The sequence below is a fragment of the Aeromonas sp. 600479 genome (assembly GCF_049175515.1).
GTDB classification, from domain to species: domain Bacteria; phylum Pseudomonadota; class Gammaproteobacteria; order Enterobacterales; family Aeromonadaceae; genus Aeromonas; species Aeromonas veronii_A.
Window position 1 is genome coordinate 1 of record NZ_JAAKVF010000002.1, and the last position, 228,026, is coordinate 228,026.

Genomic DNA, 228,026 nt, shown 5'->3' on the forward strand with positions numbered 1-228,026 from the left:
TGGTGGCTATGACGGGATTCGAACCTGTGACCCCCGCATTATGAGTGCGATGCTCTAACCAACTGAGCTACATAGCCAACCTTGCTTCCGGTGAGTCGTTGCCTCGTCACCGTGCGGGCCGAATTATGCGTATCTGGCTCTGGGGCGTCAACCCTTTTTTTGCCAGAAAAACGCAATTTGAGTGCGTTTGACCAGATATTGGCCTCTGTTGCGCAAAAGCCCGACAATCTGGTTTTTTTTAAAGCATGACTGGCAGATAGCTGACTCTGCTCGATAAAAAACAGGCCAGCAAATGCTGGCCTGTCATGGGATTAGACGTTGAACAGGAAGTTCATGATATCGCCATCTTTGACGATGTAATCTTTCCCTTCAGCGCGCATCTTGCCCGCTTCCTTGGCGCCTTGCTCACCCTTGTAGGTAATAAAGTCTTCAAAAGCGATGGTTTGGGCGCGAATAAAGCCTTTTTCAAAGTCAGTGTGGATCTTGCCAGCCGCTTGCGGGGCAGTAGCTCCGACCGGAATAGTCCAGGCGCGCACCTCTTTCACACCGGCGGTGAAGTAGGTCTGCAGGTTGAGCAGCTGGTAGCCGGAGCGGATCACGCGGTTCAGGCCCGGCTCTTCGATACCAAGGTCAGCCATGAACTCGGCGCGATCTTCGTCGTCCAGTTCGGCGATGTCGGCTTCGATGGCACAGCAGACCACGACCACGACCGCGTTCTCGGCGGCGGCGATTTCACGCACCTTGTCCAGATAGGGGTTGTTCTCGAAGCCATCTTCCGCCACGTTGGCGATATACATGGTTGGTTTCAGGGTCAGGAAGTTGAGGTGGCTCACGGCGGCCAGCTCTTCTTTATCCAGCTTCATGCCGCGGATCATCTGGCCGTTTTCCAGTGCGACCTTGATCTTCTCAAGCACTTCTACTTCAAGCTTGGCATCCTTGTCGCCGCCTTTGGCGCGCTTGGACTGGCGGTGAATGGCGCGCTCGCAGGCGTCCAGATCCGACAGGGCCAGCTCGGTGTTGATCACTTCGATGTCGTCAGCAGGGGAGACCTTGCCGGCAACGTGAATGATGTTCTCGTCGTCGAAGCAGCGCACTACGTGGCCGATCGCTTCGGTTTCACGGATGTTGGCCAGGAACTGGTTACCCAGACCTTCACCCTTGGAGGCACCGGCAACCAGACCGGCGATGTCCACAAATTCCATGGTGGTCGGCACAACGCGCTGCGGATTGATGATGGCAGCCAGCTGATCGAGGCGGGGATCCGGCATCGGCACCACACCTGTGTTCGGCTCGATGGTGCAGAACGGGAAGTTGGCGGCTTCGATACCGGCCTTGGTCAGTGCGTTGAACAGGGTGGATTTGCCTACATTGGGCAGGCCCACGATACCGCATTTAAAACCCATGGATTGTTACCTTACTTGATGGATGCTGTGAGGCTCGCCCGTAGGCGGCCCGTGTCATGCTTTATTCGGCTTTGAAGCTGTGCAAGCGATTCATGGCCTTGGTCATATCTTGTTTGAACAGGATATCGGTGGCGCGCAGGGATTCGTCCAGCGCGGCGTCGATCAGGTTCTGTTCACTGCTGGGGGCCTTGGTCAGGACGAAGCCAGCCACCTGCTCTTTGCTGCCGGGATGGCCGATCCCGAGACGCAGCCGGAAGAAGTTATTGTTGTTGCCCATTTTGGCGATGATGTCCTTGAGGCCGTTATGTCCACCATGACCACCACCCTGCTTGAACTTGGCGATGCCCGGCGGCAGATCCAGTTCGTCATGGGCCACCAGCATCGCTTCCGGCTCAATCTGATAAAAACGCGCCAGTGCGGCCACCGCCTTGCCAGAGAGGTTCATGTAGGTGTTCGGGATGAGCAGCCGCACATCCTGCCCCTCGACCAGGATGCGGGCAGTATGGCCGAAGAACTTGGGTTCTTCACGCAGGCTAACATTGTGCCAGCGGGCCAGTTGCTCCACATACCAGGCGCCCGCATTGTGGCGGGTCTTGGCATATTCCGGGCCGGGGTTGCCCAGTCCGACGATCAGTTTGATTTCGCTTGTCACGCTTGATGTCTTCACTCGCAGCTGCCGTGGGCACACTACCCAGGGCAATAGGACGCAATATTCTAGCCGCCGAGTGGCGATCACTCAACCAATGCGCATGTTATGGCGGGATTTGCAGCATTATTGCGGCCAATGGGTGGCTAACGGTGGGCAAACGGGCCTCTTGCAAGAGGCCCGTTTCAGTTTACCGATGGATTGTGCCCGGTTGACTACCGTCGTTATTTGGCACGCAGCAAGGTGACGGTCTCTTCATCCAGTGCGGTCAGGGTGGGACGGGCATCGCGCACATACTCCACGAAAGAGGCTGCATCGGTGCCACAATCCACGCCGCTGGCCTTGCAATCGAGGGCCTGGTCCGGGGCATAGACGGCGCTCAGCAGTTCGCCGTTTTGTGCCACTTTCAACACCGGGAAGGCGGTCAACTTGCCATTGACGCTGGCGATATCGACCCGCTCGCTCTTCTGACGCTGGGCATTGGCCAGTGCCTGCCAGCCATCGTTGCCGTTGGCGCTGTAGGCGTTCATCACCACCCGATAGCGCTGGCTATCCACCAGATCCTGCCACTCGCCGCTTGCGGTTTTGCGCTGCAATTGGGTCAGAGTGCCCGCCTTGCCTGCGTCGGTCTCCTGGAAGGTGTAACGCAGGTTACCGCCATAGGGGAACTTGCCGGCATGGGCGCTGGCGGGCAGGGTGGCGGTGATGGTCTCGGTCAGCAGGGCGCGCACCTCGGCACCGGTCAGGGTCAGCACCGAGAGCTGGTTCTTGAACGGCAGCAGGGTGAGGGAGCTGTCCCCCTCGCGCCATTCGCCAGCGGGCAGGTCGGCGCGCACGCCGCCCACCGCAACCAGAGAAAAATCGACCGGGCCGCCGGTCAGGGCTTGCACTGCTGGGGTATTGGCCCAGTAGAACTCCCCTTCGGCAACCAGCGGCGCTACATCTGAGCCGTGGCTGTCGCTGCCGTTGTCACCGGGACGACGGGCATTTTGCAGCTGCTCGGGGATGGTGCCGATCACCGGGCCGTAGGCTTTCTCTAGCGCCGGTTTGTAGTGGCTGTCGATGATGCCGCGCAGGCGCGGATCTTCATCCACGGTCACCAGATTGGGCTGGTTGTCGACAAACTGGCTCGCCTCTTTGCTGCGGGCGTCGTCGAGTGCTTGCTTGCGCGCCGCATCGGCGAAGAAGTCGCGGCTGGCCAGCAGGCTGTTGTGGCCTTGGCAGTCGGTCACCTGACCCTGGCTGTCAAAGGTCACCTGTGCCAGACCGATGGCCTGGGCGTAGGAGCCCGCCTGCACCACGCAGGTCTTGCCGATGCCATCCGGATTGGTCACCAGCTTGGCGTAATCGCCTGTCTTGCCCCAGCCGATATTGCGAAAATCGCCGAGCAAGCTGTGGGAGTGGCCGCCGACGATGGCATCGAGGCCGTTTACCTTGGCGGCCAGCGCCAGATCCCGCTCGTTACCGATGTGGGTGAGTGCCACGATTTGATGGATCCCCTTGGCTTGCAGCATGTCGACCGTAGCCTGAGCCGAGGCGACCTCCTTACCAAAGCGCAGCTTGCCGACGTTGGGGGCTATGTTGCCCATGTCTTCCAGCACCAGACCGATGACGGCGACCAGCTGTTTGCCTTGTGGCAGGTTGTCGAGATCGGTGACCGGGCTCTTCTGGTTGCCGTCAAAGGCGTAGACCACGAAGGGCTTGAGGTTGTCAGCCTTGCTGAGGGCCGGATCGGACTTGGTGTCGAGGTTGGCGGCCAGCACCGGGAAGTTGACCCCCTCGATGAAGCGGGCCAGCTTCTGGTTGTCGAGATCGAACTCGTGGTTGCCCAGCGCCATGGCATCGAGGCCGAACTGGCTCAGCAACTCGGCGTTGGCCATCCCCTCGTTGAGTTTGAAGTAGCCGCTGCCCTGCCAGGCATCACCGCCGTGCAGCAGCAGCAAGGGCTGGTTCTTGGCCAGCGCATCGGCCTGATAGGCTTTCGCCATGGTCAGCAGGCGCGGGTAACCGCCAAAGCGGGTATAGAGGGTGTCCGTCTCCCCCTGCTGGGTAAAGATCTGCCCTTTGATCTCGGCATTGACCGGATCAAACTGGGAGTGGGTGTCGTTCATGTGAGCCAGGGTCAGCACGAAGGGCGGGTTCTCTTTGGCGGGCTGACAGGCGAACAGGGCGGAGGTGAGGGTCGCGAGCAGGAGGGGACGCAAGCAATTCATGGGTAAATCCTTAAGCCTGCCGGGGGCAGGGTCGTACCAGATAGCAGAAAGTTGGAAAGAGAAGGTCCAGAAAGACGAAAACCGCCTGATGGCGGTTTTCGTTATTGCTGAATCTATCAATGCTCAAACATGGCAGAGATGGACTCTTCGTTGCTGATGCGACGAATGGCTTCGGCCAGTACAGTTGACAGCGTCAGCTGCTTGACCTTGCCTACCGCTTTCATCTCCGCAGTGAGCGGGATGGAGTCGGTGATGATCAGTTCGTCGATCACGGAGTTCTTGATGTTCTCGACGGCGGAACCGGAGAAGACCGGGTGGGTAGCGTAGGCGAATACACGCTTGGCACCGCGCTCTTTCAGGGCCTCTGCGGCTTTGCACAGAGTGCCGCCGGTGTCGATCATGTCATCAACGATGATGCAGTCGCGGCCGGCAACGTCACCGATCAGGTGCATGACCTGGGAGACGTTCGGGCGGGGACGGCGCTTGTCGATGATGGCGATGTCGGTGTCATCCAGCAGCTTGGCGATGGCGCGGGCACGCACGACGCCACCGATGTCCGGGGAGACAACGACAGGAGACTCGAGGTTCTTGGACTTCATGTCTTCCAGCAGCACCGGGCTACCGAACACGTTGTCTACCGGAACGTCGAAGAAACCTTGAATTTGCTCGGCATGCAGGTCAACGGTCAGCACGCGATCCACACCGACGCTGGAGAGGAAGTCAGCGACAACCTTGGCGGTGATGGGTACACGGGCGGAGCGGACGCGGCGGTCCTGACGGGCATAACCAAAGTAGGGGATAACGGCAGTGATACGGCCAGCTGAAGCACGACGCAGAGCATCCACCATGACGATCAATTCCATCAAATTGTCGTTGGTCGGGGCACAGGTGGATTGAATGATGAAGATATCGCCACCACGTACATTCTCATTGATCTGTACGCTGATCTCGCCGTCGCTAAAGCGACCTACGGCAGCATTGCCGAGTTTGATAAACAGGCGATCTGCGATCTTCTGGGCTAGTTCCGGCGTTGCGTTACCAGCAAACAGCTTCATGTCAGGCACGGTTTGAAACCTCGGGGTTGCATCCAGTATGTGGGGGAGTCTGAAATCAGACCCTATCGTTTTGGGGCAAACGATTTATCAAGATAACGTACAAGGTGTCTGCTGCCCAATGATTGTGATGATACCGGTAACCCGAATCCGTGGCCGAGTGCAAAACCGGCCACGTTAATCATCATCAATACCGTTCGGTAAAATTGGCTGGGGTACTAGGATTCGAACCTAGGAATGGCGAGATCAAAACCCGCTGCCTTACCGCTTGGCGATACCCCAATCATTTGAACTGTTGCAATGTGGAGAAGAGAGGTGATATGTTCTCGCCCTTGGCGACAAACCCATCAAGTCCCTTCGGCACGCAGGCCAACACTTCCCGAGCAGTCACTTCGTCTTCAAATTGAGCAAAGACGCAGGCTCCTGTGCCCGTCATTCTTGACGGCGCGTATTCTAGCAACCAGCCGAGCGCATTGGCAACCTCGGGGTGGCGCTTTTTCACCAGTGATTCGCAATCGTTTTTCCACTCGCCTTCCAGCAGGTTGTCCAGCGCCATTTTCGGCGTGGCTCTCGGCAGCTCCGGATCCTGGAATACGGCCGCGGTCGCCACATGGCAATCGGGCTTGAGCACCAGATACCAGGCATCGGGCAGTTCGACCGGTTGCAGCCGCTCACCCACTCCTTCGGCAAAGGCCGCCTTGCCACGGACAAACACCGGCACATCGGCCCCCAGCTGGACGCCAAGCGCTGCCAGTTCATCTTCACTCAAACCCGCTTGCCAGAGGTGGTTAAGCGCTACCAGCGTGGTCGCTGCATCGGACGAACCGCCGCCAATGCCGCCCCCCATGGGCAGCACTTTCTCCAGCCGGATATGGGCACCTTGCGGGCTCGGCAGGGTTGTTTGCAGCAGCCGTGCCGCCCGAATAATCAGATTCTGCTCATCCGGCACCCCGGGAATGGCCGGGCTCAGGGTGAGTGTGTCGCTATTCGGTATCACCTCGAACTCGAGCCAGTCGCTGTGGTTGAGGAAGATAAACAGGGTCTGCAGCTCGTGATAGCCATCGGGACGACGGCCATTGACGTGTAGAAACAGGTTGAGTTTGGCCGGTGCCGGCCAGCGTGTGGAAGCCATTAACGTGCAAGAGTCCATTGGTTGATCTGAAGCTTGAGGCGGCTGTTCTGGCCGGTCATGGTCAGCTGGTGCGGCAGGCGGTAGCCATCCTGATCCCGATAATCGCCATAGACGATCTGCCACTGGCCGTCGCGCACGCTGGCCAGACTGCTGTCGGGGTTGAGTTCAAACTCCGCCTCACCCGGCAATCCCTTGATCCACTCCGGCAGTCCGGCGACCGGAATATTCCAGCCGGTGAGCTGATAGATCAGTGCTTCGGCATCCTGGCTATGGTGGCGATTACCGTCGCTGTCGAGCAGGGTGATCTCCCCCTTGCTGCGGGATAGCTCGAGAATGCTGGTGCCGATCAGGCTGGTGAGGTTGAGGCGATAATCCTCCCCATCTTGCTGCCAGTTGAGACGGGCGCTGCCCTTTTGCTGGGGCGTGATGATGGCCATCTTGCCGGATAGCTGCCAGTGGGTCAGCTGCTCGAGACGGGTCCGCTCCTGGTTCCAGTTCACCTGGTCACGCTGGGGTTGGGTAGTGGCACAACCGCCAAGGATTAACAGACAGGCGAGGGTAAAAATACGCAGCTGCACGGCAAGGCTCCAGAGAGAGAAATTTGCCACAGTATAAGGGGCGGCCGTATTGCTTTTAAAGACTTACCCTTTCTCGTACAATTGGCAGCCTTTGCACCCAGCGTAAGAAATGATCGTCGCCCACTCATGAGTTTGCTTGCCCTCGGAATCAACCACAACACCGCCAGTGTCGCCTTGCGGGAGCGGGTCGCTTTTGGCCCGGACTGCATCGATCGCGCCTTGCGTGAGCTGGTGAACCAGCCCGGCATCAACGAGGCGGTGATCGTCTCCACCTGCAACCGTACCGAGCTTTACTGCAATCTGGATGGCGAGCAGCAGGGCGAGGTGTTGCGCTGGCTGCAGCAATTCCACGGGCTGGATGCTGCCGAGCTGGTTAGTGCCATCTATCAACACCATGACGAAGAGGCGGTACGCCACCTGATGCGGGTGGCATGCGGGCTCGATTCGCTGGTGCTGGGGGAGCCGCAGATCCTGGGGCAGATCAAGCAATCCTACGCACATGCCCAGCAGGCGGAATCGGTGAAGGGGGCGCTGGAGCGGCTGTTCCAGAAATCTTTTTCGGTGGCCAAACGGGTGCGTACCGATACCGAGATTGGCGCGAGTGCCGTGTCGGTGGCGTTTGCCGCTGTCAGCCTTGGTCGTCGTATTTTTGCCGATCTCTCCCAGACCAGGGTGTTACTGGTCGGGGCTGGAGAGACCATCGAACTGGTGGCTCGCCATTTGCGCGAGCAGAATGTCACCCGGATGATGGTGGCCAACCGCACCCTGCAGCGCGCCCAGACCCTGGCGGCCGAATTTGGCGCCCAGGTGATGACGCTCGAAGAGATCCCCGACTATCTGCACGAGGCAGATATCGTCATCAGCTCGACCGCCAGCCCTTTGCCCATCATCGGCAAGGGGATGGTGGAGCGGGCGCTCAAGGCTCGTCGTTTCAAGCCGATGTTTCTGGTGGATATCGCCGTACCGCGTGACATAGAGGCTGAAGTGGACGAGCTCTCCGACGCCTATCTCTACACGGTGGACGATTTGCAGGGGATCATCGAGCAGAACCTCGAAACCCGTAAACGGGCCGCGGCACAAGCCGAGGTAATCGTGCAGGAAGAGCGCGACGAGTTTATGGGTTGGTATCGCGGCCAGAGCTCGGTCGACCTCATTCGCGATTACCGCCATCAGTCACAGCAAGTGGCTGATGAAGAGTTGCAACGGGCCCTGCTGGCATTGGCGCAGGGCGAGAGTGCCGAACAGGCGCTCAAGGCGATGGCCCACCGCCTCACCAACAAGTTGATCCATGCACCGACCCAGGCCCTGCGCCAGGCGGCCTCCCGGGGCGACGAGAGTACGCTGTCCCGGTTGCGACAGGCACTGGGATTGTCACAAGAGTAATTGTTCGGGGCTGCCATGCTGGTGGCCCTCTCCTCCATTCGAGATAGCAAGAGTTATGAATCCGTCACTGATCAGAAAGCTGGAAGGCCTCATCGAGCGCCACGAAGAAGTTCAGGCCATGCTCGGCGAGCCGGACGTGGTCTCGGATCAGGAGCGCTATCGCGCCCTGACCCGCGAATATGCCCAGCTGGAAGATATCGTTCACGCCTTCCAGCGTTTTCGTCAGGCGCAGGATGATCTGGAAACGACCCAGATGATGCTGGAAGAGGATGATGCCGACCTGCGGGAGATGGCGCAGGAGGAGCTGCCGCTCGCCAAGGCCAATCTGGAGGTGTTGGAGCAGGAGCTGCAGGTGATGCTGCTGCCCAAGGATCCCAAGGATGACAACAACTGCTATCTGGAAATCCGGGCCGGTGCCGGCGGTGACGAAGCGGCCATCTTTGCAGGCGACCTGTTCCGCATGTATTCACGGTTTGCCGAGCGTCAGGGCTGGCGCGTCTCCATCGTCAGCTGTAATGACGGGGAGTATGGTGGTTATAAGGAGGTGATCGCCAAGATCGATGGCGAGCGCGTCTACGGCCGTCTCAAGTTTGAATCCGGTGGCCACCGGGTGCAGCGGGTGCCGGAGACCGAATCCCAGGGGCGAGTGCACACCTCCGCCTGTACCGTCGCCGTGTTGCCGGAAGTACCGGAAGCCGAGCAGATCGAGATCAATCCGGCCGACTTGAAGATCGATACCTTCCGCGCCTCCGGTGCCGGTGGTCAGCATGTCAACAAGACCGACTCGGCCATCCGCATCACCCACCTGCCGACCGGGTTGGTGGTGGAATGTCAGGACGAGCGCTCCCAGCACAAGAACCGCGCCAAGGCGATGTCAGTTCTCTCCGCCCGCTTGCAAGCGGCCGAGGATGAGCGCCACCGCGCCGCCGAGCAGAGCACTCGCCGCAATCTGGTGGGCTCCGGCGATCGCTCCGAGCGCATCCGGACCTACAACTATCCGCAGGGCCGTCTCTCCGAGCACCGCATCAATCTCACCCTGTACCGTCTCTCCGAAATTTTGGAAGGGGACTTGGACTGCGTCATCACGCCGCTGGTGCAGGAGTATCAGGCCGACCAGCTTGCCTCCTTGGCCGAGAGCAATTGATGCAAGTGCAGTACCGGCAAGCTCGCATTCAGAAGAGCGCGATTAAGGTAGGGCCGCGTTGATGCAGATCCAGCAGGCCCGCGCCCATATCATGACTGTGTTGGCGGGCGGGGAATCCCCCCGCGCCGATGCCGATGCACTGCTCTGCCATCTGCTCGATTGTCGTCGCAGCTATCTGATGACCTGGCCCGAGCGTGAGCTGGATGCCGACCAGCAGGCCATCCTGCAGGGGTGGCTGGCCCGTCGTCTCAACGGCGAGCCTATCGCTCATCTCGTTGGCGAGCGGGAGTTCTGGTCGTTGCCGTTGAAAGTGAGCCCAGCGACCCTGATCCCGCGCCCCGATACCGAGGTGCTGGTGGAACAGGCGCTGGCGAAGATCCCGCAAGGGCCCTGCGCCGTGCTGGATCTGGGTACCGGCACAGGTGCCATCGCGCTGGCGCTCAAGTCCGAGCGGCCCGAAGTTGATGTGTGGGCGGTGGATCGGATGGCAGATGCCGCGGCGCTGGCCCGCGAGAACAGCACCGCGCTGGGGTTACCCATCGAGGTGCGCGATGGCAGCTGGTTCGAACCCTTTGGTGAGCCGGATCGCGACAAGACGCCACGTTTTGCGGTGATTGTCTCCAATCCCCCCTATATCGACGGCGCCGATCCCCATCTCGAGCAGGGTGACGTGCGCTTTGAACCTCGCTCGGCGCTGGTTGCGGACGAATCGGGGCTGGCGGATATCCGCCATATTGCGACCCATGCCCCGGCCCATCTGCACTGCGAAGGGTGGCTGCTGCTGGAACATGGCTGGGATCAGGGGATGGTGGTGCGCCAGCTGTTGCAGGATCTGGGCTATCGCAGCGTAACCACGGTGCGTGATTACGGGGAGAACGAGCGGGTCACTCTGGGCATGTGCCCGACCTGCTGACTCCCTTTACTACCAGTTTGACGGGCAGGGGTGAGGCTTCTGCATCGAGGATTGACATTGAACAGCTATCTTTTGCTCAAACATCTGCATCTCACCCTGATTGGCGGGGCAGTGCTGATGTTTATGCTGCGTTTTTACTGGGTTCAGGCCGGCTCCGCTCGGGCATTCAGCGCACCCGTGCTGAAAACCAGCGGTCTGCTCAACGGACTGGTGGTGCTCTCCGGCATACTGCTCTGCGTGGTGCTGGGTCTCAACCCGCTCAATAACGGCATTCCCTGGCTCAGCGAGAAGTTGACGGGGATCCTGGTATTGGTCTTTCTGGCGGCGATGGCGCTGCGGTTGGCCAAAAGCAATCTGGTGCGCTGGTGTTCCTTTCTGGGGGCGCTCGGCTGGATCTACTTTATTGCCAAGTTGGCAGTGCTCAAACAGGCGAGTTTGTTCGGTTAAGGCATGAAAAGCATGTTACGTATAGACGAATGGACCGATTTTGAAGCCCATGAGCTGACCGAGCTGGCCCTGGCGGTCAGCGATGAAATCTATGGCTCGGCCGAGCAGGGGATCCGCGAGCTGCAGCTGCTGGATGAGTGGCTGGATGAGCAGATCGAAGAGGGGACCTGCGACGAGGTGCGCCAGCAACTGCTGCGCGGTTTCTATCAGAGCCTCGGGTTTTACGGCGACTGGCAGGATTATTTCTCGGCTGACAACTGCGACATCAATCAGGTGCTGCTGCAGCGTAAGGGAATACCCGTCAGCCTCGGTATCCTGATCATCCAGTTGGGACGCAAGATTGGTCTCGATGTGGAGGGGATCTGTTTCCCGGGTCACTTCCTGGTGAGCTTTGCTGGTGGCGAAGGGGAGGTCTATGTCGACCCCTTTACCGGCGACGAGTTGAGCCTAGCCCGTATTGAACTGCTGCTGCGCGGTGCGCTCGGCGATCTGGCCACCCTGACCCCGGACTACCTGCAGCCCTCTGGCCAGTGGGAGATCATCGAACGGCTGCTCAACGTCAGCAAGGGGGCCTTGCTGCGGGAAGATCGCATGCCCGAGGCTCTGCGCTGCAGCGAGTTACTTCTACGGATGAAGCCCGGCGATCCCCTGGAGACGCGGGATCGCGGCTTTATCTACGAGCAGCTCGATTGCCCGCGCCAGGCTGCCGACGATTTCGAATACTTTATTGAGCAATGCCCGGACGATCCGGTAGCCGATGTGCTGAAAGTGCAACTGGCTGCGCTGGATCTTAGCCCCAAGCCTCTTCATTAAGGACGCTTGAAACTGACACAGAAGAATACCAAGGCTGCTGTGTCCGGTCGCAATGGACTAACTTGGCTTCAGGCCCTTTCATTAAGGGGCTCTTGGAGTCGAAACAGAAGAATATCAAGGCCGCTGCGCCCGGCTGCAACGGACTAACTTGGCTTCAGGCCCTTTCATTAAGGATGTCTTGGAGTCGAAACAGAAGAATATCAAGGCCGCTGCGTCCGGTCGCAACGGATTAACTTGGCTTCAGGCCCCTTCACTAAGGAAGTCTTAGATGGAACAGAAGAATATCAAGATCAACCAGATCGATGTTGCCAATGACAAACCGTTCGTGCTGTTTGGCGGCATGAACGTGCTGGAATCCCGCGATATGGCGATGGCGGTATGCGAGAAGTATGTGGAAGTGACCAGCAAGCTGGGCATCCCGTTTGTCTTCAAGGCGAGCTGGGATAAGGCCAACCGCTCCTCCATCCACTCCTACCGTGGTCCGGGTCTGGAAGAGGGGATGAAGATTTTTCAGGAGCTGAAAGCGACCTTCGGCATGCCGGTTATTTCCGATCTGCACGAACCCCATCAGGCCAAACCGGTTGCCGAGGTGGTGGACGTTATCCAGCTGCCCGCTTTCCTGGCACGCCAGACCGATCTGGTGGAGGCGATGGCCCGCACCGGCAACGTCATCAACATCAAGAAGCCGCAGTTCCTGAGCCCAAGCCAGATGAAGAACATCACCGACAAGTTCGAGGAGTGCGGCAATGATCAGCTGATCCTCTGCGAGCGTGGCGCCAACTTTGGCTACGACAACCTGGTGGTGGACATGTTGGGTCTGGGCGTGATGAAGAAGAGTACCGGCGGCTATCCGGTGATCTTCGACGTGACCCATTCCCTGCAGTGCCGCGACCCGCTGGGTGCCGCCTCCGGTGGCCGTCGCGAGCAGGTGACCGAGCTGGCCCGCGCCGGTATGGCAGTCGGTCTAGCCGGTCTCTTTATCGAATCACACCCGGATCCGAAAATTGCCCGTTGTGATGGTCCGAGTGCTCTGCCGCTGGAGAAGCTGGAAGGCTTCCTCAAACAGATGAAGGCCATTGATGACCTGATCAAGGGCTTCGAACCCCTCGATACCTCTGCCTGATGGGGCAAGCACTTATTACAAGGCCTCGCAATGCGAGGCCTTGTTTTTTTGTGCTTACCCAGTGAAAAGCTCGTATAAAAAAACGGCCTACCGGCCGTTTTTTTTGTGCTGATACTCGCTATATCAGCGGTTCACTGCAGGACGCTGATTACAGGCTCTGGGTGAAAGTACGGGTAACCACGTCACGCTGCTGTTCCGGGGTCAGGGCGTTGAAACGCACTGCGTAGCCAGATACGCGGATGGTCAGCTGCGGGTACTTCTCCGGATTCTCGATAGCATCTTCCAGAGTTTCGCGACGCAGCACGTTGACGTTCAGGTGCTGACCACCTTCAACAGCCGGTTCGGCCTGAACAGGCAGCTCGCGGTATTCGAACTGGCCCAGGTCAGAGAGTGCTACCTCCTGATCGGCAGCAAAGGCATCGCCTTTGACACAGATGCAGCGAGCCTGTTGCTTCTCTTCGTCCAGCAGCCAGAAAGAGTTCAGCAGGGCGGTGTTGGCAGCTTGGGTGATTTGAATGCCTTTGATCATGGTATGACTCCTCAATGGGAACGCGAATCCAACTGTAAGGAAATTACCCTGATGTATTTAAGCTACCGTTAATTGCGGTGACTTAAAGGGCCCTTGCCTTACACCTTTGCTTTGATGGGGTCATATATACCACGGTGGTAATATTACCAAAATTGATCTGGATCAATAAAATCCGACAAAGCGCCATTTCAATGGGATTAAATTCTTGAGTTGAATCAAAAATAGGTCATTTTTCTGATTTTGTAAGATATCCAAATTATGCATCTTTTATCTCGTTAATCTAGTAATTTAACTACATCTTTTTCAGCTTTTCTGCGGTGGATTGAGGTGTTGACTACACTCAGCAGAAAGCAAGGAGAGTGTCGGGTGAATATCAGGTGGCGAAAGTGGGGATGGTTGGCCCTGTTCTGTTGTTGGGCAATCACGACTGTGGTCCGGGCCGAAACGGTACGCATTGCGGTGGGCGAATGGCCGCCCTATATCAGTGAGTCGCTGCCCAACCAGGGGTTCCTCTGTCAGGTGGTGCGCGAAGCTTTTGCCGAGCAGGGGGTCGATGTCAGCTTTCATTTCTACCCCTGGGCTGAGGCATACAGCCTGACTCTTGAAGGGCGTTATATGATTACCATGCCCTGGTTTCGCTCTCGCGAACGCGAACAGTACTTCTATCTCTCTGCATCGCTGGGCAAATTTACGACCCGTCTGCTTGCGCTGAACGGCTCGCCATTGGTCAGTATGGGTGAGCTGAAAAACGAGCCTGTCGGGGTTACCCGTGGCTATTTTTATGGTGAAGGGTTTGCTGCAAGGCAATCCGAGCTGGCGCTTGAGTGGTCCGACTCCGATGAGGAGAGCATGGAGAAACTACTTACCGGACGTATTCGTTATCTGGTTATGGATGAGCAGGTGGCCCAGGTTCTGTTTCAGCAGGCACTCTCTCGTCATCCCCAATCGCTGTCACTGACCGGCGCCGCCGACCCCATCTGGTCGCAACCGGGATACTTGCTGATGCGCAAGGCCGATCCCGATGCGCGCCGCTTGATGTTGCTGTTTAACGCAGGCCTGCACAAACTGGAGCGCTCCGGCCGGCTCGCCAAGCTCTGGAAAGTGTGAGCTACGGTTGCGTCTTGCGGGCTGCCCCCCTATCCTGAGCCCTTCGCCGTATCAAGTGAGGAGGCCGGGGTGCTGACCTGGAGTGATGTGATTGGCTCTGAGAAAGAGCAGGACTATTTCAAGAGTACGCTGGCGACCGTCAGGAGCGAGCGGGAAGCAGGCAAGGTGATTTATCCTCCTGCTGCCGATGTATTCAACGCCTTCAAATTGACCGAACTGGATCAGGTCAAGGTGGTGATCCTGGGACAGGATCCCTATCACGGCCCCAATCAGGCACATGGCCTCTGCTTCTCTGTCCTGCCCGGGGTGCGTACGCCCCCATCACTGGTCAACATCTATAAAGAGATGCAGCGCGACCTGCCAGGTTTCGTCACACCCAGTCACGGTTTTCTGGAGTCCTGGGCCAGGCAGGGGGTTCTGTTGCTCAACACAGTGCTGACGGTGCAGGCCGGTCAAGCACACTCTCATGCCCATCTTGGGTGGGAAACCTTCACCGATCGGGTCATTGAGCAGATCAACGCCAGCTGTAACGGGGTGGTATTCCTTCTGTGGGGCTCCCATGCCCAGAAAAAGGGACGTTTTATCGACCGCCAACGCCACCATGTGTTGACGGCGCCCCACCCCAGCCCCCTTTCTGCTCATCGTGGTTTTATCGGCTGTGGCCACTTTTCCGAGACCAACCGTCTGCTGGAACAACAGGGCAAGAGTCCGATAGAGTGGAAATCTGTCTGCGTCCCACTTGATTGAGTGCAAAGTTCGGGCGACAAATGACCGTATACTCAGGAAAGTAACATTTTATTTCAGCGCCAAGGAGTGCCCATGTTATCGAGTCTGCACAAGGATCACCTCAATATCGCCCGACTGCTGGATCTGCTGAAGCAGAAGCTGGCTGCCATTCGTGCCGAACAGCCCATCAGCTATTTTCTGGTGCGCGATGTCATCGATTATCTGCGGGAGGTCTCTGACAAGTATCACCACCCCAAGGAAGATCTTGTCTATGACTACTACCTGAAATACCGGGTGGTAGAAGGGGATGTCGCGAACCGCTTGCATGAGGAGCATCTCAAGTTGCTGGAAGCAGGGACCGAGCTCAAGGAGATGGTGGAGATGATCCTGATGGATGCGGTGATCCCGCTCGATCAGTTCACCGCCAAGCTGGAGCGCTTCGTGGAGCTGCAAGAGGCACACATGAACTACGAAGAGGGGGTGATCTTCCCCCATCTGCGTGACTCCCTGACCGAGGATGACTGGCGTCATCTGGAGCAAAACTGGCAGAACCGCGCTATTGGGGATCCCCTGTTTGGCACCGAGGTCAGCCAGCACTTCCAGGCGCTTGCCAAGCGTCTCTCCCTGCCTTTTAACGTCAGCTGACGATCGCAGCTTTTTGTCATCAGTCATCTGACAGTGCAGATATTACCCGGCCAATATGCCGGGTTATTTATTGTTACTCACGCCATATGATCTTGTAGCGCCACTTGTCGGGCACGGTGAGCTGCCAGCGGGCCAGCTCGTTCTTGCTGAAGACATATTCGCCGCGCAGGGCTGCTCGCGGGGAGATGGTGCGGGGCAGGGTGCCTGCCAGTATGGTGTTGATGAGGGACGCTGCCTGCAACCCCTGATCGTGGCCGTCCAGCACCAGCCCGCCGATGGCCATCCCCTTGCCGACGGTAAACTCCCAGAAACAGAAGAGTGGCACCGGCGTGTTGGCGCTGGTCCACTCCAGCACCGTCTTTTCGCTCACATGCTTGCCAGTATCATCGACCAGCGTGTGGTAGAGACCGAGGAAGATTGCCTGATAGCCATTCTTCTTGGCATTGAGCACCGACTCTTGCCAGAGACTGTAATCACCCATCAGCTGGCTGTTGACCCGGGTCTGGCCTACCCGTAGTTCGGTCTGTGTCTTGAATTCATCCTCGATGGCGGTGAGGGCCACATTGCTCGAATCAAACAGCACCAGCGCCTTGTCGAGCCCCCCCATCATCTGGCTGATCTCGCTGATATTGCGCTTGAGCAAGGGGCGCTCCAGCACGCCGGTGATCTTGGGATGGCCGACAAAGCCTTTGAGGCGGGGGTTTTCGTTCATGCCAATAAAGACCACTGGGGTACCCAGCGAGGCGATCTCGTTGGCCAGATAGTTGATGGCATTGTCATCGCCAAGCACCACCAGATCAGGTTTGCTCTTCAGATAAAAAGCGATGGCCCGCTGAGCGATATCGTCGAACTCCTCCCGCGGATGGCGCTTCGTATCCATATAGAAGTGAGAGATCTTGTGATCCCCCTGCAACCCCTTTTGCAAACCTTCGTTGTAGCTCTGGTCCCAAAGGTATTCGGGATGGTAGCTGCTGATCACCAGAATGTTGGCGGCCCAGAGCGGCAGGGAGAAGGTGGAGAGCAGTAGTAACAGCAGGGAGGTGCGCATGGGTTGTCCCTTGTCGAGGGGGAGAGAGTTCTTGTTCAGTATGGGCGGTTTTGGTTGACGCTGTCATCTCGAAACCGGTGCGGCGGGAGGCAATTTTTTTCGGGTGGGTGGATCGGACGCCAGCCCGTATCACGCTTGGAGATGGATTTTATTGGGTCTTTTTTGGGTTGGTCGTGAACTGTCCCGCTCGCTGCAAAACCTGTTCTGGATCAAGAAATTTCGCTGTGCTTTGGTGCCTAATAGACACCATATATAGGGATGCATTCGTTTTTGATCTCTATATGTTGTGTTATTAAGCTGTGTACAAGCTGTTCCCTTCCTATCTTCAGCCCAGGCTTGTCAAGCCTCGGCTGAATTTATTTGCGTCCAGGACGAGATGCCGGGAGGGGAGCCAACAAGGGTGAGCCAAAGGTAGATGCCTGGCCTTTTAACGGGGAGAATTCATGAAACCGGTTGTGATCAAACGTGACGGATGTCGCGCACCATTCAATGCCCAGCTGATTAGCGATGCGGTCAGCCGTGCGGCGGAGGCGGTCAATCAGGCCAATCCGGCACTGGCACAGCGTATCTCAAGCGCAGTGAGTCAGGAGCTGGATGGGCGTGGTGAAGTTGATATTCACGAGATCCAGCGTCTGGTTGAAAACCACTTGATGGCCTCCGATGACAAGGCCATCGCCCGTGCCTACATCGAATACCGTCACGATCGGGATCAGGCTCGCGAGGCCCGCGGCCGTCTGGCACAGGAGATCCGCGGTCTGGTCGAGCAGACCAACGCTGCCCTGCTCAACGAGAATGCCAATAAAGACTCCAAGGTGATCCCGACCCAGCGCGACCTGCTGGCAGGTATCGTCGCCAAGCACTATGCCACCAGCCACATGCTGCCCCGTGATGTGGTTCAGGCCCATGAGAGCGGTGATCTGCACTTCCACGATCTCGACTATTCGCCCTTCTTTCCGATGTTCAACTGCATGTTGATCGATCTGAAAGGGATGCTGACCCACGGCTTCAAGATGGGCAATGCGGAGATTGATACCCCGAAATCGATCAGCACCGCCACGGCCGTGACCGCCCAGATCATCGCTCAGGTGGCGAGCCACATCTATGGCGGCACCACCATCAACCGCATCGACGAAGTGCTGGCCCCCTATGTGACCATCAGCTGGCAGAAGCACCGTGAAGTGGCCGAAGAGTGGGGCATTGCCGATGTGGAAGCCTACGCCATGGCCCGCACCGAGAAAGAGTGTTACGACGCCTTCCAGTCGCTGGAGTACGAAGTCAACACCCTGCACACTGCCAACGGTCAGACGCCGTTCGTCACCTTCGGCTTTGGCCTGGGGGACAGCTGGGAGTCGCGGATGATCCAGCGCGCCATCCTCAGCAACCGCATCGCCGGCCTTGGCAAGAACAAGAAGACCGCCGTGTTCCCGAAACTGGTGTTCGCCATCAAGGATGGCCTCAACCACAAGCAGGGTGATCCCAACTACGACATCAAGCAGCTGGCGCTGGAGTGTGCCTCCAAGCGGATGTACCCGGATATTCTCAACTACGACCAGGTGGTGAAGGTGACTGGCTCCTTCAAGACTCCCATGGGTTGCCGCTCCTTCCTCGGTGCCTACGAGGAGAATGGCGAGCTCATCCACGAAGGTCGCAACAACCTGGGGGTGGTGAGCCTCAACCTGCCGCGCATTGCCCTGAAATCCCGTGATGAAGCGGAGTTCTGGGATCGTCTGGATGCTTCCCTGCGGGTCGCCAAGAAGGCGCTGATGTACCGCATCACCCGTCTGGATGGCGTCAAGGCGCGGGTTGCTCCGATCCTCTATATGGAAGGGGCCTGCGGCGTGCGGCTGAAGGCGGACGATAACGTCAGCGAGATCTTCAAGAACGGTCGCGCCTCCATTTCCCTCGGGTATATCGGCGTTCACGAGACCATCAACGCCCTGTTTGGTGACAAGGTGCACCTGTTTGACAGCGCCGAGCTGCAACAGAAGGCCATCGCCATCATCGCCCGTCTCAGGGCGGCCATCGATGAGTGGAAAGAGGAGACTGGCTACGGCTTCAGCCTCTACTCCACCCCGAGCGAGAACCTCTGCACCCGTTTCTGTCGCATCGACGCCAAGGAGTTTGGCGTGGTATCCGGTGTGACCGACAAGGGTTACTACACCAACAGCTTCCACCTCGATGTGGAGAAGCAGGTCAATCCGTACGACAAACTGGATTTCGAGGCGCCCTATCCGCCCATCGCCAGCGGCGGCTTCATCTGCTATGGCGAGTACCCCAACATCCAGCACAACCTGGAAGCGCTCGAAAACGTCTGGGATTACAGCTATGACAAGGTGCCCTACTACGGTACCAACACCCCCATTGACGAGTGCTATGACTGCGGCTTCACCGGCGAGTTCGAGTGCACCTCCAAGGGCTTTACCTGCCCACGCTGCGGTAACCACGACCCCGCCAAGGTGTCGGTGACCCGCCGTGTCTGCGGCTACCTCGGCAGCCCGGATGCGCGCCCCTTCAATGCGGGCAAGCAGGAAGAGGTGAAGCGCCGCGTCAAACATATGTAAGCGCACGGGCAATGAAGAGCTGGCCCCTGACTCAAGGGGCCATTTTCATTGGAGGGCGGCAGCTATGCCGCTGTCCCGTGAACGAGGCAGGAAACAAGCGATGCACTACCACCAATACTACCCGGTCGATGTGATCAACGGCCCCGGCACCCGTGCCACCCTGTTTGTCTCCGGTTGCGAGCATCAGTGCCCAGGTTGCTACAACCAGAGCACCTGGCGGCTCGATGGCGGCAAGCCGTTTGATGAGGCGATGAGCGATCGCATCATTGCGGATCTCAACGACAGCCGCATCAAACGGCGAGGTCTGTCGCTCTCCGGCGGCGATCCGCTCCACCCGGCCAACGTGTCCCACGTGCTGGCGCTGGTGAAACGGGTACGCACCGAGTGTCCGGGCAAGGACATCTGGTGCTGGACCGGCTATCTGCTCGGCGAGCTGTCAGAGGCCCAGCGCGAGCTGGTTGCCTTGCTGGATGTACTGGTGGATGGCAAGTTTGAAAAGGAGTTGGCAGACCCGGGCCTGCTCTGGCGTGGCAGCAGCAATCAGCAGATCCACGACCTCAACGCCTGGCGTGATGCGGGTGAGCGGATCCCCTGTCTGGTTTGCAGTTGAAGTCCGGTATGTTTATGGTTAGCCCATTCCTGTCCCGACGACATTATTGAAAAGGAGATCCGGGATGAACAATCTGCTCAAGATCTTGCTGGCCATTTTTCTGCCCCCTGTGTGCGCTTTTATTCAGGTGGGTTTTAGCCTGCACTTTTTAATTAACATTGTGCTGACTCTGCTGGGAGGTCTGCCGGGCATGGTCCATGCACTCTGGTTGGTGGTGAGCGACAAGCGCGGCTGATACCTGGCGCTGGCTAATGAGCTCATTGACGATAAAAGGGCCTACCTCTCGGGGTTGGCCCTTTTGTTCATGTTCATACGAATACTTTTTCGTTAGGATGGGCACTGCCCAAGGGGAAGCGAGTCGATCTCCCGCAGTCCGGTAACAAGTACCGGCAAAGAACAAGGAGCGTTACATGAAGTGGAAAGTCGCAGTATGGTCCGGTCTGGCAGTGATGCTGTTGATGGGGTGCTCATCCCGTCAGGAGGTGGCACGCGAGCGTGCCCCGGTCGTTATTCCCCTCGAACAGCTTTCAAGCTACTGGATCCAGCAGAGCCAATGGTCATGGTTTGACAATGATGAGCCCACCCTGCCGACCAAACCGGTCAAGGGATATGTGGAAGTTCGCTATCAAATCGATGCCAGCGGCACGCCGGTCAAGCCGGAAGTGGTGGCGGCCGATCCTCCCGGCGAGCTGGAGCAGAGCGCGCTGGCGACCCTCTCGCGGATCCGCTATAGCCCGGCAGAGGGCAACCCGGATGCCATCCCGGTCGAGGTAACCAACCGCTTCGAGATCGAGATCAACTGATCCCCCACCACTCTGATGCCAGAGAAAGAGAGACCCCGGCCAGGCCGGGGTCACGTTTATTGCTGTTTGCAGTTGTCGTAGGCAGTCTGCCACTCGCCATCCTGATCCCGCAGCTCGACAAAGCCCTCATTCCCCTTGTTCCACCAGACGGCTTCGTGTTCGTCCGTATAGCGGGCGCCGGAGGCTGAAATGGCCTGGGGCAGGGTGTAATCCTTGCCGTCCGGCAGCGACAGTTTGATAAAGTTGAGGCTATCGTCGGAGAGGGAGAAGTAGCGCACCTGCACCCTCTTGCCCTGCTCGCATTGGTAACTGACCGGTTCGCCACCGGTGACGGAGAGAGTATTGCCCTGATTGCAGCCAGCGAGCAGGCCGAGAGTCAGTGCACCAGCGGCCATCATATATGCCTTATTCATGATTACAGCTCCATTGGTGTCATACGGGGGTGAGCCTAACAGGTTACCCCCATTGTGCAATCATGAAGGCCATTCGGTGCGTCGCTGGCTGTCCGGCATACCGGACGAGTATGAGGGGATGTCACTAGCAACAAGGTTGCGCCAATCAGTGCAGGCCAAGCCTGGTTTCAAACTGGCGGATCAGCGTCTCATAGGTGCCATTGTTCTTGATCTTCTGCAATCCCTGCTCGAACTGTTTGGCCAGCGCTTCCCCTTGCGGTGTGTTGCGGGAGAAAGCGAGCCAGAAGCCATCAGTGGAGAGCTTGCCAACCTTGACCACCTTGCCGGTCAGCTGTTTCTGCTGGATCTTGAGGTAGCCCGGCATGCCGTTCATCAGGATGTAGTCGACCCGGCCGCGTACCAGCATCTCGAGGATCTGGGCATCGGATTTGGCCTGAAAGCGGGTGATCCTGGGGTTCTCCATAAAATCGGTGGGATAGGTGTAACCGAGGGTGATGCCCACCCGTTTACCCTCCAGCGAGGTGAGCTTGAGATCCCGTTGCGGTTCGCTGGCGAGGGCGAAGATAGCGAGATCCTCCTCGAACATGGGGGTATCGTGCCAATGGTACTGGTAGCGGTTCTCTTCGGTGATGGTAGCGTTGAAGCACCCCGCAAGTTTGCCGCTTTTCGCATCGTGCATACAGCGGGCAAAGGGGAGGGTGCGAAAGACAATCTCGATCCCTTCGGCGGCGAACACCGCCTTGACCAGCTCTGGCGCCAGCCCGTGAGGCTGGCCATCCTCCTTGTCGCGCTCGCAATAAGGGGCCCAGTCATCTTCGGCACCAATGACAAGCGGGGTAGCCCCGAGCGGGTTGGTCGCCAGCAGCAGACACACCAACCATTTTTTAAACCACGGAATCATAGGTGCACCTCATCGACTGCAGCTTTACAAGCATAGCTACACTTCTGCGCTGATCCGTGGCGGCAGGAGGGAGGTAAATAAGGGAGAGAAAAAAACGCCCCGGTAGGCGACGGGGCGAAAGAGAGCTCATCCATGGGCTGACAACAGTGCTTACAACAGGAAATCAATAACCGAAGCGGGTCGCCTCGAAGCGGTTGAGCAGCCGATGGACGAGGTAGCAGGCCAGCAGGGTGACCACGATGGCAAACAGGATGCTGCTCACGCGGTAGAGGGCGCTGAACACCAGATCGTTGCCCGGGGTGAGGTACTGGCCAAACAGGATGCCGAGGGTAGTGAGGGCGCCAAAGCCGACCCCGGAGCCGCCTGCCTCCTTGACGTGGGCATGGCTGAACAACATGGCGCCGAGCCACAGTAGCGGGGCGACCAGCAACAGTTGCCCCGACCAGTCATAGAGTAGCAGCTGGCCGAGCAGGCCGAAGGTGACCCCCAGCAAGGTGCCCATCGCCCGTTTGCGGGCATAACTGAGGGCGCCGTTCCAGTGCATGGGGAACAGCACCAGCAGGGTTGTGGCCTGGGCAGACATGGAGTCGCGCAGGTCAAACACCTGAAAGACCAGAAACGACAGGGTAGCCACCGTGGCCCCCAGCAGGGCTTCATGGCGCATCCGGTGCGGCGCCTTGGGGACCGAGGCGGGCTTGGGTCTGGCCTCCACATCCGGGATCAGCATGGTCATCAGGTAAGCGATCAGCACCGATAGCACGCTCGCCCAGATATTGTTGAGGATCAGGTCGTTGAGGTCAGTCTGCGGATAGCTGGCAAAGTGCAGCATGATGCTGAGGCTCAGCACCCCGTTGGCCCCGAACAGAAACAGGCTGCCCCGCGACATGGCGGCGAAGCGGTAGAGAAATAGCAGAAAGGCGATAGGGGTCATCAGCGCCGGATGGCTGCCAAACAGCCCCCCCAGCAGCCCGACCTCCACCCCACAGACCACCGCAGCCGCGATCAGCTGGCGTGCGGCATGGCCATTCATCACCGGCACCATTCCCAGCAGCAGCACCGGCGTGACCGTATAGAAGACCCCGTAATTCCAGCCAAACAGCTTGCAGAGCAGAAAGCCCGTGGTGCAGCCAAAGGCGATACGCAGGCACTGGCGCAGCTCGTTGCCGGTGAGGGGCCGATACCAGAGGTGAGTGGCAGCACCGCCGACGGGGTGTGCTGGGACGGTATTGGCCGACGGGTGAGTGGCGTGGTTAGTAGACATAATGGAGCAGGCTGAGCAGGTGGATCTGGCCCCGTGCCAGCATGGCGGTCAGGGCATTGTCCGGCAGCAGTTGTACCGTGGCCCGCGCCCCGGCTGGCAGATGGTCGGGGAGCTGCTCCAGCTCGAGGTGCAGCCGCATCCGCTGGGCATCCCGTACCCAGCGATCCGACTCCACCGGCGCCGCCAGTCGACCATTGGCATCAAATTGACCGGCACTTACCCCGGCATCCAGACTGCTCACCCGGGCAGGATAGAGCTGACCCGGCTCGCCATCGAAGGCGACCAGTGCGCGGGTTTGCGCGCCAACATGGCGCAGGCTCTTCTCCCGAAAATCGGCAATGACGTCCACCTGTTCCGACACCAGCGCCAGCAGCGGGCTGCCCGCGCTGGCGATACTGCCCGGCTTGAGCTGCAGGTTGGTGATGGTGCCATCCTGATCCGCATGGACCCGGCTGTAAGAGAGGGCCAGCTGCGCTTGCGCCAGCTTGTTGCGGGCCTGGCGCAGCAACAGATTGTCCTCACCGGTCACGCCACGACTGGCCTTGAGCTGGGCCAGTTTGGCCTGACTGGCGCGCAGGTTGGCCTGAGCGCTGCGCAGGGCGCTGTCAGCCTCATCTTTTTGTTGCAGCGAAACCATGTGACGTTGGTACAGTGCATCGATCCGCTCAGCCTCGCGCCACTTCTGGCTGGCCAGCGTCTCCTTGGCGTTGACCTCGGCAACAGCAGCTGTCAGGGCGGCATCCAGTTCACTGTTCTGCTGCTCAGCCTGCGCCAGCGCAAGGCGGGCCTGCTCCACTGCCAGTTCAAAAGGGGCCGGGTCCAGCCTGAACAGCAGATCCCCCTTCTTGACCTGCTGGTTGTTGTGAACGGCGACCTCGATCACCTTGCCGCTCACCTGGGGGGCCAGCTTGGTGACCACCCGGGTCGCCATCGCCTGAGGGGTGAGGGGCATCAGCAGGTCGGCTATCAGAAAATAGGCAAACAATGTGGCAAAGCCCGCCATGGACCATTTGATCCAGCGGGTAAATTGTTGATCCGGGGTCATCTTATTCTCTCTCTGTGTCGGTCTCGGGAGGGCTTGTATCGCCTCCGGCTTGTCGGTCGTGGTGCTGTTCAATTTTGCTGAGGGCGTTGGCCGAGATCCGCTGCACCGTGGCTTCAAACAGCTGCAGGGTCTGCTCGTCGATTCCCCCCAGCAGCTCCCGGCGAATATTCATGATGCGGTCGGCGATCTGATCGAGCAGGGTCTGGCCAGCTGGGGTCACGCAGACGATGCGGGCCCGCTTGTCCTGACTGCAGCAGTGGCGCTCAATCAGTCCCTGCTCTTCCAGCTGGCCCAGGGTGCGCATCAGGGAGGGCAGTTCTATTTCGAGGGCTTCGGCCAGGGTCTTCTGGCTGACATGGCTCCCCATGCGGGAGAGCTTCCACAGCGCGGTCCAGCGGGGATGGGTGAGGCCAAGGGGGGCCAGCTCCAGATCGGCGGCAGTACGCCATAGCCGGTGCATCCGCGCTATCTGCTCGGCGAGCGACAGCTCGCGCAACCTTTCCAGATCCGTCATCTTCTCATCCTCAATCTACTTAGCCTGCTAAGTATCATACTTGTTTAGCAGGCTAAGTAAATAGTGTGATACTGATCATGTTTCTGGTCGGGTCTTTCGTTGGTGAGGGCGAGCAGCATTCGAGCCCCTGATATTATTCTCGGGGCTGATCCACTCGAGGCTCTCTTGCCGATTCGGATATTGCGCCGTGAATGGAGGATATCCGGTGGTTATTTTCATGAAATTTTCAGCTTCAGCGAGCAGCTCTTTTTTTATCCGCTAATATTGATGGGGTTATAAAACAAGGGGGAAACGGGTTGTGGATGGATATGACAGTGGATGTGTGTATCTGGCAATTGAAGCGCTGTTGAGTGATGGGGAATATGGTGCAGAGTCACACCATGGCGTGAATCGGGAAGGCGCAATCAGAAGTACCGATATCAGTCATGATTTTGACCCCGCCAATATTCCATTGCTGTTGGCAGAATAGACCTGACCGTGTGTGATCCTTGTGAGTTCAAGCCAGTGCTCTGGTATTCGCTGGCTTGACTCATCACTATTTCAATCTCCCCTTTTTGCATCTTTCTCCTCACCCTTTTTCATCGTGAGAGCTTCCTATATGCTGACTCAAACCCTGATGTGGCATGCCGTGGCACTCGCGTTATGGCGATGACATTGCCCGCTGATTATCACTCACAGGATCTGTGGCGATAAATGGTCGCAGAGCTTGTCATCTGGCTCTGTTATTTCCCCGAAGGGGGGAGATCATCGCATCGTTATTACTGCTGATCACCGAAATATCCGCCATTATGGTCGCTCGTTTTATCACCCTATTTCCTGACTTGGTCGGGTATCGGATGTCTGGTGTTCTATTGTGCTGCGCACGTTGGCGGCACCATGATGTTTAAGTTTTTAATGTTTTTATATGGCTTTGCAGTCTGGCTAACCGACAGGGGAGAGGGGGATCAATAAAGTAGCGGCCACAATCACACGCAGAGTACATAACAATGAAAAACCTCTCACCCCTACAAACCACACAAGAAAAGGCCGCCTTTATGGGCGGCCAACAAATTGCCGGTATGCCGCTCTTTATATTTCTGGGGTTGGCGACCTGTGTTCTCTTTTCCGGCTGGAATGGCTCGTTGCCGCTGGGCATGGTCGGTGCGTTGGCGCTGATGTTCGTGCTGGGCACCCTGCTGACCGAGCTGGGTGAGCGGATCATGCCAATCCGTGAATATCTTGGGGGCGGCACCATCCTCGCCATCTTCGGCGGCGCCGCCCTGTTCGAATATCAGCTGCTGCCGGTGCAGGCGGGGCAGGTCATCACCAACTTCATGAAGGAGGGGGGCTTTCTCAACTTCTTTATCGCCAGTCTGGTGACAGGTTCGGTGTTCGGCATGAGCGGTGCGCTGCTGAAAAATGCCGCCATGCGCTACCTGCCGGTCATTCTTGGCGGCGTGGCGCTGGCACTGCTGAGTGTGGGGCTGGTCGGCTCCCTGATGGGGTATGGCTTCAAGAATGCGGTGCTGCTGATCGGCCTGCCCATCATGGGCGGTGGCATGGGCGCCGGTGCGGTGCCCTTGGTGGAGATCCTCTCCGGCCCGATGCAGATGTCCAGTGCGGATCTCTTGTCGCGCATGGTACCGGCGGTGGTGATCGCCAATACCCTGGCCATTCTGGTGGGATCCCTGCTGGCGCGGCTCGGTCGCCGTTACCCCTCCCTGACTGGCAACGGCAAGCTGATGGTTAAAGAGAGTAGCCAGAGCATTGCCGATGAGCAGGCCGAAGCGCCGACCCTGCAGAGTCTGGGTATGGGGCTTTTTATCAGCTCCAGCATGTTTGTGCTGGGCTCCCTGCTTGGCAACTTTATCCCGATGCACCCCTTCGCCCTGATGATTTTGGCGGTCGCCTTTATCAAGGTGAGTGGCCTGCTGCCGCGCCGTTATGAGCAGGCGGCAGCCGACTGGTATCAGTTTGTGGTGAGCAACCTGACTCCCTCCCTGCTGGTGGGGATCGGTGTCGCCTACACCAGTATTCCGGAGCTGATCAGCGCCTTCTCCATCAGTTACTTCGTGCTGGTCATGGTCACCGTGATCGGTGGTGCCCTCGGCGCGGCGCTGGTGGGCCGGATGATCGGTTTCTATCCCATCGAGGCGGCCATCACCGGCGGGCTCTGCATGGCCAACATGGGCGGCACCGGCGACGTAGCCGTGCTCTCGGCGGCCCAGCGGATGAAGCTGATGCCCTTTGCCCAGATATCCTCCCGTCTTGGCGGCGCCGTGATGCTGATCCTGGCTACTGCTCTTATCTCCCTGCTCGCCTGATACCGGATTGAGGAACAAACAAAATGAACGACATCATGATGGGCACCAGCCTGCCCTATGCAGAACGCAAGCGTCAGGGCGTGCGGGGGCGTATGCCCCACAAGGAGGAGTCCCTCTCCCAGCAGCGGCGCCGGATCTACCGACTGGTCAGCGCCATGCAGAGTCCGTTTGACCAGCATCTGCTGCTGCGTCAGCTGCAGGAGGACAACCCGGTGCTGTTCTACGATCTGGTGCGTCACCACCTGCCGGAGCTGCTGCCAATCATCTACACCCCGGTGGTGGGGGAGGCGTGCCAGCGCCACAGCGATCTCTATCTGCGCAGCCACGGCCTCTACCTCTCCTGGCACGACCGGGATGATCTTGACGACATCCTCGAGTCGGTGGAGCAGGAGGTGGACGTGATCGTCATCTCCGACGGCGAGCGGGTGCTGGGGCTTGGCGATCTCGGTATCGGCGGCATGGGGATCTGTATCGGCAAGCTGGTGCTCTACTCCGCTGCCGGCGGCATCAATCCGGCGCGCACCCTGCCGCTCTGCGTCGATGTGGGCACCAACAATCCCGAGCTGCTGGAGGATGACTCCTACCTCGGCTGGCAATCCCCGCGCATCGACGGCGAGAGCTACTACCACTTCATGGACAAGGTGGTGGCCGCCATTCGCAAGCGCTGGCCGCAGGTGGTGCTGCAGTTTGAAGACTTTGCCGGCAAGCACGCCGCCAATCTGCTGACCCGTTATCGGGATGAGCTCTGCATGTTCAACGACGATATTCAGGGCACGGCGGCGGTCGCCTCCGCCTGCGTGCTGGCCGGTCTGCAACAGGCGGGGACCACCCTCAGTGATGCCCCGGTGCTGATCGTCGGAGCGGGCTCTGCCGGTTGCGGCATCGCCGCCATGCTGGCCCAGCTGGCGGGGAGTCACGACGGCGTCTGGTTGTTTGATCAGGATGGGGTGGTCTGCTGCGATCGTCCCAACTTGACTCGCGCCCAACAGCCGTTTGCCCGCGCCGTGGAGGAGGGGAGCAGTTCGCTGCTGGAGACCATCCGCCAGATGCGCCCGGCGGTCTTGATTGGCGTGAGCGGTCAGGGCGGCCTCTTTACTGACGAGGTGTTGCAGGCGATGGGGGAGGTGTGCGAGCAGCCGGTGAGCCTGCCACTCTCCAACCCGACCCGCAGCGCCGAGGCCACCCCCGAGCAGGTGTGGGCCGCCACAGATGGCCGCGCTCTGCTGGCCACCGGCAGCCCCTTTGCGCCGGTGACGTTGGCGGGGGAGCGGCGGGTGGTCTCCCAGTGCAACAACGTCTATGTCTTCCCGGGGATTGGTCTCGGGGCCTGCGCGGTCAAGGCGCGCCGCATCAGCGATGGCATGTTGCTGGCTGCGGTGCGGGCAGTCGGCGCTTATCCGCTGGTGGCGGGTCGGCTGCTACCCCCCATCGAACAGGTGGGAGAGGTGGCCCGCGCCGTCGCCAGAGCGGTGGCGCTCTGCGCCCGCGAGGAAGGATTGGCCGATTTTGTCGGCGATCCGGCTCCTTTGATTGACCAGACCTGGTGGCATCCGCACTATTGGGCTGCGTCCTGACGTTTTAAGGTATGTGCATGAAACTTCGCCACCAGTTGGTCACCCTTTCTCTCGGGCTCTCCCTGCTGCTGATCCTCATTCTGGGCAGTCTGCTGGCCCTCTTTATCCGCCATCTGCTGGAGAGCAATCTGCAGGATAAGGGGAGCGATCTGGCACGGGTGATGGCGGCGGACACCCGGGTGGTCGAGGCCCTGCGTCAGGGCCGTGACCCTACCCTGCGCGACTATGTGGAGGCGGTCTGCAACCGCACCGACGCCACCTATATGGTGGTAACCGACGAGCATGGTCGCCGCCTCAGCCACCCCAACCCCGAGCTGGTGGGGCAGAAGTTTCGCGGCGAGGATATCTGGCCCGCGCTGCAGGAGCGGCGCAGCTACTGCTCCAAGGATCGGGGCACCATGGGGCCGGCGATCCGCTGCTTCTCCCCGGTGGTGGGCGGTGACGGGCGCGTCATGGGGGCCGTGGTGGTGGGCTATCTGATGCAGCAGGTGGAGGGCATCTATATGGAGCGGGTAGCCCTGCTCATCAGCGCCATCGTTGCGGTGCTGGGGTGCGGCCTGCTGCTGGCACTCTGGGTGCAATACCTGCTGCGCAAGACTCTGCTCGATCTGGAGCCGGAGGCAATCGTGCGCCGTTTCACCCTGCAGGATCTGGTGCTGGAGCACATCACCGAAGGGGTCATCGCCCTTGATGGTCGCGGCAACATCAACATGATCAACAGCACCGCCAGCTATCAGCTGCGGCTGCCGGTTACCGGGCGCCACGCCCTGCAGGGACAGTCGCTGGCGGAGCTGGTGCCGCCCCTTGCCCCCTGTCTGGAGCAGGAGGGTGGGGAAGTGAGCTTCACCATTCAGGGGGAGTCCTTCGTTGGCCGCTGGCAGGCGGTGCAGGGCAAGGCGCCGGGGCGGCTGCTGATCTTCAGCCGTCCGGAGGTGGCCGCCAGTCTGGGGGTGCAGGTGACCCACCTGCGCCAGTATGCCGAGATGTTGCGGATGCAGAGCCACGAGTTTGCCAACAAGCTGAGCAGCCTCTCCGGCCTGTTGCAGCTGGGCCATGTGGATCAGGCGGTGGAGCTGATCCAGCAGGAGAACGAAGCGTGCCAGACCATGCTGCAGGAGCTGCTGCGGCTGATCGACAACAAGCCGGTGGCGGGGCTGATTCTCGGCAAGTTCAGCCGGGCTCGCGAGCTGGGGGTGACCCTGGAACTCGATCCCGATTCGGCGCTGGCGGAGTATCCGGCCTCGGTCTCGGCCGATCTCATTACCCTCATTGGCAACCTGCTGGACAACGGCCTGCAGGCGGCCTGGCGCAACCGCCAGCAGCGGCCGCCGCGGGTGCTGCTGTCCCTGTGCGATGTGGGGCGGCGACTGGTGATCGAGGTGGAGGATAGCGGTGAGGGGGTCGACGAGGAGCTGGCCGATCACCTGTTCGATTACGGGGTGAGTCGCCAGAGCGGCGATCACGGGGTGGGTCTGTTCCTGGTCAAGGAGACCGTGGGTCGGCACGAGGGTGTGATAGAATGGCGGCGAACCGCCGAGCAGACCACCCTGTTTGGTATCTACTTGAATAAAAACCAATTAATGTGAGCCATGGACCCAATAATCACGCTTGTTATTGAAGATGACGATCGGATCGGTGCCATCTTGTCAGAACTGGTGGCGGCGACACCCGGTTTCTCCCTGCTGGGGCGGGCCGGCACCCTGGCCCAGGCCGATACCATGATGGCCGGTGTGGTGCCCCAACTGCTGCTGGTGGATGTCTCCCTGCCCGATGGCTCCGGCCTTGAGTGGGTGAGCCGCCTGCGTAGCCACAACCGCGAAGCCTATGTCATCATGGTGACCGCCTCGCGGGATGTGGAGACGATCCAGCAGGCCCTCAATCTGGGGGTTCATGACTACGTCATCAAACCATTGCGGCTGTTTCGCATCCAGCAGAGTCTGGACGAGATCCTGCAACTGCACAGCCGCCTCTGCGAGCGGGGTCGGCTGGAGCAGGAAGATCTCGACAAGCTGCTGGGCAAGGGAGGGCGCTCCCAGATCAAGGAGATGCGCGTCACTCCCAAGGGGATCGACAGCATCACCCTGCGTCAGGTGCTGGATCTGCTGGCGGGTGAGCCGGAGAGTGTCTTCTCCACCGACACGGTGGCGCTGCGACTCTCCCTCAGCCGCACCACGGCGCGCCGCTATCTGGAATATCTGGAGTCGGAAGACCGGGTGGATGTGGATCTCAACTACGGTCAGCGGGGGCGGCCGGAGCGGCGCTACCGCTGGCGCCGGGCGGGGTGAAGTTGGTTCACAGTCGCCAGAACACGATAGAAATGAACAAGGGAGCCAGCGGCTCCCTTGTTGTTTTTGGCATGTTGCCCGTCAGGCTGCATTGCGCTCCGGCAGTGGGACACGCTTTTTCAGCTGGGAGATCATCACTCCGCCCAGGATCAGCCCGCCACCTAGCAGGTGGTAGCCGTGGATCGGCTCGCCCAAGCCGACGACGGCGATCAGCGCCGTACAGAGCGGCATCAGGTTCATAAAGACCGAGGTGCGCTCGGCGCCCATGCAGGCGAGGCCGCGCATCCAGCAGTAAGCCGCCAGCAGGGAGGAGGCAAGCCCGGCGAAGAGCACCAGTCCCCATCCTTCGGCTGGCACCGCCATCGAGTCTGCGCTGAGAGCGAGCGGCACCAGCAGCAGTACCGCCAGCAGGATCTGCACATAGAGGTTGAGCCAGGGGCCAAACGGCAGGTGCCAGCGGCGGATCAATAGGCCGTAAAGGGCGTAGCTGGCGGAGCCCAGCAACATCATGCCATCCCCCGGGTTGATGCCGTTGTGGAGCAGGGCCAGTGGTTCGCCCTTGCCAAGCAGCCAGAGCACCCCGAACAGGGAGAGGCTCATGCCGAGCAGTGCCTGTTTGCCGGGACGCTGGCCGAAGAAGAGCGCCCCTTGCAGCAGGGTGAGCAGCGGAATCAGGGAGCCGATCACCCCCATATTGGTGGCCGAGGTGCTGTGAGCAGCGTAGTAGGCCAGACACTGGTAGAGCACCATACCGAGGGCCGCCAGCACCAGCAGCTTGCCGAGCCAGGGTCGAACCTCACTGCGTCGCCGCCAGAGGGTGGGCAGACAGAAGGGGGTCAGCGCTAGGGCGGCGATCACCCAGCGGTAGAAGGAGATAGCCGCGGGATCCAGCACATCGGCGGCGGCCTTGGACACCACGGTATTGGTGGCCCAGATCAGCACGGCGAGCAGCGGAAACATCAGCGGGTAGAAAATACGCATCAAAGACTCCTTATTATCGAGGTGACCAGTCTACCCTTGTCTTTCTGATATCAAGTAACGTAAAACTGACAAATCATCCCGCGCAAAGGACAATCCGCTCGCCATGGCCATACGTCACTACCATCCGACGGACCTGCATCTGCCAGAGCCCAATCCGCTCTATCTGCGTTATCAGCAGATCCAGGCCGAGAGCGCATGTGCGCCCCACAGCCACCCCTGGGGCCAGCTCAGCCTCATCAGCCTGGGGGTGATGGAGATAGTGCTGGACGATCACCGGCTGGTGGCGCCGGCTGACTACCTCATCTGGGTGCCGGCGGATCTCGACCACACCTCCTACAACGAGCAGACCCTCGACTACACCTCCATCTACGTCAGCCACGAGCTGGCGGCCAAGCTGCCGCCAGAGCCCAGATTGCTGCTGCTCACCCCGCTTATTCGCGCCCTGCTGAGCGATTTTTGCGAACGGCGGGTGAGCCATATGGCGGATGAGTGGGATCAGCGCCAGGCCGAGTTGCTGGTGGAGCGACTGGCGCGCACCCGCTGTCAGGAGAGCTACCTGCCGATGAGTCAGGACAAGCTGCTGGCTCCCATGCTGGCGGCGTTACACAGCGATCCTGCCGATCCCCGAACTCTGGCCCAGTGGGCCGGACAACTGCACACCACAGAGCGCACCCTGGCGCGGCGCTGCCTGCGGGAGCTGGGGATGAGCTTCGGTCAGTGGCGGGCGCGGCTGCGGTTGCTCAAGGCGCTGGCCTGGCTCAAGGGGGACATGCCCATTCAGGAGATCAGCTGGCGGCTCGGTTACGGCTCCACCTCGGCCTTTATCGCCATGTTCAACCGGGAGCTGGGCTGCTCCCCCCAGCGTTATCGCCTACAGTCGGGCAGATAACAAATTGCCGGACATGTCATCTGATGAAGCAAAACAAGGAGGGCGCCCGCAGGCGCCCTTTCTGATGGTATCTGCTCGCGCTAGAAGAAGCCGAGCGGGTTGATGTCGTGACTTACCAGCAGGTTCTTGGTGTTCTGGTAGTGGTCCAGCATCATCTTGTGGGTCTCGCGGCCGATCCCTGACTTCTTGTAGCCGCCAAATGCCGCGTGCGCCGGATAGGCGTGGTAGCAGTTGACCCAGACCCGGCCGGCCTGGATGCCGCGACCCATGCGCCAGGCCAGATTGCTGTCGCGGGTCCACAGGCCCGCTCCCAGCCCGTACTGGGTGTCGTTGGCAATCGCCAGCGCCTCCGCCTCGTCCTTGAAGGTGGTGACCCCGAGCGCCGGCCCGAAGATCTCCTCCTGGAACACCCGCATCTTGTTCTGACCCGAGAAGATGGTGGGCTGGATGTAGAAGCCCCCCTCCAGCCCGCTCACCTTGGCCGGGCCGCCGCCGATCAGCATCTTGGCCCCTTCGCCGCGGCCGATCTCCATGTAGCTCAGGATCTTGTCGAACTGCTCGCGGGACGCCTGGGCACCGACCTGGGTGGCGGTGTCGAGGGGGTTGCCCTGGACGATGGTGCGGGCGCGGGCCAGCACCTTGTCCATGAAGTCGTCATAGATGCTGGCCTGCACCAGCGCGCGGGAGGGGCAGGTGCACACCTCGCCCTGGTTGAAGAAGGTCATCAGCATCCCTTCCACCGCCTTGTCGATGTAGCTGCTCTCGTGCTGCATCACGTCGGCGAAGTAGATGTTGGGGGACTTGCCGCCCAGCTCCACGGTGGAGGGGATCAGCTTGTCGGCAGCGCAGCGCAGGATATGGGCACCCACCTCGGTGGAGCCGGTGAAGGCGAGCTTCTGGATCCGGTTGCTGGTGGCGAGCGCCTGGCCTGCCTCGGCGCCGAAGCCGTTGACCACGTTGACCACCCCGGCAGGCAGGATGTCCTTGATGAGATCCATCATCAGCATGATGGTGACCGGAGTCTGCTCGGCGGGCTTGAGCACGCTGCAGCAGCCGGCCGCCAGCACAGGGGCAAGCTTCCAGGCCGCCATCAGCAGCGGGAAGTTCCACGGGATGATCTGGCCGACCACCCCGATGGGCTCCTTGAAGTGGTAGCTGACGGTGTTCTGGTCCAGCTCGGCGGCCGAGCCCTCCTGGGCGCGGATACAGCCGGCGAAGTAGCGGAAGTGATCCACCACCAGCGGCAGGTCGGCGGCCAGGGTCTCGCGCACCGCCTTGCCGTTCTCCCAGGTTTCGGCGATGGCGAGCACCTCGATGTTCTGTTCGATGCGATCGGCGATGCGCAGCAGCAGGTTGCTGCGCTCGGTGACGCTGGTCTTGCTCCAGCTGGTGAACGCCTTGTGGGCGGCATCCAGCGCCAGCTCGATATCGGCGGCGTCGGAGCGAGCGACCTCGCAGAATACTTTGCCATCCACCGGCGAGATGTTTTCAAAGTAGCGGCCGGCGCGAGGAGCCACCCACTCACCACCGATGAAGTTGTCGTAACGGGACTTGAAGCTGACCAGGGCACCTGCCTGACCGGGAGCGGTATAAATCATCTCATCATCCTTTATGTGTGTGATCCTGACCGGACTGGCTGACAGACCGGTTGGCAGCTGATATCGCAAGGGGCGTGCCAAAGGGTCTGACCAGCAGGCAAAAGGTTACAAAAACGTTATCAAATGGGGTGTGGCGGCGTATCTTGGTTAACCAATGACCACGGCTATTGCGATAAAACTGTACCGTTTCTGGACAGTGGCCGAGACAGTCGTGCTGTTTGTGAACAGGAGGCGTGATGAGTGAGTCACTTCAACCCGGTCCCGGTCCGATCCAGCGTTCCTGGCTGCGCTGCCTGTATCAGGGGCTGAGCCGCCAGCAGAGCGCCGATCTGGACTTGCTGCCCCAGGGGGAGCTGTCGGCCCGTCAGGAGCAGCACAGGGGGCTGATCGCCTGCTTCCAGCGCTTTGTGCTGCCGCTGTTTGCCCAGTTGCTGGCGGGTCGCCCCTGTCGCCTGTTGTTGTGTGACGGTGAGGGGGCCATTCTGGCCGCCAGTGGTGATGAGGGGTTCGCCCGCCATGCCGAGCGTATCTTTTTGCGCAGTGGCGCCCGCTGGGGGGAGGCGAGCAAGGGTACCAACGCCATCGGTACCGCGCTGGCCGAGCAGAGCGAAGTGCAGGTGCTCGGCAATCAGCACTTCTTCGCCCAGCACAGCTTCCTTAGTTGCAGTGCTTGCCCGTTGCTCGGGTCGGATGGGCAATTGCTCGGGGTGCTCGATATCTCCACCGATGCGGCCCATCACGATGGCGATATGCTGGGCACGGTGCGGCTGCTGGCGATGACCCTCGAAAACGCACTGCTGGCGCGTCAGCCGGGCTGGCTGGTGGATCTCGATCCCCAGAGCCTCTGGTCCGCTCGCCTGTTGCTGGGAGAGGAGGGGGAACTGCTCGGCGCCAACCGGGCAGGCCGACTCTGGCTCGGTCAGCATCCTTTCGATGGCAGGCAACTGCTGCGCGAGGGGCGTGGCTTGCGGCTGGTGCCAGAAACGGACGCGACATCTTCCTGCACCGCGCTGCCGGGTCACTCAAGCCCGGTGCCACATCCGCAGCAGGTGCCGCTCAAGATGCTGGAGCGCGGCATTTCGCTGCTTATCGAGGGGGAGACCGGCAGCGGTAAAGAGCATCTGGTGCGGGCCCTGCACCGAGCATCGAGTCGGCGGGATCAGCCACTGGTGTGCGTCAACTGTGGCGCGTTGCCAGCAGATCTGGTGGAAGCCGAGCTGTTTGGCTATGTGGGCGGGGCTTTCAGCGGTGCCCGCAGCCAGGGCAGTCAGGGTTATCTGCGCGCAGCCCACGGCGGCATGCTGATGCTCGATGAAATTGGCGAACTGCCGCTGCATGCTCAAACCCGACTGCTGCGGGTATTGCAGGAGCGCAGCGTGACGCCGGTTGGCAGTCACAAGCCGGAGGCGGTGGATTTCTGGTTGGTCAGTGCCAGCCACCGGGATCTGGCGGCCATGGTGCAGAGTGACGCATTTCGCGAAGACCTCTATTACCGGATCTGCGGCTGGCGCCAGCAGCTGATGCCGCTGCGCCGTTGGCCTGCCGTTGAGCGTCTGGGGCTGATCCAGCGACTGTTGGCGGAGATGGACCCGACCCTGCGTCTGACCCGCGATGCGGAGCAACAGCTGCTGGCCCATCCGCTGCCCGGCAACGTGCGCCAGCTCAAGCAGGCACTGGAAGTGGCCTGTGTGCTGGCAGAGGGGTTGGGTTGGATAGAACCCGCCCACCTGCATCTGCCCAGTGTGGCCACAGAGCCCGGCGTCTTGCCGATGGGGGAGGCGACCAGCTTGCGTGAACAAACCCGGCGGCAGGTGCAGCAAACGCTGGCGGCATGCGGCGGCAATGTGAGCGAGGCCGCGCGCCAGCTGGGGATCAGCCGCACCACCCTCTACCGGACACTGCGCGAAGCCCCTTGAGTGCTCACTCCCCCTCACCGGTCGTTTTCAAGACGCACATGACGGCTGGAGCCCTGCCCATCCAGCCGCTATGATGCGCCCTTGCCGGGGCATTGCGCCCGTTGACTCATCCGTTGAGGATTTTCTGCCATGTCACAACACATAGGGGCGCTGACCCTGCTGGTGGCTGATTACGACCAAGCCATCGCTTTTTTTACCGAGGGACTTGGCTTTGAGCTCTTGGAAGACACTCCGCTCGACGAGCCGGGCAAACCGGGCAAGCGCTGGGTGCGGATTGCCCCCAAAGGGGCCCCGGGTTCAGCCTTGCTGCTGGCGCAAGCGGCCAATGCGCAGCAGCAGGCCGCCATCGGCCGGCAGGGGGGCGGCCGGGTATTTCTGTTCCTCGAGACCACTGATTTCTGGGGGGATTACCAGCGCATGCAGGCGTACGGTATTCATTTTTGTGAACAGCCCCGCGACGAGCCGTATGGCACTGTGGTGGTATTTGAGGATATCAGTGGCAACCGCTGGGACTTGTTGCAACGCACTGCTGCCAACTGAATCTGAAAACGTTTATCATCCCGCCTGTCATAAAGTCATAAAAGTGTCACAGAAAATTCTAATAATTGGCGCACCCATCTTCACAGAGGAGAGAGAAGGGAATGGCTAAGCGAATTCTGGTGGTCGAGGACGAAGCACCGATCCGCGAAATGCTCTGCTTCGTGTTGGAGCAGAAGGGATATGAGACGATTGAAGCGGAAGATTACGCCGATGGACTGGCAAAGGTGCGCGAACCCTACCCCGAACTCATCGTGCTGGACTGGATGATGCCGGGCGGCAGTGGTATCCAGTTCATCAAGCAGCTCAAGCAGGATGAGGTGACCCGCCAGATCCCGGTGGTGATGCTGACCGCCCGCGGCGAGGAGGAGGACAAGGTGCGTGGTCTGGAGGCTGGTGCCGACGACTATATCACCAAGCCGTTCTCGCCCAAGGAGCTGACAGCCCGCCTCCATGCAGTGATGCGTCGCGTGTCGCCCACTTCGGTGGACGAAGTGATCGAGGTGCAGGGGCTGAAACTCGATCCTGTCTCCCACCGGGTCAGTGCCGAAGATAAGGCGCTCGACATGGGGCCGACCGAATTCAAGCTGCTTCACTTCTTCATGACTCACCCCGAGCGGGTCTACAGCCGTGAACAGCTGCTCAATAATGTCTGGGGTACCAATGTGTACGTCGAGGACAGAACCGTGGATGTGCATATTCGTCGCCTGCGCAAGGCGATTGAAGAGACAGGGCACGACAGATTGATCCAGACGGTGCGTGGAGCCGGATATCGCTTCTCAACCCGTCTCTAGAGGCTGTTATGTTGCAACCCTACGCCTGGCGGCGACAGTTGTGGCGAGTGGCATTTTTTTATGCGCCTTTCGCATTGGTTGGCTGGCTGATTGATCACCTTTCGCTCACTCTGCTGGTCGCTGCGTTGCTCCATCTTGGCTGGCATTACCGTTTCCAGAAGCGGCTGTCGGACTGGCTGTGGCACGATCGCAGTCTGGTTCCTCCCAACGGAAAAGGCAGTTGGGAGCACATCTTCAATGGCATTTACAAGTTGCAGCAGCGCCACCGCGCCCGGCGCCGCGAGTTGGCGGGCCTGATCCGCCGTTTTCGGGAAGGGGCCGAGGCATTGCCTGACGCGGCCGTAGTATTGCGCGATGATGGCAGCATCCTCTGGTGCAACCGGCTGGCGGAGCAACTGCTCGGTTTTCGCTGGCCGGAAGATGCCGGCCAGCATATCGGCAACCTGATCCGTAATCCGGCTTTTACCGCTTATCTGGCGAAACAGGCTTTTGACGAGCCATTGGAGATGCACTCTCCGGTCAATGAGGAGAAGTTTCTCGAGTTTCGCATCATGCCCTACGCCTCCGATCAGGCGATGCTGGTGGTGCGCGATGTCACCCGCTTGCGCAGTCTGGAAAAGACCCGCAAACACTTTGTCTCCAACGTCTCCCACGAGCTGCGCACCCCGCTTACTGTGCTCAAGGGCTATCTGGAGATGACCGAGGAGCCGCCGCCGCCCGCCATGTGGGCCAAGGCGCATCGGGTGATGATGGAGCAGACCATCCGGATGGACAACCTGGTCAATCAGCTGCTCACCCTGTCGCGCATCGAGGCGGCTCCGAGCGTGGATCTTTCCCATCTGGTAGACATGCCCGCCATGTTGGGGCTGCTGGAGCAGGAGGCGCGGGCGCTCTCGGGGGAGCGGGCTCACCAGATCGAATTCATGGTGCAGCCCAACCTCCTGGTGCGTGGCGATCAGGAGCAGCTGCGCAGCGCCGTCTCCAATCTGGTCTACAACGCCATCCACTACACCCCTGCGGGGAGAAAAATCAGCGTGGAGTGGCGCAAGCAGGGGGCGATGGCGCTATTTGCGGTGCAGGATGAGGGGGAGGGGATCCCGCCCGAGCATCTGGCGCGGCTCACCGAGCGGTTCTATCGGGTCGACAAGGCCCGCTCCCGCCACACCGGCGGCTCAGGACTTGGCCTTGCCATCGTCAAGCATGCCTTGAGTCACCATGACTGCCAGCTTGATATCGAGAGCCGGGTTGGCCTTGGCAGCCGCTTCAGCTTTCTCATTCCGAGTCGCCTGGTGGTGATTAAATAGTCTTTTATGACAAGGTGTTAGATACACGGGAAGGGCTGCGCTTGCAGCCCTTTGCCATTTAGACAAAAGCGCTGCCATGTCATTAAAGTGTCACATTAAATCCATAAATTTGTCACTGCCAGGTCAGATACTGGCGCCGTTTTAAGAACGGACCTTCTGTAACTTTGGAGAGATTGGATGAAACTCAACAAACTGGCTGGTGTAATCGGATTCACCGCAGCAACCCTCTTTTCTGTCAGCGCCCTGGCTGCCGGTGTGGATAAAGACCTGCCGGATTACACACCGACCAGCGGCATTTCGGGCAACCTGTCCTCTGTCGGCTCTGATACTCTGGCCAACATGATGACCCTGTGGGCCGAAGAATTTAAGCGCTTGTACCCCAACGTCAACGTGCAGATCCAGGCCGCCGGTTCTTCTACCGCCCCGACTGCCCTGACCGAAGGTGTTGCCCAGTTCGGTCCGATGAGCCGTGCCATGAAGGCCGGTGAAGAGGAAGCTTTCGAGAAGCGTTACGGCTACAAGCCGACTGCCATCCGCGTTGCAGTCGATGCCCTGGCGGTGTTCGTCAACAAGGACAACCCCATCAAGGGGCTGACCATGCCGCAGATCGACGCCATCTTCTCCAGCACCCTCAAGTGCGGCGAAGCCAAGGCTGCCACCAAGTGGTCTGATCTGGGTCTGGACGGCAACTGGTCCAGCAAGGATCTGCAACTGTTCGGTCGCAACTCCGTATCCGGTACCTACGGTTACTTCAAGGAGCACGCCCTGTGTAACGGCGACTTCAAGAGCGGCGTGAACGAGCAGCCGGGCTCTGCCTCCGTGGTGCAGTCTGTCTCTGCCTCCCTGAACGGCATCGGCTACTCCGGTATCGGTTATGTCACCTCCGGCGTGCGTGCCGTACCGCTCTCCAAGGATGGCAAGACCTTCATCGAAGCGACCTCCGATAACGCCATCACCGGCAAGTATCCGCTCTCTCGCTTCTTGTACGTTTATGTGAACAAGCATCCGAACAAGCCGCTCTCCCCGATGGAGCAAGAGTTCGTCAAGATGATGCTCTCCAAAGCAGGCCAGAACATCGTTGCCAAAGATGGCTACGTGCCGGTGCCGGCCAAGGTGGTACAGGCTGACCTGAAAAAGCTGGGTATCATGTAACTGCCTGCAGTCAGCATGCCCTGATAAAACGAGCCCCAAGCGGGCTCGTTTTGTTTTTGGCGGCTGTCAGTTTTGTTAATAGCGCAGGATGGATATTTTTCCGCCAGCCGGGGGCTGGCTCCCTTGCGCAGCAGGGCGGCATTTCCGAGAATAGGGCAACGTTATGGCAAAGGATCCCTTCATGATTGCGTCCCTCACCAAGTTTGGCATGGTAGCCCTCTGTAGTTCCCTGCTGGTCGCCTGCGCCCAGTCGCCGACCGGCCGCAGCCAGATGCTGCTCTACTCTCCCCAGCAGATGAACCAGCTGGGCGCCGACTCCTTCGAGCAGATGAAGAAGCAGGAGAAGGTGAGCAAGGATGCCAAACTCAACGCCTATGTCTCCTGTGTCGCCAAGGCGGTGACCGCCCAGGTGCCGGCCAGCTATGGCATCACCAACTGGGAAGTGGTGGTGTTTGACTCCAAACAGGTCAACGCCTTCGCCCTGCCCGGCGGCAAGATCGGGGTCTACAGCGGCCTGCTCAAGGTGGCCAAGAATCAGGATCAGCTGGCGACCGTCATCGGTCACGAGTTGACTCACGTACTGGCCCAGCACTCCAACGAGCGACTCTCGCGCAGCCAGCTGGCGGGGATCGGTCTGGCGGCTGCGGACATCGCCATGGGCACCAGCGAGTATCGCGGCGCCACCATGGCCGCCCTTGGCCTCGGGGTCGAGGTGGGGGTGATGTTGCCCTATGGCCGAACTCAGGAGAGCGAAGCGGATCGGCTCGGACTTGAGCTGATGGCACGCGCCGGGTTCAATCCGGCCGAGGCGATCCCCCTGTGGCAAAACATGAGTGCCGCCGCCGGTGGCAACACGCCGCCGCAACTGCTCTCCACCCACCCGAGCAACGAGAACCGGATCGCCGAGTTGCAGGCGCAACAGGCGCAAGTGCTGCCGCTCTATGAGCAGGCCCGCGCCAACGGTCTGGTGCCCCAATGCAAGGCATAAGCCTGCGCATGGCGCGCAGCGACGATGCCGCCGCTATGACGGTGATGCAGCGAGCCAGCTGGCTCGCTGCCTATGGCCAGGTGCTCGGAGCCGACCTGCTGGAACAGCTCGATGTCACCGCTCATCTGCAGATCTGGCAGAGCCGTCTGGCCGAGCCTGGCCCAAGGCCCATGCTGCTTTGTTTCGACGAGGTGGTGATTGGCCTGCTCTACTGGCAACCACAACAGGAAGCGGGGCAGAGCCATGCCCTGATCCGCGCTTTTTACCTCCATCCCGACCATTGGCGACAAGGCTATGGCAAACGGTTGTGGCAGGCGGTGGCGATGCAGATGCGCCGCGCCGGTTGTCATAGCGTCAAATTGTGGCTGCTCGATGGCAACCACATCGGCGAGGGGTTCTACCTGCGCCGCGGCTTCGTCTTTGATGGTGAGGAGCGCACCCTGATAAGCCTCGGGCAGCCCTGCCTGCAGCGACAAATGAGCCGTTTGCTCTGATCACTCTCCCGTTTTTCGCCTTCGGTCACTTTATTTTTTTTGCGAATTAATACAATGTCCCCCTTGGAACAGAGTTGGATAAACACGGGCTGACAAGGGAGTGCTGGCATGTATTACGGCTTTGATATCGGTGGCACCAAGATCGCCTTCGCGGTCTATGACGGTGCATTGAACCTCTGCCATGAGGAGCGCATGAGCACCCCGGGCAACGATTACGAGGGGTTGCAGCAGTTGATCCGCTCCCGGGTCGAACAGGCGGATGCCCGCTTCGGCGCACGGGGCTCGGTCGGTATCGGTTTTCCCGGCGTCATCAACAGCCAGGATCACAGCATAGTGGCGGCCAATCTGCCCTCCATCAATGGTCGCCATCTGGGCGCCGATCTGGCCGAACTGCTGGAGCGGCCGGTCAAGGTAGATAACGACGCCAACTGCTTCCTCTGGTCCGAAGTGCATCAAGGGGCAGCCGACGGCGCAGGCAGTGCGCTCGGCGTCACCATCGGCACCGGTATCGGCGGCGCCGTCTATCTGGCGGGCAAGCTTATTCAGGGGCGCAACTGGCTGGCTGGCGAGATTGGTCACTACCCCTTGCCCGCGACCATGCTGATGAAGTACCCCGAGTTGCCCCGTCCCCGTTGCGGCTGCGGCCGTCTGGTCTGTTTTGAAACCTATGCCTCCGGCACCGGTCTGGAGCGTCTCTATCACCATTTCCATGGCCAGCGCGCCACGGGTCACCAGATTGTGGGGCGCTTCGAGGCCCATGAACCCCATGCGGTCGAGACGGTCGACTGCTGGCTGGAGATCATGGCCGCCGGGCTTGCCACCGCCATTTCGGTGATTGATCCCGAGGTGGTGGTGTTGGGGGGTGGCCTGAGCGGCCTGCCCACCCTCTATGAACAGCTGCCGCTGCGTCTGCCCGGTCACTTGTTGCCCGGGGTCGCCCTGCCCGAGATCCGCCAGGCCCGCTTCGGCGGTGCCGGTGGTGTGCGCGGCGCAGCCTTGCTCAATCTATGAGATCAGATGTGGGGTCTGATCTCCCCGAAAAAGGAGTCCTCATGACCCGTCTTGAAATCTGTATCGACAACCTGGAATCCCTGTTTACTGCCCAGCAATCCGGGGCAGATCGCATCGAGCTCTGCTCTGCGCTGGGTCTGGGCGGCCTGACCCCCTCCTACGGTTTTATGCAGCAGGCGGCCCGCCATGCCACCGTGCCGGTTTATGCCATGATCCGCCCGCGTGCCGGGGATTTTTGCTTCAACGACGGCGAGTTCGAGATGATGCTGCAAGATATCGCGGCGGCACGCGCTGCGGGGCTGCAAGGGGTGGTGGTCGGTTTGCTGGATGAGGAGGGGCGTGTGCCTGCCGCCAAACTCAAACAGCTGGTGGATGCTGCAGGACCGTTGGGGGTCACTTTCCATCGTGCCATCGACCTCTCCTCCGACTGGCGTCTTGATCTGGAGACCATAGTCGCGGCCGGTTGCGAGCGCATTTTAAGCTCGGGCCATGCGCCGACTGCGTTGGCTGGGTTGGAAACCCTGCAGGAGATGCAGCAGGCGCTGGCGGGGCGTGCCAGCCTGATGCCGGGGGCCGGGGTCAATGCCGACAACGTGCGTACCATCATCGAGTTCACCGGGGTGAGCGAAGTGCATATGTCCGGCATGGGCTGGCGCGGTGGCATGGTGCCGCACGGAGTGAATATGGGCACTTCGGATGATGGTCGGGTCAATATCACCGACGGCGCCAAGGTGGCCGCGGTGCGTACGTTGCTCGACAAGGCGTGAGGAAAGCAGCGTGGTGGCATGGTGTCCCTCCTTATGGGCGTCAATATGGGCACCTCGGATGACGGTCGGGTCAATATCACCGACGGCGCCAAGGTGGCCGCGGTGCGTGCGTTGCTCGACAAGGCGTGAAGAAAGCCGGATGGGATTTCTCCAGGCTCGCGGTAGTCAGAGCCTTGCTGGATCGAGCTTAAGCAGAGCGCCGCCGTTGGGCGGCGTTCATCCGCTTCTTGTGTGAAGTTCCTCCCACTGACGGGTAAATCAACGGTCTGGCCGGCAGCACCCGACATAAAAGTCTGATATTATCCCGCCTCTTTACTACATGGATCTGGAGCAACATCTCAATGTCCCAATACGACTCTATCGAACAGAAGGCCAGCTATGGCATCGGCCGCAACATGGGTGATCAGCTGGCGCAGCAAGCCTTCGCCGGTCTGGATATCCCGGCCCTGCAACAAGGTCTGGCAGATGCCCTGAATGGTCTGGAGTTCGCGGTCAGCCGTGACGATATCAATGATGCCTTCCAGGTGATCACTGCGCGTATGCAAGAAGAGCAGGAAGCCGCCGCCAAGGCCGCCGCTGCTGACGGCGAAGCCTTCCTGGCTGATAACGCCAAGCGCGCTGAAGTGAAGGTGACCGACTCCGGTCTGCAGTACGAAGTGCTGGTAGAAGGCAACGGTGCCGTTCCGGTAGCCGGTCAGTCCGTGCGTGTGCACTACCACGGAACCTTCACCCACGGTGGCGTATTCGACAGCTCTGTCGCTCGCGGCCAGCCGGCTGAATTCCCGGTAACCGGCGTGATCGCTGGCTGGGTTGAAGCGCTGCAGCTGATGCCGGTTGGTTCCAAGTGGAAGCTCTACATCCCCCACGATCTGGCCTACGGTGCCCGTGGCGCGGGCTCCATCCCGCCTTACTCTGCACTGGTATTTGAAGTCGAGCTGCTGGACATCCTGTGATCCTGCTGGCTTGATGCAAACGGCGACCCTCGGGTCGCCGTTTGTTTTTGGGCTATGTGATAGACAGCATTTGTCGCGACCAGCGGGCTGGAGAGCAGAAAAGGGCGGCACTTTTGCGCTTTTTACTGGTTTTTTCAGAAACGGGAACAGGCATACTGCGACTCATTAGAGAGTATAAGGAGAACCCGATGAGCAAGAAGATGAAGAAAGTAGCGGGGCTTGCTCTGTTGCTGCTGAGTATTCCGGCCAGTGCTGATGCCATGCGCTGCAAGAACGCGCTTATTACCGAAGGCGACACCACCGCCGAGATGCTGCTCAAGTGCGGTGAGCCGATGTTGCGCGAAGAGCTCAACCGCAATGAGGAGAACCAGTTTGGCAATCTGGTGCAGGTCAAATATGGCGAACGCTGGACCTATAACTTCGGCAAGAACGAGTTCATGCGTTTCGTGACGGTGCGTAACGGCATCATTACTGACATCGAAAACGGCCCGCGCGGTGACTAGTCGGCGGGCAAAGCATGGATGCACAACAGACAGCAGGGCAAGCCCCTTGGACTCACATGTCCGGCAAGGGGTCGTTGTGACGAAGCTGGCCGACGGCCAGATTGATCTGGCGGGCCAGCCTTAGCCGCTGGCGGCAGGTCAGGCCATGGAGGCTGATCCTGCCCGCGTTGAATTCAAATGTCCCCAGCGACTCGATGGCAAAATAGCCTCGATGAAAGCTCTTGATGTAGCGAGCGATCTGCCGTGGGGATAACTGCTTGAACACCTTCATCACAAGTTCCCTTATTGCCTGGACAGGGCACACTATGGTGTCGGTCAATGACATTGATATGACGGTTTATAAAGATTTGTGTGAATCCTTTCTCTGGGTGCAGACGCCACCAAAAGGGCTGCTCTGCCAGAAAAAGTAGTGCCACGACAACGAGCTGCACCGATATACTGCGGCCTTGAATGGAACGAACCAAAGGATCTGTGCGTGGAATGGGTTGATGTGGTGGATGAGGATAACCGGGTGATTGGCGTGGCCGAGCGAGCCGAGGTGCGGCGGGAGAATCTCTGCCATCGTGCCAGCTATATTCTGGTGCTCGACGACGCGGATCGGATCCTGGTGCAGCGACGCACCCTCAGCAAGGATTTCTGCCCCGGCATGCTGGATGCCTGCGCCGGTGGCGTGGTCACCACCGGTGAGGAGATGGAGCGCTCCGCCCGCCGCGAGTTGGCCGAAGAGCTGGGGATTATGGATGTTCCACTGCAGGGCTTTGGCAGCTTCTATGCCGAAGGGGAGGGCTACCGGGTCTGGGGCGGTCTCTTCAGCTGCCGTTATCAGGGGCCGCTGCAGTTGCAGGCCGAAGAGGTGAGCGCGGTGCACTGGATGAGCCTGGCCGAGATCGCGGAGCGTGCCAGCGAATTTACCCCCGACTCCCTGCTCGCCATCGCCACCTGGCAGGCGAGACGCTGACAAGCGCCGCACATTTTCTTCGCGAGAGAGAAGACGGGCAGCCTGATGGCTGCCCGTCTGCATTTGTGAATCTACTTGGCCTGCTACACCAGTTTTAGGCGCCGGTTGGAGCGACCGCACGGGCTTGGCGTCGTGAGCCAGTGCCCCTGCCAGTCGGTGACGAGGCGCAGCAATGGATACTCCAGGTCAAGCCTGGTCAGCACCAGCTGGCCGGTCTTGTCGCCGCTCACCGGCTCGCCGCTGGCGGGATCGATGATTTCGACGATGCAGCTCTCGTTGACGATAAAGCCCTGACCGGGCTGACTCTCGTAGGCCACCACCCCTACATCCTGCCACACCAGACAGTTGAGGGCTGCAATGCCGTGAATGGCGCGCAGCGGCGCGGTTTCGGGATGGGTGGCTTCACACAGCAGGGCGCGGCGCAGTGAGTCGGTCGGGATGTCGGCCGCTTCGGCCGCTTCCAGCAGATCGAGCAGGGTCATCAGCGGACCGACGTAGCCGGTGGGTTGATAGCGCAGCAGCGCCTCCAGTTGGCGCTGGGTATCGTGGGGCCCGCAAGGTACCACGGGGGCACCCAGCTGTCGGGCACCGTTATCGAAGATAAAGGCGGTGGGGCCGGCATGATAGTCGTGGCCATTGAGTATTACCTCACCCGGCTTGAAACCGGCGGCAAACAGCGCCCGGGCGGCCCCCCACCAGTCAGCACCCGCATACTCGGGGATGGCCAGCTGGCCCGGACAGGAGAAGACCCGCAGCGCCTGACTGGCCGGACGGCCGGTGAGACCGGCAAAGGGGGGATGAGCTTGCTGGGCGGCAAACAGTTCGGTGCTGTCCAGCAAGGGCAAGGTGGCCAGCTCTGCCAGATCCTCGAGGCGGCACTGGCGATAGACGCTGGAGTAACCGGCGCAATATTGACTGACATGGGTAAGCTGATGATTGAGCTGTTCCAGCTGCTGTTGTTCGCGCAAGGCGGGGGGGCGAATTTCCAGTCCATCGTAATAGTGCTGCATGAGGCCTCCTTGGTCGGCTGATCCTGCTCAAGGTTAGTTCAAATGATCCCGGCAAAGGGAGGCCTGTGTCACAGCTCGACGGTGGGGTAGACTGGGGCCTTCTCCCTCTACTTAAGGATGAGCACAATGATTGCGATGGGTCAGACTCTGCCTTCGGGCGAATTTACCTTTATCACCGCCGAGGGCAAGCAACTGCGGGATAGCCAGACGCTGTTCGCCGGTAAAAAAGTAGTGCTGTTTGCCGTGCCCGGTGCTTTTACTCCCACCTGCTCCAATGCCCATCTGCCCGGCTATGTGGTGCTGGCCGATCAGTTTATGGCCAAAGGGGTGGATGCCATCTGCTGTCTGTCGGTCAACGATGCTTTCGTGATGCGGGCCTGGCAGACTGCCCAGAACGCCGAGGCGATCACCATGCTGGCGGATGGTGACGGCAGCTGGACCCGTGCGCTGGGTCTTGCCAAGGATACCGGCGCCTTTGGCGGCATCCGTGCCCAGCGCTTTGCGTTGATCGCCAACGATGGCGTGGTCGAGCAGCTGTTTGTGGAGGCGCCTGGCAAGTTTGAGGTCTCCGATGCCGCGAGTCTGCTGGCTGTGCTGTGAAATGTTAATCACAGTTTGATTTTCCCTTGAAATGGGAGGCTGGCTCGTTACACTGGCGCCACTTTTGAATTGGGTCAGGAGCTTGTCCTGACTCTGTTGCTTACTGGCGATGGGATGGAGATGTTATGACCCTGGCTGTTGTTGCCCTGATTGCCGGACTGGCGCTGCTGGTCTGGAGTGCTGACAAGTTTGTGGATGGCGCTGCCGCCACCGCCCGTTATGCGGGGATGCCGCCGCTGCTGATCGGCATGGTGATCATCGGTTTTGGTACCTCGGCCCCCGAAATGGTGGTTTCGGCACTGGCCGCCTCGCAGGGCAATCCCGGGTTGGCGCTCGGTAACGCCTATGGATCCAACATCACCAATATCGCGCTGATCCTGGGTCTGACGGCACTGATCAGCCCTATCGCGGTGGCCTCTCAGGTAGTGCGCAAGGAGATCCCGATCCTGCTCGGTATTACCCTGCTCTCCGGCGCCCTGCTGATTGATGGTCATCTGGGCCGGATGGATGCGGTCATTCTGGGGGCTGTCTTCGTTGCCCTGATGGGTTGGTCCATCTGGGCTGGCATGAATGGCAAGGGAGATGCGCTGGATACCGAGACCGCCGAGGATATCGAGAGCGAGGGGATGTCCCTCAAGAGCGCCATCTTCTGGCTGGTGGTCGGGCTGGTGCTGCTGATCGGCGCTTCCCGCCTGTTGGTCTGGGGAGCGGTGACCATCGCTCAGGCACTCGGTATCAGTGATCTGGTGATTGGTCTCACCATAGTCGCGGTAGGCACCTCCCTGCCGGAGCTGGCCTCGTCCCTCATCGCCATTCGCAAGAACGAGCATGATCTGGCTCTTGGCAACGTGCTCGGCTCCAACCTGTTCAACACCCTGGCGGTGGTGGGGATCGCGGCGGGTATTCATCCGTTGGATGTGGCGCCGGAAGTGCTCACCCGTGACTGGAGCATCATGATGGGGCTGACCCTGCTGCTGCTGGTGATGTGTCTGGGCCGCAAGGGGCAGGGCCGTATCAGCCGGTTGGAGGGGGGCGTGCTGCTGACCTGCTTCGTCGCCTACACCGGCTGGCTGCTGACCAGTCAGTTTATCTGATAGGGGTTGGTGAAATGAGAGAGGGGGAAGCGCAAGCTTCCCCCTCTTGTTTTTGCCCAGTGAACTTGTTGGCGAGAGAGCGGTGTGCTCAGGCTACTGCCACCAGCTTCTGCCCCTTCTGGCCGCTGTCCAGAATGAGGATGCTGGCCTTGGGGAAGAAGTTGAAGGTGGAGGCGGAGGCCCAGGTGTAGGCGCCCATCACCTTGCCAACCACCAACTCGCCGATAGCCAGGTCCGGCAGCATGATGCCATCACGGATCACATCCACGCTGTCGCAGGTGGGGCCGGAGAGCACCGAATTGTGCTGCTCGCCACTGGCATAAGGCGTGCTCACCGGATAGGTGACGTGGTCATAGAGCTGGCCGTTGTAGCTGCCGTAGAGACCGTCATCCAGGTAGTACCAGATCTTGTCGCCGCGGTGCGCCTTGCCCATCACGCTGGAAACCGAAGTCATGGCCGGCGCGCTGATAAAGCGGCCCGGTTCGGCAATCTTCTGCACGGTAGCGGGCAACTTGGCCAGCGCTTCGCGGATCGGCGCGCAGAAGCTGTCGATATCGAACTCGCCCCCTTCATAATCCACCGGGAAACCACCGCCGATATCCAGCACCCAGGGCTTGAGCCCGAGCGCCCAGGCCTGCTCCATGATCTCGCGGCAGGCGTCGATGGCCTGCACATGGCGACGGGCGTGGGGTACCTGGGAGCCGACGTGGAACGACAGCCCCATCACCTTGATCCCCTTGGCGTGGGCCAGTTGCAACAGCGGCAGCGCCTGCTCCGGAGTGCAGCCGAACTTTTTGGAGAGATCGACCTTGGTCTCGGGGTTCGGGAAGCTGACCCGCAGCAGCAGTTTCACTTCGTCTTTGTAGGGAATGAACTTCTCCAGCTCCAGCGGGTTGTCGTAGACAAACACGGTGCAGCCGAACTCCAGCGCGTAACGGATATCGCTGTCGCGCTTGATGGGATGGGTATGAATGCAACGTCCCGGGCGAACCCCCTGACTGCGCACCAGATCCACTTCGCCATTGGTGGCCAGATCGAAACAGGCCCCCTCTTCCTTCAAGACAGAGACCACCGCCTCATGGGGCAGGGGTTTGAGTGCATAGTGCAATCGTACATCGGGCAGGGCGGCGGCCAGGGCCCGATACTGTTTGCGGACGGCTGCCTTGTCGAGCAGCAGCAGGGGGGAGCCGAATTGTTCAACCAGCTGACGGTAATCTTGTGCGACCACATCTTTTGCAACCAGGGTCTCGTTCATTCTCTTTTGGTCATCCTTAGGGGGCGTGATATGCCCAAGCCATATGCGATTGAACCGGCGACGGCCGGGTCAGGCGAGCGGTCCGGTGGGACCAACCGAACACAGTGCATAAATTGATAACAAAGTGCTTGGTTATGCAGCGGATTATCGGCTTATTGATTCTGTGTGCAAGCATTTTGATTGGATATGTCGGCAAGATTTTCTTGGCGAAACGAGAGGGATCACTATTCTCTATCCGCCATTTTTCTCGTTTGGGCCACATTTGATCCGTGAGGGCCTAACTTGTTGATAGTTAACTAACATTTAACATTCTTGCCGCGGTTCTGGCGGTCACTAAAAAAATATAAATGGGGGCAGCCAAGTGCGAGACAGCTCACATTTTTTGGATTAACATGCCGACTTCCTAATCCAAACTAGTTCGGATGAAGGTAGCAGGAGAGTGATGGGCAACCATCCACCGAAGAAGTGAATCTTTCAGGTACCGGGCAACCGGTGTGGACTGCTACTGGACGATACTCTGGAGAGACCCGTTAAATCGGGCGCCGAAGGAGCAAGGCACCATGACTACCCGCAAGGGCAGGCTGGCGCCGGAAACTCTCAGGCAAAAGGACAGAGGGGATGGGATGGTTGTACCTGGGCTTGGCCCGCATCCGATCGCCTCTGGCCGATCGCGACACCTATGGGAAGATCATCCTTCTCCTCCTTAATTTCTGTTTCTTAAGGAGGATGCATGTCATCAATTCAATCGGCGTTAACCGCCATCGATAGCTTTATCTGGGGTCCGCCCCTGCTGATCCTGCTGGTCGGGACCGGTATCTATCTCACCCTGCGTCTGGGTCTGCTTCAGGTGGTGCGCTTGCCGCTCGCTCTGCGGCTGGTCTTTGGCCGCGATCAGGGGCAGGGCAAGCAGGGGGATGTCTCCAGCTTCGGCGCCCTCTGTACCGCCCTCTCTGCCACCATTGGCACCGGTAACATCGTCGGGGTGGCTACCGCCATCAAGCTCGGCGGCCCCGGTGCCCTGTTCTGGATGTGGATGGCAGCCCTTTTCGGCATGGCTACCAAATACGCCGAGTGTCTGCTGGCGGTCAAATATCGCGAGCAGGATGCCAACGGCCAGATGGCGGGTGGCCCCATGTACTATCTGGAGAAGGGGCTCGGCTCCAAGCCGCTCGCCAAGCTGTTTGCCCTGTTTGGCATCGGCGTCGCCTTCTTCGGGATCGGTACCTTCCCGCAGGTCAATGCCATCTCCGATGCCATGAGCCTCTCCTTCTCGGTGCCCCGTGAAGCGACCGCCGTGGTGCTGACCCTGATCGTGGCGCTGGTGACCCTGGGAGGGATCAAATCCATCTCCAGCGTGTCGAGCAAGGTGGTGCCCTTCATGGCCATCTTCTACATCGTCGCCTGTCTGGGCGTGCTGGTGAACAACGCCAGCGCCCTGCCCGATGCTGTCATGCTGGTGATCGAGAGTGCCTTCACCGGCCATGCGGCGACCGGCGGCTTCGTCGGTGCCAGCATCATGCTGGCCATTCAGTCCGGGGTGGCGCGCGGGGTCTTCTCCAACGAATCGGGACTGGGCTCTGCGCCCATCGCGGCGGCGGCAGCCAAGACCGATTCGTGCGTGGAGCAGGGGCTGGTCTCCATGACAGGTACTTTCATCGACACCATCATCATCTGCACCATGACCGGCCTGACCCTGGTGGTGACCGGCGTGTGGAGCGGCGATGCAAGCGGCGCGGCCATGACCAGTCTGGCTTTTGCCCAGGGGCTCGATGCCCATGTCGGCCAGTATCTGGTGAGCATTGGCCTCCTGTTCTTCGCCTTTACCACCATCCTTGGCTGGAACTACTACGGCGAGCGCTGCACCGAGTACCTGTTCGGGGTGAAGGCAATCAAGCCCTATCGTCTGGTCTATCTGGCGCTGGTGGCGAGCGGTGCTTTCCTCCATCTGGACATGATTTGGCTGCTGGCCGATATCGTTAACGGCCTGATGGCGGTGCCCAACCTCATCGGCCTGATTGGCCTGCGCCATGTGGTGATCGCCGAGACCCGCGCCTACTTTAGCCGGGATCTGGATAGCGAAGCTGAACCGGAGCCGCAGACGGCCTGAACGCCTCGGCCCGTTTCACGTTCCCCTTGAAAAGAACAGGCCACGACTCCGGTCGTGGCTTTTTTGTGCGCTATCTCTGGATGGGTACTTTCCCTCTCCCTTCGGGATAAGGTCAGGATGAGGGGGATAGCCCCTCGCTCAGCAGGCTATCCAGACGTGCTCGCACTTTCTCTACCAGTGCCTGCTCGCTACCGCGCCAATCGATGCAGCTTGCCAGCGTGGTGGATGTTCCCGTTATAAAACGCAGCTCGCCGCCCGCCAGCTCGTAGAAGCGGCTCGCCATTCTGGTTCCCTCATCCACATCACCCGCCACCAGCAGCATGGCTTGCGCCAGCACGGCGCCCTGGTGATCCTGCCCCGGCGCCAGCCAGCGCTGGGCGGTGCCGGTGATCTTGCGTCCCCCGATCACCAGATTGTACTGACCATCGCAAAAGGAGCCGGGTACGAAGTCATAGCTTCCCTCAAGGCCGTACTCCGCCAGCAGGGTCAGCAGTGGCGCCCCCAGCAGCCGGTAGTAGTGGGCGAGATCTGTGGTGGAACGAGGCAGCAGCAGGGATAGGTTGAAGATCCCCGCCCCGTGGGGCACGGCGGTGCCGCCGCTGTCGCGCACATGCACTGGCCAACCTTCGTCTGCCAGCTGTTTGCAGGCGGCTTCGTAATGGGGGAGGCGGGTATCCTTGCGAGTGACAATCAGGCATTGGGGCGCCTGCCACAGGTGAGCGCGGGGCTGGCCGTCATGGGCACAGTCGCGCAGCCAGTGCTGCTCTTGCACCAGTATCTGTGCGGGTGAAGCGGTATCGGGGAGGGGGGAGAGCAGGGGATAGGGCATGGCGGCATCCTCAAAAAAGGCTGCCCAGCACACTACCCGTGGCGACTGGCAAGGTAAAGCCCCGCAGTGCAGGGCTGTTTGCTATCGGTAGGCGACGTCTCAGGAGTGACGCGCTTCGCGCTTGGGCAGCAGCAGGTTGAGCACGATGGCGGTAATGCCACCGGTGGCGACGCCGTAGGAGAGCACGCTCTTGGTCAGCTCCGGCAGGTGTTGCAGCACTTCCGGCACCTGCGCGACCCCCAGCCCCATGGCCAGCGACACCGCCAGGATCATCAGAGCGCGGCGATCCAGCTCCTCGCGAGCAATGATGCGCACGCCAGCGGCGGCGATGGTGCCGAACATCACGATAGTGGCGCCCCCCAGCACGGGCTCGGGGATCTGTTGCACCAGACTGGCGACCGCCGGGAACAGGCCGAGCAGGGCCAGCATGGCGGCGATAAAGAGCCCGACGTGACGGCTGGCGACGCCGGTCAGCTGAATGACGCCGTTATTCTGGGCGAAGGTGGACATGGGGAAGGTGGAGAAAACTGCCGCCAGCATGGAGTTGGCACCATCAGCCAGCACACCGCCTTTGATCCGCTCCATATAGACAGGCCCTTCCAGTGGCTCGCCGGAGATATCCGAGGTGGCGGTCATGTCGCCGATCGCTTCGAGCGCCGTCACCACGAAGATGATGGCGAGCGGCACGAACAGCTGCCAGTCAAAGCCGAGACCGTAGTGGAGCGGAATGGGCACCATCACCAGCGGGCCGTCGAAGGTGGGGGCGCTCACTTTGCCCAACAGCAGGGCCACGGCATAGCCCGCCAGCATGGCGATCATGATGGCGGAGAGGCGCAACCAGGGGTTGCGACTGCGTTGCAGCAACACGATAAGGCCGAGCACCAGCAGGGAGAGGAAGAGGTTGGTGTGACTGGCGAAGCTGCCATCAGAGAGGGCTGCATAGCCGCCGCCCATGCTGATCAGGCCCACTTTGATCAGGGTCAGGCCGATCAGCAGCACCACTATGCCGGTGACCAGCGGGGTGATGATCCGTTTCACCAGATGGAGGAAGCGGCTCATCACCACGATAGTGAGTGCGGCAACCATCATGGTGCCGAACAATGTGCCCAACAGATCCTCGGTGGGCATGGCCGCCTGTTTGAGGGCGAGACCGGAAGCGATGATGGGGCCGAGGAAGTTGAAGCTGGTACCTTGCACCGAGAGCAGGCCGGAACCGATGGGGCCGAAGCGGCGGGTTTGAATGAAGGAGGCGATGCCGGACATGACCAGCGACATGGAGACGATATAACGGGTGTCGGCGGCAGGGAGGCCGAGGGCATTGGCGATAATCAGGGGCGGGGTAATGATGGCGACAAACATGGCGAGCATATGCTGCAGGGCGGCGAACAGCGTCTGGGGCAGAGGCGGGACATCCTCTATGCCATAGACCAGTTCGCTATGGGCTCGCCTGGGTGGATGTGCCTCTCGATTGGCGCGTGTGACAGCAGCCTGTTCCATAAGTACCTCAAATTGTGTGGGGAGGGGGAGAAAATTGGGCGCTATTGTAGTGATTGAAATGAGGCTGACCAGCGCTAATTATGCAAAAAAAGGTTTATTTTTTGATGGGTTGAAACGTTTGCGCGCCGCGATTATCATCTGTCGGTTTGTGTGACCGACCTCTCCTTTTTATTCTCCCCGCTAATGACAATTTTACCACTTTGTAGGTGTAGAATGAGCCCTCAGTATTCATCGTGGAGACTCTGGATGCTCAAGTTGTCAGAGTTCTGGAGTGCGAGGGTTCACTCCGAAGACTTTACTCGTACTCGCATGGGCTTTATGACGGTGCGTTTGCGCCTGCTGACCTGCTTGCTGATGCTCGGATTGCCCGCTTGGGCCGTGGTGGATTGGTTGACCTTGCCCGCCGTTCATTTCGAGCAGCTGTTTCAGGCCAGGATCTTCTGCACCCTGGCGCTCTCGCCACTTATTCCGCTCTCGTACCTCATCCACTTCAAGCGGGAACGGATGAAGCTGGCCCTTGGCTACCTGATGGCCGTGATGATGCTCTTCTCCCTCTTCTGCCTGAACAGCTTTGGCGCCGGACAGGAGTTGCAGGCGGGCTATGCTGCCTTTCCCTATCTGCTGATCACCCTGTTTGCCATCTTCCCCATTCCCCTCTCCCTCGGCTTGCAACTGGCAGGCGTGGTGCTGGTGACCATGCTGCTGGGCCACTGGCTGCTGGTGGGCCAGAGCATCTGGAGTCAGGCCACCCTGAATCAGGTGTGGGTGCTCGGCATGTTTACCATGGCCAGCTGCTGGGTGCAGTGCGGCCAGCTCAACATGCTGCTGCGGCTCTATCGGGAATCGACCACCGATGAGCTGACCGGCATGATGAACCGCCGCTTGCTGATGAAGCAGCTGGAGCAGGCCAGAATACGGCTGCAACTCAAGAAGAAGCCCTTTGCGGTGATGCTGCTGGATCTCGATCGCTTCAAGCGGATCAACGATATCTACGGCCATCTGGCGGGGGATGCGGTGCTCAAGGAGGTGGCTACCACCCTGGGGGAGCAGCTGGAGCCTGACATGGTGCTGGGGCGTTATGGCGGCGAAGAGTTTGCCATCCTGATGCACAACTGCGCCGATCCGGCGCTGGCGAGCAAAATGGCCGAGCGGCTGCGTATTGCCGTCGAGGCGCGGCTGGTGAAGAGTCCCACCTCGGACGAATTGCTGGAGGTGACGGTGAGTATCGGGATTGCCATGGCTCGTTCCGATGACACCATCGATATTCTGATCAACCGTGCCGATGAGTGTCTCTATCAGGCCAAGATGGCGGGACGCAACTGCGTGGTGGTCGAGGGGCAGAACCGCGCAAAAACAGATGCCGCCTGAGGGCGGCATCCTGTTGGCAATGTGCTGGCGAGATCAGGCCAGCTTGTACTTGCCGGAGAGTTGCTGGGCCAGCAGCTTGAACATGTTGAAGACCGCCATGGTCTTGCCGGTCGGGGTGCCATCTTCGGCCAGGAAATACTCCCCCTTGAACACCAGAATATCCCCCTTCTGCTCCACCGAATCGGCGCGCATACCGTGGATGAAGTCTTCATGCTCTTTAATGATCTTGTTGGCCATCTCAAGCAGGGCCGTCTCGGTGATCAGCTCTTTCTGTGGTTGCATGCTCGTCTCCTTAAACGACTACTGGACAGGGAAATCGTGGATCCCTGCCTCTGATTGAAGAGGAGGCTAGCATACTGCAAACGGGGATTTTCTGTCATTGATATGACCCCGCTTTGTCGCGTATTAGCCCATCACCAGATTCTTCAGCCAGCGGCGCTGGCGAATGCGACGCTGCACCAGCACCATCTTGCTGATCTCCTCCAGCAGCACCACCGCTACTACCCAGGAGAGGGGCCAGCCGAGCAGAGAGACCGCCACCCACGCCAGCGGCAAGCCGATACACCACATGCCGACAATGTCGATGAAGATGGTGTAGTTAACGTCGCCGCCCGAGCGCAGCACCCCGATGATCCCCACCATGTTGAACACCTTGAGCAGCATGCCAAAGCACATGATGCCGAGCACCTGACCCGCCTCGGCCATCAGCTCGGGAGGCAGGTTGCCGACCCACTGCAGCAGGTTGGTCTGCAGCAGCCAGACGGAGATCCCCACCAGCAGGGCGCCGATGGGGGCGAGCAGCAGGAAGAGCTGGGAGTGCTGCCAGGCGACCTCGTACTCTTCGGCGCCAAGCCGGTGACCGAGCAGAGTTGAGCAGGCCACCGCCAGTCCGAAGAAGAGGGAGATAAGGATGCTCTCCAGGGTGCCGAGTGTGGTCATGATGGCCAGCGAATCGGTGCCAAGATGGGCATAGAGAAAGCCGTAAATCAGCATGCCGAAGGCCCAGAGGCCGTCGTGGAACAGCAGCGGTAGGGCGATCAGGGTAAAGCGCACCACCTCCTTGCGCTTGAAGGCGGCCAGCCAGTCTGGTGCGCGCGGGATCAGGCGCGCTTCATAACGCTTTACGTAGAGCAGCAGCAGGGCTGTCTGCAGCAGCCGGGAAATGGTGGTGCCCCAGGCCGAACCGGCCACCCCCATTGCCTCGAAGCCGAAGTGACCGAAGATGAGGGCGTAGTTGAGGATGACGTTGGCGATGATGGCGATAATGCCGATCCGGGTCGGCGCGGCGGCATTGCCCACCGAGCGCAGGGCTGATTCCAGCGGCACCACGATGGCGGTACAGAGGATGGTGGCGCCGGTGATCATCAAGAATTGATCCGCCAGTGCCCGCAGCGCCGGATCCTGACTGGCAAAGCCGAGCACGCTGCCCGGTGATAACACATAGATGAAGGCAAAGGGCAGGGTGACCAGCAAGGCGCCCACTATGGCCAGCGCCAGGGAGCGGCGTACCCCGGCCATCTCCCCGCGCCCGAAGTATTGTGCTGCCAATACCGAGACCCCGCCCGCGAGGCCCGCTATCACCAGCAGATTGAAGAAGAAGACCCGGTTACCCAAGCCGACCGCCGCCACAGCTGTGGTACCAAGCTGGCTCACCATCATGATATCGATGAGGCCGAGCAGGGAGAACATCATGGATTGCAGCGAGACGGGCAGGGCCAGTCGCCACAATCGGGTCATGAACTCGCGATCGGTGGTTTGTTTTAAAATCGCTTGCCAATAATTCATAGTTGTTAACCGGGTATGAGAAAAGCAAGGGTTGTCATGGTTATGATAAGGGGGTGTAGAGCAGTTACCACTGTGAGTAGATCTCGATTTTCTTGTGTAAAACTATCCTTTTGAGGTGTTATGCCATTTGCCAGAGAGTGTCTGGAGATAGCGCCAGCCTGTGAAGAGCAGATGTTGGGACGTGAAGGGCTGCCGCTGCTCGGCGAGGCAGGGATCTTCCTGACCGGCCTCTCCCGGGTGCGGGATCACTACCTGATCCGCCGCAATCGCCCCGAGTTTCACATCCTGATGGTGAGTCACGATGAGGGGGGGGCGCTGCTCACCGACGAGGGGGAGCAAGCCATTCCGTCCGGGTCGCTGATTTTCCTGCCCGCCGCCGTACCCGGCGGTCTCAAGCTGATTGGCGAAAACTGGCAGATCAGCTGGATTTTGCTCGATGACGTGCCGCGCTGGCAGCACCTGCATCGCCTGGGTCACCGTATCTGGCAAGGGGATGGCGGCGATCAGCTCTATCATCTGCTCAGCCTGATGCAGGGGGAGGGGGTTCGCTCTTCGCTGCAACCTCAACTGCTCAGCCTGTTGCTGGTGCTGCTGGAGCGCACCCTGCAAGGGGAGGTGCGCGGTACCCCTGAACTCAGGTTGCAGGCACTGTTTCGCCGGGTGGAGGCGCGCCTGGACGAACCCTGGAGTGTCGCCCTGCTGGCCCGGCAAATGGCCTGCTCGGTGCCCCATCTGCATCGCCTCTGCCAGCAAGCGTTCGGTATGGGGCCGATGGCGAGGGTGACCGAGCTCAGAATGAACAAGGCGCGCCAGCTGCTGCTCTATACCAACTGGCCACTTGGCGAGCTGGCGGCCCGGGTCGGTTACAGCGATGGGGCCAACTTTGCCAACCGATTTCGTCGTCTGACTGGTCAGACCCCCGGCGCCTTTCGTCGACTGGGTCGCAAACCTTTTGCAGCGGATGTGCAAACTCTTTGAAATTAATGAGACAAGCCCCTAGGATCGGCGGGTCCCTGCGTCTAGCTAACCGTTTAGGTACCAAGATCCATGTTTGAAGATAATAACCAGAAACGTCCTCTCTACATTCCCTACGCCGGTCCCGCCCTGCTGGAGACCCCTTTGCTCAACAAGGGCAGCGCCTTCACCAGCGAAGAGCGCAGCAACTTCAACCTCGAAGGTCTGTTGCCCCAGAATATCGAGACCATCGAAGAGCAGGCCGAGCGCGCCTATCGCCAGTTCATGGCGTTTGGCAACGACATGGACAAGCACATCTATCTGCGCAACATCCAGGATACCAACGAGACGCTCTTCTACCGTCTGCTGCACAACCACCTGACCGAGATGCTGCCCATCATCTACACCCCGACGGTGGGCAAGGCGTGCGAAGAGTTTTCCAACATCTATCGCCGCGCCCGTGGCCTGTTTATCTCCTATCCGGACAAGGACAGGATCGATGACATGCTGCAAAACGCCACCAAGCAGAACGTCAAGGTGATCGTGGTGACCGATGGCGAGCGGATCTTGGGTCTGGGTGACCAGGGTATCGGCGGCATGGGCATTCCCATCGGCAAGCTCTCCCTCTACACCGCCTGTGGCGGTATCTCGCCCGCCTACTGCCTGCCGGTGGTGCTGGATGTCGGCACCAACAACCAGCAACTGCTCAATGACCCCTTCTATATGGGGTGGCGCAATCCGCGTATCTCGGGAGATGAGTACGCCGAGTTTGTCGATGCCTTCATTCAGGCGGTCAAGCGCCGCTGGCCCGATATCCTGCTGCAGTTTGAGGATTTCGCCCAGAACAACGCCATGCCACTGCTCAACCGCTACAAGAACGAGCTCTGCTGCTTCAACGACGACATTCAGGGTACGGCTGCCGTGACCCTGGGCAGCCTGATCGCCGCCTGCAAAGCCTCCGGTGCCAAGCTCTCCGAGAAGCGGGTTGCCTTCCTCGGTGCGGGCAGCGCCGGTTGCGGTATCGCCGAGCAGATCGTGGCACAGATGAAGGCCGAGGGGCTGACCGATGCCCAGGCCCGCAGCCGTGTCTTTATGGTGGACCGCTTTGGTCTTATCACCGACAAGATCCCCAACCAGCTCGACTTCCAGCGCCGTCTCTCCCAACCGGTGGAGCGGATCAAAGACTGGCCGGTGGGGGACAATATCTCCCTGCTGGAGGTGATGGAGCATGGTCGCCCGGACATCCTGATCGGGGTCTCCGGCCAGCCGGGGCTGTTTACCGAAGAGGTGGTCAAGACCATGCACAAGCACTGTGCCCGTCCCATCATCTTCCCGCTCTCCAACCCCACCTCCCGGGTCGAGGCGACACCTGCGGATTTGATCCGCTGGACCGACGGTCAGGCGCTGGTGGCCACCGGCAGTCCGTTTGCACCGGTGGAGCACAAGGGCAAGCGCTACGTCATCGCCCAGTGCAACAACTCCTTCATCTTCCCGGGGATCGGCCTTGGCGTCATCGCCTCCGGCGCCACCCGGGTGACCGACGCCATGCTGATGTCGGCCAGCCGCGCGCTGGCGGAGTGTTCGCCGCTGGTGAAAGGGGAGGAGGGTTCTCTGCTGCCGGATCTGGCGGATATCCATCAGGTCTCCCGCTACATCGCCAAGATGGTGGCCAAGACCGCCATGCTGCAGGGCAAGGCGGTGCAGACCCCGGACGAGGTGATCGATCAGGCCATCGACGCCAACTTCTGGCATCCGGAGTATCGCCGCTACCGCCGCACCTCGTTCTGATTTCTGCGAGAAGATGCAAAGCAAAAGGGATGCCTCGGCATCCCTTTTTACTGCACGTCTGACATGGTTATCGCCTCAAGATGAACTACTCGCTGGCGCCCTGTACGCCGGTGACACGCACCTCTACCCGGCGATCCGGCCCAAGGCAGTCGATGAGCGCCGCCTTCGCCTTGATGGCATCACACTGACTGCCGGTGACCGGATTACTCGCGCCATTGCCCTGGATGCTCACCTTGTCGGCAGGCAATCCCTTGCTGATCAGAAAGTCGGCAACGGTTTGGGCCCGAGCTTCTGACAACCTCTGATTGCTGGCATCCGAGCCGATACGGTCGGTATATCCCATCACGACGGCACTGCCATCCTTGGGTTGTACATCGACGATCTGCTGGTAGAGAGCGTCCAGCGCGCTCATCCCCTCCGGTTTGAGGTCCGCTTTGCCAAAGGCGAACAACACATCGGAACTGAGGTTGAAGGTCTGATCTACCATCTCCGGTTCGGCCGGTGGCGGGGGGACCACGACCGGTGCGGGCGTGGGAGCCGGCTCTGTCGGCTGGCTGCGATTGGGATGGATCACTACTTCCAGGGTTGCTGTGCTGATGTCGCTGACCCAGCGCTGGGTGCCGCTGTTTGCCTTGTCATTGTCAGGATCATCGCCGACCCTGACCAGATAACGATACCTGGCCTGGAGATCGACCCAGTCATGGAGCCGGGCCGTCACTCCCAGGCCTGCCAGCGGTGCCAGGTTGTCGTCCCCGCCATTGATCGATTCAACGTGATAGATATAGCCACCACCCTCGGCAAACACCGAGAACATCTCGCTGAGCGGCAAACGACCAATCACAGACAGGGTAGCTCCCTTGCTGTTGAAGTCATGGCCGCTGATATCCCAGTCACCGGTGGAGAGGTAACCAATTTCGGCGCCCAGGTTCTCCGTGAAGTTGTAGCCGCCAAACAGGGAGAGCGCAGTCGCATCCTTGCTGACATCCTGGCTGAAATCATTCAGATCGTGGGCTATCGCCCAGCCACCGCCTATCCCGGCATACCAGTCATGGACCGGTACCGCTTGTGCGCCTGTGCTCGCCAATGCCAGTGCAATCCACACAGGTTTTAATCTTATGTTCATCGCGTATCCTCGTCGATGTGTGGTTTAGTGGGGCTGCTTGTTGGTCAAACCCCACACTTATGTATAGGTGACGGGTTGTTTTTAACCACTCAAGAGGTGTGGATTGCGGCAATAAGTGAACCTATGTCACTGAAACCATGCGGGAAGAGGAAAGATAGCCTGAGGTGGGCGGCATGGAAGACAATAAAAAGGAGGCCATATGGCCTCCTGCTTATCCAGGTGATCAGGATTATTGTGTGACTTGTTGCACACCGGTGACGCGCACTTCAACGCGGCGATCCGGCGCCAGGCAGGAGATCAGCTGAGCCTTGCCCTTGACGCTGTTGCACTGGGTGCCTGTGACCGGATTGGCTTCACCGCGGCCTTCGATGGCAACTTTGCCAGCCGGCAGGCCCTTGCCAACCAGGAAGTCGGCTACGGTACGGGCGCGTGCTTCGGAGAGTTTCTGGTTGTAGGCGTCAGTGCCGATACGGTCGGTGTAACCGACGACCACGGCACTGCCATCTTTTGGCTGTACGTCGACGATCTGCTGATACAGGGTGTTGAGCGCTGCGACACCTTCTGGCTTGAGGGTGGATTTGCCAAAGGCAAACAGCACGTCAGAGCTCAGGGCGAAGTTCTTGTCAACCACCACAGGCTCTGGGGTTGGCTCGGGTGCTGGTGCCGGAGCGGGGGCCACGTAAGTGGTGCGGTTCGGGTGCATCACCAGCTCCAGGGTTGCGACGCTCATGTCGCTCTCCCAGGTCTTCTGCTCGTCACCCAGACTCCACATGTAGCGGTAGCGGGCTTGCACATCGATAAGGTCGGAGAGCTTGGCAGTCAGGCCCAGACCCGCCAGCGGCGCAGTGCCGTTGTCGCTGTTGCCATTGCCGTTGACGTGATTGAAGTAGGCTCCACCTTCAGCAAACACCGAGAAGATGTCGCCCAGCGGCAGGCGGGCGATACCGGAGAGGGTTGCACCCTGAGTTTTGAAATCGGCACCGTCAACGCCCGCTTTACCGGCGTAGAGGTAGCCCAGCTCAGCTGCGTAGTAGTCGTTGAAGTTGTAACCGCCGAACAGGTTCAGCGCAGTGGCGTCTTTGTCTGTATCCAGACCTTGTACATCGTCAAGGTTATGAGCATATGCCCAACCTGCACCAACACCGGTGTACCAGTCATCGGCAGCCTGAGCTGTGGTGCCTGCGGCGGCGAGCGCCAGTGCAATCAGGGTAGGAGCCATTTTGAGTTTCATCGGTTTATCCTCGTTGTGTTAGCCCATGTCGGGCAATGCACTTGTTTTTATTGCTGCGAAAAATAGCCAGCAAAGTGGATAGCGAAGGCTTTGGACTCTCATGATGCATTGGCGTCATGGACAACAGACCGGACAAGAAGCGCTTTTTAGTGCTTATCCAATACCTTACAGGCGCAACTACTTTATGCTTTCGAGGCGGGGCAGGCAAGGGCAGGGTGGTGGGAATGAGGGATGCAAGCGAGAACGAGATAAACAAAAAGGGATGCCGCAGCACCCCTTTTTCACACTATCTGAACGAGGTCAGATTATTGCTGAACTTCTTGTACGCCAGATACGCGAACTTCTACGCGACGATCCGGAGCCAGGCAGGAGATCAGCTGAGCTTTAGCGGTTACGCCGTTGCACTTGGTGCCGGTAACCGGGTTAGCTTCGCCACGACCTTCGATGGCAACTTTGCTGGCAGCCATACCTTTGCTCACCAGGAAGTTGGCAACAGTACGGGCACGGGCTTCAGACAGCTTCTGGTTGTAAGCGTCAGAACCGATACGGTCGGTGTAACCAACTACAACAGCGTTGCCATCTTTCGGCTGGAACTCAACGATTTGCTGATACAGACCGTTCAGGGCTGCAACGCCTTCCGGCTTCAGGGTGTCTTTGCCGAAGGCAAACAGCACGTCTGAGTTCAGGGCGAAGTTCTTCTCTACCACTTGCGGAGCAGGAGCCGGCGCTTCTTCAACAACCGGAGCAGCTACCGGAGCTACATAGGAAGTACGGAACGGGTGGTATACCGCTTCCAGAGTAGCGATGCTCTGGTTGGCTTTGTAACGCTCACCGTTGGCGTGCAGGTCAGCCACATCCCACATGTAGCGGTAACGAGCTTGCAGGTCCAGCACGTCATTTACTTTGTAAGTCACACCGGCACCGGCCAGCGGGGAAACTTTAGTGTCGCTGGTGCCCAGACCATCGGTGTGACCCCAGTAGGCGCCGCCTTCAGCGAACAGGGAGAAGTCGTTGCCAACCGGCAGACGGGCGATACCGGACAGGGTGGCACCCTGGCTCTCGTAACGGTTGCCGTCGGTGTTACCACGACCAGTGTACTGGTAGCCCAGTTCGGTACCGAAGTTCTCGGTGAAGTTGTAACCCATGAAGGCGTTGGCAGCAGCTGCGTCTTCCTGGCCTACATTGGTGCTTTCCAGCTTGTTCAGGCCGTTGAAGTGAGTAGCACCGACACCGGCACCGAAGTAGATGTCGTCAGCGGCGTGAGCAGCGGTAGCACCCATAGCAGCCATGGCGATGGCGATCATGGAAGGAGCCATTTTCATCATAAAAAAATCCTCGTTGAGATCGCACGTTATTCACGTGCTTCACACTTTGTAATTTATGTAAGCTGCAGGCTCCGCCGTACGGCTGGCGTCGAGTCTGGCAGATGACCCGGTATAACCGGGTTGCACACTCTCCTGGTGTGTCGAGTGCACTGGCATGGCACGCAAAGCGTGATAAACCGCTGCCAGGCAACTGATGTCATTCCGATGACGAGGCGCACTCTATGCCGATTTTAAAACATGATCAAGCTCACAAATGAGCCTTATGGCAAATTGTGTCGTGACCTTAACTGGCTGTTTATCCAGATTAATTAGTGATCCAGATAGGCCCTGTGCAGTTTCTTTTCCAGCTTCATATAGGCCTGAACCCAGTCGGAGTGCGGGTTGGCAGGATGTGCTCTGGCAGTAAACACCTCAAGGTACTCTGCTTCCGTTGCACTTTTAAGCAGGGGAGTAAACGTCATCAGGTAGTGGCGGGCCAGATAGGGATCCAGGGGCCAGATGTTGAGTATGGCCCGTGCCACAGGCTGAACCGCAGCTGAACAGATGAAATGGCGGTGTCCCGCCTCCAGCCAGTCGGTCATCTCGCACATGCCCGATTCGGCTACCAGACCACCATCACCCGGGGTGGTTGCCAGAGCAATAGACTGGCCATTTACCGTGATGAGTTCTTCATTGTTATGCAGGGTGCCATCGTGGCTGCGCAAAGACAGGTTCTGCGACTCCTGTTCAAGAAACAGGCTGCAACTCTCCGGCAGGGCGGCCAGCAGCTCGCTGACGTGGCTTGGCATCAAGGCCGGAAGCCAGAATGCTTCGGCGCGATATTGTGCGCCTTGAGTGAGCTGTTGTTGCAATTGGGCTGGGTCAGAAACCGGGTGCAGGCGAGAGATAATGCCGGGAAACGCCATACTTATTCCTCTTAATGGGTAGCTGGCGGATTATACGAGTTATTCTGGTGGCAACAATAAAGGTTTCTTTTCGAGACTGTTTACCTGAGACAGCTGAGCGATTACCATCCCCCGTTGAAGATAAGGGTTGTCGCCGAAAGGCGCTCATAAAGATAGAGGCTCGACCATAACGAGTCCGACCAAAACTGATACACTTGACTACGAGTCGTCGCGAAAAATAAAGACGGATTTAATCCGTCAAACGGAGTATGGAACATTATGAATTCAAATATCGTCACTGTTGGCAAGAAGATCCGTCAGATCCGTGAAGCGGTCGGTCTGAGCCGTCCGAAGTTTGCAGATTTGCTCGGTGTTCCCCCCACAACCCTGAAAAACTATGAGCTGGGTTATCGTGAAGTGGGTGGCGCCTTCCTGGTTGCCCTTGCTCACCACCCGGATCTGCACAAGTTTACCCTCTGGCTGTTGGCGGACAAAAAAGTCGCAGAAATCGGCCAGATCGGACCGGATGACCTCGCCAAGGGCTGATCATCGATATGAATAGAAATGCCGCCTTCGGGCGGTATTTTTTTGCTCGCCAATAAGAGCCCTGAGCCCCGCTTTTTTCTTATCTGTGCTCTATCTAGGGCTTTTGCTCAAAACATCTTGGCAAACCGCCATAAACTTCAGAAAATTCCGACCCTAAAAACCCGGTTCATCTCGCATGATGCGAAATAAGTGAGACAAGCATGAGTCAAACCCCCCCCAAGGTCCGCGATGGCTTTACCAGTAAATTCGGTGTCCTTGCCGCTACTCTTGGTTCAGCCGTCGGCCTCGGCAATATCTGGAAATTCCCCTATCTGACCGGTGAAAACGGTGGTGCCGGCTTTCTGCTGGTCTATGTGATTGCGACCCTGCTGGTCGGTCTGCCGGTGATGATCTCCGAGATCATGCTGGGCCGCAAAAGCAAAACCGATGCGGTCACTACCCTGAACAAGCTCGCTCCGAAAGGGCAACCCTGGTGGCTGATTGCGGTAATGGGGGTGCTGGCGGCTTTCCTGATCATGTCTTTCTACTCGGAAGTCGCGGCTTGGGTGTTTGCCTATATCTTCAAGGCGATCGATGGCTCAATTCTCTCCACTGATCCCAAAGTGACCGGCGCTGCGTTTGGCTCGCTGATCAGCAACCCGCTGCAGAGCCTGCTGTGGCAGTGGCTGGTACTGGCCTTGATGGGCGGCATCCTGCTGATGGGGGTCTCCAAGGGGATCGAAGCTGTCACCAAAAAGCTGATGCCGGTACTCTTTATCCTGCTGCTGGTGATCGGTATCCGCAGTCTGACGCTGCCGGGAGCGAGCGAAGGTCTTTCTTTCCTCTTCTCACCCGATTTTTCCAAGATCACCGGCGCCGTGGTGCTGACCGCCATGGGACTTGCCTTCTTCAAGCTCTCCATCGGCATGGGCTGCATGATGACTTACGGCAGCTACTTCCGTGATGACCAGAACATTCCGGTCACCGCGTTCCGGGTTATGTGTGCCGACCTGTTTGTCTCCATGCTGGCCGGAATCGCCATCTTCCCGGCGGTGTTTGCCTTCGGGTTCGAGCCGACCGCCGGTCCTGCTCTGCTGTTCATCACCATTCCGGCGGTCTTTGCCAGCATTCCGTTTGGCCATGTTTTCATGGTGCTCTTCTTCGTGCTGTCGGCCATCGCGGCCACCGGTGCCATGCTCTCTATTCTGGAAGTGCCGGTTTCGGTGCTTTCCGAGCGCTTCAAGATGAGCCGCGCCAAGGCGACCCTGATCAACCTGCTGGTGCTGGGTGCGGTGGGGTCTACCTGTGCGCTCTCCAACAGTGCCATGGCGGATGTGCATATTGCGGGCAAGACCTTCTTCGATCTGTTCGACTACCTATCCTCCAACATCCTGATGCCGCTTGGCGGTATCTTCCTCTGCCTGTTTGTTGGCTGGGTATGGGGCGAGGAGAAGATGCGCGATGCTCTGACCAATGGCGGCGAGCTGGTTCTGCCCATCCTCAAGCCACTGTTTTTTATCATCCGCTACGTATCACCGCTGCTGATCCTGATCGTGATGCTCAAGGGGCTTGGGCTGTTCTAAATCGAAGGTTTTGCCATAGCAAAAGAGCGCCACAAGGCGCTCTTTTTGTTGGTGCGATGGGCGTGGGGATCACAGTAATCCAAGGCGGCCCAGTTCATCCTTGAGCTGATCGAGGTTGCGCTCGACACAGGCTTCCCCCTCGTTGATGGCATCGCTGGCGCGATGAAAATCCATGATGGAGAAGCTGCCAAGCCGTGGGCAGAGCTGGATCTCCGGCGGATCACCGGCCATCCGGGCGCGGGTGATGCGCTCCTGCATTATGTTGATGGAGCCACTCATCACGCTCCACAGACCCGGGGTGGCTGGCGCGGATTCACCGCGGTTGAGCCACTGGCTGAGCAGTCCGCCGCTGCCGGGTTGATCCGGCTCGTCGGTCCAGGGCTGATGCATGTCGGTGTTGAGGTTGACCGCAATCACCACCTCGGCCCCCATGGCACGGGCCAGAGAGATGGGCACCGGATTGACCACAGCGCCATCGACCAGCCAGCGGTCGTTGATCCGGGTCGGGGTGAGGATCCCCGGCATGCCGCAGGAGGCGCGCACCGACTGGCGCAGCGGGCCCTGTTGCAGCCAGATCTCGCGGCCTGTATCGAGCTCGGTGGCGATGCAGGCGAAGGGGATGGGCAGGTTCTCGAGATCGGGGTCCCCTAGATGGCTGGCCGCAAGACCAAACACCTTTTCGCCGCGAAACAGACCGCCGGAGAGGGCCGGGTCGAGCAGGCTGACCACCTGCAGGCGGGTAAAGCCGCGCACCCAGGTTTCCAGCCGATCCAGTTCACCAGCGGCATAGGCGGCACCGACAAAGCTGCCGATGGAGCAGCCAGCGATCAAATCCGGTTTGATGCCGAGACGTTCAAGGGCGCGGATGACGCCGATATGGGCCCATCCTCTGGCGGCGCCGCTCCCGAGAGCGAGTCCTACGCGGGGTTTACGTGGCACGACTTTCCTCCAAAAAGGGGTTTGAGCGACCAGCTTACTCCGAGAGTCGGGATGCGTCACCCCACCATCGCTCACTGCGGTTGCGTCCATTGGCCTTGGCCTGATAGAGCGCCACATCGGCGCGCCGCACCGCTTCGTGCAGAGGAATATCTGGCTGATAAGGGAGATACCCCAGGCTGATCGTAACCTTTAATCCGGGCACGATGGCCTCCCAGTTGTGTTCGGCTACGGCTTCTCGCAGCTGTTCTGCCAGCTCCTCTATCCGCACCTCATCGCTGTTGGCAACCAGCAGCAAAAACTCTTCTCCACCCCAGCGGAGCAAGCGGTCTTGCTGGCCAAGTTGCTGTTGGCAAAGCTGCACCAGCCTGATCAGCACCATATCACCCACGGCATGGCCGAAATGATCGTTGACTCGCTTGAAGTGGTCGGCATCGAACATCAGTATCCCTGCCCGCAGTTGTGCCAGCTCGCCTCCTTGTTTCAGTTGCTCCAGATAGTGGCGATTGAAGGTACCGGTAAGGGCATCGTGGCAGGAGAGGTAGTTGAGTCGTTGGTTGAGACGGCGAGCTTTCAGGTTGGCAAGTGCGGCCAGCAGCAGAAACGCAATAGCCAGAAGAGTTGGCGCAGACTGGCAGAGTATTGCCCGGAACAGCGGCAGCAGCCTCACCTGGTGTACCAGCCGCAAAGGGGTATCGGGGATAGCCAGCGTTAGCTGCCATGCCCCCTGTCGCCAAAGGTATTGGCCGGTTGACAACGGTTCTGGTGGCGGTACGAGCTCGTGCGCACTGCTGGCCAACACCTGATGGTACTGATTGAGCAGCAGATACTGCCCCAGCTCCGGGGTCAGCTTGTCGAGTTGTTGCTGCAGACGTGCGAGCAGCACATCCATACTGATCATCCCTACCAGCGTCCCCTCTTTGTAGAGTGGCTGGGACATGGTGACCATGGGGCCGCGGCCAATAAAGTCATCATAAGGGCGTGAGAGGACGGTTTTCTTGTCCGGGTTGCTGCTGGTCAGAGTGTCTTGCCAAAAGCGTTTTTGGTAGATACTCGGGTAGAAATGAAACCTGCTGGAGGGCTGCCAGGGGTAGAGATAGATAAAGTTATCCACACCGGTAAAGTAGACCCAGGCGATCTCTTCCCCCAGGCGTTGGCTGGCGGTGGAGAGAAGCGGTGACAGACTCAGTGCCAAGTGAATGCGAGCTTCCCGCTCGCTGCCCGGTGGTGGTAGCGGACCGGTACCAGTGAGATTGCCCACCAAACCTTTGGGCAGGTCGGCAGGAATGTTGTCGAGCGCGAGCCCCTTGCCCGGAAGTTGTTGAATATGGCGATAAAGCTGGCGGGTCAGCACGGAGTGAGGGTCGCTGCGCAGCCGCTCTTCGGCCTGCCCGCGCATCGCTTCCAGAAAAATTTCGCTCTGTCGGAACTGCTCTCGTAGATAAATAGCACTGTTGAGGGTATCGCTCTGATAAAGATTCTCTATCTGTTTCAGACTGTGCTGCAGGGTCACTCCGACCAGCAGTATGGCCAGAGTCAGCAGTAGCCAGGTCAGGTGCGCAAGGCGGCGAAGATCGAACACATTGGGCATCGAGAGTCATCTGAATTGGCGAAGAAAGGGCGTTAGTGTAAGCGAAGCGCGGTGAAAATGACCAGAATCCTGCACAGCGCGCTGATCTTGCCACGCTCCGGTTACGTTTTGTCACATTTATACATAGTCACGGCATAGTCTGGGGCTAAAATGGCCCCCAATCAGATTTACCCCTCTTAACACTTCATGGATTGTTTGATGAAAATGCGTATCTGGATTGGCCTCGGCCTGCTCTCTCTGATAGCGGCCATCTGGTGGGCGGTTGGCCACTTGCAACCGGCAACCAAAGCCCCTTCCCGCGAGATCAATATTCGTACCCAGACCGTCAAGCAGAGTCTGGCCGAGCCAACTCTCAAGCTGGTAGGCAAGCTGGCGGCCAACAACTCGGTGGTGATCACACCCGAGGTAACCGGACGCCTGATCAAGATTGCGGTACAGTCGGGTCAACAGGTCAACAAGGGCGATACGCTGGTCGCTCTGGATGCGGGCAAGCAACAGGCTGAATTGGCCGAACAGAGTGCCAGTCTGCGCGACGAGAATCGCAAGCTGGCCGAGATGCGCAAGCTGGTCGCTCGTGGTGCCGTCACCCAGTCGGTGCTGGAGGGGCAGGAGGCCATCGTCGATCAGGTGCAGGCGCGGGTCGATGCCGCCCGTTACGAACTATCCCTTCGTACTCTCATCGCCCCCTTTGCCGGCACGGTAAGCCTGATTGATTTGAGCGAAGGGGCGCTGGTCAATAGCGGCGATACCCTGCTGCACCTCGATGATATCGATACCCTGCGCCTCGATCTGGCGGTGCCGGAGCGTTACCTCGCCCTGCTGCGCCCCGGCATGGCGGTGACGGCGACCAGCACTGCCTGGCCGGAGCAACGCTTTAACGGCACCCTCACCACTCTCGATAGCCGCATCTCCAACGAGACCCAGAACATCAAGGCGCGGGTTGAACTGCCCAACCACAACGGTCAACTGCGCCCGGGCATGCTGCTCAATGTGGAGCTCTCGCTCCCCTCCCGCCAGCTCACCATTATTCCCGCCCAGTCGGTGGAGTACGCCGGCGAGCAGCGCTTCGTCTATCGCCTCGAGGCCGATGGCCGGGTCAAGCGGGTGCCGGTGGTGCTTGGCGAGACCGAGGGGGAGACCGTCTGGGTCACCGAAGGGCTGAAAGTAGGCGATCGCATCGTGGTCGAGGGGCTGGTCAATCTGCGTGATGGCGCCAAGGTCCACGATCTGGCGGAGGTAAATGGCTGATGTGGCTCTCCGATATCTCAGTACGCCGCCCGCTGGTAGCGGTGGTGCTCAGCGCCCTGCTCAGCGTGTTCGGTCTGGTCGCCTTCAGCAAATTGACGGTGCGGGAGATGCCCGATGTGCAGATCCCGTCGGTCTCCATCACCACCACCTATGAGGGGGCCGCCCCGGCAGTGATGGAGAGCCAGGTCACCAAGCCCATCGAGGATCAGCTCTCCGGCATCAGCGGTATCAAGAACATCAACTCGGTGACCCGCAAGGGGCGCTCGATGATCACGGTGGAGTTCAAGCTTGGCTGGAACATGGTGGAGGGGGTCTCCGATGTGCGTGACGCCCTGACCCGTGCCAAGAGCAAGCTGCCGGAGGATGCCGACGACCCGCTGGTGACCAAGGATAGCGGCAGCGGTGATGTGGCGGTCTGGCTCAACTTCAGCAGCAGCCAGATGGACCGCACCGCCATGACCGACTACGCCAACCGGGTGCTGGTCGACCCCTTGAGTCTGGTGGATGGGGTGAGCGAAGTAGCGCTATCCGGCGATCTCACCCAGGTGATGTATGTGCGGCTGCGCCCGGCCGACATGGCTGCGCGCGGCGTCACGGTGGCGGATGTGCAGGATGCCCTCAAGCGTGAGAATATCGAGCTGCCGGGCGGCGAGATCCGCAACAACTCCATGACCATGTCGGTGCAGATTGCCCGGCTCTACCACACGGCTGAAGATTTCCAGCAGTTGCAGGTGCGTACCGCCGCCAACGGTCAGAGTGTCTATCTGGCCGACATTGCCGATGTGGAGGTGGGAGCCAAGAACGAAGACAGTGCCTACCAGCGCAATGGCCGCGAGAGTCTGGGTATCGGCATCGTCGCCCAGTCCACCGCCAACCCGCTGGCGGTGGCACAGGGGGTGGAGAAGAAGTTGGTGGAGATGCAGCGCTTCCTGCCGGAGGGGGCCAAGCTGGAGGTTGACTACGACTCCACCATCTTTATCAAGCAGGCCATCGACGAGGTATATGAAACATTGGCCATCTGCGCCGTGCTGGTGGTGGCGGTGCTCTATCTGTTCCTCGGGCAGGGGCGCACCACCCTCATTCCTGCCATCACGGTACCAGTGTCACTTATCTCCGCCTTTATCGGCGCCTGGTATCTCGGTTTTTCCATCAACCTCATCACCTTGCTGGCGCTGATCCTCGCCATCGGTCTGGTGGTGGATGATGCCATCGTGGTGGTGGAGAACATTCACCACCATCTGCAGCGGGGTGAATCACCCCTGCTGGCGGCTTGGCACGGCACCCGCGAGGTGGGGTTTGCGGTCATCGCCACCACGGCGGTGCTGGTAATGGTCTTTATCCCCATCGCTTTTATGGATGGCATGGTGGGCAGGCTCTTTACCGAGTTTGCGATGTTGCTTTCGCTGGCGGTGCTCTGCTCCTCGTTGGTGGCACTCACTCTCACTCCGGCCATGGGCTCCTGGCTGATGCGCCCGCTTGACAAGCCGAATCGGCTGACGGCGGCCCTCGATCGCACTCTGGGCCGGGTGGAAGGGCACTATCGCCACCTGCTGTCGTGGGTGCTGCGTCGCTCGCGTTGGATACCGCTGGCGCTGCTGCTCTGTCTTGGCGGTATCGGTGCTCTGTTCACCCAGCTGCCGAGCAGCCTCACCCCGACCGAGGATCGCGGCGTGGTCTTCGTCTTCGTCAAGGGGGCTGAGGGGACCAGCATCGAGCGGATGAAACGCAACATGCAGCAGGTGGAATCGACCATCATGCCGATGCTGGGCCAGGGGGTAGTCAAGGCGATGAGCTTCAGTACACCCGCCTTTGGCCGCGGCGGCGATCAGACCGGCATGGTGATCATCCAGCTCACCGACTGGGCCGAGCGTGATGTGACCGCCACCGAGTTTTCCCGCTCGCTCGGCGCCAAGCTGTCGGTTATTCCCGATGTGATGATCCGCACCTTCCAGCCAGGCTTTCGTGGCGGCTCTACCGCTGCGGTGCAGTTCGTGCTGCAGGGCAACGACTATGCCGAGCTCTACCAGCTGGGGCTGGAGCTGCAAAAAGCGGCGCAGGCGAGCGGCCTGATGATAAGCCCGGATCTCGACTACGCCGAGAAGACTCCTGAGCTGCAGGTGACCGTCTCGCGCGACAGCGCCAGCCAGCTCGGCATTCCGGTTTCCACCGTCGCCAGCACCTTGCAGGCGATGTTGGGCGGGGTGAGCAAGACCACCTATGTGGACAGGGGCGAGGAGTATGACGTCTACCTGCGCGCTAACCAGAAGGAGTTCAACGGCATCTCGGATCTCGGTCGCATCTACCTGAAGGCAGCCAATGGCGAGATGGTGAGCCTCTCGACGCTGGCGACGGTCAAGCAGGTGGCGACCGCCAACCGCCTCAACCACTACCAGCGCCAGAAGGCGGTGACCCTGACCGCCGACGTGGCACCGGATCATACCCTTGGCGAGGCGCTCGACTTCCTCGACGGCTGGGCCAACGAGCATCTGCCGAGCGGCATGACGGTCGATTATGCCGGTGACTCCAAGGATTACCGCGACAATCAGGGGGAGATGGCTATGGTCTTCGGCCTCGCCCTGCTGGTGGTCTATCTGGTGCTGGTGGCCCAGTTCGAGAGCACCCTCACCCCGACCGTGGTGATGATGACGGTGCCGCTCGGCATCTTCGGCGGCTTGCTTGGCCTCTGGCTGACGGAGCAGGAGATGAGTATCTACAGCCAGATCGGCATGATCATGCTGATCGGCATGGTGACCAAGAACGGCATCCTCATCGTCGAGTTCATCAACCAGCTGCGCCAGCGCGGGGAAGGGTTCGAGGAGGCGATTATTGCAGGCTCGGTGCGCCGCCTGCGGCCCATCCTGATGACTTCGCTCACCGCCATTATCGGTGCGGTGCCGTTGATGCTCTCCATGGGGGCGGGCTACGAGAGCCGGATGGCGGTGGGTACCGTGGTTTTCTTCGGTCTGTCGCTGGCGACCCTGGTTACCTTGCTGGTGGTGCCCGCTATCTACCACCTGATCGCCCGTCACGCCGGCATGACCGGGCAGCGGGATCAGCAAGTGGATGAGGCGCTGGCCGCCAGGGGGGACACTTCTGTGCCATAACGGCTGTGTCCGGTGCCTGCTTTGACCGGGGCACCGGAATACATCACGCAAACGCGCAGAGCTTGATAGCCGGCTCTGCTGTTGTAGCCTTCGAGGGGATAGTGACATGATTGAATCGGCACTATCCTACTCACCACCTTTTTCTCCTCTATTTCTGCGGCTTGAGGCCATTTTTACCTGATTGGCACTTTTATTGCTTTCGGTCTGTCAGCGTCAATGAATTGTCTGGGGACGAAAATGGAAATAAGTGCAAGCAGCCTGATGCAAGAGATGCAGGCACTCAAGGTAGAGGCCGGTGCAACCCCGCTGCCACAGCCTGGCCGCCAGGTGACCTCTGATTTTGGCCTGCTGTTGCAGCAAGCTCTCGGTAACGTCAACGAGTTGCAGGGCGCCGCCAATGATCTGCGCACCCGTTTCGATATGGGCGACAAGTCGGTGGATCTGGCCGAGGTGATGATTGCTGGCCAGAAATCCTCTATCGCCTTCGAGGCGACAGTACAGGTGCGCAACAAGATGGTTGAGGCCTATAAAACCATCATGAATATGCCGGTATAAATGATGACTGTGCATCATGACATGTCAGCAATAAGGACATAAATCGTGGCAACTGACCAAAATGGCGATCTGCTGATAAATGATGAGGGCACCGCCGCCCTCGATGCCAACGAGCAGAAGAGCTCGGCACTGGGATTCTTGTCCAATACCGATGTTCTGCGCCAGATCACGCTGATCCTGGGGCTTGCCATCTGTCTGGCCATCGCCGTCTTTATCTTGCTATGGGGCAAGGAGCCGGATATGCGCCCTCTTGGCACCTACACCACCCAGGAGCTGGTCAAGACCCTCGACTTTCTCGATCAGCAGAAGATCCCTTATGAGGTGGACGGTAAGAGCGTGCTGGTCAGTGCCGAGAACTTTGCCAGCATCCGTTTGGCGCTGACCCGGGCCGGTCTCACCAATGCGGCTGATGTGACCAATGGTGGAGAGGATATCCTGCTCAAGGACTCCAGTTTTGGCGTCAGCCAGCGGATGGAGACCGAGCGCCTCAAGCTGAGTCGCGAGCGCCAGCTGGCTAGCGCCATCGAACAGTTCCAGAATGTGGCCAAGGCCCAGGTGCTGTTGGCCATCCCCAAAGACAACGTCTTTGCCCGTAACGAGCGCAAGCCCAGTGCCACTGTGGTTCTCAACCTGAAAGGGGCTGCACTGGGGCAGGGGGAGGTGGACTCTATTGTTGATATGGTGGCCTCTGCGGTACATGGCCTCGAGCCGACCCGTGTCACCGTGACCGATCAGAATGGTCGCCTGCTTAATTCCGGTTCCCAGGATCCCGTCTCTGCCCAGACTCGCAAAGAGTTTGCGATGCAGCAGAAGCAGGAGCTGGAGTACAAGCAAAAAATTGACGCCATTCTGATCCCGGTGCTCGGCGCCGACAACTATACGGCGGAAGTGGATCTCTCTCTCGACTTCTCCCAGCAGGAGCAGACTCGCAAAACCTACAATCCCGATCTGCCTGCGGTGCGCTCCGAGATGACGCTGGAAGAGAACAGCTCCAGCGGCAGCAATGGCGGAGTGCCGGGGGCCCTCAGCAACCAGCCGCCTGCCGCGTCCAATATCCCTGAACAGGCCACTGGCGGTGATGGTACAGGTGCGGCGGCTTCGGGTCGTTCTCGCAAAGAGGCGACTCGTAACTTCGAACTGGATACCACCGTCAGCCACACCCGGCGCCAGATGGGTGGCATTCGTCGCATGACCGTTTCCGTTGCCGTGGATTACAAGGCAGTGCCAGGTGCTGACGGGGCCGTGACCCGCGAAGCGCGCAGTCAGGCGGAACTCGATACCCTGCGTCGTTTGCTCAGCGGTGGCCTTGGTTTTGATGTAACCCGTGGTGATACCCTTGAGGTAGTTGCCATTCCGTTCAATCGCCCCGAGCTTGATACCGTCGCCGAGGTGCCGCTCTACGATCAGCCCTGGTTCTGGCGTGCGGTACGGATTGCGGCATCTGTACTGGTGATTATTGTCTTGATCGTCACCGTGGTTCGCCCCATGCTCAAGCGGCTGCTCTATCCGGATGCCAAGCCGGAAGGGGAAGTGGACTTTGACAACCACACCGTACTGGGTGGTGACGACGAACTCAGCTTGTTGGCAGCTCAGGTTGAGGGAGAGCAGGTATTCGGGGTACGCGATGGCCAGCTGAAACTGCCGGATCTGCATCGTGACGAAGATTTGCTCAAGGCGGTGCGTGCCCTGGTGGCGAACGAACCGGATCTGGCCGCTCAGGTCATTAAAGAGTGGGTAACCAAAGATGCCTGAAGAAAGTAAAAACCAGGTAACCGGCAACGATATCACCGATAGCCAGCGTCAGTTGCTGGATCAGATGTCCGGTATGGAGATGGCGGCGGTATTGATGTTGAGCCTTAACGAAGAGGATGCCGCCCAGATCTTCCGCCATCTCGAACCCAAGCAGGTACAGCGGCTCGGTATGTCGATGGCATCCATGTCTGATTTCAGCCACGATCGGGTAGCGGCGGTGCACCGTCAATTCATCGACGATATCCAGAAGTACACCAACATAGGTATCGGCAGCGAAGATTTCGTGCGCAAGGCACTGGTAGCCGCGCTTGGCGAGGACAAGGCGAGCAACCTGGTGGACCAGATCATTCTTGGTTCCGGTGCCCGCGGCCTCGATTCGCTCAAGTGGATGGATGCCCGTCAAGTGGCCAGCATCATCCAGAACGAACACCCGCAGATCCAGACCATAGTGCTCTCCTATCTGGAGCCGGAGCAGTCCGCCGAGATCCTGAGCCAGTTCCCGGAGCAGGTGCGTCTGGATCTGGTGATGCGGATCGCCAACCTCGAAGAGGTGCAACCGGCAGCATTGCAAGAGTTGAACGACATCATGGAGAAACAGTTCGCCGGTGCGGCGGGTGCCCAGGCGGCCAAGATGGGTGGCCTGAAAGCGGCTGCCAACATCATGAACTACCTGGATACCAACATCGAAGGCCAGCTGATGGACTCGATCCGCGAGTCGGACGAAGAGATGAGCCAGCAAATCCAGGATTTGATGTTCGTGTTCGAAAATCTCATCGATGTGGACGACCGCGGTATCCAGACTTTGCTGCGGGAAGTGCCGGGGGATCTGCTGCAGCGCGCCCTCAAGGGCTCCGACGATCAGATGCGCGAGAAGATTTTCAAGAACATGTCGAAACGAGCGGCCGAAATGCTGGCAGACGATCTGGAGGCCATGGGGCCAATCCGGGTCTCCGAGGTGGAGGCTGCCCAGAAGGAGATCCTCTCCATCGCCCGCCGTCTGGCCGATGCAGGCGAAATCATGCTGGGCTCCGGCGGTGGCGAGGAGTTCCTCTAGACCATGACCAACTCATGGAACCTGTCTGCCAGCCCAGTATGCGGTCATGGCAAGGAGCGGCGCGAATAGATGAACAACAAGCTGCGTGGCTATGTACGGCCTGAAGGGGAAGAGACCAGGGTAGAGACCTGGGGCTGGCCCGAAATGGATGTGGCGGTCGAGACCGAGACCAATGCTCTCGGTCTTGCCCCTGACTGGTATCAACAGGAAGAGGAGGTGGTGGAACCGGAGCCCGAACAGGAACCGACTCCCAGCATCACCGCCGAAGAGCTCGAAGCGATCCGTCAGGCGGCTTGGGAAGAAGGAATGGCCGAGGGGCGCGAGGCTGGCTATGCCAAAGGGCTCGAAGAGGGCAAGCTGGAAGGACTGCAACAGGGGCACTCGGCCGGTCTCGAGCAGGGGCGGGAAGAGGGACTGGCCATGGGGCGCGATCTGGTTGAGCAGGAGATCGCTCACTGGCAGGGGCTCGCCGCCCGCCTCGCCAATCCCCTGATTGAGCTGGATCAGGCGGTAGAGCAGCAACTGGTCGCGCTGGTGATGCAACTTTCCCGCGCGCTCATTCGCCATGAAGCCGAGACCTCTCCCCGCATCCTGCTGGAGGCACTCAAGGAGGGGCTGGCATTGTTGCCCGCCGCCGAGCAGGGGGTGACTCTGATGCTGCATCCCGATGATATCACGCGAGTCGAGCAGGCATTTGGCGCTGACGAGTGCGCCAGACGCCACTGGCGGTTGCAGAGTGACCCCACCCTCTCCCCTGGCGATCTGCAACTGGCTACTGAACTCTCCAGCATCGATCTGACCCTCTCCGGGCGCATCGATCAGTTGCTGCGCAACTTCTTGCGGGACAACGCGTCGCAGAACCCGGCTTCGCAGGATCCACGCCCATAACCGATGCCTGACGATGTCGTCCGGTTGCACTTTTTAGTTCCCAGGAGGCCAGATGAGCGGCTCGCTACTGAACCGGTTGCAAGGGTACAAGGTACGCGACAGCGCCCCCAAACCGCCGGTTGCCGGCAAATTGACCAGGGTGGTGGGGCTCACCCTCGAAGCCATCGGTTGCCGTGCCGCCATCGGAGCCTTGTGTCGCATCGACACTCTCGAGGGAACTCTGGAGGCTGAAGTGGTGGGGTTCTCGGGCGATCGCCTCTATCTGATGCCGAGCGAACAGCTCAAGGGGGTGATCCCCGGTGCCCGGGTGGTGCCCGTCACCGAAGAGCATGGCATACCGGTTGGCATGAACCTGCTTGGCCGGGTCATCGACGGTATCGGCCAGCCGCTCGATGGCCTCGGCCCCATTCTCTCCTCCCGGACTGTGCAGTTTGCTCAGCATCGCATCAACCCGCTCTCTCGCCGCCCGATACATCAGCCGATGGATGTAGGGGTGCGTGCCATCAATGCTGTGCTGACGGTGGGTCAGGGCCAGCGAATGGGGCTGTTTGCCGGTTCTGGTGTCGGTAAATCGGTGCTGCTTGGCATGATGACCCGCGGCTCGGTGGCAGATGTGGTCGTGGTCGGCCTCATCGGTGAACGGGGCCGGGAGGTGAAAGAGTTTATCGAAGATATTCTGGGGGAGGAGGGGCGTGCCCGCTCCGTGGTGGTGGCGGCCCCTGCCGATGCCTCGCCGCTGATGCGGCTAAAGGGATGTGAAACGGCGCTGGCCATCGCTGAATATTTTCGCGATCAGGGGCTCAATGTGTTGCTGCTGATGGACTCACTGACCCGTTATGCCCAAGCCCAGCGTGAAATCGCCCTGGCGGTGGGCGAGCCGCCGGCCACCAAGGGATATCCACCCTCGGTCTTTGCCAAATTACCTGCGCTGGTGGAGCGAGCGGGAAACGGCAGTGACGGCCAGGGCTCCATCACCGCCTTCTTCACCGTACTGACCGAGGGGGATGATCTGCAGGACCCCATTGCTGATGCGGCGCGGGCGATTCTCGATGGCCACATTGTGTTGTCGCGCGAACTGGCCGACGCAGGCCACTATCCGGCTATCGATATCGAAAAGTCCATCAGCAGGGTCATGCCCATGGTCACTTCGCCGGAACATATGGAGTTGGCGCGGACCCTCAAGCAGTTTTACTCCCTCTATCAGCAGAACCGGGATCTCATTACTATCGGTGCCTACAGCCAGGGTTCTGATCCGCGTATCGACCGAGCCATCATTCAAAAACCCTATCTGGATCAGTTCTTGCAGCAGGGGATGCGTGAGGTCATTCATTACGATGATGGCCTGCAAGCCTTGCAGATGGTGGCGATGCCCTTGATGCGTTGATGACGGTTGGGAAGAGAGGGTGAGGCAATGAGTAAAGGGTTGTTATTGTTGGCTGAGCGGCTGGCTGAGGCCGAGCAGCAGTGTGCTCTGGCTCTGGTAAAAGCGCAGCAGGACCTCAAGCTGTTTATGGATCAGCAAAATGCTCTCAACCAGTACCGCCAAATCTATCACCAGCAGTGGACCGATCGAGGTTTGCAGGGGATCTCGCCCCAGCAAAACAGCCAGTATCACGCCTTTATCAACAAGCTCGAGCAGGCTGCTACCCAGCAATACGAAGGGGTGCTGCAGGTACGTCAGGCTCTGGAGCAACGTCGTGAAGAGTGGCTGGCGGCTCAGCAGCGGCGCAAGGCGGTAGAGCTGTTGCTGGAGAAGCAGGCAAGCCGCGAGCAGCAGAAAGCCCTGCGTCAGGAGCAGAAAATGCTGGATGAGTACGCCATGTTGCGGCGTTTTCATCAAGCTGGCCTGTAACTTGCTTTGATCTGGACATTGTCGGCGGCTATCTCGTTGGGGCCGCCAGAATTCAGGGATGCCATCATGATGCAGACAGTGCTGACACAAACGCCTTCGGTTCCGGCTAACGGATTGGATAAAGCGCCTCTGAACGGCGCTTCCGAGAGCAATGGCATTGATATGGTGGGGAGCGAGAGCAAGGGGGATTTCGCCTCGCTGATTGCAAAGGTCCAGGGCAGTGAACAGGGTGTTGCTGATAGCAATCAGAGCGTTAAGACTCTTCAGTCTGCCAAATCTTTGGCGACCGAGAGTGCCTCTCCCCACGAGGAGCCCAGCAAGGAGCAGGATCCTGACGCCGACAACAAGGTGGAGGAGGTTCCCGCTACCGACTTTCTGCTGCGTCTGCAAGACTCCCTCAAGCTTGATACCTCGCTAGTGACACCCCAGCTGGTGGTGGCAGCCCAACAGAGCGCCACTGCGCTAGACGGCAATCCGTTGCCGCAAGAGGGTGAGCAGGAGAGCATTGGGCTTGATGAAAGCGCGCTGGCCCCTGCCGCTTCCAGGATTGTCCGCCAGCTTGCTGGTCAGACCGGGGCGCAATCGCCGTTGGCCACGACCGCCACATTGACCCCGGACACCACAGTATCGCCCTCTGCGGCGCGAGTGGTGGCGCAGGGCGACGCATCATCCTCCGTCGTTCTCTCCCATGCGGCCTTCTCCTCTGAGGAGGAAGCTGTTGCCCCCCCATCGGATCAGCAGTCTGGGGAGAAAGTCTCTGCCAAGGGAGAACCGCTCGGGGCGGATGGCAAGCCAACCAAGCCCCTTACGGGGGCAGAGCGAATGACTCAGCTGGCCAAGGTGCTGCCGGTCGATGAGTCGGCCAGTACTACCAAGTCTGTTGAGTCACTCGTAGCGAAAGAGGGGGACGACAGCAAATCCGGCTCCTCAGCCAATGGTGTGGTGACCGGCAAGGGACCAACGGCGCAAGTCGTGACACAGGGGACTGTACTCAAGACATTCAGCGAGGGGCTCAAGCAACCTGATGCGGGCACCGTAACCACAATCGCTGAGAGCCTTGGCATGGCTGGCAAGGGGGCTGAGAAGCGTGCCGCCGAGGTGAGTCAGCAGACAGCCACTACCACAGTAGCCAATCAAGGTTCGGCACCGGTGATGATGACGCAAAGTGCCGCGGCTCAGGGGAGTGTGACGGTAAATGCGACGACTCAGACCGATAGCACTGCCGCTCCCGTGATGGTGGCGCCGCAGCAGGTGTTGGCCCAGGCCGAATCTCAGGGGCCACAAGCACCGCTGTCGAGCATTTCAGCCGGCATCAAGCAGATGGAAGTGACCGGCACCGACGAGGTGCGCAAAGCGATTCAGCAGGAGCTGAAACCGAAGGTCGGTGAGGCGGAGAAGAGTCTTGTTGCTACAACATCGAACAGTGAGAGCAGCCAGAGCCAGACTGTGCAGCATGGCCAGAACAGTCAGCCCCAGCCACAGGTGGCCGAAAGCCGGGCGCCCGCCACTGAGGCTACGTTGCGCCGTGAACCGCAGAATTTACCCCATCTGAAACTGGCCAGTCAGGAAGCGCCTGCCGAATTGCACCAGAAGGTCAACGTGATGCTGGCCGAAAAACTGCAACAGGCGGAAATTCAGCTTGACCCCCTCGGTCTTGGCAAGATGAAGATCCAAATCCAGATTGGAGCGGACAGTCAGGCTAACGTCCATTTCGTTGTTCAGCATGGACAGACTCGCGAGATGCTGGAGCAGGCGATGCCTCGTCTGCGTGAAATGCTGGCAGGGCAGGGGATCCAGCTTGGCCAGACGCAGGTTCAACAGCAGTCGCAGCAACAGCAACAGCAACAGCAACAGCAGGGTCAGCCCACTTTTGGCGGGCAGGGGCAGCAGGGCCAGGGTGGCGGTCAGTCACATGCCGGTAACAGGCTGGTTGAGGGAGAACTCACCACAGCCAACCTCAGTTTGCTGGTGGAATCGACAAGCGGCTCTGGAATAGATTTCTATGCTTGATGCAATCCCGAGTAAGTTTATGATATCGAACAAGTTTGAGACTAGGGTGGACAAGGGATGGCTGACGATAACGAATTGACGCTAAAAGACCCGGCTGCGGGCAAGAAAAAGAAGCTGATCATTATCATTGCCCTGGCGGTTATTTTGCTGGGCGGTGGTGGAGCTGGTGCCTGGTTTATGCTCTCCGGCTCGGATGCGCCCCCTGCAGAAGCGGCGGAGGGAGCCGATGCCCAACCCAAGGTGGAAGCACCCCAGCCATCCCTTTATGTCGGGATGCCACGCCCCTTTGTCTTCAACGTCGCGGGTGCCCAGCGGGATCGGTTGGTGCAGATCAAGATCCAGTTGATGGTGCGCGGCACCGCCGACGAGACGTTGGCCAAACAGAATATTCCCCTGATTGAAGGTACCTTGCTGCGGGTGTTCAGTGCGGCCAGTGCCGAACAGCTGATGACCTTTGAAGGCAAGGAGAAGCTGCGCAAAGATTCACTGGAAGAGTGCCGTCGGGTGCTCAAGGACCTGGTCTCTTCCCCCGTTATCGAACAAGTGCTGTTTACCGGCTTTGTAATGCAGTAGGTGAAGCGTGAGCGATCTGTTAAGTCAGGACGAAATTGATGCCCTCTTGCACGGTGTCGATGATGTCGAAGAGGAAGAGATAGGCGGCGCCGGAGATCCCGGTGTTGCCCAGTTTGACTTCTCCTCCCAGGACCGCATCGTCCGTGGCCGGATGCCAACCCTGGAGCTGGTGAACGAACGTTTTGCCCGCCACATGCGGATCAGCCTGTTCAACATGATGCGCCGTACCGCCGAGGTCTCCATCAACGGCGTACAGATGCTGAAGTTTGGCGAGTATGTTCACACTCTGTTCGTGCCGACCAGCCTCAACATGGTGCGTTTCCGACCATTGAAAGGAACCGCACTCATCACCATGGAGGCGCGGCTGGTTTTCATCCTGGTGGAGAACTTCTTTGGTGGTGACGGTCGCTACCACGCCAAGATTGAGGGACGTGAATTCACGCCGACCGAGCGCCGGATCATCCAGATGTTGCTCAAACTGGTGTTTGAGGATTACAAGGATGCCTGGGCGCCGGTGATGGACGTAGGGTTTGAGTATCTCGACTCTGAAGTGAACCCGGCGATGGCCAACATCGTCAGCCCGACTGAAGTGATCGTGGTGAGCTCCTTTCACATCGAACTTGATGGTGGTGGCGGTGATTTCCACGTGGCTATGCCTTACTCCATGCTGGAGCCGATCCGTGAACTGCTTGATGCCGGTGTGCAGAGTGACAAGGGTGATACAGACGTGCGCTGGAGCAAGGCGCTGCGCGACGAGATCATGGATGTAAAAGTCGAGTTGAGGGCCAAACTGCTGGAGACCGAGCTTACACTGCGTGAGCTGATGGAGCTGCAGCCGGGAGATATTATTCCGGTCGACATGCCTGAACATCTGCTGGTTTATGTGGAAGATTTGCCCACCTTCCACGCCAAGATGGGGCGGACGAAGGAGAATGTGGCACTCAAGATCACCGACAAGCTCAAGCGCCCGGAAGGGGTCAAGACCGAGATGCATCTGGTGACCCGGGGCGGTGTACGTATCGATGGTGAGGCCGAGCTGGAAGAGCTTGAGCGCAGTATCGAAGAACAACAGCGTTAATCGACGGTTTGCGGTTATGGACTGTCACGAAGCGGTATAAGGAAACAAGATGAGCGGAACAGAGGAAGAGGATCTGATGGCTGATGCCTGGGCGGCAGCACTGGAGGAGCAGGTGACGGCGGAAGCCAAACCGGCTCCGCTGGAAGAGCTCAAGGACGATGCCCCTATCAGTGCCGAGGAGCGGCGCAAGCTTGACACCATTCTGGATATTCCGGTCACCATCTCGATGGAGGTCGGTCGCAGTCAGATCAGCATTCGTAATCTGCTGCAGCTCAACCAGGGCTCGGTGGTGGAGCTGGATCGGGTGGCAGGCGAGCCGCTGGACGTGCTGGTCAACGGTACCCTGATCGCCCACGGCGAGGTGGTGGTGGTAAACGACAAGTTCGGTATTCGCCTGACTGATGTCATCAGCCAGATTGAACGGATTAAGAAACTCAAATGATGCGTCTGCTGCTGTTGTTGCTGCCACTGCCGGTATTTGCCGAGGTGGGGGGGGCAGCAAATGCTCCCAGCCTGAGCTCTTGGCTGATCTCCAGCCTGATGGTGATCGGGCTTATTTTGGTGCTGGGTTTTTTGCTCAAGAAGAGCAAGATTGCCAACGCCATGGGGGGCGGACAGATGAGAGTGATCGCCACGCTGCCAGTGGGATACAAGGAGAAGTTGCTGGTGGTCAAGGTGGGTGAGCAGCAGTTGCTGCTAGGGGTGACGCCACAGCAGGTCAACTTTCTCTATCGGCTGGAGGAGCCGCTGGACGAGCAGCAGCCGCAGGCATTTTCCCAGCAGCTGGGTAAATTGATGGGCAAACATGAAAAAAACTAACGGCTTGTTGTGGCAAACCGGATGGCTGGCTTGCCTGTTGATCCCGCTGTTTTACGCCTGGCCTGCGTTGGCGCAGGATGGTATGTCGGCAGTGACAGTCAAGACCATGGGAGATGGCTCTCAGGAGTACAGCCTGACCCTGCAAGTGCTGGCGTTGATGACCGCGCTCTCCTTCTTGCCGGCCATGGTCATCATGATGACCTCGTTTACCCGCATCATCATAGTGTTGGGTATCTTGCGTCAGGCGATCGGTCTGCAACAGAGCCCCTCCAACCAGGTGTTGATCGGTATTGCCTTATTCATGTCGTTTTTCATCATGTCGCCGGTGCTGGATCGTATCAATGATGAGGCGCTGCAGCCCTATCTGTCCGAAACCATTCAGGCCAAGGAGGCGCTGGAACGGGCTGAATTGCCCATCCACCAGTTCATGCTGGCTCAGACCCGGATAAAGGATCTCAATACCTTCATGGAGATCGCCAACGTACAGGTAGAGAAGCCTGCCGATGTGCCGCTGCGTGTGCTGATCCCGGCCTTTGTTACCAGCGAACTGAAAACAGCCTTCCAGATTGGCTTTATGCTGTTCTTGCCGTTTCTGGTCATCGATCTGGTGGTCGCCAGCATCCTGATGGCGATGGGGATGATGATGCTCTCGCCGATGATCGTCTCGCTGCCTTTCAAGCTGATGCTATTTGTGATGGTGGATGGCTGGAACCTGATCCTGGGATCGTTGGCTAACAGTTTCGGACTGGGTGCCGGTTAAGAGCAAGGAGCCAGAACATGAGTCCCGAAACCTTTGTCGACGTCTTTCGTGAGGCGCTCTGGCTGGTCAATATCATGGTAAGTGCCGTTATCTTGCCCAGTTTGGCTATAGGTCTGGTTGTCGCCATCTTTCAGGCCGCTACCTCCATCAACGAACAGACCTTGAGCTTTCTGCCACGTCTCATCGTGACACTGCTTGCGCTGGGTGCCGGTGCTCACTGGGGAATGCAGAGTCTGATGGACTTCTTCATCCTGATGGTTAATCAAATTCCCGAGGTGGTGGGGTGACCTATACCACCGCTCTGATCATGGAGTGGTTGTCTGCCATTCTCTGGCCACTGGCCAGAATAAGCAGCCTTTTCATGGTGATGGCGGTATTTGGCAGCCGGCTGGTCGCAGCACGGATCAGGTTGGGGCTGGCGGTAGCCGTGACGTTTCTGGTTGCTCCTCTGCTTCCTCCCATGCCTCCTGTGGAGCTCTTCTCTGCCGGCAGTTTTCTGGTCTTGGGCCAGCAACTGCTCATCGGTATTGCGTTGGGGTTGATGACCCAGTTTCTGATGGAGAGCTTCGTGATGGCGGGGCAGGTGATCGCCATGCAAACCAGCCTGGGTTTTGCCACCCTGGTGGATCCGATGAATGGCCAGTCGGCCCCTGTGGTCGGTCAGTTTTATCTGATGCTGGCGACCCTGGTATTTCTGGCGCTCGATGGTCATCTGGTGATGCTGCGCCTGGTGATCCTCAGTTTTGAGACGCTCCCCATCTCCGATAGCGGTTTGTCTGTCTCTTCGATGCAAACACTGAGCGCATTCCTGGGGGTCATGTATCAGGCCTCGCTGGTGATGGCTCTCTCTGCCATCGTGGCTTTGCTGCTTATCAACTTCGCTTTTGGCGTGATGACCCGGGCTGCCCCCCAGCTCAATATTTTCAGTATCGGTTTTGCCGTCAGCATGATGTCGGGTTTGCTTATCCTCTGGCTCACTATCGGCGGCTTCCTCGGCCATTTCGACACCTTGTGGGAGCGGGTGCAGGAGGTCAGTTGCGAGCTGATCGACACCCAATGTTTCGGAGGTGTCAATGGCTGATACCGACCAGGAACGTACCGAACAACCCACGGGCAAACGACTGCAACAAGCCCGTGAAAAAGGGCAGATTGCACGTTCAAAAGAGCTGGGAACTGCCAGCGTACTGCTGTCAGCCGTCTTTGGCCTGCTGTTGATCAAGGGTTACCTGGCGAGCGCCATGCTCAAGGTGGTGACTATGGGCTTCACGCTAAACAGAGAGCAGGCTTTCGATCCCAATGCCATGGTAGCCATGGTGCCGGCGCTGCTGGGGGAACTGGTGTTTCCGCTCGGACTGCTCTTCGCTCTGGTCGCCATCGCGGCTTTTATCGGCAATATCCTGATGGGGGGAATGAACTTCTCCACTGAGGCAATGATGCCGAAATTCAGCAAGATGAGCCCCATCAGCGGGTTCAAGCGAATGTTTGGAGTGCAGTCACTGATCGAGCTGGTCAAGTCCATCGCCAAGGTGGTGTTCATTACTCTGTTTGCCTGGTGGATGCTCTCAAGCCAGTTTAATCATCTGCTCAACCTCTCCATGGAGGGCTTTCCCGGCGGCATCATAGATGCCCTTGACCTTTTTTTGTGGATGCTGATCATCCTTTGCTGTGCCTTGTTGCCTATTGTGGCCATCGATGTGCCGTTCCAGCAATGGAACCATATGCGTCAGCTCAAGATGACCAAGCAGGAGGTGAAGGACGAGTTCAAGGATAGCGAGGGTAAACCCGAGGTAAAGGGCAAGATCCGCCAGTTGCAGATGCAGATGGCGATGCGCCGGATGATGGGGGATGTACCCAAGGCCGATGTGGTGATCACCAACCCGACCCACTACTCGGTGGCGCTCAAGTATGATGCGGGCAAACCCGGTGCCGCACCCAAGGTCGTGGCCAAGGGCACTGATGAAATTGCAATGAAGATCAGGGAGATAGCCAGAGAATACGAGATACCCATCATGCCGTCACCGGCCTTGACCCGGGCTATCTACCACTCTACCGAGTTGGGCCGCGAGATTCCGGAAGGGCTGTTTGCGGCGGTTGCTCAGGTTCTGGCCTATGTCTTCCAGCTCAAGAAATTCCGCCGTGGCCAGGGGCGTCGTCCTCAGCCGTTGGCCAAGGATCTCCCCATTCCGACCGAATATCGCAAATGACAAAGTTCTGACGCTGTAAAAGTAAATTCATTGTATTTCAATGTGTTGTATTGTTGGCTTAATGTTTGCTTTAATCTGGCACCAGCAGGTTGACATTGAGAAGAGCGATGGATTTCAAGGCAGTATTGGGCCAGTTAAAACAGTCTCGGGGAGTGTTGAGCAAAGGCCTTGGTACCCCTCTGCTGGTGTTGGCTGCGCTCGGCATGGTGGTGTTACCCATCCCCCCGCTGATGCTGGATGTGCTCTTCTCTTTCAACATTGCGCTCTCTATCGTGGTGCTGCTGGTATCCGTTTATACCCGGCGCCCCCTCGAATTTGCTGCCTTCCCGACCGTATTGCTGCTCGCCACCTTGCTGCGGCTGGCGTTGAACGTGGCCTCGACCCGAGTGGTGCTGCTGGAGGGCCACAATGGCAGTGCAGCGGCAGGCCATGTGATCGAGGCATTCGGTAACGTGGTGATCGGCGGCAACTATGCGGTCGGTATCATCGTCTTTACCATCCTGATGATCATCAACTTTGTAGTTATCACCAAGGGTGCCGGGCGGATCGCGGAAGTGAGTGCCCGTTTTACCCTGGATGCGATGCCGGGTAAACAGATGGCTATCGATGCCGATTTGAATGCCGGTCTCATCAATCAAGAAGAGGCGAAGAAGCGTCGCCTTGATGTAACCCAGGAAGCCGATTTCTATGGCTCCATGGATGGTGCCTCCAAGTTCGTCAAAGGTGATGCGATAGCAGGCATCATGATCCTCTTCATCAACATCATCGGCGGCTTCATCATCGGGATGATGCAGCATCATCTTACCTTCAGCGAATCTGCCGAGATCTATACCCTGCTGGCGATCGGTGACGGTCTGGTAGCGCAGATCCCCTCCCTGCTGCTCTCTATCGCCGCAGCCATCATAGTGACCCGTCAGAATACCGATCAGGATATGGGCACAGCGGTATTAGGCCAACTGTTCGATAACCCCAAGGCCTTGATCATCTCTGCCGGTATCCTGCTGATGATGGGGTTGGTGCCGGGGATGCCGCACTTCGCCTTCCTGAGTCTGGGGGCGCTCGCTGCCGCCGGAGCCTGGTGGCTGCTGCGCCGCGAGAAACTGGCGGTAGCCAAAGCAGCCAGTGGCGAGTTGATGCCGACCAGTGCAGATCAGCCATCGCATGAGCAGAAAGAGTTGAGCTGGGACGATGTGATGCCGGTAGACATCATCGGGTTGGAAGTGGGTTACCAGCTAATCCCGCTGGTGGATCGCAATCAGGGGGGCGAACTGCTCAACCGGATCAAAGGGGTGCGCAAGAAACTCTCGCAAGAGCTGGGCTTTCTGGTGCCTGCTGTCCACATTCGCGACAACCTGGATTTGGCACCCAACCAATATCGCATCACCTTGATGGGAGTCAGTACCGGCGAGGCCAACGTCTACCATGATAAAGAGATGGCCATCAACCCGGGGCAGGTATTCGGCCAGATCCAGGGGATTGTCACTCGGGATCCCGCGTTTGGACTTGAAGCAGTGTGGGTAGCCAAGGAGCAGGTGTCACAGGCGCAGACCCTGGGGTATACAGTGGTGGATACTGCGACCGTAGTTGCCACCCATTTGAGCCAGATCTTGACCAACCATGCGTCACTGTTGCTCGGCCATGACGAGGTACAGCAGTTGCTCGACATGATTGGCAAACATCAGAGCAAACTGGTCGAAGGGCTTGTGCCTGAAGTGATCAGCATGGGTAACCTTGTGAAGGTATTACAGAATTTGCTCAATGAAGGGGTGCCAATTCGCGATATGCGCACTATCCTGCAGACCCTGGTGGAATACGCGCCGCGCAGCCCGGATCCGGAAGTGCTCACCGCGGCTTGCCGGATTGCCCTGCGTCGCCTGATTGTTCAGGAGATTGCCGGCCCTGATCCCGAGCTACCGGTGATTACATTGGCACCTGAATTGGAACGTATATTGCATCAGTCTTTGCAAGCGGGTGGTGGTGATGGCGCCGGTATTGAGCCGGGTCTGGCGGAGCGAATGCAGCGTTCACTGGTGGAAGCCACTCAACGACAAGAATTGGAAGGCCAACCGGCTGTGCTTCTGACATCGGGGATCCTGCGCAATACCCTGGCGAAATTTGTCAAGAATGCCATTCCTGGATTACGTGTGCTGTCCTATCAGGAAGTGCCGGACGACAAGCAGATTCGCATCGTCAGTGCGGTAGGGCAGAACTAGTTAGCGGAGACGACGGGTGAAGATTAAGCGGTTTTTTGCCAAGGACATGCGAACGGCTCTGGCCGAGGTCAAGGAGACGCTCGGGCCCGATGCCGTCATCATGTCCAACAAGAAGGTTACCGGGGGGGTAGAGATAGTCGCCGCTGTTGATTATCAATCCCAGGTTCCGAGCCCCAAAGATGCGCCGGTTCGCCGTCAGCTGAACGATGAGAGCGTCAATATTTCGTCTGCTGCTCGGCAGATGACCCGTCCCGAGCCCGCAAAGGTTCAGGAACAGAACGAACATTATGCTGATACCCTGGCCGCCCTCCTCGCGCGTCAGCAGAAACTGAAGCCTGGCAATGGGGCTCCCATGGGCAACACCCAATCGGCTGGTCTGGCTGCTGCCAATGCAGTGCCCAGAACGCTGGCCGAGCAGGGACAGTGGGGCACAGTCCCGGAACCTGCCAAACCCAAGGCGCGTGTCGTATCCGGCCAACGGGCCCATCAACCTGCCCAGCGGGATCAGGAGATGGAGGGGATGCGCAAGGAGATGGCCAGCATCCGTAAACTGCTGGAGCACCAGATCTCCGGTCTGATGTGGCAGGAGGTTGAACGACGCGAGCCGATGCGTGCCCTGCTCATCAAAGAGCTCAAGAAGATGGGCTTTGACGATGCCTTTTCCGATCAACTGGCGGGGCTGATCCCTGAAGACATGCCTATCCATCAGGCGATGGCCCAGTTGGCTGAAGTGTTGACGGCTCAGCTCAAGATCAGTGAAGACGAAATTTTACGTCAGGGGGGGGCGGTTGCTCTGCTGGGGCCAACAGGGGTGGGCAAGACGACCACCATTGCCAAATTGGCAGCCCGTTTTGCCATGAAGTATGGCGCCGAGCAGGTGGCCCTTATCACCACTGACAACTACCGGATCGGGGCTCATGAGCAATTACAGACTTATGGCCGGATCATGGGCTGTCCGGTACGTCAGGTGCGTGATGCCGAAGAGCTGGCCAATGCCCTCTATCAGTTCCGTCACCGCCGGCTGGTATTGATCGATACGGCAGGCGTGGGGCAACGGGATATCCGGCTGACCGAGCAGCTCGATACCCTGGTCAAAAATGCCAAGGTGAGGATCCGCAGCTATCTGGTGATGTCGGCAACTTCCCAGCGTCGGGTAATGCAGGAAGCGGTTGACCATTTCCGGCGCATTCCCTTGAGCGGCTGCATACTTACAAAGTTGGATGAGAGTCTGAATCTGGGCGAAGTAATTAACGTGTGTATCCAGAATGCCTTGCCTATCAGTTACATCACTGATGGGCAGCGGGTTCCGGAAGATATTCAGGTTGCCAATGCGGCGCAGCTCGTCGGAGCTGCCATGGGCTCGCTGGAGCGAGAAACAGAGGAGCCCTATTTCTGGGGCACAGGCTTTGGCGAGGCCGAAGATTCGGAGTTTTATGAGTAACATGTATATGGATCAGGCGAGTGGTCTGCGCAAAATGCGTCAAAACAATCGAGTAAAAGTGATCGCCGTTTCCGGTGGTAAAGGTGGCGTAGGCAAGACCAACGTGACCCTGAACGTGGCGGGAGCCATGGCGGCCCAAGGCAAACGGGTGATGGTGCTGGATGCTGACCTTGGTCTGGCAAATGTTGACGTCATGCTGGGGTTGCGGGTTCATCGCAATCTCTCTCACGTGCTGGCAGGCGAGTGCACGATCGACGACATTATCGTTGAGGGACCGTACGGCATGATGATTGTGCCTGCAACCTCGGGGACCCAGTCTATGGTCGAGCTTTCGCCGGTACAACATGCCGGACTGATCCGCGCCTTCAGCGAGATGAAGACCCAGGTTGATATTCTGATGGTGGATACGGCGGCGGGGATCTCGGACATGGTGCTGAGTTTCACCCGCGCCGCGCAGGACATCATGGTGGTGGTGTGTGACGAGCCTACCTCTATTACCGATGCCTATGCCCTTATCAAGATCCTTTCCAAAGAGCACGGTGTATTTCGCTTCAAGGTAGTGGCAAACATGGTACGCAGCCTGCGCGAAGGGCAGGAGCTTTTTGCCAAGCTGACCCGGGTAACGGATCGTTTCCTCGATACGTCACTGGAACTGGTTGCCTGCGTGCCTTATGACACCAATTTACGCGCAGCAGTACGCAAGCAGAAACTGATTGTCGAGGCGTTTCCCAAGTCGCCGGCGGCTTTGGCTTTCCGCGCATTGGCCAACAAGGCGGCTAGCTGGCCGGTACCCAACCAGCCTGGCGGTCATCTGGAGTTTTTCCTGGAGAATCTGTTACAGACTCAGGCCACCACACAGGAAGGTTCCCGTGAATAAAGCCCAAGCGTACTTGCGTCATCAGGATTCCTATCTGCTGGTAGAGCGCCATGCTCCACTGGTCAAGCGGATTGCCCAGCATTTGCTGGCTCGCCTGCCAAGCAGTGTCTTGCTGGATGACCTGATCCAGGCAGGTATGATTGGGCTTCTCGAAGCGTCGCGGAACTTTGATGGTAGCAAGGGGGCCAGTTTCGAGACCTATGCCGGGATTCGTATCCGTGGTGCCATGCTGGATGAGATCCGGCGTGGTGACTGGGTGCCTCGTTCCGTGCATCGAAACAGCCGAGCGATTGCAGAAGCGATCGAAAATGTTGAGCAAGCCAATGGACGGGATGCTCGTGATACGGAAGTCGCAGCGCAAATGGGAGTCTCTCTCGCTGATTATCATGTCATGTTGCAGGATGTCTCCTGCGGCAAGATCATCGGTATCGAGGATTTGGGGGTCAGTGAGGATGTGATCGGTAACCCTGATGAAGCACCGTCAGGCTCCGGGTTTGATGAACTGGCCGCAGAACGATTTCAAATTCAACTGTCGGAGCAAATCGGTCGCTTACCAGAGAGAGAAGCTCTGGTTCTCTCTCTTTACTACGATGAAGAGCTGAATTTACGTGAAATTGGTGAGGTTTTGAATGTAAGTGAGTCTCGCGTGAGTCAGATACATAGCCAAGCAATGCACAGACTGCGCGCTCGTTTGAGAGATTGGCATCTATAAGTGTTTGTACTGGCTACACTGAGATGAAACTCTAAGGCATAATCCGCATGACACAACCCATTTTTAGCATCATGTAAGTGAGCCACTCAGGTGGCTATTGAGGAGGGAATTTTGGACAAGAACATGAAAATCCTCATTGTTGACGATTTTTCAACGATGCGCCGGATTATCAAGAACTTGCTGCGCGACCTTGGGTTCAACAATACCCATGAAGCGGATGATGGCAACACAGCACTGCCGATGCTGAAAAATGGTGATTTCCAGTTTGTGGTTACTGACTGGAACATGCCAGGCATGCAAGGTATCGACCTGCTGAAAGCCATTCGTGTCGATGAGAAGCTCAAGCATCTGCCGGTGCTGATGGTGACGGCGGAAGCCAAACGTGAGCAGATCATTGAAGCCGCGCAAGCCGGCGTTAACGGTTATATCGTCAAGCCTTTCACTGCAGCAACGCTCAAAGAAAAACTCGACAAAATTTTTGAACGCCTTGGCTAAGGAGCAGCAGGGATGATGGCCAAAACGAGAGCAATGATTTCGCTCGACCAGGCAAGGATGCTTGTTGCTCATCTGGAGCAAGGTGAATTCGAGCTGGCCGATGAACTGCTTGCCAATGTATGTGCCCCCAACGCAGCCGATCTGTTTGATAAAGTTGGTCAGCTGACCCGACAACTGCATAACTCACTTCAAGAATTTCGTCTCGACCCCCGAATTCCCGATTTGGCCACCCATGACATTCCCGATGCGCGGGAGCGCCTCAATTATGTCATCGATATGACCGATAAGGCTGCTAATCGCACCATGGATGCTGTTGAGGCTAGTCTGCCGATAGCTGATCGCCTGAATGATAATATCCAGTTGGTGATGCCGAACTGGAATGCACTGATGTCCAGGGATATGAGCGTGGGACAGTTTAAGTCCTTATGCCATCAACTCGATGATTTCATTAAGGCTTCTGAATCAGATGCCGATAAGTTACGACAACTGCTGACAGAAATACTGATGGCACAAGACTTCCAGGATTTGACAGGACAGATGATCCGCAAGGTCATCAAGCTGGTTCAGGAAGTCGAAACAAAATTAATAGAAATGCTGACTATGTTTGGTGAGGCTGCAGCTGAGCATGCAACTCGAACTCTCCCTGCGAACGGGATTGAAGCCGAAGGCCCAATCATGAATCCAGAGGCGCGTGCCGATGTAGTCAATGGTCAGGATGATGTGGACGATCTGCTGTCTAGCTTGGGATTCTAATGGAGTGACGCATGGCCTTCGAAGTTGATGAAGACATACTGCAAGACTTTCTGGTCGAAGCATCCGAAATATTGGAACAGTTGTCTGAGCAACTGGTCGACTTGGAAAAGCGGCCTGACGACAAGAATCTGTTAAATGCCATCTTTCGCGGTTTCCACACTGTAAAAGGCGGCGCCGGTTTCCTGTCTTTGGGTGAGTTGGTTGACGTATGTCACGGTGCCGAAAACGTATTTGATATCTTGCGTAACGGCAAGCGAACAGTGACTGCCGAGCTTATGGATGTAATCCTGCAAGCGCTGGACGCCATAAACGTGATGTTCGCCCAAGTACAAAACCGTGAAGCGCCAAGTCCTGCGTCTGATGATTTGCTCCATGACCTCCACGAGTTGTGCAAGCCTGAAGGAGAAGAGCAACTTCGAACCGCGACCAGCGGTGCTAATGGCATGGAGCCGGAGGCTGTTACTTCTGTTGTTGAGGTTGTCTCTGACCCCGAGGTCGTTGAACCGATAAACCAAGCAAGCGATCCTGCAGCTGTTAACGGGGGCGGCTCCATCGACGAGATTTCAGCTGATGAATTCGAGCGTCTGCTGGATGAGTTGCATGGCGTGGGGGGCACACCAACCAAGAGTGCGGCAGGATCATCTGTTGCTGGCCAATCTGGCGATATCACCGATGATGAGTTTGAGGCCTTGCTGGATCAACTCCATGGTCAGGGACAGCACATGGGGGCGCCAGAGGCGAATCCTCTGAAGTCGGTGCAAAAAGAGGTGGACGAGCTTATCGATGATGATGAGTTTGAGCGCCTGCTTGATGAATTGCATGGTCGTGGTCAAGGGCCTCAGAGTACGCTGGCACCTGCCGCACCTGCCGCACCTGCCGCACCTGCCGCACCTGCCGCACCTGCCGCACCTGCCGCGGTGACTCCGTCCAAACCGGCCACTCCTGTAGCCAAACCAGCACCGGCTGCTCCCGCAAAATCTGCCGAAGCAGCCAAGGCACCAGCGTCTGCCGCCAAGGCGGCGCCTGCGCCAGTAGAAAATAGTGCCGTGCAAAGCGATACGACGGTGCGGGTGGATACCAAGACTCTCGATGTCATCATGAACATGGTAGGTGAGTTGGTACTGGTCCGTAACCGGTTGGTGAGCCTGGGTATTGCCAGCAATGATGAAGAGATGTCAAAGGCGGTTGCCAATCTGGATGTGGTAACGGCTGACCTGCAAGGTGCGGTTATGAAAACCCGCATGCAGCCAATCAAGAAGGTATTTGGTCGTTTCCCACGCGTGGTGCGTGATCTGGCCAGAACCCTCAAGAAAGAGATTGAGCTGGTGATGGTGGGGGAAGAGACCGATCTTGATAAAAACCTGGTAGAGGCGCTCGCCGATCCTCTGGTTCACCTTGTTCGCAACTCCTGCGATCATGGGGTCGAAATGCCTGATGTGCGGGAGAAAGCGGGCAAACCGCGGCAAGGGACGATCACCCTTAGTGCCTCCCAGCAAGGTGACCATATTCTGCTTTGCATTGAGGATGATGGAGCAGGGATGGATCCTGAGAAACTCAAGTCCATCGCAATCAGTCGCGGTGTTCTGGATGCAGATACTGCTGCTCGCATGAGCGACAACGATGCCTATAACCTGATTTTTGCCCCGGGCTTTTCAACCAAGGCCGAGATCTCCGATATCTCTGGCCGTGGTGTCGGGATGGATGTGGTTAAAACCAGCATTGTCAGCCTCAATGGGTCGGTGCATATAGATTCCACTTGGGGGAAAGGTACCCGTCTCGAAATCAAGGTTCCGTTGACGCTAGCCATTCTGCCGACTCTGATGGTTGAAGTGGGTGAGCAGACCTTCGCACTTCCCCTTGGTTGTGTGAACGAGATTTTCCATCTGGACCTGAAAAAAGCCAACATGGTTGATGGTCAGCTCACCATCATTGTGCGCGAGAAGGCGATACCGCTCTTCTATCTGCACAAATGGTTGATTCGTGGCGCCAACAAACGTTCACGTCAGGATACCGGACATGTGGTAATAGTGCAGATTGGCACTCAGCAAATCGGATTTGTGGTAGACAGCCTGATTGGTCAGGAAGAGGTGGTCATCAAGCCTCTTGATAACCTGCTTCAAGGTACCCCAGGCATGGCTGGGGCGACGATTACCAGTGATGGCGGAATTGCTCTTATTTTGGATGTGCCGAGTCTGCTCAAAGCATATGCGCGTAGACATTAATAGCTCAGGCCCAAGGAGTTAGAAAAACAACAATGGCAGTCAAGGTATTAGTTGTCGACGATTCGAGCTTCTTTCGCCGTCGGGTGAGCGAGATCATTAATCAGGATCCCATGCTGACGGTGATTGATACGGCCCAGAATGGACGTGAAGCAGTGGACAAGGTGATGTCGCTGCGTCCTGATGTGATCACCATGGACATCGAGATGCCCGTGATGGATGGCATCAGTGCGGTGCGGGAGATCATGGCCAAGTGCCCAACCCCCATTCTGATGTTTTCATCCCTGACTCATGAAGGCGCCAAGGCGACACTGGACGCGCTGGACGCCGGTGCTCTCGACTTCTTGCCCAAGAAATTTGAGGACATTGCCAGAGACAAGGACGAAGCAGTCAGACTGTTGCAACAGCGGGTGAAGGAGATCTCCCGCAAGCGCTTCCTGATGACATCCGCTGCCCGTCCCAAAGCACCTGAACCGGTTATTCGTGCTCCGCTGGGAAGCACTGCGCCCAGAACTCCTGATCGTCAGCCTGACCTGCAACGCACTGTGCCAAGTGCTTCCTTCAAGCGCAGTGGCAAGAGTTATCAGTTGGTGGCAATCGGCACTTCTACCGGCGGACCAGTTGCTTTGCAAAATGTACTGACCAAGTTGCCGGGGGATTTTCCCCATCCCATCCTGCTTATCCAGCATATGCCAGCCACTTTTACCGCCGCGTTTGCTGCCCGTCTCAACGGGTTATGTCAGATTGGCGTCAAGGAAGCGGAAGATGGCGATGTGCTTAAACCAGGGCATGCCTATCTTGCTCCAGGTGGCAAACAGATGCTGCTGGAAGGTCGTGGTGCAGGGGCCCGCATTCGCATCGTGGATGGCAACGACAAGGTAAATTACAAGCCTTGTGTGGACATCACTTTTGCCTCTGCGGCCAAAACCTATGCCGACAAGGTATTGGCGATTGTGCTGACCGGTATGGGGGCTGATGGCCGTGATGGCGCCAGACTGCTGAAAGAGCAGGGATCAACCATCTGGGCTCAGGATGAGGCTTCCTGCGTGGTATATGGTATGCCCCAAGCGGTAGCCAAAGCGGGGATTGCCAGCGAATCACTCCCTCTGGACAAGGTGGCCCAGCGTATTCTGGTTGAGTTGGGGCGCTAATCATGGGCTTGCTCGGTCTGCTCCTGGCATTGGGGGCGATTGCCATTGCCCAACTGTGGCATGGCGGCTCCCTGTTGACGTTGGTGGACGGCCCCGCTTTTCTGATCGTGCTGGGTGGTACCGTTGGTGCCGTCACGTTGCAGACTCCAGCCAAGTACATCCTGCTGGCGTTGCGCCAGCTGTTATGGATTTTTACCCCTCCCCGCCAGGATCTCGCCACACAGGCCGAACGGTTGCAGTCATGGGCCGTCTTTGCGCGCCAGCAAGGGCTGCTGGCCCTTGAAAATCAGGCCGAGCAGGAGGAAGACAACTTTACCCGTCAAGGGCTCGGCATGATTGTCGATGGGGTATCCACAGAGGATATCCGGATGCTGCTGGAAGCGGACATCGATATCGAGCAGGAGCGCAATGAACATGCCGCCAGAGTATTTGAAGCCATGGGGGGGTACAGTCCGACCATCGGGATCATCGGTGCCGTGCTGGGCCTGATCCAGGCCATGTTTCATCTCGAAGACCCGTCAGCACTGGGGGCGGGGATAGCTGTGGCATTTGTGGCAACCATCTATGGAGTGGGGTTTGCCAACCTCATCTACCTGCCTATCGCCAATCGGTTACGCGCATTTCACTATCACTATGCACTCTTTCAGGAGATGACCCTGGAAGGGCTGCTGGCTATCGCCCATGGTGAAAACGGCTTGCAGGTTGAACGCCGGCTCAGGGCCTATTTGAAAGGAGAGTAGCCATGCGCAAGCGCTATCGGTTGCACTTGCAGGGTCGCGAGCATCTTGACCGTTGGCTGGTCTCCTATGCCGATTATATGACGCTGATCTTTGCCTTGTTCGTAGTGCTCTACTCTGTTGCGCTGGTGAACAAGGACAAGTATCGCGCGGTGATTGATGGTATGAGCCAGGCGTTCAGTGTCATGCAGTCTGGCGGCAATAGCTTGCTTGAAGGGCAGGGTAATTCCCTGCTGGATAACGCGGTATCTGCCTCTCCATCGTTGCTGGAAAGCCCAGCATCCTCCTCTCCTTCACTTGCACCCATTTCTGGTGTGCCAGTGCTGCAAGATGGCGCGACACTTGCAAAACTCGATATGCAGTTGCAACAGAGCATGGGCTCGCTGGTGGATGCCGGTATCGTCAAACTGACGCAAGACGAGAACTGGCTGACGGTTGAACTCAGTTCCGGCTTGTTGTTTAGCAGCGGCAGTGCCTTTTTGGGGCCAAACGCCGCACCGGTCATTAATACTCTTTCAAGTATTCTCAAACCGGTCGATAACTATGTAAGGGTTCGGGGTTATACCGATAACCAACAGATAAATAATGAAATTTATCGTTCTAACTGGGCGCTTTCTGCTGCTCGGGCCGAGGCGGTCCTCAATGGCTTGATTGCCGATGGGATCGCCCCCCAGCGTCTGGCGTTCGAGGCATATGGCGAGTTTTCCCCTTTTGCTGACAACGGCAGCGAGCAGGGCAGACTGCAGAATCGCAAGGTTGTGGTCGCTATCTCCAAATTTGCCTGGGTGCCGCCGGCACCTGTGGTTGCAACGCCTACGGTAGTTGCTGAACCGGTTCCTGCTGTACAACAGGCGGTGGATGCAGGAGAGATAAAGGTGATCACCTTGCCCGGTGGTGGCATACGCATAACAACAAGGCAGGACTGATACAGTGATTGTTTGGACGGTTGCCAACCAGAAAGGTGGTGTGGGTAAAACCACCACAGTGGTCTCGCTTGCGGGGATCCTGGCCCAGCGTGGCCAGCGGGTGCTGTTGATTGATACCGACCCCCATGCTTCGCTGACTGCATATCTTGATTTTGATTCAGATCGCCTGGATGGAACCCTCTATGAGTTGTTTCAAGCAGTCAAACCGACAGCCGAGCTTGTCAATAAACTGACGCTCAAGACCAAATTCGAAAATATCAACTTACTGCCAGCATCTATTACCTTGGCGACCCTTGATCGGGTGATGGGCAATCGTGAGGGGATGGGACTGGTACTGAAACGGGCACTGCTGCGCATTCAGGATCAATATGATTACGTGCTGATCGATTGCCCGCCAGTGCTGGGGGTGATGATGGTCAACGCGCTGGCTGCCTGCGATCGCATTCTGGTGCCTGTCCAGACCGAATTTCTGGCCCTCAAGGGGTTGGAGCGGATGATGAAAACATTTGAGATCATGCAGCGTTCCAAGCGTGACAAGTTCCGTTATACCGTGATCCCGACCATGTTCGACAAGCGCACCCGTGCCTCTCTGATGACCTTGAAGTCGATTAAGGATCAATATGGAGATTCAGTATGGAATGCGGTGATCCCTATTGATACCAAGTTTCGGGATGCCAGCTTGCTGCATATCCCCCCGTCTATCTATTCTCCCGGGAGTCGTGGAACCTATGCATATGAAACGCTGCTCAACCATCTGGATGCCCTTGAGCGGCAACGGGTTCATGAGGTGATGGCATGAGAGATACCATTCAAGTACGGGCGATGGATGACTATTTCCACTCCCTGCTGCTCGATGAGCCGATGGTCATGGATGAGGTGGAAGACGTTGAATCTGCCCCGGTGCTGCAGTTGCAGCGTCAGCCCCAGATCGCCCCTGATGTGGTCGCTGCACCTTACCTCGAAAGCGATCCACGTCTTGCTCAACTTAGCGAACTGCTGGCTCAGGTGGGACAAGTCCAGTTTGAGAATGATGCTTTCACCCAAGAGGTAACACTCACCGCTCCGTTGGAGATTGTGGCCGAGGAGTCACTATTGCCTGTCGAGCCTGAATGGCCTGCTGAGATGCTGTTCCCTGAGGTTGCGGAGCCCCATACTACTATCTTGACCGAGACTGCGCAGGAGGTTGCTCCGGTAGAATCCAGTGAACCTGTTACCTGGGAAAATATCGATACCGGTAAAGAGTTTCAGGCCCTCTTTTTTGAAGTTGCGGGTGTGACGTTTGCGGTGCCGCTGACCGAACTCGGTGGTATCCATCAGCTTGGCGAGATCACCTCCCTGTTTGGCCAGCCTGGTTGGTACAAGGGGATCATGACCTCCCGCGAGCAGAAGATGAATGTGGTCGATACAGCCCAATGGGTCATGCCGGGTCAGCATTTGGAGATGGATGATTACAAGTATCTGATTATGCTGGGTGAATCCCCTTGGGGGCTGGCTTGTCATCATCTCAAAGGAACTGAATTGTTACACCGTGACCAGGTGAAATGGCGCCATCAGGAGGGTAAGCGCCCCTGGTTGGCGGGCATGGTCAAAGAAAAAATGTGTGCCCTGTTACACGTTCGCGAACTGCTCCTGTTGCTGGAGCGTGGGGTTAACATAGAAGGTCGCTGATAACTTCTGCAATCGAGCTGTTTTATTGCTAGTTTTAGCAGTAGACGTTTTCATAAAAGGAATAAAAACATGACAGAAAAGCGCAATATCGCACAGAATCTGGCCGAAGATGAAGTGCTGCAATGGGTAACCTTCCAACTGGAAAACGAAACCTACGGCATCAATGTGATGCAGGTTCAGGAGGTGTTGCGCTACACCGAAATTGCACCGGTGCCGGGTGCGCCTGAGTACGTACTGGGGATCATCAACCTGCGTGGCAATGTGGTGACTGTCATCGATACCCGTTCCCGTTTCGGTCTGCCTTCCGGTGATGTGAGCGAAAATTCCCGTATTGTTATCATCGAGGCCGAGAAGCAGGTGATTGGCATTATGGTCGATAGTGTGGCGGAAGTGGTTTATTTGAAATCTTCCGAAATCGATGCGGCTCCGGCCGTGGGAACCGAAGAGAGTGCCAAGTTCATTCAGGGAGTCAGCAACCGTGACGGTCAACTGCTGATCCTGGTTGACTTGAACAAGCTGCTCTCCGATGAAGAGTGGGAAGATATCGGTTCCCTCTGACAAATAAGGTGATGTTTTGATAATCGAGATGGTTGCCTTGGGGGTGTCCCTGATTGCCTTGGTGTTTGCCTCTTATAACTGGTTCAAGAGCAAGCGTAGCAAGCAGGAGTCCGAGGCCAGTGTGGCAACGCTGCAAGGTCAGTTGGAAAGCTTGCGCAAACAGATGATGGAGCTTCATAGCGGCTCCATTGGCATGGGACAGCGGTTACAGTCGGTAGAAGGCGCGATGCAGCAGGTCAATGAACGCCAGCAAGAACTGACCATGCAAGATCCCGAACGCAGGCTCTACAGTCGAGCGGCTAAGATGGTCGAACTGGGCGCCGATCTTGATGAAGTCATGAGTGAGTGTGAGTTGCCAAAGGCAGAAGCAGAGCTCTTGATATCGTTGCGAAAAGGTCGCTCTTGATTATTCAGGGAGGCAGTCGCCTTCCTGAATTTTTTCTGCTCCTTGCATACAGCTCTCTGATGTAGCGCGATGTACAGTGAGATGATTGAATTATTATGTTTTAAGATGATTTTTTATTAATCTTTTCGATTTGATGTATTTTGAAGTCGTTGATTGTCATCATTTTTCCCGCCTATTTTCTCTTATGCGCGATCTTCTCCACAAAAACAGTGGATGATGGGCATCTTGGAAAAGACGTATTCCAATACTGTGTTAAGATGCAGGCCGCTTCATTTTCTCTGAAAAAATCTCCATGCTGCTTCAAGTTAACAATCTGAGCTGCGTGCGTGAAGATCGCACTCTGTTTGAACATCTCTCCTTTGCGGTAGTTCCCGGTGATCTGGTGCAAATTGAAGGTCCCAACGGGGTAGGCAAGACCAGCCTGCTGCGCCTGCTGACTGGGCTGTCTCAGCCGTTTGCCGGTGAAGTGTGCTGGAATGGTGAAAATATTCGCCATTGCCGTGATGAGTACCATGCCAATCTGCTCTATCTCGGTCATCAGCCCGGGGTCAAAGCTGCTTTGACTCCGCTCGAAAATCTCGCCTTTTACCAGAAGCTGCATCATGTGTCCCGGCAGACGGTCGATTTGTGGCAGGTGCTTGCCCAGGTTGGGTTGGCCGGTTTTGAAGAGAACCCGACCGGGCAGCTCTCGGCAGGTCAACAGCGCCGGGTGGCTCTGGCCAGGCTTTGGCTCAGTGACAAAGCGGCTCTCTGGATCCTGGATGAGCCCTTTACCGCCATTGACAAGCAGGGGGTCAAGGTGCTGGAGAGGCTGTTTCTGGCTCATGCCGAGCGGGGGGGGATGGTAATCCTCACCACTCATCAGGATATGACGCTGATGCAGGGGCGACTGAAGACCCTCTCCCTTACGCCCTTGCTGCAGGAGTAGTTTCGATGTTGCGTGCCGTCATGCATTTGATCCACCGCGAGTTATTGATGGCCTTGCGCCAGCGTGCAGACATTCTTAACCCGCTCTGGTTTTTCCTTATTGTCATCACCCTGTTCCCACTCGGTATCGGCCCTGAGCCCAAGTTATTGGCTCGCATTGCTCCCGGCATCATCTGGGTTGCGGCTTTGCTGGCGGCCATGCTGTCGCTGGAGCGGCTGTTTCGCGACGACTTTGCCGACGGTTCGCTGGAGCAGCTGATGTTGATGCCCCATTCACTCGGGTTGCTGGCGCTGGCCAAAGTGATTGCTCACTGGTTACTGACTGGATTGCCGCTGCTGCTGATTTCGCCCTTGCTGGCGATTTTGCTGTCGCTGGATATGGACAGTTATCTGGCGGTAGTCGCCACTCTGGCACTCGGCACTCCGGTGCTGAGCCTGCTCGGTGCGGTCGGTGTAGCCCTTACGGTCGGACTGCGCAAAGGTGGAGTGCTGCTCAGTCTGCTGATCCTGCCGCTCTATATTCCGGTGCTGATTTTTGCTACCTCTGCTATTGATGCGGCGGGGATGGGCTTGCCCTATGGCGGTCAGCTTGCCATTCTGGCCGCCATGATGGTTGGTGCCTTGACGCTAACGCCACTGGCCGTTTCGGCTGCCTTGAGGGTCAGTCTTAACTGATGGTCTATTGGTAGAACGCAGTGTGGTTTCGTGTGGGGCTTTCTTTTCCTGAAATAAAGTTGCGATGGATCAAGCGGATTGCCGCTTATTGCTTTCGAGGTATTTGATGTTATCCCGAGGTCAGTATGTTTAGGCCTCGCCAAACAATTAATAACAAAAAGGTTTGTGAGTTATGTGGAAATGGTTGCACCCTTACGCTAAACCCGAACGGGCATATCGGTTGGCAGGAACCTTGTTACCCTGGTTTGCCGTGATAAGTCTGCTGTCGTTCATCATCGGCACTGTTTGGGGGCTGGCTTTTGCCCCCGCCGATTATCAGCAGGGTGACTCCTTCCGGATCATCTATATCCATGTTCCTTCCGCCATTCTTTCGATGGGAGCTTACTCTACCATGGCTGTGGCAGCCTTTATCGGGCTGGTATGGCAACTGCGGATGGCGGACATGACAGTGGCGGCTATTGCTCCTGTCGGTGCCGTGTTCACTTTTATTGCACTGTTTACCGGTGCAGCCTGGGGCAAACCCATGTGGGGAACCTGGTGGGTGTGGGATGCACGGCTCACCTCCGAGCTGATCCTGCTGTTTCTCTATCTTGGCGTGATTGCCCTCTACAACGCCTTCAGTGACAAGGTTGTTGCTGGCCGTGCCGCCGGCATTCTGGCGCTGGTCGGGGTGATCAATCTCCCCATCATTCACTACTCGGTTGAGTGGTGGAATACCCTGCACCAGGGGGCCACTATTACCAAGTTTGACAAACCCTCTATCTCTCCCGAGATGCTTTGGCCATTACTCATCATGATCCTGGCGTTTGCTGCCTTTCTCGGGGCCCTTACCCTGATGCGTTTTCGAAACGAGCTCTTGATGCGGGAGTGGCATCGCCCTTGGGTTCAAGAGATTGCCGAGCAGGAGAAGTAAGCATGTACTTTGCCTCATTCAGTGACTTTCTGGCGATGGGCGGTTACGCCTTTTACGTCTGGCTCTCCTTCGGACTGACCTTGCTCTGTCTGGTCGGTATCATCATTTCCACCCGTATGAAAACCCGTAGTCTGTTTAATGAGTTACGCAGCAAGCAGGCACGCGAGAGCCGTCGCAAGGCAGCTCGGCAGATGGAGAACACCCTATGAACCCGAGACGCAAAAAACGCCTCACCATTATTCTGGCCATCACGCTGGGCCTCGCTACCGTGAGCGGGCTGGTGCTTTACGCCCTCAGTCAGAATATCGACCTCTTCTATACCCCGAGCGAGCTGGTGGAAGGGAAGGGGCCGGACAAGATCAAACCGGAAGAGGGGCAGCGCCTGCGCATTGGTGGTCTGGTGGTCCCCGGCACAGTCAAGCGTGATCCGAACAGCCTCAAGGTCAGCTTTAACCTGATCGACAATGGTGGTCATCAGGTGATGGTGCAATTTGATGGCATCCTCCCGGATCTGTTCCGCGAGGGGCAGGGGATTGTGGCGCAAGGAACTCTCAAAGATGCCACCACGGTCGAAGCCTTCGAGGTACTGGCCAAACACGATGAAAACTACATGCCGCCAGAAGTGGCCGATGCCACCAGTGGCATGCACTTCAAACCGGAATACACTGATGCGCAGTTGAAGGGGAATAAGCCATGATCCCGGAATTAGGACAGTTTGCGCTGATCCTGGCCTTTGCGACCTCTCTGTTGCTGGGTAGCTATCCGCTGCTTGGTGCAAGTTGGGGGCGTCTTGGCATGATGTCGGCAGCGCGTCCGCTCGCCTATGCCCAGTTTTTGTTACTGCTGCTGTCGTTTCTCTGCCTGACCTGGGCCTTTATCGACAACGACTTCACCGTGCAGTATGTGGCCACTAACTCCAACAGCCTGCTGCCGCTTGTCTATCGCATTTCCGCTGTATGGGGCGCCCATGAGGGCTCTTTGTTGCTGTGGGTGCTGACCCTGGGCGGCTGGACTGCGGCGGTGGCCATGTTCAGCCGCCGTCTGCCGCTCGATGCGGTGGCGCGGGTGCTTGGCGTGTTGGGGCTGATCTCGGTCGGCTTCACCGCGTTCGTGCTGTTCACCTCTGATCCCTTCACCCGCACCTTGCCCTATTTTCCGGTCGATGGCCGCGACCTCAATCCGCTGCTGCAGGATCCGGGTCTGATCTTCCATCCACCGATGCTTTACATGGGCTATGTGGGATTCTCGGTGGCGTTTGCTTTCGCCATAGCCTCATTGATGACCGGTCGTCTCGATGCAACCTGGGCCCGCTGGTCGCGCCCCTGGACCATGGCGGCCTGGGTATTCCTGACCCTCGGCATCGTGCTGGGCTCCTGGTGGGCCTACTACGAGCTCGGTTGGGGCGGCTGGTGGTTCTGGGATCCGGTAGAAAACGCCTCCTTCATGCCCTGGCTGGCGGGTACGGCCCTGCTGCACTCGCTGGCGGTGAGCGAGAAGCGCGCCACCTTCAAGGCGTGGACCGTGCTACTGGCCCTCTCGGCCTTCTCGTTGAGCCTGCTGGGTACCTTCCTGGTGCGCTCCGGCGTGCTGGTGTCTGTGCATGCGTTTGCCTCCGACCCGACCCGCGGCCTGTTTATTCTCGGCTTCCTGCTGGCGGTGATCGGTTCATCTTTGCTGCTGTTTGCCTTCAAAGGTTCGCAGGTGAAAAGCCACGGCAAGCATGAGCTGTGGAGTCGTGAAACCCTGCTGCTGGCCAACAACATCATGCTGGTGGCTGGCCTGCTGACTGTGCTGCTCGGCACCTTGCTGCCGCTGGTGCACAAGGAGCTGGGGCTGGGGAGCATCTCTATCGGTACCCCCTTCTTCAACCATATCTACAGTTGGCTGATCATTCCGTTTGCTCTGCTACTGGGGGTTGGTCCGCTGTTTCGCTGGCGCCGCCAGGAGCTTGGCGAGCTCAAGGGCAAAGTGATCCTTGCGCTGGTGCTGAGCCTGGCTGCAGCCCTGCTGTTGCCGCTGCTCTTGGCCGAAACCTTCAAGCCGTGGGCGGCGGTGGGGATTGGTCTGGGGGTCTGGATCATCGTTACCAGCCTGCAGGAGACCTGGGTGCGGGCCACCCACAAGCACCATTTTGCGGTCGGTGTGCGCAAGCTTGGCAACAGTCACTGGGCGATGATCCTTGGCCATGTGGGGCTGGCAGTCAGCATCATAGGCATCGCCTGTACCCAGAACTACAGCATCGAGAAGGATCTGCGGATGCAGGCGGGTGATCGGGTGCACTTTGCTGATTACGAGTTCGTCTTCACCGGTATCAAGGAGAAGAATGGCCCCAACTATGATGGCTTCAAAGGCGTGCTGGAAGTACACAAGAATGGCAAACAGGTAGCCCTGCTCAAACCCGAGAAGCGGATGTACACAGTGACCCGGATGCCGATGACCGAAGCGGCCATTGATGCCGGTTTCACGCGAGATCTTTATGCGGCCCTTGGCGAGCAGCTAGACAATAATGCCTGGGCTGTGCGGATCTACTACAAGCCGTTCGTGCGCTGGATCTGGTTCGGTGGCGTCTTTATGGCTATCGGTGGCGTGCTGGCGATGCTGGACAAGCGTTACCGTTTCGGCCGTCGTGAGGAGGAAGCCAAGGCATGAACAAAAAGGTCTGGTTGTTTCTAATTCCCTTTATCGTTTTTTTGCTGGGGGCTGTGTTCCTGTTCAAAGGGCTCTACTCCGATCCCACCAAACTCGAATCCGTGATGGTGGGCAAGGAGGTGCCGGTATTTACCCTTCAGGACATTTACGATCTGGGTAAACAGCATGATCGCACCATTCTGACCGGCCGGCCCATGTTGCTCAACGTCTGGGCTACCTGGTGTCCTACCTGTTATGGCGAGCACACTTACCTCAAACAGCTGGCAGGGCAGGGGATCCCCATTATCGGCATGAACTACAAGGATGAACGCGCCAAGGCGATCAAGTGGCTGGCTGAGCTGGGCAACCCCTATCAGGTCAATCTCTATGATCCGGACGGCATGCTGGGGCTTGATCTGGGGGTGTACGGCGCGCCGGAAACCTTCTTTATCGACAGCAAGGGGATAATCCGTTATCGCCACGTGGGGGATATCAACCCCCAGAACTGGGTATCGACCCTCAAACCCATCTTTGATGCCATGAAGTGAGGGGTGTTTCGATGAGAGTGTTTATTGCTTCCCTGCTACTGTTGCTGGGATGGGTGGTACAAGCGCCGGCCATGGCTGCTATCGATGTCTACACCTTCGAAAACGACAATCAGGAGCAGGTCTTTCGCGAACTGACCAAAGAGCTGCGCTGCCCCAAGTGCCAGAACCAGGATATCGCCGACTCCAATGCGGGGCTGGCCAAGGACTTGCGCGACAAGACCTACCAGATGGTGCGCGAGGGCAAGAATAAAGAGGAGATCGTGGACTACATGGTTGCCCGCTATGGCAACTTTATCCTCTATAACCCGCCCCTGATGGCTTCGACCCTGATCCTCTGGCTGGGCCCGCTGTTAGTGATCGTTATCGGTCTCGGCGTGGTGGTGATACGTAGCCGACGCTCTGCGGCAACGTCAGAGCCTGTGGATAGCACCCTGAGCGATGAAGAGCAGCGTCGCCTGGCCGAGCTGCTCAAAGAGGAAGAGAAACAATGACCGCCTTTTGGATTGTGATTGCGGCCCTGCTGGTGCTGGTGAGTCTGGCTCTGGTGTTACCGTTGTGGCGCAGTGAGGGGAACCAGAGCATCAGTCGTTCGGCGCTCAACAAACAGCTCTATCGTCAGCGCTTGCTGGAGATCGGCGAGGAGCGAGAACAGGGTGTGCTTGCCGAGGAGCCCGATTCGCTCATCGAGTTGCAGCGCAGCCTGCTGGATGATATTCCCGATGTGGAGCAGACCGCCCGCAGTGGCAAGAGTCTGAGCTGGATCCCGGGTGTTCTGGTGCTGGTGGTGGTGAGTCTGGGAATCTACTACAAGCTGGGTTCATGGCAGGAGGTGAGCCGCTGGCAAGACGCCAGCAGCCGTCTTGGCGAGCTCAGCAACCGAATACTGGTTGAGCGCGATGCCAAGGTAACCGAGCAGGATCTGCTCGACTTCACGCTGGCACTGCGTACCCGCCTCAAGGATGAACCGAACGACTATCGAGGCTGGTTGCTGTTGGGGCGCTTGGCACTGGATGGCAATGATCCCGAGATGGCCAACGATGCGCTGTCGCGTGCCTACAAGCTTGCTCCCCAGAAATCGCTGGTGGCGGTGCCCTATGCCCAAGCGCTGATGATGACGGGGGAGGAGGTGCAGGCCGATGCACTGCTGCGTGCAGCCATCGCGCAGGAGCCTGATAATATCGAGGCGCGCTCCGTCTATGCCTTTATAGCGCTGCAGAAAGAGGACTTCCAGACCGCCCTCGATCGCTGGCAGGCGATGTTGCCCTTGATGGAAAAAGGCTCTCCCCGTTATGTGATGGTTGAGCGCTCCATTGAGTATGCCCGCACGCAGCTCAAGCAGCGTGGCATAGAGGTGACGAATTCAGGCGCAGCCAAAACGGGAACAGAGCAGGTAAAGCAGTCTGACGTTAATGAGGGAGAGTTCCCCATCCACATCACGCTGGCTGCGGGCATCCAGATGCCGGAAGATGCTCACCTCTTCGTCTTTGCCGTGGTGCCCAACGGACCACCCATGCCCATCGCGGTGAAACGTATCGCTGGGCCAACCCTGCCTGTCACCCTTTCACTGGGGGATGGTGACGCCATGATGGAGGGCAGCAAGCTGGAAGCGTATCCAGAACTGCAGTTCAAGGCACGTCTCTCCCGCGGTGGCAATGTGATGAACAAGGAAGGAGCCTTCGAAGGGGTATCCGTGCCGGTCAAGACGGCCGAGACCCCTACTGCTCCGATTGACATCCGTATCGATCACGCCCTCTAATATGTCCTTTGAATAACCCGGCTCCTTGATAGGGGCCGGGTTATCTATACTTCTGATAAATCAAAATAAAACGTCAGGACAATCATATGTATCTTCGTTCAGGGGCCATACTGGCAGCCCTCTTGCTGGCTGGTTGTGCCGGTGGCCCGCCCAAGCCTGGCCCAGAGAGTCTGGATCTCAATCCCGGTATGAATCGTCCGGGCGCCACCAGTACGGCGGCCGACCCGCGTGATCCCTTCCAGGGAGCAAACCGTGCCATGTGGGCGGTCAATTATGATGTGCTGGAGCCCTATGTAGCACGTCCTGTGGTACATGCTTACGCTCGCTATATTCCGGTGGGGGTGAAGGATGGCATTGCCAACTTTGTTGCCAACTTTGATGAACCGAGCAGCATGGTGAACCACCTGATCACCGGTGATTTGAAGGGGGCGGGGACCAACCTGGGGCGCTTTACCCTCAACACCACCGTTGGTCTGCTGGGTATCTTCGATGTGGCCAAACATGCCGGTCTCGAGCGCAACAAGCTGGAGATGGACACAGTGCTGGGCAGGGCCGATATCGGTAATGGTGCCTACATCATGGTGCCTGTCTACGGCCCGACCACCACTCGGGAGCTGGTTGGTGACACCATTGACACCATCTACTTCCCCTATGCCTTGCTGACTATCCCGTTAAGGGTTACTCATTGGGTTCTGGATGGCTTGGGCAATCGCGCCAAGCTGATCGATCAGGAGCGGATCATCGACAACTCCCTCGACCCCTATGCGCTAACCAAGGACTTCTACCTGCAATATAACCAGGGCAAGGTGACGGGCAAGCAGACCGAGCTGAAAGCGTCTCAGCAAGAGCAGGCCGACGATGCCAATCTGGATGAATACATGGACGAGCTGGACCAGTAAACTGGCTATCTCGATATGTAAAAGGCGCCTGCGGGCGCCTCTTTCATTTACGCAGCCATCTAGATATAAAAAAACGCCCCGCAGTGCGGGGCGTTTTGGCAAGCGAGGCTGATTAGGCAGCCAAGTTCTTGGCCACGAATTCCCAGTTAACCAGAGCCCAGAAGGTTTCCATGTACTTCGGACGCAGGTTGCGGAAGTCGATGTAGTAGGCGTGCTCCCACAGGTCAACGGTCAGCAGCGGGGTGGTACCGGCTTCAGTCAGCGGGCAGCCAGCGTTGGAGGTGTTGACGATAGCCAGAGAGCCGTCAGCTTTTTTCACCAGCCAAGTCCAGCTGGAACCGAAGTTGCCGATGGCTGATTTGGTGAAGGCATCTTTGAACTCGGCGAAGGAGCCGAATGCCTTGTTGATAGCATCAGCCAGGGCGCCAGTCGGCTCGCCACCGCCATTCGGGGAGAGGCAGTGCCAGTAGAAGGTGTGGTTCCAGATCTGGGCGGCGTTGTTGAAGATGCCGCCGTTGGAGGTCTTGATGATCTCTTCCAGAGACTTGCCTTCAAACTCGGTACCCGGCACCAGATTGTTCAGGTTGACCACGTAGGTGTTGTGGTGCTTGCCGTGGTGATATTCCAGAGTTTCCTGGGAGATGTGCGGTTCCAGAGCGTTGATTGCATAGGGCAGAGCGGGAAGTTCGAATGCCATTTTCTACTCTCCATTGGCTGGACCGTGCGAAGGCGACGGTTGCAAGACATTGCGTACTCTTTTCTATATGTGAAAAGAGTTGTTTTTAAAATGATGGGGCTGGGTAGCCCAAAGCCAAGGGATTGTAGCAGTATCAAAGATGGCCTAACAACTCTTGATTGGCGCCATGATCGCGATCAATCCTGTGTGGGTTCTTTGCACAATTCGAGCCGGGTCACCCCTTTGTCAGTTTGTGCTCGGGCAAGATTGCAGTAGAATGGCCGCCGAAATCGCTCTAGTGAGGCACCTATGGAAACTATTGAAAAGATTAAGCAGCAGCTGGCTGACAACCCCATCATCATCTACATGAAGGGCTCCCCCAAGCTACCCAGCTGTGGCTTCTCTGCCCAGGCCTCCCAGGCTCTGATGTCCTGCGGCGAGCCGTTTGCCTACGTTGATATCCTGCAGAATCCGGATATCCGCGCCGAATTGCCAAAATTCGCCAACTGGCCGACCTTCCCGCAACTGTGGGTTGAAGGTGAGCTGATCGGTGGCTGTGACATCATGATCGAGATGTTCCAGGCTGGCGAGTTGCAGGCTCTGATCAAAGAGACTGCTGCCAAGTACAAGAAAGATGATGCAGCAGCCGAGTAATCGGTCCTGTGTTGTCGATAGGGAGCCACATCGGCTCCTTTTTTATTATCCCGGTTCTGGCAGGCAAGCAACTGATTGTCGGTTGCAAAAAGCAACGCGTTCGCCCTGAAAAATCTAATCTTTGCCGCTTTGTTTTGGAGTTGTTAACCATATTGATTTCCCAATCTGCGATTACTTTTTTTAATCATTTTGGATTCAAGTGTTGCTGTCATCACATTTTTTGATAATTTCACCGTAACGCAGTCTCTTTGTAGATTTTTTTGTGTTTATGCTCACATTAATTGCAAGTGATAGAACCTAGTATCGCTTCGCCCAGTGAAATAAAACCCTACAAATTAATAAATAAAAAGAGATTTGCGATGAAGATGTATAGCAATCTGCCCATTGGTCTTCATGATATTACCGAAGCCAAAAAAAGACTGACCAACCATATATACAAGACCGCGCAATTACCCTCTAACTACATCAGCGAACGTTGCCATGGCGAGGTTTACCTCAAGCTTGAAAACATGCAACGTACAGGCTCTTTTAAAATTCGCGGTGCCTTCAACAAACTCAGTTCATTAAGTCTGGAGGATCGTCAAAAAGGTGTTGTCGCCTGCTCTGCCGGTAATCACGCGCAGGGGGTATCTTTGTCCAGTGCCATGCTGGGAATTGATGCCAAGGTGGTCATGCCTTGCTGCGCACCCAAATCAAAAATTGCTGCAACCAGCGATTATTCGGCGGAAGTTATTCTGCATGGCAATAGTTTCAATGACACCATTGCCAAAGTCAGCGAAATCGTGGAGATGGAAGGCCGCGTATTTATCCCCCCCTTTGACGATGCAAAAGTGATTGCCGGCCAGGGAACCATCGGCCTAGAAATTATCGAAGATTTGTATGATGTCGATAACATCATAGTGCCGATTGGCGGTGGTGGTCTGATTGCCGGTGTCGCCATGGCCATCAAATCCATCAACCCGACTATCCGGGTGATTGGCGTGCAGTCGGAGAATGTCCACGGCATGGCGGCTTCATACTACGCAGGCACCATTACCAATCACAGAACCAGCAGTACGCTGGCCGATGGCTGTGACGTGGCAAGACCCGGCACCCTGACCTTCGAAATCGTCAAACAATTGGTGGATGATATTGTACTGGTCACCGAGGATGATATTCGTCACAGCATGGTTGACCTTATTCAGCGCAACAAGGTGATTACCGAAGGGGCGGGAGCTCTGGCCTCGGCAGCGCTGCTGAGCGGCAAACTCAAACATTATGTCGAAGGCAAAAAAACCGTCAGTATTATTTCTGGTGGCAATATTGACCTGACCCGGATCACCGAAATTATCGAACAGAACAATATTCGTCAATTTAGCCTGTAAGGAATGCAGTCATGATATTAGACAGTGTTGTCACCGGCAGTAAAGAGAATACACGTGCATGGCGTAAATCGGATACCACATGGGGATTAGGTCTGTTTGGTACAGCGATCGGTGCAGGTGTTCTATTTTTCCCTATTCGGGCCGGATATGGTGGCCTGATCCCAATATTAATCATGCTGGTGCTGGCTTACCCTATTGCATTTTATTGCCACAGGGCGTTGGCCAGATTATGTCTTTCTGGCAGCAATCCATCGGCAAATATTACCGAGACCGTTGAAGAACATTTTGGCAAAATGGGTGGGGTAGTGATTACCTTCCTCTATTTCTTTGCCATCTGCCCACTGCTGTGGATATATGGTGTGACGATCACCAATACCTTTATGGCATTCTGGGAGCATCAACTGCAAATGGCGCCGCTTAATCGGGGTGTTGTCGCCCTTGGGCTGCTGCTATTGATGGCATTTGTGATCTATTTTGGTAAGGATCTGATGGTTCGCGTAATGAGCTATCTGGTATTTCCTTTCATCGCCAGCCTAGTGGTCATCTCTCTCTCCCTCGTTCCGTACTGGAATAGTGCCGTCTTTGATCAGGTCAACCTTAGCGAGATATCCATGTTCGGTCACGATGGTATTCTGGTCACCGTCTGGCTGGGGATCTCCATCATGGTTTTCTCCTTCAACTTCTCGCCGATTGTCTCCTCTTTCATCGTCTCCAAGCGGGAAGAGTATGAGCAGGAGTTCGGTCGTGATTTTACCGAGAAGCGCTGCTCGAAGATTATCTCCGGTGCCAGCATGCTGATGGTGGCCGTGGTGATGTTCTTTGCCTTCAGCTGCCTGTTTACCCTGTCGCCGCAAAATATGGCGGAAGCCAAGGCCCAGAATATTCCGGTGCTCTCCTATCTGGCCAACCACTTCTCCTCGATGACGGGCAGCAAGTCTGCGTTTGCCACCACTCTGGAGTATGCGGCGTCCATTATCGCGCTGGTTGCTATCTTCAAATCCTTCTTCGGCCACTATCTGGGGACGCTGGAAGGGTTGAACGGCCTTATCCTCCGCTTTGGCTACCAGGGCGACAAGAGCAAGGTTTCCAGTAAAAAACTCAATATGGTCAGTATGTTGTTCATCATGGGCTCCACCTGGCTGGTCGCTTATGTGAACCCCAACATCCTCGACCTGATTGAGGCAATGGGGGCGCCGATCATCGCTTCCCTGCTCTGTCTGCTGCCGATGTATGCCGTCAACAAGACACCGGCACTGGCAAAATATAAAGGTCAGGCCAGCAACCTGTTTGTCACCATCATAGGTGTGCTGACCATCCTGAATATTGTTTCCAAGCTGTTCTGAAAACCTTTTCTGCAAGTCATCAGCCATTCAGATCCCCTTGGCGGGGTCTGCATGGCGTAGTCAGAAGCGCGCAATAACCGGTTCTTGGTTGGCCCAATTATTTGGGCCGAGGGCAAGGCTATCCGTTATTTGGCCACTAAACACAGTGGTAAATATGTTCTGACAGCAGTGACTCGACAGCATAAATATCGAGGCGATGTAATGAAGTTTGATTCGTTGGTTCTGGTTATCAATTGCGGCTCTTCGTCGGTCAAATTCTCGGTACTGGATAGTAAAACCTGCGAGGTGGTGATATCCGGTATGGCGGATGGTATTGAGACGGCCCATCCCCAATTGCAAGTGGGTAAAGAGCCCGCAATGTCATTAGCTGAAAATAACCACACCTGTGCATTGGCTGCCATCGCGGCGGAATTGAAAAAACGGGATCTGCTGGATGCCATTGCACTGGTGGGTCATCGAATTGCTCATGGTGGCAGTGAATTTAGCGAAGCCGTGATCATTGATGAACATGTATTGGCCAAAATAAAGCAGGTGTCACCCTTGGCTCCCCTGCACAATCACGCCAATTTGAGTGGTGTGATGGCGGCTCGTCAGCTATTTCCCACACAACCCCAAATTGCGGTATTTGATACCGGTTTTCACCAGACCCTGAAGCCGGAAGCCTATATCTATGGGCTGCCTTACCAATATCTGCAGGATTATGGCGTGCGCCGCTATGGCTTCCATGGCACCTCCCATCGCTATGTCGCCGAGCAGGCGGTCTCCTTCCTTGGGTTGAATGGCCACGATGCCGGTCTGGTCATTGCTCATCTGGGTAATGGCGCCTCTGTTTGCGCAGTACAGGATGGCAAGAGCGTCGATACCTCGATGGGGATGACGCCGCTGGAGGGGCTGATCATGGGCAGCCGCAGCGGTGATATCGATTTTGGCGCGCTGGCCTATATTGCCAGCAAGACGGGGCAATCCATCGAGGATATCGAGCGGGTATTGAACAAGCAGTCCGGCCTGCTGGGTATTTCGGGGCTCTCCTCCGATATGCGGGTATTGGAAGCTGCCTATCACGAAGGACATCCCGGGGCAAAATTGGCCATTCACGCTTTTGTCCATCGTATTGCCCGCCATATCGGCGGCCATGCCACCTCATTGCGCCGGCTGGATGCCGTTATTTTCACCGGCGGGATCGGCGAGAACTCGGCCTTTATCAGAAAGCTGGTATGCGAACGACTTCAGGTATTTGGCGTAGCGATCAGTGAGCCGTTTAACCAGCGTCCCAATAGCGAGGGCTGCCGGGTGATTTCGGCGGCAGAGTCCATGGTGCTGGCGGCGGTTATTCCCACCAATGAAGAGAAAATGATCGCACTGGATGCCATTCGTCTGGGGCAGCTGGTTCGTCAGGCCGAGTGCGTCTGACATCTTCCACTGTAGTGTCATGAGTAGTGAATGAGGTTTATTTGATGAAAGTTGATATGCAATTGGATCAGGATAAATTCCGTCAGGCATGGCAAGGGTTTGCCGGTGAAAACTGGAAGCACGAGATCAACGTCCGTGATTTTATCCAGCAGAACTACACCCCCTATGAAGGTGACGAACAGTTTTTAGCAGATGCGACCGAAGCGACCACCACTTTGTGGAATAAGGTGATGGAGGGGATCCGTATCGAGAATGCCACCCACGCACCGGTCGATTTTGATACCAATATTGCCACCACAATCACCGCCCATGGGCCGGGTTATATCGAGCAGGGGCTGGAAAAAATCGTTGGCCTGCAAACCGACAAGCCCCTTAAAAGAGCTCTGCACCCGTTTGGCGGCGTAAATATGATCCGCAGCTCGTTTGAAGCGTATGGCCGGGAGATGGATCCCGATTTTGAATATACCTTCAGCGAATTGCGTAAAACCCACAATCAGGGGGTGTTCGACGTCTACTCTCCCGAGATGTTGCGCTGCCGAAAATCAGGAATTTTGACCGGTTTGCCGGATGGTTATGGCCGTGGTCGCATTATCGGAGATTATCGTCGGGTTGCGCTCTATGGAATAGATTATCTAATCCGTGAGCGGGAGCTGCAGTTTGCCGATCTGCAACCGGCGCTTGAGCGGGGAGAGCAGCTGGAGCAGGTGATCCGCCAGCGCGAGGAGCTGGCCGAGCACAAGCGGGCACTGGTGCAGATCAAGCAGATGGCGGCCAACTACGGCTTTGACATCTCCGGGCCGGCACGCACTGCCCAGCAGGCAGTGCAGTGGCTCTACTTTGCCTATCTGGCGGCGGTGAAGTCGCAAAATGGCGGGGCCATGTCCCTCGGTCGTACTGCCACCTTCCTCGACATCTATATCGAGCGGGATCTTAAGGCGGGGCTTATCAGCGAGCAGGATGCCCAGGAGCTGGTCGATCACTTCATCATGAAGATCCGCATGGTACGTTTCCTGCGTACCCCCGAGTTTGACTCCCTCTTCTCCGGCGACCCCATTTGGGCCACCGAGGTGATTGGTGGCATGGGGCTGGATGGTCGCACCCTGGTGACCAAGAACGCCTTCCGTTACCTCCACACCCTCAAGACCATGGGGCCGGCGCCCGAGCCCAACCTCACCATCCTCTGGGCGGAAGGATTGCCGCGGGCCTTCAAGACCTATGCCGCCCGTGTCTCCATCGATACCTCATCCCTGCAGTATGAGAACGATGATCTGATGCGCACCGACTTCGAGAGCGATGACTACGCCATCGCTTGCTGCGTGAGCCCTATGGTGATCGGCAAGCAGATGCAGTTCTTTGGGGCCCGTGCCAATCTGGCCAAGACCCTGCTCTACTGCATCAACGGCGGGGTGGACGAGAAGCTGAAGATTCAGGTTGGCCCGAAAGTGGCGCCCATCATGGACGAGGTGCTGGATTACGAGACCGTCATGGCCAGCCTCGACAGCTTTATGGATTGGCTGGCGGTGCAGTACATCAGCGCGTTGAACCTGATCCACTACATGCACGACAAGTACAGCTATGAGGCCTCGCTGATGGCGCTGCACGATCGCGACGTCTATCGCACCATGGCCTGCGGCATTGCCGGTCTGTCGGTGGCGGTCGATTCGCTGGCGGCCATCAAGTACGCTCGGGTCAAGCCGGTGCGCGATGCTGACGGGCTGGCGGTCGATTTCATGATTGAGGGGGAGTATCCCCAGTACGGCAACAATGACGAGCGGGCCGACTCCCTCGCCTGCGATCTGGTCGAGCGCTTTATGAAGAAGATCCAGGCGTTGCCGACCTACCGCAATGCGGTGCCGACCCAGTCGATCCTGACCATCACCTCCAACGTGGTCTATGGCCAGAAGACTGGCAACACCCCGGATGGCCGCCGCGCCGGTGCCCCGTTTGCACCGGGAGCCAACCCGATGCACGGTCGGGATCGCAAGGGGGCGGTTGCTTCGCTCGCCTCGGTGGCCAAGCTGCCGTTCAAATACGCCAAGGACGGGATCTCCTACACCTTCTCCATCGTGCCGGGGGCGCTCGGCAAGGAACCTGCCAATCGCGAGAACAATCTGGTGGGGCTGATGGATGGCTACTTCCATCATGAGCGGGATGTGGAAGGGGGCCAGCACCTCAACGTCAATGTGATGAATCGCGAGATGCTGCTGGATGCCATCGAGAATCCGGACAAGTATCCCAGCCTGACCATCCGGGTCTCCGGCTATGCGGTGCGCTTCAACGCCCTGACCCGCGAGCAGCAGCAGGATGTGATTTCAAGAACCTTCACCAACATGATGTAACTCTCATACTCGGGGTGAGCAGGCTTGCTCCGGGCCTACTTTTTGTTTGTCAGTACGAGGAAGTAACAGATGCGACAGGTTATCACTACAAAGGCGGCGCCGGGCGCCATCGGCCCCTATGTGCAGGCCACCCGGATTGGCAACATCCTCTACACCTCCGGTCAGATCCCGCTGGACCCGGTGAGCGGCGATATTGCGGAGGGTATCGAAGCGCAGACCCTGCGTTCCCTGCAAAACGTTCAGGCGATTGTCGAGGCGGCAGGCGGCGAGGTGCGCAACATCTTCAAGACCACGGTGTTTGTCTCGGATCTGAACGACTTTGCTGCGGTTAACCGGGTCTACAACGACTTCTTCACCCGGCACGATGCCATGTATCCGGCTCGCTCTTGCGTGGAAGTGGCCCGCTTGCCCAAGGATGTGAAGATCGAGATAGAGGCGATTGCTGCGCTGGAGTCCTGACGCGGCGATCCTTATCAATAAAAAGAGCGGCAGCCTGAGGGCTGCCGCTCTTTTTTCATCGAACCCGCCGTGCGCGATAAGGGCGCAAGGAGCAGGTCATTCTGGATCAGGCGATCCGTTCGATACGAGCCATGTAGAAGCCGTCGAAGCCGGTCTCGGACGGGCTCACGGTGTGATCGTCACGTAGACGGAAGTTCTCGTTGGCGGCGAGGAACTTGTCCACCTGCTGGCGGTTCTCCTCGGGCAGGATGGAGCAGGTTGCATAAACCAGCAGACCACCCACTTTCACCATCTGGCTGTAACGCTGCAGGATCTCTTCTTGCAGCGCGACCAGCACCGGCAGACGCTCGGCGGTATCACGCCACTTGGCATCCGGATTGCGCTTGAGTACGCCAAGACCGGAGCAGGGCACGTCCAGCAGTACACGGTCGGCGCTCTCTTTGAGGCGCTTGACGGTCTTGCTGCTGGTGATGACCCGGGTCTCCACGTTGTGGGCACCGGCGCGACGAGCGCGTTGCTTGAGGTTCTCCAGCTTCCACTCTTCCACATCCATTGCCAGCAAACGGCCTTTGCCCTGCATCATGGCGGCGATATGCAGGGTCTTGCCACCGGCACCTGCGCAGGCGTCGATGACGCGCATGCCTGGGGTAACCTCCAGAGCCGCTGCAACCAGCTGGGAGCCTGCGTCCTGCTGTTCGAAGCAACCATCGGCAAAGGCCTTGGTACGGAACAGGGCGGCGTCGGAGGTGACCTGCAGGGCAGTCTCCACACCTTCAACCGGAATAGTGGTGACCTGCTCTTTGGCCAGCATGGCTTGCAGCTCATCACGGGTGCACTTGAGGGTGTTGACCCGCAGGTAGCGCTTGGGCATCCAGGCCAGCGCTGCACGCTCGGCAGGCCAGGCTTCACCCAGCTGCTCGCTGCCCAGTTTCTCCAGCCAGCTCGGGCAACCATCCATCAATACCGGGTTCTTCTTCGCCTCGGTCAGACGGCGGCGGAAGGCCTCTTCGTTGAAGCGATCCAGCGTCGGGTTGTTGGGCTGGGCGATTTTGTGGAAGGCGTGCCAGCTGTGCAGCAGCGGCCAGACATTCTTCTCGGCCTGACGCACCTGAATACCTGTCAGAGCACAGTAGAGGCTCAGCCGACGCAACAGGTCGCCGGTGACCAGGGCAATCCTTGCCTGTTCTTGCGGTTTGAGTTCGATGCCTGAGAAGTGACGGGCATAGGCACGGTCGAGGGTAAGACCCTGACCGAGCACATCGTCAATAATGGCAACGACCAGATCCCCGAAACGGGGCAACAGTGGGGATTTGAGCATGAGATTAACCTTGGCCAGATAAAGATGAACTGCACCTTTGTGAAGAGGGGCTGTTCTAAAATTGACAAATCCGCGCAATGATAGGGGGTAGACGGGGTTGGCGCAACACTCCCACTCGGGAATGGTGGAAAGGGTTGCTTCAGCTTTGTATTGATGTGGCCGAATAAAAATAAAGTACAGGCCGCAATTCAGGCGATTGCATTAATACAAGGACTAAAAACAATGCATGTGACGAAATACTCTAGGGTGGCCTTGCTGGTTGCCAGCATGCTGGGCTCAACCAGCCTGATGGCCAGCGAATGGAGCACGGTTGCCGCCAGAGCAACAGCTGACGAGGGTTATGAGGTACGGGCTCATCAGTTCCGGGTCGCCAAGGTGCCGCTCGACTATTTTGCCGGGTTGCAAGCGGGGGCCAGCAAGCTGACCTTGCCACTGCCTGATGGGGGGGAGGTTACCTTTGCACTGGAAGCTTACAATGTACTGCCCGCAGACCTTGCAGCCAAGTATCCTCAGATCCGCACCTTCAAGGGGTACAACCCGGCTCATCCGGTTGATACTGGACGCTTCGATCTGGGGCCGCAAGGTTTTCATGCCATGTTCAGCCATCAGGGCAAGATGGTGTTTGTCGATCCGCTGCGCAATGCCGAGGGGTATGCAATTTACTACCAGCAGGATGCCTACAGCCGACTGGAAGAAGACGCCGACAAGGTGATCGGGGCTGACGCCAAAACGTTGGCTCGCAAGGTGCAAGTGGATGGTAATGTTCGCAAACGTTACACCATCGCTATCTCGGCCGCAGGTGAGTACACCCAATATCATGGCGGCTCCCAAGTGCTGGCCCTGGCGGCCATTACTACCCTGCTCAACCGGGTCAACGAGGTGTACCAGCGAGATGTGGGGGCCGAGTTCGTGCTGGCCAGCGGCAACGATTCTGTGATTTTTACCGATCCGGTAACAGACCCTTTCTACAACGGCGATAACCCTGACTACGTGAGCGGCGTGAGCAGCATCTATGAGGCTGATGACACCAGCAAGAACGTCCTGGTACAGGGAGAAGCCTTCGCCAATGGTGAGCTGGGCGCATTCGATATCGGGCATGTGGTCAATACCGGGGGAGGTGGCCTGGCCGGGCTCGGCGTGCTGTGCACCGCGGACAAGTCGGCCGGGATGACGGGCTCCGATAAGCCGGTGGGGGATGCCTTCTTTATCGACTACGTGGCTCACGAGATCGGCCACCAGTTCGGTGCCGACCACACCTTCAACGGCACCACTGGCAGTTGCGGCGGTGGCAATCGGGAGGCGGCACAAGCCTGGGAGCCGGGCAGCGGTACTTCTATCATGGCCTATGCCGGGATCTGCGGGGACGAGAACATCCAGCCCCACAGCGATCCCTATTTTCACAGCAAATCTATCGAGCAGATGCGGGCGCACATGGCGACCGTGCCGGCCTGTGGCACCACCCTGAATCTCGTCAACAACACGCCCCAGGCGGTGGCCGGAGCCAGCCATATCATTCCCGCCAACACGCCATTCGTGCTCAAGGGGGCCGGCGCCGATTTGGACAAGGATCCCCTGACCTACACTTGGGAGCAGATTGATCTGGGCGACCCGTCCAGCAGTGCTCTTGACATGATCGATGACGGCTCCCGTCCGTTGTTCCGCTTCGTGTCGCCGACCGGCTCGCCGGAGCGGATTTTGCCGAGCTTGCCATCCCTGCTCTCGGGCTCGCTCGCCAAGGGCGAGGCATGGCCCACCACTAACCGGGATCTCAACTTCCGATTGACGGTGCGTGACGGCAAGGGCGGTGTCGCCAGCGACGACATGAAGGTCCAGGTGATCAACACTGGCAGTGCCTTCCGATTGACCGCCCCGATTGGGGTGGCATTGACGCCGGGGGCAAGCCTGGCTGTCAGCTGGGATGTGGCCGGCACCACGCTGGCGCCGATCAGCTGCAGCAAGGTAGACCTGTTCATCACCCAAAACGAGGGAACCAGCTGGAGCAATCTGGCGGTCAGCCAGCCCAACAGCGGCGCCGCCACTGTCACCCTGCCGGCGGATCTGGCCAGCTCTGCCCGCCTGAAGGTGGCCTGCAGCGACAACATCTTCTTCGCGATCAGTCCCTCCAAGCTGCCGGTTGTCCAAAGCGGCGGCAGTTCGGGCGGTAGCGGCGGCGGTGGTGCCCTCGGTCTCTGGACTCTGGCGCTGGCTCTGCTGGGTTGGCAACGGAGGCGCGGATGAGGGTTGGCTGGCTGATGCTGGTGTCCCTGCTTGGCGGCTGTCAGGCCGACGCCGATACTCTGGAGCAGGCGGTCAGCGCCAGCCTGGCAAAGCAGGATTACCGGTTGATCGTGCGGGCCGGGCGCGGCGAGGTGGCGCCCGGCATCGCGCCGGAGCAGCAGGCCTCGGCCAAGGCGCGCTGCGGTGTGCGCTACCTCGACGGTCTGGGGGATGTCATCAAGCCCGGACAGGAAGAGGCCCAGGCCAAGCTGGCGGCCTATGCGGCCGATTACAACCGGCGCATGCTGGCGCATTGTCCTGCTGTCGCTGGCAGGCAATAAGCCTGCGCGTACCAAGATCGTGCGAAGGGTATATCAAGGAGGGAGGCGTGAGCCTCCCTCTTTTTTTGCAGCAGCCATTTGCTGGTCACAAGGCTTGTACCCATGGCGTGCTCGTCGCACAATGCCAGCACGCATGGCCGCATGGGCGGCAAAGAGAGAAGGAAAATCAAGATGATGGATGTTGCTGATCTGCGCCGTGAGTATACCCGTGGCGGGCTGCACCGGGCCGATCTGCCGGCCGAGCCGCTGGCGCTGTTCGAGAAGTGGTTGGCGCAGGCTTGTGAGGCCAAACTGACCGATCCTACCGCCATGGTGGTAGCGACGGTGGATGCCGATGGTCAGCCCTGGCAGCGCACCGTGCTGCTCAAGCACTACGACGCCCAGGGGATGGTTTTTTACACCAACATGGGCAGCCGCAAGGCGCAGCAGCTGGAAGGCAATCCCCGTATCAGCCTGCTCTTCCCCTGGCACACGCTGGACAGACAGGTTCATGTGACTGGCCAGGTGGAGAAGATGAGCACCTTCGAGGTGATGAAGTATTTCCACAGCCGCCCCAAGGATAGCCAGATCGCTGCCTGGGTCTCCAAACAGTCGACCCGCATCTCGGCCCGCGGCGTGCTGGAGGCCAAGTTCCTCGAGCTCAAGCAGAAGTTTGCCAATGGCGAAGTGCCGCTGCCGAGCTTCTGGGGCGGATTCAGAGTGGTGATCGAGACGGTGGAGTTCTGGCAGGGGGGCGAGCACCGGCTGCATGACCGCTTCTACTACACCCGCGACGGGGATGGCTGGCATATCGAGCGTCTGGCTCCCTGATCGCGCTGTTCAAATCTGTTTTCACAAGGAGTGTGTATGCGTCTGTATGGTGATCTTCGTTCCGGCAACTGTTACAAGGGGTGGCTGCTGGCCCGCTGGCTGGAGCTGCCCCTTGAGTGGGTAGAGGTCGATATTCAGGCGGGGGATACCCGTACCCCCGCATTTCTGGCCATGAACCCCAACGGCAAGATCCCGGTGCTGGAGATTGGCCAGGGCGACATGCTGGCGGAATCCAATGCCATCCTCTTCTATCTGGGGCAAGGCAGTGCCTTGTGGCCAACCGATCCGCGCCAGCAGGCAGAGGTGCTCAAATGGATGTTCTTTGAGCAGTACAGCCATGAGCCCTACATCGCGGTGGCCCGCTTTATCGTTCACTATCTCGGCCGACCCGAGTCCCAGGAGGCGCGGCTCGACGGTCTGAAAGCCGGTGGCGAGAAGGCGCTGGCGGTAATGGAGCAGCAGTTGAAACAGAGCCCCTATCTCTGTGGTGATGCGCCGACCATCGCCGATATCGCCCTTTATGCCTACACCCACGTGGCAGAGGAGGGGATCTTCTCTCTGCAGGGGTGGCCAGCTATCCGTAGCTGGATCGCCCGTATCGAAGCCCATCCCCGCCATCTGACGCTGCCAGTGGCCTGTCAGGCCAGCTGATGGAATTGCTGATCGAGGCCAGTCTGTGGCAACCGCAGTGGGCTGCGCTGTTGCTGCACTGGCAGCAACAAAGTCATCGCTGGCAGCTGCTGCTGGGCAAAGAGGCGGCGGCCGCCCTCGATCAAACCGATGCACCCTGGGCGAGCAGCCCTCCAGACGGGGTGCTCTGCCCTGGAGCCCTGCTGGCTGCCTGGCTCGATGGCGATCTGCTGGCGGATTTTCATGTTGATCCCAGCCGCCAGGTTCTGATCAGTGCCTCTACCTCCCTATTGACCCTCGCCAAGGAGCAGGGACTGCTCACCCTTGGCCCTGTGGGGGCCGATCTGCCGCTCACCCCCGAGGCCGATTTGGGCGCCGTGCTCAATCGCCTGCTGGCGCGCCGCGTGACGGTGCCGACCCTGGCTGAGGGGCATTCGCTATCAGGTGTCGTATTGCGACAACTGCAGGCCGACGATGAGCGCGAGATAGTGCGCTACTGCAGCGACGAGGCGCTGGCGCGCTACACCCTCAATATTCCTCACCCCTATCCGCCGGAGGGGGCCCGCGACTGGCTGGCGCTCAGCTGGCGCAAGGCGGCGCTTGGCCTTGGCTGGAGCTGGGCCATCACCTTGCCAGAGGAGCAAGGTGCGGCGTTGCTTGGGGTGATCTCCCTGCACTGGAATGGCGAGCTCGCCTGGTGGGTGGGCGTGCCCTGGCAAAATCGCGGTCTGGCGACTCGGGCCGCTGGCTTGGTCAAGGGGTTCGCCTTTGCCCAACTGCAACTGCCTGCGCTGACGGCTCGCCATATGCCAGACAATTTAGCCTCCGGCCGGGTGATGGCAAAACTGGGCATGCACTATCGTGGGCGGCGCCATATCAGCGGTCGCCAGCCGTGTGAGGTGAGTTACTGGCGACTGGATCGCGCTCCCTCCTTACCCAATCCCTTTCCCGAGGAGATTGCCCGCTGGCTTGCTGATGAGCGGATTGCTGTGGTGATCCTGTGTGATCCCGCAACGACCAATCGGCAGAGCGCCAACGGCAAGCTGGCCATCTCGCTCTTTGTGGATGAGAGGGGCGCGGGGGAGGAGTCCTGCTCTATTCGCTGCCCGCCGCATCTTGAGAGGTCTCTGGAGCTGCACTGTTACCCCGTCGAACTGCTGGAGCAGGCCGAACCGGAGCAGTTGTCCCATCTTGGCGGCGTCTTGCTGAAAGACAGGGATGAACAGGGGCTGGCGTGGCTGCTACAACTGGCCGCGCAGCAGCGTCAAGGGCCCGACCTGCTCAGCCGCGAGGAGCGCGCATCACGGTTCCACTGGTTCAACCAATTGATGGCGCAGGCGCTGGGCGATCAGGGTGACTCTTCGCAGATGCGCTATCAGCAGTTATGGCTGCTGGTGGAGCTGCCGGAGCTGGTTGATGAGCTGGATGGCTGTTGGCATCAAACGCCCGAACTGACCTTTGATCGGTTGGCGCGGGAGGCTCCCGCCCTCTGGTTTGCCTACCGTGAGGCGATGAACAGGGTCACCCCGGCTACGCTAACCGCCTTGCAGCAGCAGTTTGCAGCTCGTTTTCCTGAGTGCACCCTCCCATTTTTGGACAAAGGTACTCAGAATGACCAGCCGTTGTGTGGAATAATGCCCGCTCTGCTGTACGAGGAGTAATACCTGATGTTGAGAACCGAGCGCCCCGGTGACATGCTGCCGGTTTATGAGCTGCTGAGTGCCGCCTTCGGTCGTTCCGATGAGGCCGAACTGGTCAACCGCCTGCGCGAATGTGGGGCTGCCGTAGTGACCATGGTCGAAGAGGAAGAGTACGAGTTCATGGGGCACCTGATGCTAAGCCCGATCACCATTAACGGCATGGAAGGGCCCTGGCTCGGTCTGGCGCCGGTCGCGGTTCATCCCGACTGGCAAGGTCAGGGTATTGGCTCGGATCTTATCCGTGAAGGGCTTGATACGGCGCTTGAGATGGACTGGAAAGGGGTGGTAGTACTCGGGGATCCGGCCTATTACAGCCGTTTCGGTTTCCGCCCGGCTAGCGAGTTTGGCCTGCACTGCATCTATGAGGTGCCTGCCGACTGCTTTATGGCGATGGAGCTGCAGGAGCGCGGTTTTGCGGGTGTGCAGGGTGAGGTGCTCTATCACCCCCTGTTTGATGAACTTCCCGACGAGCTGCCGGACGCGCAGGCAGAAGAGTCCCATTTCTAGCGAGACGTTGCAGCGACAAGCTATAACGAAAAAGCCCTCATCGAGGGCTTTTTCAGTTTATATCAGTCCCTGCCGGGCTTATTCGAGCAAATAGGCTCAGGCAATGATATCGAGCTGGGTGCCCTTGCGATTATCTTCGCCCACCATGTCACCCATCTGCTGGGCGAGCGGGCTCTGCTGGAATTGCATGTAGTCGCTCAGATTCTGCTGGCGCTGGTAGCGATTCGCAGCCTGATACATATCAGCCGTGCTCGGGCCCGACTTGCTGTCGCTCTCCTGACCGCTGGCCTCCAGGTAGCGCTCCACCACGGCTTTATCTTGCTGGTTAGCCGTATAAGAGACCGCCAGGGTTCTGCGAGCCGTTGCTTTCTCTTCGCTCTGTGCCTGCAATTCATCCTTCTTGGTCAGTGCTTCGTTACGGGCCTGACTGACCTGCTCGGGTGTGACAGCGGGAGAGGAGGGGTATTTGCCGTAATCGGGCAGCGGCATGGGCCGGGAGGTGATTTGCATGGTGGCGCTTCTCTTGTGAACAGGGACGGACGCATGATACCCATCCATGTTAGCTCAATAAATGACCACATGTCGGTTCATCAAGAGTAGGTTCAGCTTCGCGCATCGATTGTTAATTGAACCGCCTCTGAGTGACAAAAAAGGCGCCATAAGGCGCCCCTTTATCCTTCGGTTACTGCAGGATCAGTTGAATAACCAGTACCCTCGGTTGACCAGACGGGTCAGCAGTTGCAGGAAACCGGCCTGATCGGCCAGCTCCACCATGTCGGCCTGAGTGATTATGTCCTTGTCACACAATAGGGAAATGGCGGCCGCGTCTTCGCTCTGCAGAGTCCAGGCTTCGCCGTCGATGAAGCATTGTTGGCTCTCGCCGCTAAACCAGACGGTGCGCAGACCCGGCACCTTGATGGCAGGTTCGCCCTGGGTCAGCAGGTCGGCCACTTCCTCGGCGCTGTAGTCCGGCTCGACCGGATTGACGTCCAGATCGTGCTTGGCCTCGGAGATCATGGTGCCGAACCACTCCTTGAACAGGGTCTCGTCATCGAGGGCCTGTTGCATCAGCTCGCGCAGACGGTGCAGCTCGTGGGGCTGGATCTCGCCGTGACGGGCACGGGGCTTGAGATCGGCATCGCCGTAACGCTCGGTACGCACCTCGTTGTCGATCAGATGATCGGCAAAGGAGGAGATAAGCGCCTTGGCATCCGGCGCGCGGAAGCCCACCGAGAAGTTCATGGAGGGCTCGATGGCGTAGCCTTCGTGGGGGAATCCGGGTGGAATGTAGAGGATGTCACCCGGCTCCATGATGACGTCGATGATCGCCTCGAACGGCTCGCAGTGGAGCAGTGCGGCGTGGGCGGCGAACTCGTTGAGCGGCTTGGCATCGCCGACTCGCCAGTGGCGTTTGCCCAGACCCTGGGTGATGAACACATCGTAATTGTCGATGTGGGGGCCGACACCCGCGTGAGGGGTGGAGAAGCTCACCATCACATCGTCAAAGCGCCAGCCCGGGATGAACTGGAACGGTACCGCCAGCTCGTTCACCTCGGGGGCCCAGTGGTTGCATGCCTGTACCAGAATGGTCCAGTTCTCTTCGCCCAGATGGTCGTAGGATTCGAAGGGGCCGTGGGCCGCATCCCACTTGCCGTCGAAACGGGTGACCAGACGGGACTCTACCACCTCTTCCATGGCCAGACCCGCCAGCTCGTCCGGGCTGATGGGATCCTGAAAGTCTTTGAAGCCACCCTTGATAAGGAGCGGGCGCTTCTGCCAGTAGTGCTCGAGGAAGTGAGCGATATCCAGATTGAGTTCGTACATGCTGTTTCTCGTGTCTCGCAAAGAGGTTTTGCCCAAGGCAGGCTTGGGAAAAGCCACTCGGGATCCTGCCGTGGCAGGGAAAATAACAGGGGCCCTGTGGCGTATCGTGCACAGGGCCCCTTCGTCACTGCCGATTGGCTTACTTCAGCAGATCGACCAAACGCTGGGCATCACCGATGTAGTTGGCCGGGGTCAGCTTCTTCAGCTCAACCTTGACCGCTTCCGGCAACTCCAGGGTGTCGATAAAGGTACGCATCCCTTCGGCATCGACGCGGCGACCACGGGTCAGCTCCTTGAGCTTCTCGTAGGGCTTCTCGATACCGTAGCGGCGCATCACGGTCTGGATCGGCTCGGCCAGCACTTCCCAGTTGGCATCCAGATCGGCGGCCATGGCGGTGTCGTTGGCTTCCAGCTTGGAGATACCCTTGAGGGTCGCCTGATAGGCAATCAGGGAGTAACCCACCGCCACACCCAGGTTGCGCAGTACGGTAGAGTCGGTCAGATCACGCTGCCAGCGGGAGATGGGCAGCTTGCTCGCCAGATGCTGGAACACGGCGTTGGCCAGACCCAGATTGCCTTCGGAGTTCTCGAAGTCGATGGGGTTGACCTTGTGCGGCATGGTGGAGGAGCCGATTTCCCCCGCGATGGTGCGCTGCTTGAAGTGACCCAGGGAGATGTAACCCCACACATCGCGGTCGAAGTCGATCAGGATGGTGTTGAAGCGGGCCATGGCGTCGAACAGCTCGGCGATATAGTCGTGCGGCTCGATCTGGGTGGTGTAGGGGTTCCAGGTCAGGCCTAGAGAGGTCACGAACTCCTCGGAGAACTGGTGCCAGTCCACATCCGGGTAGGCGCTGAGGTGGGCGTTGTAGTTGCCGACCGCACCGTTGATCTTGCCGAGGATCTCCACCGCCATGATCTGCTTGAACTGGCGCTCAAGACGGTAGGCGACGTTGGCCATCTCCTTGCCCATGGTGCTCGGGGTGGCAGGCTGACCGTGGGTACGGGAGAGCAGCGGCATGTCACGGTACTCGTGGGCCAGACGCTTGATCTCGCTGATCAGCTTCTCGCAATAAGGCTTGATGACCTCTTCGCGAGCGGTTTTCAGCATCAGACCGTGGGAGTTGTTGTTGATGTCTTCCGAGGTGCAGGCGAAGTGGATGAACTCGCTGACAGCCGCCAGCTCCGGGTTCACTTCGACTTTCTCTTTGAGGAAGTACTCCACCGCTTTCACATCATGGTTGGTGGTGCGCTCGATCTGTTTGATACGGGCGGCGTCACTCTCGTTGAAGTTGCTGACGATGCCGTCGAGCAGGGCGTTGGCGGCCGCGCTCAGGGCAGGGACTTCCGGGATCCCGGCGTGGCTGGCCAGTTTTTGCAACCAGCGCACCTCGACTTCGACGCGAAAACGCAGCAGGCCGAATTCGGAGAAGATAGGGCGCAGGGCATCGGCCTTGTCGCCATAACGACCGTCAATCGGGGAAACAGCAGTCAGCGCGGACAGCTCCATGGGGTGAACTCCTGATGATTTGTGTGGGGGATCCGTATTCACTTGCACGCCGGTCGGGGTGTATCAAGGCTGATGTGCGGCTGTTCACCTTGTCCTCCCTCTGCCTGCGCGCAAGCCAATGATTAGTAACGCTTGGCCAGCTCCACCATCTTCTTGCGAGCGAAGATGATCTGGGTCCGGCTGCCACCGAGCTGGCGCCACAGCACGCAGGCACGAATGCCCGCCAGCAGCAGGGCGCGCACCTTGTGCTGCACCAGCGGCTGCTGCAGGAACAGCGGGGTACCCGCCACCTGAATGCGCGGCCCGATGGGGCTGATAAGATCGCTGTAGATGCTCGCCATGTTGGCCAAAATCTGCTCGTCGAGCAGATCGAAGTGCTGTTGCTGGCGGCCAATCTGGCTGATCCGCTCACCCAGCATGTTGAGAATGTCCTTGCGCTTGGCCAGCTTGCGCTCCAGTGCAATCAGGCTTACCACGTAGCGGGTCAGCTCGGCATTCTTCTGGCTGCCGTCGGCACCCAGCTGCTCGACCAGCGCACGGTAGCCGTCGCGAATGGCCAGATGGGTGTTGTTGAACACCTCGAGCGGCTGGCTCGGGTTGGTCACCAGAATGCTGGAGAGGCTCTCGCGCAGGGCGGCCTCGTCACAGCTGCCGTCTCGGGCCACCTTCTGCACCAGATACGCGGCCTGGCAGATGCCGGCAAAGGCCATTGTTCTGTCTTGGAATTTATCGCTCACGTCTGCTGCCTTCTGTTAAGGATTCAAACCGGATGGCTGAAACGTTGTTCGATGATGCCACCGCCCAGACACACTTCCCCGTCGTAGAAGACGGCGGATTGGCCCGGGGTCACCGCAGCCTGTTTCTCGTCGAAGATGACCCGGATGGTCTCGTCGTCGATGGGCTGGATCAGGCAGGGGATATCCTGCTGACGATAGCGGGTCTTGACGGTGCAGCGACGTGGCTCGCGAATGGGAATGCGATCCACCCAGTGCAACTGGCTGGCAATCAAACCATCGGAGTAGAGGCGGGGATGTTCGCCCTGCGCCACCACCAGCACGTTGCGCTCGACCTCTTTGTCGACCACATACCAGGCCTCTTCGGTGGCATCTTTGCGACCACCGATACCGAGCCCCTTGCGCTGGCCCAGGGTGTGATACATCAGCCCCTGATGCTCGCCGATCACCTTGCCATCCACGGTCTCGATGTTACCGGGCTGGGCGGGCAGGAACTTGGCCAGGAAGTCCTTGAACTTGCGCTCGCCGATAAAGCAGATACCGGTGGAGTCTTTCTTCTTGGCGGTGATGAGATCCAGCTGCTCGGCGATGCGGCGCACCTCGGGCTTCTCCAGATCGCCAACCGGGAACAGGCTCTGACCCACTTGCTTCTCGCTCAGGGTATAGAGGAAGTAGCTCTGATCCTTGTTGGTATCGAGACCGCGCAGCAGGCGCGGGCGGCCGGTGCTGTCGTCACGGCGCACATAGTGGCCGGTGGCGATGTAGGTGGCACCCAGCTCTTCGGCGGCAAATTCGAGGAACGCCTTGAACTTGATCTCCTTGTTGCAAAGGATATCGGGGTTTGGCGTGCGGCCAGCCTTGTACTCTTCGAGGAAGTGCTCGAACACATTGTCCCAGTACTCGGCCGCGAAGTTGATAGTGTGGAGTTTCATCCCCAGCTTGTCGCAGACGGCCTTGGCATCAGCCAAATCCTGGGCGGCAGAGCAGTACTCGTCCGTGTCGTCTTCTTCCCAGTTCTTCATGAACAAGCCTTCGACCTGATAGCCCTGCTGCTGGAGCAGGTAGGCCGAGACGGAAGAATCCACGCCGCCGGACATGCCGACGATCACCTTGATTTGGCTGTTGTCTGTCATTAGTCGAAGTTACCAGTTCGTTTAAACGGGGCGTATTCTACCAGAGTTTTGCGCCCCCGGTCACATATCCATGCCGCAGTTCCCATCAGGAGTCTGATAGCAGGAAATCGTTTTTCTGTTATTGGCCAGCGTGGCCGTAAAAGAGTATCAAATGGCCTCAAATAAAGGCCTTGAGTGCCGACAGTGGCAGCCGTGTCCCTGTCAGATAATCCTGAATGCACTGCCACACCAAGGGGCTGCGCAGGGCCGGTTTGCATTCCGCAATTTCTTCCAGCGTAAGCCAGTGGCAAGCCAGCACATCGCCGTCAGGATCCTCTGGATGGTGCTGACCCGGCGCTTTTTCAAGGTCGAAGATGATGGCGGTGCGCACATAGGTGGCCTCGCTGTCGGCCGGTTTGAACAGATAGGTACCAAGCCAGGCGGTCGGCGTGGCGGTCAGACCCGTCTCCTCTTTCAGCTCACGGCAAGCCGCTTCAAGCAGGTTTTCCCCCGGCTCCACATGGCCGGCGGGTTGGTTGAAACGGCGCTGGCCTTTTATCTCCTCTTCCACCACCAGAAAGCGCCCCTGCCACTGCACCAGGGCGGCGACCGTCAGGCGCGCCTCCATGCGGGCGTGGCTGGTGGCCGATTGCTCTGTCTGATTGCTCATCATGACTCCTTGTCGCTGCTATTGGGATTGCCCGCACGGGCCGGTCGGCGTGCCGTTCCTCGCCCGCTGCTGCGGGGTTTGCTGCCGGTCGGGTTCGTGGCTGCGCGCTCGGTTGGGTGAATGCTGCGGGGGCGTTCGTCCCGTCTCGGCTGGCTGGCCCGCCGTGGCGCATCTCCTGCCGGTTTGGCCGGTTTGGCGGTATGAGCACCTGAACGGGATGAGGAGGGACGCGTGCTGCGGGTGGAGCTCGGCTCCAGCTCGGGGGCGGGCAGGCTGCGGCTCTCACCGGGTGCCAGACCATCGAGGGTCCAGTCACCGATGGCGTAGCGAATAAGGCGCAAGGTGGGGTGGCCGATATGGGCGGTCATCCGCCGCACCTGCCGGTTGCGCCCCTCGATGATCTTGATCTCCAGCCAGCTGGTGGGGATCTCCTTGCGCTCGCGAATGGGCGGATTGCGCGGCCACACCGCAGGTGCATCCATGATGCGCGCCCCGGCGGGCAGGGTCATGCCGTCATTGAGCTCCACACCGGCGCGCAGGGCGGCCAGTTTCTCCTCGCTCGGGAGCCCTTCCACCTGCACCCAGTAGGTCTTGGGGGTCTTTTCCCCCGGCTGGGTGAGGCGTGCCTGCAGCTTGCCATCGTTGGTGAGCAGCAGCAGCCCCTCGCTGTCGCGATCGAGCCGCCCTGCGGCATAGATGCCGGGCTCTTTGATGTAATCCTTGAGGGTCTCGCGGCCCGCCTCGTCGGTGAATTGGCAGAGCACCATATAGGGCTTGTTCAGCAGGAGCAATTTGCGATCCGCCGGGGCCAGCTCCGGTTTGCGGGGGGATGCATGGCGGGGTGCGGCTGGTTTGGCCGCCGTGCGCGGGGCGTTATCGCGCGGCGCGCGGCTGACAGAGAGACGGGAGCGGGGAGATTTCATCGGATACACACTTCAGACAGACGATGGCAGCGAGTGTACCACAGGGTGCTGAGGGCTGGATGAATGGCTGGCGTTACAGCAAGCAGTGCCCGGAGCCAATTCGCCTAGCTTAGCAGGCTCTCTATGACGATAGCCTGACGGGCGGGGGCCGAGCCCGCCAACAGCAGGGCGTGGCTGACCGCATCGTCGATCATCGCCTGCGCCAGTCGGGTGAGGGGGCGCAGGGTCTCCCGTCCACTACCAACCGGCACCGCCAGCAGAATAATGGTCTGCACCGGCCCGATTTGAGAGCCCCACTCAATGGGCTCCTTGCAATTGAGCAGGGTCAGCGCTGGCTGGCTGATCCCTTCGCTCAATACATGAGGCATGGCAAGGCCGGGGCGGATGATGGTGGCCGAGACCTGCTCGCGCCGCTCTACCGCAGCGGTCAGTGTGGCGCGGTCGGTGATCAGCTCGGCGGGCAGCAGATCGATCAGATGCTCGAGGGCCTCGACCTTGGTCAGCGGTTCGGGGCTGTGGGCCAGCTGGCGCAGGGCAAAATGGTAGTCGGGCAGGGCGTTGGCCAGTCGCAACTCCGCCAGCGCGGCGGTGCTCGAGCGCACCAGCGGTTGACCCAGCTCCCCGCACCAGCAGGTGAATGCCATGTGGGCCAGCTCGGCATCGCACCCTTCAATTTGCAACTGGCAGAGATCGCCGGGCTGGGTGGCGAGGGTCAACAGGGAGAGCTTGTTGCTGGCGGCAACGGTCTGGCGCCGGGTGAGGTTGGCACAGCGGATGGTGGATTTGAACATCCCCGCCAGCCGGTTCAACTGCTTGGCCTGGGTGATGCTCAACCCCTGCTGGCAGTAGAAGGTGATTTCGCGGGTCAGCATCAGGCCGGGAGCGGCAGAGCCTTGAGTACGGCGTTGGCATCCAGCAGCACGGTTTCCAGTCTCACTTGATGGATGGTGCAGCCGAGGAAGCGCTCTTTCTGCTCAATCTCGATATCGGAGGCAATCAGCACCAGGTCGGCGCTGGCAATATCGCGGGCGGTCAGCATGTTTTCCATGCCCATGGCGCCCTGAGTTTCGACCTTGATCTTGAGTCCCAGCCCAGTGGCGGCTTTTTGCAGGGCATCGGCAGCCATATAGGTATGGGCAATACCGGTCGGGCAAGCGGTGACGGCGACGATCTTCATCTGCTCTCTGTGATGCTGACAAGGGGGAGCAACAAGATAGCGCCTGCGGGGGGCTTTTACCAAAAGTCCATATGAAAAGTGGGATCTTGATGGGGATATTCCCGTCCCTTGAACGGGAGTGCAGGCTCATGCCGGGCCAGTCGGGTGTCTGGTTGCTCTAAACAACAAGGGCCACCCCTGTGGGTGGCCCTGAACAATCTGCGTCTGTTGTTATGGCTATCAGGCGGTCTGGGCGGCCAGTTCGGCGGCTTTCAGTTCGCGCTTGATGCGGCGGATCTTGCGCTCTTCGGCGACCGCGACACAACCCATCAGCACCAGACAGGCGGCTGCTGCGATATCCAGCGCCGCGAAGGTGCCGGTCCAGCCGGTCAGACCGAAGATGGGGGTGCCATCGGCGATCATGCCCAGACCCAGTTTGGCGAAGCTGTCACCAATCAGGTAGGCAAAGGTGCCCTTGACGCCATCGGCCACACTGATGCCCTGCTTGGGGACGAAGCCCACGGCGGCGACGCCGATCAGCAGTTGCGGACCAAACACCAGGAAGCCCAGGGTGAACAGGGAGCCCAGGAACATAAACTGGGTAGTCGCATGCTGGTAGAGACCCAGGGTGGCGATGATCAGCGCCAGCGCCACGCAAGCCACCAGACCACGACGGCCATTGGCCAGATCGGAGAGGTAACCCCACATCAGGGTGCCGACCAGTGCGCCCACTTCGAAGAAGGTAAAGCCCTGAATAGCCACGTCTTTGGAGAAGCCCAGCTCCTGGTGGGCATAGACGGTAGACCACTGGTCGATACCGATACGCACCACGTAGAGGAAGATGTTGGCAAAGCAGAGCAGCCAGATCACCTTGTTGAGCAGCACATACTTCACGAAGATCTGCCACTTGGTCAGCTTCTGCTCTTCGGTGGCGATATCTTCTTCGCTCGCCACTTCGTCAAACAGCTCTTCCACCTTGCCAAGGCCGTAGGCTTCCGGCGAATCGCTACCAAAGCGCAGGCCGATAAAACCGACGATCAGCGCGATGATGGAGGGGAAGATAAACATGCCGAGCACGTTGCCATCAAACAGGTAGTTGGCACCGAACAGTGCCACACCGGCCGCACCGGCACCGCCCACGTTGTGAGAGAGGTTCCACATACCCAGATAGGTGCCGCGCTTGTTGCGAGGGGTCCACTTGGTGATGGTGGAGTAGCTGCAGGAACCGCCACAGCTCTGGAAGAAACCGCTCAGGGCGTAGAAGAAGATCATGAAGTAGAGGCTGAAACCTGTGCCGCCCATGCTGGCACTGAAGCCCAGCATGCAGAGTGCGGAGAGGATCAGCATCAGCGGCAGGAACTGCTTGGTGTTCTTGCCGTCGGCATAGTAGGAGACGATGGTCTTGCCCACCCCGTAGGTGATGGAGAAGCCAAGACCGATCATGCCGAGCTCGGTCATGGAGAGACCGTACTCCTGGATCATGTCGTTCTGCGCAATGTTGAAGTTCTTGCGGATCAGATACATGGTCAAATAGCCAATAAATACAACCAGATAAGATTGCATAAACGGCTTGAACCAGAGCTTGCGCCGGGCTTCGACCGGCAGGTCCAGGGTGGGGACCCGAACCTGTTGGAGCAATTTCAACATCTTCGTTCATCCTCTGCGAGATAGACGGTATTTCCGCCGCGCCCCTCATTTGTAGATAGGTTGTAAGAGGTCACGCCACGGAAGGGGGAACGGAACGTCGTGGCTGTCAGCCGTTGCTGCGCTCGACGCTCCATCCATATAAACCCGGGCCCGGCACGGGATGACGGGGCACATTGCCCGTCGCGGTGCGGGTCACGACATCAGGTGGAGTGACTCTAATAAGAGGGGCAAAAAATGGCTTGAGAGCCATCCCTAGTGGGGCTAGGAAATTTTCCTAGTTTTTGCGCTTTCGCGGACAAAGCGTGAGAAACATCACACCGCTGACGCCAGATTGCTGCCATTTCAGCCAGTTTGGCGCTCTGTGTGAGGTCTGGGCTGGTGGGATGGATAGGCCAGAAGGGAGCCAGGGAAAGGAAAGGGGATAGACGAGGAAGAGTACTTATCGACCACCATTTCGTGAGTGTCGATATTGGGGAATACAGCCCGCCTGCCATCCCAAAAACAAGAGGCCACCCCGTGGGGTGGCCTCTTGTCATGTTTTACGAGCCGCGATGGCGAGGGGGCACTCAGGCCGCCTTGGCCAGGGTCACCTCGTCACTCTTCTTGACCCGCAGCTTTTTCAGGGCAACAGCGACCACGCCGGTGACGATGGCGCCGCAGATCATGCAGAGCAGGGCCAGCAGCGGCTTGTTGACGGCACCCAGCAGAGCCACGATAGGGCCACCGTGGGCAACGCTGTTGGTGATGCCGAACAGGAAGGCCATCACAGCGGCGGTCATGCTGCCCAGCACGTTGGCCGGAATGACGGCCAGCGGGTCACGGGCGGCGAACGGAATCGCACCTTCGGAGATACCCACCAGACCCATGGCACCGGCAGCTTTACCCGCTTCGATCTCGGACTCGTCGAAGATGCCGAGCTTGCGACCAAGTACGGTAGCCAGCGACATGCCAAGGGGCGCAGCCGGGATGGCGCAGGCCATGGCACCCATAAACTGGGTCTGACCGGAGGCGATCATGCCGACGGAGAAGAGGAAGGCCACCTTGTTGACCGGGCCACCCATATCAAAGCCGGCCATACCACCCAGCACGATACCCAGCAGCACCAGACTGCCACCGCTCATGGAGAGCAGCATGGCGTTGAGGCCGGTCATCATGTCGGCAATGGGAGCGCCGATGATGAAGATGAATACCGCAGCGATAAACAGGGAGCCGACGATGGGGGCGATCAGGATCGGCACCAGCGGTTGCACCATCTTGTGGTACTGACGGGTGGCAATCCAGCGCACCAGATAGCCGACCAACAGGCCTGCAATGATGGCACCGATAAAGCCGGTACCGGCGTCAGCGCCGTAGAAGCTGCCGTTGTTGGCGATCCAGCCGCCGATAAAGCCCGGTGCCAGTGCCGGACGGTCACCGATTGCGTAGGCGATATAGCCCGCCAGAATGGGGATCATCAGGGTGAAGGCGGCCACGCCCACGTTGAGGATCTGGTTCCACATGCTCCCTTCCGGGATCTGCATGCCGCTCGGGGTCGGGTTGCCGCCGATGGCCAGTGACAGGGCGATCAGCAGACCACCGGTCACCACGAACGGGATCATGTGCGATACGCCGTTCATCAGGTAGCGGTAGAGATCCGAGCTGCCGCCGCTGGCGCGCTTCTCGTCACCCTGCTTCTCATCCTTGTCTGCCACATAGGCGGGGGCTTTCAGGGCCTGCTCAATCAGACCCTTGCCATCCTTGATGGGGGCTTTTACGCCGGTCTTGATGAGGGGCTTGCCAGCGAAGCGGGCCATGTCCACCTGCTTGTCGCAGGCAACCACGATGGCGGTGGCGCGGGCGATCTCGTCTGCGGTCGGGCTGTTCTTGACGCCGATGGAGCCGTTGGTCTCCACCTTCACCTCATAACCCAGCTCCTTGGCGGCGCGCTCCAGCGACTCGGCCGCCAGATAGGTGTGGGCGATACCGGCCGGGCAGCCGGTGACACCGATGATCAGCCCCTTGTTGGCCGCAGGTACGGCAGCCGCTTCCTCTTTCTTGGCCAGCAGCAGCGCCAGCGCATCGGCCGGGGTGTTGGCCGCCAGCAGTTTGGCGATAAAGCCCTCTTCGATCAGCTTGCCGGAGAGCTCGGCCAGCACCTCGATATGGTGGTTGGCGCCGCCATCGGGAGAGGCGATCATAAAGAAAATATGGGACGGCTTGCCATCTTCGGCGCCGTACTCGATGCCGTTGCGGCTGATGCCGATGGCGACCGCCGGGTTGCATACCGCTGCACTCTTGGCGTGGGGCAGGGCCACGCCCTCTTCAAAGCCGGTGTTGCCCAGCTCTTCGCGGGCCCACAGATCCTTGATAAAGGCCTGCTCGTTGCTGACCTTGCCTTGCGACGCCAGCAGGCGGGCCATCTCGGTGAAGACCTCTTCCTTACGCGTCGCTTTCAAATCGAGGTTGATCAGATGTTCATTGATCAAGGTGGTGATCATGGCGCTCTCCCCGCTTCCGGTGACGGAAGCTATGCGTGAGTACGTATCGACGTACTGGATAAAAATGACCTGATCATTATCGCGGCTCGCCCGCCCCCTCCCTATCGGACAAATGTGTTAATCACTGGATTTTTGTGCGCAGCAAAACGCGATGTGATGAAGATCCCGTTTCAGGCGGGACTCGCCATTCTCAGCCGATCGTCCATTTTTTCTTTAAAAACAGATAAATGTATTGATGTCAGGCTCGCCGTCAGGTTTGTGATGCGCCATATCAATAAATTAATCATCAGCGGGGTCTGGATTTATATGTGGTTAAACGGTGCCATCAGATGTGACCCTTCTCACAAAAAGTCGCCATTTCGTCGGGCGGATTAGGATTTTTATGCGCCTGATGGCGGAGGCCAATCGCATTGGCTGGGCGAGCGCAGAGGGGCGTTGTTTGGGAAGAAAGTGTGGTGGCAAGAGAGGGATGGCTGAAAAGAGAGAGGTGATAACGCGAACGTCCGAATACGCTCCGCTATTCGAACCTACGAACTACACAATATGCGCCACCGACCCCAGCCAGTTGGGAACTTGTTGCCGATACCACTCCATATATTGCTGTACCTGCGGCTTCTCTCTTCTGGTCAGCAGATTGGTGACCTCAATAATCAGCCAGCACTTGGCCATGACGAGATGGCGGAGCAACCGGTCGCCAGAGAGCAGCGAACTGTGGCACAGATAGCGTTCAATGATGGTTTCATATTCAGCCAGCGAACCCATCAGCGGCACCAGCGGGGCCAGATCGATGGCCGGACTGCCATAACCAAATCGCTCCCAGTCAAACAACACCAGCTCACCATTGTTGCGGGTGCCCCAGTTGCCCTCATTGCTATCTCCCGAAATCAGGCATGACTCCTCGAATAGTTCGTGACCAAGTTGCTGGATATGGCGGATCTTCTCGTTTACCGCTTCCGGCAGGCAGAGTACAGAGAGCGCCTCGTTGGTGTCGGCGAGCGACCAGCCGTGAGTTTTAACCGCAAAGTCGGGCTGATAGTTGGCGCTATGCAGGCTGGCCAGCTGAGCAAAGGTCTGTTCGTTGCGGTGCAGTTGCGTGAGTGTGACCGGATGAGGGATCTGCTCAAGGAACAGGATCTCTCCTTCGGCCTTGAGCAGGGCAGGTGTGTTGAGCCCGCTCAAATGCGGGGCTGCACGTTGGTAGAAATGGCGCTCGACCGGTGATGCGCCGCTTTTTCTGATACAGGGTTTGCCATCCAGCAGCTGGATATTGACCGAAGCGCCCCCCATTTTCGCCAGCTCCTGTTGCGTCATCCTCTACCCCGTTAGCTATGAGTGGTCAGTTGAGTGAGATAGTTACTCATATACAAATCGATAAATATGCATTGATATTCTATGCTCACGGAGTAGAAGTATTTTACCCAAGCACACTCTAGACATAGGGATGATCATTTAAGGAAATTAATCTAGCAAGAAAAGAAACAAAATTATTTATTTGTCATTACTTTCAATAGCATCATTTTTGGCTTTCTTATAGACGAGGGAATTAACGGTTGTGCTATATTTATCTTTCATTTCTTTAGCTATTGATTTATGTATTTGTTCAATCTGAATATCCATTTCCACTGCTGTCTTTTCAAATGCTTTTTTCAGTTGAGCTATTCCTGGTATTAATTCCAGTGACTCCCAAAGAGAGTTTTTTATGAAGCCACCAATAAATTCCCAACTCGCCATCATAGAAAAATATGATCCTTCTTTATTTTGTTTTAAAAGAGATAGTAGCTGATTAATACTTGACATTGCTTTTACACTATCTATTTCACCACTTTCAATCATTTTCTCTAAAATATCTATGAGAGTGTTAAAAAGAGAGGGGAGTTGGCTTTCTGATTTAAACCTTTCGTAAATCTCGTCAAAATTATAATTGGTACTGACATCATTCTCACCAATGCTCCATTTATAATTTATTATCTCATTGTAATATGGATAAAGGTTTGAAAAAAGAATGTTATTACAATCATCGCGTCCTATATTTTGGGTATACCACGCACAATACTTAATAGTTTCAGTTAGCCATATAGGTCGGTCTGGTTTAGCTAATATATTAGATATCGCCTCTGCTGAGTTAAGAACTTTTTGACATGCAACTTCCTTTTCAGATTTGTTCTCATTAACTAAAACATTAAATAAAAAACCAGTATTCTCTTTTAGTTCATTATGTTTTTCTTTTATAAGTCTCATAAAAAACAAAAAACTTTGATTTTTATCCATAAAACACCCGTCATATTGTGGTTGAAGATCTGTTAAAGCGGTGGCCAAAAACGTTTTAAAAGAAAGTGATTTTTTAAATTTTGCCATGTATTCGATTGACGAAATGTAATCGGTTGTTCTTAGGCATATCACCAAAATGGAAAATGATTTATCTCCTATCATATGTTGGTTAGAAAGGGTAGGAGAGACATTGGGTTGTCTTTGGACTTCACTCACCAACGTCTCTAGCTGTGCTATGCAGAAAAAATAGACGTAATTCCACGCTACCGCCCATGGATTACAGCCTCCAGCCTGCTGCGGTTATCCGGCGATGTGGTGGATGGCAAAACGGCTGCACAGATGTGTCTCTGCAAGAATGGTTGCCAAGTGGGAATCTTAACCAAGGTGATTGGAGGGTAAAACAGGCAGCTGAACAAAATCAGCCTCAGATCAACAAATTACCTAATAAGGAAGGAGGTTGATTGTCTGCCACCCACAGGTAGCAACGGGTTACTGGCCGCTATGGAGTGGGTTATTGGGTTCCAGCATCAGCGAGAGTCGCAGCATGTCCTTGTGCTGGATACCGTGCTCTATCAAGGGGTCTGGGTAGTGGATAAGGAAGTGATCCTTGATGACGCCATCCACGCGAAAGCCGTGGCGTTGGTAGTAGGTGAGCTGGTGGCCGAAGCTGCCGGTACCGAGCTCGACGCGGAATACCCCTTTCTCGGCCAGGCTGGTCAGTACGAAGCGCAGCAGGCCGGAGCCGATGCCTTGCTGCTGGCGGTTAGGGGCAACGGCGATGTTGAAGATCTCGGCCGTTTTTTCCCCCACCAGACCCGCCACGCAGGCCCCCACTACCTCGTTGCCCGCAAGGGCGGCAAAGCCCCAGGCGCCGGGTAGATAGGCGGCAATGCGCTGCTCTGCGGGGTCTGCCTCCAGCAGCAGCGCCAGCGGCAGTTGGTTGGGGTCCATCTCGACAAACTTCATCTTTATTTCTCTTTTATCTCGCTCTGACTGTCTGAGGCGCGCCGTCTTCTGGGCCTCAATACTCCAGAAACTTCTCCCCGCAGCGTTCGCAGATCAGATGTTTTACATGGGTGGCCTGATAGGCGAGGGTCTGGCCGAATACCACATTGGTCTGGCTGCTGGAGCGAAAGGCTTGCCAGAAGGCTTTGCGCGGATCCTTGGGCATGATGTCCTGGCTGTGATCGCGGGCGACCAGCACCACGAGATGGCGGGTACGCTCGCCGCATTTGTCACAGCGATGGATTTCACTCGGTGGGTTCTGGTCGTGCGGGTTGCTCATAAAGGGGCTCGTGAAGAGAAGGGGCTCCCATCATATGCCTCTCCACTTGACTCTCAATTCCCTCGCTGCAAAGAGGTGATCAGGCTCACCTTCTATCTTGGGGGGCTGGGTCTGGAGTGGGAATTTACTGTGCTTTCACCGGTACCGAAGGCCAGAACCTGTGGTAGAAATCCAGTGAACCCTCAAAATGGCCCTGCAGTATTTCCGGGTGAGGCGACTGTTGAAAAATGGCGATATGGTCGGGGGTCAGCTTCTTCCAGCCATAGTTAAGGGGCATGGTGAAGCTGCCATGCATCTTGTTAAGGTCACTCAAAGGTGATTTGGTCTGGGGGGCTTCAACCTGAGAACGTTCAGTGACGAAGAAAATGAGCTGGCTACCCAGCACAGCCTGATATGCCGTGACCATCCAGGTCGCTTTGGAGCCGTGTTCACGTTCGATGACGGTAAATTTGCCAGCTCGGCAAACGGCATAATAATCAGCCTCTTTGGATGACAGACGCATTTCATAGTCACAACCCAGACTATTTAGCAGTATCAGCGAGACCAGCAGCATCCCCAGCGAACTCGACACATAGAGCAGCCGAGTCAATAAACTACGTTTCATCGCTGTTTCTCCTGAAATTTTGCCTGCTCGTCACCCACCATCAACCAGATCTCCCCCTGTTTTGGGGTCGGCAGTTGGCTGGCTGGCTTCTGGGTATGGCAAAGGATCCCTTCTCCGGCCGGTTCGCATTTGACGGTGACCCAGGTAGTACTCAAGTAAATGCCTGTCAGCAGTAGCAGGAGCACAAATCCCCCCATCATGATCAGCATCAGATTTTGCTGCCAGCTGGACAGCGGGAGCGGCTTTGGCTCTTTGCTTGTCGTTGCAGATACCGGATGGGTTGGGTCATCCGCGGTTGACATGACAGGCGTGGCAGCAGCCTCTTCTTCACGGGCTGCTTGCGGTTGGGCCAGCTCGGCCTCTTGCATAGCGACAGCGCCGGGGGCAAGCATGAACAGATAGCCTTGCCGCGGCAAGGTTCTGATCACCGCCTCTTGTTCCGGGGTATCGAGATAGCGGCGCAGGTTGGCGATGGCGACTGGCAGTGAACTGGCGCTGACCGGTCGACCCAGCCAGCCGGTTTGCAGCAGCGTTTCTTTGCTGAGCAAGGTGCCAGCATGCGTGAGAAAATAATGCAGGAGACGCGCTTCAGCGGCAGAGACACGCATGACCGATGGCTCGCCATCCTGGCGTCGGGTCAACGTAAGTTGTTTGGTGTCCAGCACGAATCGGCCGAAAGAGTGCAAATGGGAATCCTGATCCGGAAGCATGGCGTGGTGAGCGTCTCGAGAGTCATGATGCTGAAGGTCAACTTGATAGTGAACTCTGACGGGGGAGGCTCTTTTTTGTCAAGGGACATATGTGCCTGACAGGCTTCTGTTGTTGCTGATCGTGTCGTTGCTGCTCAAATCGATGCAGCTTGAATGGGAATAACGTAGGGCGCAGCGGGCTGATCACCACCATTCTCCTTCAAGTCTGCATCATGTGCACGCTGCTCCACCCCATCACCAACTGGCCTAAATACAACAACTCCTTGATTATCAAAGTCTCACTCACCTTCTTGATGTTCAAGGTGATGTTTAGCCTCACTTTATATAGCAATTCGGGGGCTTATCGGGGGCTTATCGGGGGCTTAATAGGTGGTGCAGTTCATGGTGTTATTGAATGGGCCTTGGCGGCAGATGGTTTGTCTTGGTCTGGTGTTCTGCAATACCTGTTGTTGCTGGCGCCCCATCTCGGCGCCTGTAGCCGACAACTGATTGCCGCTGTCGATAAGTGCTTGCCAGCGTGCTTGGTTTGCCTGCTCAAGTGATATGCAGGCGTTGCTGTCGTGGTAGGTTGACATGCACTCAGCGAAACGTGAGGAGGGGGTGCTGCACCCAGTCAAGGTAAGCGCAATCAAGGAACAACAGATTACTGCTTTACGAGTGTTTTTCACGGTGTTGTCTCTCACTTAATGGATAGAAATGTGAACAAGTTCTTTTTCGCACGCAGCTAGGCGTTCACGGGCATCCGTCAAGCAAGCCCTTTAGTGTCTAGCCAGCCTGATAGATAGAATGACGCCACTTTTTCGTTGTCGAAAATCCAGAAACTAAACTGCTAGACGTCAGTGCGCTGTACTTGCATTGTTGGCTCCTGATTAATGTAAAGGCAGGAGCCGTCACAACAGACTCCCGCCCTGAGCAGAGGAAGAGGGTGGTTAGCGTTTGAGGTTCATGCCGAGGAATGAGCCATCTTTGCTAAAGGTACACTCGAAGAAAATCTCGTCACTCTGCCCCGGCACCACGTATTTGCCATGGCTTTTTTCGGCGGGCAGGGTGCTGACATCATCCTTGTATCTTCCCAGATCTTCGGCAGCAAAATTCAGGCAGTAGTTGGGCATCTGGTTGACGGCAAGTCGCTGTTTGTGGTCATGACTCGGGGTTGAAGAGTGAGAGCGTTGTACGACAGCGCCACACTCATCACGTTGCTCGTCACTGATGTCATTGACCTTGCCATGTTTGACGGCCAGGCGGATGCACTGCTGATCTTGTTGGTTCCACCAATATTCGACGGTACTGCTGGGGGCAGAACCTTTTACAAAACCGCGGTCACTCAGTTCCTGTTTGACCCAACCAATATCCTGATAATTAAGATCGGCCGTGTCGGCCGCCATTATCGGCAATGCACAACCAGAGGTGCTCAGCAAAACAGCGATAGCAATATATTTAGAAGATTTCATTTTCATGGGGATGTTCCTGTTAATCATGATAATTAAATTAGGCGTGGCAATTTTCATTGCGTGTGTCAGAGGCATTTTTTACGTCACCATGAACACTTTTCAACTGCAAACATTGATGAGAGTTGTCGTTATACCAGATGGCAAAGGAGGCATGGTTACCGTGATCATTTTGCCAGCCATCGACCATATGAAATCCATGTTGCTGCAATTGATCACTGGCCTGGCTTTCACGCATGCCGGTCAAATCTTGCTGCTCGAATTGTGCTGAGCCGCTCTCTTTTCCTGACTTTTTATGATGCCCGGCATAATAGCCAATCGCACCGGCTGCACCCAATGCTGTTGCACCAATCAAGGCATCACGGGTACTGATATTCGAGCAGCCTGTGGTCAGCAAGGTCATGGTAACAAGGATGGCTAAACTTTTTTTCATATCTCACCTGTTTGGCATTTGTGATGTGGAACGTTGCTTTCTGACCTGAAGCCTAACTGGCCAGTCCAGTGAGATGCCAACCAAAAATAATTATTAAAAACTATTAAAATAAATTAAATCATGAGGTTAGTGAGTGATGTGGGCGGCCAAACGCCCATTTTCAAGCACGTTCGCTGATGCGGTGAGCAAGCCACCTCTCTCAAACTGCGAGGCTCCCATCCAGTACGAAAGGGGAGGCAGGCAGCAAGTGAGCCATCTGCCAAGACAAGCTCCGCCATCCTCGTTTTTTATATTTTCGCGTTAATATCTTTTAATAATGTTTATTGTGTTGGTACGGCTAACGCTATTGGTTATTGTTGAACTGCTCCGGCCAATTGCGACATAACGCATTAAAATTGGTACAACAACATTTTTGTTCAGGGACTTATATCGAGGTGTGTGATGAACTTTTATTTTAAAGCATTCAAAAACTACTTTAATTTCCACGGGCGTGCATCACGTCAGGAATACTTTATGTTCTTGCTGTTCCATACCGTGATTGCTGTGATTTTAACGCAGTTATTCAACTCCCCGGATCATATAAATTATGAGCTTGGCGTGTATGGCTTGCTGACCATTATTCCTTGTGCAGCGCTGGCGGTGCGTCGGATACATGATACCAATCGCACTGGTTGGTATTTGCTGCTCGGTGCTGTCCCCATTATCGGATTTGTGCTATTGCTGCTGATTAAATTGCAAAAAGGTTCTGATGAAGCCAACCGCTATGGTGAGGCGTTGCTGTAAATAGATGGCACGGCTTCTTATAGCAATGACAAAACACCGCCAATTGGCGGTGTTTTGTCATATATGGGGATGCCATGAGTGATGGGGTGGGCATCGGCAGATAAGGCCGCTTTACTCATCCAGCTTGTGGTTCAGGCCCCCTTTACTACTCTGCAAGCCTCCTCGCTCAGGCTGACTCACGCTTCTGCAAGTTGGGGGTGATGATATGGCGGTTGGGGGCGAGCTCGGGTTGCTGCATCCGGGTCAGCAGTCGTCTCGCCGCCTGTCGGCCGATTTCGCGGGCCGGTGAGCTGACAAAGGTGAGGGCGGGGGAGGTGAGTTCGGCCTCTGCCACATCGTCAAAGCCGAGCAGGGCCACCTGCTGGCCGATGTAGTTGTCCTTGCCCACGGTGCGGCCGCTCGCCTCGACGCCATAGATGGCGCCGAGCGCCACCTCGGGGTAGTGGCAGAGCACGGCGGTCACCTTGGGGTGCTGGTGCAGCAGCTGGGCGATGGTGTCGGCGGCGCTGCGCTGGGTGCGCTCGCACTCCAGTACCCACTCCGGTTTGAAGGGCAGGCCATATTGCAACAGGCTGGCGCAGTAGCCGCCGATCCGCTCGGCGCGGGTGAGGGAGTCGGCCCGCCCGCCGACGTAGGCGATATGGCGGTGGCCCTGCTCGATAAGATAGGTGGTGGCCTGCTTGGCGGCGTGGGTGTTGTCGGGACCGATAAAGTCCACGTCATCCCGATAGTAGGAGCGGGCGGCGCACACCACCGGCAGCTCGGAATCGAGCAGGGTCTCCAGGGTTTTGGCCGCCGCGCCGCGCACCGGATTGAAGATGATGCCCGCCACCCCTTGCCGCGACAGGGAGTGGATGCTCTGCTGCAGCCGCTCCGGGCTGTGGCCGCACTGGGTCAAAAACAGCAGGTAGCCCTGCTGCTCAAGCACCTCGCTCACCCCGGCGGTCACTTCGGTATAGAAGGGGTCGGTGATGTCGCGCAGGATCAGCCCCACCAGATTGGATTGCTGGCTGCGCAGGTTAGCGGCGGCGCTGTTGGGCACATAGTCGAGCTCTTTTATCGCCTGCTGCACCCGCTCGGCGGTGGCGGGGGATATGCGCCCCTTGCCGTTGAGCACCATGGAGACGGTGGTGACCGACACTCCCGCCCGCTGGGCGACATCGGTGATCTTGGTGGCTTTGGCAGAGAGGGATTTGGGCGACATAGGGCGAATGGACGACGGACAGTTGAAAGCGAGGCCCCAGCATACCTGCTTGGGTTGCCAAGTGAAACGTTACATCACCATCTGGCCGATCCGGCTCACAAATTTGGATCCTGCTGCCAGCCAGCCCCCTTATTCTGTGATCCTGTCGGCACTTGCAAGCTGATAAAACGTTTTATCATCCAGCAAAACCTGATGCTGACCCGCGCCTTTTGCTTCGAGATTGCCTCGAGCGGGGGAGGGCCGCCGCAGATATTGCTGTCTATTCACAAGGAGCCGTTTCATGGCCAAGCCTCAAGCCAAATCCACCATCTGGGAGTTCCTGCAGAGCCTCGGCAAGACCTTTATGTTGCCGGTCGCCCTGCTGGCCTTCTCGGGCATCCTGCTCGGTGTCGGCAGCTCGCTCACCAGCGACGCGGTCAAGCAGAGCATGCCCTTCCTCGACAATACCGTGCTGCAACTGCTGTTCCTCTGGATGACCAAGGTGGGGCTGGTGGCCTTTATCTACCTGCCGGTGATGTTTGCGGTGGCCATTCCGCTCGGGCTGGCGCGGGAAGAGAAGGGGGTCGCAGCCTTTGCCGGTTTCGTCGGCTATGCGGCGCTCAACCTCTCCATCAACTTCTACCTGACCGTGGCCAACGTCATCGGTGACGCGGCGGCGGAGAAGGCCTACGGGGTGAAATCGATCCTCGGCATCAGCTCCATCGACACCGGTATTCTGGGGGCCATCATCGTCGGGGTGATCGTCGCCAAGTTGCACGCCCGTTTCTACACCTACAAGATGCCCGATGCGCTCGCCTTCTTCGGCGGTGCCCGCTTCGTGCCCATCATCACCGCGCTGGTGCTGGGTGTGGTCGGTCTGGTCGTGCCGTTCGTCTGGCCCTGGTTTGCTGCCGGTATCAACGGCATCGGGGCGCTCATCTCCCACGCCGGTCCCTTCGGCCCCTTCCTGTTCGGTACCGGTGAGCGTCTGCTGCTGCCGCTCGGTCTGCACCACATTCTGGTGGCGCTTATCCGCTTTACCGAGGCGGGCGGCACCCAGCTGGTATGCGGTCACGAGGTGAGCGGCGCCCTCAATATCTTCTACGCCGAGCTCTCCTGCGCTGACACTTCCGGCTTCTCGGTCTCTGCCACCTCCTTCCTCTCTCAGGGCAAGATGCCTGCCTTCCTCGGCGGCCTGCCGGGTGCGGCGCTCGCCATGTATCACTGCGCGCGCCCGGAAAATCGCGGCAAGATCAAGGCGCTGCTGGTTTCCGGCGTGGTGGCCTGCGTCATCGGTGGCATCACAGAGCCGCTGGAGTTCCTGTTCCTGTTCGTGGCGCCGGTGCTCTACGTCATTCACGCCATCCTGACGGGTCTGGGCTTTATGACCATGGGGCTGCTCGGCGTCACCATCGGCAACACCGACGGCAACCTGATCGATTTTCTGGTGTTCGGCGTGCTGCAAGGCGCCGCCACCAAGTGGTATCTGGTGCCGGTCGCGGCTGCGATCTGGTTTGCCATCTACTACAGCGTGTTCCGCTTCGCCATCGTGCGCTTTAACCTGAAAACCCCCGGCCGCGAAATCGAAACCAGCGAGGCTGCCCAGCCCGCGGGCAAGAAGGCTGGCAACAGCGGTTACAACGGTGAAATCATCCTTAACGCCCTGGGCGGCGCCGATAACATCTTGGCGCTCGATAACTGCATCACCCGCCTGCGGATGTCGGTGCAGGACATGAGCCGGGTCGATGACAAGGTATTGAAAGCAAACGGCGCCATCGGGGTGATCAAGCTCGACGAGCACAACCTGCAGGTGGTGATCGGCCCGCAGGTGCATCTGGTGAAAAACCAGCTGCAGAGCCTGATGGGGGCCTGAACCGGCCAATAAGAACCGAACGGGGGGCGCAAGCCCCCCTTGTTTGCCTCTCCCAATATGTCTCCTGTTTATGGAGGGAGAAACTTCATGCACGATATTTATGACTTCGACCATGTGGTCGACCGCCACGGCACCTACTGCACTCAGTGGGACTATGTAGCCGACCGTTTTGGCCATGCCGACCTGCTCCCCTTTACCATCTCCGACATGGATTTCGAGACCGCCCCCTGCATTCGCCAGACGTTGGCAACCCGACTTGAGCACGGGGTATTTGGCTACAGCCGCTGGAATCACGACGACTTCAAGGGGGCGGTGAGCAACTGGTTTGCCCACCGCTACGGGGCGAGCCTCGACCCCGAGACGCTGGTGTACGGCCCCTCGGTCATCTATGTGATTGCCCAGCTGGTGAGCCTCTGGTCGGCGCCGGGGGAAGGGGTGCTGGTGCATACCCCCGCCTACGACGCCTTCGGCAATATGCTGGCTGCCAACGACAGGGTGCTGCTGCCCTGTCCGCTCAAAAAAACAGAGGGGAGTTACCAGATCGACTGGCAATGTTTCGAGCAGCAAGCGGCCCGCTCCGATTGCCGGATTTTGCTGCTCTGCAGCCCCCACAACCCCACCGGCCGGGTCTGGACGCGGGATGAACTCGGCCGGATGGCCGCTATCTGCCAGCGCCATGGGGTCAAGGTCATCTCGGACGACATCCATATGGATATGAGCTTTGCTCGCTACCTGCCGTGGAGCGAGGTGGCGCCGGACGATCACTGGGCGCTGGTTAGCTCGGGCTCCAAATCCTTCAATATTCCCGCCCTTGGCGGCGCCTATGCCTTTATCGCCAACGCCGAGGCGCGCGCCGCCTATCTGCAACGGCTCAAGGCGGCCCACGGCCTCTCATCGCCGCCCATTCTCGGGGTGCTGGCCCATATCAGCGCCTATCGCGATGGCGCTGGCTGGCTCGATGCGCTCAAATCCTACCTGCACGGCAATCTCGCCCATGTGGCGGCGCGGCTCAACGCGGCTTTCCCCGCCATCGACTATCGGGTGCCCGAGGGAACCTATCTCGCCTGGATTGATCTGCGTGGCCTTGGCATCGACTCCCCCGAACGGATGGATGCGCTGCAAACTTTGCTGGTGGAGAAATACCGGGTCGCCATCATGCGCGGCGACACCTACGGCCCGGAAGGCACAGGCTATATCCGACTCAATGTCGGCTGCCCGCGTTCAAAGGTCGATCAGGGGCTCGACGCTCTGATCGGCGCGCTGGGGGAGCTGGTGTAAGGATTGGTACATCTGGCTGGATGAGCTGTTGATTCATCCAGCCCGGTTGCCGCTGGTTCAGAAGGTGGCAATTAAGGGGCTATTGCAAGCGACCTGAGCCTGAATGTCCTGACACAACATCTGAATGTGAGGATCATCAATCTTCTCGCGGGGAATATAAATTCCGATCGTCCCCTTGTTGTACTCTTCGCTCATTTGCAGCGTGCCGATGCCGAATCTGGAAAAATAACTGGCCATGCTCACCGGATATGGCATGACAGCATTGCTGCTATTGATAATATCAATGCTAGTGAGCAAGGAGTTGCTGCTATAAATGATTTTATCATTCAGTTTCATGGCGGCGCGTTCCTGTTTTTTGCGCGCCAAGTCCTCGACCAGATGAAGATATTTATCCTCATCCGGGGTCACCAGCAGGCTGGGATAATCAACCAGATCCTGCTTGCTGCATATTTTCCCTGTGAGGGGATGGCCCGCTCTGACAAATACCCCATCGTGAGAAATAAAAAGCGGAATAAATATCAGGCTGTAATTTTTGGCCAGCCCGTGAATCTCATGTCCGAGAAACAGATCGATATGATTGCCGAGCAGCAGATCGAGCAGGCGCAGATGGTTGCCGACTTCAATGTTAATGGCGCAGGATGGATTGGCTTGCTGATAACGGGCGGTGACAGGTTGCAATACCGGTTGCCACCACGCATGTCCGGTGCCCACGTTTAGTGGCCGCGCGGCTCGCTCGTGCAGGCTGGCCAGTTGCCTGAGGGTATCATCGTAGATCCGCTGCATTACGCGCGCCTGCTCCAGAAGCAGCTCTCCGGCGGCGGTGAGCGTCACGCCGCTGGCATGTCTGACCAGCAAGGTTGTGCCCAGACTCTCCTCAAGTTTTTTCATGTTGTGTGTCAGCGTCGGCTGGCTGAGTCCCATTTGCCTGGCGGCCAGACTGACATTTTTGTGGGTGGCTACTGCAATAAATTGTCTTAGATGCTTGTCCACAAATATGGCGTCCGGTCATGGGCGGGTGGTGCGCCAAGCTAGTGTAATCACCATGGGCTGTCAAATAATCCTCTTCGCTGACAGGCTATTTTATGTGGCTCCCTTCACGTTGTTTTCAATACATTTTTACCGCCTGATAGCCGGTTTGGTGCTGGGGATCACGTAATTTCATCTGGTTATAGATGTTATCTATGTCGATGGTGACATGATCTATTTTTCTGGCGAATGCTGACCACGTAAACTGACAAAAACAGTTTTACTCAATGCTGTATCAATAACAAAACAAAAAAGTAACGAAGGGAATATATGAAAATTCGTCCATTGGCTTTATCCGTGGCGTTATGCTGCGGCGGGGTTCTTTTGTCCGGTTGTAACGACAGCGCATCCAGCGGTAACGATAACGGGGTCAAACCCGAGGTGAAAGCGCCCTGGAATTTTGATCTCTATCTGGTCGGTGAATTCAGCGGCTGGGGTCGTGAGGAGAAGTTCAAACTGACCTTCAAGGAGGGCGTCTATCGTCTGGACAACCTGAAGATGAACTCTGGAATGTCTCCCTTCAAAGTGGCCGGCCCCGAGTGGACCAAATATCCCGATTTTTCTGCGGACTCCCGCAAGGAGACCAGCATCTTCCCCGGTCAGGCCTACCCCATGTACTACCAGAACAACGGGCAGAACAACCGTCTGGTGGTGACGGAAAAGGGGCTGCTCGACATTCAGGTCAAGGTGACCAATGCCGATCTGGCTGCACCGGCCATCGAGTTCTCCATGGTGCGTGATGATCCCAATTACAGCGAGAGTCTCTACCTGAGAGGGATTGATGGCAATCTGGCGCCCGTGCTGCAGATGATCTATCAGGGGGACAAGCAGTATGTGATGGTGGCCAAGCTGACGACGGGTGAGCACAAGATAAAGATTGCCTCCGCGCAGGAGGGGATCGGGTTTGGGCTCAATGGTGCCATTTCATTGAACAACCCAGTCAAGATGCAGCGCTGCGATGCCCAGTGCCAGCTGGCAACAGTGCGGGTAGAGCAGGAGGGGTATTACAAGTTCCTGCTGGATGCCAGCCAGGATGAGAATGCCCCCCTGTTGCAGGTTAGCGTCGCCGGAGAGGGAGACCTTGGCATGATCAATCCCCATGAAGGGCATGAGCTGATCGAGAAGCGCGAGTATGAGACTTATAAGCCCGGGGTGACGGAGACGGCCACCTTCTCGGTCAAACAGGTCAGTGACGAGTATCGCAGCTATGCGCAGTCGACCACTCAGGAGTTGCGTGATCCGGGCGAGAACTTTACCACCTATCAGGAGCTGTCCGATCTGCCCCGCTTGCGCTCCGGCAACATGGTATTTGATGCCCTGTTTGCACTGGCCGCTCACGAGATGCGCCAGAACAGCGTGGCTCAGGTCAAGGATGGCAGTTACAACGGGGGGCAGGCGATCCCGTGCGACTGTTTTGAAACCGGCGCCAAGTGGCATTACGTATGGACGCGGGATCTCTCCTACGCCACCGATCTGGGGCTGGGGGCGCTTGAGCCCATGCGTGCGCGCAACTCCCTGCGCTTCAAGCTCTCTGATTTCAGAGCCGAGCTGACAAGCGATCTGGACAGCTTGATCCCGCAAGGACGCCAGATCATTCAGGATACCGGTACCGGGGGCAGCTGGCCCATCAGTACCGACCGCATGAGCTGGGCCCTGGGGGCCGAGCGGGTGCTGGCCGCCCTGCCTGATGCCGAGCGCAGTGCGTTCTTGCCCGAGGTCTTTGAAGGGTTGAGCAACACCATAGAGAGTGATCGTCTGGCCGCCTTCGATAACGCAGATGGTCTCTATGTCGGCGAGCAATCCTTCCTCGATTGGCGCGACCAGACCTATGCCAAGTGGATCACCGCCGATATCGCCCACATCGGCATCAGCAAATCTCTCTCCACCAACGTGACCCACTATCAGGGGTTGCTGCTGGCCGCGCGGGTGGCGGGCGAGCTGGGGCAAGATGAGCTGGCGATCCGCTATAACCATTGGGCGGGGGATCTGAAGCTGGCGATCAATCGTGCTTTCTGGCTGGCGGACGAGAAGATGTATGCCAGCCTGATCAACACCAGTACCGATCAGAGCCCGGCCTACAAGTTCGATCTATTGGGGGAATCCCTCGCCATTCTGGCCGGTGTTGCCGATGAGGCGCAGGCCAAAGAGATCATCAGTCGCTATCCCATGGGCCCTTATGGCGCGCCGGTCTACTTCCCGCAGCAACCCGATATGCCGGTTTACCATAACCGCGCCATTTGGCCCTTTGTCTCCGCCTACGGGCTGAAGGCGGCGGCCATGGTGCAGAACGTTGCCGTGGTCGATCATCATATCGACTCCCTGATGCGCGGTGCCGCGCTGAACCTCTCCAACATGGAGAACCTCGAGTGGCTCTCCGGCCAGCCCTCCCTGATGGATCTGACCCATCCCGATTTGACGGGACCGGTGATCAACTCCCAGCGCCAGCTCTGGTCTGTCGGGGGCTACCTTGGCATGGTGACCGACACCACCTTCGGCTACAAGGTGCAAGAGGGGGGGATCCGGATCAAGCCGTTTGTCACCGCTCACTTGCACAAGCTGATGGGGGCCAAGCCCGAGGCTGCACTCAAGGGATTGAACTATCGTAGCAAGCAGATTGACATAGTGCTGCAACTGCCGGAGCTGGGCGGGGAGGGCAGTTACTATCCGGTGCAGAGCGTGACGCTCAATGGCGTTCCGGTGGGGGAGCAGATAAGTGAAAATATGCTGGCCCCTGGCAACCGGATTGAGGTGACGCTCGGTGCCGCCGTGGCTGATGATCAGGAGATCCGCCTGATCAAGAATGTGGCGCCGCTGGATGTCGAGAACCGGCAGGTGTTTGCACCGACCGAGCCGACCCTGCTCGGGGTTAGCGAGCAGAGTGGCAAGCTGGTTGTTGCCCTGCAGGATAGTGTCAACAAGGGGGCGCTCAGCTACAACATCTATCGGGATGGCAAGCAGGTGGCCTCCGGGCTGGATCGGGCGACCAGCTGGGTCGACGACATGGTGTTACAGCCGGGCCAGGCCTATTGCTACAGTGCCGAGGCGGTCTATCCGGAGTCTGGCAACCGCTCCCATCATGCCAAGCCGGTTTGCTATCAGCCTGCGCTGCAACATATCGCCATCGATGGGGCCAACGTCTCCCATACCGGCAGCGTGAGCGCCGCCGATGGGGCCATTCCCGTCCCTTACCTCAAGGATTGGGGCCGCCCCGACGACAGCCTGCTGGTGCAGGGGGTCAAGCTGGATGGCAAGCGTACTATTCGTTTGCAATACAGCAATGCCCAGCATGCCATCAATCTGGGGGTGACCAACGGGGTGAAACGGATCTCGGTGCTTGGTGGTGGCAAGGTTGTCGCCAGCGGCATGGTGCAGATGCCCCATGTGATGAAAGAGGGCGACCTCAAACCGTTGCGTGACTCGACGCCGTTCGTGGTGGATCTGCCCGCCGGAGAGTATGACATTCGGGTGAGCGATTTTTACAACATGAGTTACCTGAAGGCGAACGACACCTACAACGATGCAGGCGGTCAAAAGGGGGCGGTCAATCTGATCGATCTCGCCAGCATCACCGTCTCGGCTCGCTAGGTAGCCAAACAAAACGGCCAAGCAAAACCGCCCCGGAGGTCCGGGGCGGTTTTTTATTTGGTGATACCGAGACGAGTCGTCTGGGTGGGCAGGGGCTCAGCGATAGCGGCCACGTACCGAGCTGCTGGCGCGGCCGGCCATCTTGATCAGGCTCTGGCGGGTGTGCAGGTGGCAGAGCGCGACGCCGAGGGCATCCGCCGCATCCGCCTGCGGGGTGGCGGAGAGTTTCAGCAGATGGGTCACCATATGCTGCACCTGCTCCTTGGCGGCACCGCCAGTGCCCACCACTGCCTGCTTGATCTGGGTAGCAGAGTATTCGCTCACCGGCAGATAGGCGTTGACCGCGGCGACGATGGCGCTGCCCCGGGCCTGCCCCAGTTTCAGGGCCGAGTCGGCGTTGCGGGCCATAAAGACCCGCTCGATAGCAAACTCGGTGGGTTTGAACTGGGTGATGATCTCGCATACCCCGTCATAAACCTGCTTGAGGCGCTCCGGCAGCTCGCCGCAATCGGTGCGGATGCAGCCAGAGCCCAAGTATTCGGCCTTGCCGCCCACGACCCGGATAACCCCGTATCCGGTGATCCGCGAACCCGGATCGATGCCCAAAATAATGCTCATGGGTGTTGATTGCTCTAAACGCGAGTGATGGCCGCCAAGATAGCAAACTGTGGCCCGTTTGGCTGTATGTCCTGGGTCAAGCGGGCAAAGATTGGCCAGCTTGCGTCGGGCCTGGTTAGCCCTTGAACAGCGCTATGGTGTCGCCATCCTGCAGGCTGCCTGCGCCACGCACCACCACCCGATCCCCCTGCTTGAGGGCGCCGCTCACCGCAACTTGCTGGCTGTTGCCAAACAGCACGGTGACCGGCACCCGATTTACCTTGAGCGCCTTGCCGCTTCGCGCCACCTGATAGACCACGCTGCCATCGGTGCCGAGCACCAGAGCGTCCCTGGGCAGCAGCATGCTCTGCTGATCCCCCAGTGGCAGGGCAACCCGTACCGGCGAGCCGATGATGAAGGTGCCCGCTTCCGGTTTGAGGCGCAGCTCGATGAGGCGTGACTTGGGATCGGCGCTGGCGGCTCGCTGGTAATAGACGCCGTGACCGCTCAGCTGCTCCCCCTCCACCCGCAGCCGGGTTTGCGGCGCCAGCTGTTGGGCCCAGAGGATGGGGGCCTGCAGGCGGATATCCGGCTGATCCGGGTTGACCAGCTCCAGCGCCTGCTCGCCCGCGTCCACATGCTCGCCGGGCTGGATGAAGTGGTTGTTCACCACCCCGTCGAACGGGGCATAGATGTGGCTGCGGCGCAGCTGTTCTTCAATCTGGTTCACCTGTATGGCGGCCAGCCGCTCGGCCAGCGCGGCCTGCTCCACATCATAACTGGCCTTGTCGTACTGGCTTTGGGAGGCGCTCTTTTGCTGGTGTAGCCGGGTGATCCGCTGGGATTCGGCGCGGGCGAAGCGCAAGTTGCTCTGCCATTTCGCCTGCTCGGCGCGAGCCTGCTCCAGCGAGAGGCGCAATGCCGCGCTGTCGAGGCGCAACAGCTCGTCCCCTTTTTTGACCCGGCTGCCAAATTCGGCGATCCACTCCACCCGGCCGCTCACTTCGGCGCTGAGCGCCGCCTGCTGGCGACTCGCCACCGTGCCGCTGACCCAGATATTGGCGGCCGCTTCCCCTTGGGTCACATCCGCCAGGGTGACCATCTTGCCCTGATCGGCCAATACCGGTAGCGCACTGCCTGCAATCAGCACCGCGCCAGCCAACATTCGGGTAATCATATGTTTCATCGATGAGCTCCTTGCTCAGGCCCGCTGGCGCAGGGGTTGTGGGAGCGCCACCTGCTCCCCGAGACGCAGGAAGGCAGGCAACAGGATCAGGGTAAACAGGGTGCTGCAACTCATGCCGCCGACAATGACGGTGGCGAGCCCGCGGTATATTTCGCTCCCCTCGCTCGGGCTCAGCATCAGCGGCAGCATGCCGAAGATGCTGGTGAGGCTGGTCATGGCGATGGGACGCATCCGGCTTTGCAGGGCATCGGCCACCGCCAGCTGGCGACTCATGCCGTCCCGCTCGGCGGTGCGGGTCTGATGCACCAACAGGATGGCGTTGTTGACCACCAGTCCCAGCAGGATGACAAAGCCGATGATGGTGAGCAGATCCATCGGCAGCGGCACCAGCAGCCCGCTCAGTTGCAGTGCCAGTACGCCGCCAACCGAGGCAAGGGGCAGGGTGAGCAGCACCAGCAGGGCATCCTTGAGGGAGGCAAACACTCCCCACAGCAGCACCAGCAGGATCACCACGGCGAACAGGAAGATGGTCCCCAGATTGTCGAGCGCCTGTTGCAGGCTGTCGGCGTTGCCGGCAATGCGCAGCTCGCCACCAGCGGGCAGCAGGGGGCGGATGGCGGCAAAACTGCGGTTTTTCAGGGTGTCGAGCACCTGCTCCATGGTCATGCCCGCCGGAGGCGCTATCTGCAGGCTGATGCTGCGCCGCCCATCGGCCCGGAAGATACTGGCCGGGCCCATGTCGTGCTCTACCCGCAGCAGTTCGCCAAGGGGGACGATGCGCCCGGAGGGGGTGGCCAGCGGTACTGCCTTCAGTTCATCCGGATTGGCGGAGCTCTGCCCCATCAGCATGATGTCGAGCCGATCTTCGCCGTCGAAATACTCGCCAACCCGCAAGCCGTCGCCAAAGGTCTGGATGATGGTGGGCAGGGGCGTGCGATCCCAGCCCACTTCGGCGAGGCGCCGATCTTGCGGCACCAGTTTGAGCTCGGGGGCGGTGAAGTCGAGACTCGGTTCGGGCCGGATCTGTGCTCCCGGCAGGTCCTTGCTGAGGATCCCCATGCTGGCACGGGCCGCCTGATAGAGCTCGGGCAGGTTACCCCCCTGCAGCAGCAGGGAGACGCCGTTCTCGCTGTCAAAGCCGCCAAACAGCGACCCCTGACCGCCGAACACCCTGGTGTCGGGAATACCCACCAGCAGCTGTTTCATCAACAGGCTCTCCAGCTCCTTGATGCGGTTTTCGTCTTTGGGGCGCACGCCAATCTGGGCGCCCCCCGGGTAGCGCAAGATGTAGTAGTTCTTGAGGGCAGGCTCTTTCTCCCCCTTCATGTAGGGGGCGAGGCGGGCGATCAGGGTATCGATCACCTCTTCGCGCTGGGCCTTGAGGTTGACCCCGGGGGTGAAGTTCATCCAGACATCCACCGCGTCCCGTTTTACGTCTGGCAGATAGTCCATCTTGGGCAGCAGCGCCCAGGTGGCCAGTACCGGCAGACTCATCATCAGGGTGATGACCGTCCAGCGCTGGCGTGAGGTCGAGGTCCAGCGAATCACGTGACGGGTGGTGCGCTGCCACAGCGACGCATAGGGGTCGGTCAGCGTTTCATGTCCCATCCAGCGCGCCGCCACCGCAGGCAGCACGATGACGGCGACCAGCATGGAGACCGTCACGGCGCAGGCGATGGTGAGCGCCAGATCGGCAAACAGTTGGCCCTCCACATCGTTGAGCAGCAGCACCGGCAGGAAGATGGCGACCGTGGTGAGGGTGGATGCCACCAGCGCCGTCCACACCTGACGGGTACCTTCGAGCGCCGCCTCCGCCTTGCTCAAATCCCCCCGCTCGTGGCGCCGGTAGATACTCTCCAGCACCACGATGGCGGCGTCGAGCACCATGCCGACGGCAAAGGCGATGCCCGCCAGCGAGATGATGTTGAGGGTGCGATCCATCACCTTGAGCAGGCAGAAGGTGAGCATGATACTGATGGGGATGGCGAGGGCAATCATCAGGGTCGCCTTGAGCTGGCGCAGGAAGAGCCAGAGGATGGCGCAGGAGAGCAGCACCCCGAGCCCCAGGTTGGCAGTGACCATGCTGACGGCGCGATTGATATAGAGGGAGGCATCGAATGACTGCTCCATGTGCAGCCCGACCGGCTCCAGCACCTCGCGGTTGAGCTCGTTCACCCGAGCCTTGATCGCCTCAAGGGAGGCCAGGGCATTGGCGCCGCTCTCCTTGAAGATCTGGGCGGCGATGGCGGTATTGCCGTTCTGGATCCGTAGCACCGGGTTCTCTTCCCGGGCCACCCTTACTTCTGCTACATCCCGCAGATAGATGGGTAGGCCATTGCGCCAGTCCACCACCTTGTCCCCCAGCGTCTCGACATCGTAACGACCGGCGAAGCGCAGCTTGTACTCCCAGCGACCGATGTCGAGGGTACCGGCCGACACGTCCCAGCCGGTGGTGGCGCGGCTGGCCAGTACCGGGATCTCCACTCCCAGCTCGGCGGCGCGGTAGGGGTCGAAGCGGATCTGGATCTGGCGCTCGTTGATCCCCTCGACTGCGACCGTCGAGACCCCTTCGATGCGCTCCAGCTCGGGTTTGACCCGCGCCTCGATCAACGCCTGATGATCATCGATCACCCCCTTGGCACCGGGCAGCTGCTGGATGAAGAAAAAGGTGAGGGTATCGTTGCTGCTGTAGTTGTTGACGTAGGGGCCGCCGATCTTGTCCGGCAATCCCGAGACCCGGTTCAGTCGCGAAATCACGTCGAGTTGGGCCCGTTGCATGTCTGTGCCGAGAGCAAACTCCATGTCGATTTCGGTAAAGCCGGGATAGCTGTTGCTGACAAGGCTCTTGAGCCCTTGCACCCCCTGCATCTCCTGTTCGATGGGGTCGGTGATCTCCGACTCCATCTCCTGGGGCGAGGCTGAACGCCAGCTCACTGAGATGTTGAGGTGTGGACGGTCGATGTCGGGGAACAGCTGGATCGGCAGTCCCCGGATACTGAGCAGGCCCAGCAGGAAAATAAGTACGATCGAGACCGCCACCCAGATGGGGCGTTCGATCGCCGTTTTGGCGAGGTTCATTCACTCTTCCTGAGTTGTTGTTATCGGCCATTCCGCTGGCCTTGCTTCCAAAGCCCCTGCAACAGGGACTCAAGCATTTAACTGGAATTCTCCTAGCTTGTAAATGCATGGTTAACAAACAAAAAACCGGCCACGAGGGCCGGTTTGGTACTGGTTTGCCAAGGGATCAGGCGGCGTGCTCGACCTTGTTTGGCTGCTTGCTTGGTTGCTGGGAGAAGCCTTCCAGCTCGCCCGGAGCGAAGTTGTCTACCTGGATCGCTTCGTAGCGCAGGGCATCGGCGGCCAGCAGCTTGTCTGCCTCGTCCTTGCTCAGGATGGAACCGGCCAGCGCAGCGGCAACCAGCTCCGGCAGGGCCAGTTTGCGGGGCAGTTTGCCCTCTTTCTGGGCCTGCACCAGTTTCTTCTCGTAGGGCTGCACGGCGACCATGGCCTGGAAGGCGCGCTCCATCAGACCGACCGGGTCCGCCTCGTCCTTGCCGACGTAGCAGAGGGCGGTCAGACGGTCGCGGAACTCGCCCGGTTTCATCATGGCCAGACAGATGGCGTGGCAGCGATCGTCGGCCGGCATCTTGTAACCCACGCCAAACGGGAACACCACGCGCTTGAGTACGGCACCCACCACCTTGTTCGGGAAGTTCTGGAAGAAGCCCTCGAACGCCTTGCCAATCAGGTAGAGGTTGCGCTCCACCGCGTACTGCACGAACGGCAGATCGGAGACCATACGGCCCTGATCCTCGTAGTGCTTGAGGGTGGCGGAGGCCAGATAGAGGTGGCTCAGCACGTCACCCAGACGGGCGGAGATCATCTCCTTGCGCTTGAGATCGCCACCCAGCATCAGCATGGAGACGTCGGCGCACAGTGCCAGTCCTTTACTCATGCGAGACAACTGCTTGTAGTAACGGGCGGTTTCGCCGGCCACCGGCGCGCTGTTGAATTGACCCAGAGTCAACCCCTGGAACAGGGAACCGAAGAAGTTGCCGGCGCCAAAGGCGATGTGTTTCATCAGCAGGGTGTCAAACTTCTCGAGACCGCGCTCCACGTCGGTATCAGCCGCCGCTTCCAGCTCGGCAAAGACGTACGGGTGGCAGCGGGTGGCCCCTTGCCCGAAGATCATCAGGTTGCGGGTCAGGATGTTGGCCCCTTCCACCGTGATGGCGACCGGAATCCCCATGTAGGCGTAGCCGGTGTAGTTTTTCGGGCCCAGCTGGATGGCACGACCGGCGTGGATGTCCATGGAGTCATCCATGATCTGGCGCGCCATCTCGGTCATGTGGTACTTGGAAATCGCAGTGACGATGGCCGGCGCCTGACCCAGGTCCAGGGAACCGGCGGTCATGCGACGGGCCCCTTCCAGCTGATAGGTGAGGCCGCCGATACGGGCCAGCGCCTCTTGAACACCTTCAAACTTGCCGATGGACATGCCGAACTGCTTGCGCACATAGGAGTAGGCGCCCACGGTGCGGCTCGCCATGTGACCGCAAGCGGTGCCCAGAGCAGGCAGCGAGATGCCGCGACCGGCGGAGAGGCACTCCACCAGCATACGCCAGCCGCGACCGGCGTAATCCGGGCCGCCGATGATCCAGTCGAGCGGAATGAACACATCCTTACCGAAAGTCGGACCGTTCATGAACGCCAGACCCATGGGGTAGTGGCGATCGCCAACGCGCACACCCGGGTGGCTGGTGGGGATAAGCGCGCAGGTGATACCGAGCTCTTCCTTGTCACCCAGCAGCTTTTCCGGGTCATAGAGTTTGAACGCCAGCCCCAGCACGGTGGCTCGTGGCGCCAGGGTGATGTAGCGCTTGTTCCAGTTGAGGCGAATACCCAGCACCTCTTCACCCTTGTGCATCCCCTTGCAGACGATCCCCTTGTCAGGAATGGCGCCGGCATCGGAGCCCGCTTCCGGACCGGTCAGGGCGAAGCAGGGCACCTCTTTGCCACTGGCCAGCCCCGGCAGCCAGAAATCTTTCTGGGCCTGGGTGCCATAGTGCATCAGCAGCTCGCCCGGGCCGAGGGAGTTGGGCACCATGACGGTGACCGCCACGCTCAAGCTCTTGGTGGCGATGCGGGTGACGATGGTGGAGTTGGCAATCGCCGAGAACTCGCGGCCGCCATAGGATTTCGGGATGATCAGGGAGAAGAAGCCTTCCTTCTTCAGATAGTCCCACACCGGTTCCGGCAGGTCTTTGGTTTCGTTGACGATCTTGAAGTCATCAACCATGGCGAGCAGGGTTTCGACCTGATTGTCGATAAAGGCCTGCTCCTCCGCGGTCAGCTCGGCCTTGCCGTAGCCGTGCAGTTTTTTCCAGTCGGGGTTGCCGCGAAACAACTCGCCATCCCACCAGACGGAGCCGGCTTCCATGGCCTCCCGCTCGGTGGCTGACAAGGGCGGCAATATCTTTTTGAAGATGCCGAACACCGGACGGGTTACCACCTTTTTACGGATGGAGGGTACGCCGAGCACAACGGCTATCGCCAGCACCAGCAGGACAAGCAATGTGATCATACCGAAGTTCCTTCTATTTCACTGTTTCCGTTGATTTATTGTTGGTTGTTACACGGCCAGGGAGAGCCTGGTCGACTCCACGGGCGCCCCGACTCCGGACGCCAGATAAGGAATAACGTTGCGCACCAGCCCTTCCACATCGAGCTGCTGGCCAAAGTCGGCCAGGGCGATGTCGCGCAGGGCATCGGCGGAGGCCATGGTGAATACGACGGTGCCCAGGGTGAAGTGCAGGCGCCAGAAGAGATCCGCTGGCGACAGGGCCGGATTGGCCTTGGAAATGGCCTGGGTGATCCGCATCAGAATGGGGCCGTAGTGGGCGGTGATAAAGCGGCGCAGGTGGCCCTGGCTGTCGATATAGCCGCGTCCCAGCAACTGCATGAAGATGGCCGGGCCGTTGGCCCGCACCGCCGAGAGCTTCATCAGCGGTTCGACAAAGCTTTCAAACAGTTGCAGCAGGGTCAGCTGTTCCTGCTCCATCAGTACCCGCAGGCGCGCATCAAGATCCGGCATAAACAGGCTCAGATAGCGGTCGAGCACCGCCTGGATCAGCTCCTTCTTGGAGCCGAAGTGATAGTTCACCGACGCCAGATTGACGTCGGCCTCGCTGGTGATCAGACGCAAAGAGGTATCGGCGAATCCCCGCTCGGCAAACAGCACTTCAGCGGCGTCGAGAATACGGTTTTTGGTATCGATTTTACTCACTGGACACCTCACTTAAACGAATGTTTAAAAAGTACGTTTCATATCGCGAGGTGTCAAGAGATTGTGAGCTGGTGTTATCAGAATGTTTTTTATGAAAAAGCGCAAAAAGGTCGGAACTAACTCCACAGCGCGAGACTCTATATCTATGCCACTGCAATTAAACATTAAGTCTCGCCCAACCTGCTTCTTGCTAGTTGGGCATTTTTTTGCCCGGTTGACGGTGGCAGAGGGTAACAAACAGGCAAAAAAAACCGCCGCGGGGAGCGACGGTGGGGAAAGTGAGTTTGCATCATCCTGACGGCAAACTGTCGATGCGAGTTCAGGCATGTATCGACGGGAGCCAGTATGCCAGTCAGTCCGGCTTAGACTATGTCAGTTCCTCGGTATTTTGTGACAAAGTGTGGCAAGTGCCGGCGTGGCCCAATTCCCCCTACTTTGTTATGCTGCCCCTTCAAAATATGAGGGGAGAGAAGATGAAGTACCCGGTCGATACCCACACTCACACCATTGCCAGCACCCACGCCTACAGCACCATCCACGACTATCTGCCCATCGCCAGAGCCAAGGGGATCAAGCTGTTCGCCACCACGGATCACGGCCCCGAGATGGCCGATGCCCCTCATGTCTGGCATTTTGCCAACTTGCCGATATTGCCAAGAGTGGTGGACGGGGTGGGGATCCTGCGGGGTATCGAGGCCAACATCAAAAACCTCGACGGGGAGATCGATTTCCCAGAGCGCTATGAGTCGCGCCTCGACATGATCATGGCGGGTTTTCATGAGCAGGTATTCCCTCCCTGCGATCAGGCAACCCATACCCAGGCGATGATCAACGCCATCAAGAGCGGCCGGGTCGATATGATCAGCCACCCGGGCAACCCCTCATTTCCCATCGACATTCAGGCGGTGGTCAAGGCGGCTGCGGACTATCGGGTGGCGCTGGAGATCAACAACTCCTCCTTCATTCACTCACGTCCGGGTAGCGAAGGCAACTGCCGCGCCATCGTTGAAGCCGCGCGAGATCTGGGTGCTTACCTTACTTTCGGCTCCGATTCTCACGTCGCTTTCAGCCTCGGCGATTTTGACCATTGCCACCGTCTGGTGACCGAAGCGGGCTTTCCGCTGGAGCGGATCCTGGTGCGCTCCCCCCGGGCCCTGCTCGATTTCCTCGAGAGCCGCGGCCGCGCCCATATCCCGGAGTTTGCCGATCTATAAATCGGGCGCTAACACCATGAGCCAACTCATAAAATTGAGTTGGCTCGATTGACACGCCAGCCATTTTTCATGAATCTGACTGGCAACAAGCCGGTATAGCTCAGTTGGTAGAGCAGCGCATTCGTAATGCGAAGGTCAGGAGTTCGATTCCCCTTATCGGCACCATATAAAACAAAGGGTTAGCTTCTGGGCGAAGCTAACCCTTTGTACATTTTGGTTGGTAGCCCCTTCTCATACCCCTCTTTTGCTATCGCAATACCAAGGATGAAGGCCTGCGGGCCAACTCTCCCGGCAGGCGGCTACTCAGGTTTTGCTATTCCCCTCAGGCAACCTCGATGTCTGGCTTGGCTGGCTCCTTCTGCATGGATAGATCTCCAGCTTGCGACGGGGATTCCAGCTTGTCGATGCGCACCGCTGCCACCTTGAATTCGGGGATCTTGGCGTGGGGGTCGGTGGCATTGATGGTGAGCCGGTTGGCTGGGGCTTCGGCGAAGTGGAACGGGATAAAGACCACGCCCGGCTGCATCCGTTTGGTGACGAAGGCGGGGAGTTTGATATGGCCGCGGCGGCTGGTGACTTTCACCCGCTCGCTGTTGCTGATGCCCAACCGCTGCGCATCCGCCACACTCATCATCACCCGCGGGCCAGCCAGCTTGTCGAGCCCCTTGGTCTTGCGGGTCATGGTGCCGGTGTGGAACTGCTCCAGCAGGCGGCCGGTGGTGAGCACGATGGGATAGGTCTCGTCGGGCAGTTCGGCTGCATAGCGGAACGGGGTGGCGACCATCTCCCCCTTGCCACGGGTGAACTGCTTGCCATGGAGCAGGCGAGTGCCTTCGGGCGCCGCATCGTTGCAGGGCCACTGTAGCCCTTGTGCTCCCACCTTGTCCCACTGGATGCCGGCGTATTGCGGGGTGACCCGGCAGATCTCGGCGGTGATCTCCTGCGGGTGTTGATAGCGCCAGTCGCCGCCCATGGCGTTGGCGATCTGCTGGATGATCCACCAATCCTCCCGCGCCTCACCCGGCGCCTTGAGGGCAGGGGAGATGCGCTGCACCCGCCGCTCTGTGTTGGTGAAGTGGCCACTCTTCTCGGCAAAGGAGCAGGAGGGGAGCACCACATCGGCGAGCTGGGCGGTTTCCGAGAGGAAGATATCCTGCACCACCAGAAACTCCAGCTGCTTGAGCCCTTCGATGACGTGGTGTTGATCCGGATCGCTCAGCACCGGGTTTTCCCCCATCACATAGAGCCCCTTGATGCTGCCCGCGCAGGCGGCATCTATGGTTTCGGTGAGGGTGAGGCCGGGTGCACGCGGCAAGTCTGGTTGCTGCCAGGCGGCTGCGAAGCGGGCATGCACCTCGGGGTTGGCCACCTTCTGATAGCCGGGCAGGCAGTTGGGTAGCGCCCCCATGTCACAGGCGCCCTGCACGTTGGATTGGCCCCGCAGCGGGTTGATGCCGCCCCCTTCGATACCGATGTTGCCGCACAGCAGTTGCAGGTTGGCGATGGCTCGCACGTTGTCGTGGCCGGTCGTGTGCTGGGTGATCCCCATGGAGTAGTAGATGGCGGTACGCTCGGCGGTGCCGATGAGGCTAGCGAGCTCGATCACCTGCTCGGCCGGTACGCCGGTGACGAGGGCTACCTTGTCCGGTGCATAAGCGGGGGAGAGCACCTCCGCTTGCAGCGCTTCGAACCCTTCTACTCGTGCGGCGATATAGGCCTTGTCGTGCCAGCCGTGCTGGATGATCTGCTGCATCAGGCCGTTGAGCAGCATCACGTCGGTGCCGGGTCGGTGAGCCAGATAGAGGCTGGCGTGGTCCGCCATCTCGATCCGCTTGGGATCGGCCACTACCAGCCGCGCCTTGCCCGTGATGACGGCCCGCTTGATATGGGAGCCGATGATGGGGTGGGCCGCCGAGGTGTCGGAGCCGATGATGAAGATCAGATCCGAGTGATCAATGCTCGGGATGTCGTTGGTCATGGCGCCACTGCCTAGCGACGCCTCCAGCCCGGTAACGGTGGAGGCGTGGCAGAGCCGCGCGCAGTGATCCACGTTGTTGGTGCCCAGCTCACGGCGCATGAACTTCTGGAACAGGTAGTTCTCTTCGTTGGTGGTTTTGGCCGACGAGAAGCCCGCCAGTGCATCGCTGCCATAGCGCTGGCGCAGGGCGGTGAAACGCTCGGCCACCAGGGCGATGGCCTCCTGCCAGCTGGCGGGCACCAGCTCGCCATCCTTGCGGATGAGCGGGGTGGTGAGGCGCTCCTCGCTCTGGATAAAGTCAAAGCCGAAGCGTCCCTTGACGCAGAGCAGCCCCTGATTGACCGGCGAGTTGCGATTCCCCTCCACATAGCGGATGCGGTTGCGCGCCTCATCGACGTAGAGGGTGACGCCGCAGCCGACCCCGCAGTAGGTGCAGATGGTATTGACCGGCGTGAGCAGTTCTGTGCGCCCCTGTGACTTGTCGCGGGCATCCACCAGGGCGCCGGTGGGGCAGACCTGTACACAGGCGCCGCACTGCACGCAGTGGGAGTCGCCCATCGAGAGTCCCGTGTCGAACTGCGGCCGGTTCGATAAGGTGCCATCGCTGTTCTTGGGAAAGCTCAGCACCCCCTGCACCGCTTGCTCACCACAGGTCTGCACGCACTGGCCACAGCCGATGCAGCGGTTGGCATCAAAGACAATAAATTCGCTGCTGTTATCCACTGCAAACTTCTGGCACTGGCTGGTATCGAGAGCGCTCTGGTCGACCTTGTATTCGGTGGCGTAGTCGCGCAGTGCGCAATCGGTGTTGGCCTGACAGCCGCACTCGAGGCAGCGGCTGGCTTCGCTGCGGGCATCGGCATCACTCAAACCACGCTCCACCTCGGCAAAGCTGCCCTCGCGATCCTGCTCTGCCAGATGGGGCATGATGGTGCGGGCGACTTTTTTCAGGTGAGCAAACTGAGCGGGATCGACCAGCTTGAGTTTGGGGGCCTTGCAGGCGTTGAAGGGGCGAACCGGATCGATCATGTCACCGTGGAGGAACTGGTCGATGGCCAGCGCGGCCTTGCGACCATCGGCAACCGCCTCGATGGCGGTGGCAGGCCCGCGGCGCAGATCGCCGATGGCGAACAGGTTGCCGTGGCCGCTGTGCATGGTCTCGGGGTGGGATTCCAGTGTCTGCCAGCGGGTGAAGGGGAGGGTGAGGGATTCCCCTTCCATAAAGCTGAGATCCGGCTGCTGCGACACTGCCGCAATCACGGTATCAAACTCTTCAATGAGGTACTCGCCGGTTGGCTCCGGGCGGCGGCGACCGGAGGCGTCCGGCTCGCCGAGGGCCATCTTCTCGAGGCGCACCTGACAGACGCGACCAGCCTCATCGGCCAGATTTTCTACCGGATTGGTGAGCATCAAAAAGCGCACCCCTTCGTGCTCCGCCTCGTCGATCTCGTAGGCTTCGGCGGGCATCTCGGCGCGGGTGCGGCGATAGATAAGGGTGGTTTCAGCCCCCAGCCTGACCGCCGTGCGGGCGCAGTCAATGGCGGTATTACCACCCCCGATCACCGCAACCTTCTTGCCAGTGGTGAGCCGCTTGGTGAGCATCTGATCCTTGAGGTAATCGACCCCAAGATAACAACCGGCCAGGGTGCTGCCCGGGTAATCCATCGGTACCGCCTTGGAAGCTCCAACCGCCAGACAGACCGCATCATAGTCGCGGCACAGCGCCGAGAGAGTGATCTGGTGGCCCAGTCGCTGCCTGGTGTGGATCCGCATGCCACTCTGGCACATCAGCGCAATCTCCTGATCGAGGATCGCCTTGGGCAGCCGGTATTCGGGGATGCCGTAGCGCAGCCAGCCACCCGCTTCTGGCATTGCCTCGAACAGATCGACCTCGAATCCCTCGTAACCCAGATAGTAACCGCAGGTGAGGCCGCCCGGGCCGCTGCCGATAATGGCAACCCGCTTGCCCTTGGCGGGCTTCTTTGCCGGTTGATAGGGGGCAACCTCTGCCAGATCGAGATCGGCGGCATGGCGCTTGAGCTGACGAATGGCCAGCGGCTCATCCACCAGCGCGCGGCGGCACTCCGCTTCACAAAAAGCGGGGCAGACCCGGCCAATGGAGAGGGGCATCGGCAGGGTCTGTTTTATAACGGCCATGGCCGCTTCGTGCTCCCCTATGGCGATGTGATGCAGATAGGATTGAATGTCCACCCCGGCCGGACAGGCGCGCTGGCAGGGGGCTTCGCAATCGGCGTAGTGGTCCGAGAGGATGCGGCCGAGCGCCTGCTGGCGGTGCGCACGCAGGACATCGCTTTGGGTCGTGATCACCATCCCTGCCTCGGGGCGCGTCTCGCAGGCGCGCCGGATGCCGAGACCGGCAATCTCGACCACGCAGAGATCGCACGGCGTCTTGGGGGCACTGGTGTTGTCACCGCACAGGGAGGGGATGTCGATCTGGTGCTGTTTGGCTATCTGGAGCAGGGTCTGGTTCGGGTTAACCGTCAACTGAGCCCCATCGAGGGTGATGGTGATCATAGCGTCATAACTCGGTTTCAAGGCGCAGAAAATGCTGCATCTGGCTGGGCCAGCAGGGAAGCGATAGAGAAGACCGCTTGGTATGACTTCACCATACCAAAGATGATATGCAACTTTATTTGATTTAACTCAGGTTATTTGTCTAAAAAGAAAACGATTTCACTGGTGGTGATATCCGTGGAGGACGATCTGGATTTTGACTACCTATGTCTAGTTAAAACATCGTATTACCTGCAATTTTATGGCCATTAAAGCAACCATAAACTGTGTGTCATGTGGATCTTGCTCATGATGGCACGATGAGAGATATCCTAAAATATGCAACTTTTGTTTCGGTTTGTGGCGAGGAGCAAGCAACATTGGAAATAGCCGAACTGGCAGCACCTTGCGATCGGCAAAATGAATACAGATATGGCTCTGGATGGGCCATCTGATGAAAACTGCCGCTGGTCACCGTTTTGCTGTACTAAGACCTGATGTTACAACTCCAACTCAATGATTGGGATCTCCCAGCGCTCGCTGCATATCTGGGGTTGATACTCTTCTTTCTCCTGTTCTTTACGTCGTTCCACCAGAGCAATCACTCGGGCTTCACGGATGCTATTCATGTCGAATTTCCAGGTCTCTTCGCCGAGCAGGGAGAGGCGAGCTATTTCGTGATTCTGGTGATACACATGAAGCTTGTTGTTTTTATCGGGAGCGATACGCACGGCATCGCCAACCTTTATCTGACTGAGCAGGCGGTGGATACGATGAGTCTCGCTACTGCGTCCGGCATAGCCCAACACCAGTTGCGACATACCCATCATGGCGAAGCGGCGTAGTCTGTCCGGTCGGGTTGCGTTAGGTCTCTGCACGTAGCAGTGGGAGGCGATCAGTGGAATATGGGGATTACGATGATCGTGGCGAGCCATGAGAACCAGCCTTTCGATAGTACGTGTCATCCCCAAACAGAGCCACGACATCAGTCGAGTTCATTAATAGCCATCTCCATCTGGCGCTGACCTATCATGGCGATAATAAGTGCCAAGAGATCAGTGAGTTGGACGAATATTACCCGAAATGTTGAGCGCTGGCATCATTCAGAGCCCTCTGGCCGCGCTTCTTTTGGCTGGCATCCCGTTTTTGTAAATGCCTCTGCCCCCTTAATCGTTCATGTCTGTAAAGTGTCGTCCTTGTCATAGTCAACCCACTGATCTTGTGAGACTATTTCCCTTTATTTTCCGATTGGAACGCATTGTGTCCCTCGACTACTACCAGCGCCACGCCACCGAATTGGCGACCCGTTACCAGCAGGTATCTGCTCGCGCCGTTCATTGCAACTGGCTTACCTTGCTGGAGCCTTTGCTCGTGGCCGCGCCGCGTCGGTTGCTCGATGTGGGGGCTGGCAGTGGTCGGGATGCCGCGTTTTTAGCCGGGCTCCATCAGGGCCACAGTGTGGTCGCTGTCGAACCCAGTCAGGCACTCGCTTCGCTGGGACAATGCCATACCCAGGATGTTGCAGTGGAGTGGGTCAATGATGCTATGCCTGCACTTTCTCGTGTGGCAGGCGCTTTTGATCTGGTTTTGCTCAGTGCAGTCTGGATGCATCTCCCCCCGGAGTCTCGTCCCTTGGCGCTGGCACGTCTTCATGAGCTGCTCTCACCAGATGGTTATCTGGTACTGAGCCTTCGTCTGACTGTATCGGAGCAGGATATGCGGGAGCGGGCCATGTACCCGGTAGCTGTCGATGAAGTGGAGCGGCTTGCGTTGGAGGAGGGGATGACACTTCTCCATGTGTCAGAACCACAGGGGGATGCCTTGGCGCGTAGCGGGTTGAGTTGGCAGAGTCTGATCCTTGGGGGCGAGCATGCACGCTTCCCCTGAGCAGCAACTCTCTTTTATTGCCTATCTGCAACGCATCTTTACCGAAGGCGATTTTGTTGCCACTTACAAGTGCGCCTTGCTTTACGGGATTGCAGATATCGCAATTGAGCGCAGTACCGAGACCCATGAGCTGATGGCTGCGCGCACTATTACGCTGGACGAACTGGCCACCAAGTTTGTGGAGCTCTATTGGCAGCACAGTCTGCCCTACTCGGCGACGGGAGAAACGGCCACCTTGCTCAAACAGAGCAGCGGTCGTCAGGCCATCATGCTGACGGAGTTGTCCCGGCTGCGTGAAGAGGGGGTCCGCTCGGTAACTGCACTGCGTCGTCACGACGCCTGGCGGCCTCTTCTTGCCCGAGTTCGGCGGATCCTTGTTGAGGGACCCTTGTGGCGTCTGCAGATCCTGGGTGGGCGAGAGGAGTGCCACCTTTATCCTCATCAAAGGGGCGCGGATCATATCTGCCTGAACCCCGGCATTCTCTACTGTCTCCACCGCTTTTACGATCTGGTGGTCTCCCTCTCCCGACAGCATTGGTTACAGCTTATGTAACCGACCACAGAGAATGAAAAAACCGGGAGCAGCCGAAAGTAAGTGGGAATTCGTGGGACAAACTCAAGGCTGACAAGGCTTAGAAGGCGATCCGAAGGTGCCAGGCGCGCGCGGCGCCAAAATGAAAGACGGCGCATGAATATGGTGTTTAATGCGCCGGAAATGATAAACGAGATTTACCCTTGAACTGGTGGTTTAACCGGGTGTTTAAATGCAGCGGCCAAATAGCTTGGCGAGGCCACATCACAATTTCAGATAGTCGCAGTTAAAAAAAATCATGCCCGAGCCAAACCACCTTGCCAATGATGCTCAACGAGTCCAGCTCGTTCGGCATAACCGCCAGGGTGTCGTATCCGGTTTTATTGTCGCTGATGATGTTCACCCCGCCATCAACCCGCTTCTGCAGCCGCTTGGCATAGAGTTCATCCCCCAGACGAAGCACGAACAGGCCGCCATCCTGGATCTGGTTGCGGCTTATATCCACCAGGATAGAGTCGCCAGAATGGATGGTTGGCTCCATGCTGTCCCCCTTGGCAAACACCACTACCAGGTTATCTGGGTTCAACTGGCGGTATTTGAGCCACTTACGGCGGAACGCCAGCCTGCGTTTAACACTATGGTCATCATTAAACGCGCCATGCCCGGCACTCACCGAGATGTGGTAGCCGTCGATCAGCACATACTCTTCATCAAACTCCTCCCATTTGTAACAAATAGAAGGCTCTGATATCACCTTGATATTGTTGTCTTTTTTATATTCTTCGTTGAGCGTGTGAGTCGATGGATTTGCTGATGCTGGCTCATCGGCTGAGCTACCTGACAGCAACCAAACCAAATCCACGCCTTTTGCCCGCGCGATGGCGAGAGCGTCATCAGCTCTGGGAATGCGGCCTTTTAAAAAGGTGCGGACAGCGCCCTCTGAGAGTCCGATCTCTTCTGCGAATGAGCGCACGCTTTGGGTACCAATGACCTCAGTTAAACGCTCAGGGAAGGATCCGATCCCACTCCTAAGAAACGGATCTGCATTTCCGATCTGGTTCTCGTTTTCCGATTCCATCATATCCCTTTTAAATCAAGCAGTTAAAAGCGCATCTCATTATGCGTACATTTGTGAGTGTCGGAAGCGTACATTTATCATTTCCAGTGATTGGCGTGCGTACGAAACGGATCAATAATCACGAATGTTCGCAGTGCGTATAAATGTAAAGTGTACGCAATGCGAATAACCAACGGATATTAACACGGAATGAACCGATGGAAATACGAAGCGCGAAACACATACATGCACACCTTGTAGCCAAAGGCTCAAGCTGTCGTGCATGGGCCCTGTCTCGTGATTACAACCCACGAACAGTCCAGCTGTATGTTCAAATGTACGCGCCTGACACTAACCGGTTACCACGGGATGGATCCCTTGCCGACAGGATCATGAAAGAGCTGTATGAGTTCATTGGTTACCAGCAAGGGGCCGAGTCAGGTGAGGAGCATGACCATGAGTGAGTGGTTTACTTCGATTAAACTGGCCGGTTTGCCTGGTCTGCCTGCAACAGATCGCGCAATTCGGATCCGGGCTAGCAAAGAGAATTGGAAATCCAGACCAAGGGAAGTAGGTAAAGGCAGCGAGTTCCACATCAGTTCACTGCCAGCAGAAACCCGCCGTTATCTGGCTGAGCAGGCTGTGGCTGAGCAAGGTCAGGCCGTGACCGATCACAGTGCTGGCGGCAAGGCGATGGCCAAGCTATTGGAGCGGGAGCGCCCGGTCAAGCCTGATGCTGGCCGCAAACTGCTGACCCTGAGCGAAGCCCCACGCAAAAAAGTAGATGCCAGACTGCTGATTTTGCAGGCCGCCGATATCTTTCTGGCGCCCTATCACGCCTGCCAGCAAGGGGAGGTTGGTCGCCGGATCTTTATCGAGGCATACCGTACCCGCAGCCTGCAGTTGCCAGCCAGCGTCTATGAGCGGCAAAAACCGTTCAGCCTGATCACGCTGCGCCGTTGGCAAAGCTCGCTGGCTAATGAAGGCCCAGCTGCACTGGCTGGCAATTATCAGCGTGAACGGCCCTCAACCGTTGAGCAAAGCCCTGAGTTGGCCCAGTTCCTCACCGCATTGGTGACGGCCAAGCCACACCTGGCCAACAAGTGGGGCGCTCTGCATGAGCTTGCCACCGAGTACAACGAGATGAACAAGCTGGGATGGCATATCCCCAGCCAGTCATCCCTGCGCCGCTGGATGGTCAAGTGGTTGGCTGAAAACAAAGTGGCCTTTACCTATGCCACCAACCCGGATGCCTACAACAACAAATACCGCACAGCTATCGAGGAAATGTATCCCTGGATGGGTCAGCCGAACGATGTGTGGGAGTTCGACAGCACTCCGGTCGATGCCATGTTGGTGGATGGCCGTCACAGCATTATCGCGGTGATCGACGTGTATACCCGTCGCGTTCGTCTGCTGGTGGCCAAGAGCTCATCCAGTGAGGGGATCTGCCTGTTGCTGCGCAAGACCTTGTTGGCCTGGGGCACCCTCAACGACAACGGTGTGATGCGTACCGATAACGGCTCTGACTACGTGAGTCAGCGGGTCATGTCGATCTGCACCCTGCTGGATATCAATGTCAGCCGCTCCAATGCCTATTCGGGTTGGGAAAAGCCCTTTATCGAGCGATTTTTCCGCACCCTGAGCCACGGTCTGATCGAGTTGTTGCCCTCCTATATAGGCCACTGCGTGGCTGACAGGCAGGTGATTGAAGCCCGCAAGAGCTTTGCCCAGCGGTTGGAAGAAAAGCGCAAACCGGATGCGGAAAAAGAAATTTATGAGTTGGCGATGACTGCCCAAGAGCTGCAGACCCTGCTCGATAACTGGCTGGATGCCCGCTACCACAACAAAAAGCACAGCTCACTGGGGATGACCCCAAACGAGAAGTACCAGAGCGCCCGTTATCAGCGACGCGCCATTACCGATGAGTCTGCGTTGGATCTGCTGCTCAACCATATCGGTGAGGCGACCGTCTCCAAGGGCTTTATCAAGGCCGGTGGCCTCAAATACAGCGCTCCGGAGCTGTTGGAGCATACCTGGAAGGGCCAGCGGGTCAGCGTGTTTCTCGATCCGAACGATGTGGGCCGGGCCACCTTGTACCGCACCGGAGATTGGGGAGAGCGAGTGGAGGCAATCAATACCGAACTGCTCGGCAATGGCATCAGTCCAGACGCATTCCGTGCCGCCAAGCGTGAGGATGCCAAGGTGCTGGCCCGCTTCCGCCGCGAGATGCGCAATGTGGCCAAGACATTTGGCATCGACCAGTTGCATCAGGATGTGGTCACTCACTTTGTTGAGCAGGCCAAGGATGTGGCCCAGTTCAAGCGCTCGGATCTGAACCTCGACAACCCGGCGTTGGCCGCCCTAACAGGGGTTGCGGCACCCACTGAACCGGTCGGGTTCAGCGCGGCAGAACTGGCTGCCATCGAAGCAAGACGCGAGGAGAAAGCCAAGCGACTAGAAGCGACGGCAGGGCAGGAGTCTCGGGCGCTTAAAACCGAATACGAACAGGCCATCCATTTGGCCGAAAAAGAATTGGATTCACCGCTGACCGAGCGGGAGAAGGAGTGGCTGACCAAGTATCTCTACAGCCACAAGCTGATGGCAAAACGGATCAATCGCCATCTGGATGAAGTTAGGGCCACACGTCAGAACCAGGCAAATGGATAACGTGCAGCCCTGTTTAAACCATAGATAAAGGACATAAACACTATGAAACACAAGATCGTTGAAGTCAAAAACATGATCAAGACCGAGCAACTGCTCGACAACTTGCTTAACCGCTCCAGCATCGTGCCGGGCATTGGCTTGATCCATGGCCCCTCCGGCTTTGGTAAGACCACCGCCGTGGAGTGGCTGTTCAACCAGGACGAAGTAAACGGCATCTATGTCCGCTGCTACAAGGCCGATACGGTGACCAGCCTGCTGGAACAGATTGCCAAAGAGATTGGCATCCCCCAGCGCCATAACCTGCGGGCCCAGGTCGATAGCATTGTCGAAGCCGTGCGGGCCGAAGAGTTGGCCATCTTCGTGGACGAGGCCGATTACGTGGTCGGCAATGCCCGCATCATGGAAACCCTGCGCGATATCTACGATGCCACCGAACAACCTCTGATCCTGGTCGGGATGGAAGAGATTGCCCGCCGTATCAGCCAGCGCAAGCAGCTGTTTAACCGCATCTCCCAGTGGATCGAATTCAAACCGGCCGATCTCGATGACGTGTCCCTGATTGCCAGCGAAATGCTGGAGGTGGACGTGGAAATTGATGATGCCTTGCTGGATCTCATCCGCAAACGTTCCAACGGGGTGGTTCGTACCATCGTCTCAGCCCTCGACAAGATCGAGAAGATGGCCATGGCCTCTGACGCTCGCATCATCCGCCTGGAGGATGTTGACGCCAGCGAACTGCTGCATGACGTGCGCCGCAGCCGTTAGCTGCCAGATATACCCCAATAACAACAAAGCACGGGAGGGATACCAGTGGTTGATATGAGTGGTAAATCCAAGACGGAAATTGCGTGGTTGTGGATGTGTGAGCAACCCCAATTTTCAATAAAGGAAGTTATCGATGGTGTCGGGATCAATAAGCAGCAGATTTATCGGACTGTCAGTGCTTGGGTTGATAACGGATTTTTAAAACTCATTACCCCGATAGCGAAGAAACGTGAACGGATCTATCAAGTGGCGGACACGTCTGTATCACCCCGCCTTGGGAGTGGCGTTAGACAGGCTGACTCAAAAGGGAATGAGCGTAAGCGCACTTATAAAAAGCGCAGAAATCGCAAGAAAACGGTTCAGCAAAAGATATGGAACACCATGAAGATTAGCCGCCGCTTTACCTTGGCTGATTTGATGATTACCGCGAATACCAATCGTAATACCGCATGGCATTACACCAATGAATTGGTACGCGCTGGATATGTGAGGCTGGCCGTTCATGTTAATCCCAAGATGTCAGTACAAGACAAATATGGGTTGGCAAATATTTACCAGCTAATTCGAGATACAGGGCGATTTGCTCCAATCAGAAGAGATAACGGCTGTTGGGATCAGAACCAGCAACGGCTTTATCCGTTCCTGGTTGAGGAGGGTGAACATGGAAACGTGGCTTGAGGTGTTAAAGGCAGAGGTCGCAGCCACTTCATTGGCGGTGGTGGCTGAAAAGCTCGGCTTGTCGCGCACCCTTATCAGCCAGGTGTGTAACGAGAAATACCCCGGTGACTTGGAGCGGGTGCAGATGCTGGTTGAGGGCAACCTGATGGGTCAAAAGGTGATTTGCCCAATTCTTGGCGCGATCCCTGTTCATCAGTGCCTTGCCCATCAGCGCCGTGGCCCTAGTGACGTGGGTAGCAGCCCGATGGATATCAAGCTCTGGAAGGCTTGCCGCTCAGGCTGCCCCCATAGCCAGCTGACGGAGGAGCAGCAACTGCGCCGCCCGATGCGGTTATCGGTAGAGCAGGGCAAAGGGTCACAGAAAACGGCTCGCTATGACGCCGAGGCCACCCTCTCCAGGTTACGTCGTCAGGCCAAGAGCGATGGCGAGAATGCCAGTTCGTCGTTGCGCATCCTGAGTGAGTTGCTGGCGGAAGAACTGAAAATCATGGGTATCAAATACAACCGACTGCTCGACAAGCAAGAAGGCAAATAACGGTTGGCAGGGGTTGGGCTCGGAATAAACAGTGGGCCCGGTGATGAATCACAAGGAGAACGGGATGAAAAAGAATCTGCGCAGCAATTTGCACAAGACTGCCGAACAGCTCAGCCACTGGTTGACGGCCAGAGGATATGAAGTCCGCACCAGCCAGGTGCGCCACACCCCGCTGCTGGCCGTCACTGGCCCTCTGCCACAAGCAATGAAGGCCCGCGCCGTATTAAGCCGCGAATGCCTGGCTGGCGTGGTTCGAGAGGTCGCCCTGGTGCGCTTTGGCGGCTGCCTGCTGCACTGGCGCCAATAAGGAGGATGGAGATGGCCAAGATAGAGCTCGATATCGAAGACGAAGCACTGGCCAAGGTCGTGCTGCGCCAATTACCCAAGTTCCTCGAATTTTGCCGTGCGACTCACCAGGAAGAGCAGGTGCTCGGCCCAGTGAAACAGCAGGCTGCCGCCGTGTGCTATCAGATGCCTGGCAGCAACAAGATCCATTAAGGAGAACCCTATGCAAGAAGCACAAACCAGCAGTACCACCCCGATGCGCCAGAACGCCCAAGGGCACTGGGTACCGGAAAACCTGATCACTCCGGCTGACAAGCTGCGCGATGAAGTGGTGATGGGCATCATTGCGGCTGCCCGCGAGCAGCGTTCGCAGCTGGCCGCCTTCAAAATTGGCGCCATGCAGCAGATCAACGACTTTGTTGACCTGTCATCCGAGCAGTACGGCGTGGCGTGGGGCGGTACCAAGGGCAACGTGACCCTGCTCAGTTTCGACGGCCGTTACAAGCTGATCCGGGCCGTGGGGGAGCACCGCAAATTTGATGAACGGATCCAGGCGGCCAAGGTGCTCATCGACCAGTGCATCGCCCGCTGGAGCGATGGGGCTGATGCCAAGCTACGGGCCCTGGTTGACCACGCTTTTCGGGTTTCCAAAGCCGGTCATATCGATGTGAACCAGGTGCTCTCCCTTCGTCAGCTCAACATCGAAGACACCGACTGGGAGCAGGCCATGCAAGCGATCGCTGACGCCATTCAAGTGACTGGTACCAGCCAATATCTGCGGCTCTATGAGCGTGACGCCCAGGGGCGTTACAACCAGATGAGCCTGGATCTGGCCAAGTTGTAAGGGGGATACGCGATGGAAATCAACGTGGATATGGCCGAGGAGCAACTGCAGCTCTGTGAGCAGATCACTGAAACCGAGGGCACCTGCTACCCCGACGACACCTATGAGGATGGCATCAAGGCCGCCCTGCTCTGGGCGCTGGGGCTGGGGCCTGCCCCCCTCAATGTCGAGGAGTATCAAGGGGCGAAGCCACTGCAGTTCGAGTAATGGCCCGATGCGAAACGGGGCGGCATTGCCGCCCTGTCTGCCCGATGTGGTGATCGGGTACTGATGAGCAGCCGACCTGGGCCCAGGTCTTCACCGCCTCGATAAAGGAGCACGGCGATGACTAAAACAGAGATGGATATTCGGCTTACCAAGATATTCAGCACCGCAGCCATTGCACTGGCGGCAGCTGAAAAACGGGCTGTGTGCAAACAGCTCAAACAGTTTATTAGAGAGGCCCGCGCCCAGGGGTTATTTGCTCTGGCGGGGGAAGCAAGCCAGATGCGCTGGCAACTGGTGGCTGAACTGCAGCAAGCCAGAGCGGTGGCGCTGGAGGCCAGCCATGGCCATGTCTAACTGGCAACGACTGCTGGCCTACGTGATGAAGTTTGGCAACCTGAGCCAGCAGCAGGCAGAGCAGTGGCTCGATAGCCATTGCCCTCAGTGGCGCAGTGGGCCGGATGTGATGGCGGCCGGGCAAATCTGGATGAAAAAGACGGGGAGGGGGAATTGAACACCTTAGCTAACAATCAGCCAAATGCTGCGCAGAGTGGTGATCGTACCCGCTTGATCCGTCTGGTTCAGGTTGGCAGGCGCACCCTGGGGCTCGATGAGGAGACCTATCGGGCGTTGCTGGAGCAGCAGAGCGGCAAGCGTTCGGCGGCCGAGTTGACGATCCCGGAGCTGGACAAGGTGCTGCTGGCTATGAAGGGGGCAGGGTTTAAACCGACGGTTAAACGCCCTGTTAAAGGGGCTGTTAAAGCGGGAGGGCACAAGCGTTTAAGCCCGGCCCGTGGGGCTCATGCCAAAACCGCCGAGATAAACGTGATCCGGGCTGTATGGATCACCATGCACCGCCATGGCCTGCTGCGCGATGGCAGTGAGACGGCCTTGAATCACTATGTTGAGCGGCAAACGGTACGGCTTAACAACGGCATCGGCGTGGCAGAGGTGGCCTGGCTCACCGATGGGTTGGCGTACCAGGTACTTGAGTCACTGAAAAACTGGCACAAGCGGGAGCTGGTTGCCCGCCTTGTCGCGGCCAAGAAAACCGTCCCCACCAATGAGAAGTCCGGGCGAGTGGCCGGTTATCAGGCCGTTGTGGCGGCGTTTGAGGAGATGAATGATGGACGCTAACGCTGAGAATCTGGACTTGTTCGCCGATGATCATGAGTCGCTGGGGCAGCTTGTCGATCGCCTGGATCAGATCCCGACCACCGAACTGACGGCCAAATGGCCCAAAGCCCTGAGTGAGCTGGTCGATGTGCTGGCCTGCGAGTTGGTCAGAGGGGGAATGGAGCCGGAGCTGGCCAAGGCTCAGGCCCGCAAGTTGGCGCTGGTACAGGCCCATTACATGGGGGGCCGTGCCTACTACATCCCCACCGGGGATCATCTCAAGGCCGCGTTACGTGACCGGGCCATCTGGGACGAGTTCAATGGGCGGAATATCGATGTGCTGGCCCGTAAGCATGGCCTCTCGGTGCCACAGACCTATGCGGTGGTGGCCGAACAGCGAGAACTGACCCGCCGCCGCCATCAACCTGACCTGTTTGGCTATCAATAGAGATGCGACTCACATTAAAGAGAAACCCCGCTGCGGCGGGGTTTTCATTTGGTGACGACTCAATTAGCGTTGACGATGGATTATTCAAGGAGGAGGTCTATCTGTGCTACGTTCATGCAGTCAATGCGGTAACTTGGAGGATAGTGGAGCCAATGTTTGCTCTGTCTGTCATGGTGCGTTGATTGACCCAGTCGAAGCGGCCAGACCACTAAAGTCGGGGGTAGTGCCAAGAAAGCGCCATCGGAGAATTGGCCCGGTACCCGTGCTGGGCTCTCTGCTGCTTCTGGGTATTGTGCTGTTTCTGGCTCACGTTCATATTGTCAGAGGCTCTACATATCAAGGCCCTTTGTTTGTTGGTCGGTTGTCCGCTGGATTCAGCGAGATGTTTATCAATACCGATGAATTGCTGAATATGCCCATCATAGGGGCTCGTTCACGTTACCCCTTGGGGGTTGCAGCTCTGCAGCGGGTTGGCTTTCTGGAGTCAGATCAGCAGCGTGAAACCCGGATTAAGCAAGAAACAGAAGCGCTGTTTGAGCGCATAAGCAACCCATCAGAGCGATCTGCAGAAGACCAGTTGTATAAGCTCAAATATGGCCACTACCCAGAGCAGTAATTCACACTAACCCACCATAAACCCATGCCATAGAGGCCCCTCGGTACGCTGCTGATAACGCAGTTCACCGAGGGGCCTTTATGTTATCACTCGCACTTAAATGGCTGCTTCGTCCCGATGTGGAAGGGGGCGAAGTCAACCATCCCGCCGACCGTGGTGGTCATACCAAGTACGGCATCGCCGATGCCGCCGATGGCAAGAAGGACGGCATGGCCGACCTCGATCGGGATGGGGTGCCCGATATCGCTATCGGTGATCTGACTCCTGCCCATACCGAGCCCTTTTACCGCCAGAACTACTGGATGCCCGCCCGCTGTGACCTGATTGCGAGCTTAAGCCCTGCACTCTCTATCGCCGTGTTTGATGCAGCGGTGCATCACGGGCCGAAACGCGCCATCCAACAACTGCAGCAGGTCTTGGGGGTGATGGCAGATGGTCGCCTTGGCCCGGTATCGATTGGCAGGCTCAAGCAGCAACTGGGCGCCAAGGGAGAGGGCCAGTTCCTGCTGGCGCTGATGATGCAGCGGGCCAGCTTCATGCACGGCATTGTGCGCAAAGACCCGAGCCAGTGGGCCAATGCTGATGGCTGGATCAACCGGCTGCTGCGTCTGCAGAGCTACCTCCTTTCTGACGTGGTTGGCAAGGTGGTGGTATGAGCGTGCTGTCCATCAAGCAACAGAAGGCGGCGGCAGCGATCCAGGCTGCGGGCTGCTTTGGCATTCCTGAGCTCAAGAACCCCCGCTATCTCGCTTGCTTCAAGGATGGGCGCAAAGCCCATCTCAAGGCCGCTCTGGCCAATCAGATCGCTGACCCGAAGGCGATCCCGCTCTATAGCCACCACCAGACCCGTCAATCCCTGTTCGAGAAAGGGTGGCGTTCGGTGACCGAACTGGATCGCCTGCGGGCCCGTGCCCGTCATTCCCAACCTCAACAAAAGGAAGTCCATCATGCCTGATTCCCTGTTACCTCAAGCGAAGTCTGCGTTCAAAAGCCGCACCGTGATCGGTGGTGTGATTGCCGTGGGGGCCGGTATTGCGGGCCTGTTCGGTGTGCCGGTCGATGCGGGTACCCAAGCCAGCTTGGCATCCACCCTGGTGGATCTGGCCAGTGCGGTGGGTGGCCTGCTCGCCATCTGGGGCCGCATCAAGGCGACTCATACCGTCAAGTAAGAGAGGTCATGTGACAAACCTCATAGACCGCGCCCAGCAGACCGATGCCGATCGGACTGGGCGCATTATCGAAGCCCACCAGAACAGGGCAAGGCCACACGGTGATGGTATCTGCTGCGATTGTGACGAAGCCATCCCGCCCTCCCGCCTTGCAGCCGAGCCTGGTGCCGAGCGCTGTATCGAGTGCCAGACCCTGTATGAGCGCAAGGAGGCGACCCGTGTGGGAATTCATCGTTAAGAACTGGGGCCCGCTCTATGCGTTGGCCAGCCTGGTGGGTCTGGTGGTCATCATCTTGCTCTCCAAGACCTACGCCAAGCGCGAAGACCTCACTGCCCTGGTGCAGAGAGTCCAGCGGGTGGAGCAGGTACTGGCTGACCTGCCGAGCGAGCGTGAGCTGCACAAGCTGCAGTTGGAGATCAGCGAGTTGCGGGGGGAGTTGCGGGAGGTGAAGCCGGAGCTGCGCCAAGCCCGTCGCCTTGCCGATCTGCTGTTGGAAAATGAACTCAAGGAGAAGGCATGAGTATTCAAGCGATATTGGACGCCCAGCAGCGGCTGGTGATCCTGCGCTCCCTGCTGGATATCGGTGGTGCCGCCAACGAGTCAATCCTCAATGACTGCCTCGACCAGCTGGGAACCGGCCGGGTGACGCGGGATCGGGTGAAGACCCTGCTGGCCTGGCTGGAAGAGCAGGGGCTGGTGCGCATCGAGCGACTGGCCACGGTACAGGTGGCTCACCTGACCGGTCGGGGCCAGGAGGCGGCAGAGGGCCGGGCAACGGTGCCCGGCGTCAAGAAGCCCAGGGCGGAGGATTAAGCATGGCCGAGAAACCGACCCGAGGCCGCGCCAGCAAGGTGTGGCTGCTGCCTGAGTCCATCCGCAACGCGCTCAACGAGATGCTGCGGGACAAGGGCAACAGTCAGGCCGCCATCCTGGATGAGATCAACGGCCTGATCGAGGAGGCGGGGTTGCCCGATGATCTCAAGCTCTCCCGCTCCGGGTTAAGCCGTCATGCCAGCCAGGTTGAACAGGTCGGCCAGCACCTGCGGGATTTGCGCGAAACCACGGCCGCCTTGACCTCCCAGCTTGGCGACAAGCCGATGGGGGAGACCACCAAGCTCATTCTGGAGCTGGGCCGTTCCCAGTTGTTCAAGGCGATGCTGGCTCAGGTGCAGAACCCGGAGGAGGCGGTGGATATCGACATGCTGAAGAACGCCATGCTGGCGGCCCAGCGGCTTGAATCGACCGCGATGCAGAGTCACAAGCGGGAGAAAGAGATCCGCCAGGCATTTGCCGAAGAGATCGCCGCCAAGACTGAAGCCATCGTGACTCAGGCGGGCTTGAGCGGCGAAGCCGCCGCCGAGATACGCCGCGAAATCCTGGGGATTGCCTGATGAACACGATCGCCCAGCAGTTGGCCCAGACCCTGGGTACCGAATACAACCCCGACGAGGTGTTGCTGCCGTACCAGCGGATCTGGATTGCCGACGAGAGCCCGCTCAAGATCGCCGAGAAGAGCCGCCGTACCGGTATCACCTGGGCAGAGGCTGCTGATGCGGCCCTGACGGCCTCCAAGACCAAGACGGCTGGGGGTTGCCACCACTTTTATGTGGGCAGTAACAAGGAGATGGCCCGCGAGTTTATCGATGCAGTGGCGATGTGGGCCAAGGCGTACAGCAAAGCTGCCGGTGAGATCCAGGAGGAGGTGTTCACCGACGACGAGGATAAGGCGATCCTCACCTTCGTGGTCTATTTCGCCTCTGGCTTCAAGGTGCAGGCGCTCTCCAGCAACCCCTCCAACCTGCGGGGGATGCAGGGCAATGTGACCATCGACGAGGCCGCATTCCACGACCGATTGGCCGAGGTGTTGAAGGCCGCCATGGCGCTGACCATGTGGGGCGCCAAGGTGCGCTTGATCAGTACCCATAACGGCGTTGATAACCTGTTTAACCAGCTGATAAACGACAGCCGAGCGGGCCGCAAAGAGTATTCCATCCATACCATCAGCCTGGACGATGCTTGCCGCCAGGGGCTCTATCGCCGGATCTGCCAGGTCAAGGGCGGCCTTTGGACACAGGAAGCCGAGGATGCCTGGAAGGCGGGGCTGCTCAAGGCCACTGCCACCGAAGAGGATGCCCTTGAGGAGTATTTCTGCGTACCCAAGCAGAGCAGTGGCGTCTATATCAAGCGCACCCTGATTGAGCGTGCGATGCAACCGGATATCCCCATCCTGCGCTTTACCGCCCCCAAAGACTTCGAGCTCTCGAGCGAGGAGGCCCGCAAGGCGCTGGTGGATATATGGTGCGAGGAGAACCTCAAGCCCTGTCTGGAAGCGCTTGATCGCAATTGTCGCCATGTGCTGGGGGAGGACTTCGCCCGTAAAGGGGACTTGTCGGTGTTCGTGCCGCTCTCCATTGCAACCAACTTGCGCAAACGGGTGCCCTTTGTGGTGGAGCTGGTCAATGCCCCCTATGAGAGTCAGCGCCAGATCCTGTTCTACCTGCTGATTGGGCTGCACCGTTTCACTGCGGCGGCCTTCGATGCCACCGGTAACGGCGGCTATCTGGCAGAGGCTGCCAGACTGCGCTGGGGCGCCGGGATGATCGAGTGCGTGATGCTCAATGACCCCTGGTATCGGGAGTGGATGCCCAAGCTCAAGGTGGAGTTTGAGGATGGCAACCTGACCATCCCGCGCCATGCAGACGTGCAGGATGACTTGGGGAAAATCCAGGTCATCAACGGCATCCCCAAGATCGACAAGGGCAAGAATACCGGCCAAGGGGGCCAACAGCGCCACGGTGACTTTGCGGTGGCCTTGGCCATGGCGGTGCGGGCCAGCTGGATGGAGGGGGGCGCCATCGAGTTCACCCCACTACCAGGTAAACGTGATGACCATGGCAGCGACAACAACGATGACTATCACCTATATGAGCGAGGAGCCTGGTAATGGGCAGGATCATTGATATCCATGGCAAAGCCATGAGCCTGGAAAAAGAGCCGCAGACCGAGAACGATGCCAAGTTGGCCCAGCTGCGCCGTCACTACAGCGATCATCCGACCATCGGGCTGACCCCAGGCAAAGCGGCTGCGGCGCTGAAAGAGGCCGAGGAAGGGGGCCTGATCGCCCAGTGCGAGCTGGCCGAAGACATGGAGGAGAAGGATGCCCACCTGCAGAGCGAGCTCGGCAAACGCCGCCGTGCCCTGCTTGGGGTGAGCTGGACAATCGAGCCACCCCGCAACGCCACCCCGGCCGAGAAGCGTGATGCCGAGCTTATCAGGGAGCTGCTGGAGGACTTCACCTGGTTGGATGATGCCATCTTTGACGCCACCGACGGGATCCTCAAGGGGTTCAGTGCCCAGGAGTTCAGCGGCTGGGAGATGGTCGAGGGGCTGCAAATCCCCAAGGGTATCATCTGGCGCGACCCTGCCTGGTTCCAGACCCACCCGGACGATCGCAATCAGCTGCGCTTGCGAGACGGCAGCCAGGAAGGGGTTGCCCTCAACCCGTTTGGCTGGCTGCTGCACAAGGCCAAGTCCAAATCGGGGTATCTGGCCCGCACCGGCCTTGTCCGCACCCTGGTCTGGCCGTTCCTGTTCAAGAACTACAGTGTGCGGGATCTTGCCGAGTTTCTGGAGATCTACGGCCTGCCGGTGCGGCTGGGGAAATACCCGGAAGGGGCGACCGAGAAAGAGAAGGCCACCCTGCTGCAGGCGGTGCTCTCCATCGGTCATAACGCCGGGGGCATTATCCCGCGCGGGATGGAGATTGAGTTCCAGAACGCCGCCAGTGGTCAGGCTGATCCCTTTGTGGTGATGATGGATTGGTGCGAGCGTTCCATGAGCAAGGCCATTCTGGGGGGCACCTTGACCTCACAGGCCGATGGTAAGAGCTCGACCAATGCCCTGGGCAATGTCCATAACGAGGTGCGCCAGGAGGTACGGGATGCCGACCTGCGCCAGTTGGCCGCTACCCTGACCCGCGATCTGGTTTATCCGCTCTATGCCCTGAACGGCAAGAGCTACCAGGGGCCGCGCCGCTGTCCCCGGTTGGAGTTTGATGTGACCGAGCCGGAGGATATGCGCGATTTGGCCTATCCACTGCGGGCCCTGGTGGGGATGGGAATGCAGATCCCGGCGCAGTGGGTGCGGGATAAGTTGCAGATCCCGGCCCCCAAGGAGGGGGAAGAGGTACTGATCATCGTGGACAAGCAGGCTGGGCAGGGAGAGGCCGCGCTTAAAGCAAAGGGACTGGCCGCGCTGGCTGCAAGCAAAGGTGAGGCCGACAAGGGGGATAACAACGATGCCCAGTTGGCCCGGCTGCAGGCCGAGGCGGCCCCTCTGCTGGCTGGGATGACCGATGCTGTCCAGGCGCTGGTGATGCAGGCCACTACCCTGGAAGAGATCCGGGATGGCTTGTTGGCGCTAGAACCAGAGCTCAGCCATGACGAGCTGGGGGCGCTGATGGCGCAAGCCATCGCCGCCAGCGAGCTGCTCGGGATGCTTGAGATGGAGGAGGGGCGCTGATGCCCGTTCGCTATGGTTCCTTGCCCTTTGCCGAGGCGATCGCCTTCTTTCGCCAGAAGCTCGATATGCCAAGCGAACGCTGGGCCGATGTGTGGCGCGATGCCCATAACCGCGCCTTTATGGTGGCGGGGGCCACCAAGACCGATCTGCTGGCTGACCTGCGCGGGGCGGTAGACAAGGCGATCAGTGAAGGGCAATCAATCGGGGCCTTTCAGAAGGCGTTCAAGGAGATTGTGGCCCGCTACGGTTGGGAGCATCTCGGCCCGGCGTCGTGGCGCTCCCGCGTCATCTTCGAGACCAACCTGCGCCAGAGCTATAACGCCGGGCGTGAGGAACAGATCCAGCGTATCAAGCACAAACGCCCCTATGCGCTCTATCGTCATGGGGACTCCGAGCACCCCAGGGAGTTGCACCTCAAGTGGAACAACCTGGTGCTGCCGGTTGATCACCCCTGGTGGGAGACGCACAGCCCCAGCAATGGCTATGGCTGCAAGTGCAAGAAGTTTCTGCTCTCCGAGGTAGACCTCAAGCGGCGCGGCTTGGTGGTCGGCAAGGCCCCGGACGATGGCGAATATGAGTGGGTGGACAAGGCCACCGGGGAGTTGCACAAGATCCCCAGAGGTATCGACCCCGGCTTTGATTATCGCCCCCGGACCCCGGCCGACCTGACCAAGGTGGTGACCAAGCGCGAAGCGGCCAAGCCTGCGTTGGCCGAACGCCTGCCAGAGCGGATAGTGGAGAGCGCCTTCTCCAGTGTCAAAGGTGTCACCGCCCAGGGGCTGAGTGATCTGCTGACCCAGTTGCCAGCCCCCCAGCGCGAACCGTTGGCGGCGTTCCTCAAGGCGCATCCGGTCAAAACGCTGTTTATCAAGCAGAGCGAGATGGGGAAGGGGGCGGCCAGCCTGAAGGTAGCACCCGCGATAGGTGAATATCTGGGGATGGATCCTAACAGTGTCAGGGCTTGGTATACCTTGCGTGGAGCAACCAAGACCAACGGCTTTACCTTTGCGCAGGCCGACCATGTGGTGATTAAAGTGGCTGCCAGCGACAAGCTGGGTGGTGTGGATATGCAGGCAGTACAGGCGGCGGTTGCTCAAGTTATCTCGGATGCCAAGGCTAACCAGGGCCCACGAACCTGGCAGCCACGCGGTAGCAGTGGGGACTCGTTCCGCTTACACTGGAGTATATCGTCTAATGTTGGTGACACCCAGGGGCCCGCTGCCCAGCGCATCTCTACCTGGTTGCATGAGCTTGGCCATCAGGTTCACTTTTGGGCAGGTGAGCCGGATCTCAGCAGGCTGGGATTGCTGACTGAATATGGCGCCAAGAGCCGCCGCGAAAAGGCTGCAGAAGCATTTGCCGCGTGGGTTCTGGCCAGAGAGCAGTTGATGGAGCACTACCCAGAGCTGGCTGCACAAGTCGAAGCCATGCTGACAAAGGCCACCCAGGCTACCACCAAATCCAAATGACGATGGCAAGGAGTGAACAATGAAGCTATTGGAGCAAGCAAACGCCTTGTTTGAGTCGGGTGATCTGCTAACGCTGGATGATGTCAAAACGCTGGCATCACTTTGTGCCAAGGCATCTGGCAAAGAGGCAGAGTATCTGGGGGATCTCTGGTCTGCAGCGTTGCTCAATGCCGATGAACAGGCATTCGCCTACATGATAGGGATGGAGGACGATGCCTGATGGCCGGTAGCTTTATTGCCATCAGCCACCATGGGGTGGCCGATGCCCACGAACTGCTGGCCAAGCTCTACCAGCAAACCGGTGATCTCAGTGAGCCGCTGGCCGATATCGGCGAAGGGCTGCAGCTGTCGCACCGGGATCTCTGGGATGCCCAAGAGAGCCCGGAAGGGGAGCCCTGGGCCCCGCTCTCGGAGAAGTACCGTGCCCGTAAGTCGCGTCATGCCGATGAGATACTGCGTCTGAACGACGATCTGCGCGATACCCTCAACTATCAGGCTGAACCCCAGACCCTCTACTTCGGCACCCCGCTCGAATATGGCGCCGCCCACCACTTCGGCCGCCCCGAGATCAACCTGCCCGAGCGCCCCTGGCTGGGGCTGTCAGAAGAGGATAAACAGAGCGTGTTGGAGACGCTGGAAGGATATTTTAACTTGAGCTAAATTTGATATTTACATATTATCTCGTTTCGATGTTATATTTCATGCTTTATGTTTTTAATATTTATTTTGGGGGTGAATAGTGAAGGGATTGATAATTATTGGACTTTCTTTAATAACTACAGCCTGTGCCACACCACAATATAACTATAGGCCTGAGACTAAAAACATTAGTGAGCCAGCAATAGGAAGTATACAAACCGTACAAGTTGGAGAGGAGCTTCTAAAGCAAGGCTCGTATGCTGAGAACGATGCAATTAAAATTTCTAGCAACATAGACATTGGTTTTGCATACACGCTCATGCCTGGGTATTACATGAAACATGGTGAAGACGGTAAGTCTGGTTTCTATGTTCCAACAGGAGATGCTGAGAGCGGTCAGGTAGATAAAGCAGTATTGGCAGATCCATGGGTTAGTATTCAAGCATACAACGATAAAAGCCAGTTATGTGTCATTACTGCATTTCATGCGGCTAGCTGTGAAAAAAATGCTCCATTTGAAATGATCAAAAAGCCAACGCTTTCGATGAATTCATTTCAGCAAACGCTAATTTATAGTGGGAAAGTTGGTGATAAAATCAATGTTGGGTATAGAGAGTTTTCAGGTAATGTAGCTCGACCAGCATTTAATAATGATGTGGAGTATGACCTCAAAGAGTCTTCTGTTATTGGCTATAAAGGTGCAAGAATAGAGATTATTGAGGCAACAAATCAATATCTAAAATATAAGGTCATTGCTAACTTTAACAAGGCTGCAATGTAAATCTCGATGCATTATTAGCTCTAGTGTCTCTGTAGCCTCCTAAGCAGCATTCCTTCTTCAGGAGGCTACATTGTGGTTAGGGATCTAGCATGAAACGCAGGGTGAGCCTGTTAAACACCCTTAAACGGCATTGCCGTACATCAGAGCTCCCCCAATTCACCCCGTGATGCAGTAACCCACCATAAACCCCACATCTCACTCCATTCCCTGACACTGGCCTCAGTGATTTTTTGCGCACCAAGCCGGAGTGAGAGTGATGTCCCTATCTGCCGCCAGTTCCGCCATTGCCGTGGCCATCTTGAATGCGAGACCAACCGCCCTGGGGTTGGCCGTGCTCGATGCAGCCCTTGGCCCGAGCGACGACGGTTGGTACCAGTTGCTGCCGGTCGGCCCGTTCAAGGCCCGCGATGGCCGCCCCTTTGATGTTCCTGGTGGTCACTGGCAGCTCGACAAGAGCATCGCCACCACCCTGATCAATCGAGCCAAAGCGCTCGGGCAAGACATCCTGATCGACTACGACCACCAGACCCTCCATATCGAAAAGACTGGCAAGGAGGCTCCGGCTGCCGGTTGGTTCAACGGTGACGAGATCGAATGGCGTGAGGGGCAGGGCCTCTTTATCAAACCGCGCTGGACGGATCGTGCCGCTGCCCTGGTGGCTGCCAAAGAGTACCGATTCCTTTCTGCCGTCTTTCCCTATGACGCCCAGGGCCGCCCGCTGGAGCTGCGGATGGCCGCCATCACCAATGATCCCGGTGTGGTGGGTATGCAGGCTCTGGCGGCGCTCAGTGCGCTACCCGCTTCCCAACCTGGCCAGCTGGCCAACCCCTCCAAGGAGACATCCATGAATGAACTGCTGAAAAAGCTGCTGGCCAAGCTTGGCATCGAGCTGACCGGCGATCCCACTGATGAGCAACTGCAGAAGGCGCTCACCGAGCTCGATAGCCTGCAGGCCAGCGCCAAGAAAGCGCCGGAGCTGGAGGCGGCACTCACTGCCGAGAAGGCATCGCTGGCCGCGCTCAAAGCGCAGCCGGGTGGCCAAGTTGACTTGGCGCAATTCGTGCCGGTGGCGACCTATAACGCCCTGGTTGCCCAGGTTGCGAGTTTAAGCGCCAAGGTGGAAACCACGGATGCCGCAACCCTGATCAAGGAAGCCCGTACCCAGGGCAAGGTGGTGGCCGCCGAAGAAGAGTATTTGACCGCCTATGCCGCCCAGAAAGGGGTAGCTGCCCTTAAGGCGTTGCTGGATCCCCGTCCGGCGATTGCCGCACTGTCCGCCAGCCAGACCACTCAGGTGACCCTGCCCGAGAAGAAGGGGGATGCGGTGCTCTCGGCGGATGACAAGTATGCCGCCGACCAGCTCGGTATCAGCCACGAGGAGTTTGCCAAGGCCAAGCAGGCTTAAGCGCAGACCCTACCACGCCATTTATCCAGAGAAGGAACACCCGTATGGCCATGATTACACCCGCGCTGTTGCAGTCCCTCTTCACCGGCTTCAAGAAGAACTTTGAAGACGCCAAGAGTGAAGCGCCTGCCCAGTACACCAAGATCGCCACCGTGATCAAATCGACCACCAAGTCCAACACCTATGGCTGGTTGGGCAAGTTCCCCAATCTGCGTAAGTGGGTCGGTGATCGGGTGATCGAGTCGATGAAGGCGCACGGTTACCAGATCGTCAACGAAGACTTCGAGGCCACCGTCGGCGTCGATCGCAACGATATCGAAGATGACGAGCTGGGTATCTACGCGCCGATGTTTGCCGAGATGGGCCGTTCGGCGGGCATTCACCCCGATGAGCTCTGTTTCGGTCTGCTCGGTGCTGGCTTCACCACGCCTTGCTATGACGGCCAGTATTTCTTCGACACCGATCACCCGGTCTATCCCAAGGCCGATGGCACCGGTACCCCTGTGATGACTGCCAACGTGGTGGTGGATGCCGGTTATCAGGGGGAGCCCTGGTTCCTGCTCGATACCAGCCGTGCCCTCAAGCCGGTCATCTTCCAGGATCGCAAGTCACCGCAGCTGATTGCCATGACCAAGATCGATGACGAAGCGGTATTCACCCGCAAGGAGTTCCGCTACGGGGTCGATTGCCGTGATGCCGCAGGCTTTGGCTTCTGGCAACTGGCCTTTGCCAACAAGCGGGCGTTAACCCCCGACAACCTGTGGGATTCCTTCTCCAAGATGCGGGAGTTTCAGGCTGATGGCGGCCGCAAGCTTGGGGTGAAGGCCACCATGTTGGTGGTACCCCCCTCCCTTGAGAAGCTGGCGACCCAGATGTTGGAGCGAGAGCTGTCGAGCAGCAGCAGCAACGAGCTGAAAGGCAAGTTGGAGCTGGTGGTGGCTGACTACCTCTAACCCTGCGTTATGCCTGTTTAAAGCGGGGTTAAACAGCTGCCAGGCACTGTTTAACCCCCGGTTTAAACAGCCTCTCTATCAGATACGACGAGGAAAACATGAGATGGAACAAGAGATGGAACTGGCTATTCGAGTGGGGATTACGTCAACAGTTCGTCAGGTCTATTTTCGCGCGGGCCTGCCGATTGTACCGGGCAAGTCTGAGATGGTTGTGTCGCCTGAGCAGTGCGCGACCCTGGAGAACGACCCGCGTCTGGTGGTCGTCCGGTTGGCTGAAGACACCAGCCTTCAGGCAGGTGATGCACCATCGGCGCCTGGGGATCTGGACGCAACACTGGGCGTCCTGACCGGTTCGGGCTATCTGGCAGGGGTTGCCACCTTGGCTGGCAAGGTCACGCCGCTGGCCGAGATGAAGGTCGATGAGCTGCGCGAGCTGGCGCTGCAGATTGGTATCCCGGAGGCGGCCAAGCTCAAGAAGGCCGAACTGGTGACAGCGATCGCCGCGACCGAAGTGCAATACCCGGTCAAGGATGAGCAGTCATCTGGCCAGAACGGAGAGCAGTGATATGTACGCCAGCGTCAATGACATGGTGATCCGCTTTGGCGAGGCCGAGTTGCTACGCCTGGCCATGACGCCGACCGGTGAGCTGGATCAGGCGGCCATCACCATCGCCCTGCAGGATGCAGGCGCCTTGATCGATGGCTATCTGGCGGGTCGCTATCCCTTGCCGCTGGCCCATATCCCGAGTGCCCTGGTACCTATCTGCGCCGATATCGCCCGTCACCGTCTCTATGGTGAACAGGCCCCGGAGCAGATAGCCAAGCGTAATGAGGCGGCCCTGGCCTTTCTGAAATCGGTTGGCAAGGGGGAGCTGGCGCTGGGGTTGGCATCCGATGGCGCCACCCTGGAGAGCCAGAATCTGGCTCAACTGCAGTCGGATGGGCGGGTGTTCGGGCGGGATAAGGGGGGCTTTCTATGAGCCAACCAGCCAACCAGTCGGGTACCGAACTCGACTACCTGCAGGCGGGCGAGCGGCTGCGTGAGCTGTTGACCCCCCTCAAACCTGCTGGGCTCAAGGAGGTGTTTGTGGCCACCGATGTGGCGGCCATCGCCAATCTGGGCCAGCACAGTCCGGCGGTGCATGTGGTCTATCAGGGCGAACGTGAGAGCGAAGGCACCCAGTCAGGCCGGGCCAGCAGCTTTGATCAGCTCTGGTTGCTGGTGCTGGTACATCGTGCCAGCCCCAAGGAGGTCAGTGCTGGGGTGTGGCTTGGCCGCATCCTGCAGGCCGTCAGTGGGCGAGCATGTGGTGACAGTACCTTTCGCCGCGAAACCCCACCGGTAAAACCCAGTTACAGCGGCGGTGCGGCTTACTTGCCGCTTGCCTTTACTACCCGAGTGAAATTCAAAGGAGAGCGATGATGAGCGAAACACTGCACCTGGAAGGGGATCTCTTTATCGAGACCTTTACCAACGGGGTCTCGGTCGGGGTGATTGGCCCCATCGATGTGGATAGCCTGGAAGTGAAACCCGACAGCCAGAAGATCTCCATTCCCAGTAAGCGCAAGGGGCAATACGGTCAGGCGCGGGAGAACTACCACATTCCCAAGCCTGCCATGGTCACCATCAAGACCACCGAGATCCCGCCCGTGCTGCTGGCCGCCGCCTTTATGGGGCTGGAGAGCCCCATCAATCAGGGGGCCGGGACGCTGACTGATCTGCAGGTCGTTTTGCCCGCCTATCCGAAGTGGGCCCAGCTTGGCAAGAGTAATATTGCCGCAACCGGTCTGGCCATCAAGGAAGGGGCCACGGCGCTGGTAGTGGGTACCGATATCGAGGTCAACTATGCGCTCGGGCTGGTACGGGCGATCAAGGGTGGCTCGGTGGCGGACGGCGGCAGCTTGACGGTCAGCGGTACCTATAACGCGGTGACCGGTACCCGCATCGCGGGCAACATCCAGCCGGAGATCAAGGCGCGACTGCTGCTTGATGGCCGCAGTATCGTCAGTGGCGAAGCCATCAAACTGACAGTGCCCCGTGCCAGCTTGTCGCCCAAGAAGGCGGTGGACTTTATGAGCGACAAGCCCATCGAGATCGAGCTGGAGGGGGAGCTGCTGGCCGTGGATGGCGAGACCGCCCCCTTCTATGTGGATCGGCCAGTGACAGTGTGATGTGTGGAAAGAAAATGGCGGGGAATCCCGCCATTTTATGTGTCGCCAAATGGATGCTTGATGTTAAATCTGTGCCAGACGTTTCATCACTTCAATGCGCAGCGTCATGAATTGATTCAGGTCATCAGAAATACCTTTCTGGCCGTAGAAACGTGCACTATCAACGCCTTCTTCGGCAGTAAGTCCAAGGCGTTTTCTTATTCCTGCGATGTATGGTTGGTCGTAGTCCTCAAAGCCACGGGCCCCTTTCTTGAGGATGGTTTCTACAATGTTTCCTTGGTTATCGATGATATCTAGCTTATGTCCCAAGTCATTGAGTTCATAACCAAATCGTCCGAGAGATTCACGAAGGTCGGATAGTTTAAGAGGTTTTTCCCCCTTTTGTTGCCTTCTAGAATGTCGCTCAAGCCATTCGGCAATTATTGGCACTTCATCATTTCGGTCTTGGCAGATTTCGTGTGCGGCTATTGCTCGCATGAACTCGTACATTTCATCGTCGTTGCACCGATCAAGCAAATAACCATATTCACTAAGGAAGTACAAAGTAGCAAGTAGCGCGGCTCGTTTATTCCCATTATGGAAGGAGTGATTTCCCGCAATGCTATGACATAGAGATGCGGCCTTCAAAAAGACAGTTGGATAGGCATCTTGTCCACCTACTGTTGAAAAAGGTCGTGCAGAAGCTGACTCGATAGTACCCAAATTTTTCACTCCCGGCGGGCTAATTGGATCATCTTTGTCGGCGAAGAACTCTGTTAGATATTCGTGAATGAAAACAATTGTGGATGCATCCATGTTGGTTTTGACCTATAGCTGTAGACTCGAACTTCGTAGGTTAATCGAAAGACTACGGTATTCATGTGAGATATCTCTGTAATTCACCATAAATCCCTGTTCACTCCCTATTCGTTACCATAGGGCATATCTGAATCTGATCGGAATGCCCCATGTCCACCTCTACCACCCTCAAACTTGCCCTGGAGCTGGCGGCCAAGGTCACCGGTCGGGAAGATCTGGCCGCGTTGGCGAGTGAGGTGCAGGAGCTGGGCCCTATCTCAGACGAGACGGCCGCCGAAACGGCGCAGTTGGCCGAGAGCCTCGAATCGTTAAGCCGCCAGCAGGCGCTGATCCAGCAGTTCAATGACTCAAAAGCCGCCCTGACCCAGCTCGAACTGGCGACAGTGCTCAGCCGTGACAAGCTGGAGCAGTTGCGCCGCGAGCAGCAAGCAGGCAGCGGTGACGCCAAGGCGCTGGCCGAACAAGAGCGGTTGCTGACTTCCGAGGTCAAGCAGCTGGAGCGCCAGCTGGTCGCTCAGGCCGCCAGTCATACTCGCCTGCACGCAGGGCTCAAGCAGTCCGGGCTCGACACCAAGAATCTTGCCCAGGAACAGCAGCGCCTGCAGCGTGAGCTGACCAAGAGTGTCGCCCAGACCGAACGGCTGGGGCGCGAGTTAAGCCAGGGCAGTCAGCATGCTGGTGGCTTGCAAGGGGCCATTGGCAGTCTGACCGGCCGCTTGGTGGCCATGGCCGGTACCTGGTTCGGTATCCAGACCCTCACCAGCCAACTGATGGCCATGTTCCAGACTGGCGATCAGGCCGAGCGCCTCGATGTGCAGCTCAAGGCTGTGATGGGGTCGATTGCCGGTGGCAAAGAGGCGTCAGCCTGGATCCAGGACTTTGCCAAGAACACCCCCCTGCAGCTCAGTGAAGTCACTCAGGTGTTCGTGCGCCTTAAGGCGTTCGGCATCGACCCCATGGCGGGGGCCATGCAGGGGATTGTCGATCAAGCGTTCAAGTTGGGCGGGGGTTTTGAAGAGGTGCAGGGCATCTCTCTGGCCCTTGGCCAAGCCTGGGCCAAGCAGAAGCTGCAGGGTGAGGAGATCCTGCAGCTGATCGAGCGGGGCGTGCCGGTCTGGCAGATGCTGGAACAGGTGACCGGCAAGAATACCGCTGAACTGCAGAAGCTCTCTGAGGCAGGCAAGCTGGGCCGCGAGACCATCTCTGCGCTGATGAATGAGATTGCCACCCAATCGCGCGGGGCGGCTGCCGACAACATGAGTCTGCTTTCCGGGCTTATCTCCAATGCCCAGGACAACCTCGCCAAGTTTTACCGGATGGTGGCCGAGAGCGGGGCGCTGGCCTGGCTCAAAAACCAGCTGGCCAACCTTAACGCTGAATTCGACAGGATGGCCAATGATGGTCGCCTGCAGGAGTGGGCGCAGCGCCTCTCCGATGGTTTTATCTCCATGGGGGAAACCCTCAAGTCGCTGATCCAGACCCTCTATGAGTGGCGCACCGCGCTGACCGTGCTGGCCCAGGCTTGGTGGGGATTAAAAATTGCCAGCTGGATCGGCGAGCTGCGCGGTCTTTATGCCCAGTTTATCGCCATGCCGGTGGCGACAGCGACGGCGGCAGGCGGGATGACCACTGCTGGAACTGCAGCGGCAGCTGCGTCGATCGGTGTTAGGGCCCTGGGCTTGGCCGTCAAGGGGTTGCTGGCTGCCGTGACGGTCGAATCCATCATCCAGATCACCCAGTTCGCCTCTGCCTTGCGCCAACTGGTGCAGGCTGAGCTGGCGCTCCGGGAGGCTCAGGCACTGCGCTCCGAGACTCAAGCCAGCCTCAACGGTCAGTTTGCCGCCCTGTCAATGGAGCTGGGTTTTGCCATCACCAGCATGGCGGATCTCGATCGCCTGGTCGCCGAAGGCAAGGTGCATTACGACGAGGCCACTGGAAGCTGGCAGAAGGGTGCTGCAGCCGTTAAAGCGCTGGGTGATGAGGCCAAGAGTACCCGTGATTATCTGGCCGAGATCAATGCGGTGGCCAAGCAAACCGCAGCTGATGGCCCAGCCAAACTGGCTGAGGCGTTTAAGGTGCTCGGCCTTGATTTCGAGCAGGCCAATGGCCGTATCGGCGAGGGATTTCAGAAGACCATCGGAGCCTTGGATGTATTGGTGGCGCACACGGGTGCCAGTAGTACCGCCATCGAGGAGGCGCTGGCCGCCGCCTACAACAGCGCCAAGACCACCGCCGAGATCGATGCGGTGATCGCGCGTCAGAAGCAACTGGCCGCCCAGGGAAAAATCACTGGGGATGCGCTGGCTCGCTCCATGGCTATCGCCGCCGATGCCATGGCCAAGGTGAAAGGGGGGAGCGGCGATACCAAGCAGGCCGTCGCGGCCATTGGTGATGGTTTTGACGAGGCCGCCGCACGGGCCAAGGGGGCCACCGATGCGATGCGGGCGGGGCTTAAAGGTGTTCAGGATGAAGCCAAGCAGACGAATGCCAGCCTCACCAGTAGTGGCGGGGGCGGTGGTCGAGGCGATATCACCCGCACCGTGAACGCCGGTTCCTTCTACTACAAAACCGTGGATCTCAACGGCCTGCGCGGCAATGCCGAGGGGCTGGCCAACACCTTGGCTGGTGTTGAGGATGAGCTGGCCCGCTATAGCCAGAAGGTCAAAGACATTCCGGCTTACAGCGAGTGGAGCAAGTATTACGGCGAGAAGTTCCAAAAGGAGATGGAGGCTATGCGGGCACGCCTCAAGGAGGAGCTCGACAAGGCTCTTGCCAAAGAGAGTGCCAAAACTAACCAGGCCGCCACCCAGCCACCAGTCACAACTGTAGAGCAGCCAGCCCCAGGCCCCAACACCCCAGGGACGCGCAGGCCATTGTCAGAGCGGATCACCATCGAGCTCAAAGGAGCGGGAGGCTCGGCCGAACTGCAGGCCGATGAGGCCAATGCCAACGCCTTTATCAACATTCTTAAACAGCAAGGACTGCGGCAATGAACGTGACCTTAAACAGCGTGCTGCTACCAGATGATCTGGTCTGGCGCGACGAGTTCGAGTGGGCGCCGGTCGAGCAGGTGGTGACCCCGACCCTGAGCGGCGCCCTGTTGGTGGAGGAGACCGCCAAGCCCGAGGGGCGGCCGCTGACCCTGATCGGGCATTGCTCCCGTGCCAAGGTGCAGGAGCTCAAGGTGCTGGAGGCACAGGTGGCCCGGCTGATGACGTTGACCCTGCTCGATGGCGTGGCCCGCACCGTGATGTGGCGCCGCCCTGGTGTGGTGGCCATGCCACTGATCGAGATGGCCGACCCGGAAGGGGGCGACCCCTATGCCTTGACCCTGAATCTCACTGAGGTAACCCCATGACCATTCTATCTGGCGATATCAAGCTGATGGCCAGCCAGCGGATGACGGACACCGAGGACGGTGGCGGGCGCATCACCGGCAAGGAGATCGTCAGCGGCGAACATAACTCAATGTTTCCCGATATCAGCGATCTGGATCGGGCCTATGGGGTGGTGAACCTGCGCAAGGTATTTCTGGCGGTGCAGACGGACGACACCGACACCTACTATGGTGCGAATGCCGCCGTGCTGCTGCCGCCCTACGATCCGAACGTGGGCCTTGCCCTGATGACCACCAAAGACCACCACGACACCCGCAACAATGCCCGCGATGTGGTGGAGCGCTATCTGGCGCGTGGCCCAAAGTGGCAGGGTTTTCTCTACGATACCCAGCTGGAAGGGCAGCGGGCGATCCGCTTCTTCCAGCGGGTTGAGGCCCGCTTGCCGGAGGTGGGCGAAACCCTGGTGCTGGTCGGCAACGAGAACAAGGCCGGGGAGTTCGAGCAGTATGTGCGGGTGCTGGAGGTAACCCAGAAGCTGACCAAGTTCCAGATCCAAGGTGTACCCGAGTTCACCCGCAACGTGGTCACCTGCACCCTGGCGGATCCGCTGCGCTACACCTTCGAGGGTGAGCAGCCGACCCCCTATGATGTGGTGACCAACCCAAAGACCGCCCTGCGCGAAACCGTGGTGGCGGATGCGGCCAACTACTTTGCCAGCACCAAGATGGTTGAAGATGCGGCCTTTGGCTCGATGCAGGTACGGGCCAAGACCATCTTTACCCAGCTGGTGCCAGCGGCCCGCAGCGAAACCCCGGCGGTGGATCTGACCGCTGCCGGTGAGCTGGCCAGCCTGGTCGATTCTGGCCGGGGGCTGGTGAGCATCACCACCGCCGCCGTGATCGCCCCGAGCCGTGGCCTGTTCCTGGGCAGCGGTGCCAAGCCTGGCACCGTGACCATCACCATCGGCGCGGCCACCATCACCGACAAGGGCGGCGAGCTGGTTGTTGCCGGGTCGGTGGTCGGCTCCATCGACTATGGCCGTGGCCAACTGGAGTTCAACGCCCAGTGCCCGAACTACGGCACCCAGAGCAAGACCGTCTCTTTCTGGCCAGCGGCCCGCCCTGCCCGTATCGCTGACACGGCGCGGATCGAGGTCAAGGCCAACAACCGGGGCTATGCCTACACCATCACCCTGCATCCGACCCCGGCGCCTGGCACCACTACCGTCAGCTTTATGGCGCAAGGCAAATGGTATGACCTGAAAGACAACGGGCGCGGGGAGCTGCTGGGCATCGACCGCTCTTATGGCTCTGGCACCATCAACCTGGCCACCGGGTCGATCATGCTGACCCTGGGCGCCCTGCCGGATGTGGATACCTCCATCATGTTCAGCTGGGCCACCCCGGTGAACTACACCAACCGCAGCGGCCAAGCCATCAGCATCGGCAAAAGCGCCTGGCAGCTCCCCCACAAGGGGATCACCCCCAAGAGCGTGATCCTCACCTGGGGCAGCGGCAAGCGGGCCACCGATGCGGCGGGGGACGGCAAGATAACCGGCGATATCACCGGCATCATCAACTATGCCGAGGGGATCATCGACCTGGAGCACGTCACCCTGCCCGCACTGGGTCAGGAGTACGCCGCCCAGTACCAGTACGGTGAGCCGGTGACCGAGCGCCATATCGAACCGGGGCGCCTCAATACCCCCGGCCAGGTGGGGCACCTCTCCATCACCCTGGACGGCAAGGACGGCGGCGGCGCCCACAACCTCACACCGGGATCGGTGCGGGTCAAGTTCAACGCCCTCTATCACAAGTTCGATGTGGACGATCAGGAGCTGGTGATCCAGACCCGCGATCCAATCATCACCCTGCGCGATGACGGGCTGGGCAAGCTGATCGATGCCAGCGGTGTGGTGCTGGGTGCCATCGACTATGCGGCGGGCACCCTGCACTTTATGCCGGATGGATCCAGCCCCCTGCCCAAGCCGAAATACGCCTGGGTGACCGTGGGCACCCGCTGGGAAGGCAACAACCAGATCGCGGTGCAGCGCTGGACGATGACCGGTATCGAGTACCACAACACCGCCTATACGTTCCCAGACGGCGAGCAGGGCTGGGTGGATGTGACCTACCGCAACAACAACAGCGCCGAGGCCCAGAATGCCACTCTGACCGCCCAGGCGCTGCGCATAGACGTTACCCCAGGCTTTGCCGAGGCGATTCTGGAGGGGTCGATGCGCTTCACCCTGGGCGGCTCTACCTACGTTGACCGGCAAGGGCTGCTCTACCGCGACCCGGATCCCTCAACCGGGGCAGGCATCCAGGCGGGCACCATCGACTACTCCAACGGGTTGGCGGTGCTGGCCGACTGGGCAGCCGGGCAACCGGCCCAGCCATCGCTCCAGAGTCTGGCCACCTCATTCAGTGCCCAGTCAGTGGATGCGGTGACGTTCCGCACCCCAGGCGCACCCTTGGCACCGGGCAGCCTCTACATCAGCGCCAACACTGCGAGCGGGCGCCGTATCGAGGCCACGGCAGACGGGGACGGCTTTTTCACCACCACCGACATGGATGGCAAGGTGAACTACCAGACCGGCATCGTGACCGTGCGCTTTGGCCGCAAGGTCACGGCGGCTGGCAACGAGACCCAGCCATGGTATGACGCTGAACAGGTGGGGGAGGATGGCAAGATCTGGAAGCCGATCAGCGTGGTGGCCGACTCCATCCGCTTCAACTGCGTGGTGTTCAGCTATCTGCCGCTCGATGCCGACATTATCGGGCTGGATCCGGTGCGGCTGCCGTCTGATGGCCGGGTGCCGTTTATCCGCAAGGGCAACATCGTGGTGGTGCATAGCACCAAGCGCGGTGCCTACCCGATGGGGGTGACGACTGGCCAGCAGTTCAATACCGGGCGCCAGCGGCTGGCCTACTGCCATGTGGAGGACAAGAACGGCAAGCGGCTCGATCCTGCGCTCTACAGCGTCAATCTGGATAGCGGCGTGGTCACCCTGGCCGCTCCGTTGAACCTGACCGGCTATGTGGAGCCGCTGGCGGTGGTTCACCGGATTGAGGATATGAGTCTGGTCACCGATGTGGAGATCTCTGGCCGCCTGGTGCTGGCCCGCCCCCTGTCTCACGCCTATGACGCTGCTGATACCCTGGTGTCGTCAGCGTTGATCATGGGCGACTTGTGGGCGCGTTACACCAACCTGTTTGACCAGCGCACCTGGACGAACAAATGGCAGGACTTTGTAGACGGCGACCAGAGCACGGCGCAGTACAACGACACCGATTTCCCTATCGTGGTCACCAACCGCGCCACCCTGGAGGAGCGCTGGGCCATCATCTTCCAGACAAGTACCAGCTTTGTGCTGGTCGGGGAGCATGTAGGCCAGATCGCGCTGGGGGATGTGAATACCGACTTTGCCCCCATCAACCCCAACAACGGCCAGCCCTATTTCCGGCTGGACAAGCGCGGTTGGGGCGCTGGGTGGGCGAGCGGCAACGTGCTGCGGTTCAACACCAAGGCGGCCAACTTCCCGATCTGGGCCATTCGTACCGTACTGCAATCGGTGGCGGCCAGCGAGAGCGACCGTTTTGAGCTGCAACTGCGCGGCAACGTCAACCGCTAACCGGGTGGGGCACCGTGCCCCGCCCCTTATTTTTCGTGGGGCATAATGCCCCGCAATGGAGAACGGCAACATGGCTGAATACAAGGTCAAATGGTTCGCAAGCGAAATGCAAGGCGCCCCGAGCCTGGGCGATACCGCAGACGGCGCCCTGGCTGCGCTGCTCAAGGCGGTGCTGGTCACCGGCTTTGGCACCCTGACGATTAGCGCCCTGTCGTTTGATGCCGCCAAAGGGTGGGCGGTGGCCACCTTTAGCGGCGGCCATGCCTATCAGCAAGACTCAGTTATCCAGGTCGATGGGGTATCCCCTGCTGCCTACAACGGCGAGCATCGGGTGATGCAGGTCAGCACCACTCAGGTGTGGTTCGAGATTGACGGTGGCAACCCTGGCGCTGCCGGTTCGGGTGCAGCCATGACCATGAAGGTGGCGCCGCTGGGCTGGACGATCACCCACGAAAGCGGGGACGGTAAGATCTTTATCGTGCGCCCCACCAATGTCAGTGAGTCGGGGAACGTCTCGTTTCGGATTGATAACAGCACATTTGCTGGCTGGACTGGCGTCAATGGATCAACCCACTACCTTGCAAAAATTGCGATGGTGGAGGATGTGGTGGATATCAACACCTACACCACTATTTACGAACACCGTTGGCCAGCTACGCAACGATATTCCTCTAAGACATGGGATCTGATAGGTGATCAACAGATGTTTTACTGGCTGCCATCTATAGGCATTACCAGTTATCAAACCGTCTATTGCGCTGGTTATATCCGTTCCGTCAGACCAGGTGATCGCTATCACGCTGTACTCTGCCACTACGCATCAACCAATGCCGCCGATAGCACCATCCGATGGGATAATAGAGAGGGTGTTAGCCCAAATAACTGGGGAACACCATTAACCACCTTCGATCAGTCAGGGCAGCGAGCAATAGCACGCCCATATCACCAGCTATTTGGCGCTACAACCTGGTGGCTAAAGGGGCTATTTGGTCGATTTGGATTTGGTCTGACTGTACCAAATGGGCCTGATAACGGATTTTACTGCTCTACCGACCCTTGCATGGTGCTGGAAAGCGGCAACCATCTGCGCGGATTGATGCCAGGACTTATCGTGCCATATGGTGATATCACCGCCTGGCATCGTAAAAACTTTGGTGATCTGCCAGCGATGCCTGGAAAGAAAGTGCGGTTTATTCGTGGACTTTATCAGGCAAACGTCAACAACCAAGACCCTAGATCTCTGATTGGTTTCGACCTGACCGGCCCGTGGAGGTAAGCATGACCAGTCTCTACGACAGCATAAAAGCCACTGAGGGACTACTTGCTTATTGGCCGCTGCGAGCAGATGCAACAGACCACAGCGGAAATAACCGTCATTTAACGCAAGATGGAGCGGTGGCCTATAACGCCGCTCCATTGACTACGGATGCCACGCCGTCAACGCTTACTCTTAACAACGGCAGTGCTTTGCGTATAGCGCAAAACAGTCTTCCAAAGATCCGCGCACTTGAAGGGATGTTCAGGATCAATGGTGACAAACTGGTAGCGTGGAACGCAGTAATAGGGATAAACCAGCCGCTAACAGGCAGTAACGGCAGGTACATTATGCTTTACCACGAGAGCATAAAGTTTTGCTCTTATTGGGCACCCATCAGCTCCCCATCGTATTATCAATCTGCGGTAAATGGCTGGGATAACCTGAGTGTTGGTACGCATCATTTTGTTATTCAGCTCAATGGGGGCGGGACAGCGACTGAGGTCTATATTGACGGAGTAAAAGATAGCGGCATGACAGTGCCGACTGACATCTTTTTGCAGGCCGCCAATACTTATCTGGCAGTAGGGGCTTACTATAACAATGGTATCGCTACTGGAAACTGCAATATCAGTGATGTGGCTATATATAACAGGCCGCTTACCACCGATGAAATAGCCGCCCGTCAGCCTTATCGTAGAGCAGCAGATTATGAGTTAAAACCGGTATTCCTGAGAACCATCCCAGCCAACCAGGAACCCAGCAGCCAGTTCCAGCCGCAAGATGTGGCCTGGCGTGGCACCCCACCGCTCTACCCAGGCCCCGTAAACCTCCAGCAACAGACCCAGACCCCGCTCTGCAAGGGGAGGGACTATTTCTGGATCCGCGATGGGGTGCGCAACGTGGAGCAGGGCTATATCGAGAGCACTGTGACCATCAGCGGGGTAGGGGTGCGGCGGCGGGTGCTCTGCTTTACCCAGGATGGCGAACTGGTTGGCGAGACCTACAGCCGCGCATCGGATGGGGTCTATCGGTTCGATCTGCTGTGGCTGAACAAGCGTTATATGCTGGTCGCCCAGGACGATCCCGCCTTTGGCCCCGCCGACTATAACGCCGTGGCCGCCGACTACCAGGCACCGAAACCCTACCCGCCTGGCGGGGGTGTGGCCGCTGCGCCGTTCCCCATGCTGGCACCGTTCAAGAGGAACTAGCCATGCTCACCTATGCCGATCCGCTGCGAACCAGCCGAGCCCAGCAGTTGGCGACTGCCATCGACACCGGTAGCGGTACCAGCGCAACCCTGACCATCTACACCGGCACCAGACCAGCGCCGGGGGCGGCCATCACCGACCAGCTGGCTCTGGTGGTGCTCAAGTTCACCCACCCCTGTGCCAAGACGGTCAGCGGTGGGGTACTGACCCTGAAACCCCTGGCCGAGCAGATGGCCACCGCCAGCGGCACCCCCACTTGGGGGCGCATTGCTGACAGGGATGGCACCTTTGTGGCGGATCTCGATGTGGGGGTGCCAGGCAGTGGCGCCGATCTGGAGATACCGGCGAGCGAGTTCTTTGCCGGTGCCCTGATCCGCATCAATAACGCCACCATCACCGAACCGTAACCGGGGGCTCTATGGCCAGAAAGGATGCGAGCTTAGAACTACGCAAGGCCCGCAGTACCACCGGGCAGCTGGAGCTGAACCAGGCCGAGGTAGTGCGCTATGAGGCGATCTTGGTTGGCGCCTCACTGCCGCCGCGCCTGGCCGTCTCCCCCGACCTGCTGACCCTGCCATCCAGCTGGGCCAGCCAGCCAAACCGCCCAGTAGCCGCGCTGGGTGCTGCCGTAGTGCTGGAGGGCCATCTCGCCAGTACCACCGCACCCGAGTGCGCCATGGTGGGCGTATTCGTCATTGAGTGCGGGATGACGGCCAGCAATCAGCAGCCTGTGCCGGTGATCGCCGGGGAGTACGATATCAACGTATTCCGTGGCCCGAGCGCTACCGAGGAAAGCCAGTGGGAGCGGGCTGGGCTGGTCAGCAGTCTGGTAGATAGTACCTGGGAGCGGCCAGAGCTGACCCGCACCGTGGGCACCGTCAGCTGGCAGGAGGCAGAACCCGCCAGCAGTGAGCAGGTGGAGCAGAGCGCCATCATGCCCCAGCGCTATGAGCTGGCCAGCAGCCAGTACCAGGAGGGGCTGGCTACCGGTCACGACCATGGCCAGCAGGTGGAGCATCTGGCCCCCGGCCACGCAGTCAATCGCGCCCTCTGGGTCGAGGGGGACAAGGCTGGAATGTGGCAGGTCGGCGGTTATCGCAACCCGCCGCGCTTTGACAAGGCATGGCAGGCCGACCAGTGGAGCCAGGGCGATGCCGTTGGCCTGCTGCTCTATGGCCGCCGCACCCGCCTTGGCCTGCCGCTCTGGAAGGTGTGGCGCGACGGCTGGGAGGAGGCGATGCAGCCGGCGCCAGGCACCAGCCCGCCGCCCAAGCCGCCGATCATCCCGGAGCGCCCGGACAAGCGCACCCTGCGGCTGGAGTTCGGGCGCAAGCGGGGCGAGGCAGAGCTGGAGTTTGTTTGGCACGGCAGTGATGCAGCAATCGTTATTCCAACCAGGAGGGTCTATCTGGTGAGCAATACAGCAAAGATCGTGCGGGTACGCGATGGGCTCGATATTCCTGCCACGGCGGTGAGTATCGAGCTCGATACCGACTCTTGGGCATGGCAGTTCAGCGCCCAGATCCCCCGTATCGCGGCGGCTGCGTTGACCGATGAGGAAGAGGTCAGCATCCATATCAACGGTCAGCAATGGGACTGCGTGTGCGATGGCTGGCAATCGAGCCAGAGCTTTGGCCGCGAGTCGGCAACGCTGACGGGACGCTCTCGCACCGCTTACTTGTCACCGACCCATGTATTGGCGCAGGCGGTGAGCGAGCCTGCTGCCGCGACCATGGCCCAGCTGGCTGCTGCCGTATTGCCGGTGGGGTGGACGCTGGATTGGCAAGCGGCTGACTGGTTGGTGCCTGCCGGGTTCTTTAGTCTGGATAACCAGACCCCGATCGGGGTGGTCAGGTACCTGGCCGAGGCGGCCGGTGGCTTTGTGCTGCCACACCAGCGCAACCGCCATTTGGTCATCAAGCCACGTTATCCCACAGTGCCATGGCAGCTTGATACTGCTGTGGCCGATGTGGCGATCCCCCGCGCCATAATCACCACCTTGGGCAGTGACTTCCAGCCGGGTCATGCCACCAACGGGATCTGGGTCAGTGGTGGCCATCAGGGCATCAGTGCGCGGGTGGTGCGCCAGGGGACGGCTGGCGAGCAACAAGCGCCGACCATCACCCACCCGCTGGTGTGTGATGTGACGGCAGCCCGTGCCCAGGGTGTAGTGGGGCTGGCCAAGACCATGCCCAGGCGTACCCAGACCATTGAACTGCCGTTGTCAGCTGATACCGGCTTGATCCTGCCTGGGGCGTTGCTCGCCGTGGACGGTTGGAAGGGTTACAACCGGGGCGTCAGGGTCTCTGCTGCGATGCAGAACAGGGCCATGACAGTACGCCAGCAACTGAGTGTGGAGCGATTTGTATGAATCTGTTTAAGCGATTCCTGGAGCTGGTACCGGGCGCAGATCCCTTGCTGGTTGGTACCGTGACCGCAGTAGGTACCACGACCACCACTCTTACCGCGTTGGCGGGTGGAACGGTCACAGTACGTGGCACTGGTGTAGCCATCGGCAAAAAGGCGTTTTACAGGGGAGGGGAGCTGGCAGGAGAGGCACCTGATCTACCCACCTTTGAGCTGGAGGTGTAGAGTGGAGGGCTCAAGTGAGTTTTTAATGGAGGACAAATGAAACACTGGATGTTACTCGGCTTGGTCGCCTTGCTGCCCCTGACTGCTAACGCAGGCGCCATGCGCTGCAAGAGCGCCTTGATCAGCGATGGCGACTCATCGTTCAATGTGCTCAAGAGCTGCGGCCAGCCGCAGATGAAGGAGGACATTATCGACGAGCGCCTGCTGGATGCCCCCAAGATCGGGGAGCGCTGGACGTATCAGCAAGGCGCGAACGCTATCCCCCAGGCCGTGACCATCATCAACGGCAAGGTGGTCAAGATAGAAGACCTCACCCGCTGAGAAAGACAATGGCCACGCGATGTGGCCATTTAAATACCTTCGTTTAACGCCTCGATACCTCTTATCAAAATCTGCGAAACCGGTTCACCAAGTTTGATAAAACCACCGTTGTGGCGGGTTTTCGTTTTTAGCGAAAGCATTTTTCATTTTTCGCGGCGGGCTACAATTGACCAGTTTGTGGACGTGACCGCCCCCAGTGCAGATATTCCCCTGCGCTTTCTATGAGACGTTGAGGCTTTCACCCTGGATAAACTCGATAAAAAAGGGCCACCTCTTGCGAGGTGGCCCTTTCCAAACGTTTGGTGGAGCTGGGGGGATTTGAACCCCCGTCCAAAATTACTACATCCTTGGCACTACATGCTTAGTCACTCTTTACATTCGCCAACCCGCTGCGGAGAGACACGCCACGAATTGACTAGCTCGATTGGTTTTAATGCTTCCGCCCCGAGCAGGACTTCCACACGATCCTGTGAAGGATGACCTTCCGATTCCCTAGGACACAGGCAAGCTAGGGTAGAAGGGCTCTATGCAGGTTATTAAGCTGCTAGTGCGTAGTTTTCGTCGTTTGCGACTATTTTTTTGCGGTTTATTAACGAGGCCTACCGCACCTCGGCATGCACCTTGGGTTTCGTGAATCTTGTCGAATCCAGAATCAGCCCCAAGTTGTTAATTGCGATTGTACGCAAAAATGCTGTCATAGCAAGGCGTTGATACCCATTCCCTCTGGCAGCCAGTCTGTTTGCCGATTTATTGTACGCAGCTGAACCTGAAGAGCCAGCTGCGCTGGGGGAAGGTGAACTGACGTCCTGATCCTGCCAGTAGCAGGTTAGCCGCGATGCTTGTTCTTCATGATGCGGGCTTTTTCCCGATCCCACTCGCGGGCCTTGGTATCTTCGCGCTTGTCGTGCTCTTTCTTGCCCTTCACCAGGCCGATCTCGACCTTGACCCAGCACTGTTTCCAGTAGAGGGCGAGGGGAACTATGGTGTAGCCCTGACGGGCAATCAGGCTTTCGAGCTTGTCGAGTTCACGACGGCTCAGCAGCAGTTTGCGGGTGCGGGTCGGGTCACATACCACATGGCTGGAGGCCGCTTGCAGTGGCAGGAAGCTGGAGCCGAACAGATAGGCCTCGCCATCGCGGAAGATGACATAGGCTTCGCTGATGTTGGCCTTGCCCGCCCGCAGGGATTTGACTTCCCACCCTTGCAGGGACAGACCCGCTTCGATCTTCTCTTCGATGAAGTATTCGTGGCGCGCGGTTCTGTTGAGTGCAATGGTGCTGGACCCGGCTTTGTTTTTACTGTTTTTTTTGCTCATGACGGGCGATTTCCGGCAATGACTAGGAGGCTCGTATTATACGTAGGCAGGGGCGGCTGTAAAACGCGCAGCAGGTCAAGTGGTGGCTTTCTGAGCGGTTTGGCTGAGGTTTTACCTCCACAACCCCAAACATGGTGATAAAATCGCGCCGATTGGATGAGGAAAAGCCATGCCCCGAATTACGCGCAGTGCCCTGGTGATGTTCAGTGCAGAACAGATGTTCAAGTTGGTTAACGATGTGGATGCCTATCCGCAGTTTTTGCCCGGCTGTGTTGGCAGCCGTGTCCACGAGGCTGGCGATGACTACATGATGGCGTCGGTCGATGTGGCCAAGGCGGGGATTGCCAAGACCTTTACCACCCGCAATCAGCTGGATGTGAACCGCCAGATCAGGATGGAGCTGGTGGATGGCCCGTTCCGCAAGCTGGCGGGCTGGTGGACCTTTACCCCGCTCGATGTCGACGCCTGCAAGGTGGAGTTTGATCTCGATTTCGAGTTTACCTCCAAGCTTATCGAGGTGGCATTTGGTCAAGTATTCCGCGATCTGGTGAGCTCCATGGTCTCCGCCTTCTCCAACCGGGCGAAGGAGGTCTACGGTGTCTGACCAGCTCAATATCGAGGTTGTCTATGCCTTGCCGCAGCAGCAGACGGTGATTGCCCTGCGGGTGGCGCCCGAGACTTGCGTGCTGGCGGCCATCGAGCAGTCCGGCATCGTGCAAAAGCACCCCGAGATTGACTTGTCGGTCAACAAGTTCGGTATCTACAGCCGCCCGGTGAAAGGGAGCGAGCCGCTGCACGACGGCGATCGCATCGAGATCTACCGTCCACTCATCGCCGATCCCCGCGAGATGCGCAAAAAGCGGGCCGAGAAGGCCAAAGAGGAGGGGCGAGCCGATAGCGTGACCGGTGGTCGCCCCGATGTGCATCGCAAACTCCGCGAGTAGCGCTCAGGTTTTTCTTGCAGAAAAAAGGCGCCGAGGCGCCTTTTTTTGATCCCGTTAGCCGGTGAGCTGGCCGAGGGGATATCAAGAGAGGGCTGCTTCTGCCACACCCAGCCGTGCGCGTGCCCAGGCGGCCAGCAGCTCGACCCCGCTTTGCATCACCCGCTCATCGAAATCGAATTCGTTGTGATGGTGCGGCGCCGCCAGATCGGCCCCCAGGATGAGGTAAGCCGCTTCGCCCCCCTGCTTTTGCACCCGCTCCATCAGAAAACCGGCATCTTCGCTGGCGCCAAAGCGGCGAGTCTGGATGGTGGCGAGCCCTTGCTTGCGGGCCAGCGCCGCCAGCTCGGCCTGCAGTGCCGGGCTGTTGTCGAGGGCAATAGCCTCGCCCTGTTTGATGATGCGGTAGGTGACGCCGTGGGCGAGGGCAGTCCCTTCGACGATGCGCTGTACCTGACTGAACATATAGTCGTTGAGCGTGCTGTCGGCGCCGCGGGTTTCACCGCGCAGCTCGGCGTGATCGGGGATGACGTTGCGGCCGCTGCCAGCGTGGAGCTGGCCGACGTTGATACGGGTCATGCCGTCGCGGTGGCGGGGAATGCCGAGCATGGCGGTGGTGGCCATGCAGGCGGCTGCCAGCGCATTGCTGCCAGCGTTGGGTTCGAGCCCTGCGTGGGCGGCGGAGCCCATAAAGTGGACGTCGAACTTGGTGGAGCAGAGGAACTCGGTGGGGTTGATCACCAGCTCGCCGCTGCCAGCGTGAATACCGATATGGAGCGAGAGCAGGGCATCCACGTCATCGAGTGCCCCCCCGGCGGCCAGCGCCTTGCCACCGCGGCACCCCTCTTCGGCGGGTTGGAAGAAGAGCTTGATGCGGCCGCACAGCTGCTCCTTCATCGCCATCAGGCTGCTGGCCAGCCCCATGCCGATGGCGGTGTGGCCATCGTGGGCGCAGGCGTGCATCCACCCCTTGTTGTGGGAGGCAAAACCCTCCTGCTGCGGCTGGTGCTGTTCGGCATCGGACTCTTCCACCTCCACCGCGTCGATATCGAAGCGAAAGGCCAGGGTCGGGCCGGGACGGCCGGTATCCAGCTCCCCCATCAGCCCGGTGACATCGCCGATCCGCTCCAGCCAGTCGGGATGGGCTCCCTGACGGCGGGCACGAGCCTTCTCGGCCGCCACATCCACATCACGCCCCATCATCAGATTGCTGGCCAGCAGTTTGTCGCCGAGCACAATGCGATAACCGAGCTCGCTCAGGTGGTGGGCAATCAGGCTGGTGGTGCGAAACTCTTTCCAGGCGGCTTCCGGCAGGCGGTGCAGGTCGCGGCGCCACAGGATCAGGTGCTCAAGGGTCATCTTGGCTTCCTTGGTGATTCGATTTGTCGGCTATTGTGCCTTTTTTCCCGGCTGACCACACGGGGCCCGCAGCTGGTCGGGGGAGCTGTGAGTGCAAGTGGTGGCTGCGGGGGTCGTGAAAAGTGGTGAGCGCCCATAAAAAACGCCTCCACAAGGGAGGCGTTGTCGATAGCTGGTTATCAGGCCGCGTGATGGTAAGCGGAGGCTTCAAACAGCTTCTTGTTGGCCACCAGATCGATGGGGTCAAAATCATCGACGTTGATGGTGCGCAGGCGACTTACCTCGGCGCGGCGCAGCAGCTCGGCTTCGCTCTGGGTCAGTACGCCAGCGGCCAGACCCATGTCGGCCACCTTGTCCAGCGCCATGAAGGGACGCTTGATACCATCGCTCTTGCAGACTTTCTCGAACAGCGGCTCGGCGGCCAGCACGTCATCGAGCGCTTGCTCCAGCAGACCGAAGGGGTTGCCCTCTTCGCGAGTCAGGTATTGGCCCTTGGCCAGGCGGCTGCGGGTCTCGCTCGGGGTTTGCAGCAGACGGGCCACTTGCTGGTCCAGCTTGTCGCACGGACGGTTCAGGTCACGACCCAGCGGCAATACCACGGCGCGCAGGGCAAGGCCAATCCAGCGGTTCGGGAAGTTGCGCAGCAGCTCGTCGATCGCTTCTTGTGCCTTGAACATGGCATCTTGCAGTGCCCAGTGCAGCAGCGGCAGGTCGGCCTGCTGGCGTCCCTCGTCCTGATAGCGCTTGAGGGCGCTGGAGGCCAGATAAAGCTGGCTCAATACGTCGCCAAGGCGGGCGGAGACCCGCTCCTTGCGCTTGAGCTCGCCACCCAGGGTGCCCATCGCCATGTCTGACAGGAACGCCAGGTTGGCCGAGAGGCGGGAGAGCTGCTGGTAGTAGCCCTTGGTCTGATCCTTGTAAGGGGCCGCGGCAAAGCGGGCGCCGGTGATACCGAGCCAGAAGCTGCGTACCAGGTTGCTGATGGCAAAGCCGACGTGGCTGAATACCGCCTTGTCGAAATCTTTCAGCGCCTGCTCCTTGTCGGGATGGCTGGCGGCCAGCATCTCCGGCAGTACATACGGGTGGCAGCGGATAGCGCCCTGACCGTAGATGATCATGCTGCGGGTCAGGATGTTGGCCCCTTCCACCGTCACGGCGATGGGGGCACCCTGATAGCCGCGGGCCAGATAGTTGTTGGGGCCCATGCAGATGGCCTTGCCGCCGTGGATGTCCATGGCATCGATGATGCACTTCTGGGCACGGTCGGTGAGGTGGTATTTGACGATGGCGGAGATGACCGAGGGCTTCTCGCCAAGGTCGATGCCGGTCACGGTCAGGTTGGCTGCGGCGCCCATGATGTAGGCGTTGCCACCGATGCGGGCCAGCGGCTCTTCAATCCCTTCCATCTTGCCGATGGGCAGCTTGAACTGGCGACGGATGCGGCTGTAGGCGCCGCTTGCCAGGGCCAGCATCTTGACGCCACCTGTGCTGTTGGAGGGCAATGTGATACCGCGGCCAACCGACAGACACTCGACCAGCATGCGCCAGCCCTGACCAGCCATGGCCGGGCCACCGATGATGAAATCGAGCGGGACGAACACATCCTTGCCCTGGGTCGGGCCGTTCTGGAACGGCACGTTGAGCGGGAAGTGGCGACGGCCGATGCCGACCCCCTTGATGTGAGTGGGAATGAGGGCGCAGGTGATGCCAAGCTCTTCCTCATCCCCCAACAGGTGTTCCGGATCACGCAGTTTGAAGGCGAGACCCAAGACGGTGGCGATAGGGGCGAGCGTGATGTAGCGCTTGTTCCAGGTGAGGCGCATACCGAGCACCTCTTTTCCTTCCCACTCACCCTTGCAGACGATACCGAAGTCGGGGATGGAGCCGGCGTCAGAACCCGCTTCCGGGCTGGTCAGGGCGAAGCAGGGGATCTCTTTACCTACCGCCAGGCGGGGCAGGTAGTAATCTTTCTGCTCGTCGGTGCCATAGTGCTGCAGCAGTTCGCCCGGGCCCAGCGAGTTGGGCACGCCGACGGTGGAGGCGAGCACGGCGCTGGCGCCGCACAGTTTTTGCAGGACGCAGGACTGGGCGTAGGCCGAGAACTCCAGACCGCCATATTTCTTCTTGATGATCATCGCGAAGAACTTGTTGTCCTTCAGGTATTGCCACACCTCGGGGGAGAGATCCGCGCGCTCGTGGGTCACTTCCCAGTCGCTCACCATGCGGCACACTTCCTCGACCGGACCATCCATAAAGGCCTGCTCTTCGGCAGATAGGGTGCTGACCGGGATGGCGTGCAGCTTTTTCCAGTCCGGGTTGCCCGCGAACAGGTCGGCTTCCCACCAGGTGGTGCCCGCTTCAATCGCCTCTTTTTCGGTGCGGGACATCTCCGGCATGATCGATTTGTAGATCTTGAACAGCGGCTTGGTTATTTGATTGCGGCGAAACTCCACCAGATTGAGCGGGATGGCGATCACCGCGAACAGCGCCCATACCAGCAAGGGCACATGACCATAGATGGCGCCAAGCGCCAGGGCGGCGCCGGTGACCAGGGTGGAGATGAACAGGGATGCCCGGCGATAGGCCAGGGCTCCGATAACCAGGATCACCCCGAGCAGAGTGAGGGTCGTCGTCATTGCTTGCTCCTTGCGTGTATAAATGTGCCAACTTGGTGTAACTCATCCAGAGGTCTGACCTGTTGGATATGGCCCCTGTTGTAATTCATATGCACAAAGTTATCAAGCTGTTTACATCTTCATTACCTTCTCTCTGTGATCCCCATAACGCTCACGCGCCGCCAGCGCTGTGGCTCGCAGGGGGGCGACTGTGCGATTCGCTTGTGCGAGAATAGCCGCGATCTACACGCACACTAAAAACAGTGGAAGAGACATCATGTACCAAGAATTGATCCGCAATGAACTGACCGAAGCTGCCAGCGTGCTGCAGGCCTTCCTGGCTGATGAGCAGAACCTGAAAAACATCGAAGCGGCCGCCAAACTGCTGGCTGACTCTTTCAAGGAAGAGGGCAAGGTGCTCTCTTGTGGCAACGGTGGTTCCCACTGTGACGCCATGCACTTTGCCGAAGAGCTGACCGGTCGCTATCGCGAGAACCGCCCGGGTTACGCCGGTATCGCCATCTCCGATCCGAGCCACCTCTCCTGCGTCTCCAACGACTTTGGCTATGACTATGTCTTCTCCCGTTACGTAGAAGCGGTCGGCCGCCGTGGCGACGTGCTGCTTGGTATCTCCACCAGCGGCAACTCCGGCAATATCCTGAAAGCCATCGAGGCTGCCCGCGCCAAAGGGATGAAAGTGATCGCCCTGACCGGCAAGGATGGCGGCAAGATGGCAGGCCTGGCGGATGTCGAGATCCGGGTTCCGCACTTTGGCTATGCCGACCGTATTCAGGAAGTGCACATCAAGGTGATCCACATCCTGATCCAGCTGGTCGAAAAAGAGATGGCCAAGTAATCAGGCCACGCTACCGGACAAGGGCATCACAGGTTAATGGTTTGTCATCGACCGGTTGCTGCCACAGGGGAAGGAATTGCGCTTTCCCCTGCTGTCTGTCGAACCAGTGTGCTGGTCGAACATGACACAAGCCAAATCATGAAAGGAGTCTGCCGGATATGTGCGAACTGCTCGGCATGAGTGCCAATGTGCCGACCGATATCTGCTTCAGCTTTACCGGGTTGATGCTGCGCGGCGGCAAGACAGGGCCCCACAAGGATGGCTGGGGGATCACCTTCTACGAGGGGAAGGGCTTTCGCACCTTCAAGGATCCCGAGCCCAGTGCCCAATCTCCCATCGCCAGACTGGTACAGGCGCTGCCCATCAAGAGCTGCGCCGTGGTCAGCCACATTCGGCAGGCCAACCGTGGCTGCGTGTCGCTGGAAAATACCCACCCCTTTACCCGTGAGCTGTGGGGCCGTTACTGGACCTTCGCTCACAACGGTCAGCTGACCGGTTACAAGAAGCTGCCAACCGGTCGCCACCGTCCGGTAGGGGATACCGACAGCGAGCACGCCTTCTGCTGGCTGCTCGACCGGCTGGAGCAAAAATATCCCAAGCGTCCGGCCAACTTTCCCGCCATGTTTCGCTATCTCGCCACCTTGTGTGACGAGCTCAGAGCGTTCGGGGTATTCAACATGCTGCTCTCGGACGGGGAGTATGTGATGAGCTACTGCACCAACAACCTGCATTGGCTGACCCGTTGTGCGCCATTTGGCGAGGCGAGCCTGCTGGATGAGGAGGTGGTGATCGACTTTCAAAGCGAGACCACCCCCAACGATGTGGTGACCCTGATCACCACCCGTCCGCTGACCGGCAATGAGAATTGGGTCAAAATGGCGCCCGGCGAATTCAATCTGTTTCGCATGGGGGAGCGGGTGGCGACCAATCGGGTTGCGCTTGGGCAAGATAAAAAAATACCAGGGTAGATACCTACCCTGGTTCTTCGCAGCAGCCATAAAAGGCAAAAGGGATGAGAGGTGTTGCTGAGCATCATCACTCTGACGGCATTGATTGTTTATCAATTGTTAATTTGTGGCAATCAAGTTGTTGTCTTGAGGGGCGTTTCAGCATCGCTATTTCGATACTGATCACATTTTTTGCCACTTTATTCCCTGAGCCATCCAATCGGGTGCTCCCTCACTGCTTGGTCGTGAGCCACGACATCGAAAACTATCTATAGTATGGTCTGTTTGAATACCGTTCAGGAGGAGCCTCGCATGGAGTGGGTGGATCGCAAGGTGTTGCAGCAGCTGGCAGAGGATATCGGTCCGGATATGCTGCCCGTGGTCATCGCAGTCTTTATTGAAGAGGTGGGCGAGCAGCTGAGTCAGCTCAGGCCCCTCTATGAGCAGGGGGAGTGGGAGGCGCTGGCTCGGGTGGCGCACAGCATGAAATCATCCTGTGGCAGCTACGGCGCCATGCCGAGCTATCAGCAGGTGATGGCACTTGAGATGGCCAGCAAGCAGGCGGATGTGGCCGAGGCAGAGCGCCAGTTGCAAATGCTTGAGGCCTCCTTGCCTCAGGTGCTCGCGTTTCTTGCCGATTATCAGTAACGGCACCATGCAGGGATGCCGGGGCGCCGTGACCGTTGCCTAACGCTGGTTGAGCAGTTGCTGGATGATCCGGTCCAGCGCCAGTTTCAGCTTCAACCGATCGTGCCGATGGGGCAGCTCAAGCTCGCCCAGCTCGGCTTCGATCACTCGCCCTTGCCAGTCCCCCGCATCACCTGCGCCCTGTGGGGCCAGGATGGCATCCAGCCGACCCTGACCGACTCGGGATTCCAGCCAGCGACACTGACTCATCAGATCCAGCTGGCTGGCAGGGCCGTTTTCCGCCACCAGATTGCAAACGAAAACCAGCATGGCGCTGCTCTCGTTGATGGCCTGGGCGATCTCGGCCAGCAGCAGTGGCGGCATGATGGAGGTGAGAAAACTGCCCGGCCCAAGAATGATCATGTCCGCCTGCTGCAATGCCAGCACCGCTTCGCGGGTCGCTTGCACCTCCGGCATCAGGCCGAGAGAGAGGGGCGGTGTTGCAAGTTGATCGATGGATACCTCTCCCAGGATCTGGGTGCCACACTCCATATGGGCGCAGAGATCTGTGGGAAATTCAGACATGGGTAGCAATTGTGACTCGATTTTGAGCATGTCACTGATCAGCTTGATAGCATCAAGAGGACGGACACAGAGATTATCGAGCGCCAGCAGCATCAGGTTGCCAAGGTTGTGGCCCGCCAGCTCGCCTTTGCCGGCGAAGCGGTACTCGAACAACAGGCTGCCGATGCTGGGATCGGTCACCAGCTGGTTCAGGCAGTTGCGCAGATCGCCCCAGGCGATGCACTCCTGACTCTTGCGCAGGCGTCCGGTCGAGCCACCATCATCTGTGGTGGCGACGATGCCGGTGAGCCGTTGACCGAGAAACGAGAGGGACGAAAGCACTCGCCCCATGCCGTGGCCACCACCGATGGCAACGACCCGATCGAAGTCATTGATGTTTTTTTGCCACATATGGGCGTCCTGTTATTGGTCTCAGTTGACCGCTATGTTAGCAAGCGAAGCGAGATAATTGTTTGATAAAGGTATGATTTTTGCTTGAGGCTGCCATTCGATAAAACAAGGAGATGGTGTTGAAATTTCTGACCGTTCACTCCCTCGCCCAGAATTCATCGCTGGCGGCCCAAGATATCTGCGCGCAGCTGCGGCACCATGCCGATCAGGCCCCCTCCCTGCTGTTACTCTATTTTACCCAAGCCCATGACGGGGCGATACTGCGCGACGCGCTCAAAGGCCAGTTCCCGACGACCCGCCTGCTTGGGTGCAGCTCTTGCGGTGGCGTCATGACCGAGATGGGACACCATGCCCGAGATGGATATGGGCTGGCCGTTGCTGCCCTGTACGATGAGAAAGGGGCATTCGGGGTAGCCGGTGCCAGCGGTGACGGGGTGGATGTGCGGCAGTTGCTGCGCCGAGCCATGAGCGACTGTGGTCGACCGGGCGAGCTGCCCCAGCTGATCCTGTTTCACGCCAGTCCCGGCAAGGAGGAAGGACTGTTGGCCGGTATCGAGGCCGAACTCGGAGCCTCGGTGCCGGTGGTCGGGGGCTCGGCGGCTGATAGCAGCGTCAGCGGTGACTGGCAGCTTTGCTGGGATGATGCGGTGACTCAGGATGGGATCGGTCTGGCGGTGCTTTACCCCGATTGCCAGCTGGCCTTTCAGTTTCACTCCGGTTACGTGCCTGCCGAGTTCAGCGGCGAGATCACCGCCTGTGATGGGCGGGAGGTACTCACCATCGATCACCTGCCCGCCGCTGAGGTCTATGCCCGATGGTGCGGGCGCGAGCAGTCCTGGCCGGTGGGGGCGATTTTGCGGGAGACCACGCTCACCCCGCTGGCCCGTCAGGTGGGGGCTCTTGATGGCATTCCTTACTACAAGCTCTCCCATCCCGAGGCGGTGACCGAACAGGGGGGGCTGCGGCTTTTTACCGATGTGGTGCAAGGGGAGCGCCTGCTGCTGATGTACAGCAGCCAGGAGGGGCTGTTGCAGCGCAGCCTTAACGCTATTCGGATCGAACCTGCCTATGGTGTCGATGCCGAGCTGCTGCCGATAGGCGCGCTTATTATCTTTTGTGCTGGTTGCCGTTTGGCGCTAGGTGATATGTTGTGCCAGTTTGTTGAACAAAGTCAGGCACGTCTTGGCAAAGTTCCGTTTATTACTCCCTTTACATTCGGTGAACAGGGGCGCTTGCCTCATGGTGAGCTCGCCCATGGCAATCTGATGGTATCGAGTGTGATCTTTCTGACCAGTTGAGCAGAGCAGGATACAAGATGATTGGCAACAGTGAACTGGAAGCGCTTGGTGACAAACTGCAGACGACTCTGGTCGACCTTATGCGTTGTCGTGAGCGCGAGGCCAAGTATCGCCATGAATCCCATACCCTGTTGAAAGGGGTAGCTACATTAGCTGATGCCAAAACGCTGGAGCAGGTGCTGGAGAGCCTTATTCAAGTGCTCAAACCCTTTATCGGCTTTGAGCACGCAGATGTGGTGGCCTGGAGTGGCGAGCAAGGCGTTACCCACCTCAGTACCGAGCCGATGCGCTCTGCCCGCAACTGGCTCATGACCCCGGCATTTGCCCGCGCCATAGCGGGTGAAACTCTGGTGATTTACGATCCTTCCCAGCTGCCTGAGCTGGCGCCGCTGGCTAGCGAGCCGGGCTGGTCCAGCGTAATGCTGACCGGGCTGCAGGCTCCCGGTTTTACCGCCACCCTCATCTGCCGCCACGCCCGGGCGGGCACATTTGATCTCACCAGCAAGGCTGCCATGGAGCGTTGCCGTCCGCTTATCGCCCAGGCATTGGTCAACATCACCTATCGGGCCCGTTTGCAAGAACAGGTCGCAGTGAAAACCGAGGCGCTGCAGGCCAGTGAACGCCGTTTTCGCAGTTTTGCCGCCATGGCCTCCGACTGGTTCTGGGAGACGGATGCCGAACATCGGCTCAGCTATGCTTCCGAGCCAGGTTACCTTGACGATATGACCCCGCTGGCGACCCGGCCAACCCTCTATGACTATGTTTGCAACAAGCAGAGCACCGAGTCACAGGTATATCTTGAACTATTGGAGAAGCGTAAACCGGTCCGGGCTGTACGCATGCAGGTTGCGATGCTCGATGGCCCACGCTGGATGGAGGTGAGTGCCGAACCCTGTTTTGATCATGAAGGGACTTTTACCGGATATCGTGGTACCGCACGTGATATCAGCCACCAGATCCGCCGTGAAGAGGAGCTGGCCCGCGCACGGGATGATGCAGAAGCGGCCAACCGTGCCAAATCCCAGTTTCTCGCCATGATGACCCACGAGATCCGCTCCCCCATGAATGCAGTGCTGGGGATGCTCGACCTGGTGCTGCACGCCGAGCTGGCTCCCGAGCAGAAGCAACTGCTACGCCACGCAACCCACTCGGCGCGATTGCTACAGACCATCATCGATGACGTGCTCGATTTTTCGAAAATCGAGTCGCAAACCCTGGTGTTTCGCTGCGAGACCCTGCAACCGATCCAGTTATGCCAGTCCATTATTGACCCTTTGCAGAGTCGTGCTGAATCCAAGGGGATTGCACTGAACTATCGGGTAGATGAGGCTGTCCCTGCCGAGTTGCAGGGGGATCCGATGCGCCTTTCTCAGGTGATGGGCAATCTGCTGGACAACGCCCTCAAATTTACCGAGCAGGGGGAGGTTAATCTACATCTGGGCTGGCAGGATGAGAGGTTGCGGGTCTCTGTCTCCGATACCGGGATAGGGATCGCCAGGGCAGATCTACCCACCTTGTTTGAGCCCTTCTCCCAGGTTGATAATTCTGCGACTCGCCGCTTTTCCGGTACCGGCCTGGGTCTTGCCATCAGCAAGCGTCTGGTGACGCTTATGGGGGGAGAGATCCACCTGAAGAGTGAGCCGGGCAAGGGAAGCTGTTTCTGGTTCGAGCTGCCGGGCATGGCACTGCCTTGCCATTGCCAACCCCTGCGAGAGGAGAGTGATCAGCCCTTGTTGCCACTGGACGTACTAGTGGTGGAGGACAGCCCGGTAAATCAGCTGGTGGTATCGCTGATGCTGCAAAAACTGGTGGGCAAGGTACGGCTGGCTGCCAATGGTCTGGAGGCGCTGGCGCAGGTGGATGAGCAGCAACCTGATCTGATCCTGATGGATATGCGGATGCCGCTGATGGATGGACTGGAGGCGACGAGACGATTGCGTGAGCTTGGTTACACCATGCCCATCATTGCATTGACCGCCAATGCCATGGCGGAGGACAAGGCGTGCTGTTTGGAACAGGGGATGGATGATTTTCTCGCCAAACCCATCACCTTGTCGCGGCTGAGGGAGTGTTTAAAGCGTCACTTTGGTCAGCGGTTACCGACGCGCGGATAAAAAAAATGGTCAACTTTGTGGGTTGACCAGTTCTTCAGCAAATACTGAAGAGAGCACGGGATAAATCGGGTTGTATCAATCTACATGAAAAATCTGTGCCAACTTTCTTGGGACTCTTTTGTGTTCAATTTTGGCCGTTCAGCGCAGCGGCTCTCTCTTGTTATGGCGTTCTGCGTTCCTACTTACTCGCAAAATGCGAATTTCAAATTTTCATTCTTGGAATAATTGCATTTTGCAACGCTGTTTTTGTCATTGTGAAATCAGGCGATGCAGAAATTTACGGGCCGCTTCGCTGTTTTGTTTGGCAATCAGCATCTGCTTTTCATAAATCGGCATCGGCAATATCTCGAGCCAGCGTTGGCAGAGCCAGGCGGCATCTTCAAAGCGTTTGTCCGGATAGAGTTCATCAAGCTCCGGATACTGCTCGAACACTTCCCGCAGGCGATTGACCAGCAGCTTGTCGTTGAAATCGGAGTGGGTGCTCGGCCAGTTGGGCAGCATCTCCACCTTGGCGCGGCGCAGGCCCATCTCGTCTGTTTCCATCTCGTGGATACAGAAGCGCTCCAGTCCTAGCACCGTCACCCCCAGCAGGCCATCATTGAGGGTGTAGAAGTCAGTCACCTTGACCCGGGTGCCCACCGGCAGAATGCGGCCGGATTGTCCCGAGGTGGTCGACTCTTCCATCACGATGCCAAAGCCCTGATCGTTGATGAATGACTCCTTGAGCATCTGCAGGTGGCGTGGCTCGAACAGACGCAGAGGAAGCTTGCCGCCCGGCAGTATGTGGGAAGGCAAGGGGAACAGTGCCAAAGGTTGTAGTTTCATGTTCCATCCTCCATTGAGTAGTTGCTGAATATGACAATGCAGCGACTGTGCCAGAGAATGAAAAAAGCCACCGGAGGGTGGCTTTTCGGGCGGTTGAGGGCGCTTAGTTGCGCTGCTCCAGATACATGACAGCCGCTTCCACGCGGCTTTGCGCCTCGAGTTTCTTCAGCAGGCTCTTCACGTGAACCTTGACCGTTCCCTCGGAGATATGGAGTACCGAGGCGACCTGTTTGTTGGAGAGGCCTTTTGCAATTTCGCGCAGGATTTGCATTTCGCGACGCGTTAAGCTTTCCAGCTTCTGCTGCAGGTGATCCAGCTCGTAGATGTTTTCGAGATAGGGGCGCAGCGGTTCGCTCAGGATCTGCTTGCCGGTCATCACGTCTGCCAGTTGGGCCAGCAGCAGGTCAGGCTCGGTATCCTTGAGCAGGTAGCCATCGGCACCCGCCTTGAGCAGGGCCACCACATCCTGACGGGCATCGGATACGGTGAGGATCACTACCCGGGAGGTGATCTCCTCAGCGCGCAGCGCCTTGAGGGTGTCGAGGCCGGAGAGCCCCTTCATGTTGAGATCGAGCAGGATCAGATCCGGCTCGGACTCTTTGGCCAGTGCCACGGCGTCTGTGCCGTTGGAGGCTTCACCGGTCACTTCCATGTTATCTTCCAGAGCCAGCAGCTGCACAATCCCTTTGCGCATGAGGGGATGGTCGTCTACGACCAGAACAGTGTATTTCATCTCGTCCATCAGGCGTCTCTCGTTAGACTGGTGGGAAAGGTCAGATGCACGCGGGTGCCTTGTGGCTGCTGTTCGCTGATGGTCAACAGTCCATGCAGTTTGCTTGCTCGCTCGTTCATGATGCTCAAACCGTAATGGTTGATCGCCGAGCTGGCGAGTCCGATCCCGACACCGTCATCTGAAATTTGAACCTCAATGTTACCACTGGCGAGGGTCTCACAGCTAACATCAATCACTTGCGCGTTGGCGTGTTTGATGGCATTGAGTACTGCCTCACGGATCAGCTGCAAAATGTGGATATGCTGGCCTGCCTCCAGGTCGTTGTCGGCCAGTCCGTAATGGAACCGGATCTCGGCCTGGGTCTGGGGCTGTAGCTGATCGAGCATTACCCGGATTGCTTCCCCCAGATTGGCATCCCCTATGGTGAGGCGGAAAGTCCCGAGCAGCTCGCGCAATTGGGTATAGGCATTGCTGAGCCCCTCGTCGATCTGCAGCATCGCCTCCTGCGCCTTATCATGCTGCCCCTTGGCGTAAGAGCGCTTGAGCAGGGTGGACTGGATCTTGAGATAGGAGAGGGCCTGCGCCAGCGAGTCGTGCAGTTCTCGTGCGATCACCGCCCGCTCCTCCATCAACAGCAGTCGTTGCTGTTGCAGCAGGGTCTGATCTTTGTGCAGCACTTGGGCCAGCAGCATAGTGAAGTTTTTGATCAACCGTTCGTCGATAGGGTGCTGACTGATGATGTCGAGGCGGCCGAACTCCTGTTCATCCATCTGTAGATAGAAGCTGGCGACCGCATCGAGATCGCCGGGCCAGCCGGTGCGCCCCGAGATGTAGACCGGCATGGCGTTGTGTTCGAAGCGGGTCAGCCGGATATGGTCGATATGCTGGTGGGCGGCGGCGCGGTCCAGCAGTTTGATGAGGGTACGGGTACTGAGTGGAGCAGCGTGCAGCTTCTGGGCGGTCGAGTAGAGAAACGAGAGGGTGTCATTGGCCTGTTGCAGCTTGGCGGTTTTCTCTTCCACCTTGTTTTCCAGCTCCCGATAGAGCTTGCCCAGCTCGTCGGCCATGGTGACGAAGGCGCGCGACAGCTCCCCCAGCTCGTTTTCGCCGTGGGCGGGCAGCTTAAGATCGAAATCCTGCCGCTGGATTTGGCGGGCGCAGTAGACCAGCTGGTTTAGGGGGGCGACCACCTGCTGGCGGGTGAAGCGCACCGTGAACCAGGCGATGGTGATGATGGCGAGCAGGCCGAGCCCCTCCGCAAGTGCCAGCATCCGCACCTTGAATTCCACGTGGTATTGCATCTGATTGACGAAATTGTCGATGGCCGCCACAAACTGCTCGGTGTTATCGGTGTAGCGTCTGGGGGTACGATCCTCAATGTGCTGGCGCATTACTTCCCATTGGCTGAGCACCTCGCCATAGGTGCGACGCAGAGAGGCAGGTGTGATCCAGCGTTGGGTCTCCTGTAGCTCCGCAGCATGAAGTGTCTCTTCAAACTGGGAGAGGCGCCCCAGCACGCTGTCGCCCCGCTCGATTTCGTAGGCCATCCGGTAGGCCTGCATCCGCAGCGAACCGGAGAGGTTGATCGCCTTGGCATCGGGTACCGAGTAGAAGAGGGTGACCATGGCGACCAGCGCGATCAGGCTGGCCATGAAGAGGATCAACACCATGGCGCGGCCAATGGCACTGCTGACCGAATGGACCCTGAACCGTTTTCCCATACTGATGCGCACCTCTGGATAGTGATAAAGACCCCGCAAGATGCGTGGGAGTGTACTCCAACTTGTGTTAGCATCGAAAAACTAGATGAACTCCGAGCGGTTTTGCCTAAGTCCTAGCGATAGGGGGAAACCAGCCGTCAGCCGACGTTCGAGCTGTAAGGGTCAGGAAAGAAATGCCCTGGCCTCCCGTATTTGGAAAGGTGTTTATGTTGCCACTTGAAGATGGTTTTTCCCGTCGTTTTTACTATTTGCGTCTGTCAGTGACCGATGTGTGCAATTTCCGTTGCACCTATTGCCTGCCTGACGGCTATCGCCCCCCGGAAGGTCACAAAGCGGGGCGTCAACCCTTTCTCTCGATTGACGAGATCCGCCGTGTGGTCAGCGGTTTTGCCGCCATGGGCACCCGCAAGGTGCGCATCACGGGGGGCGAGCCCTCCCTGCGCCGCGATTTCACCGAGATCGTCAGGGTGATTGCCTCTACCCCGGGTATCGAGAAGGTCGCCATGACTACCAACGGCTATCGCCTCAAGGAGCGGGCTCAGGAGTGGTTTGATGCAGGACTCAATGCGCTGAATGTCAGTGTCGACAGTCTCGACCCGCGCCAGTTTCACCAGATCACCGGTGAGAACAAGCTGGCCGAAGTGATGGAGGGGATCGAAGCAGCACTGGCCGCCGGTTTCAAATCGGTGAAGATCAATGCGGTGCTGCTCAAGGGGCTCAACGACTACCAGCTCGATGCCTTTCTGGGCTGGATCAGGCACAGGCCCATCGAGCTGCGCTTTATCGAGCTGATGCAGACCGGCGAGATGGATACCCTGTTTCGTGACCACCATGTCAGCGGCGAACAGATCAAACAGCGCTTGCTGGATAGCGGCTGGGTGCAGCAGTTGCGGGGCACGGATGACGGTCCGGCGCAGGTCTTTATGCACCCTGATTCGCAAGGTGGGGTGGGGCTCATCATGCCCTATAGCAAGGATTTCTGTGCCGGTTGCAACCGGCTGCGGGTCTCCTCGCTGGGGAAGCTGCATCTTTGCCTGTTTGGCGACAACGGCATTGACCTGCGGGATCTGCTCGGCGCAGATGGGCAATCTGATGAGCTGCAACAGCGCATTCGCGCGGCACTGGCGGGCAAGAGTGCCACCCATCGTCTCCATGAGGGCAATGCCGGCATCACTCCTCATCTCGCCTCGATCGGCGGATAACCGCAAAAAATCGCCAACGATTAAATAGCAATCCTCACATGGAGGTATTTTAACCGATACCTCCATTTTTATTGCGCTGCAAGGCTTTGATCTGGCGCAAGAATCCCCCCTGTTTATCTCCCTGGTGGTATATCCCTTACCTTGTCAGGGCCGCAATATACACCCACTCTTATAATTGGTATCAAGAATGCCAATCATGGACTCGCACTGTCCCCTTCTTCACCAGAACAGGAGTCAACATGCCGGATGAGATCGATCTTGCCCGCCGCGGCCTGTTCCGGGGGCGGCTGAGAACCGCCGAACCGCCGGTGCAGTTGCCCTGGTCAGTCAACTGGTCGGCATTTGTCGCCGACTGCACCCGCTGCGGGGATTGTCTGGCCGCCTGTCCGGAGCAGATCCTGGTGAATGGCGAGGGCGGTTTTCCGGTGGTCGATTTCCAGCGTGGCGAGTGCACCTTCTGCACCGAGTGCGTCACGGTCTGCAAGGTGCCCCTGTTTCGCCTGACCAGCGAGTCCCCCTGGCACTATAAGGCCCATATCGAAGCCAACTGTCTGGCCAATGGTCAGGTGTTCTGCCAGCGCTGTCAGGACAGCTGCGAGCCCAATGCCATTCGCTTTATTCCGGTGCTGGGGCGCGTGCCCACCCCGACGGTCGAGCCGGATCGCTGTAACGGCTGCGGCGCCTGTGTGCAGGATTGTCCGGTTGGCAGCATCAAGGTCGACGGGCGAGCCGCCCCATCCGGTGGTGCGAGCCAGTACACCCTCAAGCAGGAGTCAGAATGAGTCAGAAGCCGTGTGACACAGAAGCCACAATGGATCAGGAGTTCCATGTATCGAGTCTGGTGGTGCTGACCCAGCCCCCCTTGCGCCATCAGCTCGCCGGGCAGATTGGCGCCTTGGAAGGGGCCGAGATCCACGCCGTCAGTGACGAGGGCAAGCTGGTCGTGACCCTGGAAGGTCCGAGTCAGCGACCGATCATGGCGGCCATTGATGCGATACAGGCGATGCCGGGTGTGCTCTCAGCCGCCCTGATTTACCACCAGTTCGATGAACTGGGCGATCACTGAAAAGAGTGATGGGATGCCGGGCGTGCCCTCTACCGCTGATGGCTGGCTCCCGTTCGACAGATTCGACAACTATTACGCGATAAGCAATGTGAGGATATGCCATGAAGCTGAGTCGACGCGACTTTATGAAGGCCAACGCGGTAGCAGCTGCTGCTGCCGTGGCCGGTGTCAGTGCCCCCACGCTGGCAGCCAATCTCATCACCAGTACCGACAAGACTGCCATCCATTGGGATAAGGCTCCCTGCCGCTTCTGCGGTACCGGCTGTTCCGTGCTGGTGGGCTCTCAGGATGGTCGGGTCGTGGCGACTCAGGGCGACCCCGATGCACCGGTCAACCGTGGCCTCAACTGCATCAAGGGCTACTTCCTCTCCAAGATCATGTACGGCCAGGATCGCCTGACCCAGCCGATGTTGCGGATGAAGAACGGCCAGTTCGACAAGGATGGCGACTTCGCCCCCATCAGCTGGGATCAGGCGTTCGACATCATGGCCGAGAAGTTCAAGGCAACTCTGAAAGAGAAGGGGCCGACCGCTGTCGGCATGTTCGGCTCCGGCCAGTGGACAGTCTGGGAAGGCTATGCCGCCGCCAAGCTGATGAAGGCCGGTTTCCGCTCCAACAACATTGACCCCAATGCCCGCCACTGCATGGCATCTGCGGTTGTCGGCTTCATGCGTACCTTCGGTATGGATGAACCGATGGGCTGCTACGACGATATCGAGCAGGCCGATGCGTTCGTGCTGTGGGGCTCCAACATGGCCGAGATGCACCCCATCCTCTGGTCGCGGATGTCTGATCGCCGTCTCTCCAACCCGGACGTGCAGGTGCACGTGCTCTCGACCTTTGAGCACCGCAGCTTCGAACTAGCGGACAACGGCATTGTATTTACCCCCCAGACCGATCTGGCGATCCTCAACTATGTCGCCAACTACATCATCCAGAACGACAAGGTGAACTGGGACTTCGTCAACAAGCACACCGTGTTCAAGAAAGGTGCCACCGACATCGGTTACGGTCTGCGTCCGACCGATCCGCTGCAGCAGAAAGCGAAGAACCCGGACAGCGGCGATGCCACTCCGATGACCTTCGAGGAATTCGCCAAGTTCGTGGCGGATTACGATCTGGAGTCCGTCTCCAAGCTCTCTGGCGTACCCAAGGACAAGCTCGAGAAGCTGGCACAGCTTTATGCCGATCCGAACAAGAAGGTGGTCTCTTACTGGACCATGGGTTTCAACCAGCATACTCGCGGTGTCTGGGCCAACAACCTCTGCTACAACATCCACCTGCTGACCGGCAAGATCTCCGAGCCGGGCTCTGGCCCCTTCTCCCTGACCGGTCAGCCTTCTGCATGCGGTACCGCTCGGGAAGTGGGCACCTTTGCCCACCGTCTGCCGGCCGACATGGTGGTGACCGATCCCAAGCATCGCGCCATCGCCGAGCAGATCTGGAAACTGCCGGAAGGCACCATCCCGGAGCAGGTGGGTTACCACGCCGTGCTGCAGGATCGCATGCTCAAAGATGGCAAGCTCAACGCCTACTGGGTGATGTGCAACAACAACATGCAGGCCGGCCCCAACATGAATACCGATCGCCTGCCTGGCTATCGCGACCCGCGCAACTTCATCGTGGTCTCTGACCCGTACCCGACTGTTACCGCCCAGGCCGCTGACCTCATCCTGCCCACCGCCATGTGGGTGGAGAAAGAGGGTGCCTACGGCAACGCAGAGCGCCGCACCCAGTTCTGGCACCAGCAGGTGAAGGCACCAGAAGGGGCCAAGTCCGACCTGTGGCAGCTGATGGAGTTCTCCAAGCGCTTCAAGGTGGAAGAGGTGTGGCCAGCTGAGCTGATTGCCAAGATGCCGGAAGTGAAGGGAAAGACCCTGTTTGATGTGCTCTATGCCAACGGTCAGGTCAACCAGTTCCCGAAAGAGCAGAGCAAGGGGATGCTGAACGACGAAGCCGAGCACTTCGGGTTCTACGTCCAGAAGGGCTTGTTCGAGGAGTACGCCACCTTCGGTCGTGGCCACGGTCACGATCTGGCACCGTTCGATCAGTACCACGAAGCGCGCGGTCTGCGCTGGCCTGTGGTAGATGGCAAAGAGACCCTGTGGCGCTATCGCGAAGGGTTCGACCCCTATGTGAAAGCGGGCGAGGGAGTGCGCTTCTATGGCAAGCCCGATGGCAAGGCGGTCATCTTCGCCCTGCCGTTCGAGCCCGCCGCCGAGTCGCCCGATAAAGAGTACGATCTGTGGCTCTCCACCGGTCGCGTGCTGGAGCATTGGCACACCGGCACCATGACCCGTCGGGTGCCCGAACTCTATCGCGCCTTCCCGGATGCGGTGCTCTTCATGCACCCGGACGATGCCAAGGCTCGCGGCGTGCGCCGTGGTGAAGAGGTGATTGTCTCCTCCCGCCGTGGCGAGGTGAAGACCCGTGTCGAGACCCGTGGTCGCAACCGTCCGCCGAAAGGACTGGTCTTCATGCCCTTCTTTGATGCCAGCCAGCTGGTCAACAAGCTGACCCTGGATGCCACCGATCCGCTCTCGAAAGAGACCGATTACAAGAAGTGCGCCGTCAAGGTGATGAAGGCTTAAGGCGGGGGAGTGCGAGATGAGTCGTAGTCGTCGCCAGTTTCTGGCCGACATGGCCAAGGGGGCCTGCGGTGTGGGCCTGCTTGGCGTGGGGCTCGGTGGCGTGGCCCGCCAGCAGGCGCAAGCTGTGCCTGCCCAGGCGCTGCGCCCGCCCGCCGCTCTCGATGAAACAGAGTTCCTCAGCGCCTGCGTGCGTTGCGGGCTCTGCGTCGAGGCGTGCCCCTACGACACTCTCAAGCTCGCCCGGCTGTTTGACCCTGTGACCACTGGCACCCCCTATTTCAAGGCGCGTGCCGTGCCCTGCGAGATGTGTGATGACATCCCTTGCGTGGTGGCCTGTCCGAGCGGGGCGCTGGATCAGCAGATGACCGACATCGATCAGGCCCGGATGGGGGTGGCAGTGCTCATCGATCACGAGACCTGTCTCAACTATCTGGGTCTGCGCTGCGATGTCTGTTATCGGGTCTGCCCGCTGATTGACAAGGCGATCACTCTTGAGCTGCAGCATAACCAGCGTACCGGCAAACACGCCATGTTCCTGCCCACGGTACACAGCGATGTCTGTACCGGCTGTGGCAAGTGCGAGCATGCCTGCGTGCTGGAGGAGGCAGCCATCAAGGTGGCGCCACGCCAGCTCGCCAAAGGTGAGCTGGGTCATCACTACCGGCTCGGCTGGGAAGAGAAGGCCAAGGCGGGGAACAAGTCGCTCATCGGCGACAGGCTCACCCTGCCCACCCGCAAACCGGAGGGGTTATGAGTCGTTATCCGGGGGAAGAGGCTCGCATCAAACTGGGTTGGTGGCGTTCCCACCGCTTCCTGTTGCTGCGTCGGCTGAGTCAGTTCAGCGTGCTCGGGCTGTTTTTGCTGGGGCCGCTGGCGGGCATCTGGATCCTCAAGGGCAACCTCTCCAGCTCGCTGTTGCTGGAGACGGTGCCGCTGACCGATCCCCTCACGCTGTTGCAGTCGCTGGCGGCG

Annotated in this window: 219 protein-coding genes, 3 tRNA genes, 2 other RNA genes, 2 pseudogenes and 2 riboswitches (1 of these 228 running past the window's edge); of the genes and pseudogenes, 156 read left to right on the top strand and 70 right to left on the bottom strand. The window is 58.5% G+C overall.

The window, feature by feature from the left end:
* The 8 genes and pseudogenes from G5149_RS02640 to lolB form a co-directional block, all read right to left on the bottom strand.
* Positions 1–77, bottom strand: a tRNA-Met gene (locus G5149_RS02640).
* A 234-nt stretch (positions 78–311) separates the two neighbouring features.
* Positions 312–1,403 carry a redox-regulated ATPase YchF gene (gene ychF, locus G5149_RS02645; protein WP_005343844.1) on the bottom strand — a complete coding sequence of 364 codons (1,092 nt, stop codon included), beginning with the start codon at positions 1,401–1,403 and terminating at the stop codon, positions 312–314.
* A 61-nt stretch (positions 1,404–1,464) separates the two neighbouring features.
* Positions 1,465–2,055: an aminoacyl-tRNA hydrolase gene (gene pth, locus G5149_RS02650; RefSeq protein WP_167574292.1), complete on the bottom strand. Its 591-nt coding sequence runs from the start codon at positions 2,053–2,055 to the stop codon at positions 1,465–1,467.
* Positions 2,056–2,273: 218 nt separating this feature from the next.
* Complete coding sequence (locus tag G5149_RS02655; RefSeq protein WP_421211472.1) at positions 2,274–4,262, bottom strand: bifunctional metallophosphatase/5'-nucleotidase; 1,989 nt, start codon at positions 4,260–4,262, stop codon at positions 2,274–2,276.
* A gap of 116 nt (positions 4,263–4,378) precedes the next feature.
* Positions 4,379–5,326, bottom strand: a complete 948-nt coding sequence (locus G5149_RS02660; RefSeq protein ID WP_005343846.1) for a ribose-phosphate pyrophosphokinase — start codon at positions 5,324–5,326, stop codon at positions 4,379–4,381.
* A 195-nt stretch (positions 5,327–5,521) separates the two neighbouring features.
* Positions 5,522–5,596 (bottom strand) — tRNA-Gln (locus G5149_RS02665).
* Positions 5,576–6,446, bottom strand: a pseudogene (gene ispE / locus G5149_RS02670) (4-(cytidine 5'-diphospho)-2-C-methyl-D-erythritol kinase). The gene G5149_RS02665 and the pseudogene ispE overlap by 21 nt, the downstream one beginning before the upstream one ends.
* Positions 6,446–7,024 carry a lipoprotein insertase outer membrane protein LolB gene (gene lolB / locus G5149_RS02675; RefSeq protein WP_421211474.1) on the bottom strand — a complete coding sequence of 193 codons (579 nt, stop codon included), beginning with the start codon at positions 7,022–7,024 and terminating at the stop codon, positions 6,446–6,448. The pseudogene ispE and the gene lolB overlap by 1 nt, the downstream one beginning before the upstream one ends.
* 126 nt (positions 7,025–7,150) lie before the next feature.
* Between lolB and hemA the strand changes: the two genes are divergently transcribed.
* The 6 genes from hemA to kdsA all read left to right on the top strand — a co-directional run bounded on the left by hemA (position 7,151) and on the right by kdsA (position 12,847).
* Complete coding sequence (hemA, locus tag G5149_RS02680; RefSeq protein WP_337072545.1) at positions 7,151–8,407, top strand: glutamyl-tRNA reductase; 1,257 nt, start codon at positions 7,151–7,153, stop codon at positions 8,405–8,407.
* 55 nt (positions 8,408–8,462) lie between these two features.
* On the top strand, positions 8,463–9,551 hold the full coding sequence (gene prfA / locus G5149_RS02685; protein ID WP_216979297.1) for a peptide chain release factor 1: 1,089 nt from the start codon (positions 8,463–8,465) through the stop codon (positions 9,549–9,551).
* A gap of 61 nt (positions 9,552–9,612) precedes the next feature.
* Entirely contained in the window at positions 9,613–10,464 is an 852-nt protein-coding gene (gene prmC / locus G5149_RS02690; protein ID WP_337072546.1) for a peptide chain release factor N(5)-glutamine methyltransferase, read from the top strand.
* A gap of 57 nt (positions 10,465–10,521) precedes the next feature.
* A complete protein-coding gene (locus G5149_RS02695; RefSeq protein WP_288729540.1) occupies positions 10,522–10,911 on the top strand; it encodes a SirB2 family protein in 390 nt (129 codons plus the stop codon).
* Positions 10,912–10,923: 12 nt separating this feature from the next.
* On the top strand, positions 10,924–11,724 hold the full coding sequence (locus tag G5149_RS02700) for a SirB1 family protein (protein WP_216979294.1): 801 nt from the start codon (positions 10,924–10,926) through the stop codon (positions 11,722–11,724).
* 268 nt (positions 11,725–11,992) lie between these two features.
* The gene (gene kdsA, locus G5149_RS02705; protein WP_005334937.1) at positions 11,993–12,847 is read left to right on the top strand and encodes a 3-deoxy-8-phosphooctulonate synthase; all 855 of its coding nucleotides are present in this window, start codon (positions 11,993–11,995) and stop codon (positions 12,845–12,847) included.
* Between the two features lie 148 nt (positions 12,848–12,995).
* Here the strand turns inward: kdsA and grcA are convergent, their stop codons facing one another.
* Complete coding sequence (grcA, locus tag G5149_RS02710) at positions 12,996–13,376, bottom strand: autonomous glycyl radical cofactor GrcA (protein ID WP_005343856.1); 381 nt, start codon at positions 13,374–13,376, stop codon at positions 12,996–12,998.
* A 429-nt stretch (positions 13,377–13,805) separates the two neighbouring features.
* Here grcA and G5149_RS02715 point away from each other — a divergent pair, with 429 nt between their 5' ends.
* The 3 genes from G5149_RS02715 to G5149_RS02725 all read left to right on the top strand — a co-directional run bounded on the left by G5149_RS02715 (position 13,806) and on the right by G5149_RS02725 (position 15,854).
* Positions 13,806–14,483 (top strand): substrate-binding periplasmic protein, encoded by a 678-nt coding sequence (locus G5149_RS02715; protein WP_236344800.1) that lies wholly within the window; start codon positions 13,806–13,808, stop codon positions 14,481–14,483.
* Between the two features lie 69 nt (positions 14,484–14,552).
* Positions 14,553–15,230, top strand: a complete 678-nt coding sequence (gene ung, locus G5149_RS02720) for a uracil-DNA glycosylase (RefSeq protein WP_337072548.1) — start codon at positions 14,553–14,555, stop codon at positions 15,228–15,230.
* Between the two features lie 72 nt (positions 15,231–15,302).
* Positions 15,303–15,854 carry a hemerythrin domain-containing protein gene (locus G5149_RS02725; protein WP_005343863.1) on the top strand — a complete coding sequence of 184 codons (552 nt, stop codon included), beginning with the start codon at positions 15,303–15,305 and terminating at the stop codon, positions 15,852–15,854.
* Between the two features lie 73 nt (positions 15,855–15,927).
* Here the strand turns inward: G5149_RS02725 and G5149_RS02730 are convergent, their stop codons facing one another.
* Positions 15,928–16,902 carry an ABC transporter substrate-binding protein gene (locus G5149_RS02730; RefSeq protein ID WP_337072549.1) on the bottom strand — a complete coding sequence of 325 codons (975 nt, stop codon included), beginning with the start codon at positions 16,900–16,902 and terminating at the stop codon, positions 15,928–15,930.
* A 443-nt stretch (positions 16,903–17,345) separates the two neighbouring features.
* Between G5149_RS02730 and nrdD the strand changes: the two genes are divergently transcribed.
* From nrdD to G5149_RS02750, 4 genes are all read left to right on the top strand, one after another.
* Complete coding sequence (gene nrdD, locus G5149_RS02735) at positions 17,346–19,463, top strand: anaerobic ribonucleoside-triphosphate reductase (protein ID WP_421211480.1); 2,118 nt, start codon at positions 17,346–17,348, stop codon at positions 19,461–19,463.
* 100 nt (positions 19,464–19,563) lie between these two features.
* On the top strand, positions 19,564–20,073 hold the full coding sequence (nrdG, locus tag G5149_RS02740) for an anaerobic ribonucleoside-triphosphate reductase-activating protein (RefSeq protein WP_421211482.1): 510 nt from the start codon (positions 19,564–19,566) through the stop codon (positions 20,071–20,073).
* A gap of 64 nt (positions 20,074–20,137) precedes the next feature.
* A complete protein-coding gene (locus G5149_RS02745) occupies positions 20,138–20,308 on the top strand; it encodes a YqaE/Pmp3 family membrane protein (RefSeq protein WP_005343870.1) in 171 nt (56 codons plus the stop codon).
* A gap of 175 nt (positions 20,309–20,483) precedes the next feature.
* The gene (locus G5149_RS02750; protein WP_005343871.1) at positions 20,484–20,876 is read left to right on the top strand and encodes an energy transducer TonB; all 393 of its coding nucleotides are present in this window, start codon (positions 20,484–20,486) and stop codon (positions 20,874–20,876) included.
* Between the two features lie 56 nt (positions 20,877–20,932).
* Here G5149_RS02750 and G5149_RS02755 read toward each other — a convergent pair whose 3' ends face one another.
* The 5 genes from G5149_RS02755 to G5149_RS02775 all read right to left on the bottom strand — a co-directional run bounded on the left by G5149_RS02755 (position 20,933) and on the right by G5149_RS02775 (position 25,010).
* On the bottom strand, positions 20,933–21,289 hold the full coding sequence (locus G5149_RS02755) for an MliC family protein (protein ID WP_005343872.1): 357 nt from the start codon (positions 21,287–21,289) through the stop codon (positions 20,933–20,935).
* A gap of 145 nt (positions 21,290–21,434) precedes the next feature.
* Complete coding sequence (locus tag G5149_RS02760; RefSeq protein ID WP_005343874.1) at positions 21,435–22,190, bottom strand: substrate-binding periplasmic protein; 756 nt, start codon at positions 22,188–22,190, stop codon at positions 21,435–21,437.
* Between the two features lie 163 nt (positions 22,191–22,353).
* Positions 22,354–23,451, bottom strand: coding sequence for a DUF2955 domain-containing protein (locus tag G5149_RS02765; RefSeq protein ID WP_236344792.1), 1,098 nt, complete (start codon positions 23,449–23,451; stop codon positions 22,354–22,356).
* The gene (locus G5149_RS02770; RefSeq protein WP_421211486.1) at positions 23,441–24,496 is read right to left on the bottom strand and encodes an HlyD family secretion protein; all 1,056 of its coding nucleotides are present in this window, start codon (positions 24,494–24,496) and stop codon (positions 23,441–23,443) included. The genes G5149_RS02765 and G5149_RS02770 overlap by 11 nt, the downstream gene beginning before the upstream one ends.
* Before the next feature lies 1 nt (position 24,497).
* Entirely contained in the window at positions 24,498–25,010 is a 513-nt protein-coding gene (locus G5149_RS02775; RefSeq protein ID WP_064337040.1) for a MarR family transcriptional regulator, read from the bottom strand.
* A gap of 986 nt (positions 25,011–25,996) precedes the next feature.
* Here G5149_RS02775 and G5149_RS02780 point away from each other — a divergent pair.
* The 4 genes from G5149_RS02780 to G5149_RS02795 are packed head-to-tail and all read left to right on the top strand — an operon-like array spanning position 25,997 to position 31,172.
* Entirely contained in the window at positions 25,997–27,313 is a 1,317-nt protein-coding gene (locus G5149_RS02780; protein WP_088869904.1) for a 2-hydroxycarboxylate transporter family protein, read from the top strand.
* Between the two features lie 23 nt (positions 27,314–27,336).
* Positions 27,337–28,887 (top strand): NAD-dependent malic enzyme, encoded by a 1,551-nt coding sequence (locus G5149_RS02785; RefSeq protein WP_421211488.1) that lies wholly within the window; start codon positions 27,337–27,339, stop codon positions 28,885–28,887.
* A gap of 17 nt (positions 28,888–28,904) precedes the next feature.
* Positions 28,905–30,473: an ATP-binding protein gene (locus tag G5149_RS02790; protein WP_204481211.1), complete on the top strand. Its 1,569-nt coding sequence runs from the start codon at positions 28,905–28,907 to the stop codon at positions 30,471–30,473.
* A gap of 3 nt (positions 30,474–30,476) precedes the next feature.
* Positions 30,477–31,172, top strand: a complete 696-nt coding sequence (locus tag G5149_RS02795; protein ID WP_421211491.1) for a response regulator — start codon at positions 30,477–30,479, stop codon at positions 31,170–31,172.
* An 81-nt stretch (positions 31,173–31,253) separates the two neighbouring features.
* Here G5149_RS02795 and G5149_RS02800 read toward each other — a convergent pair whose 3' ends face one another.
* Positions 31,254–32,153 carry a DMT family transporter gene (locus tag G5149_RS02800; RefSeq protein WP_421211493.1) on the bottom strand — a complete coding sequence of 300 codons (900 nt, stop codon included), beginning with the start codon at positions 32,151–32,153 and terminating at the stop codon, positions 31,254–31,256.
* 103 nt (positions 32,154–32,256) lie between these two features.
* Between G5149_RS02800 and G5149_RS02805 the strand changes: the two genes are divergently transcribed.
* Complete coding sequence (locus tag G5149_RS02805) at positions 32,257–33,042, top strand: AraC family transcriptional regulator (protein WP_337072556.1); 786 nt, start codon at positions 32,257–32,259, stop codon at positions 33,040–33,042.
* 80 nt (positions 33,043–33,122) lie between these two features.
* Here the strand turns inward: G5149_RS02805 and G5149_RS02810 are convergent, their stop codons facing one another.
* Positions 33,123–34,640 carry an aldehyde dehydrogenase family protein gene (locus tag G5149_RS02810; RefSeq protein WP_421211495.1) on the bottom strand — a complete coding sequence of 506 codons (1,518 nt, stop codon included), beginning with the start codon at positions 34,638–34,640 and terminating at the stop codon, positions 33,123–33,125.
* A 236-nt stretch (positions 34,641–34,876) separates the two neighbouring features.
* On the opposite strand from G5149_RS02810, the gene G5149_RS02815 reads away from it, so the two are divergent.
* The 12 genes and pseudogenes from G5149_RS02815 to G5149_RS02870 all read left to right on the top strand — a co-directional run bounded on the left by G5149_RS02815 (position 34,877) and on the right by G5149_RS02870 (position 45,059).
* Positions 34,877–36,556, top strand: a complete 1,680-nt coding sequence (locus G5149_RS02815; protein ID WP_270904680.1) for a sigma-54-dependent Fis family transcriptional regulator — start codon at positions 34,877–34,879, stop codon at positions 36,554–36,556.
* A 129-nt stretch (positions 36,557–36,685) separates the two neighbouring features.
* On the top strand, positions 36,686–37,096 hold the full coding sequence (locus G5149_RS02820; protein WP_421211497.1) for a VOC family protein: 411 nt from the start codon (positions 36,686–36,688) through the stop codon (positions 37,094–37,096).
* Positions 37,097–37,197: 101 nt separating this feature from the next.
* Positions 37,198–37,887: a phosphate regulon transcriptional regulator PhoB gene (gene phoB, locus G5149_RS02825; protein ID WP_042654001.1), complete on the top strand. Its 690-nt coding sequence runs from the start codon at positions 37,198–37,200 to the stop codon at positions 37,885–37,887.
* Between the two features lie 8 nt (positions 37,888–37,895).
* Positions 37,896–39,191 (top strand): phosphate regulon sensor histidine kinase PhoR, encoded by a 1,296-nt coding sequence (gene phoR, locus G5149_RS02830; protein WP_337072559.1) that lies wholly within the window; start codon positions 37,896–37,898, stop codon positions 39,189–39,191.
* Positions 39,192–39,368: 177 nt separating this feature from the next.
* The gene (locus G5149_RS02835; protein ID WP_005338411.1) at positions 39,369–40,343 is read left to right on the top strand and encodes a PstS family phosphate ABC transporter substrate-binding protein; all 975 of its coding nucleotides are present in this window, start codon (positions 39,369–39,371) and stop codon (positions 40,341–40,343) included.
* Between the two features lie 181 nt (positions 40,344–40,524).
* Positions 40,525–41,331, top strand: coding sequence for a M48 family metallopeptidase (locus G5149_RS02840; protein ID WP_005338409.1), 807 nt, complete (start codon positions 40,525–40,527; stop codon positions 41,329–41,331).
* Positions 41,319–41,825: a GNAT family N-acetyltransferase gene (locus tag G5149_RS02845; RefSeq protein WP_421211501.1), complete on the top strand. Its 507-nt coding sequence runs from the start codon at positions 41,319–41,321 to the stop codon at positions 41,823–41,825. The genes G5149_RS02840 and G5149_RS02845 overlap by 13 nt, the downstream gene beginning before the upstream one ends.
* A gap of 108 nt (positions 41,826–41,933) precedes the next feature.
* A complete protein-coding gene (locus G5149_RS02850; RefSeq protein ID WP_047435948.1) occupies positions 41,934–42,836 on the top strand; it encodes an ROK family protein in 903 nt (300 codons plus the stop codon).
* A gap of 41 nt (positions 42,837–42,877) precedes the next feature.
* On the top strand, positions 42,878–43,603 hold the full coding sequence (locus G5149_RS02855) for a copper homeostasis protein CutC (protein WP_337072560.1): 726 nt from the start codon (positions 42,878–42,880) through the stop codon (positions 43,601–43,603).
* Positions 43,604–43,639: 36 nt separating this feature from the next.
* Positions 43,640–43,732, top strand: a pseudogene (locus G5149_RS02860) (copper homeostasis protein CutC); the annotation flags it as partial.
* Positions 43,733–43,944: 212 nt separating this feature from the next.
* On the top strand, positions 43,945–44,556 hold the full coding sequence (locus G5149_RS02865; RefSeq protein WP_005338405.1) for an FKBP-type peptidyl-prolyl cis-trans isomerase: 612 nt from the start codon (positions 43,945–43,947) through the stop codon (positions 44,554–44,556).
* Between the two features lie 188 nt (positions 44,557–44,744).
* Positions 44,745–45,059: a DUF2845 domain-containing protein gene (locus G5149_RS02870; protein ID WP_337072561.1), complete on the top strand. Its 315-nt coding sequence runs from the start codon at positions 44,745–44,747 to the stop codon at positions 45,057–45,059.
* Positions 45,060–45,111: 52 nt separating this feature from the next.
* Here G5149_RS02870 and G5149_RS02875 read toward each other — a convergent pair whose 3' ends face one another.
* A complete protein-coding gene (locus G5149_RS02875; protein ID WP_005343912.1) occupies positions 45,112–45,330 on the bottom strand; it encodes a DUF1107 family protein in 219 nt (72 codons plus the stop codon).
* 204 nt (positions 45,331–45,534) lie between these two features.
* Between G5149_RS02875 and yfcD the strand changes: the two genes are divergently transcribed.
* The gene (gene yfcD, locus G5149_RS02880; protein WP_204381628.1) at positions 45,535–46,017 is read left to right on the top strand and encodes an NUDIX hydrolase YfcD; all 483 of its coding nucleotides are present in this window, start codon (positions 45,535–45,537) and stop codon (positions 46,015–46,017) included.
* 83 nt (positions 46,018–46,100) lie between these two features.
* On the opposite strand, the gene G5149_RS02885 is transcribed toward yfcD, so the two are convergent.
* A complete protein-coding gene (locus tag G5149_RS02885) occupies positions 46,101–47,027 on the bottom strand; it encodes a phenylacetate--CoA ligase family protein (protein WP_421211504.1) in 927 nt (308 codons plus the stop codon).
* A gap of 126 nt (positions 47,028–47,153) precedes the next feature.
* Between G5149_RS02885 and G5149_RS02890 the strand changes: the two genes are divergently transcribed.
* Together G5149_RS02890 and G5149_RS02895 are read left to right on the top strand one after the other, a co-directional pair.
* A complete protein-coding gene (locus G5149_RS02890) occupies positions 47,154–47,627 on the top strand; it encodes a peroxiredoxin (protein ID WP_100646526.1) in 474 nt (157 codons plus the stop codon).
* Between the two features lie 125 nt (positions 47,628–47,752).
* Positions 47,753–48,721, top strand: a complete 969-nt coding sequence (locus G5149_RS02895) for a calcium/sodium antiporter (RefSeq protein ID WP_421211506.1) — start codon at positions 47,753–47,755, stop codon at positions 48,719–48,721.
* A gap of 88 nt (positions 48,722–48,809) precedes the next feature.
* On the opposite strand, the gene G5149_RS02900 is transcribed toward G5149_RS02895, so the two are convergent.
* Positions 48,810–49,976, bottom strand: a complete 1,167-nt coding sequence (locus G5149_RS02900; RefSeq protein ID WP_421211508.1) for a type III PLP-dependent enzyme — start codon at positions 49,974–49,976, stop codon at positions 48,810–48,812.
* A gap of 507 nt (positions 49,977–50,483) precedes the next feature.
* Positions 50,484–50,599: riboswitch (glycine riboswitch) on the top strand.
* Positions 50,600–50,706: 107 nt separating this feature from the next.
* Between G5149_RS02900 and G5149_RS02905 the strand changes: the two genes are divergently transcribed.
* Positions 50,707–52,083, top strand: coding sequence for an alanine/glycine:cation symporter family protein (locus G5149_RS02905; RefSeq protein ID WP_005338391.1), 1,377 nt, complete (start codon positions 50,707–50,709; stop codon positions 52,081–52,083).
* 112 nt (positions 52,084–52,195) lie between these two features.
* Here G5149_RS02905 and G5149_RS02910 read toward each other — a convergent pair whose 3' ends face one another.
* Both G5149_RS02910 and G5149_RS02915 read right to left on the bottom strand, forming a co-directional pair.
* Entirely contained in the window at positions 52,196–52,912 is a 717-nt protein-coding gene (locus G5149_RS02910) for a lipoyl protein ligase domain-containing protein (protein WP_421211510.1), read from the bottom strand.
* Between the two features lie 99 nt (positions 52,913–53,011).
* Positions 53,012–54,409 (bottom strand): nucleobase:cation symporter-2 family protein, encoded by a 1,398-nt coding sequence (locus G5149_RS02915; protein WP_216979274.1) that lies wholly within the window; start codon positions 54,407–54,409, stop codon positions 53,012–53,014.
* A 246-nt stretch (positions 54,410–54,655) separates the two neighbouring features.
* On the opposite strand from G5149_RS02915, the gene G5149_RS02920 reads away from it, so the two are divergent.
* A complete protein-coding gene (locus G5149_RS02920) occupies positions 54,656–55,777 on the top strand; it encodes a GGDEF domain-containing protein (protein WP_005349944.1) in 1,122 nt (373 codons plus the stop codon).
* Positions 55,778–55,810: 33 nt separating this feature from the next.
* On the opposite strand, the gene G5149_RS02925 is transcribed toward G5149_RS02920, so the two are convergent.
* Together G5149_RS02925 and G5149_RS02930 are read right to left on the bottom strand one after the other, a co-directional pair.
* Positions 55,811–56,059 (bottom strand): YciN family protein, encoded by a 249-nt coding sequence (locus G5149_RS02925; protein WP_005338382.1) that lies wholly within the window; start codon positions 56,057–56,059, stop codon positions 55,811–55,813.
* Positions 56,060–56,182: 123 nt separating this feature from the next.
* A complete protein-coding gene (locus tag G5149_RS02930; protein ID WP_216979273.1) occupies positions 56,183–57,562 on the bottom strand; it encodes an MATE family efflux transporter in 1,380 nt (459 codons plus the stop codon).
* 120 nt (positions 57,563–57,682) lie between these two features.
* On the opposite strand from G5149_RS02930, the gene G5149_RS02935 reads away from it, so the two are divergent.
* Positions 57,683–58,540 carry a helix-turn-helix transcriptional regulator gene (locus G5149_RS02935; protein WP_421211513.1) on the top strand — a complete coding sequence of 286 codons (858 nt, stop codon included), beginning with the start codon at positions 57,683–57,685 and terminating at the stop codon, positions 58,538–58,540.
* Positions 58,541–58,609: 69 nt separating this feature from the next.
* On the top strand, positions 58,610–60,304 hold the full coding sequence (locus G5149_RS02940; protein WP_100654267.1) for an NAD-dependent malic enzyme: 1,695 nt from the start codon (positions 58,610–58,612) through the stop codon (positions 60,302–60,304).
* An 85-nt stretch (positions 60,305–60,389) separates the two neighbouring features.
* Here the strand turns inward: G5149_RS02940 and G5149_RS02945 are convergent, their stop codons facing one another.
* The 4 genes from G5149_RS02945 to G5149_RS02960 all read right to left on the bottom strand — a co-directional run bounded on the left by G5149_RS02945 (position 60,390) and on the right by G5149_RS02960 (position 64,888).
* Positions 60,390–61,427: an OmpA family protein gene (locus G5149_RS02945; RefSeq protein ID WP_421211516.1), complete on the bottom strand. Its 1,038-nt coding sequence runs from the start codon at positions 61,425–61,427 to the stop codon at positions 60,390–60,392.
* 229 nt (positions 61,428–61,656) lie between these two features.
* On the bottom strand, positions 61,657–62,658 hold the full coding sequence (ompA, locus tag G5149_RS02950) for a porin OmpA (protein ID WP_421211518.1): 1,002 nt from the start codon (positions 62,656–62,658) through the stop codon (positions 61,657–61,659).
* A gap of 305 nt (positions 62,659–62,963) precedes the next feature.
* On the bottom strand, positions 62,964–63,983 hold the full coding sequence (ompA, locus tag G5149_RS02955; RefSeq protein ID WP_421211520.1) for a porin OmpA: 1,020 nt from the start codon (positions 63,981–63,983) through the stop codon (positions 62,964–62,966).
* 308 nt (positions 63,984–64,291) lie between these two features.
* Positions 64,292–64,888: a hypothetical protein gene (locus tag G5149_RS02960; protein ID WP_216979269.1), complete on the bottom strand. Its 597-nt coding sequence runs from the start codon at positions 64,886–64,888 to the stop codon at positions 64,292–64,294.
* A 258-nt stretch (positions 64,889–65,146) separates the two neighbouring features.
* On the opposite strand from G5149_RS02960, the gene G5149_RS02965 reads away from it, so the two are divergent.
* Positions 65,147–65,413 (top strand): helix-turn-helix domain-containing protein, encoded by a 267-nt coding sequence (locus tag G5149_RS02965; RefSeq protein WP_005343938.1) that lies wholly within the window; start codon positions 65,147–65,149, stop codon positions 65,411–65,413.
* 200 nt (positions 65,414–65,613) lie between these two features.
* The gene (locus tag G5149_RS02970) at positions 65,614–66,975 is read left to right on the top strand and encodes a sodium-dependent transporter (RefSeq protein ID WP_421211523.1); all 1,362 of its coding nucleotides are present in this window, start codon (positions 65,614–65,616) and stop codon (positions 66,973–66,975) included.
* 69 nt (positions 66,976–67,044) lie between these two features.
* Here G5149_RS02970 and G5149_RS02975 read toward each other — a convergent pair whose 3' ends face one another.
* The gene (locus tag G5149_RS02975) at positions 67,045–67,914 is read right to left on the bottom strand and encodes a patatin-like phospholipase family protein (protein ID WP_216979267.1); all 870 of its coding nucleotides are present in this window, start codon (positions 67,912–67,914) and stop codon (positions 67,045–67,047) included.
* Positions 67,915–67,948: 34 nt separating this feature from the next.
* Positions 67,949–69,502, bottom strand: a complete 1,554-nt coding sequence (locus G5149_RS02980; protein WP_005343946.1) for a sensor domain-containing diguanylate cyclase — start codon at positions 69,500–69,502, stop codon at positions 67,949–67,951.
* Positions 69,503–69,700: 198 nt separating this feature from the next.
* Here G5149_RS02980 and G5149_RS02985 point away from each other — a divergent pair, with 198 nt between their 5' ends.
* From G5149_RS02985 to G5149_RS03185, 41 genes are all read left to right on the top strand, one after another.
* Positions 69,701–70,750 carry an efflux RND transporter periplasmic adaptor subunit gene (locus G5149_RS02985; RefSeq protein WP_005343947.1) on the top strand — a complete coding sequence of 350 codons (1,050 nt, stop codon included), beginning with the start codon at positions 69,701–69,703 and terminating at the stop codon, positions 70,748–70,750.
* On the top strand, positions 70,750–73,854 hold the full coding sequence (locus tag G5149_RS02990) for an efflux RND transporter permease subunit (protein ID WP_216979266.1): 3,105 nt from the start codon (positions 70,750–70,752) through the stop codon (positions 73,852–73,854). The genes G5149_RS02985 and G5149_RS02990 overlap by 1 nt, the downstream gene beginning before the upstream one ends.
* Positions 73,855–74,091: 237 nt before the next feature.
* The gene (gene fliE, locus G5149_RS02995; protein ID WP_005343949.1) at positions 74,092–74,409 is read left to right on the top strand and encodes a flagellar hook-basal body complex protein FliE; all 318 of its coding nucleotides are present in this window, start codon (positions 74,092–74,094) and stop codon (positions 74,407–74,409) included.
* A 45-nt stretch (positions 74,410–74,454) separates the two neighbouring features.
* Positions 74,455–76,161: a flagellar basal-body MS-ring/collar protein FliF gene (fliF, locus tag G5149_RS03000; RefSeq protein ID WP_005343951.1), complete on the top strand. Its 1,707-nt coding sequence runs from the start codon at positions 74,455–74,457 to the stop codon at positions 76,159–76,161.
* Positions 76,154–77,215 (top strand): flagellar motor switch protein FliG, encoded by a 1,062-nt coding sequence (gene fliG / locus G5149_RS03005; protein ID WP_005343953.1) that lies wholly within the window; start codon positions 76,154–76,156, stop codon positions 77,213–77,215. The genes fliF and fliG overlap by 8 nt, the downstream gene beginning before the upstream one ends.
* A 69-nt stretch (positions 77,216–77,284) precedes the next feature.
* On the top strand, positions 77,285–78,103 hold the full coding sequence (gene fliH / locus G5149_RS03010) for a flagellar assembly protein FliH (protein ID WP_005343954.1): 819 nt from the start codon (positions 77,285–77,287) through the stop codon (positions 78,101–78,103).
* A gap of 52 nt (positions 78,104–78,155) precedes the next feature.
* On the top strand, positions 78,156–79,487 hold the full coding sequence (gene fliI, locus G5149_RS03015; protein WP_005343955.1) for a flagellar protein export ATPase FliI: 1,332 nt from the start codon (positions 78,156–78,158) through the stop codon (positions 79,485–79,487).
* 27 nt (positions 79,488–79,514) lie between these two features.
* On the top strand, positions 79,515–79,955 hold the full coding sequence (gene fliJ, locus G5149_RS03020) for a flagellar export protein FliJ (protein WP_337072573.1): 441 nt from the start codon (positions 79,515–79,517) through the stop codon (positions 79,953–79,955).
* Positions 79,956–80,021: 66 nt separating this feature from the next.
* Positions 80,022–81,965: a flagellar hook-length control protein FliK gene (locus G5149_RS03025; RefSeq protein WP_421211529.1), complete on the top strand. Its 1,944-nt coding sequence runs from the start codon at positions 80,022–80,024 to the stop codon at positions 81,963–81,965.
* Positions 81,966–82,022: 57 nt separating this feature from the next.
* Positions 82,023–82,538 (top strand): flagellar basal body-associated protein FliL, encoded by a 516-nt coding sequence (gene fliL / locus G5149_RS03030; RefSeq protein WP_216979262.1) that lies wholly within the window; start codon positions 82,023–82,025, stop codon positions 82,536–82,538.
* A gap of 7 nt (positions 82,539–82,545) precedes the next feature.
* The gene (fliM, locus tag G5149_RS03035; protein ID WP_005343961.1) at positions 82,546–83,616 is read left to right on the top strand and encodes a flagellar motor switch protein FliM; all 1,071 of its coding nucleotides are present in this window, start codon (positions 82,546–82,548) and stop codon (positions 83,614–83,616) included.
* A gap of 49 nt (positions 83,617–83,665) precedes the next feature.
* Positions 83,666–84,058 carry a flagellar motor switch protein FliN gene (fliN, locus tag G5149_RS03040; RefSeq protein ID WP_005343964.1) on the top strand — a complete coding sequence of 131 codons (393 nt, stop codon included), beginning with the start codon at positions 83,666–83,668 and terminating at the stop codon, positions 84,056–84,058.
* A complete protein-coding gene (gene fliO, locus G5149_RS03045; RefSeq protein WP_216979261.1) occupies positions 84,055–84,435 on the top strand; it encodes a flagellar biosynthetic protein FliO in 381 nt (126 codons plus the stop codon). Before fliN ends, fliO begins: the two co-directional genes overlap by 4 nt.
* Positions 84,422–85,195, top strand: coding sequence for a flagellar type III secretion system pore protein FliP (gene fliP, locus G5149_RS03050; RefSeq protein ID WP_216979260.1), 774 nt, complete (start codon positions 84,422–84,424; stop codon positions 85,193–85,195). Before fliO ends, fliP begins: the two co-directional genes overlap by 14 nt.
* 17 nt (positions 85,196–85,212) lie before the next feature.
* A complete protein-coding gene (fliQ, locus tag G5149_RS03055; RefSeq protein ID WP_005343969.1) occupies positions 85,213–85,482 on the top strand; it encodes a flagellar biosynthesis protein FliQ in 270 nt (89 codons plus the stop codon).
* Entirely contained in the window at positions 85,479–86,276 is a 798-nt protein-coding gene (fliR, locus tag G5149_RS03060) for a flagellar biosynthetic protein FliR (RefSeq protein WP_005343970.1), read from the top strand. Before fliQ ends, fliR begins: the two co-directional genes overlap by 4 nt.
* Positions 86,269–87,399 (top strand): flagellar biosynthesis protein FlhB, encoded by a 1,131-nt coding sequence (gene flhB, locus G5149_RS03065; RefSeq protein WP_005343971.1) that lies wholly within the window; start codon positions 86,269–86,271, stop codon positions 87,397–87,399. Before fliR ends, flhB begins: the two co-directional genes overlap by 8 nt.
* 107 nt (positions 87,400–87,506) lie before the next feature.
* Positions 87,507–89,612: a flagellar biosynthesis protein FlhA gene (gene flhA, locus G5149_RS03070; protein ID WP_337072575.1), complete on the top strand. Its 2,106-nt coding sequence runs from the start codon at positions 87,507–87,509 to the stop codon at positions 89,610–89,612.
* A gap of 16 nt (positions 89,613–89,628) precedes the next feature.
* A complete protein-coding gene (flhF, locus tag G5149_RS03075) occupies positions 89,629–91,053 on the top strand; it encodes a flagellar biosynthesis protein FlhF (RefSeq protein ID WP_216951805.1) in 1,425 nt (474 codons plus the stop codon).
* Between the two features lie 34 nt (positions 91,054–91,087).
* Complete coding sequence (locus tag G5149_RS03080; RefSeq protein ID WP_408082997.1) at positions 91,088–91,930, top strand: MinD/ParA family protein; 843 nt, start codon at positions 91,088–91,090, stop codon at positions 91,928–91,930.
* On the top strand, positions 91,923–92,642 hold the full coding sequence (locus tag G5149_RS03085; protein WP_005343982.1) for an RNA polymerase sigma factor FliA: 720 nt from the start codon (positions 91,923–91,925) through the stop codon (positions 92,640–92,642). Before G5149_RS03080 ends, G5149_RS03085 begins: the two co-directional genes overlap by 8 nt.
* Positions 92,643–92,753: 111 nt before the next feature.
* Complete coding sequence (gene cheY, locus G5149_RS03090) at positions 92,754–93,137, top strand: chemotaxis response regulator CheY (protein WP_041234108.1); 384 nt, start codon at positions 92,754–92,756, stop codon at positions 93,135–93,137.
* Positions 93,138–93,149: 12 nt separating this feature from the next.
* A complete protein-coding gene (locus G5149_RS03095; protein WP_005343984.1) occupies positions 93,150–93,890 on the top strand; it encodes a protein phosphatase CheZ in 741 nt (246 codons plus the stop codon).
* A gap of 11 nt (positions 93,891–93,901) precedes the next feature.
* The gene (locus tag G5149_RS03100; protein WP_216979259.1) at positions 93,902–96,112 is read left to right on the top strand and encodes a chemotaxis protein CheA; all 2,211 of its coding nucleotides are present in this window, start codon (positions 93,902–93,904) and stop codon (positions 96,110–96,112) included.
* 32 nt (positions 96,113–96,144) lie between these two features.
* Complete coding sequence (locus G5149_RS03105; RefSeq protein WP_216979258.1) at positions 96,145–97,260, top strand: protein-glutamate methylesterase/protein-glutamine glutaminase; 1,116 nt, start codon at positions 96,145–96,147, stop codon at positions 97,258–97,260.
* A gap of 2 nt (positions 97,261–97,262) precedes the next feature.
* Positions 97,263–98,000, top strand: a complete 738-nt coding sequence (locus G5149_RS03110) for a flagellar motor protein (protein ID WP_005343988.1) — start codon at positions 97,263–97,265, stop codon at positions 97,998–98,000.
* A 2-nt stretch (positions 98,001–98,002) separates the two neighbouring features.
* On the top strand, positions 98,003–98,923 hold the full coding sequence (locus G5149_RS03115; RefSeq protein WP_216979256.1) for a flagellar motor protein MotB: 921 nt from the start codon (positions 98,003–98,005) through the stop codon (positions 98,921–98,923).
* Positions 98,924–98,927: 4 nt separating this feature from the next.
* Positions 98,928–99,722 carry a ParA family protein gene (locus G5149_RS03120; protein WP_139473739.1) on the top strand — a complete coding sequence of 265 codons (795 nt, stop codon included), beginning with the start codon at positions 98,928–98,930 and terminating at the stop codon, positions 99,720–99,722.
* Complete coding sequence (locus G5149_RS03125; protein WP_337072577.1) at positions 99,719–100,591, top strand: chemotaxis protein CheW; 873 nt, start codon at positions 99,719–99,721, stop codon at positions 100,589–100,591. Before G5149_RS03120 ends, G5149_RS03125 begins: the two co-directional genes overlap by 4 nt.
* A 69-nt stretch (positions 100,592–100,660) precedes the next feature.
* The gene (locus tag G5149_RS03130; RefSeq protein WP_005343991.1) at positions 100,661–101,149 is read left to right on the top strand and encodes a chemotaxis protein CheW; all 489 of its coding nucleotides are present in this window, start codon (positions 100,661–100,663) and stop codon (positions 101,147–101,149) included.
* Between the two features lie 28 nt (positions 101,150–101,177).
* Positions 101,178–101,555: a DUF2802 domain-containing protein gene (locus G5149_RS03135; protein ID WP_216980226.1), complete on the top strand. Its 378-nt coding sequence runs from the start codon at positions 101,178–101,180 to the stop codon at positions 101,553–101,555.
* A gap of 292 nt (positions 101,556–101,847) precedes the next feature.
* Positions 101,848–102,483 (top strand): cytochrome c biogenesis heme-transporting ATPase CcmA, encoded by a 636-nt coding sequence (gene ccmA, locus G5149_RS03140; RefSeq protein WP_005343996.1) that lies wholly within the window; start codon positions 101,848–101,850, stop codon positions 102,481–102,483.
* Between the two features lie 5 nt (positions 102,484–102,488).
* Positions 102,489–103,157, top strand: a complete 669-nt coding sequence (gene ccmB, locus G5149_RS03145) for a heme exporter protein CcmB (protein WP_005343998.1) — start codon at positions 102,489–102,491, stop codon at positions 103,155–103,157.
* Between the two features lie 172 nt (positions 103,158–103,329).
* A complete protein-coding gene (locus G5149_RS03150; protein WP_005344000.1) occupies positions 103,330–104,070 on the top strand; it encodes a heme ABC transporter permease in 741 nt (246 codons plus the stop codon).
* Between the two features lie 2 nt (positions 104,071–104,072).
* Positions 104,073–104,279 carry a heme exporter protein CcmD gene (gene ccmD / locus G5149_RS03155; protein ID WP_005344002.1) on the top strand — a complete coding sequence of 69 codons (207 nt, stop codon included), beginning with the start codon at positions 104,073–104,075 and terminating at the stop codon, positions 104,277–104,279.
* Positions 104,276–104,767 (top strand): cytochrome c maturation protein CcmE, encoded by a 492-nt coding sequence (ccmE, locus tag G5149_RS03160; protein WP_005344003.1) that lies wholly within the window; start codon positions 104,276–104,278, stop codon positions 104,765–104,767. The genes ccmD and ccmE overlap by 4 nt, the downstream gene beginning before the upstream one ends.
* Positions 104,764–106,719, top strand: coding sequence for a heme lyase CcmF/NrfE family subunit (locus G5149_RS03165; protein WP_421211539.1), 1,956 nt, complete (start codon positions 104,764–104,766; stop codon positions 106,717–106,719). Before ccmE ends, G5149_RS03165 begins: the two co-directional genes overlap by 4 nt.
* Positions 106,716–107,246, top strand: coding sequence for a DsbE family thiol:disulfide interchange protein (locus G5149_RS03170; RefSeq protein ID WP_005344005.1), 531 nt, complete (start codon positions 106,716–106,718; stop codon positions 107,244–107,246). The genes G5149_RS03165 and G5149_RS03170 overlap by 4 nt, the downstream gene beginning before the upstream one ends.
* An 11-nt stretch (positions 107,247–107,257) precedes the next feature.
* Positions 107,258–107,737 carry a cytochrome c-type biogenesis protein gene (locus G5149_RS03175; RefSeq protein WP_005344009.1) on the top strand — a complete coding sequence of 160 codons (480 nt, stop codon included), beginning with the start codon at positions 107,258–107,260 and terminating at the stop codon, positions 107,735–107,737.
* The gene (gene ccmI, locus G5149_RS03180; RefSeq protein WP_421211541.1) at positions 107,734–109,002 is read left to right on the top strand and encodes a c-type cytochrome biogenesis protein CcmI; all 1,269 of its coding nucleotides are present in this window, start codon (positions 107,734–107,736) and stop codon (positions 109,000–109,002) included. The genes G5149_RS03175 and ccmI overlap by 4 nt, the downstream gene beginning before the upstream one ends.
* A gap of 86 nt (positions 109,003–109,088) precedes the next feature.
* Entirely contained in the window at positions 109,089–109,901 is an 813-nt protein-coding gene (locus G5149_RS03185) for an MlaA family lipoprotein (protein WP_216951790.1), read from the top strand.
* 112 nt (positions 109,902–110,013) lie between these two features.
* Here the strand turns inward: G5149_RS03185 and sodB are convergent, their stop codons facing one another.
* Entirely contained in the window at positions 110,014–110,598 is a 585-nt protein-coding gene (sodB, locus tag G5149_RS03190; protein WP_005334664.1) for a superoxide dismutase [Fe], read from the bottom strand.
* A gap of 288 nt (positions 110,599–110,886) precedes the next feature.
* On the opposite strand from sodB, the gene G5149_RS03195 reads away from it, so the two are divergent.
* The 6 genes from G5149_RS03195 to G5149_RS03220 all read left to right on the top strand — a co-directional run bounded on the left by G5149_RS03195 (position 110,887) and on the right by G5149_RS03220 (position 118,146).
* A complete protein-coding gene (locus G5149_RS03195; protein ID WP_005353650.1) occupies positions 110,887–111,231 on the top strand; it encodes a Grx4 family monothiol glutaredoxin in 345 nt (114 codons plus the stop codon).
* A gap of 359 nt (positions 111,232–111,590) precedes the next feature.
* On the top strand, positions 111,591–112,595 hold the full coding sequence (tdcB, locus tag G5149_RS03200; RefSeq protein ID WP_216951789.1) for a bifunctional threonine ammonia-lyase/L-serine ammonia-lyase TdcB: 1,005 nt from the start codon (positions 111,591–111,593) through the stop codon (positions 112,593–112,595).
* A gap of 11 nt (positions 112,596–112,606) precedes the next feature.
* Positions 112,607–113,938: a threonine/serine transporter TdcC gene (gene tdcC / locus G5149_RS03205; protein WP_279505501.1), complete on the top strand. Its 1,332-nt coding sequence runs from the start codon at positions 112,607–112,609 to the stop codon at positions 113,936–113,938.
* A gap of 201 nt (positions 113,939–114,139) precedes the next feature.
* Positions 114,140–115,348, top strand: a complete 1,209-nt coding sequence (gene tdcD / locus G5149_RS03210; RefSeq protein ID WP_216951787.1) for a propionate kinase — start codon at positions 114,140–114,142, stop codon at positions 115,346–115,348.
* Positions 115,349–115,392: 44 nt separating this feature from the next.
* Positions 115,393–117,687 carry a formate C-acetyltransferase gene (gene pflB, locus G5149_RS03215; RefSeq protein ID WP_421211543.1) on the top strand — a complete coding sequence of 765 codons (2,295 nt, stop codon included), beginning with the start codon at positions 115,393–115,395 and terminating at the stop codon, positions 117,685–117,687.
* Positions 117,688–117,756: 69 nt separating this feature from the next.
* Complete coding sequence (locus G5149_RS03220; protein ID WP_421211545.1) at positions 117,757–118,146, top strand: RidA family protein; 390 nt, start codon at positions 117,757–117,759, stop codon at positions 118,144–118,146.
* 106 nt (positions 118,147–118,252) lie between these two features.
* Here G5149_RS03220 and G5149_RS03225 read toward each other — a convergent pair whose 3' ends face one another.
* Entirely contained in the window at positions 118,253–119,464 is a 1,212-nt protein-coding gene (locus G5149_RS03225; RefSeq protein ID WP_421211547.1) for an RsmB/NOP family class I SAM-dependent RNA methyltransferase, read from the bottom strand.
* A gap of 222 nt (positions 119,465–119,686) precedes the next feature.
* On the opposite strand from G5149_RS03225, the gene G5149_RS03230 reads away from it, so the two are divergent.
* From G5149_RS03230 to G5149_RS03255, 6 genes are all read left to right on the top strand, one after another.
* The gene (locus G5149_RS03230; protein ID WP_421211549.1) at positions 119,687–121,702 is read left to right on the top strand and encodes a reprolysin-like metallopeptidase; all 2,016 of its coding nucleotides are present in this window, start codon (positions 119,687–119,689) and stop codon (positions 121,700–121,702) included.
* Entirely contained in the window at positions 121,699–122,022 is a 324-nt protein-coding gene (locus G5149_RS03235) for a hypothetical protein (RefSeq protein WP_005344032.1), read from the top strand. The genes G5149_RS03230 and G5149_RS03235 overlap by 4 nt, the downstream gene beginning before the upstream one ends.
* A gap of 171 nt (positions 122,023–122,193) precedes the next feature.
* Entirely contained in the window at positions 122,194–122,832 is a 639-nt protein-coding gene (gene pdxH / locus G5149_RS03240) for a pyridoxamine 5'-phosphate oxidase (RefSeq protein ID WP_421211551.1), read from the top strand.
* 36 nt (positions 122,833–122,868) lie between these two features.
* Positions 122,869–123,483: a glutathione S-transferase family protein gene (locus G5149_RS03245; protein WP_236269220.1), complete on the top strand. Its 615-nt coding sequence runs from the start codon at positions 122,869–122,871 to the stop codon at positions 123,481–123,483.
* Positions 123,483–125,123 (top strand): GNAT family N-acetyltransferase, encoded by a 1,641-nt coding sequence (locus G5149_RS03250; protein ID WP_421211553.1) that lies wholly within the window; start codon positions 123,483–123,485, stop codon positions 125,121–125,123. Before G5149_RS03245 ends, G5149_RS03250 begins: the two co-directional genes overlap by 1 nt.
* Before the next feature lie 6 nt (positions 125,124–125,129).
* Positions 125,130–125,669 carry a GNAT family N-acetyltransferase gene (locus tag G5149_RS03255; protein WP_042054434.1) on the top strand — a complete coding sequence of 180 codons (540 nt, stop codon included), beginning with the start codon at positions 125,130–125,132 and terminating at the stop codon, positions 125,667–125,669.
* Positions 125,670–125,765: 96 nt separating this feature from the next.
* Here the strand turns inward: G5149_RS03255 and G5149_RS03260 are convergent, their stop codons facing one another.
* From G5149_RS03260 to G5149_RS03340, 17 genes are all read right to left on the bottom strand, one after another.
* Positions 125,766–126,179, bottom strand: a complete 414-nt coding sequence (locus tag G5149_RS03260) for a hypothetical protein (RefSeq protein ID WP_021229911.1) — start codon at positions 126,177–126,179, stop codon at positions 125,766–125,768.
* A 183-nt stretch (positions 126,180–126,362) separates the two neighbouring features.
* Entirely contained in the window at positions 126,363–127,493 is a 1,131-nt protein-coding gene (locus tag G5149_RS03265) for a JmjC domain-containing protein (protein WP_421211556.1), read from the bottom strand.
* A gap of 139 nt (positions 127,494–127,632) precedes the next feature.
* A complete protein-coding gene (gene purB, locus G5149_RS03270) occupies positions 127,633–129,003 on the bottom strand; it encodes an adenylosuccinate lyase (protein ID WP_421211558.1) in 1,371 nt (456 codons plus the stop codon).
* Positions 129,004–129,125: 122 nt separating this feature from the next.
* Positions 129,126–129,740, bottom strand: coding sequence for a high frequency lysogenization protein HflD (gene hflD / locus G5149_RS03275; protein WP_005334622.1), 615 nt, complete (start codon positions 129,738–129,740; stop codon positions 129,126–129,128).
* 23 nt (positions 129,741–129,763) lie between these two features.
* Positions 129,764–130,870 (bottom strand): tRNA 2-thiouridine(34) synthase MnmA, encoded by a 1,107-nt coding sequence (gene mnmA, locus G5149_RS03280; RefSeq protein WP_421211560.1) that lies wholly within the window; start codon positions 130,868–130,870, stop codon positions 129,764–129,766.
* Between the two features lie 157 nt (positions 130,871–131,027).
* On the bottom strand, positions 131,028–131,519 hold the full coding sequence (locus G5149_RS03285) for an NUDIX hydrolase (protein WP_337072585.1): 492 nt from the start codon (positions 131,517–131,519) through the stop codon (positions 131,028–131,030).
* Positions 131,519–132,442 (bottom strand): pseudouridine synthase, encoded by a 924-nt coding sequence (locus G5149_RS03290; RefSeq protein ID WP_421211562.1) that lies wholly within the window; start codon positions 132,440–132,442, stop codon positions 131,519–131,521. The genes G5149_RS03285 and G5149_RS03290 overlap by 1 nt, the downstream gene beginning before the upstream one ends.
* Before the next feature lie 104 nt (positions 132,443–132,546).
* A complete protein-coding gene (locus tag G5149_RS03295; RefSeq protein ID WP_421211564.1) occupies positions 132,547–133,314 on the bottom strand; it encodes a PTS sugar transporter subunit IIA in 768 nt (255 codons plus the stop codon).
* Complete coding sequence (locus tag G5149_RS03300; RefSeq protein WP_236351383.1) at positions 133,314–133,619, bottom strand: PTS fructose transporter subunit IIB; 306 nt, start codon at positions 133,617–133,619, stop codon at positions 133,314–133,316. Before G5149_RS03300 ends, G5149_RS03295 begins: the two co-directional genes overlap by 1 nt.
* Positions 133,620–133,838: 219 nt before the next feature.
* Positions 133,839–135,245 (bottom strand): hexose-6-phosphate:phosphate antiporter, encoded by a 1,407-nt coding sequence (gene uhpT, locus G5149_RS03305; protein ID WP_005334609.1) that lies wholly within the window; start codon positions 135,243–135,245, stop codon positions 133,839–133,841.
* Positions 135,246–135,811: 566 nt separating this feature from the next.
* Positions 135,812–137,722, bottom strand: a complete 1,911-nt coding sequence (locus G5149_RS03310; protein WP_421211566.1) for a PTS fructose transporter subunit IIABC — start codon at positions 137,720–137,722, stop codon at positions 135,812–135,814.
* A gap of 534 nt (positions 137,723–138,256) precedes the next feature.
* Positions 138,257–139,033, bottom strand: a complete 777-nt coding sequence (locus G5149_RS03315) for a phosphotransferase family protein (RefSeq protein ID WP_421211568.1) — start codon at positions 139,031–139,033, stop codon at positions 138,257–138,259.
* 177 nt (positions 139,034–139,210) lie between these two features.
* Positions 139,211–140,206: a hypothetical protein gene (locus G5149_RS03320; protein WP_421211570.1), complete on the bottom strand. Its 996-nt coding sequence runs from the start codon at positions 140,204–140,206 to the stop codon at positions 139,211–139,213.
* Positions 140,207–140,479: 273 nt separating this feature from the next.
* Positions 140,480–140,956 carry a GNAT family N-acetyltransferase gene (locus tag G5149_RS03325; protein WP_421211572.1) on the bottom strand — a complete coding sequence of 159 codons (477 nt, stop codon included), beginning with the start codon at positions 140,954–140,956 and terminating at the stop codon, positions 140,480–140,482.
* A gap of 55 nt (positions 140,957–141,011) precedes the next feature.
* On the bottom strand, positions 141,012–141,275 hold the full coding sequence (locus tag G5149_RS03330) for a hypothetical protein (RefSeq protein ID WP_421211573.1): 264 nt from the start codon (positions 141,273–141,275) through the stop codon (positions 141,012–141,014).
* 124 nt (positions 141,276–141,399) lie between these two features.
* Positions 141,400–141,879 (bottom strand): hypothetical protein, encoded by a 480-nt coding sequence (locus G5149_RS03335; RefSeq protein WP_076491456.1) that lies wholly within the window; start codon positions 141,877–141,879, stop codon positions 141,400–141,402.
* Positions 141,876–142,589: a winged helix-turn-helix domain-containing protein gene (locus G5149_RS03340; protein ID WP_337072591.1), complete on the bottom strand. Its 714-nt coding sequence runs from the start codon at positions 142,587–142,589 to the stop codon at positions 141,876–141,878. Before G5149_RS03340 ends, G5149_RS03335 begins: the two co-directional genes overlap by 4 nt.
* A gap of 149 nt (positions 142,590–142,738) precedes the next feature.
* On the opposite strand from G5149_RS03340, the gene G5149_RS03345 reads away from it, so the two are divergent.
* Complete coding sequence (locus tag G5149_RS03345; protein WP_421211576.1) at positions 142,739–143,131, top strand: hypothetical protein; 393 nt, start codon at positions 142,739–142,741, stop codon at positions 143,129–143,131.
* 387 nt (positions 143,132–143,518) lie between these two features.
* On the opposite strand, the gene G5149_RS03350 is transcribed toward G5149_RS03345, so the two are convergent.
* Positions 143,519–144,046 (bottom strand): hypothetical protein, encoded by a 528-nt coding sequence (locus G5149_RS03350; RefSeq protein WP_005344063.1) that lies wholly within the window; start codon positions 144,044–144,046, stop codon positions 143,519–143,521.
* Between the two features lie 31 nt (positions 144,047–144,077).
* On the bottom strand, positions 144,078–144,470 hold the full coding sequence (locus G5149_RS03355) for a hypothetical protein (RefSeq protein ID WP_337072593.1): 393 nt from the start codon (positions 144,468–144,470) through the stop codon (positions 144,078–144,080).
* 441 nt (positions 144,471–144,911) lie between these two features.
* Between G5149_RS03355 and G5149_RS03360 the strand changes: the two genes are divergently transcribed.
* Entirely contained in the window at positions 144,912–145,253 is a 342-nt protein-coding gene (locus tag G5149_RS03360) for a DUF805 domain-containing protein (RefSeq protein ID WP_041234118.1), read from the top strand.
* 166 nt (positions 145,254–145,419) lie between these two features.
* Here the strand turns inward: G5149_RS03360 and G5149_RS03365 are convergent, their stop codons facing one another.
* Positions 145,420–146,457, bottom strand: coding sequence for a Mal regulon transcriptional regulator MalI (locus G5149_RS03365; protein ID WP_005344074.1), 1,038 nt, complete (start codon positions 146,455–146,457; stop codon positions 145,420–145,422).
* A gap of 280 nt (positions 146,458–146,737) precedes the next feature.
* Between G5149_RS03365 and malX the strand changes: the two genes are divergently transcribed.
* Positions 146,738–148,309: a maltose/glucose-specific PTS transporter subunit IIBC gene (gene malX / locus G5149_RS03370; RefSeq protein WP_323891429.1), complete on the top strand. Its 1,572-nt coding sequence runs from the start codon at positions 146,738–146,740 to the stop codon at positions 148,307–148,309.
* A gap of 87 nt (positions 148,310–148,396) precedes the next feature.
* Positions 148,397–149,587, top strand: a complete 1,191-nt coding sequence (locus tag G5149_RS03375; RefSeq protein ID WP_376891929.1) for a MalY/PatB family protein — start codon at positions 148,397–148,399, stop codon at positions 149,585–149,587.
* A 57-nt stretch (positions 149,588–149,644) separates the two neighbouring features.
* Here G5149_RS03375 and G5149_RS03380 read toward each other — a convergent pair whose 3' ends face one another.
* Complete coding sequence (locus G5149_RS03380; RefSeq protein ID WP_236344613.1) at positions 149,645–150,577, bottom strand: LysR family transcriptional regulator; 933 nt, start codon at positions 150,575–150,577, stop codon at positions 149,645–149,647.
* 519 nt (positions 150,578–151,096) lie between these two features.
* Here G5149_RS03380 and G5149_RS03385 point away from each other — a divergent pair.
* On the top strand, positions 151,097–154,198 hold the full coding sequence (locus tag G5149_RS03385; protein WP_421211800.1) for a hypothetical protein: 3,102 nt from the start codon (positions 151,097–151,099) through the stop codon (positions 154,196–154,198).
* A gap of 96 nt (positions 154,199–154,294) precedes the next feature.
* Here the strand turns inward: G5149_RS03385 and ruvC are convergent, their stop codons facing one another.
* The 5 genes from ruvC to G5149_RS03410 all read right to left on the bottom strand — a co-directional run bounded on the left by ruvC (position 154,295) and on the right by G5149_RS03410 (position 162,267).
* Positions 154,295–154,816 carry a crossover junction endodeoxyribonuclease RuvC gene (ruvC, locus tag G5149_RS03390; protein WP_005334512.1) on the bottom strand — a complete coding sequence of 174 codons (522 nt, stop codon included), beginning with the start codon at positions 154,814–154,816 and terminating at the stop codon, positions 154,295–154,297.
* A 115-nt stretch (positions 154,817–154,931) separates the two neighbouring features.
* Entirely contained in the window at positions 154,932–155,981 is a 1,050-nt protein-coding gene (locus G5149_RS03395; RefSeq protein WP_421211580.1) for an efflux RND transporter periplasmic adaptor subunit, read from the bottom strand.
* Between the two features lie 15 nt (positions 155,982–155,996).
* Positions 155,997–159,059, bottom strand: coding sequence for an efflux RND transporter permease subunit (locus G5149_RS03400; RefSeq protein WP_421211581.1), 3,063 nt, complete (start codon positions 159,057–159,059; stop codon positions 155,997–155,999).
* A gap of 166 nt (positions 159,060–159,225) precedes the next feature.
* Positions 159,226–161,565 carry an acyl-CoA dehydrogenase gene (locus G5149_RS03405; RefSeq protein WP_421211583.1) on the bottom strand — a complete coding sequence of 780 codons (2,340 nt, stop codon included), beginning with the start codon at positions 161,563–161,565 and terminating at the stop codon, positions 159,226–159,228.
* Between the two features lie 48 nt (positions 161,566–161,613).
* A complete protein-coding gene (locus G5149_RS03410) occupies positions 161,614–162,267 on the bottom strand; it encodes a TetR/AcrR family transcriptional regulator (RefSeq protein ID WP_042020647.1) in 654 nt (217 codons plus the stop codon).
* Between the two features lie 473 nt (positions 162,268–162,740).
* Between G5149_RS03410 and G5149_RS03415 the strand changes: the two genes are divergently transcribed.
* Positions 162,741–163,481: a phosphatase gene (locus G5149_RS03415; RefSeq protein WP_058055799.1), complete on the top strand. Its 741-nt coding sequence runs from the start codon at positions 162,741–162,743 to the stop codon at positions 163,479–163,481.
* 89 nt (positions 163,482–163,570) lie between these two features.
* Positions 163,571–163,646, top strand: a tRNA-Thr gene (locus G5149_RS03420).
* Positions 163,647–163,803: 157 nt separating this feature from the next.
* On the opposite strand, the gene fdhF is transcribed toward G5149_RS03420, so the two are convergent.
* On the bottom strand, positions 163,804–167,994 hold the full coding sequence (gene fdhF, locus G5149_RS03425; RefSeq protein ID WP_421211586.1) for a formate dehydrogenase subunit alpha: 4,191 nt from the start codon (positions 167,992–167,994) through the stop codon (positions 163,804–163,806).
* Between the two features lie 479 nt (positions 167,995–168,473).
* A complete protein-coding gene (locus G5149_RS03430) occupies positions 168,474–168,908 on the bottom strand; it encodes a hypothetical protein (RefSeq protein ID WP_337072600.1) in 435 nt (144 codons plus the stop codon).
* Between the two features lie 325 nt (positions 168,909–169,233).
* Here G5149_RS03430 and G5149_RS03435 point away from each other — a divergent pair, with 325 nt between their 5' ends.
* The gene (locus G5149_RS03435; RefSeq protein WP_337072601.1) at positions 169,234–169,860 is read left to right on the top strand and encodes a class I SAM-dependent methyltransferase; all 627 of its coding nucleotides are present in this window, start codon (positions 169,234–169,236) and stop codon (positions 169,858–169,860) included.
* Positions 169,844–170,413 (top strand): hypothetical protein, encoded by a 570-nt coding sequence (locus G5149_RS03440; protein ID WP_421211588.1) that lies wholly within the window; start codon positions 169,844–169,846, stop codon positions 170,411–170,413. Before G5149_RS03435 ends, G5149_RS03440 begins: the two co-directional genes overlap by 17 nt.
* Positions 170,414–170,678: 265 nt before the next feature.
* Here the strand turns inward: G5149_RS03440 and G5149_RS03445 are convergent, their stop codons facing one another.
* On the bottom strand, positions 170,679–171,473 hold the full coding sequence (locus G5149_RS03445) for a LexA family transcriptional regulator (protein ID WP_234781335.1): 795 nt from the start codon (positions 171,471–171,473) through the stop codon (positions 170,679–170,681).
* Positions 171,474–171,905: 432 nt separating this feature from the next.
* Between G5149_RS03445 and G5149_RS03450 the strand changes: the two genes are divergently transcribed.
* From G5149_RS03450 to G5149_RS03610, 33 genes are all read left to right on the top strand, one after another.
* Complete coding sequence (locus tag G5149_RS03450) at positions 171,906–174,119, top strand: DNA-binding protein (RefSeq protein ID WP_368193634.1); 2,214 nt, start codon at positions 171,906–171,908, stop codon at positions 174,117–174,119.
* A gap of 42 nt (positions 174,120–174,161) precedes the next feature.
* Entirely contained in the window at positions 174,162–174,884 is a 723-nt protein-coding gene (locus tag G5149_RS03455; protein WP_058059563.1) for an AAA family ATPase, read from the top strand.
* Positions 174,885–174,929: 45 nt separating this feature from the next.
* Positions 174,930–175,562, top strand: coding sequence for a hypothetical protein (locus G5149_RS03460; protein WP_152985928.1), 633 nt, complete (start codon positions 174,930–174,932; stop codon positions 175,560–175,562).
* On the top strand, positions 175,546–176,097 hold the full coding sequence (locus tag G5149_RS03465) for a transcriptional regulator (RefSeq protein ID WP_279459393.1): 552 nt from the start codon (positions 175,546–175,548) through the stop codon (positions 176,095–176,097). Before G5149_RS03460 ends, G5149_RS03465 begins: the two co-directional genes overlap by 17 nt.
* Positions 176,098–176,161: 64 nt before the next feature.
* Positions 176,162–176,404: a hypothetical protein gene (locus G5149_RS03470; RefSeq protein ID WP_016350110.1), complete on the top strand. Its 243-nt coding sequence runs from the start codon at positions 176,162–176,164 to the stop codon at positions 176,402–176,404.
* Positions 176,405–176,415: 11 nt separating this feature from the next.
* Complete coding sequence (locus G5149_RS03475; RefSeq protein ID WP_323952347.1) at positions 176,416–176,595, top strand: hypothetical protein; 180 nt, start codon at positions 176,416–176,418, stop codon at positions 176,593–176,595.
* 10 nt (positions 176,596–176,605) lie between these two features.
* Entirely contained in the window at positions 176,606–177,226 is a 621-nt protein-coding gene (locus tag G5149_RS03480; protein ID WP_421211593.1) for a DUF3164 family protein, read from the top strand.
* Positions 177,227–177,238: 12 nt separating this feature from the next.
* Positions 177,239–177,433, top strand: coding sequence for a hypothetical protein (locus G5149_RS03485; protein WP_182932662.1), 195 nt, complete (start codon positions 177,239–177,241; stop codon positions 177,431–177,433).
* A 7-nt stretch (positions 177,434–177,440) separates the two neighbouring features.
* Positions 177,441–177,510: hammerhead ribozyme type II (locus G5149_RS03490), an RNA gene on the top strand.
* Between the two features lie 40 nt (positions 177,511–177,550).
* On the top strand, positions 177,551–177,787 hold the full coding sequence (locus G5149_RS03495) for a hypothetical protein (RefSeq protein WP_224967834.1): 237 nt from the start codon (positions 177,551–177,553) through the stop codon (positions 177,785–177,787).
* Positions 177,774–177,944, top strand: a complete 171-nt coding sequence (locus G5149_RS03500) for a hypothetical protein (RefSeq protein WP_162838756.1) — start codon at positions 177,774–177,776, stop codon at positions 177,942–177,944. The genes G5149_RS03495 and G5149_RS03500 overlap by 14 nt, the downstream gene beginning before the upstream one ends.
* Positions 177,941–178,567: a gp16 family protein gene (locus tag G5149_RS03505; RefSeq protein ID WP_227096305.1), complete on the top strand. Its 627-nt coding sequence runs from the start codon at positions 177,941–177,943 to the stop codon at positions 178,565–178,567. Before G5149_RS03500 ends, G5149_RS03505 begins: the two co-directional genes overlap by 4 nt.
* On the top strand, positions 178,557–178,994 hold the full coding sequence (locus G5149_RS03510) for a Mor transcription activator family protein (protein WP_421211596.1): 438 nt from the start codon (positions 178,557–178,559) through the stop codon (positions 178,992–178,994). Before G5149_RS03505 ends, G5149_RS03510 begins: the two co-directional genes overlap by 11 nt.
* 382 nt (positions 178,995–179,376) lie before the next feature.
* Entirely contained in the window at positions 179,377–179,610 is a 234-nt protein-coding gene (locus tag G5149_RS03515) for a hypothetical protein (RefSeq protein ID WP_421211598.1), read from the top strand.
* A gap of 80 nt (positions 179,611–179,690) precedes the next feature.
* Complete coding sequence (locus G5149_RS03520; RefSeq protein ID WP_421211600.1) at positions 179,691–180,266, top strand: glycoside hydrolase family 108 protein; 576 nt, start codon at positions 179,691–179,693, stop codon at positions 180,264–180,266.
* Positions 180,263–180,565, top strand: coding sequence for a hypothetical protein (locus G5149_RS03525; RefSeq protein ID WP_421211602.1), 303 nt, complete (start codon positions 180,263–180,265; stop codon positions 180,563–180,565). Before G5149_RS03520 ends, G5149_RS03525 begins: the two co-directional genes overlap by 4 nt.
* Positions 180,558–180,779 (top strand): hypothetical protein, encoded by a 222-nt coding sequence (locus G5149_RS03530; protein ID WP_058059549.1) that lies wholly within the window; start codon positions 180,558–180,560, stop codon positions 180,777–180,779. Before G5149_RS03525 ends, G5149_RS03530 begins: the two co-directional genes overlap by 8 nt.
* A 10-nt stretch (positions 180,780–180,789) precedes the next feature.
* Positions 180,790–181,017 (top strand): TraR/DksA C4-type zinc finger protein, encoded by a 228-nt coding sequence (locus G5149_RS03535; protein WP_421211604.1) that lies wholly within the window; start codon positions 180,790–180,792, stop codon positions 181,015–181,017.
* Complete coding sequence (locus tag G5149_RS03540; protein WP_081042918.1) at positions 180,998–181,300, top strand: DUF2730 family protein; 303 nt, start codon at positions 180,998–181,000, stop codon at positions 181,298–181,300. The genes G5149_RS03535 and G5149_RS03540 overlap by 20 nt, the downstream gene beginning before the upstream one ends.
* Complete coding sequence (locus G5149_RS03545; protein ID WP_421211606.1) at positions 181,297–181,593, top strand: ArsR family transcriptional regulator; 297 nt, start codon at positions 181,297–181,299, stop codon at positions 181,591–181,593. Before G5149_RS03540 ends, G5149_RS03545 begins: the two co-directional genes overlap by 4 nt.
* Positions 181,594–181,595: 2 nt before the next feature.
* Positions 181,596–182,171, top strand: a complete 576-nt coding sequence (locus tag G5149_RS03550; protein ID WP_058059546.1) for a DUF3486 family protein — start codon at positions 181,596–181,598, stop codon at positions 182,169–182,171.
* A complete protein-coding gene (locus tag G5149_RS03555; protein WP_421211607.1) occupies positions 182,171–183,724 on the top strand; it encodes a terminase large subunit domain-containing protein in 1,554 nt (517 codons plus the stop codon). The genes G5149_RS03550 and G5149_RS03555 overlap by 1 nt, the downstream gene beginning before the upstream one ends.
* A complete protein-coding gene (locus G5149_RS03560) occupies positions 183,724–185,301 on the top strand; it encodes a DUF935 domain-containing protein (protein WP_058059544.1) in 1,578 nt (525 codons plus the stop codon). Before G5149_RS03555 ends, G5149_RS03560 begins: the two co-directional genes overlap by 1 nt.
* On the top strand, positions 185,301–186,770 hold the full coding sequence (locus tag G5149_RS03565) for a phage minor head protein (RefSeq protein ID WP_421211610.1): 1,470 nt from the start codon (positions 185,301–185,303) through the stop codon (positions 186,768–186,770). The genes G5149_RS03560 and G5149_RS03565 overlap by 1 nt, the downstream gene beginning before the upstream one ends.
* Positions 186,771–186,789: 19 nt before the next feature.
* The gene (locus G5149_RS03570) at positions 186,790–186,990 is read left to right on the top strand and encodes a hypothetical protein (RefSeq protein WP_076495061.1); all 201 of its coding nucleotides are present in this window, start codon (positions 186,790–186,792) and stop codon (positions 186,988–186,990) included.
* Positions 186,990–187,430, top strand: a complete 441-nt coding sequence (locus G5149_RS03575; RefSeq protein WP_421211612.1) for a phage virion morphogenesis protein — start codon at positions 186,990–186,992, stop codon at positions 187,428–187,430. Before G5149_RS03570 ends, G5149_RS03575 begins: the two co-directional genes overlap by 1 nt.
* Before the next feature lie 79 nt (positions 187,431–187,509).
* On the top strand, positions 187,510–188,190 hold the full coding sequence (locus G5149_RS03580; protein ID WP_421211614.1) for a hypothetical protein: 681 nt from the start codon (positions 187,510–187,512) through the stop codon (positions 188,188–188,190).
* Between the two features lie 256 nt (positions 188,191–188,446).
* Positions 188,447–189,595, top strand: coding sequence for a phage protease (locus G5149_RS03585; RefSeq protein ID WP_421211616.1), 1,149 nt, complete (start codon positions 188,447–188,449; stop codon positions 189,593–189,595).
* Between the two features lie 44 nt (positions 189,596–189,639).
* A complete protein-coding gene (locus tag G5149_RS03590) occupies positions 189,640–190,548 on the top strand; it encodes a Mu-like prophage major head subunit gpT family protein (protein WP_227342528.1) in 909 nt (302 codons plus the stop codon).
* A gap of 103 nt (positions 190,549–190,651) precedes the next feature.
* The gene (locus G5149_RS03595) at positions 190,652–191,113 is read left to right on the top strand and encodes a Rho termination factor N-terminal domain-containing protein (protein WP_421211618.1); all 462 of its coding nucleotides are present in this window, start codon (positions 190,652–190,654) and stop codon (positions 191,111–191,113) included.
* A gap of 1 nt (position 191,114) precedes the next feature.
* Positions 191,115–191,528 carry a gp436 family protein gene (locus G5149_RS03600; protein ID WP_016350132.1) on the top strand — a complete coding sequence of 138 codons (414 nt, stop codon included), beginning with the start codon at positions 191,115–191,117 and terminating at the stop codon, positions 191,526–191,528.
* Positions 191,525–191,971, top strand: a complete 447-nt coding sequence (locus G5149_RS03605) for a phage tail terminator protein (protein ID WP_421211620.1) — start codon at positions 191,525–191,527, stop codon at positions 191,969–191,971. Before G5149_RS03600 ends, G5149_RS03605 begins: the two co-directional genes overlap by 4 nt.
* Entirely contained in the window at positions 191,971–192,720 is a 750-nt protein-coding gene (locus G5149_RS03610; RefSeq protein WP_368193637.1) for a hypothetical protein, read from the top strand. Before G5149_RS03605 ends, G5149_RS03610 begins: the two co-directional genes overlap by 1 nt.
* 63 nt (positions 192,721–192,783) lie before the next feature.
* Here G5149_RS03610 and G5149_RS03615 read toward each other — a convergent pair whose 3' ends face one another.
* Entirely contained in the window at positions 192,784–193,515 is a 732-nt protein-coding gene (locus G5149_RS03615) for a type II toxin-antitoxin system death-on-curing family toxin (protein WP_368193629.1), read from the bottom strand.
* A 152-nt stretch (positions 193,516–193,667) separates the two neighbouring features.
* On the opposite strand from G5149_RS03615, the gene G5149_RS03620 reads away from it, so the two are divergent.
* The 9 genes from G5149_RS03620 to G5149_RS03660 all read left to right on the top strand — a co-directional run bounded on the left by G5149_RS03620 (position 193,668) and on the right by G5149_RS03660 (position 205,869).
* Positions 193,668–196,511, top strand: coding sequence for a tape measure protein (locus G5149_RS03620; protein ID WP_421211623.1), 2,844 nt, complete (start codon positions 193,668–193,670; stop codon positions 196,509–196,511).
* Positions 196,508–196,876, top strand: coding sequence for a hypothetical protein (locus G5149_RS03625; protein ID WP_421211625.1), 369 nt, complete (start codon positions 196,508–196,510; stop codon positions 196,874–196,876). The genes G5149_RS03620 and G5149_RS03625 overlap by 4 nt, the downstream gene beginning before the upstream one ends.
* The gene (locus G5149_RS03630) at positions 196,873–200,490 is read left to right on the top strand and encodes a curculin (mannose-binding) lectin protein (protein WP_421211627.1); all 3,618 of its coding nucleotides are present in this window, start codon (positions 196,873–196,875) and stop codon (positions 200,488–200,490) included. Before G5149_RS03625 ends, G5149_RS03630 begins: the two co-directional genes overlap by 4 nt.
* Positions 200,491–200,560: 70 nt before the next feature.
* Positions 200,561–201,766, top strand: a complete 1,206-nt coding sequence (locus tag G5149_RS03635; RefSeq protein ID WP_421211629.1) for a hypothetical protein — start codon at positions 200,561–200,563, stop codon at positions 201,764–201,766.
* A gap of 239 nt (positions 201,767–202,005) precedes the next feature.
* Positions 202,006–202,956, top strand: a complete 951-nt coding sequence (locus G5149_RS03640) for a LamG-like jellyroll fold domain-containing protein (protein WP_421211802.1) — start codon at positions 202,006–202,008, stop codon at positions 202,954–202,956.
* A 2-nt stretch (positions 202,957–202,958) separates the two neighbouring features.
* Positions 202,959–203,363: a hypothetical protein gene (locus tag G5149_RS03645; protein ID WP_421211631.1), complete on the top strand. Its 405-nt coding sequence runs from the start codon at positions 202,959–202,961 to the stop codon at positions 203,361–203,363.
* A gap of 11 nt (positions 203,364–203,374) precedes the next feature.
* Complete coding sequence (locus G5149_RS03650) at positions 203,375–205,327, top strand: hypothetical protein (protein WP_421211633.1); 1,953 nt, start codon at positions 203,375–203,377, stop codon at positions 205,325–205,327.
* Positions 205,324–205,548, top strand: coding sequence for a hypothetical protein (locus G5149_RS03655; RefSeq protein ID WP_215783570.1), 225 nt, complete (start codon positions 205,324–205,326; stop codon positions 205,546–205,548). The genes G5149_RS03650 and G5149_RS03655 overlap by 4 nt, the downstream gene beginning before the upstream one ends.
* Before the next feature lie 36 nt (positions 205,549–205,584).
* The gene (locus tag G5149_RS03660; RefSeq protein WP_076495082.1) at positions 205,585–205,869 is read left to right on the top strand and encodes a DUF2845 domain-containing protein; all 285 of its coding nucleotides are present in this window, start codon (positions 205,585–205,587) and stop codon (positions 205,867–205,869) included.
* Positions 205,870–206,169: 300 nt separating this feature from the next.
* Here G5149_RS03660 and ssrA read toward each other — a convergent pair.
* Together ssrA and smpB are read right to left on the bottom strand one after the other, a co-directional pair.
* Positions 206,170–206,529: a transfer-messenger RNA gene (ssrA, locus tag G5149_RS03665) on the bottom strand.
* Positions 206,530–206,695: 166 nt separating this feature from the next.
* Entirely contained in the window at positions 206,696–207,184 is a 489-nt protein-coding gene (gene smpB / locus G5149_RS03670; RefSeq protein WP_005334498.1) for an SsrA-binding protein SmpB, read from the bottom strand.
* Between the two features lie 169 nt (positions 207,185–207,353).
* On the opposite strand from smpB, the gene G5149_RS03675 reads away from it, so the two are divergent.
* Positions 207,354–207,788 (top strand): SRPBCC family protein, encoded by a 435-nt coding sequence (locus G5149_RS03675; RefSeq protein ID WP_005334496.1) that lies wholly within the window; start codon positions 207,354–207,356, stop codon positions 207,786–207,788.
* Positions 207,781–208,128, top strand: coding sequence for an RnfH family protein (locus G5149_RS03680; protein ID WP_058059898.1), 348 nt, complete (start codon positions 207,781–207,783; stop codon positions 208,126–208,128). Before G5149_RS03675 ends, G5149_RS03680 begins: the two co-directional genes overlap by 8 nt.
* A gap of 81 nt (positions 208,129–208,209) precedes the next feature.
* Here G5149_RS03680 and G5149_RS03685 read toward each other — a convergent pair whose 3' ends face one another.
* Together G5149_RS03685 and fadE are read right to left on the bottom strand one after the other, a co-directional pair.
* Complete coding sequence (locus tag G5149_RS03685) at positions 208,210–209,484, bottom strand: amidohydrolase (RefSeq protein WP_245095414.1); 1,275 nt, start codon at positions 209,482–209,484, stop codon at positions 208,210–208,212.
* A 179-nt stretch (positions 209,485–209,663) separates the two neighbouring features.
* A complete protein-coding gene (fadE, locus tag G5149_RS03690; protein ID WP_337072672.1) occupies positions 209,664–212,120 on the bottom strand; it encodes an acyl-CoA dehydrogenase FadE in 2,457 nt (818 codons plus the stop codon).
* A gap of 256 nt (positions 212,121–212,376) precedes the next feature.
* Between fadE and lpcA the strand changes: the two genes are divergently transcribed.
* The 3 genes from lpcA to G5149_RS03705 all read left to right on the top strand — a co-directional run bounded on the left by lpcA (position 212,377) and on the right by G5149_RS03705 (position 214,550).
* Positions 212,377–212,955 carry a D-sedoheptulose 7-phosphate isomerase gene (gene lpcA / locus G5149_RS03695; protein WP_005334485.1) on the top strand — a complete coding sequence of 193 codons (579 nt, stop codon included), beginning with the start codon at positions 212,377–212,379 and terminating at the stop codon, positions 212,953–212,955.
* 158 nt (positions 212,956–213,113) lie between these two features.
* Entirely contained in the window at positions 213,114–213,923 is an 810-nt protein-coding gene (locus G5149_RS03700; RefSeq protein WP_113739126.1) for a class II glutamine amidotransferase, read from the top strand.
* Positions 213,924–214,214: 291 nt separating this feature from the next.
* Positions 214,215–214,550, top strand: a complete 336-nt coding sequence (locus tag G5149_RS03705) for an Hpt domain-containing protein (protein ID WP_337072673.1) — start codon at positions 214,215–214,217, stop codon at positions 214,548–214,550.
* Between the two features lie 39 nt (positions 214,551–214,589).
* On the opposite strand, the gene G5149_RS03710 is transcribed toward G5149_RS03705, so the two are convergent.
* The gene (locus G5149_RS03710; protein WP_047438497.1) at positions 214,590–215,504 is read right to left on the bottom strand and encodes a gluconeogenesis factor YvcK family protein; all 915 of its coding nucleotides are present in this window, start codon (positions 215,502–215,504) and stop codon (positions 214,590–214,592) included.
* Between the two features lie 113 nt (positions 215,505–215,617).
* Here G5149_RS03710 and G5149_RS03715 point away from each other — a divergent pair, with 113 nt between their 5' ends.
* Positions 215,618–216,802, top strand: a complete 1,185-nt coding sequence (locus G5149_RS03715; RefSeq protein WP_216979214.1) for an FIST signal transduction protein — start codon at positions 215,618–215,620, stop codon at positions 216,800–216,802.
* A 17-nt stretch (positions 216,803–216,819) separates the two neighbouring features.
* Positions 216,820–218,916 carry an ATP-binding protein gene (locus G5149_RS03720; protein WP_216979213.1) on the top strand — a complete coding sequence of 699 codons (2,097 nt, stop codon included), beginning with the start codon at positions 216,820–216,822 and terminating at the stop codon, positions 218,914–218,916.
* A gap of 249 nt (positions 218,917–219,165) precedes the next feature.
* Here the strand turns inward: G5149_RS03720 and G5149_RS03725 are convergent, their stop codons facing one another.
* The 3 genes from G5149_RS03725 to narQ all read right to left on the bottom strand — a co-directional run bounded on the left by G5149_RS03725 (position 219,166) and on the right by narQ (position 222,195).
* On the bottom strand, positions 219,166–219,741 hold the full coding sequence (locus G5149_RS03725) for an LON peptidase substrate-binding domain-containing protein (RefSeq protein WP_005334473.1): 576 nt from the start codon (positions 219,739–219,741) through the stop codon (positions 219,166–219,168).
* Between the two features lie 103 nt (positions 219,742–219,844).
* Complete coding sequence (gene narL / locus G5149_RS03730; protein ID WP_216979212.1) at positions 219,845–220,483, bottom strand: two-component system response regulator NarL; 639 nt, start codon at positions 220,481–220,483, stop codon at positions 219,845–219,847.
* Positions 220,483–222,195: a nitrate/nitrite two-component system sensor histidine kinase NarQ gene (gene narQ, locus G5149_RS03735; protein ID WP_337072675.1), complete on the bottom strand. Its 1,713-nt coding sequence runs from the start codon at positions 222,193–222,195 to the stop codon at positions 220,483–220,485. The genes narL and narQ overlap by 1 nt, the downstream gene beginning before the upstream one ends.
* 78 nt (positions 222,196–222,273) lie before the next feature.
* Positions 222,274–222,414: riboswitch (molybdenum cofactor riboswitch) on the top strand.
* On the opposite strand from narQ, the gene moaA reads away from it, so the two are divergent.
* From moaA to napH, 6 genes are all read left to right on the top strand, one after another.
* Positions 222,402–223,397 (top strand): GTP 3',8-cyclase MoaA, encoded by a 996-nt coding sequence (gene moaA / locus G5149_RS03740; RefSeq protein ID WP_337072676.1) that lies wholly within the window; start codon positions 222,402–222,404, stop codon positions 223,395–223,397. It overlaps the preceding riboswitch by 13 nt.
* A gap of 239 nt (positions 223,398–223,636) precedes the next feature.
* On the top strand, positions 223,637–224,179 hold the full coding sequence (napF, locus tag G5149_RS03745; protein WP_201907391.1) for a ferredoxin-type protein NapF: 543 nt from the start codon (positions 223,637–223,639) through the stop codon (positions 224,177–224,179).
* A gap of 29 nt (positions 224,180–224,208) precedes the next feature.
* The gene (locus G5149_RS03750) at positions 224,209–224,463 is read left to right on the top strand and encodes a chaperone NapD (RefSeq protein ID WP_041234405.1); all 255 of its coding nucleotides are present in this window, start codon (positions 224,209–224,211) and stop codon (positions 224,461–224,463) included.
* A 101-nt stretch (positions 224,464–224,564) separates the two neighbouring features.
* Positions 224,565–227,054, top strand: a complete 2,490-nt coding sequence (gene napA / locus G5149_RS03755) for a nitrate reductase catalytic subunit NapA (protein WP_421211639.1) — start codon at positions 224,565–224,567, stop codon at positions 227,052–227,054.
* 16 nt (positions 227,055–227,070) lie between these two features.
* Positions 227,071–227,808, top strand: a complete 738-nt coding sequence (napG, locus tag G5149_RS03760) for a ferredoxin-type protein NapG (RefSeq protein ID WP_201907395.1) — start codon at positions 227,071–227,073, stop codon at positions 227,806–227,808.
* On the top strand, positions 227,805–228,026 hold the 5' end (the start) of the coding sequence (gene napH / locus G5149_RS03765; RefSeq protein WP_421211640.1) for a quinol dehydrogenase ferredoxin subunit NapH. Its footprint extends 654 nt past the window's final position; 222 of the gene's 876 nt are visible here — the first part of the coding sequence; the start codon lies at positions 227,805–227,807; its stop codon lies off the right edge, out of view. Before napG ends, napH begins: the two co-directional genes overlap by 4 nt.

Bases quoted from the DNA above. Each gene is read 5' to 3' on its own strand.
- G5149_RS03255 (WP_042054434.1), top strand. From the start codon at position 125,130: ATGTTGAGAACCGAGCGCCCCGGTGACATGCTGCCGGTTTATGAGCTG.
- G5149_RS03475 (WP_323952347.1), top strand. From the start codon at position 176,416: ATGGCCAAGATAGAGCTCGATATCGAAGACGAAGCACTGGCCAAGGTC.
- G5149_RS02985 (WP_005343947.1), top strand. From the start codon at position 69,701: ATGAAAATGCGTATCTGGATTGGCCTCGGCCTGCTCTCTCTGATAGCG.
- uhpT (WP_005334609.1), bottom strand. From the start codon at position 135,245: ATGTTGAAATTGCTCCAACAGGTTCGGGTCCCCACCCTGGACCTGCCG.
- G5149_RS03310 (WP_421211566.1), bottom strand. From the start codon at position 137,722: ATGATCACCACCTTGATCAATGAACATCTGATCAACCTCGATTTGAAA.
- prmC (WP_337072546.1), top strand. From the start codon at position 9,613: ATGCAGATCCAGCAGGCCCGCGCCCATATCATGACTGTGTTGGCGGGC.
- smpB (WP_005334498.1), bottom strand. From the start codon at position 207,184: ATGAGCAAAAAAAACAGTAAAAACAAAGCCGGGTCCAGCACCATTGCA.
- G5149_RS03555 (WP_421211607.1), top strand. From the start codon at position 182,171: ATGAACACGATCGCCCAGCAGTTGGCCCAGACCCTGGGTACCGAATAC.
- flhB (WP_005343971.1), top strand. From the start codon at position 86,269: ATGGCTGATACCGACCAGGAACGTACCGAACAACCCACGGGCAAACGA.
- fliH (WP_005343954.1), top strand. From the start codon at position 77,285: ATGAACAACAAGCTGCGTGGCTATGTACGGCCTGAAGGGGAAGAGACC.
- G5149_RS03335 (WP_076491456.1), bottom strand. From the start codon at position 141,879: ATGAAACGTAGTTTATTGACTCGGCTGCTCTATGTGTCGAGTTCGCTG.
- G5149_RS03265 (WP_421211556.1), bottom strand. From the start codon at position 127,493: ATGTACGAACTCAATCTGGATATCGCTCACTTCCTCGAGCACTACTGG.
- ompA (WP_421211520.1), bottom strand. From the start codon at position 63,983: ATGATGAAAATGGCTCCTTCCATGATCGCCATCGCCATGGCTGCTATG.
- G5149_RS03105 (WP_216979258.1), top strand. From the start codon at position 96,145: ATGGCAGTCAAGGTATTAGTTGTCGACGATTCGAGCTTCTTTCGCCGT.
- G5149_RS03630 (WP_421211627.1), top strand. From the start codon at position 196,873: ATGACCATTCTATCTGGCGATATCAAGCTGATGGCCAGCCAGCGGATG.
- G5149_RS03350 (WP_005344063.1), bottom strand. From the start codon at position 144,046: ATGAAAATGAAATCTTCTAAATATATTGCTATCGCTGTTTTGCTGAGC.
- G5149_RS03220 (WP_421211545.1), top strand. From the start codon at position 117,757: ATGCGACAGGTTATCACTACAAAGGCGGCGCCGGGCGCCATCGGCCCC.
- G5149_RS03250 (WP_421211553.1), top strand. From the start codon at position 123,483: ATGGAATTGCTGATCGAGGCCAGTCTGTGGCAACCGCAGTGGGCTGCG.
- ccmE (WP_005344003.1), top strand. From the start codon at position 104,276: ATGAACCCGAGACGCAAAAAACGCCTCACCATTATTCTGGCCATCACG.
- napG (WP_201907395.1), top strand. From the start codon at position 227,071: ATGAGTCGTAGTCGTCGCCAGTTTCTGGCCGACATGGCCAAGGGGGCC.
- fliE (WP_005343949.1), top strand. From the start codon at position 74,092: ATGGAAATAAGTGCAAGCAGCCTGATGCAAGAGATGCAGGCACTCAAG.
- narQ (WP_337072675.1), bottom strand. From the start codon at position 222,195: ATGGGAAAACGGTTCAGGGTCCATTCGGTCAGCAGTGCCATTGGCCGC.
- G5149_RS03175 (WP_005344009.1), top strand. From the start codon at position 107,258: ATGAGAGTGTTTATTGCTTCCCTGCTACTGTTGCTGGGATGGGTGGTA.
- G5149_RS02745 (WP_005343870.1), top strand. From the start codon at position 20,138: ATGAACAATCTGCTCAAGATCTTGCTGGCCATTTTTCTGCCCCCTGTG.
- G5149_RS03235 (WP_005344032.1), top strand. From the start codon at position 121,699: ATGAGGGTTGGCTGGCTGATGCTGGTGTCCCTGCTTGGCGGCTGTCAG.
- G5149_RS02940 (WP_100654267.1), top strand. From the start codon at position 58,610: ATGTTTGAAGATAATAACCAGAAACGTCCTCTCTACATTCCCTACGCC.
- kdsA (WP_005334937.1), top strand. From the start codon at position 11,993: ATGGAACAGAAGAATATCAAGATCAACCAGATCGATGTTGCCAATGAC.
- G5149_RS03440 (WP_421211588.1), top strand. From the start codon at position 169,844: ATGCACGCTTCCCCTGAGCAGCAACTCTCTTTTATTGCCTATCTGCAA.
- G5149_RS02750 (WP_005343871.1), top strand. From the start codon at position 20,484: ATGAAGTGGAAAGTCGCAGTATGGTCCGGTCTGGCAGTGATGCTGTTG.
- G5149_RS03135 (WP_216980226.1), top strand. From the start codon at position 101,178: ATGGTTGCCTTGGGGGTGTCCCTGATTGCCTTGGTGTTTGCCTCTTAT.
- G5149_RS03485 (WP_182932662.1), top strand. From the start codon at position 177,239: ATGGAAATCAACGTGGATATGGCCGAGGAGCAACTGCAGCTCTGTGAG.
- nrdG (WP_421211482.1), top strand. From the start codon at position 19,564: ATGCACTACCACCAATACTACCCGGTCGATGTGATCAACGGCCCCGGC.
- G5149_RS03355 (WP_337072593.1), bottom strand. From the start codon at position 144,470: ATGAAAAAAAGTTTAGCCATCCTTGTTACCATGACCTTGCTGACCACA.
- G5149_RS03525 (WP_421211602.1), top strand. From the start codon at position 180,263: ATGAGCGTGCTGTCCATCAAGCAACAGAAGGCGGCGGCAGCGATCCAG.
- prfA (WP_216979297.1), top strand. From the start codon at position 8,463: ATGAATCCGTCACTGATCAGAAAGCTGGAAGGCCTCATCGAGCGCCAC.
- G5149_RS03465 (WP_279459393.1), top strand. From the start codon at position 175,546: ATGGAAACGTGGCTTGAGGTGTTAAAGGCAGAGGTCGCAGCCACTTCA.
- G5149_RS03455 (WP_058059563.1), top strand. From the start codon at position 174,162: ATGAAACACAAGATCGTTGAAGTCAAAAACATGATCAAGACCGAGCAA.
- G5149_RS03660 (WP_076495082.1), top strand. From the start codon at position 205,585: ATGAAACACTGGATGTTACTCGGCTTGGTCGCCTTGCTGCCCCTGACT.
- G5149_RS03315 (WP_421211568.1), bottom strand. From the start codon at position 139,033: ATGACGCAACAGGAGCTGGCGAAAATGGGGGGCGCTTCGGTCAATATC.
- napF (WP_201907391.1), top strand. From the start codon at position 223,637: ATGCCGGATGAGATCGATCTTGCCCGCCGCGGCCTGTTCCGGGGGCGG.
- G5149_RS03575 (WP_421211612.1), top strand. From the start codon at position 186,990: ATGGCCGGTAGCTTTATTGCCATCAGCCACCATGGGGTGGCCGATGCC.
- G5149_RS02800 (WP_421211493.1), bottom strand. From the start codon at position 32,153: ATGCGTATTTTCTACCCGCTGATGTTTCCGCTGCTCGCCGTGCTGATC.
- G5149_RS03710 (WP_047438497.1), bottom strand. From the start codon at position 215,504: ATGTGGCAAAAAAACATCAATGACTTCGATCGGGTCGTTGCCATCGGT.
- G5149_RS03520 (WP_421211600.1), top strand. From the start codon at position 179,691: ATGTTATCACTCGCACTTAAATGGCTGCTTCGTCCCGATGTGGAAGGG.
- G5149_RS03110 (WP_005343988.1), top strand. From the start codon at position 97,263: ATGGGCTTGCTCGGTCTGCTCCTGGCATTGGGGGCGATTGCCATTGCC.
- G5149_RS03445 (WP_234781335.1), bottom strand. From the start codon at position 171,473: ATGATGGAATCGGAAAACGAGAACCAGATCGGAAATGCAGATCCGTTT.
- G5149_RS02850 (WP_047435948.1), top strand. From the start codon at position 41,934: ATGTATTACGGCTTTGATATCGGTGGCACCAAGATCGCCTTCGCGGTC.
- G5149_RS03650 (WP_421211633.1), top strand. From the start codon at position 203,375: ATGGCCAGAAAGGATGCGAGCTTAGAACTACGCAAGGCCCGCAGTACC.
- G5149_RS03375 (WP_376891929.1), top strand. From the start codon at position 148,397: ATGCACGATATTTATGACTTCGACCATGTGGTCGACCGCCACGGCACC.
- G5149_RS03080 (WP_408082997.1), top strand. From the start codon at position 91,088: ATGCGTCAAAACAATCGAGTAAAAGTGATCGCCGTTTCCGGTGGTAAA.
- fliP (WP_216979260.1), top strand. From the start codon at position 84,422: ATGAAAAAAACTAACGGCTTGTTGTGGCAAACCGGATGGCTGGCTTGC.
- ruvC (WP_005334512.1), bottom strand. From the start codon at position 154,816: ATGAGCATTATTTTGGGCATCGATCCGGGTTCGCGGATCACCGGATAC.
- G5149_RS03260 (WP_021229911.1), bottom strand. From the start codon at position 126,179: ATGCAAATCACCTCCCGGCCCATGCCGCTGCCCGATTACGGCAAATAC.
- G5149_RS02700 (WP_216979294.1), top strand. From the start codon at position 10,924: ATGTTACGTATAGACGAATGGACCGATTTTGAAGCCCATGAGCTGACC.
- G5149_RS02875 (WP_005343912.1), bottom strand. From the start codon at position 45,330: ATGAAGGTGTTCAAGCAGTTATCCCCACGGCAGATCGCTCGCTACATC.
- G5149_RS03300 (WP_236351383.1), bottom strand. From the start codon at position 133,619: ATGAAGATCGTCGCCGTCACCGCTTGCCCGACCGGTATTGCCCATACC.
- mnmA (WP_421211560.1), bottom strand. From the start codon at position 130,870: ATGACAGACAACAGCCAAATCAAGGTGATCGTCGGCATGTCCGGCGGC.
- G5149_RS02970 (WP_421211523.1), top strand. From the start codon at position 65,614: ATGAGTCAAACCCCCCCCAAGGTCCGCGATGGCTTTACCAGTAAATTC.
- narL (WP_216979212.1), bottom strand. From the start codon at position 220,483: ATGGACGAGATGAAATACACTGTTCTGGTCGTAGACGACCATCCCCTC.
- G5149_RS02785 (WP_421211488.1), top strand. From the start codon at position 27,337: ATGAACGACATCATGATGGGCACCAGCCTGCCCTATGCAGAACGCAAG.
- G5149_RS03330 (WP_421211573.1), bottom strand. From the start codon at position 141,275: ATGAGCAACCCGCACGACCAGAACCCACCGAGTGAAATCCATCGCTGT.
- G5149_RS02835 (WP_005338411.1), top strand. From the start codon at position 39,369: ATGAAACTCAACAAACTGGCTGGTGTAATCGGATTCACCGCAGCAACC.
- fliL (WP_216979262.1), top strand. From the start codon at position 82,023: ATGGCTGACGATAACGAATTGACGCTAAAAGACCCGGCTGCGGGCAAG.
- ccmD (WP_005344002.1), top strand. From the start codon at position 104,073: ATGTACTTTGCCTCATTCAGTGACTTTCTGGCGATGGGCGGTTACGCC.
- G5149_RS02810 (WP_421211495.1), bottom strand. From the start codon at position 34,640: ATGATTTATACCGCTCCCGGTCAGGCAGGTGCCCTGGTCAGCTTCAAG.
- fliN (WP_005343964.1), top strand. From the start codon at position 83,666: ATGAGCGGAACAGAGGAAGAGGATCTGATGGCTGATGCCTGGGCGGCA.
- G5149_RS03585 (WP_421211616.1), top strand. From the start codon at position 188,447: ATGTCCCTATCTGCCGCCAGTTCCGCCATTGCCGTGGCCATCTTGAAT.
- G5149_RS03610 (WP_368193637.1), top strand. From the start codon at position 191,971: ATGAGCGAAACACTGCACCTGGAAGGGGATCTCTTTATCGAGACCTTT.
- G5149_RS03720 (WP_216979213.1), top strand. From the start codon at position 216,820: ATGATTGGCAACAGTGAACTGGAAGCGCTTGGTGACAAACTGCAGACG.
- pdxH (WP_421211551.1), top strand. From the start codon at position 122,194: ATGATGGATGTTGCTGATCTGCGCCGTGAGTATACCCGTGGCGGGCTG.
- G5149_RS03230 (WP_421211549.1), top strand. From the start codon at position 119,687: ATGCATGTGACGAAATACTCTAGGGTGGCCTTGCTGGTTGCCAGCATG.
- G5149_RS03515 (WP_421211598.1), top strand. From the start codon at position 179,377: ATGTTTATCAATACCGATGAATTGCTGAATATGCCCATCATAGGGGCT.
- tdcD (WP_216951787.1), top strand. From the start codon at position 114,140: ATGAAGTTTGATTCGTTGGTTCTGGTTATCAATTGCGGCTCTTCGTCG.
- G5149_RS03025 (WP_421211529.1), top strand. From the start codon at position 80,022: ATGATGCAGACAGTGCTGACACAAACGCCTTCGGTTCCGGCTAACGGA.
- G5149_RS03185 (WP_216951790.1), top strand. From the start codon at position 109,089: ATGTATCTTCGTTCAGGGGCCATACTGGCAGCCCTCTTGCTGGCTGGT.
- G5149_RS03625 (WP_421211625.1), top strand. From the start codon at position 196,508: ATGAACGTGACCTTAAACAGCGTGCTGCTACCAGATGATCTGGTCTGG.
- G5149_RS03395 (WP_421211580.1), bottom strand. From the start codon at position 155,981: ATGAAACATATGATTACCCGAATGTTGGCTGGCGCGGTGCTGATTGCA.
- G5149_RS02790 (WP_204481211.1), top strand. From the start codon at position 28,905: ATGAAACTTCGCCACCAGTTGGTCACCCTTTCTCTCGGGCTCTCCCTG.
- G5149_RS02730 (WP_337072549.1), bottom strand. From the start codon at position 16,902: ATGCGCACCTCCCTGCTGTTACTACTGCTCTCCACCTTCTCCCTGCCG.
- G5149_RS03365 (WP_005344074.1), bottom strand. From the start codon at position 146,457: ATGTCGCCCAAATCCCTCTCTGCCAAAGCCACCAAGATCACCGATGTC.
- pflB (WP_421211543.1), top strand. From the start codon at position 115,393: ATGAAAGTTGATATGCAATTGGATCAGGATAAATTCCGTCAGGCATGG.
- malX (WP_323891429.1), top strand. From the start codon at position 146,738: ATGGCCAAGCCTCAAGCCAAATCCACCATCTGGGAGTTCCTGCAGAGC.
- ccmI (WP_421211541.1), top strand. From the start codon at position 107,734: ATGACCGCCTTTTGGATTGTGATTGCGGCCCTGCTGGTGCTGGTGAGT.
- G5149_RS02945 (WP_421211516.1), bottom strand. From the start codon at position 61,427: ATGAACATAAGATTAAAACCTGTGTGGATTGCACTGGCATTGGCGAGC.
- ychF (WP_005343844.1), bottom strand. From the start codon at position 1,403: ATGGGTTTTAAATGCGGTATCGTGGGCCTGCCCAATGTAGGCAAATCC.
- G5149_RS03495 (WP_224967834.1), top strand. From the start codon at position 177,551: ATGACTAAAACAGAGATGGATATTCGGCTTACCAAGATATTCAGCACC.
- G5149_RS03150 (WP_005344000.1), top strand. From the start codon at position 103,330: ATGTGGAAATGGTTGCACCCTTACGCTAAACCCGAACGGGCATATCGG.
- G5149_RS02725 (WP_005343863.1), top strand. From the start codon at position 15,303: ATGTTATCGAGTCTGCACAAGGATCACCTCAATATCGCCCGACTGCTG.
- G5149_RS02780 (WP_088869904.1), top strand. From the start codon at position 25,997: ATGAAAAACCTCTCACCCCTACAAACCACACAAGAAAAGGCCGCCTTT.
- tdcB (WP_216951789.1), top strand. From the start codon at position 111,591: ATGAAGATGTATAGCAATCTGCCCATTGGTCTTCATGATATTACCGAA.
- G5149_RS03115 (WP_216979256.1), top strand. From the start codon at position 98,003: ATGCGCAAGCGCTATCGGTTGCACTTGCAGGGTCGCGAGCATCTTGAC.
- G5149_RS03530 (WP_058059549.1), top strand. From the start codon at position 180,558: ATGCCTGATTCCCTGTTACCTCAAGCGAAGTCTGCGTTCAAAAGCCGC.
- G5149_RS03590 (WP_227342528.1), top strand. From the start codon at position 189,640: ATGGCCATGATTACACCCGCGCTGTTGCAGTCCCTCTTCACCGGCTTC.
- G5149_RS02910 (WP_421211510.1), bottom strand. From the start codon at position 52,912: ATGCCCTATCCCCTGCTCTCCCCCCTCCCCGATACCGCTTCACCCGCA.
- G5149_RS03450 (WP_368193634.1), top strand. From the start codon at position 171,906: ATGAGTGAGTGGTTTACTTCGATTAAACTGGCCGGTTTGCCTGGTCTG.
- G5149_RS02815 (WP_270904680.1), top strand. From the start codon at position 34,877: ATGAGTGAGTCACTTCAACCCGGTCCCGGTCCGATCCAGCGTTCCTGG.
- fliQ (WP_005343969.1), top strand. From the start codon at position 85,213: ATGAGTCCCGAAACCTTTGTCGACGTCTTTCGTGAGGCGCTCTGGCTG.
- G5149_RS02905 (WP_005338391.1), top strand. From the start codon at position 50,707: ATGTCATCAATTCAATCGGCGTTAACCGCCATCGATAGCTTTATCTGG.
- G5149_RS03640 (WP_421211802.1), top strand. From the start codon at position 202,006: ATGTTCAGGATCAATGGTGACAAACTGGTAGCGTGGAACGCAGTAATA.
- G5149_RS02895 (WP_421211506.1), top strand. From the start codon at position 47,753: ATGACCCTGGCTGTTGTTGCCCTGATTGCCGGACTGGCGCTGCTGGTC.
- fdhF (WP_421211586.1), bottom strand. From the start codon at position 167,994: ATGATCACCATCACCCTCGATGGGGCTCAGTTGACGGTTAACCCGAAC.
- G5149_RS02980 (WP_005343946.1), bottom strand. From the start codon at position 69,502: ATGCCCAATGTGTTCGATCTTCGCCGCCTTGCGCACCTGACCTGGCTA.
- G5149_RS03685 (WP_245095414.1), bottom strand. From the start codon at position 209,484: ATGACCCTTGAGCACCTGATCCTGTGGCGCCGCGACCTGCACCGCCTG.
- G5149_RS03600 (WP_016350132.1), top strand. From the start codon at position 191,115: ATGTACGCCAGCGTCAATGACATGGTGATCCGCTTTGGCGAGGCCGAG.
- tdcC (WP_279505501.1), top strand. From the start codon at position 112,607: ATGATATTAGACAGTGTTGTCACCGGCAGTAAAGAGAATACACGTGCA.
- G5149_RS03165 (WP_421211539.1), top strand. From the start codon at position 104,764: ATGATCCCGGAATTAGGACAGTTTGCGCTGATCCTGGCCTTTGCGACC.
- G5149_RS02865 (WP_005338405.1), top strand. From the start codon at position 43,945: ATGTCCCAATACGACTCTATCGAACAGAAGGCCAGCTATGGCATCGGC.
- G5149_RS02885 (WP_421211504.1), bottom strand. From the start codon at position 47,027: ATGCAGCACTATTACGATGGACTGGAAATTCGCCCCCCCGCCTTGCGC.
- G5149_RS03620 (WP_421211623.1), top strand. From the start codon at position 193,668: ATGTCCACCTCTACCACCCTCAAACTTGCCCTGGAGCTGGCGGCCAAG.
- ccmA (WP_005343996.1), top strand. From the start codon at position 101,848: ATGCTGCTTCAAGTTAACAATCTGAGCTGCGTGCGTGAAGATCGCACT.
- G5149_RS03100 (WP_216979259.1), top strand. From the start codon at position 93,902: ATGGCCTTCGAAGTTGATGAAGACATACTGCAAGACTTTCTGGTCGAA.
- G5149_RS03415 (WP_058055799.1), top strand. From the start codon at position 162,741: ATGAAGTACCCGGTCGATACCCACACTCACACCATTGCCAGCACCCAC.
- hemA (WP_337072545.1), top strand. From the start codon at position 7,151: ATGAGTTTGCTTGCCCTCGGAATCAACCACAACACCGCCAGTGTCGCC.
- G5149_RS02655 (WP_421211472.1), bottom strand. From the start codon at position 4,262: ATGAATTGCTTGCGTCCCCTCCTGCTCGCGACCCTCACCTCCGCCCTG.
- G5149_RS03225 (WP_421211547.1), bottom strand. From the start codon at position 119,464: ATGCTCAAATCCCCACTGTTGCCCCGTTTCGGGGATCTGGTCGTTGCC.
- G5149_RS03570 (WP_076495061.1), top strand. From the start codon at position 186,790: ATGAAGCTATTGGAGCAAGCAAACGCCTTGTTTGAGTCGGGTGATCTG.
- G5149_RS02960 (WP_216979269.1), bottom strand. From the start codon at position 64,888: ATGGCGTTTCCCGGCATTATCTCTCGCCTGCACCCGGTTTCTGACCCA.
- flhA (WP_337072575.1), top strand. From the start codon at position 87,507: ATGGATTTCAAGGCAGTATTGGGCCAGTTAAAACAGTCTCGGGGAGTG.
- G5149_RS03125 (WP_337072577.1), top strand. From the start codon at position 99,719: ATGAGAGATACCATTCAAGTACGGGCGATGGATGACTATTTCCACTCC.
- G5149_RS02870 (WP_337072561.1), top strand. From the start codon at position 44,745: ATGAGCAAGAAGATGAAGAAAGTAGCGGGGCTTGCTCTGTTGCTGCTG.
- G5149_RS02770 (WP_421211486.1), bottom strand. From the start codon at position 24,496: ATGACCCCGGATCAACAATTTACCCGCTGGATCAAATGGTCCATGGCG.
- fadE (WP_337072672.1), bottom strand. From the start codon at position 212,120: ATGACGACGACCCTCACTCTGCTCGGGGTGATCCTGGTTATCGGAGCC.
- G5149_RS03480 (WP_421211593.1), top strand. From the start codon at position 176,606: ATGCAAGAAGCACAAACCAGCAGTACCACCCCGATGCGCCAGAACGCC.
- G5149_RS03635 (WP_421211629.1), top strand. From the start codon at position 200,561: ATGGCTGAATACAAGGTCAAATGGTTCGCAAGCGAAATGCAAGGCGCC.
- G5149_RS03325 (WP_421211572.1), bottom strand. From the start codon at position 140,956: ATGAAGTTTGTCGAGATGGACCCCAACCAACTGCCGCTGGCGCTGCTG.
- G5149_RS02890 (WP_100646526.1), top strand. From the start codon at position 47,154: ATGATTGCGATGGGTCAGACTCTGCCTTCGGGCGAATTTACCTTTATC.
- G5149_RS03245 (WP_236269220.1), top strand. From the start codon at position 122,869: ATGCGTCTGTATGGTGATCTTCGTTCCGGCAACTGTTACAAGGGGTGG.
- G5149_RS02935 (WP_421211513.1), top strand. From the start codon at position 57,683: ATGCCATTTGCCAGAGAGTGTCTGGAGATAGCGCCAGCCTGTGAAGAG.
- G5149_RS03510 (WP_421211596.1), top strand. From the start codon at position 178,557: ATGGACGCTAACGCTGAGAATCTGGACTTGTTCGCCGATGATCATGAG.
- fliO (WP_216979261.1), top strand. From the start codon at position 84,055: ATGATGCGTCTGCTGCTGTTGTTGCTGCCACTGCCGGTATTTGCCGAG.
- nrdD (WP_421211480.1), top strand. From the start codon at position 17,346: ATGAAACCGGTTGTGATCAAACGTGACGGATGTCGCGCACCATTCAAT.
- G5149_RS03430 (WP_337072600.1), bottom strand. From the start codon at position 168,908: ATGGCTCGCCACGATCATCGTAATCCCCATATTCCACTGATCGCCTCC.
- G5149_RS03675 (WP_005334496.1), top strand. From the start codon at position 207,354: ATGCCCCGAATTACGCGCAGTGCCCTGGTGATGTTCAGTGCAGAACAG.
- fliI (WP_005343955.1), top strand. From the start codon at position 78,156: ATGAGCGGCTCGCTACTGAACCGGTTGCAAGGGTACAAGGTACGCGAC.
- G5149_RS03750 (WP_041234405.1), top strand. From the start codon at position 224,209: ATGGATCAGGAGTTCCATGTATCGAGTCTGGTGGTGCTGACCCAGCCC.
- G5149_RS03705 (WP_337072673.1), top strand. From the start codon at position 214,215: ATGGAGTGGGTGGATCGCAAGGTGTTGCAGCAGCTGGCAGAGGATATC.
- G5149_RS02805 (WP_337072556.1), top strand. From the start codon at position 32,257: ATGGCCATACGTCACTACCATCCGACGGACCTGCATCTGCCAGAGCCC.
- G5149_RS03645 (WP_421211631.1), top strand. From the start codon at position 202,959: ATGCTCACCTATGCCGATCCGCTGCGAACCAGCCGAGCCCAGCAGTTG.
- G5149_RS02845 (WP_421211501.1), top strand. From the start codon at position 41,319: ATGCAAGGCATAAGCCTGCGCATGGCGCGCAGCGACGATGCCGCCGCT.
- phoB (WP_042654001.1), top strand. From the start codon at position 37,198: ATGGCTAAGCGAATTCTGGTGGTCGAGGACGAAGCACCGATCCGCGAA.
- G5149_RS03290 (WP_421211562.1), bottom strand. From the start codon at position 132,442: ATGAAATCTCCCCGCTCCCGTCTCTCTGTCAGCCGCGCGCCGCGCGAT.
- G5149_RS03565 (WP_421211610.1), top strand. From the start codon at position 185,301: ATGCCCGTTCGCTATGGTTCCTTGCCCTTTGCCGAGGCGATCGCCTTC.
- moaA (WP_337072676.1), top strand. From the start codon at position 222,402: ATGTTGCCACTTGAAGATGGTTTTTCCCGTCGTTTTTACTATTTGCGT.
- G5149_RS03500 (WP_162838756.1), top strand. From the start codon at position 177,774: ATGGCCATGTCTAACTGGCAACGACTGCTGGCCTACGTGATGAAGTTT.
- G5149_RS03545 (WP_421211606.1), top strand. From the start codon at position 181,297: ATGAGTATTCAAGCGATATTGGACGCCCAGCAGCGGCTGGTGATCCTG.
- G5149_RS02855 (WP_337072560.1), top strand. From the start codon at position 42,878: ATGACCCGTCTTGAAATCTGTATCGACAACCTGGAATCCCTGTTTACT.
- G5149_RS02990 (WP_216979266.1), top strand. From the start codon at position 70,750: ATGTGGCTCTCCGATATCTCAGTACGCCGCCCGCTGGTAGCGGTGGTG.
- G5149_RS03285 (WP_337072585.1), bottom strand. From the start codon at position 131,519: ATGAGCAATCAGACAGAGCAATCGGCCACCAGCCACGCCCGCATGGAG.
- G5149_RS03715 (WP_216979214.1), top strand. From the start codon at position 215,618: ATGGTGTTGAAATTTCTGACCGTTCACTCCCTCGCCCAGAATTCATCG.
- G5149_RS02820 (WP_421211497.1), top strand. From the start codon at position 36,686: ATGTCACAACACATAGGGGCGCTGACCCTGCTGGTGGCTGATTACGAC.
- G5149_RS03655 (WP_215783570.1), top strand. From the start codon at position 205,324: ATGAATCTGTTTAAGCGATTCCTGGAGCTGGTACCGGGCGCAGATCCC.
- fliJ (WP_337072573.1), top strand. From the start codon at position 79,515: ATGAGTAAAGGGTTGTTATTGTTGGCTGAGCGGCTGGCTGAGGCCGAG.
- napA (WP_421211639.1), top strand. From the start codon at position 224,565: ATGAAGCTGAGTCGACGCGACTTTATGAAGGCCAACGCGGTAGCAGCT.
- fliG (WP_005343953.1), top strand. From the start codon at position 76,154: ATGCCTGAAGAAAGTAAAAACCAGGTAACCGGCAACGATATCACCGAT.
- G5149_RS02840 (WP_005338409.1), top strand. From the start codon at position 40,525: ATGATTGCGTCCCTCACCAAGTTTGGCATGGTAGCCCTCTGTAGTTCC.
- purB (WP_421211558.1), bottom strand. From the start codon at position 129,003: ATGGAGCTGTCCGCGCTGACTGCTGTTTCCCCGATTGACGGTCGTTAT.
- grcA (WP_005343856.1), bottom strand. From the start codon at position 13,376: ATGATCAAAGGCATTCAAATCACCCAAGCTGCCAACACCGCCCTGCTG.
- G5149_RS02965 (WP_005343938.1), top strand. From the start codon at position 65,147: ATGAATTCAAATATCGTCACTGTTGGCAAGAAGATCCGTCAGATCCGT.
- G5149_RS03095 (WP_005343984.1), top strand. From the start codon at position 93,150: ATGATGGCCAAAACGAGAGCAATGATTTCGCTCGACCAGGCAAGGATG.
- ompA (WP_421211518.1), bottom strand. From the start codon at position 62,658: ATGAAACTCAAAATGGCTCCTACCCTGATTGCACTGGCGCTCGCCGCC.
- G5149_RS03340 (WP_337072591.1), bottom strand. From the start codon at position 142,589: ATGCTTCCGGATCAGGATTCCCATTTGCACTCTTTCGGCCGATTCGTG.
- G5149_RS03550 (WP_058059546.1), top strand. From the start codon at position 181,596: ATGGCCGAGAAACCGACCCGAGGCCGCGCCAGCAAGGTGTGGCTGCTG.
- G5149_RS02915 (WP_216979274.1), bottom strand. From the start codon at position 54,409: ATGGAACAGGCTGCTGTCACACGCGCCAATCGAGAGGCACATCCACCC.
- G5149_RS02775 (WP_064337040.1), bottom strand. From the start codon at position 25,010: ATGACGGATCTGGAAAGGTTGCGCGAGCTGTCGCTCGCCGAGCAGATA.
- G5149_RS03170 (WP_005344005.1), top strand. From the start codon at position 106,716: ATGAACAAAAAGGTCTGGTTGTTTCTAATTCCCTTTATCGTTTTTTTG.
- G5149_RS02930 (WP_216979273.1), bottom strand. From the start codon at position 57,562: ATGAATTATTGGCAAGCGATTTTAAAACAAACCACCGATCGCGAGTTC.
- G5149_RS02920 (WP_005349944.1), top strand. From the start codon at position 54,656: ATGCTCAAGTTGTCAGAGTTCTGGAGTGCGAGGGTTCACTCCGAAGAC.
- phoR (WP_337072559.1), top strand. From the start codon at position 37,896: ATGTTGCAACCCTACGCCTGGCGGCGACAGTTGTGGCGAGTGGCATTT.
- ccmB (WP_005343998.1), top strand. From the start codon at position 102,489: ATGTTGCGTGCCGTCATGCATTTGATCCACCGCGAGTTATTGATGGCC.
- G5149_RS02925 (WP_005338382.1), bottom strand. From the start codon at position 56,059: ATGCAACCACAGAAAGAGCTGATCACCGAGACGGCCCTGCTTGAGATG.
- G5149_RS03595 (WP_421211618.1), top strand. From the start codon at position 190,652: ATGGAACAAGAGATGGAACTGGCTATTCGAGTGGGGATTACGTCAACA.
- G5149_RS03360 (WP_041234118.1), top strand. From the start codon at position 144,912: ATGAACTTTTATTTTAAAGCATTCAAAAACTACTTTAATTTCCACGGG.
- G5149_RS03405 (WP_421211583.1), bottom strand. From the start codon at position 161,565: ATGATCACATTGCTTGTCCTGCTGGTGCTGGCGATAGCCGTTGTGCTC.
- lpcA (WP_005334485.1), top strand. From the start codon at position 212,377: ATGTACCAAGAATTGATCCGCAATGAACTGACCGAAGCTGCCAGCGTG.
- G5149_RS03605 (WP_421211620.1), top strand. From the start codon at position 191,525: ATGAGCCAACCAGCCAACCAGTCGGGTACCGAACTCGACTACCTGCAG.
- G5149_RS03470 (WP_016350110.1), top strand. From the start codon at position 176,162: ATGAAAAAGAATCTGCGCAGCAATTTGCACAAGACTGCCGAACAGCTC.
- sodB (WP_005334664.1), bottom strand. From the start codon at position 110,598: ATGGCATTCGAACTTCCCGCTCTGCCCTATGCAATCAACGCTCTGGAA.
- G5149_RS02765 (WP_236344792.1), bottom strand. From the start codon at position 23,451: ATGTCTACTAACCACGCCACTCACCCGTCGGCCAATACCGTCCCAGCA.
- G5149_RS03195 (WP_005353650.1), top strand. From the start codon at position 110,887: ATGGAAACTATTGAAAAGATTAAGCAGCAGCTGGCTGACAACCCCATC.
- G5149_RS03615 (WP_368193629.1), bottom strand. From the start codon at position 193,515: ATGGATGCATCCACAATTGTTTTCATTCACGAATATCTAACAGAGTTC.
- G5149_RS02900 (WP_421211508.1), bottom strand. From the start codon at position 49,976: ATGAACGAGACCCTGGTTGCAAAAGATGTGGTCGCACAAGATTACCGT.
- G5149_RS02760 (WP_005343874.1), bottom strand. From the start codon at position 22,190: ATGATTCCGTGGTTTAAAAAATGGTTGGTGTGTCTGCTGCTGGCGACC.
- G5149_RS03700 (WP_113739126.1), top strand. From the start codon at position 213,114: ATGTGCGAACTGCTCGGCATGAGTGCCAATGTGCCGACCGATATCTGC.
- G5149_RS03725 (WP_005334473.1), bottom strand. From the start codon at position 219,741: ATGAAACTACAACCTTTGGCACTGTTCCCCTTGCCTTCCCACATACTG.
- G5149_RS03295 (WP_421211564.1), bottom strand. From the start codon at position 133,314: ATGCTGACCCGCGAAATCACCTTCTACTGCCAGCAGGGGTTGAGCATC.
- G5149_RS03400 (WP_421211581.1), bottom strand. From the start codon at position 159,059: ATGAACCTCGCCAAAACGGCGATCGAACGCCCCATCTGGGTGGCGGTC.
- G5149_RS03560 (WP_058059544.1), top strand. From the start codon at position 183,724: ATGGGCAGGATCATTGATATCCATGGCAAAGCCATGAGCCTGGAAAAA.
- G5149_RS02755 (WP_005343872.1), bottom strand. From the start codon at position 21,289: ATGAATAAGGCATATATGATGGCCGCTGGTGCACTGACTCTCGGCCTG.
- G5149_RS02795 (WP_421211491.1), top strand. From the start codon at position 30,477: ATGGACCCAATAATCACGCTTGTTATTGAAGATGACGATCGGATCGGT.
- G5149_RS03130 (WP_005343991.1), top strand. From the start codon at position 100,661: ATGACAGAAAAGCGCAATATCGCACAGAATCTGGCCGAAGATGAAGTG.